Source organism: Clostridium amylolyticum (assembly GCF_900142075.1).
GTDB classification, from domain to species: domain Bacteria; phylum Bacillota; class Clostridia; order Clostridiales; family Clostridiaceae; genus Clostridium_AA; species Clostridium_AA amylolyticum.
The window spans coordinates 173015-403700 of the sequence record NZ_FQZO01000003.1; the positions used below are offsets into that span (position 1 = coordinate 173015).

The 230686-nt window shown below is 32.4% G+C and carries 190 protein-coding genes and 1 pseudogene (2 of these 191 cut by a window edge); 166 read left to right on the forward strand and 25 right to left on the reverse strand.

Annotated features, from left to right (window positions below; genetic code table 11):
- The 4 genes from BUA82_RS08150 to BUA82_RS08165 all read left to right on the forward strand — a co-directional run.
- A protein-coding gene (locus BUA82_RS08150) for an alkaline phosphatase family protein (RefSeq protein WP_073006487.1) crosses the window boundary here: on the forward strand, positions 1 to 545 show its 3' portion. 3349 nt of this gene lie to the left of the window's left edge; the window shows 545 of its 3894 coding nt (coding positions 3350-3894); its start codon lies beyond the left edge, outside the window; the stop codon is at positions 543 to 545.
- A gap of 146 nt (positions 546 to 691) precedes the next feature.
- Entirely contained in the window at positions 692 to 1261 is a 570-nt protein-coding gene (locus BUA82_RS08155; protein WP_073006489.1) for a transposase, read from the forward strand.
- A gap of 175 nt (positions 1262 to 1436) precedes the next feature.
- On the forward strand, positions 1437 to 2117 hold the full coding sequence (locus BUA82_RS08160; protein ID WP_083599847.1) for a YesL family protein: 681 nt from the start codon (positions 1437 to 1439) through the stop codon (positions 2115 to 2117).
- Positions 2118 to 2173: 56 nt separating this feature from the next.
- Positions 2174 to 2986 (forward strand): SGNH/GDSL hydrolase family protein, encoded by an 813-nt coding sequence (locus tag BUA82_RS08165; RefSeq protein ID WP_073006494.1) that lies wholly within the window; start codon positions 2174 to 2176, stop codon positions 2984 to 2986.
- Positions 2987 to 3283: 297 nt separating this feature from the next.
- Here the strand turns inward: BUA82_RS08165 and BUA82_RS08170 are convergent, their stop codons facing one another.
- Positions 3284 to 4858 (reverse strand): FAD-dependent oxidoreductase, encoded by a 1575-nt coding sequence (locus BUA82_RS08170; protein ID WP_073006496.1) that lies wholly within the window; start codon positions 4856 to 4858, stop codon positions 3284 to 3286.
- A 433-nt stretch (positions 4859 to 5291) separates the two neighbouring features.
- On the opposite strand from BUA82_RS08170, the gene BUA82_RS08175 reads away from it, so the two are divergent.
- The 11 genes from BUA82_RS08175 to BUA82_RS08225 all read left to right on the forward strand — a co-directional run bounded on the left by BUA82_RS08175 (position 5292) and on the right by BUA82_RS08225 (position 22818).
- Positions 5292 to 6176, forward strand: coding sequence for a Gfo/Idh/MocA family protein (locus BUA82_RS08175; RefSeq protein ID WP_073006499.1), 885 nt, complete (start codon positions 5292 to 5294; stop codon positions 6174 to 6176).
- A 126-nt stretch (positions 6177 to 6302) separates the two neighbouring features.
- Positions 6303 to 8219, forward strand: coding sequence for a hypothetical protein (locus BUA82_RS08180; RefSeq protein WP_083599848.1), 1917 nt, complete (start codon positions 6303 to 6305; stop codon positions 8217 to 8219).
- Positions 8220 to 8775: 556 nt separating this feature from the next.
- Positions 8776 to 10656 carry a glycoside hydrolase family 20 zincin-like fold domain-containing protein gene (locus BUA82_RS08185; protein WP_073006501.1) on the forward strand — a complete coding sequence of 627 codons (1881 nt, stop codon included), beginning with the start codon at positions 8776 to 8778 and terminating at the stop codon, positions 10654 to 10656.
- Between the two features lie 184 nt (positions 10657 to 10840).
- A complete protein-coding gene (locus tag BUA82_RS08190) occupies positions 10841 to 11797 on the forward strand; it encodes an ABC transporter permease (RefSeq protein ID WP_073006503.1) in 957 nt (318 codons plus the stop codon).
- Positions 11798 to 11813: 16 nt separating this feature from the next.
- The gene (locus tag BUA82_RS08195) at positions 11814 to 12746 is read left to right on the forward strand and encodes a carbohydrate ABC transporter permease (protein ID WP_073006505.1); all 933 of its coding nucleotides are present in this window, start codon (positions 11814 to 11816) and stop codon (positions 12744 to 12746) included.
- A gap of 96 nt (positions 12747 to 12842) precedes the next feature.
- Entirely contained in the window at positions 12843 to 14060 is a 1218-nt protein-coding gene (locus BUA82_RS08200) for a response regulator (RefSeq protein ID WP_073006507.1), read from the forward strand.
- The gene (locus BUA82_RS08205) at positions 14061 to 15866 is read left to right on the forward strand and encodes a cache domain-containing sensor histidine kinase (protein ID WP_073006510.1); all 1806 of its coding nucleotides are present in this window, start codon (positions 14061 to 14063) and stop codon (positions 15864 to 15866) included. It abuts the gene before it with no gap.
- 25 nt (positions 15867 to 15891) lie between these two features.
- Positions 15892 to 17352: an extracellular solute-binding protein gene (locus tag BUA82_RS08210; protein ID WP_073006512.1), complete on the forward strand. Its 1461-nt coding sequence runs from the start codon at positions 15892 to 15894 to the stop codon at positions 17350 to 17352.
- Between the two features lie 269 nt (positions 17353 to 17621).
- On the forward strand, positions 17622 to 18620 hold the full coding sequence (locus BUA82_RS08215; protein WP_073006514.1) for a hydroxyacid dehydrogenase: 999 nt from the start codon (positions 17622 to 17624) through the stop codon (positions 18618 to 18620).
- Between the two features lie 30 nt (positions 18621 to 18650).
- The gene (locus tag BUA82_RS08220; RefSeq protein ID WP_073006516.1) at positions 18651 to 19334 is read left to right on the forward strand and encodes an N-acetylmannosamine-6-phosphate 2-epimerase; all 684 of its coding nucleotides are present in this window, start codon (positions 18651 to 18653) and stop codon (positions 19332 to 19334) included.
- 157 nt (positions 19335 to 19491) lie between these two features.
- Positions 19492 to 22818: an Ig-like domain-containing protein gene (locus tag BUA82_RS08225; RefSeq protein WP_073006519.1), complete on the forward strand. Its 3327-nt coding sequence runs from the start codon at positions 19492 to 19494 to the stop codon at positions 22816 to 22818.
- Positions 22819 to 22898: 80 nt separating this feature from the next.
- Here BUA82_RS08225 and BUA82_RS08230 read toward each other — a convergent pair whose 3' ends face one another.
- On the reverse strand, positions 22899 to 23153 hold the full coding sequence (locus BUA82_RS08230) for a GlsB/YeaQ/YmgE family stress response membrane protein (protein WP_479723160.1): 255 nt from the start codon (positions 23151 to 23153) through the stop codon (positions 22899 to 22901).
- Positions 23154 to 23787: 634 nt separating this feature from the next.
- Between BUA82_RS08230 and BUA82_RS08235 the strand changes: the two genes are divergently transcribed.
- From BUA82_RS08235 to BUA82_RS08245, 3 genes are all read left to right on the forward strand, one after another.
- The gene (locus BUA82_RS08235) at positions 23788 to 25296 is read left to right on the forward strand and encodes a YfcC family protein (RefSeq protein WP_073006521.1); all 1509 of its coding nucleotides are present in this window, start codon (positions 23788 to 23790) and stop codon (positions 25294 to 25296) included.
- A 412-nt stretch (positions 25297 to 25708) separates the two neighbouring features.
- Positions 25709 to 27412, forward strand: coding sequence for a M3 family oligoendopeptidase (locus tag BUA82_RS08240; RefSeq protein ID WP_073006524.1), 1704 nt, complete (start codon positions 25709 to 25711; stop codon positions 27410 to 27412).
- A 243-nt stretch (positions 27413 to 27655) separates the two neighbouring features.
- Entirely contained in the window at positions 27656 to 28483 is an 828-nt protein-coding gene (locus BUA82_RS08245) for a pyridoxamine kinase (RefSeq protein WP_073006526.1), read from the forward strand.
- 130 nt (positions 28484 to 28613) lie between these two features.
- Here the strand turns inward: BUA82_RS08245 and BUA82_RS08250 are convergent, their stop codons facing one another.
- On the reverse strand, positions 28614 to 29573 hold the full coding sequence (locus BUA82_RS08250; RefSeq protein WP_073006528.1) for an AraC family transcriptional regulator: 960 nt from the start codon (positions 29571 to 29573) through the stop codon (positions 28614 to 28616).
- 201 nt (positions 29574 to 29774) lie between these two features.
- On the opposite strand from BUA82_RS08250, the gene BUA82_RS08255 reads away from it, so the two are divergent.
- The 35 genes from BUA82_RS08255 to BUA82_RS08425 all read left to right on the forward strand — a co-directional run bounded on the left by BUA82_RS08255 (position 29775) and on the right by BUA82_RS08425 (position 70573).
- Positions 29775 to 30791: a Gfo/Idh/MocA family protein gene (locus BUA82_RS08255; protein WP_073006531.1), complete on the forward strand. Its 1017-nt coding sequence runs from the start codon at positions 29775 to 29777 to the stop codon at positions 30789 to 30791.
- 359 nt (positions 30792 to 31150) lie between these two features.
- Positions 31151 to 31987: a sugar phosphate isomerase/epimerase family protein gene (locus tag BUA82_RS08260; protein ID WP_073006533.1), complete on the forward strand. Its 837-nt coding sequence runs from the start codon at positions 31151 to 31153 to the stop codon at positions 31985 to 31987.
- 16 nt (positions 31988 to 32003) lie between these two features.
- Positions 32004 to 33029, forward strand: coding sequence for a Gfo/Idh/MocA family protein (locus tag BUA82_RS08265; RefSeq protein WP_073006535.1), 1026 nt, complete (start codon positions 32004 to 32006; stop codon positions 33027 to 33029).
- 62 nt (positions 33030 to 33091) lie between these two features.
- Positions 33092 to 34366, forward strand: a complete 1275-nt coding sequence (locus BUA82_RS08270; protein WP_207650289.1) for an ABC transporter substrate-binding protein — start codon at positions 33092 to 33094, stop codon at positions 34364 to 34366.
- Between the two features lie 227 nt (positions 34367 to 34593).
- Positions 34594 to 35493, forward strand: a complete 900-nt coding sequence (locus BUA82_RS08275) for a carbohydrate ABC transporter permease (RefSeq protein WP_073006537.1) — start codon at positions 34594 to 34596, stop codon at positions 35491 to 35493.
- A 14-nt stretch (positions 35494 to 35507) separates the two neighbouring features.
- Positions 35508 to 36341, forward strand: a complete 834-nt coding sequence (locus BUA82_RS08280) for a carbohydrate ABC transporter permease (RefSeq protein ID WP_341430212.1) — start codon at positions 35508 to 35510, stop codon at positions 36339 to 36341.
- 66 nt (positions 36342 to 36407) lie between these two features.
- On the forward strand, positions 36408 to 37241 hold the full coding sequence (locus tag BUA82_RS08285; RefSeq protein ID WP_242948943.1) for a sugar phosphate isomerase/epimerase family protein: 834 nt from the start codon (positions 36408 to 36410) through the stop codon (positions 37239 to 37241).
- Positions 37242 to 37583: 342 nt separating this feature from the next.
- Positions 37584 to 38423, forward strand: a complete 840-nt coding sequence (locus BUA82_RS08290; protein WP_073006539.1) for a CvfB family protein — start codon at positions 37584 to 37586, stop codon at positions 38421 to 38423.
- A gap of 278 nt (positions 38424 to 38701) precedes the next feature.
- Positions 38702 to 39424: a GntR family transcriptional regulator gene (locus BUA82_RS08295; RefSeq protein WP_073006542.1), complete on the forward strand. Its 723-nt coding sequence runs from the start codon at positions 38702 to 38704 to the stop codon at positions 39422 to 39424.
- A 123-nt stretch (positions 39425 to 39547) separates the two neighbouring features.
- Positions 39548 to 40405: a tagatose bisphosphate family class II aldolase gene (locus BUA82_RS08300; RefSeq protein WP_073006545.1), complete on the forward strand. Its 858-nt coding sequence runs from the start codon at positions 39548 to 39550 to the stop codon at positions 40403 to 40405.
- A 2-nt stretch (positions 40406 to 40407) separates the two neighbouring features.
- Complete coding sequence (gene pfkB, locus BUA82_RS08305; RefSeq protein WP_073006547.1) at positions 40408 to 41340, forward strand: 1-phosphofructokinase; 933 nt, start codon at positions 40408 to 40410, stop codon at positions 41338 to 41340.
- 23 nt (positions 41341 to 41363) lie between these two features.
- Complete coding sequence (locus BUA82_RS21115; protein ID WP_278321569.1) at positions 41364 to 41498, forward strand: hypothetical protein; 135 nt, start codon at positions 41364 to 41366, stop codon at positions 41496 to 41498.
- A gap of 246 nt (positions 41499 to 41744) precedes the next feature.
- Complete coding sequence (locus tag BUA82_RS08310; RefSeq protein ID WP_073006550.1) at positions 41745 to 42545, forward strand: HAD family hydrolase; 801 nt, start codon at positions 41745 to 41747, stop codon at positions 42543 to 42545.
- A gap of 136 nt (positions 42546 to 42681) precedes the next feature.
- Entirely contained in the window at positions 42682 to 43830 is a 1149-nt protein-coding gene (locus BUA82_RS08315; RefSeq protein WP_073006552.1) for an SIS domain-containing protein, read from the forward strand.
- Between the two features lie 295 nt (positions 43831 to 44125).
- A complete protein-coding gene (locus BUA82_RS08320; protein WP_073006554.1) occupies positions 44126 to 44551 on the forward strand; it encodes a PTS sugar transporter subunit IIA in 426 nt (141 codons plus the stop codon).
- Between the two features lie 24 nt (positions 44552 to 44575).
- Positions 44576 to 45034 (forward strand): PTS sugar transporter subunit IIB, encoded by a 459-nt coding sequence (locus tag BUA82_RS08325; RefSeq protein ID WP_073006556.1) that lies wholly within the window; start codon positions 44576 to 44578, stop codon positions 45032 to 45034.
- Positions 45035 to 45067: 33 nt separating this feature from the next.
- Positions 45068 to 46684, forward strand: coding sequence for a mannose/fructose/sorbose PTS transporter subunit IID (locus BUA82_RS20315; protein ID WP_083599850.1), 1617 nt, complete (start codon positions 45068 to 45070; stop codon positions 46682 to 46684).
- Between the two features lie 127 nt (positions 46685 to 46811).
- Positions 46812 to 49568, forward strand: a complete 2757-nt coding sequence (locus tag BUA82_RS08340) for a sigma-54-dependent transcriptional regulator (RefSeq protein ID WP_073006559.1) — start codon at positions 46812 to 46814, stop codon at positions 49566 to 49568.
- 131 nt (positions 49569 to 49699) lie between these two features.
- Positions 49700 to 50170, forward strand: a complete 471-nt coding sequence (gene agaB / locus BUA82_RS08345; RefSeq protein ID WP_073006562.1) for a PTS galactosamine transporter subunit IIB — start codon at positions 49700 to 49702, stop codon at positions 50168 to 50170.
- A 96-nt stretch (positions 50171 to 50266) separates the two neighbouring features.
- Positions 50267 to 51058 carry a PTS galactosamine transporter subunit IIC gene (agaC, locus tag BUA82_RS08350; RefSeq protein WP_073006564.1) on the forward strand — a complete coding sequence of 264 codons (792 nt, stop codon included), beginning with the start codon at positions 50267 to 50269 and terminating at the stop codon, positions 51056 to 51058.
- Entirely contained in the window at positions 51036 to 51845 is an 810-nt protein-coding gene (agaD, locus tag BUA82_RS08355) for a PTS galactosamine transporter subunit IID (RefSeq protein WP_073006566.1), read from the forward strand. The genes agaC and agaD overlap by 23 nt, the downstream gene beginning before the upstream one ends.
- Before the next feature lies 1 nt (position 51846).
- The gene (locus BUA82_RS08360; RefSeq protein WP_073006568.1) at positions 51847 to 52284 is read left to right on the forward strand and encodes a PTS sugar transporter subunit IIA; all 438 of its coding nucleotides are present in this window, start codon (positions 51847 to 51849) and stop codon (positions 52282 to 52284) included.
- A gap of 170 nt (positions 52285 to 52454) precedes the next feature.
- On the forward strand, positions 52455 to 53639 hold the full coding sequence (locus BUA82_RS08365) for an SIS domain-containing protein (protein WP_073006570.1): 1185 nt from the start codon (positions 52455 to 52457) through the stop codon (positions 53637 to 53639).
- A 172-nt stretch (positions 53640 to 53811) separates the two neighbouring features.
- Complete coding sequence (locus BUA82_RS08370; RefSeq protein WP_073006572.1) at positions 53812 to 56529, forward strand: EAL domain-containing protein; 2718 nt, start codon at positions 53812 to 53814, stop codon at positions 56527 to 56529.
- Positions 56530 to 56685: 156 nt separating this feature from the next.
- Positions 56686 to 57999 (forward strand): helix-turn-helix domain-containing protein, encoded by a 1314-nt coding sequence (locus BUA82_RS08375; RefSeq protein WP_073006574.1) that lies wholly within the window; start codon positions 56686 to 56688, stop codon positions 57997 to 57999.
- 244 nt (positions 58000 to 58243) lie between these two features.
- The gene (locus BUA82_RS08380) at positions 58244 to 59422 is read left to right on the forward strand and encodes a M20 metallopeptidase family protein (RefSeq protein ID WP_073006575.1); all 1179 of its coding nucleotides are present in this window, start codon (positions 58244 to 58246) and stop codon (positions 59420 to 59422) included.
- Between the two features lie 122 nt (positions 59423 to 59544).
- Positions 59545 to 60528 (forward strand): dihydrodipicolinate synthase family protein, encoded by a 984-nt coding sequence (locus BUA82_RS08385; protein ID WP_073006576.1) that lies wholly within the window; start codon positions 59545 to 59547, stop codon positions 60526 to 60528.
- Between the two features lie 9 nt (positions 60529 to 60537).
- Positions 60538 to 61830 (forward strand): hypothetical protein, encoded by a 1293-nt coding sequence (locus tag BUA82_RS08390; protein WP_073006577.1) that lies wholly within the window; start codon positions 60538 to 60540, stop codon positions 61828 to 61830.
- The gene (gene menC / locus BUA82_RS08395) at positions 61827 to 62990 is read left to right on the forward strand and encodes an o-succinylbenzoate synthase (protein ID WP_073006579.1); all 1164 of its coding nucleotides are present in this window, start codon (positions 61827 to 61829) and stop codon (positions 62988 to 62990) included. Before BUA82_RS08390 ends, menC begins: the two co-directional genes overlap by 4 nt.
- 135 nt (positions 62991 to 63125) lie before the next feature.
- Positions 63126 to 64145, forward strand: coding sequence for a hydroxyacid dehydrogenase (locus BUA82_RS08400; RefSeq protein ID WP_073006581.1), 1020 nt, complete (start codon positions 63126 to 63128; stop codon positions 64143 to 64145).
- A 197-nt stretch (positions 64146 to 64342) separates the two neighbouring features.
- Positions 64343 to 65617 carry an ABC transporter substrate-binding protein gene (locus BUA82_RS08405; RefSeq protein ID WP_073006583.1) on the forward strand — a complete coding sequence of 425 codons (1275 nt, stop codon included), beginning with the start codon at positions 64343 to 64345 and terminating at the stop codon, positions 65615 to 65617.
- A gap of 83 nt (positions 65618 to 65700) precedes the next feature.
- A complete protein-coding gene (locus BUA82_RS08410; protein WP_207650291.1) occupies positions 65701 to 66645 on the forward strand; it encodes a carbohydrate ABC transporter permease in 945 nt (314 codons plus the stop codon).
- Positions 66646 to 66676: 31 nt separating this feature from the next.
- Positions 66677 to 67513: a carbohydrate ABC transporter permease gene (locus BUA82_RS08415; RefSeq protein WP_083599851.1), complete on the forward strand. Its 837-nt coding sequence runs from the start codon at positions 66677 to 66679 to the stop codon at positions 67511 to 67513.
- Between the two features lie 184 nt (positions 67514 to 67697).
- On the forward strand, positions 67698 to 68618 hold the full coding sequence (locus BUA82_RS08420; protein ID WP_073006585.1) for an alpha/beta hydrolase: 921 nt from the start codon (positions 67698 to 67700) through the stop codon (positions 68616 to 68618).
- 239 nt (positions 68619 to 68857) lie between these two features.
- The gene (locus tag BUA82_RS08425) at positions 68858 to 70573 is read left to right on the forward strand and encodes a diguanylate cyclase (RefSeq protein WP_073006588.1); all 1716 of its coding nucleotides are present in this window, start codon (positions 68858 to 68860) and stop codon (positions 70571 to 70573) included.
- Positions 70574 to 70649: 76 nt separating this feature from the next.
- Here the strand turns inward: BUA82_RS08425 and BUA82_RS08430 are convergent, their stop codons facing one another.
- The 3 genes from BUA82_RS08430 to BUA82_RS08440 form a co-directional block, all read right to left on the reverse strand.
- Entirely contained in the window at positions 70650 to 71384 is a 735-nt protein-coding gene (locus BUA82_RS08430; protein ID WP_073006590.1) for an amino acid ABC transporter ATP-binding protein, read from the reverse strand.
- Entirely contained in the window at positions 71374 to 72159 is a 786-nt protein-coding gene (locus BUA82_RS08435; protein ID WP_143148599.1) for an amino acid ABC transporter permease, read from the reverse strand. The genes BUA82_RS08430 and BUA82_RS08435 overlap by 11 nt, the downstream gene beginning before the upstream one ends.
- Before the next feature lie 356 nt (positions 72160 to 72515).
- A complete protein-coding gene (locus tag BUA82_RS08440) occupies positions 72516 to 73349 on the reverse strand; it encodes a transporter substrate-binding domain-containing protein (RefSeq protein ID WP_073006593.1) in 834 nt (277 codons plus the stop codon).
- 528 nt (positions 73350 to 73877) lie between these two features.
- On the opposite strand from BUA82_RS08440, the gene BUA82_RS08445 reads away from it, so the two are divergent.
- The 11 genes from BUA82_RS08445 to BUA82_RS08495 all read left to right on the forward strand — a co-directional run bounded on the left by BUA82_RS08445 (position 73878) and on the right by BUA82_RS08495 (position 87772).
- Positions 73878 to 74825, forward strand: coding sequence for an AEC family transporter (locus tag BUA82_RS08445; RefSeq protein ID WP_073006596.1), 948 nt, complete (start codon positions 73878 to 73880; stop codon positions 74823 to 74825).
- 106 nt (positions 74826 to 74931) lie between these two features.
- Complete coding sequence (locus tag BUA82_RS08450; protein WP_073006599.1) at positions 74932 to 75492, forward strand: methyltransferase; 561 nt, start codon at positions 74932 to 74934, stop codon at positions 75490 to 75492.
- Positions 75493 to 75545: 53 nt separating this feature from the next.
- A complete protein-coding gene (locus BUA82_RS08455; protein WP_073006601.1) occupies positions 75546 to 77117 on the forward strand; it encodes a GH3 family acyl-acid amido synthetase in 1572 nt (523 codons plus the stop codon).
- Between the two features lie 24 nt (positions 77118 to 77141).
- Complete coding sequence (locus tag BUA82_RS08460) at positions 77142 to 79640, forward strand: diguanylate cyclase (protein ID WP_073006604.1); 2499 nt, start codon at positions 77142 to 77144, stop codon at positions 79638 to 79640.
- A gap of 300 nt (positions 79641 to 79940) precedes the next feature.
- Positions 79941 to 80840, forward strand: a complete 900-nt coding sequence (locus BUA82_RS08465) for a hypothetical protein (protein ID WP_073006606.1) — start codon at positions 79941 to 79943, stop codon at positions 80838 to 80840.
- A gap of 154 nt (positions 80841 to 80994) precedes the next feature.
- A complete protein-coding gene (galU, locus tag BUA82_RS08470; RefSeq protein ID WP_073006608.1) occupies positions 80995 to 81864 on the forward strand; it encodes a UTP--glucose-1-phosphate uridylyltransferase GalU in 870 nt (289 codons plus the stop codon).
- A 300-nt stretch (positions 81865 to 82164) separates the two neighbouring features.
- Entirely contained in the window at positions 82165 to 82857 is a 693-nt protein-coding gene (locus BUA82_RS08475; RefSeq protein WP_073006610.1) for a sugar phosphate nucleotidyltransferase, read from the forward strand.
- A 37-nt stretch (positions 82858 to 82894) separates the two neighbouring features.
- Positions 82895 to 83929 (forward strand): putative 2-aminoethylphosphonate ABC transporter substrate-binding protein, encoded by a 1035-nt coding sequence (locus BUA82_RS08480; RefSeq protein ID WP_073006612.1) that lies wholly within the window; start codon positions 82895 to 82897, stop codon positions 83927 to 83929.
- A gap of 16 nt (positions 83930 to 83945) precedes the next feature.
- On the forward strand, positions 83946 to 84926 hold the full coding sequence (locus BUA82_RS08485) for an ABC transporter ATP-binding protein (protein ID WP_073006614.1): 981 nt from the start codon (positions 83946 to 83948) through the stop codon (positions 84924 to 84926).
- A gap of 3 nt (positions 84927 to 84929) precedes the next feature.
- Entirely contained in the window at positions 84930 to 86621 is a 1692-nt protein-coding gene (locus BUA82_RS08490; protein ID WP_073006615.1) for a putative 2-aminoethylphosphonate ABC transporter permease subunit, read from the forward strand.
- A gap of 170 nt (positions 86622 to 86791) precedes the next feature.
- Positions 86792 to 87772, forward strand: a complete 981-nt coding sequence (locus BUA82_RS08495; RefSeq protein ID WP_073006616.1) for an LCP family protein — start codon at positions 86792 to 86794, stop codon at positions 87770 to 87772.
- 43 nt (positions 87773 to 87815) lie between these two features.
- Here BUA82_RS08495 and BUA82_RS08500 read toward each other — a convergent pair whose 3' ends face one another.
- Positions 87816 to 89888 (reverse strand): methyl-accepting chemotaxis protein, encoded by a 2073-nt coding sequence (locus BUA82_RS08500; RefSeq protein WP_073006617.1) that lies wholly within the window; start codon positions 89886 to 89888, stop codon positions 87816 to 87818.
- A 160-nt stretch (positions 89889 to 90048) separates the two neighbouring features.
- Between BUA82_RS08500 and BUA82_RS08505 the strand changes: the two genes are divergently transcribed.
- Positions 90049 to 90399 (forward strand): single-stranded DNA-binding protein, encoded by a 351-nt coding sequence (locus BUA82_RS08505; RefSeq protein WP_073006618.1) that lies wholly within the window; start codon positions 90049 to 90051, stop codon positions 90397 to 90399.
- A 49-nt stretch (positions 90400 to 90448) separates the two neighbouring features.
- Here the strand turns inward: BUA82_RS08505 and BUA82_RS08510 are convergent, their stop codons facing one another.
- Positions 90449 to 93121, reverse strand: a complete 2673-nt coding sequence (locus tag BUA82_RS08510; protein WP_073006619.1) for an FAD-dependent oxidoreductase — start codon at positions 93119 to 93121, stop codon at positions 90449 to 90451.
- A 314-nt stretch (positions 93122 to 93435) separates the two neighbouring features.
- On the opposite strand from BUA82_RS08510, the gene BUA82_RS08515 reads away from it, so the two are divergent.
- The 56 genes from BUA82_RS08515 (at position 93436) to BUA82_RS08790 (ending at position 161385) form a co-directional block, all read left to right on the forward strand.
- Positions 93436 to 93909 (forward strand): COG2426 family protein, encoded by a 474-nt coding sequence (locus tag BUA82_RS08515; protein WP_073006620.1) that lies wholly within the window; start codon positions 93436 to 93438, stop codon positions 93907 to 93909.
- A 226-nt stretch (positions 93910 to 94135) separates the two neighbouring features.
- The gene (locus BUA82_RS08520) at positions 94136 to 96625 is read left to right on the forward strand and encodes a sensor domain-containing protein (protein ID WP_073006621.1); all 2490 of its coding nucleotides are present in this window, start codon (positions 94136 to 94138) and stop codon (positions 96623 to 96625) included.
- A gap of 29 nt (positions 96626 to 96654) precedes the next feature.
- On the forward strand, positions 96655 to 97557 hold the full coding sequence (locus BUA82_RS08525) for a GGDEF domain-containing protein (protein ID WP_083599852.1): 903 nt from the start codon (positions 96655 to 96657) through the stop codon (positions 97555 to 97557).
- Between the two features lie 144 nt (positions 97558 to 97701).
- A complete protein-coding gene (locus tag BUA82_RS08530; protein ID WP_073006622.1) occupies positions 97702 to 99843 on the forward strand; it encodes a family 2 glycosyl transferase in 2142 nt (713 codons plus the stop codon).
- Positions 99844 to 101358, forward strand: coding sequence for a response regulator (locus tag BUA82_RS08535; protein WP_073006625.1), 1515 nt, complete (start codon positions 99844 to 99846; stop codon positions 101356 to 101358).
- 4 nt (positions 101359 to 101362) lie between these two features.
- A complete protein-coding gene (locus BUA82_RS08540; RefSeq protein ID WP_073006628.1) occupies positions 101363 to 102523 on the forward strand; it encodes a HEAT repeat domain-containing protein in 1161 nt (386 codons plus the stop codon).
- Complete coding sequence (locus BUA82_RS08545; protein WP_073006631.1) at positions 102520 to 103923, forward strand: glycosyltransferase family 2 protein; 1404 nt, start codon at positions 102520 to 102522, stop codon at positions 103921 to 103923. Before BUA82_RS08540 ends, BUA82_RS08545 begins: the two co-directional genes overlap by 4 nt.
- Positions 103924 to 104374: 451 nt before the next feature.
- On the forward strand, positions 104375 to 104962 hold the full coding sequence (locus tag BUA82_RS08550) for a TetR/AcrR family transcriptional regulator (RefSeq protein ID WP_073006634.1): 588 nt from the start codon (positions 104375 to 104377) through the stop codon (positions 104960 to 104962).
- A gap of 253 nt (positions 104963 to 105215) precedes the next feature.
- Positions 105216 to 106559 (forward strand): radical SAM/SPASM domain-containing protein, encoded by a 1344-nt coding sequence (locus tag BUA82_RS08555; protein WP_073006636.1) that lies wholly within the window; start codon positions 105216 to 105218, stop codon positions 106557 to 106559.
- A 312-nt stretch (positions 106560 to 106871) separates the two neighbouring features.
- Positions 106872 to 107837 carry an AAA family ATPase gene (locus BUA82_RS08560; protein WP_073006638.1) on the forward strand — a complete coding sequence of 322 codons (966 nt, stop codon included), beginning with the start codon at positions 106872 to 106874 and terminating at the stop codon, positions 107835 to 107837.
- 12 nt (positions 107838 to 107849) lie between these two features.
- The gene (locus tag BUA82_RS08565; protein ID WP_073006641.1) at positions 107850 to 108971 is read left to right on the forward strand and encodes a DUF58 domain-containing protein; all 1122 of its coding nucleotides are present in this window, start codon (positions 107850 to 107852) and stop codon (positions 108969 to 108971) included.
- Position 108972: 1 nt separating this feature from the next.
- Positions 108973 to 110214 (forward strand): hypothetical protein, encoded by a 1242-nt coding sequence (locus BUA82_RS08570; protein ID WP_073006643.1) that lies wholly within the window; start codon positions 108973 to 108975, stop codon positions 110212 to 110214.
- A 195-nt stretch (positions 110215 to 110409) separates the two neighbouring features.
- Positions 110410 to 110988, forward strand: a complete 579-nt coding sequence (locus BUA82_RS08575; RefSeq protein WP_073006645.1) for a hypothetical protein — start codon at positions 110410 to 110412, stop codon at positions 110986 to 110988.
- 249 nt (positions 110989 to 111237) lie between these two features.
- A complete protein-coding gene (locus BUA82_RS08580; protein ID WP_073006647.1) occupies positions 111238 to 111567 on the forward strand; it encodes a DUF6514 family protein in 330 nt (109 codons plus the stop codon).
- A 123-nt stretch (positions 111568 to 111690) separates the two neighbouring features.
- Positions 111691 to 112062, forward strand: coding sequence for a holo-ACP synthase (acpS, locus tag BUA82_RS08585; RefSeq protein WP_073006649.1), 372 nt, complete (start codon positions 111691 to 111693; stop codon positions 112060 to 112062).
- Position 112063: 1 nt separating this feature from the next.
- Positions 112064 to 113563: a bifunctional ADP-dependent NAD(P)H-hydrate dehydratase/NAD(P)H-hydrate epimerase gene (locus tag BUA82_RS08590; protein WP_073006652.1), complete on the forward strand. Its 1500-nt coding sequence runs from the start codon at positions 112064 to 112066 to the stop codon at positions 113561 to 113563.
- A gap of 63 nt (positions 113564 to 113626) precedes the next feature.
- Positions 113627 to 114238 carry a germination lipoprotein GerS-related protein gene (locus BUA82_RS08595; protein WP_083599854.1) on the forward strand — a complete coding sequence of 204 codons (612 nt, stop codon included), beginning with the start codon at positions 113627 to 113629 and terminating at the stop codon, positions 114236 to 114238.
- Between the two features lie 33 nt (positions 114239 to 114271).
- Entirely contained in the window at positions 114272 to 115432 is a 1161-nt protein-coding gene (gene alr, locus BUA82_RS08600; RefSeq protein WP_073006654.1) for an alanine racemase, read from the forward strand.
- 107 nt (positions 115433 to 115539) lie between these two features.
- Positions 115540 to 115836, forward strand: coding sequence for a hypothetical protein (locus BUA82_RS08605; protein WP_073006656.1), 297 nt, complete (start codon positions 115540 to 115542; stop codon positions 115834 to 115836).
- Complete coding sequence (locus BUA82_RS08610) at positions 115793 to 116146, forward strand: type II toxin-antitoxin system PemK/MazF family toxin (RefSeq protein WP_073006658.1); 354 nt, start codon at positions 115793 to 115795, stop codon at positions 116144 to 116146. Before BUA82_RS08605 ends, BUA82_RS08610 begins: the two co-directional genes overlap by 44 nt.
- Positions 116147 to 116464: 318 nt before the next feature.
- Positions 116465 to 117310, forward strand: coding sequence for a YitT family protein (locus BUA82_RS08615; protein WP_073006661.1), 846 nt, complete (start codon positions 116465 to 116467; stop codon positions 117308 to 117310).
- Between the two features lie 23 nt (positions 117311 to 117333).
- Positions 117334 to 118179, forward strand: a complete 846-nt coding sequence (locus BUA82_RS08620) for a YitT family protein (protein ID WP_073006663.1) — start codon at positions 117334 to 117336, stop codon at positions 118177 to 118179.
- 280 nt (positions 118180 to 118459) lie between these two features.
- Entirely contained in the window at positions 118460 to 119146 is a 687-nt protein-coding gene (gene ftsE, locus BUA82_RS08625; protein WP_073006665.1) for a cell division ATP-binding protein FtsE, read from the forward strand.
- On the forward strand, positions 119136 to 120026 hold the full coding sequence (gene ftsX / locus BUA82_RS08630; RefSeq protein WP_073006667.1) for a permease-like cell division protein FtsX: 891 nt from the start codon (positions 119136 to 119138) through the stop codon (positions 120024 to 120026). The genes ftsE and ftsX overlap by 11 nt, the downstream gene beginning before the upstream one ends.
- Positions 120027 to 120170: 144 nt before the next feature.
- A complete protein-coding gene (locus BUA82_RS08635) occupies positions 120171 to 121424 on the forward strand; it encodes a S41 family peptidase (RefSeq protein WP_073006670.1) in 1254 nt (417 codons plus the stop codon).
- Between the two features lie 14 nt (positions 121425 to 121438).
- Positions 121439 to 122716, forward strand: a complete 1278-nt coding sequence (locus BUA82_RS08640; protein ID WP_073006672.1) for a PDZ domain-containing protein — start codon at positions 121439 to 121441, stop codon at positions 122714 to 122716.
- Positions 122717 to 122993: 277 nt separating this feature from the next.
- Entirely contained in the window at positions 122994 to 124997 is a 2004-nt protein-coding gene (gene uvrB / locus BUA82_RS08645) for an excinuclease ABC subunit UvrB (protein WP_073006674.1), read from the forward strand.
- Positions 124998 to 125031: 34 nt separating this feature from the next.
- Positions 125032 to 127857 (forward strand): excinuclease ABC subunit UvrA, encoded by a 2826-nt coding sequence (gene uvrA, locus BUA82_RS08650; RefSeq protein ID WP_073006676.1) that lies wholly within the window; start codon positions 125032 to 125034, stop codon positions 127855 to 127857.
- Positions 127858 to 128173: 316 nt separating this feature from the next.
- Positions 128174 to 128617 (forward strand): FHA domain-containing protein, encoded by a 444-nt coding sequence (locus BUA82_RS08655; protein WP_073006678.1) that lies wholly within the window; start codon positions 128174 to 128176, stop codon positions 128615 to 128617.
- A gap of 13 nt (positions 128618 to 128630) precedes the next feature.
- Positions 128631 to 129830 (forward strand): FtsW/RodA/SpoVE family cell cycle protein, encoded by a 1200-nt coding sequence (locus BUA82_RS08660; RefSeq protein WP_073006680.1) that lies wholly within the window; start codon positions 128631 to 128633, stop codon positions 129828 to 129830.
- Position 129831: 1 nt separating this feature from the next.
- The gene (locus BUA82_RS08665) at positions 129832 to 131310 is read left to right on the forward strand and encodes a peptidoglycan D,D-transpeptidase FtsI family protein (protein WP_073006683.1); all 1479 of its coding nucleotides are present in this window, start codon (positions 129832 to 129834) and stop codon (positions 131308 to 131310) included.
- A 25-nt stretch (positions 131311 to 131335) separates the two neighbouring features.
- Positions 131336 to 133201, forward strand: coding sequence for an excinuclease ABC subunit UvrC (gene uvrC / locus BUA82_RS08670; protein ID WP_073006685.1), 1866 nt, complete (start codon positions 131336 to 131338; stop codon positions 133199 to 133201).
- Positions 133202 to 133351: 150 nt separating this feature from the next.
- Positions 133352 to 134299: a UDP-N-acetylmuramate dehydrogenase gene (gene murB / locus BUA82_RS08675; protein ID WP_073006688.1), complete on the forward strand. Its 948-nt coding sequence runs from the start codon at positions 133352 to 133354 to the stop codon at positions 134297 to 134299.
- Positions 134300 to 134507: 208 nt separating this feature from the next.
- Positions 134508 to 135620, forward strand: coding sequence for a histidinol-phosphate transaminase (hisC, locus tag BUA82_RS08680; RefSeq protein WP_073006691.1), 1113 nt, complete (start codon positions 134508 to 134510; stop codon positions 135618 to 135620).
- Positions 135621 to 135971: 351 nt separating this feature from the next.
- A complete protein-coding gene (rapZ, locus tag BUA82_RS08685) occupies positions 135972 to 136856 on the forward strand; it encodes an RNase adapter RapZ (protein ID WP_073006693.1) in 885 nt (294 codons plus the stop codon).
- On the forward strand, positions 136853 to 138184 hold the full coding sequence (locus BUA82_RS08690) for a gluconeogenesis factor YvcK family protein (protein WP_073006695.1): 1332 nt from the start codon (positions 136853 to 136855) through the stop codon (positions 138182 to 138184). Before rapZ ends, BUA82_RS08690 begins: the two co-directional genes overlap by 4 nt.
- Positions 138185 to 138197: 13 nt before the next feature.
- A complete protein-coding gene (gene whiA, locus BUA82_RS08695; protein ID WP_073006698.1) occupies positions 138198 to 139142 on the forward strand; it encodes a DNA-binding protein WhiA in 945 nt (314 codons plus the stop codon).
- A gap of 24 nt (positions 139143 to 139166) precedes the next feature.
- Positions 139167 to 139814: a beta-phosphoglucomutase gene (gene pgmB / locus BUA82_RS08700; protein ID WP_073006700.1), complete on the forward strand. Its 648-nt coding sequence runs from the start codon at positions 139167 to 139169 to the stop codon at positions 139812 to 139814.
- Positions 139815 to 139967: 153 nt separating this feature from the next.
- Positions 139968 to 143558, forward strand: coding sequence for a DNA polymerase III subunit alpha (locus BUA82_RS08705; RefSeq protein WP_073006703.1), 3591 nt, complete (start codon positions 139968 to 139970; stop codon positions 143556 to 143558).
- Positions 143559 to 143711: 153 nt separating this feature from the next.
- On the forward strand, positions 143712 to 144401 hold the full coding sequence (locus BUA82_RS08710) for a TVP38/TMEM64 family protein (RefSeq protein ID WP_073006705.1): 690 nt from the start codon (positions 143712 to 143714) through the stop codon (positions 144399 to 144401).
- A gap of 209 nt (positions 144402 to 144610) precedes the next feature.
- Positions 144611 to 147331: a sigma-54-dependent transcriptional regulator gene (locus tag BUA82_RS08715; protein WP_178140710.1), complete on the forward strand. Its 2721-nt coding sequence runs from the start codon at positions 144611 to 144613 to the stop codon at positions 147329 to 147331.
- Between the two features lie 311 nt (positions 147332 to 147642).
- Positions 147643 to 147990, forward strand: a complete 348-nt coding sequence (locus BUA82_RS08720) for a PTS lactose/cellobiose transporter subunit IIA (RefSeq protein ID WP_207650292.1) — start codon at positions 147643 to 147645, stop codon at positions 147988 to 147990.
- A gap of 34 nt (positions 147991 to 148024) precedes the next feature.
- Positions 148025 to 148555, forward strand: a complete 531-nt coding sequence (locus BUA82_RS08725; RefSeq protein WP_073006710.1) for a glycine/betaine/sarcosine/D-proline family reductase selenoprotein B — start codon at positions 148025 to 148027, stop codon at positions 148553 to 148555.
- Positions 148556 to 148648: 93 nt separating this feature from the next.
- Positions 148649 to 148954 carry a PTS sugar transporter subunit IIB gene (locus BUA82_RS08730; RefSeq protein ID WP_073006713.1) on the forward strand — a complete coding sequence of 102 codons (306 nt, stop codon included), beginning with the start codon at positions 148649 to 148651 and terminating at the stop codon, positions 148952 to 148954.
- Positions 148955 to 148978: 24 nt separating this feature from the next.
- A complete protein-coding gene (gene celB / locus BUA82_RS08735; protein ID WP_073006716.1) occupies positions 148979 to 150313 on the forward strand; it encodes a PTS cellobiose transporter subunit IIC in 1335 nt (444 codons plus the stop codon).
- Positions 150314 to 150393: 80 nt separating this feature from the next.
- Positions 150394 to 150852 carry a hypothetical protein gene (locus tag BUA82_RS08740; protein WP_073006718.1) on the forward strand — a complete coding sequence of 153 codons (459 nt, stop codon included), beginning with the start codon at positions 150394 to 150396 and terminating at the stop codon, positions 150850 to 150852.
- 13 nt (positions 150853 to 150865) lie between these two features.
- Positions 150866 to 152254: a glycoside hydrolase family 1 protein gene (locus BUA82_RS08745; RefSeq protein WP_073006721.1), complete on the forward strand. Its 1389-nt coding sequence runs from the start codon at positions 150866 to 150868 to the stop codon at positions 152252 to 152254.
- Between the two features lie 21 nt (positions 152255 to 152275).
- Complete coding sequence (locus BUA82_RS08750; RefSeq protein WP_242948944.1) at positions 152276 to 153592, forward strand: 6-phospho-beta-glucosidase; 1317 nt, start codon at positions 152276 to 152278, stop codon at positions 153590 to 153592.
- 486 nt (positions 153593 to 154078) lie between these two features.
- On the forward strand, positions 154079 to 155038 hold the full coding sequence (gene pfkA / locus BUA82_RS08755; protein ID WP_073007166.1) for a 6-phosphofructokinase: 960 nt from the start codon (positions 154079 to 154081) through the stop codon (positions 155036 to 155038).
- 96 nt (positions 155039 to 155134) lie between these two features.
- On the forward strand, positions 155135 to 156553 hold the full coding sequence (gene pyk, locus BUA82_RS08760) for a pyruvate kinase (RefSeq protein WP_073006725.1): 1419 nt from the start codon (positions 155135 to 155137) through the stop codon (positions 156551 to 156553).
- Positions 156554 to 157036: 483 nt separating this feature from the next.
- Complete coding sequence (locus BUA82_RS08765) at positions 157037 to 157396, forward strand: DUF1540 domain-containing protein (RefSeq protein WP_073006726.1); 360 nt, start codon at positions 157037 to 157039, stop codon at positions 157394 to 157396.
- 95 nt (positions 157397 to 157491) lie between these two features.
- Positions 157492 to 158859, forward strand: coding sequence for a 23S rRNA (uracil(1939)-C(5))-methyltransferase RlmD (rlmD, locus tag BUA82_RS08770; RefSeq protein ID WP_073006729.1), 1368 nt, complete (start codon positions 157492 to 157494; stop codon positions 158857 to 158859).
- Positions 158860 to 158870: 11 nt separating this feature from the next.
- Entirely contained in the window at positions 158871 to 159065 is a 195-nt protein-coding gene (locus tag BUA82_RS08775; protein WP_073006731.1) for a YwbE family protein, read from the forward strand.
- Between the two features lie 437 nt (positions 159066 to 159502).
- Entirely contained in the window at positions 159503 to 159772 is a 270-nt protein-coding gene (locus tag BUA82_RS08780; protein WP_073006734.1) for a CD3324 family protein, read from the forward strand.
- A 177-nt stretch (positions 159773 to 159949) separates the two neighbouring features.
- A complete protein-coding gene (locus BUA82_RS08785) occupies positions 159950 to 160363 on the forward strand; it encodes a RidA family protein (RefSeq protein WP_073006736.1) in 414 nt (137 codons plus the stop codon).
- Between the two features lie 440 nt (positions 160364 to 160803).
- Positions 160804 to 161385, forward strand: coding sequence for a hypothetical protein (locus tag BUA82_RS08790; RefSeq protein WP_073006739.1), 582 nt, complete (start codon positions 160804 to 160806; stop codon positions 161383 to 161385).
- A gap of 358 nt (positions 161386 to 161743) precedes the next feature.
- Here the strand turns inward: BUA82_RS08790 and BUA82_RS08795 are convergent, their stop codons facing one another.
- Together BUA82_RS08795 and BUA82_RS21120 are read right to left on the reverse strand one after the other, a co-directional pair.
- Positions 161744 to 162502, reverse strand: coding sequence for a Nif3-like dinuclear metal center hexameric protein (locus BUA82_RS08795; protein ID WP_073006741.1), 759 nt, complete (start codon positions 162500 to 162502; stop codon positions 161744 to 161746).
- A gap of 71 nt (positions 162503 to 162573) precedes the next feature.
- Positions 162574 to 162696, reverse strand: coding sequence for a hypothetical protein (locus BUA82_RS21120; protein WP_278321572.1), 123 nt, complete (start codon positions 162694 to 162696; stop codon positions 162574 to 162576).
- Positions 162697 to 162996: 300 nt separating this feature from the next.
- Between BUA82_RS21120 and BUA82_RS08800 the strand changes: the two genes are divergently transcribed.
- The 10 genes from BUA82_RS08800 to BUA82_RS08840 all read left to right on the forward strand — a co-directional run bounded on the left by BUA82_RS08800 (position 162997) and on the right by BUA82_RS08840 (position 169555).
- A complete protein-coding gene (locus tag BUA82_RS08800; protein ID WP_073006744.1) occupies positions 162997 to 163707 on the forward strand; it encodes a response regulator transcription factor in 711 nt (236 codons plus the stop codon).
- Complete coding sequence (locus tag BUA82_RS08805; protein WP_073006746.1) at positions 163704 to 164774, forward strand: sensor histidine kinase; 1071 nt, start codon at positions 163704 to 163706, stop codon at positions 164772 to 164774. Before BUA82_RS08800 ends, BUA82_RS08805 begins: the two co-directional genes overlap by 4 nt.
- A gap of 106 nt (positions 164775 to 164880) precedes the next feature.
- Positions 164881 to 165525 carry an ABC transporter ATP-binding protein gene (locus BUA82_RS08810; RefSeq protein ID WP_073006748.1) on the forward strand — a complete coding sequence of 215 codons (645 nt, stop codon included), beginning with the start codon at positions 164881 to 164883 and terminating at the stop codon, positions 165523 to 165525.
- 38 nt (positions 165526 to 165563) lie between these two features.
- Positions 165564 to 165920, forward strand: coding sequence for a hypothetical protein (locus tag BUA82_RS08815; protein WP_073006750.1), 357 nt, complete (start codon positions 165564 to 165566; stop codon positions 165918 to 165920).
- A gap of 52 nt (positions 165921 to 165972) precedes the next feature.
- Entirely contained in the window at positions 165973 to 167952 is a 1980-nt protein-coding gene (locus tag BUA82_RS08820; protein ID WP_242948945.1) for a hypothetical protein, read from the forward strand.
- Complete coding sequence (locus tag BUA82_RS20460; protein ID WP_143148600.1) at positions 167927 to 168211, forward strand: hypothetical protein; 285 nt, start codon at positions 167927 to 167929, stop codon at positions 168209 to 168211. The genes BUA82_RS08820 and BUA82_RS20460 overlap by 26 nt, the downstream gene beginning before the upstream one ends.
- Entirely contained in the window at positions 168132 to 168458 is a 327-nt protein-coding gene (locus BUA82_RS20960; RefSeq protein WP_242948946.1) for a hypothetical protein, read from the forward strand. Before BUA82_RS20460 ends, BUA82_RS20960 begins: the two co-directional genes overlap by 80 nt.
- A gap of 45 nt (positions 168459 to 168503) precedes the next feature.
- Positions 168504 to 168644, forward strand: coding sequence for a GH3 family acyl-acid amido synthetase (locus BUA82_RS21220; protein WP_143148608.1), 141 nt, complete (start codon positions 168504 to 168506; stop codon positions 168642 to 168644).
- Complete coding sequence (locus tag BUA82_RS08835; RefSeq protein WP_073006753.1) at positions 168607 to 168885, forward strand: GH3 family acyl-acid amido synthetase; 279 nt, start codon at positions 168607 to 168609, stop codon at positions 168883 to 168885. The genes BUA82_RS21220 and BUA82_RS08835 overlap by 38 nt, the downstream gene beginning before the upstream one ends.
- Positions 168851 to 169555, forward strand: a complete 705-nt coding sequence (locus BUA82_RS08840; RefSeq protein ID WP_073006755.1) for a GH3 domain-containing protein — start codon at positions 168851 to 168853, stop codon at positions 169553 to 169555. The genes BUA82_RS08835 and BUA82_RS08840 overlap by 35 nt, the downstream gene beginning before the upstream one ends.
- A gap of 395 nt (positions 169556 to 169950) precedes the next feature.
- Here BUA82_RS08840 and BUA82_RS08845 read toward each other — a convergent pair whose 3' ends face one another.
- Positions 169951 to 171126: a hypothetical protein gene (locus BUA82_RS08845; protein WP_073006757.1), complete on the reverse strand. Its 1176-nt coding sequence runs from the start codon at positions 171124 to 171126 to the stop codon at positions 169951 to 169953.
- A 615-nt stretch (positions 171127 to 171741) separates the two neighbouring features.
- Here BUA82_RS08845 and BUA82_RS08850 point away from each other — a divergent pair.
- The 5 genes from BUA82_RS08850 (at position 171742) to BUA82_RS08870 (ending at position 178679) form a co-directional block, all read left to right on the forward strand.
- A complete protein-coding gene (locus tag BUA82_RS08850; protein ID WP_073007173.1) occupies positions 171742 to 172806 on the forward strand; it encodes an FAD-binding protein in 1065 nt (354 codons plus the stop codon).
- A gap of 284 nt (positions 172807 to 173090) precedes the next feature.
- A complete protein-coding gene (locus BUA82_RS08855; protein WP_073006758.1) occupies positions 173091 to 176729 on the forward strand; it encodes an AAA family ATPase in 3639 nt (1212 codons plus the stop codon).
- A 4-nt stretch (positions 176730 to 176733) separates the two neighbouring features.
- The gene (locus tag BUA82_RS08860; protein ID WP_073006760.1) at positions 176734 to 177195 is read left to right on the forward strand and encodes a hypothetical protein; all 462 of its coding nucleotides are present in this window, start codon (positions 176734 to 176736) and stop codon (positions 177193 to 177195) included.
- A complete protein-coding gene (locus tag BUA82_RS08865) occupies positions 177188 to 177859 on the forward strand; it encodes a hypothetical protein (protein WP_073006763.1) in 672 nt (223 codons plus the stop codon). The genes BUA82_RS08860 and BUA82_RS08865 overlap by 8 nt, the downstream gene beginning before the upstream one ends.
- Positions 177860 to 178127: 268 nt before the next feature.
- Complete coding sequence (locus BUA82_RS08870; RefSeq protein ID WP_073007176.1) at positions 178128 to 178679, forward strand: AAA family ATPase; 552 nt, start codon at positions 178128 to 178130, stop codon at positions 178677 to 178679.
- On the opposite strand, the gene BUA82_RS20470 is transcribed toward BUA82_RS08870, so the two are convergent.
- Positions 178582 to 178959: a response regulator gene (locus tag BUA82_RS20470; protein WP_143148601.1), complete on the reverse strand. Its 378-nt coding sequence runs from the start codon at positions 178957 to 178959 to the stop codon at positions 178582 to 178584. The genes BUA82_RS08870 and BUA82_RS20470 overlap by 98 nt on opposite strands.
- A gap of 608 nt (positions 178960 to 179567) precedes the next feature.
- On the opposite strand from BUA82_RS20470, the gene BUA82_RS08875 reads away from it, so the two are divergent.
- The 6 genes from BUA82_RS08875 to BUA82_RS08900 all read left to right on the forward strand — a co-directional run bounded on the left by BUA82_RS08875 (position 179568) and on the right by BUA82_RS08900 (position 186254).
- Positions 179568 to 181094 (forward strand): uracil permease, encoded by a 1527-nt coding sequence (locus BUA82_RS08875; protein WP_242948947.1) that lies wholly within the window; start codon positions 179568 to 179570, stop codon positions 181092 to 181094.
- A 161-nt stretch (positions 181095 to 181255) separates the two neighbouring features.
- Complete coding sequence (gene mch, locus BUA82_RS08880) at positions 181256 to 182227, forward strand: methenyltetrahydromethanopterin cyclohydrolase (RefSeq protein WP_073006765.1); 972 nt, start codon at positions 181256 to 181258, stop codon at positions 182225 to 182227.
- 165 nt (positions 182228 to 182392) lie between these two features.
- Complete coding sequence (locus tag BUA82_RS08885; RefSeq protein ID WP_073006768.1) at positions 182393 to 183904, forward strand: SulP family inorganic anion transporter; 1512 nt, start codon at positions 182393 to 182395, stop codon at positions 183902 to 183904.
- 42 nt (positions 183905 to 183946) lie between these two features.
- Positions 183947 to 184507, forward strand: coding sequence for a flavodoxin family protein (locus BUA82_RS08890; protein WP_073006771.1), 561 nt, complete (start codon positions 183947 to 183949; stop codon positions 184505 to 184507).
- A gap of 45 nt (positions 184508 to 184552) precedes the next feature.
- Entirely contained in the window at positions 184553 to 185284 is a 732-nt protein-coding gene (locus tag BUA82_RS08895; protein ID WP_073006773.1) for an SDR family NAD(P)-dependent oxidoreductase, read from the forward strand.
- A 19-nt stretch (positions 185285 to 185303) separates the two neighbouring features.
- Complete coding sequence (locus BUA82_RS08900) at positions 185304 to 186254, forward strand: dihydrofolate reductase family protein (RefSeq protein ID WP_073006775.1); 951 nt, start codon at positions 185304 to 185306, stop codon at positions 186252 to 186254.
- An 85-nt stretch (positions 186255 to 186339) separates the two neighbouring features.
- Here the strand turns inward: BUA82_RS08900 and BUA82_RS08905 are convergent, their stop codons facing one another.
- On the reverse strand, positions 186340 to 187500 hold the full coding sequence (locus tag BUA82_RS08905; protein WP_073006777.1) for an ROK family protein: 1161 nt from the start codon (positions 187498 to 187500) through the stop codon (positions 186340 to 186342).
- Positions 187501 to 187751: 251 nt separating this feature from the next.
- Here BUA82_RS08905 and BUA82_RS08910 point away from each other — a divergent pair, with 251 nt between their 5' ends.
- From BUA82_RS08910 to BUA82_RS08920, 3 genes are all read left to right on the forward strand, one after another.
- On the forward strand, positions 187752 to 190439 hold the full coding sequence (locus BUA82_RS08910) for an FAD-dependent oxidoreductase (protein WP_073006780.1): 2688 nt from the start codon (positions 187752 to 187754) through the stop codon (positions 190437 to 190439).
- Between the two features lie 82 nt (positions 190440 to 190521).
- Positions 190522 to 191274, forward strand: coding sequence for a DUF975 family protein (locus tag BUA82_RS08915; protein ID WP_073006782.1), 753 nt, complete (start codon positions 190522 to 190524; stop codon positions 191272 to 191274).
- Positions 191275 to 191423: 149 nt separating this feature from the next.
- On the forward strand, positions 191424 to 191600 hold the full coding sequence (locus tag BUA82_RS08920) for an H-type small acid-soluble spore protein (RefSeq protein ID WP_073006784.1): 177 nt from the start codon (positions 191424 to 191426) through the stop codon (positions 191598 to 191600).
- Positions 191601 to 191760: 160 nt separating this feature from the next.
- On the opposite strand, the gene BUA82_RS08925 is transcribed toward BUA82_RS08920, so the two are convergent.
- The 4 genes from BUA82_RS08925 to BUA82_RS08940 form a co-directional block, all read right to left on the reverse strand.
- Positions 191761 to 193068, reverse strand: coding sequence for a bifunctional folylpolyglutamate synthase/dihydrofolate synthase (locus tag BUA82_RS08925; protein ID WP_073006787.1), 1308 nt, complete (start codon positions 193066 to 193068; stop codon positions 191761 to 191763).
- Positions 193069 to 193289: 221 nt separating this feature from the next.
- Entirely contained in the window at positions 193290 to 193730 is a 441-nt protein-coding gene (locus BUA82_RS08930) for an NUDIX domain-containing protein (RefSeq protein ID WP_073006789.1), read from the reverse strand.
- A gap of 310 nt (positions 193731 to 194040) precedes the next feature.
- Positions 194041 to 195036, reverse strand: a complete 996-nt coding sequence (locus tag BUA82_RS08935) for an HAAS signaling domain-containing protein (RefSeq protein WP_073006791.1) — start codon at positions 195034 to 195036, stop codon at positions 194041 to 194043.
- Positions 195023 to 195379, reverse strand: coding sequence for a PadR family transcriptional regulator (locus tag BUA82_RS08940; RefSeq protein WP_083599859.1), 357 nt, complete (start codon positions 195377 to 195379; stop codon positions 195023 to 195025). The genes BUA82_RS08935 and BUA82_RS08940 overlap by 14 nt, the downstream gene beginning before the upstream one ends.
- Positions 195380 to 195610: 231 nt before the next feature.
- Here BUA82_RS08940 and BUA82_RS08945 point away from each other — a divergent pair, with 231 nt between their 5' ends.
- Positions 195611 to 196375 (forward strand): YdcF family protein, encoded by a 765-nt coding sequence (locus BUA82_RS08945; RefSeq protein ID WP_073006794.1) that lies wholly within the window; start codon positions 195611 to 195613, stop codon positions 196373 to 196375.
- A gap of 884 nt (positions 196376 to 197259) precedes the next feature.
- On the opposite strand, the pseudogene BUA82_RS20965 reads toward BUA82_RS08945, so the two are convergent.
- A pseudogene (locus BUA82_RS20965) lies at positions 197260 to 197709 on the reverse strand (staygreen family protein); the annotation flags it as partial.
- A gap of 129 nt (positions 197710 to 197838) precedes the next feature.
- Here BUA82_RS20965 and BUA82_RS08955 point away from each other — a divergent pair.
- The 3 genes from BUA82_RS08955 (at position 197839) to BUA82_RS08965 (ending at position 201466) form a co-directional block, all read left to right on the forward strand.
- Positions 197839 to 198690, forward strand: coding sequence for a GNAT family N-acetyltransferase (locus BUA82_RS08955; RefSeq protein ID WP_073006798.1), 852 nt, complete (start codon positions 197839 to 197841; stop codon positions 198688 to 198690).
- Positions 198691 to 198971: 281 nt separating this feature from the next.
- Positions 198972 to 199952 carry an ABC transporter ATP-binding protein gene (locus BUA82_RS08960; RefSeq protein ID WP_073006800.1) on the forward strand — a complete coding sequence of 327 codons (981 nt, stop codon included), beginning with the start codon at positions 198972 to 198974 and terminating at the stop codon, positions 199950 to 199952.
- Positions 199949 to 201466, forward strand: coding sequence for an ABC transporter permease/substrate-binding protein (locus BUA82_RS08965; RefSeq protein ID WP_073006802.1), 1518 nt, complete (start codon positions 199949 to 199951; stop codon positions 201464 to 201466). Before BUA82_RS08960 ends, BUA82_RS08965 begins: the two co-directional genes overlap by 4 nt.
- A gap of 518 nt (positions 201467 to 201984) precedes the next feature.
- On the opposite strand, the gene BUA82_RS08975 is transcribed toward BUA82_RS08965, so the two are convergent.
- Complete coding sequence (locus BUA82_RS08975) at positions 201985 to 203163, reverse strand: Ger(x)C family spore germination protein (protein ID WP_073006804.1); 1179 nt, start codon at positions 203161 to 203163, stop codon at positions 201985 to 201987.
- A gap of 23 nt (positions 203164 to 203186) precedes the next feature.
- Positions 203187 to 204665, reverse strand: coding sequence for a spore germination protein (locus tag BUA82_RS08980; protein WP_073006805.1), 1479 nt, complete (start codon positions 204663 to 204665; stop codon positions 203187 to 203189).
- 221 nt (positions 204666 to 204886) lie between these two features.
- Between BUA82_RS08980 and BUA82_RS08985 the strand changes: the two genes are divergently transcribed.
- From BUA82_RS08985 to BUA82_RS09005, 5 genes are all read left to right on the forward strand, one after another.
- Entirely contained in the window at positions 204887 to 205990 is a 1104-nt protein-coding gene (locus BUA82_RS08985; protein WP_073006806.1) for a GerAB/ArcD/ProY family transporter, read from the forward strand.
- A gap of 115 nt (positions 205991 to 206105) precedes the next feature.
- Complete coding sequence (locus BUA82_RS08990; RefSeq protein ID WP_073006807.1) at positions 206106 to 206702, forward strand: TetR/AcrR family transcriptional regulator; 597 nt, start codon at positions 206106 to 206108, stop codon at positions 206700 to 206702.
- 146 nt (positions 206703 to 206848) lie between these two features.
- A complete protein-coding gene (locus BUA82_RS08995) occupies positions 206849 to 207553 on the forward strand; it encodes an ABC transporter ATP-binding protein (protein ID WP_073006808.1) in 705 nt (234 codons plus the stop codon).
- A 2-nt stretch (positions 207554 to 207555) separates the two neighbouring features.
- Positions 207556 to 210879, forward strand: coding sequence for an ABC transporter permease (locus BUA82_RS09000; protein ID WP_073006809.1), 3324 nt, complete (start codon positions 207556 to 207558; stop codon positions 210877 to 210879).
- A gap of 196 nt (positions 210880 to 211075) precedes the next feature.
- A complete protein-coding gene (locus BUA82_RS09005; RefSeq protein ID WP_073006810.1) occupies positions 211076 to 211291 on the forward strand; it encodes a CsbD family protein in 216 nt (71 codons plus the stop codon).
- Positions 211292 to 211365: 74 nt separating this feature from the next.
- Here the strand turns inward: BUA82_RS09005 and BUA82_RS09010 are convergent, their stop codons facing one another.
- Positions 211366 to 213156 carry a flavocytochrome c gene (locus tag BUA82_RS09010; protein ID WP_073006812.1) on the reverse strand — a complete coding sequence of 597 codons (1791 nt, stop codon included), beginning with the start codon at positions 213154 to 213156 and terminating at the stop codon, positions 211366 to 211368.
- 242 nt (positions 213157 to 213398) lie between these two features.
- On the opposite strand from BUA82_RS09010, the gene BUA82_RS09015 reads away from it, so the two are divergent.
- Together BUA82_RS09015 and BUA82_RS09020 are read left to right on the forward strand one after the other, a co-directional pair.
- A complete protein-coding gene (locus tag BUA82_RS09015; protein WP_073006815.1) occupies positions 213399 to 213986 on the forward strand; it encodes a TetR/AcrR family transcriptional regulator in 588 nt (195 codons plus the stop codon).
- A 174-nt stretch (positions 213987 to 214160) separates the two neighbouring features.
- Complete coding sequence (locus tag BUA82_RS09020) at positions 214161 to 215546, forward strand: L,D-transpeptidase family protein (protein WP_073006818.1); 1386 nt, start codon at positions 214161 to 214163, stop codon at positions 215544 to 215546.
- 100 nt (positions 215547 to 215646) lie between these two features.
- Here the strand turns inward: BUA82_RS09020 and ytvI are convergent, their stop codons facing one another.
- Positions 215647 to 216735 carry a sporulation integral membrane protein YtvI gene (ytvI, locus tag BUA82_RS09025; protein WP_073006821.1) on the reverse strand — a complete coding sequence of 363 codons (1089 nt, stop codon included), beginning with the start codon at positions 216733 to 216735 and terminating at the stop codon, positions 215647 to 215649.
- Positions 216736 to 216909: 174 nt separating this feature from the next.
- A complete protein-coding gene (locus BUA82_RS09030) occupies positions 216910 to 218523 on the reverse strand; it encodes a hypothetical protein (RefSeq protein ID WP_073006822.1) in 1614 nt (537 codons plus the stop codon).
- A gap of 264 nt (positions 218524 to 218787) precedes the next feature.
- Between BUA82_RS09030 and BUA82_RS09035 the strand changes: the two genes are divergently transcribed.
- The 4 genes from BUA82_RS09035 (at position 218788) to BUA82_RS09050 (ending at position 223516) form a co-directional block, all read left to right on the forward strand.
- Positions 218788 to 220083, forward strand: coding sequence for a putative bifunctional diguanylate cyclase/phosphodiesterase (locus BUA82_RS09035; protein ID WP_073006823.1), 1296 nt, complete (start codon positions 218788 to 218790; stop codon positions 220081 to 220083).
- Positions 220076 to 221785 (forward strand): methyl-accepting chemotaxis protein, encoded by a 1710-nt coding sequence (locus BUA82_RS09040; RefSeq protein ID WP_073006824.1) that lies wholly within the window; start codon positions 220076 to 220078, stop codon positions 221783 to 221785. The genes BUA82_RS09035 and BUA82_RS09040 overlap by 8 nt, the downstream gene beginning before the upstream one ends.
- Before the next feature lie 263 nt (positions 221786 to 222048).
- Complete coding sequence (locus BUA82_RS09045) at positions 222049 to 222624, forward strand: TVP38/TMEM64 family protein (RefSeq protein ID WP_242948954.1); 576 nt, start codon at positions 222049 to 222051, stop codon at positions 222622 to 222624.
- Positions 222625 to 222949: 325 nt separating this feature from the next.
- Entirely contained in the window at positions 222950 to 223516 is a 567-nt protein-coding gene (locus BUA82_RS09050) for a GntR family transcriptional regulator (RefSeq protein ID WP_242948955.1), read from the forward strand.
- Between the two features lie 149 nt (positions 223517 to 223665).
- On the opposite strand, the gene BUA82_RS09055 is transcribed toward BUA82_RS09050, so the two are convergent.
- The gene (locus BUA82_RS09055) at positions 223666 to 223884 is read right to left on the reverse strand and encodes a helix-turn-helix transcriptional regulator (protein ID WP_083599861.1); all 219 of its coding nucleotides are present in this window, start codon (positions 223882 to 223884) and stop codon (positions 223666 to 223668) included.
- Between the two features lie 291 nt (positions 223885 to 224175).
- Positions 224176 to 225474 carry an IS110 family RNA-guided transposase gene (locus tag BUA82_RS09060; RefSeq protein ID WP_073006826.1) on the reverse strand — a complete coding sequence of 433 codons (1299 nt, stop codon included), beginning with the start codon at positions 225472 to 225474 and terminating at the stop codon, positions 224176 to 224178.
- A 425-nt stretch (positions 225475 to 225899) separates the two neighbouring features.
- Between BUA82_RS09060 and BUA82_RS09065 the strand changes: the two genes are divergently transcribed.
- The 6 genes from BUA82_RS09065 to ltrA form a co-directional block, all read left to right on the forward strand.
- Entirely contained in the window at positions 225900 to 226082 is a 183-nt protein-coding gene (locus tag BUA82_RS09065) for a helix-turn-helix domain-containing protein (protein ID WP_073006827.1), read from the forward strand.
- A 78-nt stretch (positions 226083 to 226160) separates the two neighbouring features.
- Positions 226161 to 226838, forward strand: a complete 678-nt coding sequence (locus BUA82_RS09070; protein ID WP_073006828.1) for a response regulator transcription factor — start codon at positions 226161 to 226163, stop codon at positions 226836 to 226838.
- Positions 226820 to 227896: a sensor histidine kinase gene (locus tag BUA82_RS09075; protein ID WP_073006829.1), complete on the forward strand. Its 1077-nt coding sequence runs from the start codon at positions 226820 to 226822 to the stop codon at positions 227894 to 227896. The genes BUA82_RS09070 and BUA82_RS09075 overlap by 19 nt, the downstream gene beginning before the upstream one ends.
- A 63-nt stretch (positions 227897 to 227959) precedes the next feature.
- Positions 227960 to 229336 (forward strand): ABC transporter permease, encoded by a 1377-nt coding sequence (locus tag BUA82_RS09080; protein WP_073006830.1) that lies wholly within the window; start codon positions 227960 to 227962, stop codon positions 229334 to 229336.
- 4 nt (positions 229337 to 229340) lie between these two features.
- Positions 229341 to 230006, forward strand: a complete 666-nt coding sequence (locus tag BUA82_RS09085) for an ABC transporter ATP-binding protein (RefSeq protein ID WP_073006832.1) — start codon at positions 229341 to 229343, stop codon at positions 230004 to 230006.
- A 462-nt stretch (positions 230007 to 230468) separates the two neighbouring features.
- A protein-coding gene (gene ltrA, locus BUA82_RS09090) for a group II intron reverse transcriptase/maturase (protein WP_423230451.1) crosses the window boundary here: on the forward strand, positions 230469 to 230686 show its start. 1174 nt of this gene lie beyond the right edge of the window; only the first 218 of its 1392 coding nucleotides appear in the window; the start codon lies at positions 230469 to 230471; the stop codon falls past the right edge of the window.

Sequence of the window (230686 nt, forward strand, 5' to 3'; positions counted from 1 at the left end):
AACCACCATATAGCTTTAAAACACCTAGGATAGTTGATGGAGTGCCTATTTATAGTGACTATATAGCAAGAGGGCAGCATGATTCTTTAGATGAAACCTCCCAGCATATATTCTCATTAATGTGGGGTAATGGAATAAAGCAGGGATACAATTATAAAGATAAAATGTATAATATAGATTTTGCACCAACTATGGCTAAGCTGCTAAGCATTGATGCTCCTAAAAACTCCACTGGTAAAATATTAGCTCAAGCTTTAGAAGATGACAAAAAACCTGGTGATGGAGAAGATGGACAAACTTCGGATAATAGTAATGAAAATAATCTTAATGATCCAACTAATCCTAAGGATGAAGCAAGTAAAAACCATCCTGAAAGTAATAATAAGTTAGATAATGACAAAACCCATGAAAATAACTATGGTAATAAGTTAGCTAAAACTGGTAGCTTTCCAAGTTCTAAGCCTATTATTTTTATTGCAGCCTTATTAATATTTGCAGGATTTGTAACATTGTATAGAGAAAAGTCTTTGAAAAAGAATAATTAAATTTTAAAATTATTAAAAGATGTCTATGGGAAATATTAACACTACCCCTGGGGTGCTTCCTTTTTTGTGGAAGCACCCCAGGGGCGGTTACATTTTTTGTAAGTGGGCAATAATCATAATAAAAGATTTTTATGAGGAGTGATTATATGCCTACGAAAAGAAGAGTGTGGTTTCCAGGATGCATGTACCATATTACCGCTAGGGGTAACCACCAGGAGGATATATTTAAATCTATAGCTGATTTTAATATGTATCTAAGAATGATGAAAGAATGCTTAAATTATTATGAAGATTGTAGTTATGAGGTAATTAGTTATTGTCTTATGAAAAACCATGTGCACATTTTAGTAAGGGCAGGTAAGAAAGAAATTGGAGGGTTCATAAGACGGCTACATTCCATGTATGCCATGTATTTTAATAGTAAGTATGACTCTACAGGACATTTGTATCAAGGACGATATTACTCCGAGGTTATTATGGATGTAGGTCAGCTTATGGAGGTAAGTAGATATATTCATTTGAATCCTGTAAGAGCAAAGATTGTAAAGCTTCCTCAGCAATACAAATTCTCTTCCTATAATATGTATATAGGAAATGAAGAAGAAAATATTGTTGATACATCCATGATATTAGGATACTTCCCAGAGGAGGAGAAAGCTGAAAAGAAAAAGGAGAGGTATAGATACTTTGTGGAAAAAGCTATGGAGGTATCTTAGAGTTTTGTATATTATATAATGGAATAAAATGGTTCTACCCCTGGGGCACTTACATTTTATGTAGGCGCCCCAGGGGTAGAAAAAATATTAACTAATGATATAATGTTAATATAAAAATAATCAATTAAAGTAAATAATTACTACTAAAACTTAAGAATAAACATAGGGGGGAATTATGGAAGAAAAAGATTTTACTGAAAGGGGATTTTATAAGTTTTCTAATTATTTATGGTGGTTTTTAATAAGCAATTTTTGTTTTGTTATTACAAATTTACCATTGATAATATTTGTGATTTTATATCCCGCATTTTCTACAGGTATGATACAAATTGGACTATCTATAGGACTTTTGTTTACAGCGCCGGCAGCGGCTGCTTTATTTAGCACTATGGGAAAACTTGTTAGGCAAAAGGACATAGATGCTTTTAAAGATTTTTTTAAGGCATATAAAACTAATTTTATGCAATCTATGTTTATAGGCGCTTTGCAAGTGCTAATCTTGAATGTACTTTATATTGATACTATTTATTTTAGAAATAGCTCCTTATCCTTACTATCATATATATTTTATTTTTTGTTTATATATATCATAGCCTTAAGTACATTTATATTTCCGATACTTTCAAGATTTTATCTTAAAACCAAAGATATATTTATACTTTCAGTTATGTACTCTATAAAGAAGATATTCTTTACGGTGGCTAATTTGCTAATAATGATTGTGGTAGGAGCCTTGATAATTAATGTTTCTTCAGTAATCGTATTCTTTGTTTTTTCTGTTAGTGCGTTTATTATGATGCTGTGGCAGAATAAAGTTCTAGAGGATATTGAGGAAAAACTAAAAAAAGAAGAATAATGACTTAATTACTATAAACATATATAATAACACTACCTATAAGGAGAAAATGATTTATGCGGAAATCTGTCTCTCATGGAGAACGCAATAATCCTAGTGTAAAGCTAAAAGAAAACAACTTAGGTGAATACTATATAAAAGGCAATAATATTAATTTAGAAGAAGAATTGGTTAAGGATTTACATAAAGAATGTGAAAAAGATAATAGAGAAGCTAAAATAGTTGCTTTTGGTGATAGCCTTACTTTTGGGTATGGAATTACCAGGGAAGAAGATAAGTGGACAAATATATTGTCTAAGGAGCTAGGGTGTGAAGTAATAAATGCTGGAGTTTGCGGAAATACTTCCTCTCAAGGACTAGAAAGAATTTATAATGATGTATTAATCCATAAACCAGATTACGTAATTATTAATTTTGGCATGAATGATCATTTTATGGTTAATAGAAATGATGCTAGAGTTTCCTTAGAAGGATATAGAAATAACATTCTCAACATCATTAGGTTGGTAAGAGAACAAGGTGCATCTCCTATACTTGTAATACCTCATAGGTTCATAGAAGGATGTGCTGGTAATGGAAATATGGGTGAGGGTGCTAGTTACTACTATGGAAGACATCCAGAAAAATGGTATAGAAACGTAGGGGGAGCTCTTAACCAACTAGATAATTACTGTGAGGTACTTAGAGATTTGGCAAGTGAGCTAAAGATTCCAGTAATAGATATTCATGAAAAAAGTAAAAATCTAGATCTTTCTTCTATTTTGATCACCTTAGAAAATTCCTCAGAAGAAGATGGTGTCCACTTAAACGAAAAGGGAGCAAGATTTTATGGGGATATGTTAAAGGAATTTTTTCATAATGTACTTTAATACAATAGAATTATTTTGAAGTTGTGGCATTATTTATCCGATAGTTAACTGTTCCTAATCCTCCACTTCTTCAAGTGATGGGATAATGAGCGCTAAGCTTCAGCTGGAGAGTATATTCCTTTTAAGTAAGTCCATATGAAGCTAGTAATCACTTGATGTACAAGCACTCCTTTATTAAGATTTAAACTAGAACAATGATATGTTTACCAATAAATATTACCGCCCCTGGGGTGATTCCATAAAAAGGAATCACCCCAGAGGCGGTAACATTTATTTACATTTAATTTAATTATACTTCTATTGTTTTACAACCTGTGGCCACTCCAATTCAAATCCTTGCTGTCTTAGTTGTAATTGGAATGCTGAAAGATGTTTATCGGTATTTCTTAATTCTCTTGGAGAAATATTATTATTTAAACAGTAGGCTGCAGCATACCCTGCTGTTTCTCCTATATTCCACTCCACGGGATGAAGCCTGTAACATCCGTTGGTGATATGAGTTGTTCCTATATTTTTGCAGGCTGCAAGAAGGTTGTTCATCCTTACAGGTATTAAACTTCCTAAAGGTATTTGGAAAGGAAGTGATGATATATCTACATAATTTCTATTTCCTGTACTTGGATGAAGGTCAATTCTATAAGCACCTATTCCCACGCTATCTTTAAACTCTTCTGCGGCTTTACCATTTCTCATTTCTGTACCCACGTGTTGTTCTAAAACTGTAAACTCTGCCTTGATCCTTCTGGATTCCCTTATATAAGGTTGCATAGCTAGTCCGTCTTCTGTACCTACAATATCACCTCTAAGCCTTAGACCAGGGTATCCGATCTTTCCATCACGGGTAGGAGCTTCAGTCTGCATCCAATAAAGTAATGAAAGACTTACCTGTCTTGCTCCCTCTAAGTGACGTTTTGCTTCTTCTTCGCTAACATCGAAGATAGGTCCTAACCAGTAATCGTTTTGAGGCCAGTTAACTAAGGTTACGCTACTATCAAAGGTACCTGGCAGAAAATTATCCTTATCTAATATTTGTCTATATCCCCATAGTGAGTCCATGGTATTAGAAGGGAAAAGTACCATATCTCTTACATCAAGAGTTGCAGGCCTTAAAATCTGCCAGCTTAAATGTTTAACTGGCCAGAAGTCAGCCTGATATTCTCTCCAAAAATCGTAATCTTTAGGTTTTTCTATAGTATGATCTTCGCCTTCTATGTAATCCATAGCAAAGCACCAAGTAACAGCCTGCATGTCCATAGGGTCTGGATCTCCTGGCAAAGCATGCATTTCTCCAGTTTGGGATATGGATTCAGAACCTGTTACATACTCTGTACCTGAAATAGGAAGAAGATCTCCACACTCCGTAGCATCTAAAAAGTAAGGAGCAGTAAGTACATATTCATTTCCATGGTCAAGATTCCTTACTGTTACAGAAGTTATTTCATCTCCTGAAGTTTCTGCTGCTGTAAGTTTGTACCTTGTTAATATAGTAAGTCTTCCAGAGTGCACATAAGGTGCTAGCATGTCATTTATTATGGCTAAAGCTGCTCTTGGTTCATGGCAAATTCTACCTACCCAGCCATTGCCGGGATTTAAAAAAGTATTGCTTCTTGCTTTTTCAGTTACTGGAAAATTGTTTTTATAGTAATTTCTTAATCTATTCCTTAATTCTCTATAGCTAGCTGTACAACCAAATTGTTCAATCCACATATGCTCATCTGGAGGAACAGCTTGATTAGTAAGTTGTCCACCTATCCAATGCGTGTCCTCTGTCATTATTACTTTTTTACCAGCACTTGCTGCTGATAAAGCTGCTGCCACTCCCCCAAGGCTTCCGCCGGTAATGACAATATCAGCATGAAGTTCTCTTCCCATTAATATAACCTCCTGTTATTCATATAAGCTTTTGTTGGTCCATGATAAGCTTGTCTTTATTTATCTAAATCTTGCTTTAACTTTTCAGAATAGACATACTTATAGCTAATTCTAATATATCCTTGAAAAATGCTAATGTATATAAGACTAAATTAACATTTTCTTCACTATAGTAATTAAAATACGTTTACATATTACAAATTATCAGTATTTAATATATTATTTTGTAATATATGGTGTTAAATCTGAAACTTTTAAGCAAACGACCTCTGAAATTAAGAATCACTTGATATAAGTTTACTGCAATCTGGCATAAGTTTTTTATATTTAGTTTTACGGCAAAGTAATTAAGCTTATAATATAAATAACTTAAATATAAAATATTTGTAAGTATGTAATATTATATAAAATGAAAATTATAAGAGGTGATTGAATGTTTAGAATTGGTATTATTGGATCAGACAATAGCCATGCTGAAATTTTTGCTAAACTTTGCAACTTAAAAGACAAGGATACTCAAGAATATGCATTTCCAGATTGTAGAGTAGTAGGTATATACGGACATGACAAATATAGAACTGAAGAAGTAGCAAAAAATGCACAAATTGAATTTATAGCCCAAGACCCTAGAGAATTTATGGGGAAGGTAGATGCGGTAATGGTGGTATTTAGACATGGAGACTTGCATAAGGAGTACGCTTTACCATTTATTGAAGCGGGAATACCTACTTGGATAGACAAACCTTTTACCATAAAAAATAGTGATGCAAGAGAGATATTAGAGGTAGCAAAGAAACATAAAACCTTGGTTACAGGTGGATCTACTTGTAAATATGCTGAGGATATCCTTATGGCAAAGAACATTGTAGAAGGTCAGGATGAAATAGGCAAAGTAAAAACCGCAGTGATAAGTTTTACCACAAACTTTGAAAATGAATACGGCGGGATATATTTTTACGGTGCGCACTTAGTGGAAATGGCCTTAGAGATCTTTGGATATGATGTAAAATCCGTTACTTCTAGTAAATCAAAAGATTGTGTTACAGCCATATTAAAGTATTCAGATTATCAGGTAACCTTAAACTTTGTAGAAGATCTTATGGAATATAATTTAATCATCATAGGAGAAAAAGGAACAATAGTAAGAAACATAGATATATCAAATGTGTACAAGTTAGGATTTGAAAGGTTTGTTAATATGCTAAGAACAAAAAAGCAGCCCTACCCTTTAGAAAACATTTATTCCTCAGTAAAAGTTTTTAATTCCCTAGTGGAATCTTATAAGGAAAATCTAAGCATCCAAGTGCCAGGAAATTAACAGAAAATGTAACTGCCTCAGGGGAGGAGACAAAAAATGTAAGCGCCCCAAGGGGGCATCCATTATATGGAACTACCCCTGGGGTGACTCCATATAATGGCAAAATAATTATAGGTGGTGTAATTTTTGAGCAAGAGAATTGCAGTAATTACTGAAAATAATAGCGATATGCTAAAAATATTGAATAATAATAAGATTGAGGTAGTAGTATTTAGGCCAGGAGAGATATACATAAACAGTCTAGAAGATTTTCACTCCATATGCATATTAGGAGGTACTTCGGAAGAACCCCTAATGTTAGGTGCCAGGGAAAGGAAACTAGTAGAGGACCAGCTTAAGGCTGGTAAGAAAGTCTTTGCAGAATATTGCGGCAGTATATCTAGTGTTTATTATGAAAATCCTCTTAGTACAAGATATGAAAGATTAGTTTTCTGTTCTAAAGATAATAAGATTAATAACATTGAAGTGGGAGATATTTTAGATGATCAGTGTGGCATGAGAATTAAACCTCATGAACAATTTTCCTCGCATAATGTGCCGTTATTGCAGTATGTTAATGTCCATGCACATAAAAAAATAGACTATGTGGATGAGGTAGTAAAAGATATAAGCAATAGAGCACTTTGGTTTGAAAAAGAGAATTTGATGATATGCAGCTTTAGGCTATCAAATTTCATAACTGCAAGGTTTGCTCCTAAAAATAAAATGAGAAGCCTTGTGGAATATATTTTACAATGGGTTACTGATAAAAAGATAGATACAAAAGTTGCTAAAGATTATTATGAAATAAAAGGTATGTCCAATAAAGCAGATACTTTTAATGATGAACTTAAAGAGGCAGCAAAAGATGCGATGACATGGTTTGAAAAATGTGGAATTACAATAAATGAAGGTAAAGATGGTGTTTATGAAGGCTTTGGTACTGAGGTATATGGTGACGGAAGTCAAAGATTTGCAAAACTTATAAGAGCAGATTGTGCTGGAGAAGTTTCACTAGCATTTTTTATGAATTATATTATGAATGGAAATAAAGAAAGCCTTGAAATTTCTGATAATCTTTCTAGTTTCATATTTGATTGCATGCAGGTCAAAGATAATAATGCATATAATGGTATGATTAGATGGACACAACAAGCCTGGGAGACATGTTATCAGGATGATGTGGCTAGAGCTATAATAGGACATATGTTGAAATGCTTGTACACAAATTCTCAGAATTACCTAGAAGAATGTAAGTCAGCCTTAGATTTTATGGTAAAAACCACTGGCACTGACGGGACAAGGGTATTTAGAACAGATATTCTGGAATTGAATGAAGATAAGATTAATGAGCTTAAAGATAATCCAGGTAATCTGGCCAGCGCTCATTATAATGCATATTATCATGCGTCATTATTAATTGCCTATAAGCTTACCGGCGTGGATATATATAAAGACGTAGCCATAAAAGGACTTACCACTATCATGGGAGCTTATCCTGAAACTGTAAGAGAGCAAAGTCAGACGGAAGAATACTGTAGGTTAATACTTCCTTTAAGCTGGCTTTACTGGGTAACGGGAGAAGAAATTCATAAAGAATGGTTATACAAAGTGGCTAAGGATCTTCAACAGTTTAAGCATAGCACAGGCGCTTATCTAGAATGGGATGAAGGTTACAAGGCTACTATGAGAAATACTAAAGGAGATGGAGAATGCTCTCTTTTATCAGAAAATGGAGATACCGTAGTAGATTTTCTATACTCCAATAACTGGCTTCCTATGGGCTTTATGCAAGCTTACTTTGTAACAGGGGATGAATATTTTAAAAATTTATGGGAAGAAAATATTAAATTTATACTAGGAACCCAAATTAAAAGCGGTGATGCTAAAATAAATGGGGCATGGGCTAGAGGTTTTGATGTAGAGTATATGGAATACTTCGGTTCTCCTGCAGATGTAGGCTGGGGGCCTTGGGCTATTGAATCAGGTTGGACAGTTGCAGAGATAACTTCAGGGATTTTCATGGGAATTTTAGAGGATAAACTAAAAGAGTTTTATAAGTAATTTTTTATAAAGATTAAGATAGTTATAGACAGTTTTCTTGTCCTTATAGCTTCAGTAGATGTAATCTTTTATAAAGATTAAATTAGTTAGCTTTAGTTTTGAACAATAATATGAATTCAGAGGCATAAGAGTTTACCTATATAAAATCTTATGTCTCTTTCTTTTTTCTAAAAATATAAAGACATTTGGAAGTTTTAGTATGCTTTTAAATCTCGAATTTTCATATTTTGAAAATTATTAAAGAAGATTTGGAAGCCTTGATATATTATTTTAAAGTGTGAGCTTTGATATATTACTTTCAAGGTTTGCTATAACAAAATCCTTTCAATTTTAGCATTCAATAAATTAATTTATAAAATAAAAGACATAAACTTATAATATGTTAATTTTGTATAGGTTTTATTAATATTATACCTTCACAGCATGAAGGAAATTTGTGAAACTATATTTGTAATAGTAAATGCAGTAAAACACTGTACTATATGAAATCGATTTATAAAACTTTGTTTACATGAAAATTTTTAGTACATGTATAAACAATGAAAGGAAGTGTCAAATGTTTTTATTACCTAATCCACTTAAATTAGAAATGAAAGAGGGAGCATTCTTCCTAGATAGACGCTGTGAGATAGTGCTTAATACTAGCTGTGATTTCAAGGATATGGAAACTGCTAGACTTTTGAAAAAAGAAATTGAAAGTGTTACTGGCTTTAATATTTTGATTAATAGAGCTTTTGCTGAAAAACCATTAAATAATATACTGCTTAAAAGGTGCAGTAACAAACAGGAAATATATGGTGAAAAAGAAGGGTACAAAATTATTATCAATGAAGATGGAATAGAGATATGTGCAGGCGACAATGCTGGTCTATTCTACGGTGTACAAACTCTTCGTCAGGTTATAAGACAAAATGCTGCGGAGCTACCAGCATTAATTATAGAGGACAAGCCTTACTTTAAAAATAGAGGGTTTTATCATGATGTAACCAGGGGGAAAGTACCTACTTTAGAAACCTTGAAGGAACTTGTAGACAGGGCATCTTTTTATAAGATAAATCATTTAGAGCTATATATAGAACATTCCTTCGCTTTTAAAAATTTAAGCGAAATATGGATGGATAAAGACCCTCTTACTGCAGAAGAAATATTGGAATTAGATGAATACTGCATTAAAAGGCATGTGGAGCTTGTACCTTCACTTTCTACCTTTGGCCATTTATACGAGCTCTTAACCTCAAGATCCTATGCTCATCTATGTGAATTAGAAGTAGATATGAATAAGCCTTATTCCTGGATGGATAGAATGAGGCACCATACTTTAGATGTATCCAATGAAGAGAGCATTAAGATTATAGAGGATATGCTGGCTGAATTTGTACCTTTATTTAGTTCAAAAAAATTCAACATATGCTGTGATGAGACCTTTGATTTAGGAAAAGGCAAAAATTCTCATAAGCTAGAACAGCTAGGCAGCGGCAGATTATATGTGGATTTCCTTAATAAAGTAATAAAGGCTATGTATAAGTATGATAAGGAAGTAATGTTCTGGGGAGATATAATACTTAAGCATCCTGAATATCTTTCTGAGATTTCAAAAGATGTGACTTGCTTAAACTGGGGTTATCATGCTGGGGTAACAGAAGATGATACAAGAACAGTAGCTGAATCTGGACTTCCTCAATATGTATGTCCATCAGTTACAGGCTGGAATAGAATGATGAATGAAATGGACAATGCTTTTATAAATATCATCAAGATGGTGGAGTATGGTAAAAAATATAATGCGGTAGGAGTTTTAAATACAGACTGGGGCGATTTTGGCCATGTTAATTTATTTGGAAACTCCATGCCAGGAATGATTTTTGCTGCATCTCTAACCTGGAATCCAGAGGGAGAAAAAGATATTGAAATAGCAGATGAAGCTATATCCACCTTAGAGTATGGAAAAGATAGCAAAGGTATGATGAAGCTTTTAAGAGAATTATCCAGACAGCAGCCTTTCCATTGGTCTTTCTTAACCTTCTGGAAAGAAAGAGAGCTCCATGAATCAGAGTATATAGCTCCATGGATGGAGAGAGTAAGAAACATAGACCATATAGCAGTTACCAAGGCTTATCACAAAGCTGTAGAACTTGAAAAAGAATTGATTAAAATTGCTAAGGACGTATCTCTAGACAGAAGAATAGACATGGAAGAATTTATAATATCCGCTGAAGGTGTAGTGATTATGGAAGCCTTATTCCTAGCCATAAAGAAATATAGTTTCGGCTTTGAAGAAGTAGAGCTTGTTATGGAGCCCAAGGCCCTTGCCACAAAGATAGAATATTGGCTAGCAGATTACTGCAACCTTTGGAGAAAGCGCAACAAAGAAAGCGAGCTTCAAAGAATAAAAGAAACCTTCATCTATGTTACCAACTTCTTAAGAGATATAAAGTAACTAACAAATTTTGGGAGCACCCCAGGGGCGCTCCCTTTTTATGGGAGTGCCCCTGGGGTGCTTACAAAATTCTCCTTTTCACTAAAGTGCTTAATATTTTCCCCATTATAGCAATTTTGTTATATTTAAAGGTTTACAGATTTTTAATAAAATTAGTATAAAGAATGAAGAAAGGATGAAATAAATGCAGCTCTCTAGGAAAGAATTAGAAGTTTCAAAATTATCTTCCAAAAAAAAGAATAAGGCATGGATTGACATAAAGAAAGATTGGGATCTTTATTTACTACTGGTGCCTGGTTTAGTAACGTTATTTATTTTTAAATATACACCAATGTATGGTTTAATTATTGCCTTTCAGGATTTCAATATTTTTTCGGGGATTACAGGAAGTGAATGGGTAGGATTAGCTAACTTTAGAAAACTATTTTCATCACCAGAATTTTTGAATGTATTTAGGAATACCTTGATAATCAGTGTATCTAAAATAATCTTTCTCTTCCCTTTGCCTATAATATTGGCGATATTATTAAATGAAATTAAGAATTTAATATTTAAAAAGAGTGTACAAACAGTTATATATCTTCCTCACTTCATATCCTGGGTTATAGTAAGTGGATTATTTATGAACTTACTCTCCGTTAATGGTGGAATAGTAAATACTATAATAAGTAAGTTTGGGGGGCAACCCATTGCATTCTTCATGGAACCTAGCAAGTTTAGACCTCTATTAGTTATTACAGAAGGATGGAAAGAAGTTGGATGGGGAACCATAGTTTATTTGGCAGCTATAACAGGGATAGAACAAGAACAGTACGAAGCCGCAAAAATTGATGGTGCTAATAAGCTTCAGCAGATATTAAGTATAACCATTCCAGGGATTGCCCCTACCATAGTGCTTATGTTTATATTAAGACTTGGTTCAGTATTAGAAGCAGGGACAGAACAAATTATGGTTATGTATAATGCAGTGGTTTATAACGTATCTGACGTTATTGGAACTTATGTATTTAGAGTAGGTCTTGGAACTTCAGATTATAGTTTCTCAACAGCGGTAGGATTATTTAATTCTGTGGTATCCTTTATGCTGGTAGTTGGAGGGAACTATCTATGTAAGAAGTTCTTGGACAAGAGTATTTGGTAAAGGAGGTACTTTATAAGTGGCATTAAGTTTAAATAGCAAAAACAATACAAAAAGTAAAAGAAGCAGCATTAAAACCTCTACTGGAGAAAAAGTATTCTCAGTATTCAATTATACATTTTTCGTACTTTTAGGTATGGCAACTTTATTTCCTTTCCTAAACCTTGTGGCAAAATCCTTCAGTAGTGAAGCGGCCGTTGTATCAGGAAAAGTTGCATTGATTCCTGTAGATTTTCAGTTGGGAACATATAAATTTGTATTAGGAAACAAAGATTTTCTTAATTCTTTTCTTATAACTATAATAGTTACAATATTGGGAACGATTACTGGAATAATTATAACGGTAATCACAGCATATCCACTTTCCAAAACTAGATTAAGAGGAAGAAAAGGATTATTGATAATCTTCGTATTTACCATGTTGTTCAATGGAGGTCTTATTCCAACTTACTTGGTAATGCAAAAGTTAAATCTTTTAAATAATATATGGGTGTTAATATTACCTACCATGATTAACGTGTTTAATCTACTCATAATGAAAAACTATTTTGAAAGTTTACCAGAAAGTATAGAAGAATCTGCAAAAATAGATGGAGCTTCAAATTTAACCATACTTCTAAAGATAATATTACCATTATCAAAGCCAGTTATTGCAACCATCACATTATTCTTTGCAGTAGCTCATTGGAACAGCTATTTTCACGCTATGGTTTATATAACAGATCCAAAACTTAAACCTATGCAGCTCTATTTAAAAGAGCTTGTAGCTTCTACAGCAGATGTATTAAAACAGGCAGGTTACAGTCCAGATATTGAAGGAGCACTAAATACTGCTCCAGAAGCGGTGCAAGCAGCTTCCATTGTAGCAGCAACTATACCAATAATATGCGTTTATCCTTTCCTTCAAAAGTATTTTGTTAAGGGTGTACTAATTGGTTCTGTTAAGGGTTAGGTTATTCTAAGCAACTCTAGAGACTTCTTTATAAATAATTTGATATACTTATTAAAGCATTATTTATAAGAAACTTGTCGAAAGGGAGAAAAAGCTATGATAAAAGCAATAATCGTTGATGATGAACAGATTACTAGAAAAGGCTTAATAGAATTTGTAGATTGGAGCCATTTGGGCATTGACATAGTAGGAGAAGCGACTGATGGACAAGAAGGATTAGAGCTTTGTAAGAAAGTTCAACCGGATATTGCCATTTGTGATGTTAGAATGCCTAAAATGGATGGTATAGAATTAGCAAAAGCCATTAAATCCATACTACCTCAATGTAAAATTATTTTTTTAAGTGGGTACTCAGATACTGAATATTTAAAATCTGCCATAAAGTTAAAGGCTGTAGATTATATAGAAAAACCCTTTAACTTAGTAGAGTTTCAGGGATTGCTCAAGAGAACTGTAGAAGCTTTGCAGCAAGAAAAACAGAAGTACCTTGAAGAACAAAGAATGAAAATGAAAATGGAAAAGAGTATTCCATACTTCAAGAACAGTCTTATAGAAAGTATTTTACAAAGTGAAAATATTGATAAATATAAGATTCAAGAAGGATTAGAGCTTTTAAATATAGATTTTCCTTTAAATGCTAAATACATGTGTTGTATTTTAAAGTCAGTGAACAAAAATCAACATAAAGAAATATTAGATGTAGTTAATAAAATAGGAATTAAAAAATGTATGTATTTTATATCCGGTTCTAAAGATGATGAAGTAATCCTTCTTCTTGCACTTAAGTATAGTGATTGTTTTAAAAATATAAATTCTTATGGAAATTTAATTTTAATGACATTAAATAATATGCAGAAGCTATCAGTAAAGGGAGCCTTTGGAAGTATAGTTTCTTCAATAAAAGAATTGAAAAGATCCTATGAAGAAGCACAGGAAGCCATAAAGTCTAAAGGATACAAAGCCAAAAATACTATTATAATTTATGATCCTAATAAAGATAAATCTATTATTAGAGATATAGAAAGTTATATTCAAGATAATTATCAAAATAATATTTCAATAAATGCCATTGCTTCAGCTGTATATCTTACGCCTCAGTATTTGTGCAAGCTATATAAGAAGGAAACTGGTGAAACTGTAAATGATTATATTACCAAGGTAAGAATTGAACAGTCTAAAAGATTATTAAGGGATAGAAGATACAAGTTATATGAAATTGCTGATAAAGTTGGCTATAACGACGCCAATTATTATGCAAGAGTATTTAAAAAGATTACCGGTTTAAATCCTTCTGAGTATAGGGATATAAATTAAATGAAGCCATATAAAATAATCTCAAATAAATTTAAAAACTTAAAAATTAGAGATAAAGTGCTTCTATCCTATTTAGTAATAATATTTTTTGCCATTACTTCAGTGGCTGTATTATCCTATAATAAATCTTCAGAGCTAATGGAAAAACAAACTATAAATTCAACTAGACAAGCATTTGAGCAGGCAAATAATTTCATTTCTTACAAGCTTAATAATGTAAAAGATGTTTCTAGTTTGATTTTTATGAATAAGGAAATCCAAAGTATAATCTCTAAGTCAGGAATTGATTATACTCTGGGACAACAGATTGATGATTACAACAGACTTATGGAGATACTGCTGTCCATGCAAAACAGCAGGGAAGTATTTAATGTAAGGTTGTATGTTAATAACAATTCTATATATTCAAAATCAGGAAATAAAATTTTAGATGCTAAAGATATTGAGGATGAAGATTGGTACAAAAAAGCAGTAGAAAGTAACGGCAGCATTACCTGGAGATCTACTTATGTGTATGATTTTAAGGATGTTAGAGGAAAACATAATGTTATATCCATAGCTAGGACAATAAATAGCGAAGATTTTTCCGGAAGACAGTTAGGGGTAATTTCTGTAGATATATTAGAAGATAGTATTTATAAAATAGTAAAACAGGTGGACTTAACCACCTCAGGTAAAGTGTTTTTAGCGGATGAGGAAGGAATGATAATTTCTTCGGACGGCAAGGAACCGTTAGGGAAAAATATATCTAGTGAAAAATATTATTCCAAAGTAAAAGGAGAAAAAGAAGGATATAGTAAGTTTAAACTTGGAAAAGAAACTTCTATAGTATATTACAAGCAGATAGAAAATACCAATTGGCGTTTAGTAGCTATAATCCCAGTAAATGAAATTCTTCAAAGCAGCGATGAGGTTTTAAGATATATGCTTGCTATTATGATGGTGATAACTATTGTGGCTGCAATAATAGCTTACTTGATTTCTGGAAGTATTACTAAAAGAATAAGACAGCTTATAAAAAATATGAAAAAAATTGAAGATAATCAATGGGACGTAAGCATAGTAGTTGATAGTACAGATGAAATAGGAGTACTTCAAAAGAACTTTAAGCGCATGGTAGAGAATATAAAAACTCTTATTGAAGAAAAATATCAAGCTGAGATAAACAAGAAAAGTGCAGAGCTTAGAGCTCTTCAAGCTCAGATAAATCCACATTTTCTATATAATATTTTAGATATGATATGCTGGATGGCCATGAAATATGGAGCTGATGATATCGTGTACATTGTAAATAGCCTTGCAAAGTTCTTCAGACTTAGTTTAAGTGGGGGACGAGACATAGTTACCATAAGGGATGAAATAACCCATGTAAAAATGTACTTGGACATACAAATGAAGAGGTTTTCAAATGAGGTAGAAGGAATTATTGAAGTGGATGAGGATATCATGGATTATACTACGGTGAAGCTTATACTTCAACCTATAGTAGAAAATGCCATTCTTCATGGAATCAAAGAATCAGAAAGTAAAACAGGCTATGTTAAGATTACTGGAAAAGAAGAGAATGGTTTAATAATCTTTAAGATAGAAGACAATGGAGTAGGTATGGACAAGGATACCATAGAAAAATTATTAAGTGAAACTGAAAATAAAGGTTATGGTATTAAAAATGTTAATGAAAGGGTAAAACTTTATTTTGGAAATGAATATGGCTTGTCTTATGAAAGTGAGCCAGGAAAAGGTACTATTGTTACTATAACTTTTCCAACATTGCCTTATGAAGTCAATGGGAAAAGTAGTATATAAATATTAAATTTCAGGAGGGTATTAAATGAAAAAAGTCATATCATTAATATTGACTGCTGCTGTTACAGCAGGAATATTTGCTGGTTGTCAGAAGCCAGAAACAGCAAAGGACAATGGAGAGAAGCCAACACTTAGACAGTTAGGTTTCCAAAGAAACTTTGACCCAAATAAGGATCCGGTTGCCGCAATGCTAGAAGAAAAGACAGGTTATAAGGTTAACTATGAAATTCTTCCTATGGAAAATCCTAATGATAAGCTTAATCTTTTAATGGCAAATAAAGAGCAAATAGATATTCTTAAATTATCAGGTCCACAATACAGTAAACTAGCCAATGAAGGAGCACTTGAACCGCTAGATGATTTACTTGAGAAATACGGTAAAACTTTACTTAAGGTAAACAGTTCAGAAACTTTTGAAACCGCTAAGGTTAATGGAAAGATATATGGTATTCCTGAAAAGGCGCCAAAACCATTTGTCTCTAATTCATTAGCAATAAGACAAGATATATTAGACGAGTTAGGAATGAAGATACCTACAACATTAGATGAACTTTACGAATTGCTTAAAGCGATTAAAACTAAAAAGAACATAATTCCTTTAACAGGGTTCGAACCTATAGTATATGAAATATCAGGAGCTTTCGGTGTGGTAACGCAATGGGAAGAAACTGATGGAAAGCTAATAAATAGGTTAGAAAACCCAGGTATGAAAGAGTATATAACTTTCATGAATAAGCTTTACAACGAAGGCCTTATAGACAAAGAGTGGCCTATAAACAATTCTGCTAAATGCCAAGAGAAATTCACTAGTGGTAAGGCTGCTATTATGACTTACGGATGGGGACTTGCCTCAGTGGTAACTAAGGGATTAGAAAAGAACTTTCCACAATCTAAAGTTACTTTAATACCTGCACTAAAAGGTAAAGATGGTAAGCAAGGTAATTTACTACAAGCTACAGGAGTAGGCTGGTATATAGCTATTCCTAAGGTTTCAAAAAATAAAGAGCATGCTATGAAATACATGGACTTAAAGGTTCAACCAGAATTGTTCAAGAATCTAGCTATAGGTGAAGAAAATGTTCACTGGAAAAAAGAAGCAGATGGAAGATTAAATCCAATACTTCCTAAATTTACAGACGAAAGAAACAATGCAGACTGGTTCTTAACAAGTACTGATCAAAAAGCTTATGAAGACCTATGGGTACTTAGAACAAGAAAAGATCCACATATTGCTGCTGCCTTTGATGCAATGCAAAGTCAAGTACCTATTGCCAAAAAAGAAATAACAACTATTGCTCCTCCACTACCTGTAAATGCTAAATTTAATCAAAAATTATTAAAGCTTGAAACAGATTATATTGTAAAAGCTATTGCAGGCTCAGAGAAACTAGAAAACTTTGATAAGTTTATGGAACAATGGAAAAAAGAAGGCGGATCAGAAGCTTCTAAGGAAGTTAATGATTGGTATAGCACAAAGAAAAAATAAATTTGTTTTAAATTAATAAACACTATGAAAAATTAATTTAAATAAAAACAGCTAGATTTATTAAATTTCACCCCCTTTATATAAAATATAGCTGCAAGTAAAGAAAAATCAGCCTTATATTTTAGGCTGATTTTTCTTTAAAAATATATTTTGTAGATGTAATCAAGTGATTTAATAATACATTCTATTATTTATGAATTTACAATTATTTTGAAACCTTCAGTATTATCCTGGAGAGAATAATTTATATTAACAGGAGATGAAGCAGTATGAATATATTGATATCTATGGCAAAAGGGGATACTCAAAAAACCTTTTTTACAAAAGAAGTATGTCTTGAATTAGAAACTCTAGGTAATATAACGTGGAATAATATGGCAAGGCAGTTTACTAGAGAAGAGTTTAGAGAAGTACTTATAGATAAGGATATCTGCATTACAGGTTGGGGATGTCCTAAGCTAGATGAGTATGTCATTGAAAAAGCAGATAAATTAAAAGTGTTAGCTCATACAGGTGGATCTGTAGCTTATATAGCTTCAGAGGTTCTATTTGATAAAGGAATAAAGGTGTTAAGTGGTAATAATATCTATGCTGAGTCCGTGGCAGAAGGTGTTATGGCATATATGTTATGTTCCTTGAGAGAGTTAATTTATTATAACAATGAAGTGAAAGAGGGAAGATGGAGAGAAGATATATTTTTCAACGAAAGCCTTCTAGATAAGAAAGTAGGGTTAGTTGGCTTTGGTGCCATTGCAAAGTATCTTGTAAAAATGTTAGAACCCTTTAGATGCAAAATAAAAGTTTACGACCCTTTTCTTTCTGAGGAAACACTAAAAGAATATGGTGTGCAGAAGGCAACTTTAGAAGAGATATTTCAAAGCTGTAAAATAATTTCTATTCATGCATCCTATAGGTCAGAAACTCATCACCTGATAAATAAAAATCTTCTTTCAATGATTCAAAAAGATGGTTTATTAATTAACACAGCTAGAGGTGGAATTATAGATGAGGAAGCTCTAATAGAAGAATTAGAGAAGAATAGATTTAAGGCAGTACTAGATGTATATGAAGTGGAACCACTACCCCTAGATAGTAAGCTGAGAACCTTACAAAATGTAATATCCATACCTCATATGGGAGGACCAACAGTGGACAGGCGGTCTTATGTAACTCAGGAACTGATAAATAACATAAAAAGTTATATGTCTGGAGGAGAAGCACCCTTAGAAATAACAAAAGCATATGGCTTATCCATGACTAATGAATAAATCAATTATGAACAGGAGGTAAATTAACATATGAACCATATAATAGAAAGTTTAAAGGGAGGAATAATTGTATCCTGCCAAGCTTTGGAACATGAGCCGCTACATTCATCCTATATAATGTCTAAGATGGCTTATGCAGCAGAAATAGGTGGCGCTATAGCCATACGTGCCAATAGCTATGAAGATATTGTAGAAATAAAAAAAGCAGTAAAGCTACCTATATTAGGAATTGTTAAAAGAGATTATGATGATTCAGAAATATATATAACTCCAACTATGAAAGAAATAGATGAACTAGTACAGGCTACTGTAGAAATAATAGCATTGGATGCTACTGATAGATTAAGACCTTCAAATGTAACATTGGACGAATTTGTTTCTCAAATACGTTCAAAATATCCTAATCAGCTTATAATGGCGGATGTTTCCACCTATGAAGAAGGTATAAAAGCATGGAAGCTGGGATTTGACATAGTATCCACTACCTTATCCGGCTATACTCCATATAGCAAAAAGGGAGAAAATCCTGATTTTGAACTTATAGAAAGATTAAGCAGGGATACTGAAGTCCCTATTATTGCAGAAGGTAAGATTTGGACAAGAGAAGATGCGGTGGAAGCTCTAAGAAGAGGAGCCCATGCAGTGGTAGTAGGAACAGCTATTACAAGGCCTTCAGACATAACCAGGAGATTTGTAGAGGCTATAAGGAAATAAAGAGGGTAACAAGCACGTGGTAAGTGACTTATTTTTGTATAAAGGAAACTTCTTCTCCACACCAAATCGTAGATTTCAATGTCTGCTTATATCACTTGTCACTCCACTGGCACCAAAATAAATTTTATACACAAGTATATATTCAAGGAGGACCTTAATGTTTCAGAGAAGATTCAAAATAGCAATTAACTGGTTATTAGCTCTAAGCCTTACTACTTCTATGGCTACGTCAATAAAGGTGTCAGCAGAAGTAAGTGTTCCAAAACCTTTAATTATATCTTCTAATAGAGAAGCATCTAACAACAACTCTCTATTAAAAAATTCTAATTTTGAGGAAGCAGTAGTAGATAACAAAATTCCAGGATGGAGGACTTTTCCTGAGATATTATCAGATAATGTTTCTGTGGAAATTTCTGAGGAGAAAAAGTATAGTGGCAAATACAGTATAAAAATTACTGATGAAAATAATAAGGCATCAGTTGGGGTGTTAAGCGATGCTGTACCTGTGGTAGCAGGTGAAAAATATGCAGTTTCTGCAAAAGTTTATGTATCTAAGGCCAGTGTAAGAATGTATGTTAAGTTTTTTGATAAAGATAAAAAGGTTCTTGCTGAGCCAAGTATATTAGCAAACACTCTTAATACTTGGTCAGATTCCCTTGTGGAAGTGCAAGCGCCAGAAGGCGCTATATCAGCGGAAGTTTGGTTTTATATGGGAGCTTCAGGCATAAGCACTGCTTACTGCGATGATGTAATATTTAAGCAGGCTGCTGCTGTGGATCAGCCTGTAAATGTTAATTTTGAGAAAGCTATAGACTTAGGGGAAGCGGTTCAAGTTCCTCTTTCTCAAGGAGCTGCCTATGCAAAAGATAATCAAGGAAACAATGAGCAGTATTTTGCTATTAACGGACAACCAGCCACTTTTTATGCGGTAAATGCTGAAACTGGAAAGAAGGGTTATTCTCAAGCATTACCTGGATTAGATGTGGTGTGGGCTATGTCCACAGCTTCTGATGGCAATGTATATTTTGCAGGAACTACTAATGGCAAGCTTTACTCCTATCTTACTAAGGAAAAAAAGATTGTGGAGTATGGACCGGTAGCCCATAAGCATATTTGGGATATTAAGGCAAGCAATGATGGGAAAGTTTATATGGCAAGCTATGTAAAAGGTGCAAATGGTAAGGTCTTCGAGTTTGATATAGCTTCAAAAACTTTTAAAGATCTAGGAGAGATGAAAGAGGGGGCTGAATATGTAAGAGGTCTTGGATTATCTGGAGAATATTTATATGCAGGAGTTGGAGGAGTAAAAGGCTCTATAATACAATATAGCTTAAAAACTGGTGAGAAGAAAGAGATTCCTGTAGATAAATCAATCACTGGACAAGATGTTCCAAACATGTTCTCAGAAGTGGTGGTGGAAGGTGGAAAAATTCTAGCTAGCACTGGCACAAAGCTCTTTATCTTTGACGAGAAAACCTTTGACTTTATTAATGCTATGCCTTTTGATGGGAAGATATCTACAAAGTCTCCTTATAATCCGGATTTAGTGTACTATAAGGCAGGCAAAACCAAATTATTTTCATACAATTTAAAAACCAATGAGTCTAAGGAGATAGAAAATATACCTCCATTACCTAGCACAGGGTTTAAAAACATGAGCTGGATAACTCTAAATTCTGGACCTAAAAAAGGACAGAAGGTTCTAGTAGCTATGGCAGCATATACGGACAGTATATTTTATCATCCAGAGGATGGCTGGTTTAACATGATATATCCTGAGGTTCCAGCTCAAGGTGTAGCTATGCAGTCCTTAGAAATTAGCCCAGAAGGCCAGCTTTATATAGGTGGATATATGAGAGGTGCTAGTATTTACGACACTATAACAGAAAAACACCTATATAATATGCCTACCTTCCATCAGCCAGAAGGCATGGGCTTTATGAATGGAAATGCATACTTTGGAACCTACGGAGGAGCGGTTATTTATAAGTATGACCCTAGAAAACCTTTCAACTATAGGGAAGATAGCCTAGGTAATCCTGGGGTAGCTTATGATATGGAAGAAGATCAAGATAGACCCTTTGTTATGGTAAATGCTAACAATAAGTTGTTTATAGGAACCTTTCCGGGTTATGGACAATTAGGTGGAGCTTTATCAATATATGAAGAAGACTCCCAGGGAAATGTAAAAAATGTATCTGTAAATAGGAATATTGTACAAGATCAAAGTATTGTTGGTATTGCGTATAAGGATGGAAAAATATATGCTAGTTCAGCAGTAGATGGGGGATTAGGCTCTACCCCTACAGCCACTGAAGCTAAAGTAATTATTGTAGATGAAGCTACAGGTAAGAAAATAAAGGAAGTGACACCTAAAATACCAGGTATTAGCTCTACACCTAAATTTATAGGTTCACTATCCTTTGGACCAGATGGGCTTTTATGGGCTGCTACAGGTATAGATGGCACAATATTCGCTATGAATCCTGACACTCTAGAAGTAGTAAAAAGCAAACAACTATATCCAGGAGCTACTCAAAACTCAGGATTTAGACCTTATTATATCAGATGGGATAAAGATGGCTTGATGTACACTACAGTAGGAAAGAAGCTTACAGTAGTGGATACTAAAACCATGAATTACAAGACTCTTGTAAAGGATACTGTTAACCTTATGACTATTGGACAAGATGGAAGTGTATACTATGGCGCAGGCACAAAATTAATGAAGCTGCCAGTACCGCTAGCAGAGGTAAAATTATCTTTATCTCAGGAAAAGGTGTACTTAGGAAGTAACTTTAATCTAAATGTAGACGCTTTACTCTCCAATGGATTGAAAGCAAATTTAAATTCTGCAAAGATAGAATATGTTATCTCTGAGGAATCTATAATATCCTTGGAAAATGGCAAGTTTATAGGAAAGAATGTTGGAGAAACAGATATTAAAGTAAGGGTTACGTTAAATGGAAATACAGTAGAATCAAATACCATAAAAGTTAATGTGTTAATTCCAGTGAATGGTGTAAAGGTTTATAAAGAAGAATTAAACATGAAGATTGGTGAAACTGAGAAATTAATAGCTGAAGTATCTCCAGAAGATGCAGAAGACAAAACTTTAAGATGGGAAACTAATAATGCTGAGGTAGCTACAGTAGATGAGAATGGTGTAGTTAAAGCTCTAGGAAAAGGTCAAGCAGTAATTACAGTTATGACTAACCAGGGTGGATACAAAGCAACAGTATTAGTTAAAGTATCAGAAGACTCTCAGGAGAATACTGATAACAACAATGGAAACGGTGGGGCTAAGGACCCAGAAGATAGCGATAATGGTGACAATGGAGCTCCTAAAGATGATTCAAATAAGGAATCCATAGACAATTTACCCAAAACTGGAGCAATATTAGATAACAAAATATTTATATTAGTAGGAATGTTATTTTTAGGGGTTGGAATATCCTTTATTAAAAAGAAAAGGACAATTTAAATAGGGTGCTAAGCATGTGACAAAAAAGGTGACATATGTAAAAACATATGCCATCTATCACGCGCTTGGCACCCTTTTATTTATTTTCTAATGGCATTAACAATTAGAAGAAGTACTACTGCACCGACTATAGATACTAAAGCACTCCATATGTTAAAACCTGTAACTCCTTGTCCTCCGAGGAATCTAAATATTAGTCCCCCAATAAATGCACCAATTATACCAACTATTATGTTTGCAACTGCACCCATGCGAGCATCGTTACCAGTAATCATACTAGCTATCCATCCGGACAGTGCTCCTAAAATAATCCATGCTATTATACCCATTTCCATGATAAATTCCTCCTTTTAATATAATAATAATTTGTTAATAAATACAACTAATAGATAATTATTGTATTAATATTAAAATAATACATAATGCTTTTTCAGTCAATGTACAAACTTTTAAATAAAAATGAATATTATTTATCCATAATTTATCCGATAGCTGACGGCTCCTAATCACCCCAGTTTATTCAATTGGTGGGATAATGAGCGCTAAGCTCTTGGATAAGTTCTTCTAAGCTTCAGCTGGAGAGGATATTCCTTTTAAGTAAGTGCATCTGGAGGTAAGAATCACTTAATGGTTATTTTCTGCATTTAATATAAATTTATGCACAAATAAGTATACATTCATGTACAAATAAGTATACATTCATGCACAAATAAGTATACATTCATGCACAGATAAATATAAATTCGTACACAAATAAATATAAATCCTAAAGCCATAAATTACTTAGCGTTAAATTATCTATAAGATTCTATACAAGGACTTATATTATTATAAAGCCATAAAGTTTATGTAGGTATTAATATTGTGGATACTTTTTGTAAAGCTTTGATTATTACAGTAAAAAGAAGATTTCATTGCAGTATAATATTGTCAAAATAATCAAAGGATAATAATAAGGAGGGGTTAAGTATGGCAAAAAGAAAAGGAGATTTTCCTACAGCATTTACAGTTTTATTTATAGTTTTGATTTTTGCAGCGATTTTAACCTACATAATACCTTCAGGTTCTTATGCAAAGCTAAAGTATGAAGCTAACAAGAAAGCATTTGTAGTTACAAAGCCGGATGGCTCACAAGAAGAACTTCCAGCTAGCCAGGGCACCCTTAATAAATTAGGGGTTAAAGTAGATGTGGGAAAATTCCAAGATGAAAGTATAAATAAACCAGTAGCTATTCCTGGAACTTATGAAGAAGTTAAAAGTAATCCGCAAGGATTTATAGAAGTTTTGCAAGCTCCTATTAAAGGGGTATATGATACTGTAGATATTATTGTATTCTTATTAATAATTGGAGGAGTTATTGGCATTTTAAATAACACCGGTGCTTTTGATGCAGGCATAGCGGCACTTTCTAGAGCTACTAAAGGAAAAGAATTTCTTCTTATAGTAGTAGTTACTGTATTGATCTCCTTAGGTGGTACTACCTTTGGATTAGCAGAAGAAACTATAGCCCTTTATCCAATACTCATACCCGTATTTGTGGCGGCAGGATATGATGCTATTGTTTGTATCGCCGCACTTTATATGGGCTCATCCATTGGTACTATGTTTTCTACAGTAAATCCCTTTTCTTCTGTTATTGCGTCCAATGCCGCGGGGATAGCTTTTACAGAAGGGTTGTCTATGAGGCTTATAGGACTTATAGTGGCCACCGCTTTAACTATTTGGTATATCACTAAGTATGGAAAGAATATTAAAAATGATCCTTCAAGATCATTGATATATAATGAAAGAGATGAAATCAAGGAAAAATTTCTTAAAGATTATGATCCGAAAAATATTCTGGAATTTACTCTTAGAAGAAAGCTAATGCTTATAATATTCGGTCTAACCTTCGTGGTAATGACCTGGGGAGTTTCCACTCAGCAGTGGTGGTTTACAGAAATGACGGGTTTATTCTTATTTGTTGCTATAGTGCTTGGTTTTATTTCTGGAATGGGAGAGAAAAGATTTGTGGAAAAGTTTATAGCTGGTGCTGCAGACTTAGTAGGAGTGGCTCTTATTGTGGGGGTAGCAAGAGCTATAAATATAATAATGGATAAAGGTTTGATATCTGATACCATACTTCATTATTCTTCTAATGCAGTACAAGGTATGAATTCCAGCATATTTATAATATTTATGCTTTTAATTTTTATAGTACTTGGATTCTTTATACCATCATCCTCAGGCTTAGCAGTACTGGCTATGCCCATTATGGCACCCTTAGCAGATGCTGTGGGGCTTTCTAGAGATGTTATAGTGAGTTCCTATCAGTATGGGCAAGGTCTTATCGCATTTATAACCCCTACAGGGCTTATATTGGCAACCTTAGCTTTAGTAGATATAACTTACGATAAATGGCTGAAATTTATACTCCCGCTTATGGGATATGTAGCAGCTTTTGCAGCGGTAATGCTGTTGATTCAAGCAGCTTTTTAAGAATATAAAAAATAATCTTTAAGGCATTTTATCCGATAGCTTACGCTCATTATCCCACCACTTCTTCAAGTGGTGGGATAATGAGCGTAAGCTCCTGGATAAGTTCTTCTAAGCTTCATATAGAGTAAAGTATTCCTTTTAAGCAAACTCCACCTGAAGCTAAGAATCACTTGATATTAAAGGTTATTCTTAGGATGAAAATTTATATATTAGTTTTGTATTTAATGATATAAATAGAAGACAAGCTTTCCAGGAAGAACTTGAAAACTTTCTATATGATTCAATGGGTAATGATAAATACATGCTTTTTCAGGGATTTTATTTAATTTTGAAGGAAGAATTAAAAATATGTGGAATAAATATCTATAGGAATAATTTTAAAAATATGTAAATAAAGAAAAGAGGTATGACAATGAGTAGTTCTTTAGTGGAAAAAGCAAAAGTTGGGCTTTATGAAATGAATAAACCAGGGTTTTTAGAGGAAGCTTTTAAGGAGTTACTTTCTAGAAAAATAAACACTTCCCAAGACCTAGTAATGTGGTTGGAGGAAAGAGATGAGGTTACTCGACATATTAGAGAAGTTATGGACAGGGACTATATTAATTTTAACAGTTACAATGATAATGAAGAGTATAAAAAGAGATTTCAATATGATCAAGAGATACTTTCTCCTATTATAGAAAAGTATGATAATCTTTTAGACAAAATGTTTTATAACAATGAGTTTAGAGATAGTATTGGAGAATATTATGAATTAATGATTAAAAGAACTAAGAATTCCATTGAGCTTTTTAGAGAAGAAAATATCGATCTAGGGGTAGAAGAAAGTAAGTATACTACTAAATACTTTGACATCACTGGAAACATGACAGTGATGTGGCAAGGAGAAGAAAAGACTTTACCTGAAATGAGCGTGTATCTTAAAGATTCTCATAGAGGTATAAGAGAAGAAGCTTGGAAAGCTATAAATGATAGAAGACTTAAAGATGTGGATGCTCTAGATGACATTATGGATAACTTAATTAGCATAAGGCATAAAATAGCTGAAAATGCCGGCTGTAAAGATTATGTGGAATACAAATTTAAAGAGTTAGAAAGATTTGATTATACCCCAAAGGATTGCGTTACTTTCCATGAGTCTGTTAAAAAATGTGTAGTACCTCTATGGGAAAAAATCCAAGAAAAACATAAAAAGGATCTAGGAGTAGATAGCTATAAGCCTTGGGATACTTTAGCAGTACTAAAAGGTCAGAAACCTTTAAGACCTTATGAAACTACAGAAGAATTAATTGAAGGCGTTCTAAATATGTTAAAAAATACAGACGAATATTTTTATAACGTATTGAAAAGTATGAAAGATGGAAAGACATTAGACTTAAAAAGCAGAAAAGCTAAGTCTCCAGGAGGATTCTGCACATATCTTCCTATAACTGAACTTCCTTTTATATTTATGAATGAAGCAAATAGTCATGGGGATTTAACTACCCTCGTACATGAAAGTGGGCACTCAGTGCATGATATGCTTTGCAAGAGTCAAAAAGCTCTGAATTACACCAATAACCCTAGTGAAATAGCTGAAGTTGCCAGCATGGGAATGGAACTTCTTTCTATGGACAAGTGGCAGGAGTTTTACAAAAATCAAGAAGAATTAAAAAGAGCAGAAATAAATCATTTAGAAGATATACTAAAAACTGTAATATGGGTAATGGTGGTGGATAAATTCCAGCACTGGCTTTATAGCAATCCTACAGCCACCTCAGAGATGAGAAATGATAAATTTGCAGAAATAGCCTCAGAATTTAGTGAAGCCTTTGTAGATTGGTCAGGCTATGAAGAGGAGCTTAAACATATGTGGAAGAAACAACTTCATATATATGAGGTGCCTTTCTACTATATTGAATATGCCATAGCACAATTAGGGGCAGTGCAGCTTTGGAGAAACTATAAAAAAGATCCTAAGATGGCTATAGAAAAGTATAAAGAAGCATTATCACTAGGTTCTTCAAAGTCCTTACCACAGCTATATAAAGCCATGGGTATTGAATTCGATTTTTCAGAGAATATAATAAAGGAACTTATGGATTTTGTTTGCAGTGAATTAGAAAAGCTAAGCTAATTGTCATTAGTATATTATTATATTTTTTGTTAAACTTGATAACCTCTGCAATTGGTATAGTTGTATCCATTATATTAGCACCAAATTGTACCAGCTATAAAAAAGGCTAAAATGTAAGTTGAAGTAAGAAGTAAGAGGTAAACTCCACCTGAAGTTAGGAATCACTTGATGTTTTGTAACTATTCACTCTTACTTTTTACTTATTAATTATTACTTATACTACAGAGGAAAGGAGTTCTAGAAATGCGAAAGAGAGCAGCTGTAATTCATGATTTGGCTTCCTATGGGGGAGCAGCCCTTATGAATATTATCCCTATATTATATAGATTGGGTGTGGAAGTTAATCCTATTCCCACAGCATTTTTTACTACTCATGGAGGTTTTAAAGGCATAAAAAAGCAAGATAACACCGAGTTTATGAGTGAATATACAAAACATTGGAATGAGCTTAATCTATCTTTTCAAGGGATATACTTAGGACTCTTTACCTCTGCAAAACAGATAGAAAATGCTCATAATTTTTTAGATGCATTTATAAGAGAAGAAACCCTTACAGTATTTGATCCTATTATGGGGGATAACGGAAGCTTGTACTCCTTTATGAAAGATATAAATTTACAAGGAATGAGAAGCCTCGTCCAAAGAGCTGATATAATAACTCCTAACTTAACGGAGGCGTGTCTGCTTTTGGACATACCTTATTGTACAAGTATGGATAAGGATGAAATTAAAAATTGCTTAGTAGAGCTTAGCAAACTTGGGCCTCAATATGTGGTTATAACCTCTGTGCCTAAAGGTGATAAAATTTCCACTTATAGCTATAACCGTGAAGATGAAGTGATATTTGAAATTTCCAGAGAAAAGATTTCAGGATCCTATCCCGGTACTGGGGATGCTTTTACTTCAGTGCTATTTGCGAAAATTCTTCAGGGCTGCAGTATGGAAGAAAGCCTTATAACAGCGGTTAATTTCGTTGAAAGAGGTATAAAGATTCTATTGGAAAATCATATGAATCCTATGGAAGGATTACCTTTAGCAAATACTGAACTTATAGGGAGTTTGTATTTGTAATGAGTTATATAGAAAAAGTATAAGGAACTCTTATAAATATTTAATCATAGGATTAAATATTTAAGAAAATACACAATAAAAAATAAAGAAGTCTTAAGAAAAAATATATTTTTTCCTTAAGACTTCTGTTTTATATTTTAATAGTACTTTTACTAGTCTTACTACCTTCAGAAGATGTATCATCTCTTATTCGAGACTTTATGGAGGTAGCATATTCTGAAGGAGTCATACCAGTGGACTTTTTAAAGCACCTTGAAAAATAATGTATAGATTCATATCCTAGCTTACTAGCAATTTGAGAAAAGTTATAATGTGATTCTCTTATAAGTTTCTTTGCTTCTGATATTTTCATTTGCTGAAAATAAGCCATTACACTTTCATTGGTTGTTTTTTTAAATATAGTTTTTAAATGAGTTTTACCAATAAAAAAGTTTTCGCATATTAAATCAAAAGTTAAATTGTTATAAAGGTTTTTCTCCATAAAGCTAATTATTTCATTTACTATATTATTTTCCATATTTTCTTTTACTACATTATCAATTCTAGAGCAGTTTTCATTTTGAGTATTACTTCTTATAATATCAATTAGAAATAATTCTAAATACAACTTTATCAGTTGCTCAGAGGCAAACATATCAGAGTTTTCTTTTTTTACTAGTTCTTTATAACCTGAATTTAAATTTGTTTCGAAGGTATTTTGTCCTTCCCAAAAAAGTTTACCTAAGATTTCGATTTGAAAATTTGATAAACTTAAAATTTTGTTATTTTTAAAATAACTCATAGATTTATTGTTACAAGTAAAACTTACTACCATTATATTTGGAGCGGTTATGCCGTTAGCTTTTACGCTATGAAACTCATTTGGTGGATGAAAAACTATATCTCCGTGTTGAAGTTTATAACCTTTATCCCCTGCTAAAATTTCCACCTCACCTTTATCAACATATAAAAATTCCCAAAACTCATGAACTTCTCCAGAGAAACAATAATTTTTTTCAAATTCAAAGTAATGAATGGTAACTATTTTATCAATGCGTATTAATTCTTTTAAAGGAAGCAATTTATAATTGTTGGTATCGTTTAATTGCATTAATTGAAAAACCTCCTTATTGATAGGCTATAAATATAGCGACAAATTATACAAAAATAATGACATTTATGATAAAGAAAGACTTTTTTATTTGCTTTATAATATTAGTAAGATTATATGTAAGTATTATTATGTTTAATTATACATTATTTTTGATTACTGTAAAAATACATAGATGAATGTATAGTTTGGAGGTAAAATATGAATAAAAAATATGGTGTTGTCCTTATTGGGTGTGGACATATGGGGAAAGAACACATAAAAAATATTTATTATAAAGATAATGTTAAAGTTGTTGGAGTTATAGATATAGATGAAGAAAAAGCAAAGCTATTTGCTAAGATGTATGGAGCAGAGTCTTATAGTAATGATTATAAAAGTTATTTGAAAAATGATAAAGTAAATATATTTATAATTGCTACCTACCCTTCTACTCATCTTCCTATACTTGAAGATTGTATTAAGTGGGGAAAACATGTTATTTGTGAAAAACCTATTGCTTCTAGCTATGAAGAAGGAAAAGAATTTATAAAGCTTGTTAGAAGTAGTAAAAGCAAGGTATTGGTTGGACATATTTTAAGGCACAATGAATCTTATAACAAAATAAAAGATATGATAGCAGAAGGGGTTTTAGGGACTCCCATTATCATGAGAATGGTGCAAAATCATCATACAAAAGATTGGCCTAAATATAAAAAGCTTATAGAGGAAACTTCTCCTATTATAGATTGTGGAATACATTATATTGACATTATGAGGTGGGTAACAGGAGCAGAGGTTAAAAGTATAAGTGGAATTTGTCAAAGAACAGAAGAGGATATTCCTAAGAATAAGTATAATTATGGTATGATAAATTTGACTTTTACGGATAATTCAGTGGCTTTTTACGAGGCTGGATGGGGGAACACTATTAAGGCACAAAATATAAAGGAGTTTATTGGTCCTAAGGGCAGGATAACCCTTACTTATAAAAGAGATCGCACTGATAACAAAGAAGAAGGGGATCTCATAGAATATTATAAGTATCCTGAAAATAAATATGAAATCATAAATGTAGATAGTAATAGAAAGCCGACGGACATACAATTTAATAAACTCATCCATATGATTGAGAATGATGAAGATGCTTATCCAACTATATTTGATGTAGAAAAAGCTTTTGAACTTAGCTTTATAGCGGATGAGGCTATTAGAGAAAATAAACTAGTAATAATATAATGTCCATAAGGAACTTATCCTATAGCAAACCGCTCCTAATACCCCCACTTCTTCAAGTGGCGGGATAATCAGCCCTAGCTTCTGGATAAGTTCTTCTAAGCTTCAGATGGAGGCATATTCCTTTTAAGCAAACTCCATCTGAAGCTTAGAATCACTTGATAAGAACAAGTTATGAAGACTAATTCATAGCTTGTTTTTTTGGTTCATAACACCGCTGGAAAGATTTAAAATTATAGCATTACTAAAAGCTATAGTTTTAAATAAATGACAAAATGTACAAAAATTCTGACTTATATTACAAAGTAAATGTTTACAAAACTATGTATTATTATATATAGATACAAAAAGGAGCTGATAGGGTGAAAACGGGAATTAATATATGGTCTTTTAGTAAATACAATTCTATTAAGGAATGTATGGATTTAGCAAAAAAAGTAGGCTTTAATGGTTTAGAGCTTGCCTTAGATGAGGAAGGTGAAATAAGTTTAAACAGCAGAAAAAATGAATTGTTAGAGATAAAAAAACATTCTATAGAAGAGGGTATTCATCTTCATAGTTTAGCTAGTGGATTGTATTGGAAGTACTCTATTACTAGTCCAGATAAGGCTGTAAGGGAAAAAGCTTGTGATATAGTTAAAAAACAAATTGAAACTGCTTCAATTTTAGGAGCATCATCTATTTTAGTGGTTCCAGGAGCAGTGGGTGTAGATTTTATACAGAACTTTCAAGTAGTTAGTTATGAAAAAGCATATGAATTATCCTTAGAAGCTTTTAAAAATTTAAAATCTTATGCTGAAGAGTACAAAGTAAATATAGCTCTAGAAAATGTTTGGAATAAATTTTTATTATCTCCAATGGAAATGAAAAATTTTATTGATGAAATTAATAGTGACTATGTGGGGGTATATTTTGATGTGGGCAATGTAGTTAACATAGGATATCCAGAACAGTGGATAAATATACTTGGCAAAAGAATAAAGAAGGTTCATGTAAAGGATTTTAAAAGAAGTGTTGGAAACATAAATGGATTTGTAGATTTATTAAGCGGAGATGTTAATTTTCCTGCTGTAGTAAAAGCCCTTAGAAATATAGGGTATGATGATTATTTAACTGCAGAAATGTCTCCCTATAAATATTGTAAAGAGGGTATATTATATAGTACTAAAAGTGCTTTAGATAAAATCATAAAATTTTAGCAAGGAGGATTCTATTATGTTAAAGGTAGGAATTATAGGATTAGGTTTTATGGGAGGAGGTCATTTAGCTAAATATCAACAATTAGAAAAGGAAGGGTTCCCTGTAGAACTTGTAGCTATATGTGATGTGGATGAGAGTAAGCTTAAAGGAAAAGCTGTAGAGGGAAATCTAGAAGTAGGAAAATCAAAATATGATTTATCCAAGTATAGGTTATATACAAATATGGATGAAATGTTAGAAAAAGAAGAGTTAGATTATGTAGACATAGCACTTCCTACATATCTTCATGCTGAAGCTACCATAAAGGCATTAAATAAGGGATTGCATGTATTATGCGAAAAGCCTATGGCTCTTAATGTTCAAGAATGCCAAAGTATGATAGATGCTGCAAAGAAGAATAATAAAAAACTTATGATAGGACAGTGTTTAAGATTTGAACCTGCCTATGTTGTGCTGAAAGATTATGTAGACAATAAAAAGCTAGGAGAAGTGACTTGTGCATATTTTTTTAGAGGAGGTACTACCCCTATATGGTCCTTTGAAAATTGGCTTTTAAAGAAAGAAAAAAGCGGTGGTGCTATGTTAGATCAGCATATTCATGATGTAGATACAATAAGTTGGTTATTTGGAAAGCCAGAAAAAGTATCTTCTTTAGGAAAGGTAGTAGCAAAGGAAAGCGGCTATGATGCTGTCTCAACTAACTATTTATTTAAGGATGATAAAGTAGTTAATGCTCAAGATGACTGGACCTTAAACGGAGGCTATGGTTTTAGACAAATTTATAGGGTTAATTTTGAAAAGGGAAACTTAATATTTGAAAATGGAAAAGTAACAGTACATGAAAATCAGGGAGAAAAGTTTGACATTGAACTTGATAAGGAAGATGGATATTATAGAGAAATTAAATATTTTGCAACCTGCGTAATGGAAGATAGAGAGATTGAAATTGCAACTCCTGAAACCTCTAAGTTATCAGTAGCTATTGTAAGGGTAGAAATAGATTCAGCAGATAATAGGGGAGAATTTAAAGAAATATTTTAATATATACCCATTTATAACTTACTTTTTGGATGATAAATTAAATAAGGTGAGAGGTGTAAACTATGAAAATTAAAAAAATCCTATGTATTGCTATGAGTATTATAACAGCTGGTGCACTATTTGCAGGGTGCGGTAAATCAGAAGGAAACTCCAGCGGAAGTAAATCAGGGAAAGTGACCTTGGTATATGGACTTTGGGATAAGAATCAAGAACCCGTAATGCAGGATATAGCTAAAAAGTTTACTGAAAAAAATCCTAATATTGAAGTTAAAGTCCAAATTACTCCTTATAAACAATATTGGACCAAGCTTGAAACAGAAGCTCAAGGTGAAAACCTTCCAGATGTGTTCTGGATGAATGGACCTAATATAATTAAATATGCCGATGCATCTTTACTGTTACCTATAGATGATAAGATAAAAGAGTCTGATATTAAGGTGGATAATTACCCTAAAGCTTTAGTTGACTTATATAATGTAGGTGGCAAGCAATATGGTATACCTAAAGATTGGGACACCACTGCAGTTTGGTATAATAAAGAAATTTTTGATAATGCCAAGGTGCCATATCCAAAATCTGATTGGACTTGGAATGATATGAGAGAAACAGCTAAAAAGCTTACAGATAAATCTAAAGGTATATACGGTATAGCGGCAGCACAAGATGATCAGCAGGGATACTACAATACTATACCTCAAGCAGGAGGATTTATAATATCAGAAGATAAAAAGAAATCAGGCTTTGATCAGCCAGGCGCTGTAGAAGGGATACAATGTTGGATAGATTTAATAAAAGATGGATCTTCACCTACCGGTGAGCAAATGCTAGAAAATACGCCTCAAGATTTGTTTGCCTCAGGTAAAGTTGCTATGGTGTTCCAAGGTTCTTGGATGGTACCTCAGTTTATGAAAAATGATGCTATTAAAGATAAAATTGACATAGCACCTATGCCTAAAATAAAGAAAAATTCAGCTGTAATTCATGGATTAAGCAATGTAATATATTCAAAAAGTAAAAATCCTAAAGAAGCTTGGGAGTTTGTAAAATATCTTTCTGGCAGTGAAGCCAATGAAATAATAGCTAAGTCTGGTGTGGTTATTCCAGCATATAAACCTTCATTAGAGATTTTCTTAAAATCTTATGCAAATATTAATCTAAAAGCTTATACAGACGCTGTGGAATATTCGGTAATGTATCCAGTTTCAAAGAATACTTCTAAATGGACAACCATTCAAGATGAGAATTTAAAGAAAGTTTGGGCAAATCAAATGACAGCAGAGGAAGCAACTAAGAAGATTGGGGAAGAGATGAACAAGCTATTACAGGAAGAAAAGTAATAAATGTTTTACAAATAATAATAATTAATTTTTTTAAATCAATGTAAAAGTTAAAATTCACATAGGAAAAGGCTGTTTTGATAGTAAAAATTTAATATTTATACTGTATATCAAAACAGCCTTAATTATATAATTCAACTTCTAATCAGAAGAATGTAAGCATTCTGGAATAGAGTACCGGCTTGTTTTTAGGACTTAGTACAAATACAATTTATGAGGAGTGCATTATGAGGGTAAGAACTATTAGCAAAAAGAAAAGCAGTAATTATTTTTGGGCATATTTAATGATAGCACCGTTAGTAATAGGACTTTCAATTTTTTATATAATTCCTTTCTTTAGTAACTTATTTATAAGTTTTACCAATATGGGGCCCTTTGGTACTTATAAGTTTATTGGCATAGAAAACTATAAAAAGATATTAGTTGATCCAAACTTTTATTTAGCTTTCAAAAATACATTTATTTATACTTTAATTTCTGTTCCTATAACCATTATACTTTCAATTATTTTAGCAGTCTTATTAAATAGCGATATTAAAGGACTGTCTATATATAGAACCGTATACTTTTTACCTGCTATTACCATGCCAGCAGCTATCTCTATGGTGTGGAGGTGGCTTCTAAATTCTGATTTTGGATTGATAAACTTTACTTTATCAAAATTTGGAATACAGGGACCAGGATGGGTAACTAACCCTAAAATAGCGCTATACTCTGTAATTATAGTAGGAGTATGGTCAAAAGTAGGTTATAACATGATAATTCTTTTAGCTGGGCTTCAAGGTATATCAAAAGCATACTATGAAGCAGCGGAAATTGACGGCGCAGGAACTTTTAAGAAGTTTTTCTCTATAACCATTCCATTATTAACACCTACTATTTTTTTCGTAGTGATAATGACACTTATTGGATCTTTCCAAGTGTTTGAATATATATTTATGATGATTCCTAATAATAGTGTGGCACTTGAAAGCACTCAGTCAGTTGTATATTTATTTTATAAAAATGCATTTATGTTAGGAGAAAAAGGATATGCTTCTGCCATATCTATAATACTCTTCTTAGTAATAATGGTATTTACATTTATACAATTAAAATTTCAAAATAAATGGGTTCATTATGATTAAAGGAGGAGTATATAGTGGAGAACATAAATAAACCAAGGTTTGGTAAAAAATTATTGATACATCTAGTTTTAATATTTGGTATTTTGATAACAATTGTTCCTTTTTTATGGATGATAATTACATCATTAAAAACTCTAGGGGAGTCAACACAAGTTCCACCGATAATATTTCCAAAGAAGTTAATGTGGTCTAATTATGCAGAGGTACTAAAAACTCTTCCTTTTAAAAATTTCTATATTAATACATTAGTATCTACCATAGCAAAAACCTTAGGACAATTATTGTTTTGTTCCATGGCAGCATATGCTTTTGCAAGAATAGAATTTCCACTAAAGAATTTTATATTCGTGATTATACTTTCTGTACTTATGGTACCTGGACAAATATTTTTATTGCCTCAGTATATGGTAATACAAAAGTTAGGTTTGCTTAATAGCATATCTGCATTAATACTTCCAGGACTATTTAGTGCTTTTGGAACCTTTCTTTTAAGGCAGTTTTTTATGACTTTACCAAAAGAATTGGAAGAGGCAGCTATATTAGATGGATGTAACCATTTTCAAATATTTTGGAAGATAATGCTTCCTCTTGCTAAGGCGGGACTAATTTCTTTAGCAGTATTTACTGCATTATGGAGTTGGAATGATTTAATGTGGCCACTTATTGTTAATACTTCTACGGATAAGATGACATTGTCTGCGGGATTAGCATCTTTACAAGGACAGCATGGTACTAATTTCCCAGTAGTAATGGCTGGTTCGGTAATGGCGGTTTGGCCGATGCTGGTTATGTTTATACTTTTCCAAAAGCAGTTTATAGAAGGAATAGCCTTTACTGGAGGAAAGTAAAATAAAAATTTTAAATGTTAAATTTTCATAGTAAAGAAAGATATATTCATAAATAGAGTGATTATTATGGAAGGGAGAATGCTTATGCGTATAGGGATAATACATTATCTAAATGAAGATATAATAGAAGGATTTAAGAGGTTAAAGGAACTTGGATTTGAAAGCTGTCAATTGGTTTGCTGGGATGAAAAATATATGCAAGAGAAATATGCAGATTTAGTAAATAAGGCTAAAGAGCAAAGTAAAATTGATATAACTGCTTTCTGGTGTGGCTGGCCAAAACCAGTAGTATGGGATTTTTATGAGGGACCAATAACCTTAGGCCTTGTGCCAGCTGCTTACAGGTCTAGAAGGACAGAAATATTATTAAAAGCATCAGATTTTGCTAAGAAAATCCAGGTAAAGGATATAGTAACACATGTAGGTTTTTTACCTGAAGATCCTAATAGTGTGGATTACAGAGGGGTAGTATCTGCTCTAAAAGTTATTGCTGACTATTATGAAAAAAACCAACAAAACTTTTTGTTTGAAACAGGACAAGAAACTCCTACCACTTTACTAAGATGCATGCAGGATATAGGTAGAAAAAACTTAGGAGTAAATTTGGATCCAGCTAATCTGCTTTTATATGGAAAAGCAAATCCTATAGATGCATTAGATATTCTAGGAGAGTATATAAAGGGAGTACACGGTAAGGATGGAGAATATCCTACAGATGGAGCTAAACTTGGACAAGAAAAACCCCTAGGAGAAGGGCGAGTTGACTTCCCTAAACTAATCCACAAATTAAAAACCTTAAATTATACCGGAGACATAACTATAGAAAATGAAATAAACGATAACATGCAGCTAGAAAATATATTAAAAGGCAAAAAGTATCTAGAGTTATTGGTAAAATAAGTCATCACCCCAGGGGTAGTTCCATAAAGTGGAACCGCCCCTGGGGTGATAACTTATTTTGGAAATATTAAATTTATACATATTATATGAGCTTATATGTGATATAATCTTTTATTCAGAGGAGTTTTCTGATATTCTCTAATTAAGTAATATAAACTGTGATTGTGACAGATAATATATGCAAAAGAAAATTGCACATTGTGTGTTAAAGTCTACTAGGTATATAAAATAATATAATATTTAGAGGAAAGATTAAAATTAAAGTCTTATCTAGAAGTATAATTAAAGATAAGAATATATATGAAATTGTGAAAATATAAATTAGAAATGAGGTTGTGAATTTTGATTAAAATAGGAGATTATAATACTTTAAAGGTGGTAAGGGAAAAGAGTATAGGTTATTTTTTAGAAGGAGGAACTGAAGAATCAGAGGATGATATACTTCTTCCTAACAATAATGCGTTAGGGAGGAAGTTAGAAATAGGAGAGGAAGTTGAAGCTTTCATATACAGAGATTCCCAGGATAGGCTTGTGGCTACTTTGCAGAAACCCTTAGCAAAGGTCGGTGAATTAGCATATTTAAATGTTGCTGCAGTAACTGAAATAGGATGCTTTTTAGAGGTAGGCCTTGATAGAGATATATTAGTTCCTATGAAGGAAAAGTTATATAATCTTGAAAAAGGTAAATCCTATTTATTCTACATTTATCTTGATAGAACTGGTAGACTAGCTGCTACTACATACATAGAGAAACACCTTGAGAATTCAGAAGAGTATAAAGTTGGAGATAGTGTAAAAGGAACAGTTTATGGCTTTCAAACTAATAATAGCGCTATGGTGGCTGTTGATAACCTATATAGAGGAGTAATTTTACATAACGAATATTTTACAAAACTACATCATGGGGATGTATTAGAGCTTAGGGTTAATAAAATATACGAGGAAGGCAAACTTGGACTAACTCCAAGAAAAGCTGCAAAAGAAGAATTACCTGTAATCCAAGAGACAATACTAAATTATTTAAAGTCTCACAATGGATTTATGCCCTTTAATGACAAAAGTTCTCCTGAAGATATCTATAAAACATTTAAGGTTAGTAAAAATTACTTCAAGAATGCCTTAGGCGGATTGATGAAGCAAAATCTTATTGTACAAGATAAAGAGGGAACAAGGTTGAAGTAAAAATATAACTTTTAGAATATAGCATTGTGGTAATAAATGTAACTATCCCTGAGGCACTTCCTTTTTATGGAATCATCCCAGGGGTAGTTACATTTATTTGAAATCACCATACTTCTTCTGAATATTTTCATTGACAATAGATATTATAAGATATATTATTAAGGTAAAGTGGTAATTACCACTTGGGTAAATTATATATTTAGATACTTAGATATTTGCTTATTTGGTTATTGCGATATTTGAGTATTGGTATTTATAAAAAATTTGGAGGTTTGGCCATGTTAGATAAGGATAGTAGAATGCCTTTATATTCTCAGCTCATGGATATTTTGATATATGAAATTGAAAATAATATGCAGGAAAATGAAAAGATGTTGTCTGAGAGAGAGATCTGTGAAAAATATGATGTTAGCAGAACTACCGTTAGACAGGCATTTTCAGAGCTGGAGAGAGAAGGATATATATATAAGAGGCATGGCAAAGGTACTTTTGTAGCATCTAAAAAATATAAACAGAACCTTCAAGGTTTTTATAGTTTTACAGAGGATATGAAAAAGCTAGGTAAGAAGCCTAGTTCAAAGGTGCTTAAGTTTGAAATTCTTACTGCCAGCAATGATATTGTAAGGAAGATGAAGCTTTCAAAGGAAGAGATGGTGTATAAGTTTACTAGACTTAGGCTTGCAGATAATGAGCCTATGATGATTGAAACCACTTATGTACCCTATGAAAGGTTTCCAGGTATAACTAAAGAAGAGCTAAATAAAACTGCTTTATATGATATTTTAAGAGATAAGTTCAGCGAGACTTTAGAATATGCAGAAGAAAGCTTTGTGCCTGTACTCACCAATGAAGAGGAAGCTGAAAGCCTCCAAGTTGAGGTAGGTTCGCCTAGTCTTAAAATTACTAGGTTTTCCTATAATAAGCACGAGAATATTATAGAATATACCATAAGCATTTCCAGAGGGGATAAGTTCCAATATCAACTTAAGCTTATGAGATAAAATATGGTCAATGGAATTGCAATGTCAATTCCATAAGTTTTTACTTAACTGGTAATGACAACATTACAAGGAACATAAATTTAATATTAACTATACAAATCTAAAATAATTGGAGGAAAAAATATGAGAGAAATAGTTTCTACTAAGGACATTTTAATTAATGCTAGAAAAGGAAGATATGCGGTACCAGCATTTAACATTCACAATCTTGAAACTATACAAGCAGTAGTGGAAGTAGCAGCAGAAATGAAGTCACCTGTAATTTTAGCAGGTACACCTAGTACTATAGATTATGCAGGAGGAGATTATATAGTAGCTATAGCCCAAGCTGCAGCTAAAAAATATGATATTCCAATTGCTATTCATTTAGACCATTTTGAAACCTTTGATGAAATAAAAAAATATATAGATATGGGATTTAAATCTTCTATGATAGATGCCTCCCACGAATTATTCAAAGAAAATATAAAGCTTACTAAAGAAGTTGTAGACTATGCTCATAGCAAGGGAGCTACAGTGGAAGCAGAATTAGGAAGATTAGGTGGACAAGAAGACGATTTAGTAGTAGACGCAAAGGATGCTGCTTTTACAGATCCAGACAGCGCAGTGGAATTTGTTAAGTTAACTGGTGTAGATTCTTTAGCTGTGGCCATTGGAACTGCCCATGGTTTATATCACGGAGAACCAAAGCTTGACTTTGATAGATTAGAGAAAATTGGACAAATCCTTGATATACCACTAGTTCTTCACGGAGCATCAGATGTTCCAGATGAAATGGTTAAAAGAGCTATAACTTACGGAATATCAAAAGTAAATGTAGCTACAGATTTAAAAATACCTTTTTCAGATGCGGTTAAGAAATATTTTATAGAAAATCCAGATGCTAATGACCCAAGAAAGTACATGACTCCTGGAAAAAATGCTATGAAAGAAATAATAAGACACAAAATTTTAGTAATGGGCAGTGCAAATAGGGCGTAGTTATGATTACAACAATAACTTTTAATCCTGCCATAGACAAAAGATATTATGTAAATAAGATTTCTTTAGGAGAAGTACAGAGGGTTTTAGAAGTGGAGAATACCGCTGGAGGTAAGGGACTTAACGTTTCTAGGGTGGCATCATTACTAGGAGAAAAGGTAACAGCTACAGGTTTATTAGGTGGAGCTAATGGTGATTTTATAACCAAGGAACTTATAAAAATGGATATAGAAAATAAGTTTCAAAGAATTAGCGGAGAAACCAGAACGTGCTTGGCCATAATAGATGATGATAAAAATCAAACAGAACTTTTAGAATCAGGACCAGAAATAAGTTATGAAGAATTTACAAGCTGGATGGCAATTTATGAAGAATTACTGGATATCACCGATATTATAGTAGCTTCAGGAAGCCTACCTAAAGGCCTGGCTGATGATACCTACAACATTATAATAAAAGAAGCTAAAGCAAAAGGCGCTAAATTCTTCTTAGATACAAGTGGACAGGCATTGATCAAATCTCTAGACTCAGCACCTTATTTCATAAAGCCTAATACCGATGAAATAAAGCTTATTACTAATAAAGAAAGCAATTCTAGAGAAGATATAATCCAAGCTATAAAATATCTTTTATCTAAAGGCATAGAGATAGTAACAGTGTCTTTAGGTAAAGGTGGTTCCATTACAGGTCATGGTGAAAAGTTATATGAAGCTGTTATACCTGAGGTGCAAGCAGTAAATTCTGTAGGATCCGGAGATTCCTTTACAGGAGGCATGGCAGTGGCTATAAAACGAGGAATGATAATGGAAGACGCCGTAAAATTTGCATCCGCCTGTGGTACAGCTAATGCTATGGAAAAGCAAACAGGTTTTATTAGTCAAGAAAATGTGGACAGCCTGTTTGAAAGAATTCAAGTTAACATTTTAGATATATAAACTTGATACTTAGGAGATTACCCGTGGGAACTTCTTCCCTAAACTTAAAGCTTACAGCAGAGGAAAGATATAGTTTTAAGGTCTACGAAGAAGTAAGCGACCATAACAAATCAAAGATTTGGAATGTCTGCTTATTTTACATGCCTGACATCATATAGTATTGTCACAAAAGTCTATTAGAGTAATAATGTTAAGTGGAGATTGTAATAAAAGTTGTAATGTGGTTTATCCCATAGCTAACCGCCCCTAATAACCCCACTTCATTAAGTGGTGGAATAAGGGGCGCTAAGCTCCTGGATAAGTTCTTCTAACCTTCAGCTGGAGAGGGCATTCCTTTTAAGTAAGTCCATCTGAAGCTAAGAATCACTTGATTATTGTAATATTTAACGAAGGAGAATTTAAATATGATAAAACTTATAGCATGTGACATGGATGGTACTCTTCTTAACGAAAATGGAGAAATAGATAAGGAGTTTTTTCACATTTATAAAAGACTTCAAGATCTAAATATTAGATTTGCTGTGGCTAGTGGAAGGCAATATCATCGCTTAATGCATAATTTTCAGAATATAGCACAGGACCTTATATATATTGCTGAGAATGGTACCATAGTTAAATATAAGAATGAAGAAATATATTCTAGCACCTTGGAAAAGCAGGATGTTATGAAGATTGTAGAACAGTCTAAAGATATCAGAGGCATAAACTTAATCCTTTGTGGGAAAAATTGTGCATATCTAGATACTTCCGAAGAGGAAATTGTGGATGAAGCTAAAAAATATTATCATAACCTGGAAATAGTTAAAGCTTTTAATGAAGTACAGGATGAAATAATCAAAATAGCAGTATTGGATTTACAGGGTTCTCAGGATAATTCCTATAAAATATTCTATCCTCTATGGAAGGATAAGCTTCAGGTAAAGGTTTCTGGACAAATATGGATGGATCTATTTAGTAAGGATGCGGATAAAGGTATTGCCATGAGAATTATTCAAAAGAAGTTTAATATAGATAAAAAAGAAACCATGGCCTTTGGAGATTATTTTAATGATATAGAGATGTTTCAAGAAGCATATTATAGCTATGCTATGGAAAATGCCCCAGAAGAGGTAAAAAAACATGCCAGATTTGTAGCAAAGAGCAATAGAGAAAATGGGGTTGTAGAAAAGATAAAAGAAGTAATTTTAAATCAGTATCTGGAGTAAGCATTCCTTTTAAGCAAACTCCATCTGAAGCTAAGAATCACTTGATATAGCTTTGTATGATATAAGAAGCGATTTAAATGAATAGATTAATAATTTTATCAGCATAAAATAAGTTTAATAGAGAGGGAGAAAATTCATGGAAACATTGTTTGGTTTCAATGCTGAAACCGTTAAAGATAATAATATGGGACATACAACAAAGGAAATAGCTCGTCAACCTAAAGTGTGGAAGTCAATATACGAAAAGATTTCTAATCATAGGGAAGAAATAAAAGCTTTTATGGCTAAATTTGATGAAAGTACAAGAATAATTTTTGCAGGAGCAGGAAGTTCGGGCTTCATAGGAGATTCTCTAGCACCCATTATAAGAAAAGATTTTATGTTTAAGGATGTAGAATCCATTCACACTACTGATATTGTAGGAAACCCTGAGCAGTATCTCATTAAAGATGTAAAAACTGTAATGGTATCCTTTGGAAGATCAGGAAACAGCCCAGAGAGCGTGGCTGCAGTGGAATTGGCAGAACAGTTTATAGAGGATATTTCCCATATTATAATAACCTGTAATCCAGAAGGAAAGTTAGCTAAATTCACCAATGAAAGAACTTTAAACCTTACTTTTAGTGAAATAGAAGATTTAGGATTTGCTATGACAAGCAGTGTTACAGGAATGATGCTAGCAGCATATTCTGTGTTTGGTATAAATAATGATTACACCAAAACAGTAGACAAGCTGTCAGGTTATGCACAAGATTTCATAGACAATAAGTATACCGATATATTCCATGCATTTAATAATAATGTAAATAGATTAGTGGTGCTTGGCTCAGCAAATTTATTTGGCGCAGCTAGAGAAGGGGCCTTAAAAAGTACAGAACTTACTGCAGGACAAATTGCCACAGGGTACGATACTCCTATGGGATTTAGACATGGACCAAAATCTTTCTTAAATAAAAATACTGTAATAATATTCTTTGTGTCCAATAATGAATATACAAGAAAGTATGACTTTGATATGCTTAACGAGCTGTCCCACGCAAGCAAGCATAAATTAGTTGTAATTTCTGATAAGTACTATGAAGAAGTGGAGCAGTATGCAGATATATATCTTTATAATGCAAAGGAAGAAGCTTTAGAAGAAGCATTTACACCATATATTCCTATTGTAGCAGCCCAGATATTTTCACTAAATGCTTCATTAAGCTTAGGATGTACCCCAGATAATCCTTTTCCTAGCGGAGAAGTAAATAGAGTAGTAAAAGGGGTAGTTATACACAAGTTCTAATTAAATTAATGCACAAAATCATTGGGATTTTATGTCACCGCCCCAGGGGTGCTCCCATAGAATGTCACCGCCCCAGGGGTGATTCCATTTTTATGGAACCGCCCCTGGGGTGAATCTATTTTTTACCAATATATACCGAGTAAAAATTATAGAAGCTTTATGTGTTTACAGTTTTAATTTATTTATTTATTATATAGTAAGTAACGTTTAAGGTTATAATTATTATTGAGTATAGCTTATGGTGGTAATGATTATTGTTGATATTAATTAAATTTAAATAGAGGTGCATTATAAAATGGTGGGAATTTTACTTGTAACGCATGGTCCTTATGCTACAGCATTAATAGAGTCAGTGGAAATGGTGTATGGAAAACAGGAGAAAATAGAATCGGTTTACTTAAGTCAAGGAGAAAGTGTAGAAAAACTTCAAGATAAGATAAATGAAGCTATAAATACATTAAATTGTGAGCAGGTCTTAATTATGGTGGATATTCTAGGAGGAACACCCTACACTGCAGGGGCTATTAAATTAGAAAATCCTAATATTAATGTTATCACTGGGATTAATATGCCTATGCTTTTAGAAATATTACCTCATAGAAATGAAGATTTAAAAGTGCTTTCCAAAATAGCAGCGGAAAGTGGTAAGAATGGAATAGTAGATGTAAAAGAGAAATATGAAATGATTAATAAGAATAAATTAGACAACAACTCCCTTTAACAGGAAACTAATGAGGTGATACACATGCTCAAAATTGTAAGATTGGATGATAGATTAGTACATGGACAGATAATAAATAACTGGTGTACCAATGAGGATATCACCGAAATTATGCTTATAAATAAAGAAGTAGCTAACAATGAAATAAGAAAAATAATAATTCAGATGTCAGTGCCTAAGGGAATTAATATACTTTTTTGTGATGTGGATAGTGCACTGGAAGTATTTGAAGAAGAGATAGAATATGAAAACCTAATGGTTATTTTTGGAAATCCCTTTGAGATATTAGAATTTATAGAAAAAGGAGGTAATATTAACAGCATTAATATAGGTGGGATGTCCTACAAAGAAGGTAGAAATCGTTTAAGTACTGCTATCTACATTAATGAAGAAGAATTAAACGCATTAAAAAAGATTTCGGAACATGGTATTCCACTAGAAATAAGAGTTTTACCGACAGATAAAAGTGTAATTTTTAAATAATAAACAATGAAATAACGTGGGGGAGAGGATTTTATGTCTTTAGGGCAGGCATTTCTTTTATTCATTTTTTCCTCTATTTCTGGAATTGGCTCATCCACTGAGGAGTTTCAGACACACAGACCTATAATTGCTTCAACTCTAGCGGGCATAGCTTTAGGTAATGTAAAAGCTGGAGTCATGGCTGGAGCAGCTATGGAGCTGGTGGCATTAGGATGGATGACTATCGGGGTATCAGTACCTCCTGATCCAGCTTTGGCTGGGGTGGTGGTGGCCGTTCTAGTTATACTGGGTAATCAAAGCATAGGAGTGGCGGTGGGGATGGCAATACCTTTAGCAGTGGCGGGACAGCTGCTTCAAATTGCTCAAAAGAGTACCATTGATATCGCTATAATGCACTGGGCAGAAAGAGGAGTAGAAAAAGGAAAACTATCAAGAGTGTCTATAGCTCACTATCTAACTGCTATACCCAGCGCTTTAAGAGTGGCGGTACCTTCATTATGTGTAGCATATTTTGCAGATGCTACTTTGGTACAGAGTGTCTTTAATGCAATTCCAAAGAGTATAACCATGGGACTTCAGATAGCTTCTGGTTTCTTAGTGGTAGTAGGCTATGCCATGATTATGACTCTTTTAAATGTAAAGGAACTATTACCTTTCTTTTTTATAGGATTTTTAGTGATGACCTTCACCAGTACAACCCTTTTTGGCTTAACTGTTTTAGCGGTAAGCTTAGCTATTATTTATTTTAACTTTTATAAAATGTTTGGAGAAAATGATGGAAGGGAAAGAAGAGCAAGAACTAAAGGGAATTCTAAGAATGATGAAGAAAAAGTTTCACAGGTTAAAATAAGCAAAAAAGATATTATAAAAGTATTCTGGAGGACACAAACCTATCAGTTATCTTGGAACTACGAAAGATTGCATAATTTATGCTATTGCTATTGCATTATGCCAGTTCTAAAAAAGCTCTATAAAGATGAAAAAGAGCTTCAAGGGGCAGTTAAAACACATTTTGAATATTATAATACCCATCAGTTTTTAACCTCAGTAATCTTAGGTGCAAATATAGCTATGGAAGAGGCGGCGGCCAATAACAAAGATATAGATAAGACCTCTATAACTCAGCTTAAAATTGCTCTTATGGGACCATTGGCTGGCATTGGAGACTCTGTAATATGGGGAATAGCAAGACCTATGGCTGCAGCGGTAGGTGCTGGAATAGCTACGGATGGAAATATTTTTGGACCTATTTTCTTCTTTGTAACCATTAATGCTATTAGATTGTTCTTTAGATATAACATGCTGTTTTTTTCTTATAGAGAAGGTGCCAATATAATATCTAGGCTTAAGGATGTACTTCCTAAAATGAAGAATGTAATGACAGTGCTTGCCTACACAGTAATGGGTGGACTGGTGGCTAAGTGGACAAAAATTGATGTTCCTGTGGTACTCTACAGCTACGAAAAACATGGGGAAATTATATCCGTTACCGTTCAACAGCAGCTAGATGCCATAATGCCTAATTTACTTCCTTTAATGCTAACATTTTTAATATATACACTAATAAAGAAAAAAGTTTCCCCTTTAGTATGCATAATTGGATTAATGATCCTAGGAATACTAGGTTACACCTTTGGCTTCTTAGGATAGAAAGATTAAACTTTTAAGCAAACTCCGTCTGAAACTAAGAATCACTTGATAAACTCAATAGTAATAAACTAAATAGCACTAAAATTCAATGTTGCGATAAAAATAATTATTTCGAGGTGAAATGTAAATGACCAGCAAGGATAAAGTCTATGAAAAACTTACAGAACTTTCTTTGATGTTAAAGGGAGGTAAAGATTATGGAGTTACAGCTATGGAAATAGCTGAAGAACTTGGACTGCAAAGGAATACAGTGAGTCATTTACTTAATAGATTAAATGAAGAAGGCTTAGCCATTAAAATAAATACAAGACCTGTGTATTTCATATCTCAGGAGGTATATGAGAATGGAAAAGATGAATTTAAGCTTATAGCTCAATATTTAAGTGTAACCAACGATGAGGAGAAGCTACAGGAAGGAAATAATGTCTTTGAAGAGCTAGTAGGTTATGAAGGAAGCTTGAATTCTGTAGTAGAGCAATGTAAATCAGCAGTGTCTTATCCACCTAACGGACTTCCTTTTTTATTGGTAGGAAGTTCAGGGGTGGGGAAGAGCTTTATAGCACAGCTGGTGTACGAGTATGCTAAATCGTCCAAAGTTATAAATGAAAATGCCCCCTTTGTAATATTAAACTGTGCGGAATATGCTAATAATCCAGAGTTACTTTCTGCTACTTTATTTGGAAGCAGTAAAGGGGCTTATACAGGAGCGGATAAGGATAAGACAGGTTTAATAGAAGAGGCTGACGGAGGATATCTATTTTTAGATGAAATACATAGGCTATCACCAGAAGGACAAGAAAAGTTATTTTTATTCTTAGATAAAGGAATTTTTAGAAGACTAGGTGAGTCTGGAAAGCGACGAAAAGCTGATGTGAGATTGATATTTGCTACTACTGAAAATCCAGAAAATAGTTTTCTACAAACATTTTTAAGAAGAATCCCACTAATAGTTAAGATACCTACTTTTCAAGAAAGACCTTTAAAGGAAAAGTTAGAGCTTATATATAGAAGTTACAAAAAAGAAGCTATAAATGTTAAAAAGGACATCCTAGTAAGGAATCAGGTTATAGAGATACTTTTAAAAAATAAATTAAGCGGGAACATAGGAAAGCTTACAAACACCATAAAATTAAGCTGCGCCAATGCTTTCAATAATCAAAGAAATAATAAAGATAAGATACTAAATATTAAAATGAAAAATCTTCCTTCAGAAGTAGTGGATAATTATGAGGGGATTATTACCGATAATATAAATTATAGTGATATGCTTTTGTCTTCTTCTGAGGAAAGTGATTTTGATTGTTATAGTAAAGATTTCAATAAAATTATTACTTTAGAGGGTAAGATAGTTAATAGGGTAAGAGATTTGAAAAATAATAATATAAAGCTAGAAGAATTTTTTAACTATAGCTTGGTATTATTAAATGACCTTATAGATGATGTGGTATTTCATGAATCCGGTACAAAATCCGACACTATAATATTTAATTCTATAAAAAAACTAGTGGAAAATACCTTAATATATATAGAAACTAATTATGGCATTAAGCACTATGGAAATAGTGTGGAGATATTTTCTCATTTATTAGCTTTCTTTATAGAATATAGTCATGACAGTGATATAGAGGATTTAGATGAACTAATAAACTTCTTAAGCAAGGTATATTCCAAAGAGCATAAAGTAGCTTCTAGGATTATTGAAACCATTGAGAATAATTTAGATTTGTCATTAAATAAGGTATCTATAATATATATTCTTATTTACATAAGGTCTTTAAATAGAGATTCCGATATAAATCAAATTAATGCGGTAATAATAGCTCACGGTTATTCTACTGCCAGCAGCATAGCCAGCGTAGCTAATAGAATGTTGGGAAGGTACGTTTATGAAGCTTTTGACATGCCTTTAGAACTTTCTTCTTTAGAGATTAGCAACAGATTAAACAGTTATATTAAAACCATAGATACCTCTAAAGGGTTAATAATCCTTGTAGATATGGGATCTTTACAGAATATATACAAAGGTATTTATGAAGATTTTTATGGTGATATAGCCTTGGTAAACAATATTTCCACTCAAATGGCACTGGATATCGGCAATAGAATAATGAATTTACAGCCTCTAGAACAGATTGTTCATGAAGCTGTAGAACGAAATATAAGTAGATATAATTATATACCCTCCAAAAAACGAAAAAAGGATGCCATTATTACCACTTGTATCACTGGAATTGGTACCGCTCAAAAGATAAAAGATCTCTTAGACAAATCTTTGCTAAATGATGAAATCCAGGTTATAGCCTATGATTACGATAGGCTTAGGGGTAATGGCAAAGAGGATTATATATTTAAACAGTATGATATTAAACTTATTATAGGTACCAGCAACCCTAAAATAGATGATATTCCTTATATTTCTCTAGAAAGTTTAATCATGAGAAAGGGGGATGAGCTCCTTACTAGAACCTTAAGCAATCTAGTGGAAGGAGAAACTATAGATAAGATTAACAGAGAAGTGGTTAAGTTATTTACCTTAGAAAATGTGCTTAATTATCTTACTATATTAAATCCAGATAAGATCATAGATCAGGTGGAAGAGGCCATTTACACCTTAGAGCTTGGGTTAGGATTTAGATTCCAAAATGACTTAAGGATAAGCCTTTATATACATATAAGTTGTATGATAGAACGCCTTGTTATAAAAGATCCTATTATGACCTATAACAAATTTCAAGAGTTTGAACAGTGTCATGGACACTTTATAGAATTGGTGAAAAAAGCTTTTAGTGTCATAGAACACTTTTATAAGGTGGAAATACCTATTTCTGAAATAGGATTTATTTATGACAGCATTAACAATAAAATAGAGGATTTCAATTATTAAAATCTGATATAGATATTAATATAAACCATGCTAAAGGTGTTTAGACACTGTTTGGCATGGTTTTTGCTTTGTATAAAGTATAAGTAAAAAAAGATTTAAATAAAGTGAAGTAAATATAAGGAGGAGATATTATGGCACCAAATATTTTATTAGCAAGAATTGATAACAGACTTATCCACGGCCAAGTAGGTGTAACATGGACAACATCTCTAGGCGCAAATTTAATCTTAGTAGCAGATGATGATGCAGCAAAGGATCCACTACAGCAACAGCTTATGTCAATTACAGCAGAGTCATCAGGTGCAGGGGTAAGATTTTTTAGTATAGAAAAAACTATAAATGTAATTCACAAAGCTGCCCCATCACAAAAGATATTCATAGTTTGCAAAACCCCAGAAGTAATAAGACAGTTAATTGACGGAGGAGTTCCTATTAAAGAAGTAAATGTAGGAAATATGCATTTCTCCCATGGGAAACATCAAATAAGCAAAAAAGTATATGTAGATGACAAAGACATGGAAGATTTACGTTACATCAAATCTAAAGTTTCAGACTTATACATCCAAGACATTCCTGGAGATTTAAAGGAACGTATTGATTAATAATAGTGCCAGGCACATGACAAGCCGCAAATTAAAGATTGATTTTGTAAAACTAGTAAAATTTATATTTATAAAAAATTATTAGGAGGGAAAGACATGCATAATATTACTTTAGTTCAAGGTATACTACTAGCAGTAATGGCAATTATTGTGGGTGTAGACTTTTGGCTAGAAGCACTATTCATTTTCAGACCTATCATAGTTTGTACATTAACAGGTATTATCCTAGGAGATGTTCAAACAGGTTTAATCGCTGGTGGATTAACAGAGCTTGCTTTTGCAGGACTTACTCCAGCAGGAGGAACACAGCCACCAAACCCAGTTCTAGCAGGTGTCATGACAGTGGTTATAGCTTATACCACTGGAACAGATGCAAAAACTGCTATTGGACTAGCATTGCCATTTAGTTTCTTAATGCAATATATAATTTTATTCTATTACTCAACATTTTCATTCTTCATGGCAAAGGCAGATAGATATGCTGATGAAGCAGATACTAAGTCCTTTATTAAATTAAATGTTATTACTACAGTAATAGTTGCTTTAACTTATGGTTTAGTAGTATTCTTAAGTGCTTATGTTGCACAAGATGCTATGCAATTATTAGTAAAATCCATGCCAGCATGGTTAACTCACGGTTTTGAAATAGCTGGAGGTATATTACCAGCAGTAGGATTTGGTATGCTTTTAAAGGTTATGTTAAAAACACAATATATTCCATTCTTAATTATAGGATTCTTAGTAGCATCCTTTGTACCATTCTCAAACTTACTTCCAGTAGCTTTAGTTGGTACAGCACTTGCAATATATGAATATTTCAACACAAAGAATAAAAATACTCCAGCACCGGCTGTAGCAGAGGGGGATGATTATAGTGAAGGAATCTAAAAAGGTATTAACTAAAAAGGATATAACAAAACTAGGTCTATTGTCATCATTCTTACAAGCCAGCTTTAACTATGAGAGAATGCAGGCAGGTGGATTTACAGTAGCACAGCTTCCATTCCTTAAGAAAATTTATAAGGATGATAAAGAAGGATTATCCGAATCCATGAAAGATAATCTAGAGTTTATTAATACTCATCCAAATCTAGTTGGTTTCTTAATGGGATTATTACTATCTTTAGAAGAAAATCATGAAGACAGAAGTCTTATAAAAGGTTTAAAGGTTGCTTTATTCGGACCTTTAGCAGGTATAGGTGATGCTATATTCTGGTTTACAATTCTTCCTATAGTAGCAGGTATTAGTGCATCCTTTGCAGAACAAGGAAGCCTTTTAGGACCGATTATATTTTTCTTAGTTTACTTAGTTATATTTATCTTTAGAATAGTTTGGACTCACTTAGGATACAATCTTGGTGTTAGAGCTATAGATAAAATTAAGACAAGTTCTCAAACTATATCTAAGGCTGCAACTATCCTTGGTGTTACAGTTATAGGTGGATTAATTGCCTCTTATGTTCACATCAATGTGTTATCTGAAATCGCAATTAATGCAGAACATGCTGTATCCATACAAAAGGACTTCTTTGATAAAATATTCCCTAATATACTTCCTATGGGATATACATTATTAATGTATGGATTATTAAAGAAGAGAAAAGTTAGCCCAGTAGTATTAATATTAGTAACTTTTGTATTATCCATTTTAATGTCATTAATTGGAGTGTTATAAAATGAAGAAAATCATAATACTAAGTGGACATGGTCACTACGCCACAGGGCTTCAAAGTTCTATAGAATTATTAGCAGGTAAAAATGAAGATATGTTTTTTGTGGATTTTACCGTAGAGGATACTGATGTGACTTTAAAAGAGAAGATGCTAAAAGTAATAGACGAAAATAAAGAATCAGAAGTATTGTTTGTATGCGATATTCTAGGAGGAACACCCTTTAAAACTGCTGCAGAAATAGCAAATTCCAATGATAAAATGGAGGTTGTGGCAGGCTGCAATGTAGGCTCTGTCATAGAATCTATATTCCAAAAAGATACTATGACTATAGGAGAACTGGCTGAAAGTATAGTGGATGCCAGCAAGCAATCTACAATGAAGTTTAACAAGGTGGTTATTAGTGAAGTTTTGGATTACTTAGATACAGAAGATGGTATTTAAGCTTTAAACATAGTTAACATTAATTACTAAAGTTAACATAATGCTTATGGTTTAGATTAAGTTAATTAGCTTTATTTACGTGGCAAAATTAAAGGCAGGATTATTTTAATTAATAATCCTGCCTTAATAAAATATAGCCATAATTCTATATTATAAAAAGGAGATTTAGGATGGGTCTATTAGGTATAGAAACACAGGAATTAAAGAAGATAGGCGGTTATAATACCTGTTTTGAGATGGTGAATCAGTTAAAGCTTTGGAGTCAGGGCGTTAATATAATTAAGGAAAATCAGCATAGAATAAAAACATTTTTGAATAATGTATTAGCTGTAGAAGATTTAAAAATATATCTAGTAGGGGCTGGCAGTTCCGCTAAGGCTGCATTTATAGTGGCAAGTTATATAAAAAAGATTACAGGCAAAGAAGTAAAAGCTATACCTTCTACATCTTTAATAACTCATGAAGATTATTTTATAGATGAAAGTCCAGCACTTTTAGTTTCTTTGGGAAGCTCCGGAAATACCACAGAAGGCCTGGAAGCGGTGGAAATATTTAAGAAAAAGGACATAAAGCTATATCAAATGCTTATAATCTGTTCTTCAAAAGGGATCATAGTAAGAGAAAATGCAGATACAGAAGATGTGCTCTATATCCCCATCCCTGAAGACACAAAAGGAAAAAGCTTTGCAGCTACAGGAGAATTTACACTCCTTGTACAATATGCTCTTATGCTTTTTGACATAGAAAGAATCAATTATTATGAAGAGATGTTTAATAATATCATAGCTCAGGGGAAAGAGTTTTTAGACAATGAAATAAATAGAATTCAGGAAATAAGCAAAAGACACTATGATTCCATAGTAGCTTTAGGTTCCAATTCGTTAACTTATCTAGCATCAGAAATGGGGTTAAAGGTAAATGAGCTATCTGCAGGAAAGCAAAACACTCAATTTAATTCCATACTAGAATTTAGACATGGGCCAAAGCTTGTTTTAAACTCCCATGTTCTAATTACATTTTTATTCAGCTATGATGAACATGCTTTAAAGTATGAATTAGACATGTTAAAAGAATGTTATGACGATAAAGGGCAGAGCACGATAATAGCGGTATCCATAAATTTTAATGAAGAAATAGCAGATAATTGTGATTATTATTTCTACTTTAATAAAAGTGATATAAATAAATTTAATTATATAGATGATTCCCACATAATTTTTTTATACAGTCTCTACATCCAAAGCATAGCCATACTAAAATCCATATATATGGGGATGTCACCAGACATGCCAGATTCCTCTGGTACAGTAAATAAAGTAGCCCAAGGAGTAAAGGTTTATAAAAGAAAATTATAGCACTGGGATTTTATGTAATCACCCCAGGGGCACTTCCATTTTTATGGAAGCACCCCTGGGGTGAATGCATTTTTTGGTAATATGTATTGTGCTAAAATTGTGTTAAAATTAATATATGATTGTGTAACGTCTTGTTGAATATTTGAATTATGACGCCGAAAGAGGTGAAGCCATGAAAATAACCATTAAGAATAAGATTATATTTTCTAGCTTTTTAATGATACTTCTAATTATTGTGGCATCAGGAAAAATTAATTACTCTAAAGCAAGTAAAATCATGCATGATTCTTATGAAGATAGAAGCATGATGATAATTGATTCAGTAGATTACATATTTAACAATTTTATGTATGACTTAGAAAGTGAAATATTAAGATTGGAAATTAGTAATGTTCTAAAAGTACCTACAAATGAAAAGGAAGCTGATGAGCTTATTCATGAATTGCATGAAATAACTTCCTCTAATAAAAAAATTCAATCTATGTATTTTGGAACCGTAGATGGAAAAATGTATGTAGTGCCTCAAAGGGATCTTCCCGTGAACTATGACCCAAGAAATAGAGAATGGTATAAGGAAGCATTGAAGGATAAATTGACTGTATGGACTTCAGTGTATAAAGATCAGCCTACGGAGAAGAATATTGTAACTATAGCAAAGCCCATATTTAATGATGGAAGTTTAATTGGAGTTGTGGGTGTTGATTTAAATATGGATACTATAACGGAATATCTCTCTCAAATAAAGATAGGCAATACAGGATTTTTTATAATGACAGATAAGAATAATAATATAATGGTACACCCTGTTAAAAATTTAATTGGTGAAAAACTTCCTGAGGATAATCTAAGGTTAGCATTATCCCAAGAGGAAAAAGGAGCCATAGAGTATAAATATAATAACACAGATACTTTAGCAGTTTTTAAAACTTTATCTAAAAGTAATTGGAAAGTAATTGGGGTTATTCAGGAAAGTGAAGTCATGTCTTTTTCCCATCAGTTGCTTTGGAATATATTGATAAGTGGAATTGTTATTATAGTTATTTCTTACATAGTAGGTATATTAACTACTAACAAAATCACTAAAAACTTAAATCTATTGGTGGAAGACATAAAAAACATTGAACATGGGAAATTACAAATTAAAAGTAAAATTAATGGTGATGATGAGTTTGGTGTTATAGCAAAGCATCTTAATGATATGGTGTCTAAATTAAATCTGTTGCTTCAATCTACCAGTGATGCGATTTGGGAATATAATTTAGATGATAACAAGTTATTTATATCCCAAAGATTTATTGAATTTGCAGGGTATGACCTAACAGATGGAAAGAAAAATATGGAGTTTATAGCACATATTATTCATCCTGATGAGAGGTATAGAATATTTAGGAAATTTAGTAACTTTATCCATGGAGAAGAACAATTATTTAAGTCAGAATTTAGAGTAAAGAAAAAAGACGGTAAATACATGTGGTTATCTGTTAGAGGAAAGGCTATTGAGAAAAATATATCTGGTATAAAAAATGTATCAGGATCTGTAGTAGATATTACCGAGAAGAAGGAGTATGAAAATAGAATTTATAATATGGCTTATTATGACTATCTAACAAATTTACCCAATAGGAGATATCTCTTAGATACTCTTAATGATGCATTAAAAAGTAAAAGTAAAAAAGAAGAGAGTTATTTGGGGGCTGTTATACTTTTTGATTTAGATGATTTTAAAAAGGTAAATGATACTTTAGGACATAATTTTGGAGATAAGCTGCTGATTCAGCTAGCTGATAAATTTAATTTGTTACAGAATAAAGATATAATAGTGTCAAGATTTGGGGGGGATGAGTTTGTTATTTTAGCCCTAAGACAGAGAAATAAGGAGGATATTATAAATATTAGTAACAGAATAAAAGAAATAATGAACTCTATAATATTAATTGAGGGAAATCCTATAACTATTACTGCAAGTGTAGGGGTGAGCATTTTCCCTGATAATGGATTAGATTCAGATACATTAATAAGAAATGCGGATTTGGCCATGTACAAAGCTAAAGATCTAGGTAAAAATAAAGTGAAGTTTTTTGATAATTCCATGTATGAAAGCTTTAATAGGAGTATCTATGTAGAATCCTGCATTAAAAAAGCAATATATGAAGATGAATTTTATATGGAGTATCAGCCACAAGTTGATATAAAAACCAATGCTATTAAGAGTTTTGAAGCCTTAATTAGATGGAACTCTCCAGAATTGGGTCTAGTTTCTCCAGCAGAATTTATCCCCATTGCAGAACAATCTGGTTCTATATACTCCTTGGGGAAATTTGTTATTAGAAAAGTTTTTTCCCAGGTGAATGAGCTACGCGAGGAAGGATATGTGGAAAAGGGTGATCAATCTATATCTATAAATCTTTCACCAAAGCAATTAATAGAGGAAAGTTTTGTGGATTATGTAAGGAAGTATGTGGAGGAGTTTAATATTGAAACAAGCTTCATACAATTTGAAATCACTGAGACCGTAGTTATTGAAAATTTTGAAAAGAGTATCTATGCCATTAATAATCTTAAGAATATGGGCTTTTCAATAATATTAGATGATTTTGGTACAGGCTATTCATCTTTATCTTATTTAAGAAAGCTCCCTGTAGATATTCTAAAAATTGATAAGTCTTTTATAGATAACCTAAAAGATAGCAAGGAAAGTAAATCTCTTATAGAAGGAATAATTAAACTAGCTCACGAAATAAATATACAAGTAATTGCAGAAGGTGTGGAAGAAGAATATCAAATCCATATCCTTAAAGCCGCAGGTTGTGACTTGGTGCAAGGTTACTATTATAGCAAACCACTACCGATAGAAAAGATAAAAGCACAAATGTCTAAATTACATAGATAAATAATTTGTATTGAATAAGTATTTATCTAGTGATAACATCTTATTAAGGACACATTAAGGACAATAAGGACGAATATCATAAAATAGACTTTATAAGAAAAAATGTTTTTAGAAAATAGAAACTTAATTTGGCAAAATAGGTATAGGAGTGGAGAAATGACTATTAAAGTGGCTGTTTTAGGACCAGAAGATTTAGTATTAAAGACAATAGAAGAAGGCTCTAGATATAATAATCTTATTTTAGATAAATATGTATATAAAGCTGACGATGAAACTATAGAACTTGTTACTAAGGCTTCTCAAGAAGCTGATCTTATGCTTTTTACTGGACCAGTACCATATTATGCAGCTAGAAGAAGTATAGAGGCGGACATACCCATGCTCTATGTTTCATATTCAGGCACTGCCTTTTATAAAACATTATTTAGTTTCTTAGAGAGCATAAATTGGTCAAATGATCAAAAGTTTAGGTTTAGTATAGATACTATACACAAAAACCATATCGATGAAATGATGGATGAACTTGATATAGTAAATTATGATGTAAAAGTATTAGAATATGAGGATTACATAAGAACGGAAGAATTAGTGGATTTTCATTATAATTTATATAAAGAAAATAAAATTGACTTTGCTGTAACCTGCTTAACCTCAGCTTATGAAAAGCTTAAAACTTTGGGAGTACCAGTTTATAGAATAGTACCTACATTAAATTCTATAAGAGAAAGCTTGAGGTTTGTTACCATGCAAGCCGAAAATATAGTTTCTAAGAAAGCACAATTATGTGTGGGAGTATTAAAAATACCAAATTGGAATAGTCTTGGGACTTATTCACCCTCAGAATATGCTCAACAAAGAATGAAACTTACATTAACTGAGATTTTTATAGATTTTTGTGAGAGTATAAAGGCGTCTATGAAATTTGTAAATGAAGATGAATATATGTTTTATGCCACTAGAGGCTCTATAGAAAATATTACTGATGGGTATAGAAGCATGCCTTTAATAAATGAAATTAATGAAAAACTACCTTTTAAAGTTTGTATAGGTCTGGGATACGGATATAATGCCAATGAAGCGGAAAAAAATAGTCAAGAAGCTTTGAAATACGCACTAAGCTTTAATAAAAACTCCTGTTACGTGGTTCTAGAAGATGGCAAGATAAAAGGACCTTTAGAAGAAGGGAAGAATCTTCAGTTTTATGCCAGGTCAGAAGATGAAAATCTATTAGAACTTGCAGAAAAGTGTAAAGTGAGTATTATAACGCTAAATAAAATCTCAGCATTATTAGATAATCTTGAAAAAGATACTATAACTGCCAACGATATAGCTGATAGTTTAAATATAACCTTAAGAAGTGGAAGAAGAATACTAAGTAACTTAGAAGAAGCAAAGCTTGCAGAAGTAGTAGGAGAAGAACAACCTTCCGGTAGAGGGAGACCTAGACAGATATTTAAAATAAATTTTTAAAAAAATCCTCTAAAAAAAGAGGATTTTTTTAATCTATGTATAATATATATAAATAAGGGACTATTTAAGGACATAAGATTTAAATGTAAAATATAAGCTTAGTGTTAAGGATTTATATTTAAAAATATAAATCATATGTTATAAGGAAGATAATGGGAGCACCCCAGGGGTGATACCAGAAAATGTAATCACCTCTGGGGTGGTGACAAAAAAAGGAACTAATCTAAGTGGGAAGTGATATTTGATGAAGGATTTGTTGAAGAAAGCTATAGAAACCAGAAGAGAATTACATAGCATTCCTGAATTATCTCTAGAAGAATTTGAAACATCGAAATATATAAGAAATAGACTTAATGAGCTGGGGATTCTTATAGATGATAGGTTCTCAGGTACATCCGTGGTAGGACTAATTGAAGGTGAAAAGTCTGGACCTACAGTAGCTTTAAGGGCTGATATGGATGCGTTAGCTATAGAAGAAAAGAATTCAGTGGATTATAAATCTAAAAATTTAGGGGTTATGCATGCCTGTGGACATGATGGTCATGTGGCCATGCTTTTAGCAGCTGCAGAGCATATAGTAAAAAATAAAAAATCTCTTTGTGGCAATGTAAAGGTTATATTTCAAAGTGCTGAAGAAAAATTTGGAGGAGCTAGGACTTTGGTGCAAGAAGGGGTTTTATCAAGCCCAGAAGTAGATGCTGTATTTGCCTTGCATCTTTGGCCGGATATTCCTAAAGGGGTTTTGGGACTTAAGGAAGGTTGTAGTATGGCTTCCAATGCTAAGTTTGAAATAAATATTAAAGGGAAAAGTGCTCATGGGGCTATGCCTCATTTAGGTAGTGATGCTTTACTGGCTGCTGCGGAGGTTGCCACTTCATTGCAAAGTATAGTTTCAAGAAATATAAACCCTTTAGACCCTGCAGTGCTGACTATAGGAAAGCTTTCAGCAGGCACTGAATACAATATTTTGGCCGCAGATGCTCATATGCAAGGTACTGTTAGGGTAGTGAGCAGTGATATTGAAGATCTAATAGAGGGTAAAATGAAAAAGATTGTTAATGGAATATGTGAGGCTAGAGATTGCAAAGGGTCAGTAGAATTTATTAGGCAGTATCCACCTACAATGAACTCCATAGAAGTAATTAAACACATCAGTGATATGGCAGAAAAAACCTATGGAAAAGAGAGCGTTTTAAAATTAAGCTCGCCATACATGACAGCTGAGGATTTTGCTTACTACATAAGTGGCATAAGAGATGCAGAATCTCCAATAAAAGGAGCTAAAGGAGCTTTGGTTTTCTTAGGTACAAAAGACGACAAATATAATTATCCTCTTCATCATGAAAAGTTTAATTTTGATGAGGGAGTAATGGAAATAGGAATAAAACTATTAGTAGAATTAGGGATGAATTATTTAAGATAATTAATAAATCTTAGGTAACATATGTATCACAGCGTTAAGGGGTTAGATATTAAAGATTAATTAAAATTTAAATTGTTATCTAAGGATTAAATATATAAGTATTAAATCAAGGAGGATTTCACTTGAGTAATTATAATAATATTATAGAAAAGATAAGATATGGTATATTTCCTGCGGTGCCTATTCCCTTTAGAAAAAATGGGGACATTGATTATGATGCCCAAGATAAGTATATAGAATATATGAAAAATCAACCTTTGTCTGGAATTTCTATATGGGTGCACACCGGTAGAGGGTTATTAATAACCCAAGAGCAAAGAGAAAAAGTTATGAGAACATGGAGAGACGCTATGCCTGACAAGCTTATTTTAGCTGGGGTAGGAGCAAATGCAGCAGAATGTCAGAAAGAAAGTAACCCAGAGGAAGTTTATTTAAAGAAGACATTAGATATGGCAAAAAAGGCTAAGGAATTAAATGCCGATGCATTTCTGGTATACGCACCAGTATTATTTAAAAATGCAGAAAATAGAGATGAGAAAATTATTAACTATCACAAGGAAATAGCAAAGCTAGGAATGCCAATAATTCTATTTTATTTATATGAAGAAGCGGGAGGAATATCCTACTCCCAGGAGGTTTTAAAAGAGCTCCTTTCTATAGATGAGGTGATAGGAATAAAAATGGCTACATTAGATTCTGTAATGACCTATCAAGATGTGGCAGAATTCATGAAAAAGAACTTTAGCAATAAACTCTTAATAACCGGGGAAGATAGAATGTTTGGCTATACTCTTATGAGAGGTGCCGAAGCTGCTTTGGTAGGGTTAGGAGCAGCATGTACAAAACTGCAAAAGGATATGATGGATGCTTATTATAAAGCAGATAATGTGAAGTTTTTAGAACTTTCGTTAAAGGTGGACAAACTTGCTGAATGTACTTTTGTAAAGCCTATGGAAGGTTATATTAAAAGAATGCTTACAGTATTGTCCATGCTAGGTGTAATACCAGAAGAGTCAGCTTACGATCCTTTTGGTCCTATGGAAGAATTAACGGAAGAAGAAAAGGATAACATCAAGAATACTCTCATGGAGATAGGGGAACTATAGGAGGATTTAATGGATAAACTTTATATATTGCCAGAGCAAATAAATATAGATAAAAGTATTAAAAGTAAAATCGTAAAAGACTATAAGAACTTTGCTGAAGAGGGAATACCAGCAGATGTAGAAAAGTATATACTTGAAGAATATTCTATGGATATATCTTCAAGATATGGTGAGAAAAATATAAAGAATCCTTTTGGAATAGCTTCAGGACAACTTACCACAAACTATTCTCAAATAGAATCTTCTATTAATGAAGGCATAGGCTTTGCTGTTTTAAAAACAGTAATATCCCAAGATGGAAAGGGAAAAGCTACCATGGATGAATGGAGAGTGAATGCTCCAAAGATGTTGGTGGAAAAAATTCAAAGTAAACAGGGAGAATGGGGATATACAGTTACTTGGAAAGGGAGAGGATGGCATAAAAGCTTTCAGGATTATCTGGATTTTATGGAGAAATCTTTAACTTTGTCTAAGGAAAGAGGTGTGCCTGTAATACCCTCTTGTAAATTCAATCTACCGGCTAAACTAGAAGAAGCTTTTAATATTGAAGAGTATAAATATACTTTAGAAAATTTATTAAAGAGTTGGCAAAAAATCTACGGAAAAGAACCAATGTACCTAGAAAAAGACTTCAGTCCAACCTTAGCAGGTTCTGATTTAAGTAAAAATCAAATGTCCATTTTAAGATGGATAAATGAGGTTCCTAAAATAATAAAAGAAATTATAGGCGAGGAAAATATTTATTTAGGATTAAAGCTTATGAATACAACTTTCTCCCAGGATTTTCAAAGGGAACTTTTAAATAGTACTTTGGGAAATAATCACACCAAGGCTGATTATTTAATATGCTTCAACAGACTTTTTGACAAAGATAAGGTTTTTGAAGGCAAACAAGGAGTAGCCTATGGTGGATATGATTTAAGCCATAGAAATTTAAAGATACTTACTGAATTTAGAAAAGATGAAAAGCAACAGCATAAAGAACCTAGACTTATGCCAATAAGCGCTACAGGAAATATAGAATCAGGGAAGATGATGGTAGAGTATGCTTTAAGAGGCTGCGAAAATGGCCAAATTCATACTTTCTTCCAAATACCTTCTTCAGAATATGCTATGAAAAATGGCGGTAGGGTCTCTAAAGCATTACATGAGCTTATATTTAACCCGGAGAAAGGTCTCCTATCAGCTATGATGTATTTAAATGAAAAGGGATTAATTGAAAAGAATAATGGAGTTTTAAGGTTTAAGGATATTACAACTGCATATGGAAGAGAAGAGATTTTTGGGAGGGTAGACCTATGATAAATGAAAGCGCAGTAATAGATAAGGTGGAGCTTTATGAGGTTAAGATACCACTAAAGGTTCCTTTCCAAATAAGTGGAGGAGTAAGTTATTTTAGAAGATCTCTTATAGTCGTCCTTCACAGTGGAGAATTCAAAGGGTATGGAGAAGCAGCACCCTTTGATGAGCCTTATTATTCATCAGAAACCATTTCATCTGTAAAAGCATTATATAATGAAGTGTTATTTAAAAGGATAGTAGGGAAATCCATTTCCTCCATTAATCACATGAACAAAATTCTTTCCGAAGGAATAAGAGGAAATAATTTTGCAAAGTGTGGTATAGAAAATGCCTATTGGGAACTTTTATGCAATAAAAATAATTGTACCATGAAAGAGTTAATATTATATAAATTAAAGGCTATGGAAACTGAAGAAAAATACTTAGAACATAAGCCATATATTGAATCTGGAGTATCTATTGGAATACCTGTAGATGGAAAGCTTGAGACCTTAGCAAAATGGACAGAAGAGTACATTACTGATGGGTATAAGCGAATAAAGATAAAGATAAAACCAGGTTGGGATATTAGTGCATTAGAATTAGTGAGAAATATCATAGGAGAATATCCATTATGGACAGATTCTAACTCATCCTTTGATTATAAAACTCATAAAGACATATTTAAGGCTATGGATAAGTATAATTGCTTGTTTCATGAACAACCTCTTCATCACGACGACATTATAGACCATAGCAAGTTAGGAAAATATATTGATACACCTATTTGTCTAGATGAATCATTAAAGTCCTATAAGGTTGCAAAGCAGGCTCTAGAAATAGGAGCATCTTCCATATGGAACATAAAGATTCAAAGAATAGGTGGACTTTTAGAAGGATTAAAAATATATAAGCTAGCCGTAGAAAATGATATTAAGTTATGGGGAGGTACCATGCCTGAGTCCGGAATTGGAGCAATTCCAATAATAAATTTAGCTAGTCTCTGTGGTTTTGTTTACCCTGCGGATGTAGAAGCCAGTGAAAGATGGTACGGTGCAGGTAATGACCTTATAGAATTAGAGATGAGTAAAGATGGACGAATAATAGTACCAACATGCACAAGTGTAGAAGAGATTATTGACAAGAATAATTTTCAAAAATTTTGTACAAAGATTATATAAGTAATTATAATAAGTATTTTATATAAGTTTTTTAATAAATTATCACATTATAAGAAGGAAAATAATGAGTAATGTAGAATAATTAATTTAGGACTATAAAAGGACTTTAACAAAAATATTTTTGAAGGTGATAGATTGAATAAAAATCATGTTTTTGTTTCAATACCTAACAACATAGAAAGAAGCACTTTTTTTACACCTATGATTATGAATTATATAGAAAATATAAAGGATTTTACAGTTACCTTTAATCCATATAATCGTCAACTTACTGAAGATGAAAAAAGATATTTTCTAAAGGATAAGGATGCTTTGGTGGTAGGCTGGGGATGTGGAAAGTATTCCAGCGAAATGTTAAAGCAAGAACCGAAGCTTAAAGTTATGGGGGTCTTAGGTGGAGCAATTCAACCTTATATAGATGAAGATTTTTTTAATCTTGAAGAAAGATTTATTATAACAGGTGCTAAGGTCATGGCTAGGTCCGTGGCCGAGGCGGTTCTAACGTATACCTTAACGTCATTAAGAGATATTAGCAATTATGATTACAAAATGAAAAGAGTTGAAAAGTGGAGAAGTAATGACTTTTTTAATGAAGGACTGTTTTACAAGAAGGTTGGGTTTATAGGATTAGGACAAGTGGGAAGGTTTGTTTTAGAAATGTTGAAACCTTTTAATGTAAAGGTTTCGATATATGATCCTTATGTTAGTGATGAGGAAATTAAGTCGATTAATTGTAAAAAGGTAAGTTTAGAGGAATTAATGACTTATAGCGATGTTATTTCAGTACATGCGGCACTTACCCAGGAGACTTTTCACTTAATAAATAAGGAAAATTTAAAACTTATGAAAAAAGGAGCTCTATTAATTAATACTGCAAGAGGTGGTATCATTGATGAACAGGCATTAATTCATATTTTAAAGCAAGGATATATTAAAGCTGCATTGGATGTGTACGAAGAAGAACCTCTTGGTAAGGAAAGCGAATTAAGAAATTTAGAAAATGTTCTATTAATACCACACATGGCAGGACCCACTATTGATATGAGGCAATACATGACATTAGATATTTTACAGAGATTTCAAAGCTATTTTCAAAGTGGAAAAATAGATGATTATATAACTAAAGAAAAATATAAGATAATGACTAGCAATTGAGTTTATAAGTACTATAGTACTTAAAATATTTAATGTAAAGCACATGAAAACATATTAAATATCTATATGATGAGGGGGTGAGGCTTAGTGAGGAGAGTAATAAAGTTTTTCCATTAATGAAGAAAATCTTTATAGATAAGAGTAATTCTTATCAAAATGAGATTTATAAATTTCAAAATTAAACTGGGGGGAAATTTATGAGTAAATTGGCAAGAACTATAGGAGTTGTATTAGCTTCCATAGTATTGAGTGCAAGTGTTTTGACTGGTTGTGGAAAAGATAACGCTAAAACCAGTACTGAGAAAAAAGAAATTACAGTTTGGGTTCATCCCTTTATGAAGGATCAAGGGGCAGAACAGAAGATGTGGAATGACTTTGTAAAAGGATTTGAAGAAAAAAATTCTGATATAAAAGTTAATTTACAATCTGTTCCATGGGCAAATAGAGATCAAAGAATGTTAACAGCATTTTCAGCTTCAAAAGGACCAGATGTATGCTATCTTATAACAGATCACTTGGCTCAATTTGGAGAAATGGGAATTATAGAGCCATTAGACAGCTATATACCTGAAGATGTAAAAAAAGATTATCATGAAAAAGCTTTAAAAGCTGCTACATTAAATGGAAAAGTATATGGATTACCTATGCTACAAACTGTAATGGCTTATAATTATAATCTTGATTTGCTAGAAAAAGCAGGTTGGGATACTAAAAAACTTCCTTCCAACTGGAATGAACTTATGGAGATGTCCAAAATGGTTAAGGAGAAAACCGGTGCTTATGGAATGTCTATGACATTAGGAAATTCACCAAACTCCACATTATATCCATTTTTATGGCAAGCTGGCGGAGATGTAATAGATGAAAAAGGAAACTATATAATGGATAGTGAAGCTGGAATAAAATCTATCCAGTTTATGAGAGACCTTTATGCTAATAAATATGTTCCAGATAACTCAGCAACAGCTTTAGCAGAACATGATGCTTTATTCCAAGAAGGAAAAATAGCTATGATATTAAGTGAACAATTACCAACAGTATTTAAAGAACTTCCTTTTAAATATAATGTTGGACCAGCCTTTAAGGAAAAAGAAGAAGTATTATTTGGTACAGTTGGCTCATGGGCTATGGCTCATAACAGTAAAAATAAAGAAGCAGCAGCTAAGTTTATGCTATATTTAACTGAGCCTGACAACATGAAAGTATTCTTAAATAACACAAGATATGTACCACCAAAAAAATCATTACAAAATATTTATAAAGATGATCCATACCTAAATGAAATGACTAAACTTGCTGAATTTGTTAGACCTGGTGTGATTCATCCAGCGGGTAGAAGTATATTATCCATTATAAACCCTGAATTACAAGCAGCAGTTTTAGGTAAGAAGACTCCTGAACAAGTAGTTAAAGATTTAAAACCAATGGTGGAAAAGGCTGTAAAAGATAGTATGTCACTAAAGCCACAATAATATATTAAAGCCACCATAAAAAGCATTAGGTAAGTTTGATTAGTTTCAAACTTACCTAAATTATATAGTAAGAGGTGAAGTAAGTGACTCAACTAGAAAATATTCAAACTAATACAAGAAGCATTAATAAATATTCTAGAGGATATAAAATAAAAAGAGAGTTTAAGAAGAATTTATTTTCATACATTATTGTCTTTTTAGTTTTTATTCACTTTTTAATTTTTAAAGGAATTCCCTTTATAGGCAGCTTTGTTTTAAGTTTTGTAGATTACAAATTTGTAGGTAAATCTAAATTTGTAGGATTAAGTAATTGGATAGAAATGTTTTCAGATAAGATATTTTATAAGTCACTTTGGAATACATTTATGTTTACTGTATATTATGTGCTTCCAACAATAGTACTAGGTTTACTTTTAGCGGTATTGATTAACCTTAAAAATAAAAAAACCACCATATTTAAGATAATTTATTTTTTACCTGTGGTAACTTCCTTTGTTGTTGTTGCTGGTATATGGAAATGGATTTTTACATCTTATGAGAACGGTATAGCAAACTATTTCCTTGGTGTTTTTGGCATACCTCCTAAAGGTTTTTTATCGGATCCTAACTTGGCTTTATTAGTATTAGCAGGTTTAAGTATATTTAAGGTTGCTGGCTCTGTTATGATTTATTATTATGGAGGACTAAAACAAATACCTGAATCTTTATATGAGGCAGCTGAAATTGATGGTGCTAATTCTTTTAGAAAATTCTTTAGCATAACATTACCCTTGTTAAGACCAACAACATTATATGTTGCAATTATGACTACTATCGGTTCATTCCAAGTCTTTGATTCAGCATATCTTTTAACTAGCGGAGGGCCTAATTATGCAACTAACACTATTGTTTATTATATATATCAACAGGCTTTTGTGCAGTTAAGATTAGGTTATGCTAGTGCAGTGTCTTTTGTTTTATTTGTAATAATACTTATAATTTCAATTTTCCAGAAAAAAGCTATAGGTGGAGACACTGGTTTTTATTAAAAGATATTAAAGTTTAGGGGAGGAATGGGTTTTGGAGCATAATTTGAAATCTAAATTTAATACGAAGAGTATAATAACATATATTTTATTAATAGTAATTGCGATTATCTTTCTTTTTCCTTTTATAGTAATGCTGTTAGGAAGTATTCAAGAAAGACAATTTTTTAGTGGGAGTCCTTCTAATTGGATACCAGAAAAGGTAACCTTTAATAATTTTAAAGTGATAATAAGAGATGGATATTTAGTAAGATGGTTTATGAATTCCATGATAATATCAGTTATACCAGTAATTACGTCTGCCTTAATATGCAGTCTCTTGGGATATATATTTGCTAAAAAAGATTTTTGGGGCAAAAAGGTGATATTTTGGATATTTCTTTCCATGGTGATGGTACCAAGTCAAATGCTAGTTATGCCCAACTATATTTTATTTGATAAATTAGATTGGATAAATAAATATAGGGTATTTTTAATACCAAATCTATGGGATATAACAGCATTTTTCCTAATGAGACAATCAATGCTTTCCATTCCAGATAGCCTTTTGGAAGCTGCCAAGTTAGATGGAAGTACAGAGTTTCAGACTTTTTGGCGCATAATAATACCTTTATCAAAACAAGCCCTTGCTACTGTATCAATCTTTGGATTTATAGGACATTATAATAATCTTTTCTACCCATTGATATTTACCACAGATGTTAAGATGTATCCTATGAGTGTAGGAGTAGCTTCATTATTAACCCAAGCCCCTTCATTTAGTATGCAAATGGCAGGTGCTGTGTTAAATTTCTTACCAACATTAATTATTTTCTTATTAATGCAGAAATACTTTACTCAAGGTATTGTAACATCAGGTATGAAGGAGTAGTGGAGTTAATTAGTATAAAATTTATATCTATAAAATTTTATCTATTAAATACCCAAAGGAAAAATTATTATTTCTTTTGGGTATTTATATTTCTAAAAAGATACAAATTAACATATAATGAGCTATAATCTTATTATGAATATTAAGAATTTTGCAGAAATTAAGCGGTAAGAAAGGAGATTTTATGAGAGAAGAAGTTTATAAACTAAAGGGGTATGAAGGAGTTTCATTGCATGTTTATAAGTGGGTTCCAGAAAATGCTGATATTAAAGGCATAGTACAAATTGCTCATGGTATGGCAGAGCATGGGGCAAGATATAAATATTTTGCTGAGAAACTTTGTGACAATGGTTATATAGTATATGCTAACGATCATAGAGGTCATGGAAAAACCGCTGAGAAAACTGAAGAGTTAGGATATTTGGGACAAGGTGATGGTTTTAGCTCAATGGTCCAGGATTTATATGAGGTTAATAAATTTATTACTCAAGATAAAGGAGAAGTACCATTAATACTTTTTGGACATAGTATGGGGTCCTTTATATCACAAAGATATATACAGCTTTATGGAGATACTGTAGATAAGGTGGTTTTATGTGGAAGTAATGGACCAGTTAACTTTATGGCAGATATAGGAATATTAATTAGTGGTCTGCAGATGAAGGTTAAAGGTCCAAAGGCAAAAAGTCCATTAATGGACAAACTATCCTTTGGAAATTATAACAATCATTTTAAACCTACAAGAACACCTTCTGATTGGTTATCTTCCGATGAAAAAGAAGTACAAAAATATATAGATGATCCTTATTGTGGATTTATATGTACTACATCTTTTTATCACTCTTTACTTAAAGGATTGAAAGTAAGACAGAAAAAAGAAAACATAAATAAAGTGCCTAAGGAATTACCTATACTTTTAATTTCGGGATCTGAAGACCCTGTGGGAGAATTTTCTCAAGGGGTTAAAAGATTATATAATCTATATGTACAAGCTGGAATTAAAAATATAGAAATAAACTTATATGAAAAAGGAAGACACGAAATATTAAATGAAGTGAATAAAGATGAAGTTATTGAGGATATAATTACTTGGCTTCACAGCTAGATGGAAGGAAATGTAACCACCCCTGGGGTGATTCCATTAAATGGAATCACCCCAGGGGTGGTGGCATTTATTTACATATACTTAATGATTTGTATATTTACTATAACTTAAAGTCAAGTAATAAATGATAATTAGTAATAATTAACAATAATTAATAGTCGTTATCAAATCTATTTACATTGAATATATTTCCATATATAATTTGGAGATAAGATATTAAAAGAAAGGGGTGGTGATTTTTGGATAAAAAAAGAAATGTACTAATTATACTGTTGCTTACTTTTCTTAACTTTATTACTAACTTTTTACCTTTATCCTTTCTTATTTCAGTAGACTTTATTTTTGGAAATGTTTTTTCTATGCTTGTTGCAGTTATCTATGGACCTTGGATTGGGTTAATATCATCATTAATTGGTAATTATAGCACTATACTTATATGGGATCATGGTTATGCCATGATAAATATGGCTATACAAACCCTGGTGGTAGGATTCGTTTTTAAGAACCATTATAGATATTCTACAGAAGCTGTTTTAGGATATTGGATAATTTTTGGAGCACCCTATATATTTGTTATATATTATTTTTTTCTTAACAACTCAGCAAATGCGGCAATTATGATAGTTCTTAAACAAAGTATTAATGAACTTATCAATATAATGGTGGTTAATATTATATTGATAGTATTAATTAGAAATAAACTATTTAATGCAGTGAGAGAAAAATTTCAGAAGTTTTCCATAGAATTTATAATAAAAAATTCTGTAGCCGGCATTACTATAATTACATTGCTTCTTTTCTCTGTGGTAAGTGTCAATAGAAGTTATAATATACTTATGGAATCTTTAAGAAATGAGTTGAAGCATTCTATTATTCAAGTTAAAAATAAAATTTACCTTGATGAAATTAGTATGGATAATAGTAGTTTAAACACTTCAAGTCAACAAGAAAATTTAAAGCATGACATTATAGTTGTAAACTCTAAAAATGAGGTGTTGTGGTCTAGTAAAAGAAAGATTACTGGACAAGTTTTTAATGAAGGTATGATTGATTATTTTTATTTAAATGAAAAAGGGAAAACCAGGATGCAAAAAGCTGCTAATAAACCTATTATGGAAAAAGGTAGTTTTATGTATAAAAGTAATAACTACACAATATACTCCTTAAGCTCTAAAAATATACTATTCACTAAGTTAAATAACGAAAAGCTTATATACTTTTATACCATACTTGGATTATTTATAATTATAATAATAATATCTACATATGTTTCAAAAAGGTTATCAAAACCCCTAGAATTAATTTCGCGGTCTGTAGGTGACTTCAATAAACATAAAAATAAGGAAAATATAAAGGTTAAATATAATACAAGCATAAAAGAAGTTTCAGAGCTTATAGATAGTTTTAATACTTCTGTAGATAGATTGGTGGAGGCTAATGATGCATTAAAAGAATCTAATAATCAGCTAATAAATATATCTTTTACAGATGAAATAACAAATTTAGCTAACTATCGTTATCTTAATGAATATTGGATGCAGAAGAGAAAAGAATTAACTAAATTATGTTTATTATTTATTGATATTGATAATTTTAAATTAATAAATGAAAATTTTGGACAGGCTGTTGGCGATGGGATACTAAAAAAGGTTTCCAGATTAATAAATGGGAAAATAAGAGACTCTGATTTGCTTATAAGATACGGAATAGATGAATTTATAGTGCTTTTAGATGGTTTAGAAATAGAAGAAGGAGCTACCATAGGGGAAGAAATTAGAAAAAGTATTGGTAGAATTAAATGGGATAATGTAAGGCAAGGTCTAATAGTAACCGTTTCTATGGGCATTACATATTCTGATAACATAGAAGAACATTTAGAAGAGATAGTAGGAAGAGCAGAAGAATGTCTTATCACTTCTAAAGAAACTGGTAAAAACAAAATTACTGCAGGATAATTAATGCAAAAAAATGTAAGCACCCCTGGGGTAATGGAAAATTTTTACATTATCCCAAGGGTGCTTACATTATATATTAGTTCCATTCTAGAATTTTTTCTAGGAATCCTTTTAATTCATTGGTTTTGGGGTTTTTAAATATTTGGCTGCTTTCGCCAAACTCAAGTATTCTACCTTCTGATAAGAACACTACGCTATCACAAGCTTGTCTAGCAAATCCCATTTCGTGAGTTACTATAATTATGTCTTTTTTTTGCTTTTCAAGGTCTTGAATGGAGTTTAGAACTTCAGAGGTTATTTCAGGATCTAAAGCCGAAGTTGGCTCATCAAAAAGAAAAAATTCGGCATTCAAAGCTAGAGCCCTAGCTATGGCCACCCTCTGTTGCTGCCCACCGGAAAGTTCATGAGGCTTTTTAAATTTATGTTCTGAGAGTTGAAACTTTTTCAAAAGCTCAGAAGCATTATGTTCAGCTTGCTGCTTATGTAGAGAATGAACCTTAACTAGGGGTAGTGTTATGTTGTCTAAAGCATTTAAATGAGGAAATAGGTTATAAGCTTGAAACACTACTCCTATTCTTTTTCTGTATTCCACCAAGAAGTCCTCATCAAATTCTATTTTTTTATCATTAATATATATTTCTCCGCTGTCAGGAATTATAAGTCCTGCTAAAATTCTAAGGAGAGTAGACTTTCCTCCTCCTGAAGGTCCTATAACCGCTAAGGAGTTGAAGTTATCAATGTCTAAATTTATATTATTTAATACAATTTTTTTTCCGTAGGACTTAGTGAGATTCCTTATTTTAATTTTCATAGCTGAATCTCCTTTCTAGCTTTCTGGATATATATGAAACAGGAATGGTCATAATCATGTAAAGTAAAGCCAATAGTACATAATTCTCTATAGTTGCAAAGTTTATGGAATCTACTTCTTGTACATTTTTAGTAAGCTCACTTACAGCTATAACTGAAAGTAAGGATGAGTCTTTTATAAGAGAAACAAGTTGTCCAGCCAAAGGAGGCAAAATTCTCTTTATAACTTGAGGAAAGATAATATAAACATATCTTTGAAAAACAGTAAATCCTAAACTTCTAGCAGTTTCAATTTGATTTTTATCAATGCTTTCAATGCCAGCTCTTATAATTTCACTTATATAAGCGCCAGAAAATAAGGATAATATTAATATGCCCATAAAATATCTATTATCCACTTTAAAGGCAGTGGCTATAATGTAGTAGAATACAAAAATTTGTACTAAAAGAGGAGTGCTTCTAATGGCTTCTACATACACCTTAGAAAGATAGTGAAGAGGTAAGAATTTGGATCTAGAAGATAAAGCTGAAATCATACCTATGATGAAACTAAATATAAGTGAAAAAAAGCTTATAACTAATGTCATCCAAAATCCAGATATGAATCTATATTTATATTGCAGTATACTTTCCCATCTTTGAGGATAGCCTGTCTTATTTAGTGAATAAATAAAAATTCCTACACCTAATAATAATATAAATACTATATTCACCATTTTAACTGGTAAAGAAACATCTTCATCATCTCGTTTAAAAAATAATTTTGACATTTTCATATTGTGTCAATCCTTTCAAAATAAAATCAATAATATTAATAGTAAAATAAATATTACAGATTGTGTTAAAAACAATAAAATTATTAGTGAATGTTGTTTCCAAACACTTTTAAGTAATGGAGCAACATTCACCTTGGATAAGTAATAAGTAAGAGTGAATAGGTAAGAAGTATAAGTGAAGGGTTAGTACAATTTGGTATAAAAAATGAGTAGTAACAAGTTGACTAAGCAATCCATAAACTTTTCTATTTTTATCATTAAATATTGTAAATTAATTATAAAAAACTCCCTGAGTTTTATCCTCATCTCTTCACTCTTACTTCTTACCTCTTATCTTATAATTTAATAGCAATTTTTTAATCGAAGAAGAAAGGTATTCCCATTTCTTTAAAGGTTTCTTTTTCATCCTTTAAGTGCTTGTCCGCAAGTTTGTCGAAACCACCTTTGGATTTAAAGTCATCTATAAAAGCATTGATCTTTTCTTTAAGCTCAGGGTTTTCTTTTCTCATTCCTATACCCCATTCTTGAGACTTGTCCTCAAAAGGCTGCAAATTAACTTTTGTAGCTTGAGGATACTGTTTCCAATTCTTGTGAACAGTTAGCTGATCATATATAAATGCATCGGCTTTTCCTTGTACAACTTCTAGGACACAGGCACTTTCCTTATCAAAAACCATTATTTCAGCATTTTTTAAGTTTGCCTCAGCATATGAATGGCCAGTAGTACCCTTCTTTACAGCAACTTTCCTTCCTTTAACATTTAAGTCCTGAATGCTATTTACAGGAGAATTCTTATTTATTAAAAGAGCAAGATTAATCCTTGCATAAGGCTTAGAAAAGTCTATGGATTTAAGTCTTTCTTCAGTAATGCTCATAGAAGAAATTATAAGATCTATCTTTTTTGTTTGAAGAGCAGGTATCAAGCCGTTAAAAGCCATATTTTCAATTTTAACTTTCTTTCCAAGATACTTTCCAAGCTCTTCAGACATTTCTACGCTAAGACCGGTTGGATTTCCTTTTTCATCAGTAGTTTCAAAAGGAGGATATGCTAGTTCCATTCCTATGACCAATTCCTCTTTATCTCCGTCTCCCTTGGAGGGTACAGGCTTATTATTACTTGCGCAGCCTGCCATTATGAATACCACCATTAATATAGAAGCAAATAAATATAATATTTTTGTTTTTTTCATTTTATCACCTTCATCTAATAATTATTATTAATAAACATTTATCATTATATAAAGCATTATATCATACACTTATTTTATTTTGAATAGTATAAAGACACTAAAGTTAAAGATGCATATAAATATACACAGATATATTTAACTAAAACATCACAAATACATTGAACTAAAATGCTACAAATAATTGAAATGAAAATATTACAAATAGTATTCAATAATAATATTTGTAAATTTCTATATAAATAAGGAGTGTAAAGTTATTATGTGGAATAATATGCATTAAAAGTAAATAAGGGGTAATATACCATAAAATAACTTTTCAAAAAATGATTTATATCTCTTGTCAACGTTGACACTCACCATGGGATATTATAAAATTTTATTACAGATGCCACAGGAATATTTGTAAAGAATAATTTGAATATAAGTTCTTATAAAATAACCAATGAAGCTAAAATAAGAGGGTTAAATACTTAGAAGACTTAAGGTTTGTGGAAATATATAGGATTGTGGTATAAAGGGGGATTTAAAGTGATTATAGATGCACTTCAAAGTGTACTTACAATATTTTTAATGACTGGGGTAGGATTTTATTTTGCTAAAAAACAGTGGTTTGATGAAAAAACAGGAAAACTTTTTTCAAAACTTGTAGTAAAGGTTTCTTTACCTGCATTTATGTTAGCTAATCTTACCGCAAGTTTTAATAAACAATCTTTAAGTAGTGCTTTTACTGGAATTGTAGCAGCCTTTATCACTATGGTGATATCTTATATAGCAGGATATTTTGTAGCTAAACTTTTAAAGGTACCGGAGAATAGAAGAGGACTTTTTAGTGCATTGTTTGGACTTTCCAACACTATATTTGTTGGATTGCCAGTTAACAATGCACTTTTTGGTGTAGAAAGCACTCAATATGTACTGCTATATTATATAACAAATACTTTTTTCTTTTGGACTTTTGGAGTATATGGCATTAAAAAGGATAGTGGGAAAATAAACTCATCATTTTTTTCCAAGGAATCTTTAAAAAATATTATAACTCCACCTATAATAACCTTTTTTATTTCTGTAACTTTAGTAATGCTGGGAGTAAAGCTACCTAAATTCTTTCTATCCGCATGCACGTACATAGGTAACCTTACAACTCCATTATCCATATTTTTTATAGGAATTACCCTAAGCAATCTTAGTATAAAAGACCTTAAGTTTGATAAAGAAAACATAGTAGTTATTATTGGTAGGTTTATTTTATCTCCATTAATAATATTTCTTTTATTAAGGAATATAAATATGCCTTTGCTAATGAAAAAGGTGTTTATCTTGGAAGCAGCAATGCCTGCTATGACTCAAGCTGCTATAGTAACAGAAGCTTATGGAGGAGATTATAAAAGCGCTGCAGTAACTTGCACCTTGACTACAGCTTTAAGTCTTGTGGTTATTCCAATTTATATGATATTATTTGCTATGTTTTTAGCTTAACCAAGTAAACTTAAGTAAGTTTAAGGGGGAATTTCCCAAGTAAAAATTGACTTATATTCCATTTTAATGTAATAATAAAACAATGGTATAGAAAGAAGGTGATATTATGACATATGTATTATTGGGGGCGGTTTCTTTTGTGTTTTTTTACCTTTTCGATGTATTTAACATTAAAGGAAAATCTTTGCTAAAAGTTAGCTTTGCTATAATTGGATTAATAACTTTTATATATAGTTCATATAAAATTGCTTTTCTAGGAAGCAGCATATCCTTTCATAAAGGTATTAGATTAATTTCAGCTCTATTATTTCTAATATCTCTATTTCTTTTATTTTATTCTTTATTTTTAGAGTTACCTTTTAAAAAAACCTATGGAGAAAAGGATTATAATAATGGACTAATAACTACAGGAACATATGCCTTATGCAGGCACCCTGGCGTTTTATGGTTCTTTTTTATGTTTATTTTTCTTTTCTTTTATACAGGGTCCGCTTTGCTACTTATGGCAGGATTAATATGGACGAGCTTGGATGTACTTTATGTATATCTTCAAGAAAAATATTTTTTTCAAGATATGTTTAAAGATTACAAAAAATATAAAAAAACTACACCTATGCTTATACCTAATTTAGAAAGCATTAAACGATGTTTTAAAACTATTAAGTGACTTAGAGTATAAATAAAATTTAATTCAATGTAAAGGGGAATAGGAGGATAAATATGACTTTAAGTGAGATGCTAAAGAATGAAGATTACTCTAAAATATGGAGTAAGTATTGTGGTTTTCTTGATTTAACCATAGATGAAGTTATGGAAATTCAAGAAAGATTACTAATGGAACAAATTGAACTTTTGTCAAAGAGTGAAATTGGTGAAAAGATCATGGGAAAAGGAGTGAAACCTAAGAGTATAAAAGAGTTTCGTGAGAAAGTTCCTTTAACTAGTTACGAAGATTATGCGGATATATTATTAAATAAAGAAGAAGATAAACTTCCTGCTAAGACTATGTATTGGATTCAAACTACTTGGAGAGGTGGTAGTCATCCTATTAAATTAGCACCATACTCAGAAAGTATAGTGCAAGAGCATACTAAGTGTGTGTTAGCAAGCTTAATATTATCTACCAGTGAAAAAAAAGGGCATTTTACTTTAAGAGAACTGGATAAGTTTCTTTATGGAATGGCTCCTCTACCTTATTTAACAGGATTACTTCCTTATATAGTTGGTAATGAGATAGAATTTGATTATTTGCCACCTTTAGATAAAGCAGAAGACATGACCTTTGAGGAAAGAAATATAAATGGTTTTAAAATTGGAATGGAAAGTGGCATTGATCTATTTTTTGGGCTTTCTAGCGTTTTGGTTAGAATAGGGGAGAGCTTTGTCAAAGGACAAGAAGGTAGTAAAAATAAAAATAACTTTAAACCTAAAACCCTCCATATGTGGTATAAGGTTATTAAAGCATTTATTAAGAGTAAAATAAATAAAACCCCTATACTTCCAAAAGATATTTGGGATTTAAAAGGTATACTATGTGGAGGTACGGATACCAGGAGATTTGTAAAACAAATTGAATACTATTGGGGCAAAAAGCCAAGGGAGGTTTACGGAGGAACGGAGCTTACTGTGGTAGCCACTGAAACTTGGGGTGATAAAGGACTTACATTTTTTCCAGATGTTAATTTCCTTGAGTTTATACCAGAAAAGGAATCTGTAAAAAATTTAAATGACAAGAGCTATATCCCTACTACAGTGTTATTAAATGAAATAAAGCCGGGAGAAAGATATGAACTGGTTACTACAAAATTTAAAGGAGGCTCTTTTGTAAGATACCGAGTGGGTGATATAATAGAATGTACTGCTACTGATAATTTTGAATATGGAATTTATATACCGCAAGTACGTTATGTAGATAGAATAAGCAATATTATTGATTTGGCTGGGTTTACTAGATTAACTACAGATACTATTGAAAAAGCTTTTGAGCTTGGAGAAATACCCGTACAAGATTGGGTAGCAGCTAAAGAGTATGTTAATGAAGAACCAATATTACATATTTATTATGAATTAAATCAAAAGAATATACCACACCACTTAATCAAGGATAAAATCAGCACTGCACTTAAAGAAGTAGATCATGATTATAAAGACATAGAAATTCTTCTACATAGAGATCCGCTGGTGCTAACCAGTATTCCACAAGGGAAATTTAAAAATGTTAAAGAAGAATTTAAAATACCTTTCAGTAAAATTAATCCAGGTGATGAAGTTATTAAAAAAATACTATCCTAAAAGTGGTAATTTTGGGGTGATTAAATGAATTTATCATTATTGAATGTGATTATACCTGCTATAGCTTTAATATGCTATTTATTTCTAATGCTTGTATTTTTTTATTCAAAAAAGAATAAAATAAGAAAACTTTATAGTGTATATTTAGTATTTATGTCTATATGGTCTCTAGGATCACTTTTTATGAGGTTGAATGTTTCTCCTGGAGCTTTATTTTGGAATAGAGTATTATGTACTGGTATTATTGCCATACCTATACTTTTTTACCATTTCTCCTTATTATATACAGAAAGTACTAAGGGATATGGACTTTTAAAGTTAGGCTATTTATTATCAATAGTATTATTTGCACTGAATATTCAGGGGTATATAGTTAAAACAGCCTATATATGGGATAAAAGATTGGTTTATGAAATGGGGGCAGCATCGCCTTTTCTTGCTTTATGGGGAGTTGCCTATATGTTTCTAGCCATATTTAATATTGTTTACCAGATAAAAATTAAAAAGATCTTCATAGACAAAGTGAAATTTATACTTTTTGGTATGATATTTTCATTGTTAGGAACCCTTTTAAATTTTCAATCTAATATAGGTCAGTATCCTGTAGATATAGCTGTAAATACAGTTAATGCAATACTTATAGCATATTCAATATATAGATATAGATTTTTAGGAACAAGACTAATAATCAGAAAAACCATTCAAACCTTAAGTTCAGTAATCATTCAGACTGCTTTATATTTTGTGATATTTTATTTAATAGATAAGATTATTAAAGATAGCTATTTTTATGTTGCCATGATTTCTGCATTAATTATGAGTGTAATAAATGCAGTTATTGCCCATTATTTTAGAGAAATAATTAGATATATGATAGATAGCCTATTTTATAAAGATAGGATAGATCAAAGGAAAGCATTAAGAGAATTTAGTGAAAATATAAATAGTAATTTAGAGATAAAAGATATAACAAGCCATCTTATAAAAGTCATACATGATACTATACAATCTGAAAATATATATATTTATTTGAACTTGGAAGACGGAGAAAATTTCACTCTAGTGAGACATTTGGAATATTTAGAAAGTTTTAAAGAAATTTCTATGAATAAAAATAATCCCATAGCAAAGTGGTTTGAGTACAATAATTTACTTACCATAGAAGAAATCAATGATAATTCATATTTTAAAGGTCTTTGGTCCATGGAAAAAAATATGCTTAACACCATGGGTGCAGATGTTTTGGTACCAATAAAGCTTAGGGATAGTCTCATAGGTATAATAATAATCACTGAAAAAGTAGATGGTACTAAGTATCAAAAAGATGACATGGATATTTTGCTTACCATAGCAAATGGTACTGCTGCTGTTATAGAAAATGCAAGAAATTACTCTAAAGCTAAAGTGCAAGCTATTACAGATGGACTTACTGAATTATATAATCATAGGCATTTTTACGAATGTTTAGAGGATGTTATATTTAATAATAGGTATGAAAAATTTTCTGTGGTAATGTTAGATGTTGACTATTTTAAATTTTATAATGATTTATATGGTCATTCTGCTGGAGATAAGGCTTTAAAGAAAATTGCGGATATATTAAAATTAAATATTGGCAGCAAGGGAATTTTAGCCAGGTATGGAGGAGAGGAATTCTCTTTAATTTTACCAAACTTATCTGCTAAGGAGACTTATGAGATTATAGATAAAGTTAGATTAGATATACAAAGTTCCTTTAATAAAACCAATGAAGTGAATGCATTTTTAACCATTAGCGCAGGAATATCAAATTATCCAGAAAATACAACTAACAAAGAAATACTTTTAGAAGAAGCAGACAAGGCTATGTATTATGCAAAAAGAAATGGAAGAAATAGATGCATAATATATGATGAGAAAATAGAAGATAGAGATGTTAAAAAAGATGGTGAAGATATATTGTTTTCATCAGTATACGCTTTAGCTGCCGCTATTGATGCAAAAGATCATTATACCTTTGGACATTCTGAAAATGTATCAAAATATGGAGTTATGCTAGGAAAGGCAGTAGGCTTTAACGATGAGCAGTTAGATATAATGCGTAATGCTGGTTTGCTCCATGACGTGGGAAAGATAGGGGTACCAGAAAGTATACTTACAAAACCGGGTAAGCTTACTGCAGAAGAATATGAAACAATGAAAAAGCATGTAGAGCTTTCTGTAGATATATTCAAGCACATACCGAACCTAATAAAAGTAATACCAGCGGTGATATGCCATCATGAAAGATATGATGGCAAAGGATATCCTAGAGGTATAAAAGGTATTAATATACCTATTGAAGGACGATGCTTAACTATAGTGGACTCTTTTGATGCTATGATATCACGTAGGCCTTATAAAAAGCCATTGTCATTAGAACAAGCCACTAATGAATTAAGAGCAAACAAAGGTACACAATTTGATCCAATGTTAACGGATATTTTCATTGAAGTTATAGAAAAAAATAAAAGTATATTTTTAAAGGATGTTATAATACAATGAGTTTAATTGTTAATAATAAATGAACTAATTATTAACTAATTATAAAATTAAGTTTTATTTATTATATAATCATATAATTTGTGTGTAATTTGGATGTAATTTGGTAAATGTCGAAAAATACTTATCATTTAGAAGAAATATCAAAATATTACGACAATATTAGACAAAGATATTCGCCTACAAGGTATATAATGAATATACTGAGAGAGTTAATTTATTTCTAGGAAGATCAATACTCAAATTAATAATTATTTTTATGGTTATTATACATAAGAATAATTTGTTGTAGGGGTGTAAAACTTGTCAAATAAGTCAAATGAAGCTGGAGTTAATTTTAAATATCAGTTAAAAGCAGGCATAATCATCTTCCTTATAGCTACTTTTACTATAGTATTTCAGTATCTTATGTTTTCAAAGGGAATATGGAATCCAATAGAGGATACGCTTTATATAAATTCAGCTAACAATATAGATGTTTTTGTAGACGAAAGTTTAAACTTAGGTATATCAAGAAAAGTAATACCTTTTTATGCTAAAGCTGGTGAACTAAAATGGCAAATAGAAGATTCTAATATAATATCCTTTAATGATAAGGGAATATTAGTAGCTTTAAATGTAGGCCAAACAAAGCTTTGGGTAAAATCATCTAAAGTGGAAAAAGATATAAAAGTTATGGTGAAGCCTATAATTAACATAATTCAACCTGAGACTAAAGTTAAGTTAAAAGTAGGGGAAGAATATAAGTTAAATACAAAAATCGATATATATCCAAAGAACGCTGAAATGCCCATAATAAAATATGAGTTAGAACCTTCAAACAATGTTATTGAAATATCGACACAAGGCGTAATTAAAGCCCTGAATCCTGGAGAAACAGATGTATTAATATCTAGTGGCGATAAGAAATCTTTGGTGAATGTTTCAGTTAATCCAGAAATAATCGTTAAAAATTTTACAGTGGATTATCCAGAAAAAACTGTATTTGTAGGAGATAAGTTTAATCTCAAATATAATATAGAGATAGAACCTAAAGGAGCAAAGGCACCTCCCATCAATTATAAGATAATAAATTCTATAGTACGTTTGGAGATAATGGAGGATGGAAGTATAAAAGCCTTATCGCCAGGAAGAAATGTGGTGGAAGTAAGTTGTGGAGATAAGATACTTTTTGTAAAGGTGAATGTAAAGGCTAATGCTTAGTATATATAATAAAGCAGTGATGATTCATTGCTTTATTATTTTGCCTTATAACATGAAGAATAATTTAAATATATTAAAAAGTAAAAATATACAATAATTTATGAAGAAATGGGTTATAATAGGAGTGTATAATTATAGTTAGGGGGAACGTATTATGAGAGTAAAAAAAGCTATAATACCCGCAGCGGGACTTGGAACCAGATTTTTGCCAGCCACAAAATCCCAACCTAAAGAAATGCTTCCCATAGTAGATAAGCCTACTATTCAATATATAGTGGAGGAAGCGGTGGCTTCAGGTATTGAGCAAATATTAATAATCACAGGAAGAAATAAAAAGTCTATAGAAGATCATTTTGATAAATCTGTAGAATTAGAAAAAGAATTAGAAGAGAAAAATAAACAAGAGCTTTTAGAGTTGGTAAGAGGAATTTCATCCTTGGCTGAAGTGTACTACATAAGGCAAAAAGAGCCTAAAGGACTTGGTCATGCAATTTATTGTGCAAAGACCTTTGTAGGCAACGAACCTTTTGCTGTAATGCTGGGAGATGACATAGTTGATAGTAAAACACCTTGCTTAAAGCAACTATTAGATTGTTATGGAGAATATAAAACTAGTATCTTAGGGGTACAGCCTGTACCAGAAGAAGATGTATGTAAGTATGGAATAGTTACTCCGCTGCGCATAGAAGAAAATGTATATAAGGTTAAAGGATTAGTTGAAAAACCAAAAGTTGCAGATTCACCATCTAATATAGCGATACTTGGAAGGTATATAATAACTCCAAAGATATTTGATGTATTGGAGCATACAGAACCAGGGGTTAATGGAGAAATCCAGCTTACAGATGCGCTAAAGCTATTGATGAGAGATGAAGCTATATATGCATATTCCTTTGAAGGAAGAAGGTATGATGTAGGAGATAAGTTAGGTTATCTTGAAGCCACAGTAGATTTTGCATTAAAAAGACCAGAGCTACGAGAAGGATTTATGAATTATTTAAAAAATACAATTGTAAAAGAATAATATAAACACCTCAGAATGGAGTGATTTTATTTCCATGCTGAGGTGTTTATATTTTGTTTAAAATTATTTAAAGAATGCTTGAATGTAATATTTGGAAATGGTAAAATGTTATTAAGTTCAAATAATGAACTGATTCTAAGAAGACAATGAAATAAAAGAAGTCATATTATAGAAATTATAAATGGAAAGTTGGAGTAACTTAGATAGACATCCTATCTAAAATAGAAGAATCCTTAATTATTAATATCTTTTTATAGATATTAAAAGGTAGTATTTAATTAAACATAATGGAGGCATAAAATGAGAGCAATTATTATGGCGGCAGGGATGGGTACAAGGCTTAGGCCTCTTACGGATAACTGCCCTAAATCACTAGTTAAAGTGGCTGGACAACCAATTATGGAAAGGCAGATAGAGTTTTTAAGGGAAAAAGGTATTGAAGATATTATAATTGTTACGGGATATATGGCCGATAAGTTTCAATATTTAAAGGAAAAGTATGGAGTTAATCTTATCTATAATGATAAATATAATGTTTATAATAATATATACACTATGTATCTTGTAAGGGATTATCTAAAAAATTCTTATGTAACAGAAGCGGACGTTTATATGACAAAAAATTTTTTTAAAAATGATCTAGAATATTCTACATATTTCTCAGGTATTAAAGAAGATTTTAAATCTGAGTGGAAGTTTCATTTCGATAAAAAGGAAAGAATTAATGATATTGAAGTAGGGGATGGTACTGATTATATAATGTGTGGCATATCTTATTGGACAGAAAAAGATGGTAAAATAATTAAAAAGGCCTTAGAAGATGCTGTGCAAAATGAGAATTTTAATAAGTTATATTGGGATGATGTGGTAAATAAATGCCTTAAAGAAGCAGAAGTTTATATAACCAAAATAGATTCTAATGATTGGTTTGAGATAGATTCTGTAAAGGATTTGTTAAAAGCTGAGGAATATTTAAAAACTTTTCAGTGGTAAAGAATTTTAAAAAGTTAAAGGGATAAGGAGATTAATTATGAATTTAAAAAAGATTTCTGCATTAGGTTTAAGTGCACTATTAGCTTTCTCTGCAGTGGGATGTGGCAGTAATAAGTCATCAAAAGAAAAGGAGATAACTGTGTATACATCCATTGAAAGTGAGTATATACCAGCGTATATTGAGCTTTTTAATAAAAAGCATCCTGATATAAAGCTAAATATTATTAGAGATTCTACGGGAGTAATAACAGCAAAACTTCTAGCAGAAAAGGATAATCCTCAAGCAGATGTAATATGGGGATTAGCAGCATCAAGCTGCCTTATATTAGATGATGAACAGGTATTAGCTGAATATAAGCCAAAAGGCATTGAGAAGATAGATAAAAGATTTATTGATACTAAAAATTCTACACCTCATTGGGTAGGAACTTCATTATGGTTCGGAGTAATATCTGCTAATATAGAAGAAGGAAAGACTAAAAATATTACTGCACCTGAATCTTTTGCGGATTTAATAAAGCCTGAATATAAAGGTCAGATAGTTATGCCTAATCCAGGATCATCAGGTACAGGGTATCTATTAGTATCTTCTTGGATTAGGTCAATGGGGGAAGAAAGTGCTTGGAAATTTATGGACGATATCCACAAAAATATGAAATCTTATGTGCATTCTGGAAGTGCTCCTACTAAATCTACAGCTACTGGTGAACAATTTTTAGGTTTAGGTATGGATTTTGAAAGCCTAAAGCTGCAGAAAAATAATCCTCAGCTTAAAACTATATTTACAAAAGAGGATTTTGGATGGGATTCTGAGGTTAACGCTTTGGTAAATAAAAAGGAAATAAAAGATGATTCAAAAATATTTTTAGATTGGGCTATATCACCAGAAGCTATGGAAGCCTATTCTATTAATAGAGGTCTAATAACTCAAGAAGGGGTTAATTCCAAGGTAGAAGGATATCCTGAAAATGTTAAGGATAGGCTTATAAAGTTAGATTTAAGTTGGATGGCTGAAAACAGGACTAGAATAATAAATGAGTGGACTAAGAGGTACGGTTCATCCAGTAAATAATGGGGTGTTAATAGTTATGAGTTATCTTGAAATAAAGAATATCACAAAGAGTTTTGGAAAATTTAATGCAATTAAAAATATAAATCTTCAAGTAAATAAAGGAGAGTTTGTTTGTTTTCTTGGTCCATCAGGCTGTGGTAAGACAACCCTTTTAAGGATAATTTGTGGCTTAGAGAATGCAGATGAAGGATTTATTATTTTGGAAGGTAAAGATATATCAAATATTGAAGCTTCACGAAGAAATATGGGAATAGTATTTCAAAACTATGTTTTGTTTCCGAACATGACTATAGAAAAAAATATAGCTTATGGTTTAAAAAACAAGAAGTTCTCAAAGAATGCTATTAAGTTAAAGGTGGATGAAGTACTAGAACTTGTGGGACTTATGTCAGAGAAGAATAAATATCCAAATGAATTATCAGGAGGTCAACAGCAGAGAGTAGCATTGGCTAGAGCTATTGCACTTTCTCCTAATATACTTCTTTTAGATGAACCCTTAAGTGCTTTAGATGCTAAGGTAAGAGAATATTTAAGGCGTGAATTAAAGTTCATTCAAAAAAAACTAGGTATAACTACTATAATGGTCACTCATGATCAAGAAGAAGCTCTTACCTTAGCAGATAAAATAGTAGTTATGAAAGACTCAGAAATTGTTCAAGTAGGTACACCTGAAGAGATATATAAAAATCCAATAAATCAATATGCTGCAGATTTTATAGGTAAGGCTAATTTTATTAAGAAGGATAAAGAAACATTTATGGTAAGACCTGAAGAAGTAGAATATTCCATGGAGTGTAAAGATGGGTATGAAAGCTATAAAATTAAAAATATAGAATTTAGAGGACCGTTTTATAGGATTACAGCAGATGGTTATATAAATTCAGAAACATGTGAAATAGCTATAGATATGTTTTCGGCCATTGAGGAAAAATACAAGTTGAAAAAAGGTTCGGATATTTTTATTAATACGTTGAATCTTAAAAAATTGGAGGAATAAAAATTGAAAAGATGGGGAAGTTCTCAAATATCTAAACTTTTATTTCTTCTAATTTCATTAAGTTTTTTATTGGTTTCACTGCTATTTCCTCTAACAGCATTATTTTCAAAGGTATTTTTTACTAATAGAGAATTTGTAGGATTAAAAAATTTTCAAAGATATTTTTCTACTCCAGGGGTATCTACCTCAGTAAATCATAGCTTTTTTATTGCTTTTACTACGAGTATAATTGTAATATTTATAGCCTTTTGGTATGTATATGCTATAGAAAGAAGCGGAATAAAGGGTAAAAAAATATATAAGTGGATAGCTTTGCTCCCACTTTTTGCACCTACCATGACTCATGGTATAGCTTTAATATATCTTTTTGGATCTAAGGGTATAATAACCTCAGGATTTTTTGGGAAGCTACCTTGGATTGCATTTAATTTTCCATTATATGGTAAGTGGGGGGTGGTTTTTGCAGAAGCTATTTATGTTTTTCCAGCAGTGTACCTTATGCTTTCCATTGCCTTTAAAGGGGTGGATTACAGATTGTACGAAGCAGCAGAGGTTATGAGTACAAGTGACATTAAAAAGTTTTTTACCATAACCTTACCGGGAGTAAAGTATGGAATAATAAGCGCTTTTTTTTCTGCGTTTACCATGGTTTTTACAGACTTTGGGGCTCCGAAGGTGGTGGGAGGAAATTATAATCTTTTAGCTACAGATGTTTTTAAGCAAGTTATAGGACAACAAAATGTTACCTTGGGAGCTACGATAGGAATGCTTTTAATAATACCTTCCATCATAGCCTTTGCAGCGGATAGAGTTATAAGCAAAAGAAATATAGGAGTTGACTCTAAGGCTAGACCTTATATTATTAAGGAGAATAAAGTTAGAGATTTAATTTTTACTATTTTTAATATTATAACTGCTGCGGTTATTTCTGTATTGTTCATAACAATAATATTTGCGGCTTTTGTTAAAAGATGGCCTTATGATTTGAGCTTTACCTTACAATGGTTTAAGATAAAGACTTTAGGAAAGAGTGTAATTGAAATATATAGGGATACTATATTTGTAGCTTTGATTAGTGCTATTTTAGGAACTATAATTACTATAATATCCTCTTATAGCAGCGAAAGAGTAAAAGAATTTAAGTTTTTAAGAGGGGGAGTAAAATTACTTTCCTTGCTTCCACTTGCGTTGCCTGGGTTAGTTGTAGGGTTATCTTTTGTTCTCCACTTTAATAATAAGAGCAACCCTTTAAGTTTTATATATGGTACTTTTGGAATATTAATATTAGCCAACATACTACATTTTTATTCTGTGCCTTTCCTAACATTAACTGGTAATATGCAGCAGTTAGATAGAGAGTATGAAAATCTATCAGAATCTTTAGGAATTCCATGGTATAATGTATTTCTAAAGGTTATACTTCCTATGTCTAAGGTAGCAATTGTTGAAAGCTTTTCATATTTATTTATAAATTCAATGATGACTGTATCTGCTGTAACTTTCTTGTATACCACAAAAACTAAAGTAGCATCAGTGGAGATGATAGATCGTTATGATGCTGGAGATGTTTCTACTGCTGCGGCTATAGCAGTATTAACAATTTTAACAAATATAGTATTCAAGTATATAATAGAAAAGTTAAAAGGACTAAAGCCAGTTTATAGACTCAAACCTTTAACAATTAAGAATAAATAACTAAATATTAGAATATAGTGTATAAAGTAAATAAAATTTAAGAAGTCTCAGATAGAGTTTGATTACTTTTATCTGAGGCTTTTTAATATTATATTTTAATATTATAAAACTTTAATTGGTAGAAAATCGTATATAGTTTGTTATCAAACTTAAAAAGGAAGTGTGCTTTAATGAAAGAAAAGCGGCAAAAAAAGAAAAATAAGTCACTTAAAGCTATAAGTACAATATTTATTATAGTAATGTTATTACTAGGTGTTTTATTAGTAGTAGAAACTTGTTATCTTGGGAAAATAAAAAGTGTGAAATTAAATGAAAGCGATATATCTATAAGTAGTATACCAAAAACCATAGAAAATGATGAAGGAAAAGAAATAAGCAGGAATGAAGTTACCAACATACTCTTACTAGGAGTTGACAATCAGGAAGATGCTTCTGATAGTATTATAGTAATTTCACTTGATGATACAAAAAAACAAATAAAAATGTCATCATTGCTTAGAGATACATATGTTTTTTATGGTGATGATAAAGTAAACAAGCTTAATTATGCATATCATTATGGAAGTGCAGTAAATTCAGTAAAAGTTGTTAATGAAGAGTTCAAATTAGATATAAAGGATTTTGTTAAAATAGATTTTGGAGGACTTGCTAATATTATTGACACTATAGGTGGAGTTGAAGTAGATATTAAACACAATGAAGTTAGCCTTTTAAACTCATATGTGAAAAGTATGTCTAAAGCAGCAGAAATTAGCTACACACCTATATCTAAATCTGGAAAACAAATACTTAATGGACAACAGGCTGTGGCTTATAGCAGAATTAGATATGTAGGTAATTATGATTATGAAAGAACGGAAAGACAAAGAAGGGTGTTAAATGCGGTATTTGATAAGATAAAAAATACACCAATAACAAAATACCCGGATCTAGTATCTAAGCTAGCACCGTATTTGGAAACTAGTTTAAGCAATACTGAAATGTTAAGTCTGTGTTCAAAAGTAATGATGTATGGTAAAAATGGTATTAAAGAAACAAGATGTCCTTATGACGATTTAAAAACAGATTCAGAAATCAAAGGTATTTTCTATTTAAAATGGGACAAAGATAAAAACATCGATAAACTTCATAAGTTTATTTATACCCAGTAAAAAAACTTGCCTAAGGGCAAGCTTTTTACTAATTTAAGTATTCTTATATTCTAAACTTATTAGTGATCTCATCTAACTGCATAACTATATTATTTAAAGCTGCAGAGGTATTTGCTATTTCTTCCATGGATGAAGATTGCTCTTCCATGGAGGCAGAAACTTCTTCTGAAGCAGCAGCAGATTGTTGTGAAATGGAAGAAATATCTTCGAATATGGATAACACTTTATCTTTCTTATCACTTACAGCTTTTACTTTTTCTATAAGAACTTCAATTTCTTTCTCAGTTTCTTCTATAGCTGAAGAAATTTCTTCAAAGGACATTTCAGCGTTATTGACTGAAAGCTTTTCTTCTGACATAGCGTTTTTAGACATATCCATATTATGTTTCATTTCAGAAACGCTATCAACGATACTTTGAACTATTTTACCTATCATTCTGGTAGATTCGGAAGTTTGCTCCGATAGCTTTCTTATTTCTTCTGCTACCACAGAAAAGCCTTTACCAGCTTCTCCTGCTCTGGCTGCTTCAATGGCTGCATTTAATGCAAGAAGATTGGTTTGTTCGGCTATATCATTAATGGCGATTATTATATTATTAATGTTTTGTGAAGCATCTGTGAGCTGTCCAGTGGTTTCAGAAAGTTTATTCACCACTAATTCATTATCCATGGTTCTTTGTTTTAATATATTAATTGCTTCTAAGCCAGTATAACTTTTTTGCTTAGCAGCTCCTGATTGGTTTTTAACTTTATGAGAAGTGCTAACTATTATTTCTACTTCCTTGGAAAGAGAAGAGAGATCTTCTAGTCCTTTAGCAGATTCTTTAGCTTGTTTCATAGCTCCAGTGGCTAACTCCTGTGTGTTTGAAGAAACAATATTTATTGATTCAGAATTTTGTGCTGTTATCTCAGAAAGATTCTTAGAAAAATCAGTTAACTTTTCTGAATTAACTTTTAACAAGGAGACCACTTCTCTCAAATATTGTCTTAAGTGAGATAGAGCAGCAGTCATAGCCCCAATTTCGTCTTTTTGCCTTAAAGCTTTATTGATTTCTTTGGTTTCATAGTTAATAAGGTCAAGATCTGAGGTCTTTCCAAGAACTTCAGTAACAGCTTTTATAGTATCAGACATCCTATTAGCTAAGACTATAGCAGTTGCTGCTGCCACTAAAGTTCCAAGGATTATTAATATTCCTATTATTATAGCTAGCCTTGTAATAGGAGCATATATCTCATTTTCAGGTACAGCTACAACAAAAGTCCATTGATTGGACATCCTAGAAAATGCTAAATTATATTTATTACCCTCCATAGAAGCTGTGGTATCTCCATTAGCATTGGACTTTATATCATCTTCAAGAGTTTTATAATGACCATTTTCTACAGTGCTTAAGCTATCATTAGTACCATATTTATTATGTATTAAGAATTTAAAGGTATCATTTAAAAGAAACCCGTAACCTGACTTATAAAGATTCATGGACTCTATTGAATCTTTAAAATATTTAAGGGTCATATTTACACCGGCTACTCCTATGGCGACTCCATCCTTATGAATAGGGACGCTATAGGTTATTAATTGGAGTTGGGTAGATGAATCGATATAAGGTTCACTCCAATTAGCATTATTATTGTTAATGGTATTATAAAACCACTTTAAATCTTTGTTTTCCGGAGTATATTTATCTAAATCTCTTTCTTTGGTAAATTCAAAGATGCCTTTGTTATCACCATCTTGCATTATGTATTCTTTAACCTCCTTAGTTATAGAAGGATCAAAGATTACAAAGGCCCCTGCAAAGTCTTTATTAGATTCACAATAGTTTGATATTAAGTATCTTATTTCATTTTCATAGGAATTTTTATTTGTAGATAATTTATTTACATCTACAATACTCTCAAGGGTTTTTGATAGTGAGTCTGCGGTGGCTGTGACTTTAATCAGAGTTTTATCAAAATCTTTAGCATTGGCTTCTGCCACACTTTTCATTTTTTCTTGAGATTCAGTTTTTATTGAATTCATACTTATAATTGTACTTGCTACCGCTACAGTAGTGGACACTATAACAGTACAAGCTATAATAGCTATGGTTATTTTGTTGCTTATTTTTTTCATCTTCTCCCCCTACACCGTCCATAATCTCCTATATTATATCATCGTTAAGAAAAAAAATAAATTTACTAATTATAAAGTTGAAACAATTATTTTATAAATATGTATAAAATTTACCATCATGGTTATAATTTTCAATAGAATTATATTGGAGGTATGCAAGATGAATAAAATTGTATTAGTTGGTAGAATGATTAAAGATCCAGAGTTAAGAATATTAGAGGGCAGTGAAAAAGTATTTGCTAGATTTGTTATAGCTGTAGATAGAAACTTTCGCTCTGCTGACGGAGAAAAAAAGGCAGACCTTATACCTGTGACTATTTGGGGAAGAAAAGCTCAGGTAGTATGCGAATATATGAAAAAAGGAAGTCTTATTAGCATAAGCGGAAGACTTAGAACAGGTAGCTATGAAGATGAAGATGGTAAAAAGAGATATATAGCAGAGGTAGTTGCAGAGGACTTTAGATTTGTGAGCTCAAGAAGACCAGAAAAAGAGCAAGCACAAAATGAATAAGGCGTCGTAAAAAAATCAATGCTGGTAATATTACCAGCATTGATTTTTCTTAAAGTATTCCATTATTTAAAGCTTCTTCTTTTGTAATACCTTTTTTAATTCCGCTTATAATCTTAGTAGATGCTCCTATGTTACCTATTAGTACTCCACCTATCAATTTATTATCTTTAAAGAATATCTTTTTATATACTTTCTTATTATCATCTCTATAGGATAAATGTTCTAGAGTTGCATCATCAAAATTTATAGTTCCTGCAGAGAATACTCTAGCATTTAAAGCATTAAATATTACAGAGGAAACAAATTGCTTAAACTCTGCCTTATCGCCTACTGCATTGGTGCCAGCAACTTTTCCCATTTCAATGGCTGCAGGCCAGTTTCCATATACTATTCCCTGAAGCTCTGCAATATCTCCACAGGCATAAACATCAGTTACATTGGTTTCCATATTCTTATTAACTTTGACACCTCTATCCACTGCTATTCCTGCTTTTTTAGGAAGTTCTATATTAGACCTTATTCCTACAGAGAATACTAGAAGGTCACAATCTAAAATCTTTCCGCTCTTAAGCCTAATACTCTTCACCTTATTATCTTCAATAATAATTTCTTCAGCGCTATCTCCTAGGATTATTTCAATGCCTGAAGAACTTGTTATCTCTTGGAAAAGTTTGCTTCCTTCAAGATCTAACTGTTTTGGTAAAAGCCTTGGGAAAAACTCTACCACTGAAACCTTTGCGCCTTTTTCATGCATTTCCCAAGCAGCCTCAAGCCCTAAGAGTCCTCCACCTATAACTATGGCATTCTTAGATGTATTTAAAGCTTCTCTTACATTAATGGCATCTTTCATGTCCTTAATGGTGTAAATACCTTTGATATCCCTGTAGTTTTCACAGCTAAGAACACTATCTCCAGCCTTAACAGGAAGTATAAAGTTATAGCTTCCATTGGCTAGTATAAGCTTGTCATAGGAGATTTCTTCTCCTGAAGCTAATAGTACTTTTTTATCCTTTGTTTTTATATCTACAACTTCTGCACCTAGTATTTGTTCAATATTATTTTCTTTATACCATTCATCTTTTGCTAAATAGAATTTATTGTCTGGCACTGTACCTGATATTAAGTCAGAAACTTGAGGCCTGAAATAGGATTTTGCTTCTTCTTTGGAAAGGATTTTTATACTGCAAGTAGGGTTCTTTTCCCTAATGGATTTAGCAGCATAAAAACCAGCAGCTCCATTTCCTATAATTACAAATTTATCATGATTTTCAGCATGAAAAGCTTCTTTTTCTACTTTAACTTCTTCAAATTGGTCGCTACCTGCTCCACATACTGGACAAATTTCAGGTGGAAGTTCACTTTCGAAAATTTCACCGCATATTATGCATTTCCAGAGTTTTACCTCACCAGAGGTTTTTATTTCTTGAAATTCTGAGTTTTTGTCAGCTACAACTTCATTAGACTCATTAGAATTCACAGCTTGCTTTTTGGATGAATCATCATGGCCTTCAGGAGATTTGCCAAGCATCATCTTAGCAAAACCCACCCCAAAATCAAAGCATTCTTTTATATCATCTTCAGATGGTTTAAAGTTAATCTTTAATCCATTGCCGTAAATGTTCATTTTAAGTTCTTTTAATCTGCTATTAATTCTTGGAACAGCTTCACCACTCCAGCCATAAGAGCCAAAGGCAGCAGCAGCCTTTCCACCATGAATTACTGGGTTAAGCTTAGCCATTAAATCTCTAATAGGTTCTAAAAGTTCACTTACTATGGTAGGGGACCCAAATAATACACCGTCGGATTCAGATATATCGTTAATAATATCCTTCATGTCATGGTATATTACATTATAAAGTTTTACTTCTATATCAGCTACAGATTTTATACCTTCTGCAATGGTGTTTGCCATTTGTTCTGTATAACCATAAGCAGATACATAAGGAATGGTAACCTTCTTTTTATCTCTTACTACAGGAGTGCTCCATTCTTTATAAAGCTCAATGATCTTCCATGGATTTTCTCTTAAAATAGGTCCATGTCCGGGAGTAACAAGCTCTATTTCTAAATCCTTAATCTTTTCATAAGCTTTAAGCACATAAGGCTTAAATGGTCCCATGATAACGTCATAATAGTATCTTAAGGATTCCATATACTCCTCTTGCTTGTCTTTTGGAATAAGATCATTATACATACCTTCAAAGCAGTAATGAGTACCAAAAGAGTCGCAGGTGATTAAGGTTTTTTCTTCAGGTATATGAGTATATATAGTATCTGGCCAATGTAAAAATGGTACGGAAAGAAAGTTTAGTGTCTTATTACCTAAGCTTATGCTATCTCCATCACCTACAGCTATGGAATCAAAATCTCTGTTGGCAATACCTTTTAAGAATTTTAAAGCGGCAGCACTTCCAACTACTTTAGCCTTAGGGGATAATTCCAAAAGCTTAGCTACAGAACCAGCATGATCAGGTTCTGTATGACTTACTACTATATAATCTATATTTCTATAGTCGATGTTTAAGGAATCTAATCTTTCTATATACTGGTCAAAAAACTGAGCTTTTACCGTATCAAAAACCGCTATTTTCTCACTACCTCTAACTACATAGGAGTTATAAGTTGTCCCATAAGGTGTATACATGATAATATCAAAAATTCTTAAATCTGGATCGTAGGCTCCCACCCAGTACAGGTCTTTTTTTACTTCTAAAGATTTCATTAGCTCTCGTCCTCCATAAAAAAATATTAATAGTATGTTAATTTATTATCAATTATAATCAAAATAAAGGGAATAATAACTATGTAGTATTATCTAATAATTATTATTCTTTATAACTAAATTATACACTATTTTCACATAAAGTAAAGGGGGATTGTTAAATTTTATATAAATACCACTAGAGAAAAAAAATTATTTCTTTTATAATATAATGGTTGATGGTTAAGGTGTTTACGAAACCGTTAATTTTTAGGTACATTAAATATATAAATAACCTATAACTTAGTTATATGGTATAAATGAGGAGACAAACTATGAATAAATGGCTTTTTATATTTTTATTTTCGGCGGTTCCTTTAGTAGAACAAAGAGGGGCTATTCCAATAGGAATTTTAGCATATCACTATAATCCTTTTTTAGTTTTCTTAGTGAGTTATTTAGGAAGCTTATTGCCTGCTCCAATAATTTTACTGCTTTTTAACAAGATATATGATTGGATGAAGGGGATAAAGCAGTTTGATTTTATTACTAATATTATTGACAATAAGATAAGAAAAAATAAGGGGAAATTAGAACAATACAAGGAAATAGGGCTTATTACCTTTATAGCTATACCTTTACCCACCACAGGGGTTTGGACCGGAACTGCCATAGCAGCATTTCTAGGTTTGGATTTTAAAAAATCTTTATTATGTGCAGCTATTGGAGGACTTTTATCAGCTATAATAATAACTTTAATATGTGTATTTATGCCAAGCTTCTTTAATAATGTAAAGGCAATATTTTAATTTAAGCAAAATTCTCAGTTAACTCTGAGAATTTTTTTATAAGTTGAATTAAATTTATGTAAATTAACAGTTGTTTGAAAAAAGTAAATAAAGCATATAAAATTATGTAGAAATATGGCAAAACTTCTGTTTAGTTATTTAAAGGATACTGCGATAATAATATTAAATAATAAACTATACACGAAATTGCATAAAAATATTATAATACTCAGTAAAGGGTGATAATATGAAAAAAGATAATAGAACTTTTAAATCATCCATTGAAGAAGAATCGGAAAATGAAAAAAACCTCCATTACAATCCTTGGAAAATAATTAAACCAGTAAGAGAAACGTTAAGAATGCTAATTTTACTTGCTTTATTTTTTCTTTTACTTACTTATATTTTTTTTAGTAAAAGTGAATTTATTAAAAATAGTTGGTTATTAAATTTAATGGTAGAACATAAAGAATGGGTTTTTGTAGCTATTGTTATGGTTATGATTTTTTTACATGTAAAGGGATCTGTGAAATCTTTAGGTGAATTAATATATAAGAATAAAGAAGTTTATGAAAAGTTAAATAGTGCTAAATTAGCTGTAGCTATTTTAGAAGAAGATATTAAGAGCCAATTGAATATATTAGAAGAACATGGGAAAGCATTAAGAATTAGTGAGCAACGATATAACTTGGCTGTAGAGGGCACTCTAGATGGAATATGGGAGTGGGATGTAAAAAGCGATACGTACTATTTTTCATCTAAATGGAAAAGTTATTTTGGTTACGAAGATGATGAGCTGGAAAATAAAATAAGCACTTGGGAGAGCCTTATTCATCCATATGATGCTAAGGAGGCTAAAAAGAAGCTTTATAATTATATTTACTCTAAAAATGGTTTATACGAAAATACATATAGATTAAGATGCAAAGATGGAGAGTATAAATGGATATTAAGCAAGGGTAAAGCATTGTGGGACGAAGAAGGTGTTGCTATTAGAGTGGTAGGTTCACATACCGATATTACAAATCAAATATTACTTCAGGAGAAACTAAGAAAAGAAAAAGAAATTTCAGAAAGCATTATTAAAAATGCTAGTATTATAATTTTATTATTAGATGAAAATGGGAATATTAGAGATATAAACCCTTATGGTGAAAAACTAACAGGATTTTCAAAACAAGAAGTGATAGGTAAAAACTCATTACAATTATTTGTACCACAAGAAGAAAGAGAAGAATTAATGAGTTTATTTGAAAGAGCCAGAAATAATGCTGAAAATATACCTTCCCATGAAAACCAAGTGAAATGCAAAGATGGAAAGATGCTAGATGTGCTTTGGAGCAACAGTGCAGTTTATGATAAGGAAGGTAAAGTGGATGGAATTATTTCTATAGGTGCTGATATAACAGAAATAAAGAATATTGAAAAGCAATTAAATCTATTAGCTTATTATGATACTCTTACAGAACTTCCCAATCGTTCGCTCTTTGAGATGACTATGAACAGTATCATTAACAATATTACAAATGAAAATTTTAAATTTGCCTTAGTATATATAGATATTGATAATTTTAAGCATATAAACGATACTTTGGGGCACATATCAGGAGATATGTTCCTTAAAAGCTTTGCTGAGGTCTTAAAATCAAAAGTAGAGTATCCAGATTTTACGGCTAGGCTTAGCGGTGATGAGTTTGTAATCATTTTTAGTGATATAATTAATAAAGAGGAAGTAATTAGTAAAATAGAAAAAGTTTTGTTGCATTTAAGAAAACCATGGAATGTGGAGGAGCAAGAGTTTTTTGTTACGTATAGCCTTGGTATAGCTATTTATCCTGAACATGGTAGAAATCTTTCTATATTATTAAGAAATGCAGATACTGCAATGTTTACAGTAAAAGAAAGCACCAAGGATAATTATTGTATTTATAATGATTTAATGCAAGAAAAAACTATTAATTATATAAGCATGACTAATCAAATGCGACATGCTATTGATAATGAGGAGTTTGTACTTTATTACCAGCCTCAAGTAGATTTAAATACAGGGAAAATTGTAGGTGCTGAGGCATTAATAAGATGGAGTCACCCACAAAGGGGAATAATATTTCCTTTAGATTTTATTATTTTCGCTGAAGAAACTGGCTTTATACATAGTATAGGTAAATGGGCCTTAAAGAGGGCTTTTAAAGAAAAAAAGACTTGGGAACTATTAGGCTATAAAGAGATTAATATGTCTGTTAATATTTCAGGTAAGAGGATTATAAGCGAGAAACTTATAGATGAAATTAATGATTTGCTTGAAGAATTTGTAATTAATTCTACTGGCTTAACTCTTGAAATTACGGAAACTGCAATAATGCAAGATTTAAATGCTTCTATTGAAGTTTTAAAGAAACTTAGAGATAAAGGTATAAAAATTGCTTTGGATGATTTTGGTACGGGGTATTCTTCTCTTACATATTTGAAAAAATTACCTATAGATATAGTGAAAATTGATAAGGAATTTATAAGCAATGCATTTTATGAAGCTGTGGATAAAAAGATAGTAAAGACTATTATTAACTTAAATCATGAACTTAACTTAAATGTGGTGGCAGAAGGTATTGAGACTAAAGAACAGCTTAATTTTCTTAAAGAAAATGAGTGTGATGTTGGACAAGGTTTTTTATTTAGCAAAGCCGTACCGGCTGAAGACTTTGAAAAGTTGCTACAAGAAGATAAATGTTACTTTTAGATCAATAACTTTTTGAAAGGAGTAGTGGAGTGGAAAGAAAAGTTGTATCTTTTGATACATTAGAACAAAAGGTTGTTTTTTTTAAAACTATGTACGAAGTGGTTAGGATAGTAGATCCGTTAATGAAGAGAGTAATAAAATATGACGATAATGGCATGGTGGAAACTAAAGATATATGCCATGACTGTTGGGGTGAAAATAAGATTTGTGATAATTGTATTTCCGTAAGAGCTTTTTTTCAAAATGATACTTTGATGAAGCTGGAACATACATTAGATAAGGTATATATGGTAACTGCTATTCCCATAGAAACGGATAAGCGTAGTGTGGTTTTGGAGCTTTTGAATGATGTTACTAAATCCATGTTGCTACAAAATGATAATTATTCTGATATTAAGGAACTTAAAAAGGTAATTAATAATCTTAATTCTCTAATAGTAAAAGACAGCATTACTAATCTATTTAATAAAAGATATATCAATGAAAGGTTGCCAGTTGATATAATAAAAGCAGTGTTGGAACAGTCACCTTTATCTATAATTATGTTGGACATTGATGAGTTTAAACACATAAACGACACCTATGGACATTTAATTGGAGATGAGGCCATAAAATTATTAGGTAAAATACTAGAGAAATCTATAATTTATAATAAATATTGGGCTGCCAGATATGGGGGAGATGAGTTTATTATAGCTTTAAATAATATAGGTCATGAGGAAGCTTATGATTTTGCAGAAAAACTTAGAAAAGATATTGAAACTACTATTATAGAAATAAACCAGATAAAATTAAATATTACTGCTTCTTTTGGCATGTATACCATGTATAAGGAAGAACTTACCACTAACGAGCTTATTGATTTAGCAGATAAAAATTTGTATAAAGCTAAAAAGGCGGGTAAGAATAAAGTAGTAACAAATAGTTATTAATATTACAGGATGTATATAATACAGAATATATATTCTGTTTTTTTTATAATAAATAAAAAAATTAGTTTTTCGCTATTTTAATAATTAGTTTTGAAAAGTTTGTAAAAATTTGAGATAATAAAATCGAATTTAGGAGGTGTTTTAATGAGAAAATTTATGATAGCAGTTATTATTATACTTATTACTGTATTTGTAGGTTACAATTATTTTTATTTACCTAGAAATTATGTAAACACCTTCAAGGATAAGGATATGGGCATAGCTTATATAGCTAAGTTAGATGAAAAAGATTTTTATCTTTATAAATATGGTAACTGGCATAAAGAATTTATAAAAGGAGTAAATATGGGAGCAGCAAAGCCGGGGTATTTTCCAGGAGAACTAGGGATTACCAAGGAAGACTATTTAAGATGGTTTCGCTATATAGGTGATATGAATGCTAATTCCATAAGGGTTTATACCATACTTAAGCCTGAATTTTATGAGGCTCTTTATGAATATAATTCAAAAACTCTTAATCCCATATATCTTTTCCAGGGGGTATGGGTAAATGAAGAGGATTTAGTTAAAAAGCAAAACTTAAATGATAAGGAAATAAAAGAAGAGTTTGAAAAGGATATAAAAAGCCTTATTGATATAATCCATGGAAAGGGGGTTCTGCCTCCAAAAGCGGGTCATGCCAGCGGAGTATATACTAAAGATATATCTCCATATGTAATGGGGTGGATTCTAGGAATTGAGTGGGATCCTTATGTGGTAGAGAATACTAATAAGGTTAATGAAGGCAAAACCTTTGAAGGAAAATATCTTTATACCGCTAAAGAGGCTTCTCCTTTTGAGTCCACTTTATGTGAATTAGGGGATTATGCTATAGATTATGAAACTTCAAAGTATCATATGCAAAGGCCTGTAAGCTTCACCAATTGGGTTACCACAGATATGCTTAAACATCCCAACGAGCCATTGGAGCAAGAGGATTTAGTGACAGTAAACACGGAAAATATTAAGCATAAGGATAGCTTTAAACCAGGATTATTTGCTTCTTATCACATATACCCTTACTATCCAGACTTCATGAATTACCAAAAGGAATATGCAGCTTATAAGGATAAGGATGGAAAGATAAACACCTATAGTGCATATTTAAAAGATCTTAGAAAAGAACATAACATACCGGTGCTAGTGGCGGAGTTTGGGATACCGGCAGCTAGAGGAATGGCTCATGAAAATATCCATATGGGATTTAACCAAGGAAATGTAGATGAAAGATCCCAAGGGGAGATGGATGCTTTTATGCTTCAGAATATCTATGAGGAAGGCTATGCAGGAGGGTTAGTATTTGCATGGCAGGATGAATGGTTTAAAAGGACCTGGAATACCATGGATTTAGATATTCCAGATAGAAGGGCTTACTGGTCAAACCCTCAAACCAATGAGCAGGAGTTTGGTATTTTAGCCTTCGAGCCTGGAAATAAAACTAATAAATGCTATGTGGATGGAAAAGAGGATGATTGGAAGAAGGATACTCCCTTAGCTAAAAATGATAGATTTAGCCTTTATGCTAAAAGCGATGAAAAATATCTGTATTTTATGGCTAAGATAAAGGATTTTGACTTTAATAAAGATAAATTTATTATACCTATTGATATTACTGAAAACTCTGGAAACACTAACTTTAAGGATTATAATATAAATTTTAATTCACCTATGGATTTTGTTATTATCATAGATGGTAAGGAAAAGTCCAAAGTTATGGTGGATGCTTATTATGATAGCTTTTATTATACCTATGGAAAAGTGTTGAAAATGATAGAAACGAATATAAACTATGAAAAGAAGAACAGCGGTATTTTTAATCCCATGTACCTATGTTTAAATAGGGAATTGTACTTACCAGAAGATAAAGTAAAGCTCCCTTTATCTAAATATGAAACCGGTAAGCTTATGCAAGGAAATGGAAATCCTAAAGATAAAAATTATAATTCTTTGACGGACTATGCTTATGCTGATGGAGTATTGGAGATAAGGATACCTTGGCAGCTTATTAATGTAATGGACCCTAGTGAAAAAATCATCATGGATGATTTCTATGCTGCTACAGGAATTAAGCCTATGGAGATAAAAGGTTTAAAGTCACAAGGAATACTTATATCAGAAGATAAAGTTATATATAGTGAAGATTTTGATTACAGTTGGGATAGGTGGGATATGCCTACTTATCATGAAAGATTAAAACCTTCCTACTATATTTTAAAAGATGCATTTAAAAAGATAGGGGGAGATTAAATGGATAACAATTATTTAAATAGATTGTATAGAACTCTATCAGAGATAAGTGAAAACTTAGATTTTTATAGTATTGATAGCATTAATGAAACCTATATTGCTATGCTTATAAAAATTTTAGAAAGGGTAAGAGAGTTTGCAAAGGACAATCAGTTAGAAGAAATTATTGCATTAATTGATAATGTGGAGACAGAAAAATTATCCCTATCACAGAACTTTAATACACTTAAAAAGAGTATCCTTGCTTGTAAAGCTAAATTAGGAAAATTAGTAATAAGCAAAAAAAGTATATTGGTTTTTTCAACTAATATAGAACCCTATGCATATCTTAAAGAAAGTTTTCAGGCCGAGGGGTTTAATATTATAATAAAAGAAGAAAATCTAATGGATAACATTATGGAAATAATGCCTGAGGTTATTATTGTAGATAGTAAAAAAGCTATAGACACTTTATCCATTATAAGAAATATTAAAGAAGATGGAAGTATAGCCTTTATACCTATAGTAGCTGTAGGACCTGAAGATGAGGGGCTAAAAGTTAAATTGCTAGCTCAAGGGGTAATTGACTACCTCTATACCTCTTTTAATCCTTTAGAACTAATATATAAGGTTAGAAATCTATGCAACTTACGCCATGATGTTATGAAAAATCAGGTTAAGGATTGGATTACAGATACTTATACTAAGAGGCATGGCAAAGAAGCTTCTGTGAAGGAATTTGGAAGAATAAAAGAAAAGGGTGGCAACCTCTCTTTACTTCTAATAGACATGGATAATATGGCTGAAATAAATTTAAATAAAGGATACGATACTGGTAGCAAAATTATAAAAGATTCTGCAGATATATTTAAAAAGTTTTTAAGTTATGAGGATATTATATATAGAACTCATGGAGATGGATTTGTAATTCTATTTACTGGAAGAGATGCCCTAGAGGTTATAGGGATGGCAAACAAAATGCAAGAAGAAATTATGAGTTTAAGCAATAAATATAATTTTGATATAAGTTTTTCTGGTGGAATAGGAGTATACAGCAAGGATTTAGAATCCTATGACAAATTGTATAATATTGCTTATGATTCATTGCAAAAAGCTAAAAGAAGCGGAAAGAAAAAAATACATATGAATGAGCTGCAGTTAGAAAACTTTAAAAGGCATAAAATAGTTTTCTTAGATGACGACAAGATAATTTTATCCATATTAGGTTCTAGATACAAAAACAAGGGTTATGAGGTTTATACTATGAAGGATCCCTATGAAGCTTTAAATTTTATTAAAGAAAATTCTATAGATTTAGTGGTAACGGATTTTTATATGCCAAATATGCAAGGAGATACATTTATTAAAGAAATAAGAAAGTTTAATAATGCAATAAAGATTGTGGTACTTTCTGGGCAAAAGGGTGAAGAGCTTATGGAAAGAGTTTGGAAGTTAGGGGCAGATGATTATCTTTCAAAACCATTTTCTCCTGTAGAACTAGATTTAAGAATAAAAAAGCTATTAAGTACAAGGTGACAATATGGAAAAATATATATATTACTCTATAGTTTTTTTCTCCATAATAATTATCTTCTTATATATTTATATAATCTTTCAAAAGCTGATAGAAAATAGAAGGGAAAAGAAAAAAGCCCTTTATTCTAACGAAGTTGTCCCTCTTATAGAAAGTATTATAAATAAAATTATAGATGGAAAAATAATAACTAAGGAAGAAATTAATGAACTTGAAGAAATTTTCCGGAAGGAAGAAAACAGAGAAATAGTAATGGAGGCCTCTATTTATTACTTTGAAAATTTCACTGGTGGTTTTATAACAGAAATTATAAAACTATTTGAAGTAGTAGGCATTATAGATTTTGAGATTAAAAAGCTAAAATCTAAAAATTTATATAGAAAAGCGCTAGCCTGCAAGAGATTAGGGGAGTTTAGGAGTAATAAAGCAATACCTTACTTATTGGAAGAATTAAATGTAAGATATGCTGATGTGTCCTATAACGTATTCTTAGCTTTGGCGAAAATAGGAAATGAAGAAGCTTTCATAAAGGCTTTCAGTGAAAGTGATAATATAATGCTCAGTGAAAGAAGTCTCATTGAAATAGTAGATAGCTTTGAGGGAGATAAAATAAATATATATAAAACCATGATAAACTCAAATAATAGTTATGTGGCTTCCATATTTATTAAGTCTGCTGGCAATTTTAAAGACTATTCCTTGGCAGAAGAGATTTCTTCCTTCTTACAAGATGATAATAAAGAGAAAAGGATAGCTGCTATAAAGTCTATTGGGCAGATAGGTGATACAAGGTATATTGATAAAATAACATCTTTATTGAAGGATAAGGATTGGGAAGTTAGAGCTGTGGCAGCAAGAGCTTTAGGTATGTTCGGAGAAAAAGATGTTGTTAATTTTCTTATCACCGCATTATCTGATCCACAATGGTTTGTAAGATATAATGCAGCAAATTCTATTCTAGATGTAGATAATAGTTTTTATTATCTTATTGATATATTCCAAGGGGAAGATAAGTTTGCTAAGGATATTATGCTTTCATCTATAGAAAACAGAGGCAAGATGGAGCTTATAAACAGTTTTAAGTATTCTGAACTGCCTGAAAGGGAAAAAGTATATCAGTTAATACATGCTTATATAACTGAGAAAAATGAGGATGAGCTATTATGAGAGAAATTTTGAAGAATATAGTTGTTTATTTTAATATGTTTCTTTTATACTATGTGCTAGCCATTAACTCTATTTATTTCCTACAACTATTATTATCCGCCTTTAAACTTTATGATTATCTTAACAAGATGACTTATTCTGATTATAGAAAGTACACAGTATCTGATAATATGATACCTATATCTATATTGGTACCTGCCTATAATGAAGAAGAAACCATAGTAGAAAACATTAAGTCCTTAATTGCATTAAATTATCCTACTTTTGAAGTTGTGGTTATAAATGATGGGTCTAAGGATAAAACCTTGGAAAACATTATAAAGGCCTTTGATTTAAAGGTTGTTAATCAACCTATAAGATATCTTGTAAAAACCAATAAAATTCATAAGGTGTATAGGAATATAGATATACCTAAGCTTGTAGTTATAGATAAGGAAAATGGAGGTAAGGCAGATGCTTTAAATGCAGGTATAAATATATCAAGATATCCTGTATTTACCTCTATAGATGCAGACTCTATATTAGACAGTGATTCTTTAGTTAGAGTTATTATGCCTTTTATAGAAGACCAGGAAACTATAGCTGTGGGTGGCATAGTAAGAATAGCTAATGGAAGTAAGATAAAAGATGGAAGAGTAGAGGAAATTAATCTTCCTAAAAATAGACTAGCCATGTTTCAAGTAATAGAATATTTAAGAGCATTTTTAACAGGTAGAATGGGATGGGACTCTATAGGAGGGCTACTTATAATTTCTGGAGCCTTTGGGGCTTTTAGAAAGAACACAGCCGTAGAAGTGGGCGGTTATGCTAATAATACAATAGGCGAAGACATGGAGTTAGTAGTAAAGCTCCATGAATATATGAGAAGAAATAAAAGAAAGTATAAACTTAGATTTATTCCAGATCCTGTTTGTTGGACACAAGCCCCTGAAAAGATTAAAGATTTGAGAGGTCAAAGAAGGAGATGGCAGATAGGGCTAATAGATAGCCTTTTTAGGCATAAAAAGCTTTTTTTCAACCCTAGATATGGAGTAATAGGTCTATTAGCAGCACCTTACTTTTGGATATTTGAGATGCTAGGACCCATTATAGAAATGCTTGGTTACATACTTATCCCCTTATCTTATATATTTGGCCTATTAAACTTTAAGTACTTTATTCTTTTCCTAGTATCTTCAATACTTTATGGAATTGTTTTATCCATTGGAGCTGTACTTCTTGAACAATACACTTTCAACAAGTACCCAAGCATAAAGCAGCTTCTAAGACTTTCCTTATATGGAATATTAGAAAATTTTGGTTATAGACAACTTACCACATTATTTAGGATAGAAGGAATAATTAGATATAAAAAATTAAAACATAGCTGGGGCAAGATGAAGAGACATAATTTTAGCTAAAATAAAAAGGTTATAAAACAGCCTGTAAAATGCTGCATATTTTGTATTGATTTATTATATATTTTTGCTATAATGTAATAAGGGTATGAGAACGTATACAGTTCCTTTCAATTGTGGTAGGGTGAGAAGAGAGATAAAAATAGCAGCTGGCTAAAAGCACAGCTGCTATTTTTATCTCTCTAATTTAGAATTTAGAATTGAGAATGTAGGAGGAAACTCACAGAGTTTCTTAGAATGTATGATTTTATTAAACTCCTAGGGAAGTTTAATAAAATTTTTTTAGAAATAGAAATCCATCAGGGATTTCTATTTTTACTATATTGTAAATTTTTTCTGGGGCTTTTCCAGAAAAAATTATCCTTCATTCTAAAATTTAAATTCTAAATTTCCTTTATTGACTGGTAGTTAGTCAATGAGTTATAATCATATTAATATAAATGGAGATGATTACATGAGAATAACTAAGGCACCGGATGAGCGTAAGGCTGAAATTATTGAAGTTGCAAAGGAATTGTTTCTTAATAAGGGAATAGATAAGAGTTCTGTTAATGAAATTGTTAGGAATGTTGGAGTAGCTCAAGGCTTGTTTTATTACTATTTTAAAACCAAACAAGAAGTGGTAGAAGCTGTTATAGATGATTTAATACAAGATATGATAATAGATACAAAAAGTATTTTACAAGATCCACTTATAGATTTTTATGAAAAAATTAGAAAGTTTATCAGGACATTTTTTTCATTGGTTTTAAATGATAAAGGTGCCTTTACCACTGACTTCCATCTTCCAAAAAATAAAGAGTTAAGACAAGATGCCATGAACAAAGCAATAAAGCTAATAAGTCCATATATGGTAGATGTAGTAGAGAATGGGGTAAAAGAAGGAAAAGCTAAGGTTAAATATCCTAGATCTACAGTTATAATGCTTTTTTATGGAATATGCACTATGACTCATGAAGAAGAACTTACGGAGGAAGTTATATTATCCATGGTGGAGCAGTCTTTAGGTATTAAGCATGGAATGCTTACCTCTAGCATATAATAAATAAATGTGAAAAATTTATGGCGATAAACCTTAAAGGGATATCGCCTTTAAAAAAAGCTAATAGTGTGCTTTAAAAATTTTTTATCCCTCACTGACTTACAGTCAGTCAATATTTTGATTAATCATGTTTGAGCTATGACCCTTATTCTTAGTTCTTTTCCCCGAATCTTAGCCTGCATCAGAGTATTGAACAAGGATCATGTTCATATATAACCCAATACATAAGGTTTACTTTTGAGGAGGTAATAATATGAAAAAAACAAAATATCTTATTGAGTCTGCCATTTTAAAACAAGGATTAAGCTATATAAGAAACAATCCAGAAAAAAATTTGATTAAAATTTTAAACTGGGTGGAAAAGCTGGACAAAGATAAGCTTTATGCTGCTTCTTATAAAGGTGTTCGAGAAGCCTTGGAGGGCCCTGAAAATATTTGGAACAAATATATAATGGATATAGTAACAGGATTAGATAAAAAAGTTTTAGAAAAGTTATTTGTTAATTTTGTTTTAAATTCTGGAGTTCTGGGTACAGCCTTGAGAGAAGAAAATAAAATAAAGTATGATTGTAACATTCCGTGGGCAATATTAATGGATCCAACCTCTGCCTGTAATTTAAAATGCACAGGCTGCTGGGCAGCTGAATATGATAAGAGTGCCTCCATGGATATAGAATTGTTAGATAGCATTATAAGCCAAGGCAAGGAACTAGGAACTTATTTTTATATATACTCTGGAGGAGAGCCGCTGGTTAGAAGAGATGATATCATTAAATTGTGCAAAAAGCACGATGACTGTATATTCCTTTCCTTTACCAATGGTACTTTAATCGATGAAGAATTTGCAGATAAGATAAAAGAGGTGGCAAATTTCATACCAGCTATAAGCATTGAAGGCTTTGAAGATACTACAGATTTAAGAAGAGGTAATGGAACCTATGCAAAAGCTGTACATGCTATGGATATATTAAAGTCTAGAGGATTACCTTTTGGATTCTCCACCTGCTATCATAATAAAAATGTGGAAACAGTGGGGTCGGAAGAATATATAGACTTTATGCTGGAAAAGGGAGCCAGGTTTGGATGGTTCTTTACCTATATGCCAGTGGGGCATGGAGCAGTACTAGATTTATTAACCACTCCAGAACAAAGGGAATTTATGTATCATAGGATAAGAGAATTTAGAAGCACAAAGCCATTATTTACATTAGACTTCTGGAATGATGGAGATTACGTGGATGGATGTATAGCTGGAGGAAGAAACTATCTCCATATTAATGCCAACGGAGATGTAGAACCATGTGCCTTTATACATTATTCTAATGTAAACATAAAGGACGTTACACTATTAGAAGCTCTCCATTCACCAATATTTATGGAATATAAAAAGAATCAGCCCTTTAACCATAATCACTATAGACCATGCCCTTTGCTAGATAACCCACACAAATTAAGCATGATGGTGCATAATTCAGGAGCTAAATCCACAGAAATGCTCCATCCAGAAGATGTGGATGAACTAACAGCAAAATGCAAAGATATTTCAGAAAAATGGGCAGTAAACGCGGAGAAACTTTGGGAGGAAAAAAACTCCTAGCGGAGTTTTTTTCCAATTTAGAATTGAGAATTTAGAATGAAGGAGGAAACTCACAGAGTTTCTTAGAATTTATGATTTTATTAAACTCCCATGGGAGTTTAATAATTTTTTTTGATAAGGAGAAATCCCTGATGGATTTCTCCTTATATACGTTTGTAAATTTTTTCTGATGCTTTTCCAGAAAAAATTATCCTTCATTCTAAATTTTAAATTCTAAATTTTAAATTAAAAAACTCCTTCATTTTAAATTCTAAATTTTCAATCAAATATGCTATAATAGACTTATTTACTAAATATGTAAGAGGTGGGGCTATGGAATTAAATAAATTTGTTGAGTTTAGGGAAAAGGTTCAAGGTAATGTTGGAAAGGTGATTATAGGTAAAGAGGATAAGATCGACAAGATAATAGCGGCTTTTATTTGTGGTGGTCATGTTCTTTTGGAGGATGTTCCTGGGCTGGGTAAGACTAAACTTGCTAAAAGCTTAGCTAAGAGTTTAAATCTTTCTTTTAAAAGAGTTCAGTTTACACCGGATTTGTTGCCTTCTGATTTAACAGGTATTTATTTTTATAATCAAAAAAATGGGGAGTTTGAGTTTAGGCAAGGACCTATTTTAAGTAACATACTTTTAGCTGATGAAATAAATAGAGCTACTCCAAGAACACAATCTGCCTTGTTAGAATGTATGGAAGAAAGACAAGTCACTGTGGAAGGGAACACAGTAAAGTTACCCATGCCGTTTTTTGTTATAGCCACTCAAAATCCTGTGGAGCAATTTGGCACATTTCCTCTTCCAGAGGCACAGCTAGATAGATTTTTTATAAAGATTTCCTTAGGATATCCAGAATATAAAGAAGAAAAAGATATTTTAGATAGGTTTATGAAGGAAGATCCTTTAGTAAATTTAGAAGAAGTACTAAAGGAAGAAGATATTCATTATGTTATGAATAATGTAGTGCAGGTAGAAGTTAAGGATAAAATTAAGAATTACATATTAGATATTGTTAGGGCCACTAGAAATAATGAGCTTATAGAAATGGGAGCATCTCCTAGAGCATCTTTAAGCCTTATGAAGGGTGCACAGGCCCTAGCTGCTATAAAAGGACGAGATTACGTGTTACCAGAAGATATTAAAAGTATGGCAGTGGAAGTGCTTAGCCATAGAATAATATTAAAAAATCAAAGTTATGGTTCAGATAACTTTTCAGCTCCCAAAATAATTGAAGATATACTAACCAAAGTGAATGTACCTCTAGAAAGTATGGATTCCACATACTGATGAGGTGAAGCTATGAAAAATTATATTATCTTTATATTGCTGTTAATAGGGGCTTATACAGTAGCGGTATATTACAGGAAAATTGCATTTAGAAGTCTTATGGCTAAAAGGTCCTTAAGTAAAAATAAATTATTTCCTGGGGAAGTATTTAAAATAAGTATACATTTAGAAAATAGAAAGTCCATTCCAGTTTCATTTTTAAATGTAGAGGAATTAATGCCCAGAGAGGTGCAAAAAAAGTTTACTAACTTTAGTGAAAATAGAGGAGAGTTAGTAAGCTATAATGAAAATTATGCTATTGGAGCCAGGGAAAGAGTTAAGAGGAGTTATGAGGCTTTCATAAATAAAAGAGGAGTGTATTTCCTGAGAAATATAGACATATCCATTGTAGACTTCTTAGGGATAAATAAAGAAGTTAAACAAGTAGAAGATTTTCTTGAAATAGTAGTATACCCTAAATTAAAGTCTTTCAGCCAAAAGGATATTGCCAGCAACTCTATTTTAGGAGATTTAACCGTTAAAAGGTGGATATACAAAGACCCGATATTTGTTAAAGGTATAAGAGAATATACCAGCAGCGATAGAATGAAGGATATACATTGGAATTCTAGTTTAAAGGGCGGAAGGATGATGGTAAAAGATTACGATTACACCTCGGATAAGGAAGCGGTTTTAGTTATAAACGTTCAATTCACAAGACCTTTTTGGAACGGAATCCGGGATGAATATGTAAATAAAAGCTGTGAAATTGCAGCTTCCTTAGCGGAAAGCTTTTTAAACCAAGGGGTTGCAGTTGGGGTATGGAGCAATGCCCATATAATTTCCCATAATGGAGATTTGATGGACAAGATATTACCCTCTTTAAATAATATGAATAATATATTAGAGTTTTGTGGAAGGATTGACAACACCCCAAGACATGACTTTTATGACTATTTTAAAGAAAACATTAAGTTTTTAAATACCAATGCGGTGTATGTTATCATTACAGGATACCTACCTGAAGATGTTCAAGATATTTTAAAGACATCTGCTAGAAGAGGTTATACCATAAAACTTATAGATATATCAAAAAATAATGCTATCCCAGAATTGCCAGGCATAGAAAAGTTAAATGTTAGGGAGGAATTTTAAAATGAGGTCATATAAACTATTAAGGCTTCTTTATGGACTTCATTTAAGTATTTTCACTTATATACTCTTTAGTATATTTTATGTTTCTGTATTGTTCGTGGAGCTGGATTATAAAGTATTCCTTATGTGCATTTTATCTGTTTACATGTTTATGTATATGGGGACAAAAACCATAAAGAAAAAGAAATTAATACTGGCCGTGCCTATGTTAATAAGTTTAGTACTAACCTTTTTACTTTACAAAAATCATTGGTTTCTATACTATTTGCCTAATTTAATTACATTAATACTTTTATCATATAAGGATTTAGAAAATATATCTCCGGATTATTTAAAGTATAATATGAAAAAAGAGATTTTTGCTATGCTCTGTGCTGGTATAATACTTGTGTTTTTAAATGAGAGCTATACTTCCTATATTTTAAGATTTTACATTTTTTACTTTATAATAGGTATATGGATGTTGCGTAGTTCAAGAAGATTTCAGTACAGGATAAATAGTAGAAAATCCATGGTCCATGATGTAATACTAATGGTTTCTATTTTGTTACTTTCTATGGATTTTTTTTATAAGACATTAGTAAAGGGTGTTAAATTAATATATGAAGCCATGACATATGTGTTTGAAAAAGCTTTGTATCTGTTTTTATACCTTATCAAAGGAGGCATAGATTGGATATTCTATAAGGTTAACCTTTCTAGTAAAGAGCTAAATGCAGAAGCTATGAAAGATAATAGCAAGGATTTTGAATTTAAGGAAACCTTGATTCAATCCCATCCTTTTATAGCTTTAGTAGTTAAAATCTTATTTTTATTATTTATTATATTTATAATCTATAAAGCCTTTAAGAATTTCAGGATATCCAGATTACCTCATATAGAAGGGGTAGAAGAACAGCGGGAAAAGATATTAAAGGAAGAGATAAAGAAAAGGAGAACTTTCAAAATCAAAGACTTTATTAAGAATCTGACTTCTCCCAAGGAACCTAGAGCTAAAGTTTTTTATTATTTTAAAAAGATGCAGATATATGGAGCACAAAAAAGTGTTTATAGGATATATATGACTGCATCCCAATTTATGAAGATATTAAAAGCCAAAGGCAACTTAGCAGAAATGGATGCAAAAGCTATAAGTGATATATATAATAAGGCAAAGTACTCTTCTCATGAAATTAATGAGGATCAAGGTTATTTTATAGAAGAATCTTATAAAAATATTAAGAAAAACTATAAAGATGAATAAAAGATATTCCTTCTGCAGATAATACTAATTGAATTTCTCCGATAGCTAACCTCGCCAATATCCCCTCTTCTTTAAGTGGTGGGATTGGGGCGGTTAGTTCCTGGATAAGTTCTTCTAAGCTTCAGCTGGAGTAAGTATTCCTCTTAAGCAAACTCCATCTGAAGCTAAGAATCACTTGATAGCAGGAGGAATATTATGCGAAATAAAGGTTTTATGAAAAAAGTATACAAAGACTTTGGTGAATTTGTGGCGGTAGCTGTAGTTCGCGAATTAGATTTCTTTATATTGGAAGCAAAATATACCTCAAGTTTTAACTATAATGTTAAAAAGATTATGGATGATTTAAAGCAGGAAGGTAAGGAACAAGTGAGTTTTTGTGTAATATTTAATACACAAGGAGAAATTGCCATTATAGATGGTTTTCTAGTAGGAAATCATATAGCAAAAGTTTACAAGGAAAAATTAGAAAATTACTATAAAGGTAAGAGCTTGAATTCAATAATAAGAGCTACCATCAATAGTCAGGAAAAAGTTCAGAGAGATTTTGCACTATTAAACTACAAAATTATTTACGAAACTTTGCATGAAATATATAGCAATATAACCTACAAGAAAGAAATCTCCTTGAGCTTAAAAAAGTGGTATGGAATACCTGATTTGGACACTTCTGATATAGGAGTTATTTTGCTTGCTTTATTAATACTGGAGGATATATTTAGATATATAGGAATAAAAATGAATAATTATGGTGATATTGTTAATAACTTCAAGTAAATTCATACAACAAATACCATATTTTTTCGACAAAAAAATTATGATAACAGGAATAATATACCAAATGTTTCTATTATAGCCCTGGACGATGCATTTTATTAGGATGAAGCTGTCAAATTAAAAAGATAAGTTTTTGAAAACCTTTACTGATTTCGACATAAATTTTGCAAAGTAAGTGCTAATATAAGTTACATAAATATGACCTAGAATTTGTGCTCAAAATTAATTATTTTTTGAGGGGGAAAAAACATGAGGGTTGTTAAGAATTTAGTAAAAACCATGCAGGAAGAACAGAAGAGGTCAGTATATTATTACAGAGTGGTTAAAGGGGTAAGAATGGGAGTCCAGGCTTTTGGAATTGAAATCGAAAGATTAGACATGGAAGGTGAAGACATAATTAATATTGAAAGAAATAGTGTGGAGTGTATAAGTCCTCAACCGCATAAGGTTTATGATTTGCTTAATATTTTATACAATAATTTAGTATCACCATTGCATCTTGTAGATATTATTGGTGAATATGTAGATTTATATATAGTAGATTTTGATAATGATTTTCAGTGTATAGCTACCAACTAAATATAAAAAATTAGTTTTTATTAATCCTGTCTTTTATTAAAAGGCAGGATTTTAAATTTGATTTACTTAATAAGATAATTTAATGTATTATTTAAATTATAATCATTAAAAGTAGGTGTTACTGTGATAATTGGAATTGGAACGGATATAATTGAGATAGAGAGAATAAAAAGTGCAATATTAAATACAAAGGGCTTTAGTGAAAAGACCTTCACCCTGCATGAAAGAAATAGTATAAAGGGTATAAATGCATACCAAAGCTTTGCAGGTTATTTTGCAGCTAAAGAAGCCTTTAGTAAGGCACTAGGAACAGGTTTTAGAGGATTTACCTTGCAGGATGTGGAGGTTTATAAAGATGATTTAGGGAAGCCCAATATTAGAATCTTTGGTAAGGCTAAAGAGAAGTGTAATGAAATAAGAGTTATAAATATACATGTTTCAATTTCTCACAATAAACAAAATGCTGTGGCATTTGTAGTTTTGGAGGGTGAATAAAATGAAAATAGGAACTGCAGAAATACTAAGAAATATGGATAATTATTGTATTGAAGAATTAAAGATACCTGGTATAGTGCTTATGGAAAATGCTGCTTTGCAGGTAGTTAAACATCTTCAAACTGATATTGATAATAAATATTGTTTGGTTTGTGGCTGTGGAAATAATGGTGGGGATGGATTTGCCATAGCCAGGCATTTAAAAGCCCTTGATAAGGGTGTGGAAGTTTTTTTAATAGGTAACAGCAGTAAATTATCATCAGATAGTAGAGTTAACTATGAAATACTCAAGAACATGGGGATAAAAATTCAAAAGATATCTAATGTGGAGGATTTTACCATATTAAGAGATTCCCTTCAACACAGTGATATAATAATAGATAGTGTTTTAGGCACTGGGCTTACTAGAAATATAGATGAACTATATGATTCTGTTATATCTATAATTAATGAAAACAGCAAGTATATAGTATCTGTAGATATACCCTCTGGTATGGATAGCAGCACGGGAGAAATAAAAGGAAATGCTATAAAGGCTCACAAAACAGTAACCTTTGAACTATATAAAAGAGGGTTTATTAACTATAAAAGTCATAAGCACACAGGAGAAATAGTAGTAGAATCTATAGGAGTGCCTAAAAATGTAATAAACTTATATCATAAAAAAGAATTTTTAACTACCCAGGAAGATGTTAGGAAGATAATACCTAAACGTGACAAGTTTTCTCATAAAGGAAGCTTTGGCAGAGTTTTGGTTATTGCAGGCAGTGAGGGATATACTGGAGCTGCATATATAACCACGGAATCCGCTGTAAGAAGTGGGGCTGGTTTGGTAACTTTAGCATGTAATAAGAAAATTCAACATATCCTAGCAGCTAAGTTTGTAGAAGCTATGACTTTTGGTTATGACCATGTGAATGAGTTACTGGATGCTGTGAAAAAAGCTGATGTAATTGCTTTAGGACCAGGATTAGGAAGTAATGGTGAAACCTTAGATATAATAAAATTTGTATTAGACAATGGGAAGGGAACCCTAGTAATAGATGCAGATGGTATTAATGTTTTATCTGAGAATTTAGATGTAATAAAAGATAGCAATTTACCCATAATACTTACTCCACATCCAGGGGAGATGGCAAGGCTTACAGATTTAGGTATAGAATATATAAATGAAAATCGTATGGATGTAGCTAAAAACTTTGCCAAAGAAAACTCAGTGATAATAGTATTAAAGGGATATAATACCATAATAACAGATGGTGAAAAGGTATATGTAAACCCTACAGGAAATAGCACTATGGCTTCAGGAGGCATGGGGGATTGTTTAACAGGAATAATAGCATCTTTGGTGGCACAGGGCTGTGAAGCCTTAGAAGCTTCCTGTGCATCCGTGTATATTCATGGATTTGCAGGAGATAAGCTAAGTAAAAACATGCATAATGTAAATGCTGAACATATAATAGAAGAGCTTCCTTTTACCATAAAAGAACTAGAAATTTAAAGAATAAAACTCGTCTATAAAGAATAATAGTATTAAGGGCAGCATTATTATGGGTGAGGGAGATTGAAAAAGAAGTTAGTTATTGTAGCTTTAGTATTTTTAGTGGTTATAGCGGTTATTTTTTCTATATTTTATAAAAGAAGAATTGATACACCACAGGAGTATGTTGATTATCTTCGTTTTATTCAATGTTATAGTACAGATGTAAATTACTTTGTAACTAATGATAAAGGTCAATTTCAAGAAAAAGCAAAAATTTTTTATGATGCTAAAAAAGGATATAGGTTAGAACTGGGCAATGAAAGGGTTCACATTTATAAAGATGATGAAATCTTAGTAAAAGACATAAACAATGATAAAACCTATAAATTGAAAAGAGATTTTGATGAATTTTATAAATGGGCTTTTCTTAGAGATTTTATTGAGTTAATATATACAAATGAAGAAGTAAAAATTTATTCTAAAAATAAAGAAGGAAAAAATTGCCTTTTTATCGAATTATATATACCGGGAGGTAATAAAAATATTGATAAAGGTATTCTACAAGTGAATACTGAAACAAAAGCCCCGGAAAAAATAAGTATATTAGACTTTAAAGGTAATCTTAAAGCAGAAATTATCTACTCCAACTTTAAATTTGAAAAAGAAATGGATGCAGATTTATTTAAATTTTAAACGTAGAAGCTTGATAAGCAAGGGGGATAAAAAATGTTTAAGAGCATACGACCTGTGTGGGCTGAGATAAGCTTGGATAATCTTGCACATAACATGAGAGAAATAAGAAGAGTGGCAAAGAGTAAAGATATAATGGCAATAATAAAAGCAGACGCCTATGGGCATGGTGCTATGGATGTAGCTCCAGTTCTTTTAGAAAATGGTGCTACGAGTTTAGGGGTAGCGGTTATAACTGAAGCCATAGAACTTAGAAAGGCTGGTATTAAGGCTCCTTTGATGATTCTAGGATACACCCCATTAACCTTTTCAAAAGAAATAATAAAATATGATATTCAGCAAACGGTTTTTACTTTTGAATATGCTAAAGCTCTCTCCAATGAAGCACAAAAGCTTGGAATTACTGCAAAGATTCATATAGGATTGGATACGGGTATGGGAAGGATAGGATTTCTTCCCAATGAGGAAAGTGTTAATGAAGTTTATGCTATAAGCAAGCTTCCTAACATAGAAATAGTTGGATTGTTTTCTCATTTTTCCAGTGCTGATGAAGAAGATAAAGATTATACCTATGAACAATTAGATAAATTTAATAATTTTTACCATGAGCTGACTAAAAAAGGAGTAAAACCTAAAATTCGTCATATAGCTAACAGTGCAGCTATTATAGATTTGCCGGAAACCCATTTTGAAGCAGTAAGGCCAGGATTAATATTATTTGGCTATTACCCTTCAGAGGAGATACATAAAGAAAAAATACATTTAAAACCTGTATTGACTCTTAAAACTGATGTTGTACATGTTAAAACCATGGAGAAAGACATGTATATCAGCTATGGCAGAAAATATAAGACTGAAAAAGAAAGTATCATAGCCACCCTGCCTATTGGCTATGCTGATGGTTATACTAGACTTTTATTTGATAAAGCAAAGGTGATAATTAATGGCAAGCTTGCCCCAATAGTAGGAAGAATATGTATGGATCAATGTATGGTGGACGTTACAGACATAGGAGAAGTAAAGGTAGGAGACGAAGTTATACTCATAGGTCAGCAGGGTAATGTAAAGTTTGATGCAGATGACATAGCAGAACTATTAGGAACTATAAATTATGAAATTATATGTATGATAGGAAAAAGAGTTCCTAGAGTATACATTAAAGATGGAAAAATAATTAAAGTAAGAAACTACATGTAGTAAGCTAAACATAATGACAAAACCTTTGACATTATGACATCTATTGCACTATAATTTTAGTGTACATATCGCTCCAACTGCGAAAACATAGGAGGTAAGGTGGAATTATGTCATATTCAAAGGAAATAATTACCTATTTATCTACAACTTCAAGAAAATATAAAAAAAACAATCAATTAAATGGGGATTCTTTAATATTATGTATTGAGGATAAAAATAAAACTGAATATGTAGAGCAGTTACAAAAAGGTTATGAAGAAATGGCTTCTATAAATTTAAAGTACTGTGAAATGGGCTGTTTCTTTGAACTGGATGAATCAATAGAATATGAGGCGTGGATTTCGGAGAGTGATATGTCTGATGACGACGATGATAGTGAAAAGAGGAGATATATTTTATGCTGATCTAAGCCCGGTAATAGGATCGGAGCAAGGCGGCATTAGGCCTGTAATAATAATACAAAATGACATAGGGAATAAGTATAGCCCTACGGTAATTGTTGCTGCTATAACTTCCCAGATTAACAAGGCAAAACTTCCAACTCATGTTGAAATTTCTTCAGAAGAATACGGACTTAATAAAGATTCTGTAGTACTTTTGGAGCAAGTACGCACTCTAGATAAAAAAAGATTAAAAGAAAAGATTGGCCACATGACAGACAGTGATATGGAAAAAGTAGATAAATCACTTCTAATAAGTATAGGATTATATTAAAAATCGCTTCGGCGATTTTTTTTTGCATTCATGATAATACTTAGAATACAATTTACGAAGAGGTATAGAATAAGGTATAATAGAATTTAGAATTAACAATTTAGAATTGAGAATGAAGGAAAGTTTTTCTGGAAAAGAGCCAGAAAAACTGAGGAATTGTATGCTGAAATAAAAATTTTAGAAAAATTTTTATTTCAGTTTTTGAGAAAACAGCAAGTTTAAATTATATCTTTTTATAAATTTTGAGAAATTCCGCCAGGAATTCCCTCCTTCATTCTCAATTCTAAATTCTAAATTGTCAATTACTTTGGAGGTCTTATGAAAGTTAAAGTTAAAGAGTACATATTTATTACTATAGGTTTTATTTTTGTGGCTTTTGGAGTGGAGTATTTTTTTATGCCTAATAATCTGGCCACGGGGGGGATTACGGGGCTTTCTTTGGTGATAAATCATTATGTGCCTATGCTTTCCACTGGAGGCATAATGATTATAACAAATATAATTTTATTTTCAGTGGGATTTTTATTTTTAGGTAGTGGATTTGGAGCAAAGACATTATATGCAAGCTTTGGTCTTGCTGCAGCTATGTGGTTTATTGAAAGATTTTTTAAACCCTTTGCCCTTACTGAAGATTTAATGCTAGCCTCTATAATAGGAACATTAATCTTGGGCACAGGGCTTGCTATTGTTTTTAGTCAAAACGCTTCCACAGGAGGCACGGATATCATCGCTAAGATTTTAAATAAATTTTTTGGCATTAATATGGGAAGATCTATGCAGACGGTGGATTTCTTTGTAGTTATAACAGGAGCCATTACTTTTGGACTTAATCGAGGGTTATATGCAGTGCTTTGTGTACTTTTAAATGGAATGGTGATAAATAGGGTTATTTCAGGTTTTAATTCTTGTAAAGAAGTTATGATAATGAGTTCTAACACCGATGAAATTAAAAGGTATATCACTACAGATATGGATAGAGGATGTACTATTTTAAATGGAGAGGGTGGGTATACTGGATCTGTTACAAGGGTTATATATTGCGTTATGGATACTAGAGAGCTTATACGACTTAAAAGATATATAAGGCAAATAGATGCTAAGGCCTTTGTAACGGTAAATGAAGCCCATGAGGTTATGGGGGAAGGTTTTAATAATATATCATAAAAATATATAGTGTGAGGTAGAATATGAAGAAGGTAATAAAAGATTATTTCATAATAACCATAGGTATCATTTTAGTAGCTTTAAGCGTAGAATATTTCTTCATACCTAATAATTTAGCAGCTGGGGGAGTAACTGGTTTTGCTATAGTTATAAATTATTACTTTCCTTTTATGGAAACAGGTATATTAGTAATAATTATGAATGTCATATTATTTGTTGTTGCCTTTATTTTTATAGGGGGTAACTTTGGAGCAAAAACCATATATGCCTCCTTTGGTTTATCAGTAGGGCTATGGTTTATTGAAAAGTTTATGAACCCTATGGCTGTAACAAGAGACTTAATGTTAGCTGCTATATTTGGAACCCTTATATCTTCTATAGGTATGGCCATGGTTTTTAATGCCAATGCTTCTACCGGAGGCACTGATATTTTAGCTAAAATATTAAATAAATTTTTTGATTTAGATATTGGTAAATCTCTTTTGGCTGTAGACTTTATAGTTACTTTATTAGCAACTATAACCTTTGGTGTAGATGTAGGGCTTTATTCTTTGCTTTCTGTAATGATTAATGGATTTACTATAGACAGGATAATCGATGGATTTAATTCTGTAAAAGAGATAATTATAATAAGTTCTAACTGGGAAGTGATATCTAATTACATTATTAAAAACCTTGAGAGGGGGTGTACTATTTTTGATGGTAAGGGTGGATTTACCCAAAAGGATACAAAAATGGTATACACAGTACTAGGTAGATCACAGTTTATAAAGCTTAAAAACTTTATAAAAGAAAATGATCCTAAAGCCTTTATAACCATTAGTGAAGCTTATGATGTCTTAGGAGAAGGTTTTAATGATCTTCATTAATACGTCAATAATTTTTCCATTTTAAGATGAATTAAATTGTGAATAGTTAATTAAATTTTATTGAATTAAATATTAATAATCTGTAAAAAATATCATTATAAGACAGATTCAGATACAAGAAATAGAATCTGTCTTAAATTATTCCAATTAATGCGACAAATATTGTAAAAATAAAATGATAATTGACAATTATTAAATTTTACACCTGTGCGTATTATGTTATAATATGTTTGTATAAAATGCGATAAATACCATGTGAATTTTAGTGAGGGGTGTACAGATGATTGAGTTCAAGAATGTAAGTAAAATTTATAATAATAACGTTCATGCTTTAAAGAACGTTAACGTGCAAATTGAACGCGGAGAGTTCGTGTTTCTAGTAGGACCAAGTGGTGCAGGTAAATCTACCTTCATAAAAATGCTTCTTAAGGAAATAGAACCTACTTCAGGCAATATCAATAATAATGGGGTAGATCTTGCTACAATTAAAAGAGCTCAAATTCCATACTACAGAAGAAAAGTAGGAATGGTCTTCCAAGATTTTAGACTTATTGCAAATCTTAGCGTTTATGAAAATGTAGCTTTTGCTATGAGGGTGGTAGGGGCATCCTCAAGAGAAATGAGAAAGAGAGTTCCTACTGTGCTTTCATTAGTAGGTCTTTCAGAAAAATATAAGGCTTTTCCTAATGAATTATCTGGAGGAGAGCAACAGAGAGTATCACTAGCTAGAGCTATAGTGAACAATCCTTCATTACTTATAGCTGACGAACCTACAGGAAATCTTGACCCTGAAACTGCCAAAGAGATAATGGAGCTTCTTGATGATATTAACAAAGCTGGTACTACTATTCTTATGGCTACTCACGCCAAAGATATTGTTGATATGATGAAGAAGAGAGTTATAGCCATAGAAAAAGGAACTATAACCAGGGATGAAAAGAGAGGGAGATACGAATATGAGGATTAGTACCATAAAATATTTTATTCAAGATGCATTTAGAAGTTTATGGAGAAATAGAACTATCAGCTTAGCTTCAATAGCTACAGTGGCAGCTACTATATTTATATTTGGTGTGTTTATGTTAACTGGACTTAACATAGGAAAAGGGGTTAAAGATGTTGAGTCCAATGTTGAAATTAGAGTATATATAAATGAAGATATCAGCATTAACGATAAAAATGCTTTAGAATCTCAGCTTAAAGCTGAACCAGGGGTAAAAGATGTAGTATTTGAAAGTAAAGAGCAGGCCTTCGAAAATTTCAAAAAGTCGTTAAAGGATAAAGCAAGTCTTTTAAGTGGATATGATGTAAAAAGCAATCCTATGCCCATTTCTTTTATAGTTAAACTTAAGGATCCTAAATATGCTGAAGAAATTGCAGCAAAGTATGAAAAGGCACCAGGAGTTGATGAAATAGGAAAGGATCAAGAATTGATAAATCAGATTTCTTCCTTTGCCAATGGTGTAAAGTGGGTAGGAGTTGCAATATTTATAGTGCTTATAGCAGTTTCATTATTCTTAATTGCCAATACCATTAAGATCACTGTATTCTCTAGAAGGAGAGAAGTGGGAATAATGAAATTTGTAGGTGCTACAGATTGGTTTATAAGATGGCCCTTTGTCATTGAAGGAATGGTTATAGGTATTATAGGTGCTGTGATTTCCACAGTGGTTTTATACTTTGCCTATAGGTATGTATTTATGAACGTTTCAGCTTCAATGCTTATCGCTCAATTACTTCCACCATCCTACGTATATACAACTATGCTGTGGGAATTTATGCTATCAGGTATATTAATCGGTACAGTGGGTAGTATAGTATCCTTAAGAAAATTCCTAGTTGTATAATTAGAAGAATAGACATATACTTTATAGATAAGAATATAATAGAAATGTAAATCCTTAAAGGAATTTTCGTAAACAGCTGTATCAAATCCTGGATTTGGAACAGCTGTTTCCATTAGCACGTTGTATTAAGAAAGGGTGTCTTATATGAATGGGTTTGAATCTCAAGGGGACCTTAAAAGAAAAAGAGGAAGAGGTAAATGGATAGCATTGGTTGTAGTGCTTATACTCCTTACTGCAGTGGGTTCCTTTTATGCAGGTACAGTAGCAGCCTTCACCATCCCACGATTAAGTGGAGTGAATAGTAATTATAAAGGATTGGAAGATTATAAAAATGTAGAAGGTTTCAATAAGCTCTTCCAAATTAGAGAAGCTTTATACAAATATTATGATGGTCCTATTGACGATAATGTTTTGGTAGAAGGAGCTATTAAAGGTATGACTTCCTCCTTAAATGACCCCTATACAGTATTCATGAACAAAAAAGAGTTTTATGATTTCAGTGAAAAAAATGAAGGCGAATATGTGGGTTTAGGCATTCAAGTAGGTGTTAAAGATGATAAAATAACTGTAATTTTACCCTTTGAAGGGTCACCAGCAGATAAAGCTGGTATACTTCCAGGGGATGTTATTTTAAAAGTGAATGATACTGATGTTACAGGTAAAGATATAGATAAGGCAGTATCAATAATGAAGGGAAATGATAAGGTAGAAGTAAAACTTAGCCTTTTCCGAGAAAATAAAGGAAATTTTGATGTGGCGGTAAAAAGAGATACAATTAAATTGGTTACCGTAAAAGGCGAAATGATGGATAATAATATAGGTTATATATCCATAAGCATGTTTGACGAACATACCACAGATAATTTTAATAAAACCCTTAAAAACTTAAAGAGCAAAGGAATGAAAGCTCTTATATTAGATCTTAGAGATAATCCAGGTGGATTATTAAAATCCAGTGTGGAAATATCTTCAAACTTTATACCTAAAAACAAGGTTATAGTTTCTACCATAGATAAAAATAAAAAAGAAGAACGCCTTAATTCCTTAGGTGGAAATGCTCAAGGCCTTCCTTTGGTAGTTCTAATAAATGAGTATACTGCCAGCGCCTCAGAAATAGTTTCAGGAGCTATAAGAGATTATAAGGTAGGTACTTTGGTGGGCACTAAAACCTTTGGTAAAGGAGTTGTTCAGTCTGTTTTATCTGGATCAGATGGAACGGCACTGAAAGTTACTATATCAAAATATTATACCCCTAATGGTGAAAACATCCATCACACAGGTATAGCTCCAGATATTGAAGTAAAATATCCTGATGAATTGAGAGAAAAAATTTATAAACGTTCAGATGACCCTCAATTTAATAAAGCTCTGGAGGTAATTAAGGAAAAACTTAAATAGGAGGATCCTTCAGCATGAATGTAGCAATTTATACGTTAAGATCCGTTGCCTATGCAATAATAGACCCTTCATTGGTAATTGTTCTCATAATATTAGGGATTATCTTTTATAATCAAAACAGAAAAACTACTGTAATGCAGAAGATGATTATTGGGGAGAGGCTTCATTCTCCCCTAGAACTTACCTTGTCTCAATTGGTTATTGGAATTTTAGCAGGGACTATGGGAAGTTTAATATTTTCATATCTAGGAATAATGTTTCCTGAAAATTCAGGAATAGAATTTTTATTTTTAGTATCAATTCTTCTAATGCTATTTAAGCCTAGGTTTTTTTGTTTTGCTTATTCCGGTTCTATTTTAGCTGCAATAAGTCTTATAGTTTCATATGTATATAAATCCCAAGGAATGGCTGCGCCATTAAATATAGATATTGTTTCATTATTCACATTAATAGGTATTCTTCACATAATTGAAGGCATATTGGTTATGATAGATGGGGATAAAGGAGCCATACCTATATTTACTACCAGGGGAAACAAAATTATAGGCGGATTCGCCTTTAAAAGATATTGGGCTCTGCCCGTGGCTATTTTCATTATGTATGCTGATAGTTTATCTGCAGGGCTAATTAGTGTTAATACCCCGGACTGGTGGCCAATTTTAAAAAATACTAACACCATGGATTTAATAAAAAATGCCGTTTTAGCTATGATACCTTTTTATGGGGTGCTTGGCTATTCTAGTATAACCTTTACTAAAAATAAATCTATGAAAGCACTTTATTCGGGTATAGGCATTCTTATCTTTGGAGTTCTTCTTACAGCGGTAGCCCAACTAGGAAGGATAGGTATTATAGGAGAGGCTATAGTTATTGTCTTTTCCCCCTTGGCCCATGAATTAATGCTTTATATTCAAAAGAATTTTGAAGAAAAAGGAAATCCTAAATTTATAAGCGATGATGAAGGTATAATGGTTTTAGAGGTAGCACCTCAATCACCAGCCTACAAAGCAGGCATTAAAAGCGGTGATAAGCTCGTGGAGATAAACGGTATGGAAATCTTCAGCGAAGCATCGGTTTATGAAGTGCTAAAAGAAAACTTAAATCAAGTTATCTTTAAAATAAAGGATTATAAAGGCAATTTCAAAGAGCTTTCCCTTTCTAGAAAGGGCTCAGAAAGAATAGGTCTAGTACTAGTTCCAAGAAATCTGCCCAAAGAAAACCAAGTGGTTAAATTCGACAACAACAAGTTCCAAGACATGATTGAAAAGTTTAAAAATGAGAAAAAAGAGTAGGAAAACAATTTAGAATTGAGAATGAAGGAAAAAATTCCTGACGGAATTTTGGGAGAATATAATATTAAACTCTTGAGGAGTTTAAATGATTAAAGAAAGGAAACCTGAAGGGTTCCTTTCTTTGTTTTAAATAAATTTAAAATTTTTCTGATTCTTTTCATCAGAAAAATATCATTCATTTTAAATTCTAAATTTTTAATTATTTTGTTGTATAATTAAACCTTATAGATTAAAATAATATTATACGAAATACGAACAAATGTTTTGAGGTGATGATATGGATTTTAAAATAAAATCTTCTTTTAAACCCACAGGGGATCAGCCTCAGGCTGTGGATAGTTTGGTTAGTTCTATAAAAAATGGGGATAAATTTCAAACGCTTTTAGGGGTTACAGGCTCTGGAAAGACGTTTACCATGGCTAATATAATAGAAAAGCTTCAAAGACCTGCTTTGATTTTAGCTCATAATAAGACCTTAGCTGCACAGTTGTGTGCTGAGTTTAAAGACTTTTTCCCTAATAATATAGTGGAATATTTTGTTTCTTATTATGATTATTATCAGCCAGAAGCTTATGTTCCTCAAACTGATACCTATATTGAAAAAGATGCTTCTATTAATGATGAAATAGATAAGCTTAGGCACTCTGCTACCTCTGCTCTTTTAGAAAGAAGAGATGTTATTATAGTGGCTTCTGTGTCTTGTATTTATGGACTTGGTAATCCAGAAGAATATGCTAATTTAACACTATCTTTAAGACAAGGAATGATAAAAGATAGGGATGAGGTTATAAGAAAGCTTGTGGAAATACAATACGAGAGAAATGATATAGACTTTGCCAGAGGTACTTTTAGAGTGCGTGGTGATTCTTTAGATATAATTCCTGCTTCTTCTTCTAATAAAGGAATAAGGGTTGAATTCTTTGGGGATGAAGTAGATAGGATAAGAGAATTTGAGGTTTTAACGGGAAATATTATAGGAGAAAGACAGCATGTTAGCATATTCCCAGCTTCTCACTTTGCCACCTCTAGGGATAAACTTGAGATAGCAATTACAAAAATTGAAGAGGAGCTGGAAGATAGACTTAAAGATTTAATAGATAAAGGAAATGCCTTAGAAGCTCAAAGGCTTAGGCAAAGAACTAATTATGACATAGAAATGATGAGGGAAATGGGATATTGCAGCGGCATAGAGAATTATTCCAGAATTTTGGATGGAAGGGCTCCTGGCACTCCACCACAAACTCTCATAGACTACTTTCCTAAGGATTTCCTTATGTTTATAGATGAGAGCCATGTTACCTTACCTCAAGTTAGAGCGATGTATGCGGGGGACAGATCTAGAAAAGATTCTTTAGTAGAATACGGATTTAGACTACCTTCAGCCTATGATAATAGACCCTTGAAGTTTCCAGAATTTGAAGAGAAGCTTAACCAAGTGGTATTTGTAAGCGCCACACCTGCAGCCTATGAGCTTGAGCATTCTAAAAATGTAGCGGAACAAATAATAAGGCCTACTGGATTAATAGATCCTGAAATTATTATTAAGCCTATAAAAGGTCAAGTGGATGACTTATTTGGAGAAATAAATAAAACCACTGAGAAGGGATTTAGAACTCTAGTTACCACTTTAACTAAAAGAATGGCAGAGGATCTTACAAAATATTTTAAAGAGTTAGGTATTAAGACTACTTATATGCACTCTGATATTGACACCATAGAAAGAATGAAAATTATCAGAGATCTTAGAGTGGGAGAATTTGATGTATTAGTAGGTATAAACCTTTTAAGAGAAGGGTTAGATATTCCGGAAGTGGCTTTAGTGGCCATTTTGGATGCGGATAAGGAAGGCTTTTTAAGGTCTGAAACCTCACTTATTCAAACTATAGGGAGAGCGGCAAGAAACTCAGAAAGCAAGGTAATAATGTATGCTGATAATATTACTAATTCTATGAATAGAGCTATAAAAGAGACAGATAGAAGAAGAAGTATTCAGACTGAATATAATAAGGAACATGGTATTACACCAACTACCATTATTAAGGATGTAAGAGATATAATAGAAGCTACTAGAACAGCAGAATCAACAGAAGAATATAAGAGTAAGAGCAAGATTAAAACTATGGAAGACGCATTAAGAGAAGAAGCTGGGGCTTTTGATGAACTTATTAAGAAGTATGAAGACGAAATGATGGATGCATCTAAGAATCTTCAATTTGAAAGAGCAGCTCAGCTTAGAGATATAATATATGATTTAAAAAAGAAGAAAAAGAAAAGCAAATAGCAAACTAAACTACCCTGGAGGTTAATGGCAAGTTATGAAAGATAAAATTGTAATTAAAGGAGCTAAGGTTCATAATTTAAAAAATGTAGATTTAGAAATACCTAGAGATAAACTTGTGGTGTTCACGGGTTTATCTGGTTCAGGTAAATCTTCCTTAGCCTTTGACACCCTTTATGCTGAAGGACAGAGAAGATATGTAGAATCACTGTCAGCTTATGCTAGACAATTCTTAGGACAAATGGATAAGCCTGATGTGGAGTACATTGAAGGGTTATCTCCGGCTATTTCCATAGATCAAAAAACTACTAGCAAAAATCCACGATCTACTGTAGGTACTGTTACTGAAATATATGATTACCTTAGACTCTTATATGCAAGAGTTGGGGTGCCACATTGTCCTCAATGTGGGAAAGAAATAACTCAGCAGTCTGTAGATCAGATGGTGGATAAGGTGTTGGAGCTTAAAGAAAGAACTAAAATTCAAATATTAGCACCTATAATAAGAGGAAGAAAAGGTACTCATGAAAAGGTACTGGAAAATATAAAAAAGAATGGTTTTATTAGAGCTAGAATAGATGGGGAAATTTTAGATTTAACTGAAGAAGAAATAAAGCTTGAAAAGAATATTAAGCATACTATAGAAGCTGTTATTGATAGGCTTATAATACGTGAAGATATGAGAAGCAGACTTTCAGACTCTATAGAAACAGCACTTAAATTAGCGGAAGGATTAGTAGTGGTAAACATAATAGATGAAGGTGATATGTTATTCTCAGAAAAATTTGCTTGTGCAGATTGTGGAATTAGTATAGATGAGCTAGCCCCTAGGCTATTTTCCTTTAACTCTCCCTTTGGAAAATGTGATCATTGTGATGGCTTAGGAACCCTTCTTGAAATTGATGAAGACTTAGTTATACCAGATAAGAGCAAAAGCATTATGGAAGGAGCCATTGCTTCTTGGGGAGAAGGTAGATTAAAGGAAGACTCTTGGACCTATAGTATATTAAAGTCCTTAACTCAAAAATATGATTTTGACTTAAATACTCCTATAAAAGATTTACCTAAGAAAATAGTAAATATTCTTCTTTATGGAACAAAAGGAGAAAAGATAAAGGTTAAATATGATAGAGAATACTCCTCAGGAGAGTTCTATCATAATTTTGAGGGAGAGATTAATTCTCTTAAGAGAAGATATATGGAAACCAGTTCTGATGCAATAAAAGCTGATATAGGACAGTTTATGAGCGACAATCCATGCCCTAAATGCAAAGGGGCTAGATTAAAGCCAGAAGCTTTAGCAGTAACGGTGGGATCAAAAAATATCAATGAGTTTACAAGGCTTTCCATTGGTGAAGAGTTAAAGTATATAGATAGCATCCAATTCTCTGAAAAGAATCAGATAATAAGTGGACAGATAATAAAAGAAATCAAAAGCAGATTGAAATTTCTTATGGATGTAGGCCTGGACTACCTAGATTTAGCTAGAAATTCTGGTACTTTATCTGGAGGGGAATCTCAGAGAATAAGGTTAGCTACTCAAATTGGATCTAGCTTGATGGGAGTTCTATATATACTAGATGAGCCTAGTATTGGTCTACATCAAAGGGATAACGACAGGCTTATTGCTACTTTAAAGCATCTTAGAGATTTGGGAAATACCCTTATAGTAGTGGAACATGATGAAGATACCATGCGTGAAGCAGATTATATCGTAGATATAGGACCTGGTGCGGGAGAACATGGAGGAAAAGTGGTGGCAGCAGGACCCCTAGAGGATATTATGAAAGTGGAAGAATCCATAACTGCACAGTATCTTACAGGTAAGAAAAGCATTGAGGTACCTGAGGTTAGAAATAAGGGTAATGGTAACATCGTAACAATTAAAGGAGCTTCAGAAAACAATCTTAAAAATGTAAATGTAGATTTTCCTTTAGGAACTCTTACCTTGGTAACAGGGGTTTCTGGTTCGGGGAAAAGTACTTTGGTAAATGAAATATTATTTAAAGGATTAAATAAAGCTGTAAATAACTCTAGAAAGCTCCCAGGAAAGCATAAGGAGATTTTAGGTGCTGAGAATATCGACAAGATAATTGATATAGATCAAAGTCCTATAGGAAGAACTCCAAGATCTAATCCAGCAACCTATACGGGAACTTTCGATATAATAAGAGATCTTTTCTCCTCTACCCCTGAATCCAAAATGAGAGGTTACAAACCAGGAAGATTCAGCTTTAATGTTAAAGGCGGTAGATGCGAAGCCTGCAGTGGAGATGGAATAATAAAAATAGAGATGCAGTTTTTATCTGATGTATATGTTCCTTGTGAAGTTTGTAAGGGAAAAAGATATAACAGAGAGACCTTAGAAGTTAAATATAAAGGCAAGAATATAGATGATGTACTTAACATGACCGTAGAGGAAGCCTTAGAATTTTTTGAAAGTCTTCCTAGAATAAAAAATAAACTTCAGACTTTGCAAGATGTAGGCCTTGGATATATAAGATTAGGCCAACCTTCCACTCAGCTATCTGGAGGAGAAGCACAAAGGATAAAGCTAGCCTCTGAACTTTCAAAAAGAAGCACTGGCAAGACTTTATATATATTAGATGAACCAAGTACTGGACTTCATATAGATGATGTAAAAAGGCTTATATCCATACTTCAGAGATTGGTACAATCAGGTAATACCGTGGTGGTTATAGAACATAATCTTGATATTATTAAGTGTGCCGATTATATCATTGACCTGGGACCTGAGGGTGGAGATAAAGGTGGTACTATAGTGGCTACAGGTACACCTGAAGAGTTTTGTAAGAGTAAGAAGTCTTATACTGCACAATATTTGAAGAAGGTACTAAAATAGCTGTATAAATAACTTTTAGTGGCAACATAGAGCTAATTATTCTAGGATTAGTTTAGCTCTAAAAGTTTATAATTAATTTGTATAAAATTGTAAGGCATTGCTTTGGGGGAAAGAAGCTCCAAGGCAATGCTTTCCCATTGTTACTTTGACTTTTGTGTCTTTATTTATTATTCTTACGTATAGGTAAGTAGCTTAAATTATTTCACTTGGTATAATATTATAGTGTATAATCTAATTATGTTCTTAAATAATAATATAGATTATAGTAATATAATATGGAAATAATAATTTAATAATGGCTTATGGGGTGAAAAAAATGAATTTTATGAAATTAATGAGCTTTGTTTTTACCATAGTGTTTATAGTTATAATTTATTTTATAATCTTTTATGCGTTAAAAATTATGTATAAAGATGTTAAAACCGGTGGTAAAAGGAAAAGCAGTGATGCAAATTATAGTGAATTAGGTTTAGAAGTTTTAAATCCAGGAGACAATGAGAATCTTAAAAGAGGTTCGGTAGTGCCCATAAGAGGTGTTATATCCTTAGGGAGAAAAGAAGATAATACTATAGTTCTTACAGATCAATATATTTCTGGTTATCATGCTAAGATTTTTATCAAGAATAGAGATTGTATATTAGAAGATTTGGATAGTACTAATGGCACACTTCTTAATGGCAGTAGGATTTATGGGAGAGTGAAATTAGAAGAGGAAGATGAAATAACCATGGGTAGTCTAACCTTTAAGGTTATTGGATAATGGAGTTGATATTATGTATAGCTTTAGAGATGAAAAGCGAATGCTTTTTTTAACTTACTTATTATGTATAGCGCTATTTGTGAATTTAGCATTATTAAAGCAGCCTATGGATAAAGGTGCTCTTATCATGGGTGGAGTAATGTGCGTGCTTATAGGTTATGCACATTTTATAATAAGAAAGTTTTATCCCGATGGGGATAAATATATTTTGATTTTTGCAAGTATTCTCTCCGTTATTGGAGCTGCTATGCTGTATAGAATAGATATGACCGTGGCGATAAAACAGGTGGTATGGTTTGTACTTGGTATGGCAGGATATATTTTAATAGTAGTTTTATTGCCAGATCTTAAGAGCTTTTCTAAGTATAAATATATTTACATGGCAGGGACTTTAATCTTTATGGGAATGGCTACATTTATAGGAAGAACCTTATATGGAGCAAAAAACTGGGTTTATATAGGTAGCTTTGGCTTTCAGCCTTCAGAATTAGGTAAGGTATTTCTTATACTCTATTTAGCTGCGGCTTTAAGGGGATATGAAAGTTTTAAGCAGCTTATAGAGCCGGCAATAATCGTAATGATTTCTTTAGGGTTTATGGTGCTTCAAAGAGACCTAGGCTCTGCTTTAATAATATTTGGTATATCCATAACAATTTTATATATTGCCACTTCCAAGTTAAAATATATAATTGCTTGCCTTGGATTATTCTCAGTAGGTTCAGTAGCAAGTTATAAACTATTTGATCACATAAGGATAAGGGTTATGATATGGAAAGAACCATGGAAGTATTCCAACGATGAAAGTTATCAGATAGTACAAGGATTAATTGCTATTTCTTCAGGGGGATTGTTTGGCTCAGGATTAGGGCAAGGATTTCCTAAATGGGTACCTGTTAAAACAAGTGATTACATATTTGCTATTATATGTGAGGAGCTTGGAATTATTATCGCTGTAGGAATAATAATAATTTATTTCCTCTTATGTTATAGATCTATGAGAGCAGCTCTTAAAGCTGATGATGGTTTCTCACAATTGGCTGCAGTAGGCTTCTCAGCAATGATAGCTTCTCAGGTTTTAGTAATCATTGGAGGTGTATTTAATATAATACCACTTACAGGAATTACCCTACCTCTTATTAGTTATGGTGGAAGTTCCATGCTTACCATGTTCTTTTCACTGGGTATTCTTCAAAAGATATCAGAGGAGGGTTAACATGAATAATAATGACCTAACATCAAACATAAAAAAAGTATTGGTAGTATTTTTATTGTTATTTATAGCACTAATTTCCTATATAGGATATTTTCAGCTGTTTAAAGCTCATGATATAGCTGCAAGGAAAGAGAATAAGAGGCTTTGGGTGAAAAGGAATGAAGTTGTCCGAGGGGTTATATATGATAGAAATAAGACTGTATTGGCCCAAACCATTGAAAAAACAGAATTAAATCAAAAAAGACAATATCCTGGAGGGGAAGCTTTTGCTCATGTAGTAGGGTATGTAGATGAAACTTACGACTTAGCAGGTTTAGAAGCTACCTACGACCAAGAGTTAATAAGCTATGATGTAATAAATGCCAGCATTGATGCTTTTTTTAAAAAGCTTAATTTTAAAGAAGAATTTAATAAAAGAACTGTGCAGGAAGATAAAAAAGGAAACAATTTAATTACCACTTTAGATGCTAATTTGCAAAACATAGCCTTTGATGCCTTAGGCACTAATAAAGGAGCGGTAGTAGCTTTAAATCCTAAAACTGGTGAGGTATTAGCTAGTGTTTCCAAGCCTTCCTACGACACTAATAATCTAAAAAATATATGGAAAAGTATAAATACAGATGAAGAAGGTAAACCTCTTATTAACAGAGCTACTTCAGGCTTGTATCCACCAGGATCCACCTTTAAAATAGTAACTGCTGCCAGTGCATTGGAGAATATACCTGGAGTAACTACAAAAAAATTCAAGGATAATGGAAAGATTAAGTTTAACGAAAAACAATCCTTAAGCAATTACGGCGGATATTCCTATGGTGATATTGATTTAAAGAAAGCTATTTCAGTTTCTAGCAACGTGGTTTTTGGAACTTTAGCCATGGACCTAGGAAATGATAAGCTTATGGCAACTGCTGAAAAGTTTGGATTTAATAAGAAAATTTCTTCTGATGATGTTTTTATAGCACAAAGCAAGTTTCCTAAGTTAGAAAAGAGTGAAATAGGTAATATAGCTCAAACAGGCATAGGACAGAGCAGTATACTGGCTTCTCCCATGGAAATGGCTTTAGTTATTTCCACTATAGCCAATGATGGGGTTATGATGAAGCCAAGTTTAATGAAAGAAATTGTAAGTAGTAATGGCAGAAAGGTTAAATCCATGAAGCCAGAAGCACTACAAACCGTTATATCTAAAGATCAAGCTTCTACATTAAGAGATTATTTAAAGGCTAGCGTAGATGAGAAAATTAAAAGTCAGTGGAAATATGTATTTAATGGTACAAATACTGCAGGAAAGACTGGAACAGCTGATTATAAGCTTCCCAATGGAGAAAATGCTGTACCGCACTCTTGGTTTGTAGGGTTTGCACCTGCTGATAATCCACAGGTTGCTATAGCTGTTATAGTAGAAAATGGTGGATTAGGAGGGGGCGCAGCCGCCCAAACCGCAGGAAAAGTAATTAAAGCTGCGTTAAATACAAAATAAAAATTAAAAACCGGAGGGGATTATTATATTTGACTTCGAGTATCAGTTGAAGATATTACCGGACAAACCGGGAGTTTATATAATGAAGAATTCCCTGGGTGAAGTAATTTATGTAGGAAAGGCAAAAATATTAAAAAATAGGGTGAGGCAGTACTTCCAAAGTTCTAAGAACCATTCAGAAAAGGTTAGGGCTATGGTTAAGAATATTGCAGAATTTGAATATATAGTAACTGACAATGAGATGGAAGCTTTAATCCTTGAAGGAAACTTAATTAAAAAGTACTCACCGCGTTATAATATTTTATTAAAAGATGATAAATTTTATCCTTTTATAAAGATAACTACTAATGAAGATTTTCCCAGGGTTTTTGTAACAAGAAACTATGCTAGGGATGGAAATATGTATTTTGGTCCCTACACTAATGGGGCTGCAGTATATGAAACCATCAATCTTATAAATAAAATATTTCCTTTGAGAACCTGTAAAAGGTCAATAGTAGAGGGAGGGGAAGCTACTAGGCCTTGTCTCTACTATCATCTTCATAAGTGTAAAGCTCCTTGTGCAGGTTATATAAGTAAAGAAGAATATGAAAAGATGATAAAAGATATTATTGATCTTCTTCATGGTAAAAATTATAGTATAATAAAAGACTTAAAAGAAAAAATGGAAAAAGCAGCTGAGAATCTTCAATTTGAATCGGCGGCATCCTATAGGGATAACATAGCTGCCGTGGAGTCCATAGCAGAAAAACAAAAAATATTTACTTCCAGAGCTGATGATGAAGATTTCATCGAGTTATACTCGGATGAAAAGGATACTTGTGTACAGATTTTCTTTATACGAGATGGTAAGGTAAATGGAAGAGAACATTTTATGTTTGAGAATACTGCTGATAGTGATAAAGGGGAGCTTATGGAAGACTTTATAAGCAGCTTTTATGGCGGCACTGCATTAATTCCAAAGCATATATATATTTCAGAGTTAGCTGACCTAGAACTAATGGAACAATACTTAAGTGCTAAAAAAGGTTCTAAGGTTCTTATTAAAATCCCTCAAAAAGGCGAGAAAAAAGAACTCCTTAATATGGTAAAGAAAAATGCTAAAATAACTTTAGAACAATTTAAAACAAAGATTCTTCAAGATAAGGAAATAAACAAGATAGCCTTAGCAGAATTGGCAGCGTCACTTCAGTTGGAAGAGCTACCGGTACGAATTGAGGCTTATGATATATCTAACATCCAAGGTATGGATTCCGTAGGTACCATGGTGGTATTTGAGGAAGGAAAGGCTAAAAATAGTGATTATAGAAGATTTAAGATAAAAACAGTACAAGGTGCCAATGATTATGACAGCATGAGAGAAATATTACAAAGAAGATTTAGGCATGGTTTAGAAGAAATTAAATCTATCCAGGAGAGAAATTTAGAGTTATCTAAAGGTAAGTTTTTATATTTTCCAGATTTAATAATGATGGATGGTGGTAAAGGACAGATAAATGTTGCTCTGGAGGTATTAAAAGAACTGAATATTGAGATACCTGTATGTGGTATGGTAAAAGATGATAAGCATAGGACTAGAGGACTTATCTTTAATGGTGTAGAGATTCCAATGGCACAAAATTTTAATGCTATGCATATGATAACAAGGATACAGGATGAAGTGCACAGATTTGCTATTACCTACCATAGGAGCCTGAGAGATAAGAGAACACTACATTCTATACTTGAAGATATACCTTTTGTGGGGGAAAAAAGAAGAAGAAATTTACTTATGAAATTTGGAAGCGTAGAAAATATAAGAAAAGCTTCCATGAAAGAACTTCTTGAAACCCCTTCCATAGATAAAAAATCAGCAGAAAGTATAAAAAAATATTTTAAGGATAAAAAGTAACATAAATATACTAAATAATTACAGAATCTTAAACAGAAGGTTATGTAATTTTTAACATTGTGCGGAGTTATGTACTACTATGTGCTTTTTATGGTATAATAATTTTTGTTAAAAATGTGGGAGAACTAATTTCAATCGAGGAGATAAATAATGAATCAAAAATTAGAGTTTAGCATGAAATTAAGCGATATTGTTGATAAAAATGAATTTGATTTGGATGTGCCAATGAGTGAACATACTTATTTTAAAGTAGGAGGACCAGCTGATATAATGGTTACGCCCTCTACAAAAGATAAGGTAATTGAGGTAATTAATCTTTGTAAAGCTGAAAATATTCCTTATATAATAATAGGAAATGGATCTAATCTTCTTGTAAGAGATGGAGGTATTAGGGGAGTAGTTATTAAATTATCAGCTTTAAACAATATAATTGTAAATGAGGAAGATATAATTGCAGATAGTGGGGCACTTTTGTCAGATGTATCTAAAAAAGCTTTAGAATTCAGTCTTACAGGATTCGAATTTGCTTGTGGTATACCTGGAAGTGTTGGAGGAGCTGTATTTATGAATGCTGGAGCTTATGATGGAGAGCTATGTAATGTTATCAGTGAAGCTTTGGTGATAGATGAAAATGGAAACTTAAAAGTGCTAAACAACTCCGAACTAGAATTAGGTTACAGAACAAGTGCAGTTATGACCAATGGATATGTGGTGATTCAAGCTAAATTCAAGCTTAAAAAAGGAGCATATGAAAAGATTAAAGGAAGAATTGATGAGCTTACAGCAAGAAGAGAAGATAAGCAGCCTTTAGAATATCCTTCAGCGGGAAGTACCTTTAAAAGACCTGTTGGTTATTTTGCAGGTAAGCTTATTCAGGATGCAGGTTTAAAAGGCTTTTGTATAGGTGGAGCATCAGTTTCTGAAAAACATTCAGGTTTTATAATTAATAAAGATCATGCTACAGCCAATGATATTTTAAACCTTATAATGCATGTACAGAGAACTGTTAAAGATATGTTTGGTGTGGATTTAAGCCCTGAAGTAAGGATAATTGGAGAAGATATTTTAGAACCTAATGTTCTTGCAGCTAATCAATAGTCATTATAAAAGTATATATTTCCATAAAAAACTCTATGAAACATTTATGCTTCATAGAGTTTTTTTATGGAAATTAGCGATTTAAATATGCTGTACTTTTTATAAAATTTACTGTGATAAAGTGCTAGCAGTTGTAATTGCGAAATATTCTGAAAAATTATACTATTTATATAGGGAGAAACTGTAATTAAAAGGGGGCTAATTAAATATGACACAAGAAATTTCACAAAAACACTCTATAAGACCTGAGGTTTTAAGTATTGAAAAGTATGTAGCTGGAAAGCCTATTAGCGAAGTTAAAAGAGAACTTGGACTAGATGAAGTAATAAAGCTTGCATCCAATGAGAACCCATTGGGATGCTCACCTAAAGCTAAAGAAGCTTTGAAAAGGGTTATAGATGAATCTTCACTTTATCCTGACTCTTCTTCTTATGAGCTTAAAAAAGCCATAGCCAATAAGCTAAATGTTAAGGAAGGACAGATTTTCTGCGGGGCAGGGTCTGATTCTTTAATTAAGGTAATATGCCAAACCATATTAAATCCAGAAGATGAATCTATAATGGGAGAAGTAACCTTTTCAAGATATGAAGACAATACTAAACTCATGGGAGGTACTGTAGTAAAAGTCCCTCTTAAAAATAATTTTTTAGATATTGAAGCTATGGTGGAAAAAATAACACCAAAAACCAAGGTGATATGGTTTTGTAATCCCAACAATCCTACAGGTGGTATGTTTACGGGTACAGAGCTTAATGAGGTGCTTCACAAGATATCCAAAGATGTTTATATAATCATGGATGAAGCGTACTATGAATATGTAACAGATGAAGACTATCCAGATTCATTAAAGCTTTTACCAGAGTATCCTAATATGATTATATTAAGAACCTTTTCTAAGGCATATGGACTAGCTTCTTTGAGATGTGGTTATGGAATATGCCACGAAGAGCTTGTACAATACCTCAATAGAGTAATTAATCCCTTCGACGTGAACTTATTTGCACAATATGCAGCCATAGCAGCCCTAGAGGATGAAGAATACTTAAAGCTAGTACATGAAACCAATAAGGAGCAAAAAGAATATTTATTAAAAGCCTTTGATGAAATGAAACTTAACTATGTTCCTTCCAATACAAACTTCATCATGGTAGATGTAAAAGGACAAGATAAATTCTTATTTGATTATTTATTAAAAAAGGGAATCATCATAAGGCCAGGCTTCCTCCTAGGTATGCCAGGTTGGTTAAGAGTATCTATTGGAACTGAATATCAAAATAAAAAGTTTATAGAAGAACTTAAGCAAGGGATAAAAAAAATTTAAAATTTATAATTTAGAATTTAAAATGGAGGATATTTTTCTGATGAAAAGAATCAGAAAAATTTTGAATTAGTATATAATAAAAGAAGTTTCCTGGAGGAAACTTCTTTTATATTCTTTTATATAGTCTTAGAAACTCCGGAAGGAGTTTCTTCCTTCATTCTACATTCTACATTCTAAATTTTAAATTAGTTATCTACATTTTACAGTCTCAATTTTAAATTAATTTGCAATTGTCAATTCTAAATTGTAAATTAATATAGTAATAGATTATAATGATAATGTGTATTATAATGTGTAGTAATGTTTTGTTATGACTAGATTTGATTTATATATAACAGGAGGATGAATTAGATGAGATTTATAATTGTAACAGGTTTATCCGGGGCAGGTAAAACAGAAGCTACTAGGAGTCTAGAGGATCTTGGATATTTCTGTGTGGATAATCTTCCCCCTACGTTGATACCAAAATTTGCAGAGGCTTGTATACAAAGTGAAGGGAAAATTGAGAAGATAGCTTTAGTTATTGATATTAGAGGAGGAACTTTCTTTGATAGCCTTTTCCAAAGCTTAATTTATCTTAAGGAGCATGAATTTAAATATGAAATATTATTTTTAGATGCTTCTGACGAAGTGCTGGTAAAAAGATTTAAGGAAACCAGAAGAAGACATCCTTTGGCTCCAGATGGAAGAATAATAACTGGAATTACTAATGAAAGAAATAGGCTGCGTGAAGTTAGAGATAGAGCAGATACAATAATAGACACTTCAAAACTTGCTATTAGAGACCTAAGGGATAAAATAACAAATCTTTATGGTGACAATAGTAAAATAGAAAGGCACCTTTCTATTACTGTACTTTCCTTTGGATTTAAATATGGCATTCCTGTGGATGCAGATTTGGTTTTTGATGTAAGATTTATACAGAATCCTTTTTACATTCCAGAACTTAAGAAATTTTCAGGTATGGAAGAGCCAGTTAGAAAGTTTGTAATGGAACATGAAGAAACTCAAGGCTTTATGGAAAAACTAATGGATATGATAACTTTTCTTATACCAAACTATATAAAAGAGGGTAAAAGGCAGCTTATAATTGCTATAGGTTGTACTGGTGGAAGGCATAGATCTGTGGCTATAGCTAATGCTATATATGAAAGCCTAGTTAAAGAAAATTACAAGGCAAGTATTGAACACAGAGATATTAATGAAGATGTAAATAGGGGAGCTTATAAGCTATGAGGATTTGGGAATGGCTAAGGCCAGGGATTAAGATTAAAAGATGGATATTGTTTGCTTTTTTAGGGATACTGCTTATTGCTTTTGGGGTTAATGAATTAGTGACTAGAAAGTTTTATAGCTTGAATTACAAACTCTTTTGGGCATTTTTAAATATCGCAGGTTTTTTTATTCTATATGTATCCGTTACTGAAGGGATGAAATCCATAATAGCTCTTATAAATAAAGGATATTTAAAGGTATCCCTTGATAATGAGAAAATTGAAAGCTTAATTTACGAAAAAAGGCTATTGGTAAAAGGCCCTAAGATAGTGGTAATAGGCGGAGGTACAGGGCTCTCCACCATGTTAAGAGGTTTAAAGTATTATACCTCCAACATTACAGCAATTGTTACCGTGGCAGATGATGGTGGAGGATCAGGAGATCTTAGAGAGGATCTTGGAATGCTGGCGCCAGGAGACATAAGAAACTGCATATTAGCCTTAGCTGACACAGAGCCTCTTATGGATGAACTTTTGCAATACAGGTTTAAAGATGGAAGGCTTAAGAATCAAAGCTTTGGAAATCTATTTTTGGCGGCCATGGATGGTATATCAGATAACTTTGAGGATGCTGTACAAAAAATGAGTTCCGTTTTAGCGGTAACAGGAAAGGTTCTTCCCGTTACTTTAGATGATATGAAGCTTAAAGCGCAATTTAAAAATGGAAATATAGTAGAAGGTGAATCCAATATACCTGAGGAAACTATAGTCCAAAAAACCAGTATTGAAAGAATTATGATAGATCCTGAAAATGCAAAGGCTCTTCCAGATGCCTTGGAAGCTTTATATGATGCTGATGCCATAATTATGGGGCCTGGGAGTCTGTACACATCTGTGCTTCCTAATCTTTTAGTTAAGGACATAGCCTATGCTATTAAGAAGAGTAAGGCATTAAGGATATATGTTTCTAATATAATGACTCAGCCGGGAGAAACAGATGGTTTTACTGCATCAGATCACGTAAAGACCATTTACTCTCACGTGGGCCATGGCATAATAGATTATGTAGTGGCTAATGTTGAACCTATAGAAGATGATCTAAAGGAAAAGTATTTAAAAGAAAACTCTAAGCTGGTAGAGTTTGATAGAAAAGAATTAGATAAGCTAGGGGTTACCCCTATAGAAGCCAATCTTATAGAGGTTAAGAAGGGCCTTATAAGGCATGATGCAGATTATCTTGCCAGGGTTTTAGCGGAGACAATAATGGAAAGAAAACTTTTATATGATAGAAAAAGGATATTGGAATATATGTATCTTTCAGATAGAATAAAAAATTCGAAGAATAACTAAGGAAGGGGAGCCTATGTCATTTTCATCTAATGTTAAAGGAGAAATATGCAGATATACCGATCTTACTAAAGAAGAAGCATTAGCAGAACTTTCAGCTATTATGAAAGTCAGCGGTACCATTTCTTTTAGTGAGAGGTCTTTAAATTTTAGAATTACCACGGAAAATCCCGCTAGTGCAAGACTTGCATTTACTTTATTAAAAGAACATTTTAAAATTCATGCAAAGCTTATGGTGAAGAAAAGCAATTCCTTAAAAAAGAACAATTTGTATATGGTTATGGTTACTGAAGAAATGGGTGTAAGGGAACTACTAAAGGAAACAGGGATTCTTAGGGATGATGAAGATATCTTATCTTTAGATTATAGGATAGATAGGAGTTTACTTCTTACAGAACAATGTAAAAGGACATATATAAGAGGTGCTTTTATTGGTGGAGGTAGTATAAGTAATCCTGAAAAGACTTATCACCTAGAATTTGTAACCCATAATTTAGAGTATGCTGAGGATTTAAGCGCGCTTATAAATGAATTTGGATTAAACTCTAAGGTTATACAAAGAAAAAGCAGCTTTATAGTATACCTTAAGGAAGGGGAGCAGATAGTTGACCTTTTGAACATCATAGGTGCACATGCTTCTCTATTAGAATTAGAAAACATTCGAATAATGAAAGAGATGAGAAATAATGTAAACCGCTTGGTGAATTGTGAAACAGCAAATTTAAGTAAAACTGTGAATGCTGCTGTTCGTCAGGTGGAAAGCATAAAGCTTATACAAAGAGAAATAGGATTAGCGAGGCTTCCTAAAAATTTAAGAGATATTGCAGAGCTTAGATTGAACTATCCAGATGAATCTTTAAAAGAATTAGGAGAAATGTTAAATCCTCCTGTAGGAAAGTCTGGGGTTAATCATAGATTAAGAAAAATTGAAAAAATAGCTGAAGAACTTAGGAAAAATTAACTGTTGTTAGGGAGGATTTTATTTATGAAAGAAGTAAAAGCGTGTTTATTTGATTTGGATGGGGTTATAGTAGATACTGCAAAATACCATTATCTTGCCTGGAAGAGACTTTCACAAGAATTAGGTTTTGATTTTACAGAAGAAGATAATGAAAGACTTAAAGGAGTAAGCCGTATGGCTTCCCTTGAAATATTATTGTCTATAGGACAAGTTGTTGTCAGTGAGGAAGAAAAGCTATCCATGGCAGAAAAGAAAAACAAATGGTATGTTGATTATATATCCAAGCTTAAAGAGGATGAGATACTTCCAGGAGTAAAGGAATTCTTAACTTTGCTAAGAGAAAATGGAATTAAGGTCGCATTAGGCTCAGCTTCAAAAAACTCCATGTTAATATTAGAAAATCTTAAACTAATTCCATATTTTGATGCTATAATTGATGGAAATAAGGTTTCCAAGGCTAAGCCAGATCCAGAAGTTTTCCTACTGGGAGCTAAAGAATTAGGAGTTAATGCTGAAGAATGCGTAGTCTTTGAAGATGCAGAAGCAGGTATTGAAGCTGCAAAAAGAGCAAATATGAAAGCGGTGGGAATAGGCTCTATAGATGTACTTAATAAAGCAGATAAAGTAGTTCCAGGCTTTAAAGGCATAAGACTAGAGATTTTAGAGTTCTAGAGATATTTTATATAAAAAATTCTAGAATTTATAGAAGTTTTATATTAAATAGAGTAAGGATTTATTCCCTACTCTATTTATTTATATAATGCAAAGAAATTTTATTAGATTTATAATAGTTATATAGTTAATAGAAGGGAGTGAAATTACAACTTGAGTGAAAAAAAGTTCACCCATTTGCATCTCCACACAGAATATAGCCTTCTTGATGGATCTGGAAAGATTCCTAAGATAATTGCCAGAGCTAAAGAGCTTGGAATGGATAGCATCGCTATTACAGATCATGGTGTAATGTACGGCTGTGTAGATTTTTATAATGCAGCCAAAGAGCAAGGAATAAAGCCTATACTAGGCTGTGAAGTTTATGTAGTGCCTAAATCTCTTTACATAAAAGAAAATAATGATAGAGACAATGAAATATATCATCTGGTACTTTTAGTAAAAAATGAAACAGGTTATAAAAATCTAATGAAAATAGTAAGCAAAGCTTCCATAGAGGGTTTTTATTATAAGCCTAGAGTTGACCATGATTATCTTAGAGAAAACAGTGAAGGGCTTATTGCTCTAAGTGCTTGTCTTGGAGGGGAAGTTCAATCCTATACTTCTAGGGGAAATATAAATAAAGCAAAAGAAACAGCACTTATTTATAAGGAAATATTTAAAGATGGATTTTATCTTGAATTGCAGGACCACGGTGTGGAGGAGCAGAAAAAGGTTAATAAAGAAGTAATAAATATAGCTAGAGAGCTTAATATACCTCTTATAGCTACCAATGATGTTCATTATATAAACAAAGAAGATGCTAGATCTCACGATATATTACTTTGTATACAAACGGGAAAGAGCATAGATGAAGAAAACAGGATGAGATACCCCTCCGATGAGTTTTACCTTAAGTCTCCAGAGGAAATGTGGAATATTTTCTCTTATATCCCAGAGGCTTTAGAAAACACTCAAAGCATAGCAGAGCAGTGTAATTTTGATTATGAGTTTCACGTATCAAAGCTGCCTAAGTTTCCATTGCCTGAGGATACAGACCCTTATGAATACCTTAGAAAAGTATGCTATATGGGATTAATAGAAAGATATGATGAATTTTCATCCTTAAGAGATAAGCCGCTAGATTATAAGTTTATAGAAGAAATAGCAAAGTCAGATCCTGATGCTAAGGGATATGTGGATAGGCTGGAGTTTGAGCTTCAAATCATTAAGCAGATGGGTTATGTAGATTATTTTCTTATTGTATGGGATTTTATTAGATTCTCCAATGAAAATGGTATACCCACTGGGCCTGGACGAGGATCTGCCGCAGGAGCCATAGTGGCCTATTGTCTAGGAATTACAAAAATAGATCCCATTAAATATAATTTACTCTTTGAAAGATTCTTAAATCCTGAGAGAATAAGCATGCCGGATATAGATAGCGACTTTTGCTATGAAAGAAGACCGGAGGTTATAGATTATGTAGTAGAGAAATATGGAGCAAAAAACGTATCACAGATTATAACTTTTGGTACCATGGCAGCCAGAGCTTGTATTAGAGATGTAGGCAGGGCTATGAATTATTCTTATGCTGAAGTGGATAAAATAGCAAAGATGATTCCTACGGTGTTAAATATCACCATAGATAAGGCCCTAGAAATGAACCCAGAGCTTAAAGGGGCCTATGATGAGGATATAAGGGTTAAAGAACTTATAGACGTTAGTAGAGCCTTAGAGGGGCTTCCACGGCACTCCTCCACCCATGCTGCTGGAGTGGTTATAGCCTCAAAACCACTGGTGGAATATGTTCCTCTTCAAAAAAATGAAGATATGATAGTGACCCAGTTTCCTATGGGTACATTGGAAGAGCTTGGACTATTGAAAATGGACTTCTTAGGCCTCCGTACCTTAACGGTAATGAGCAATACTGTAGAGATGGTACATGAAAATCGCGGTGTAGATATAGACTTGGACAAATTAGACTTTGGTGATAAAGAAGTCTATAAGATGATAGGAGAAGGGAAAACCGTAGGGGTATTCCAATTAGAATCTCCGGGAATGACCTCTTTCATGAAAGAACTAAAACCCGACTCCTTAGAAGACATAATAGCGGGTATCAGTCTCTACAGACCAGGCCCTATGGCTGAAATACCCAAATACATTGAAAATAAGAGATATCCAGAAAAGGTAAAATATATAACACCTCACCTAGAACCTATACTAGATGTTACCTATGGAGTTATGGTTTACCAAGAACAGGTAATGCAAATAGTTAGGGATCTGGCGGGATACTCTTTAGGTAGAAGTGACTTGGTAAGAAGAGCCATGTCCAAGAAAAAACATAAGGTCATGGAGGAAGAAAGAAAGAATTTTATTTATGGTATAGTAGATGAAAATGAAAAAGTATTAGTACCTGGGTGCCTAAGGAATGGTATTTCTGAAGAGGCAGCCAATAAGATATTCGATCAAATGATGGACTTTGCTTCCTATGCATTTAACAAGAGCCACGCTGCTGCCTATGCTGTAATTGGTTTTCAGACGGCTTATCTTATGAGATATTATCCTGTGGAGTTTATAGCAGCTATGTTAAATAGCGTTATGGGCAACAATGAAAAAGTGGCTTTTTATATTCACTTTGCGGAATCTTTGGGGATACAAGTACTTCCCCCTGATATAAATGAAAGCTATTCAAAGTTCACAGTTAAAGGTGATACTATTAGATTTGGTATGGCGGCTATAAAAAATGTAGGTGTTAATGCTATTGAAGCCATTGTTAAGGCTAGGAATGAAAAAGGTGAATTTATAAGCCTCTCAGATTTTTGTAACAGGGTAGAACCTTCTTCCATAAATAAGAGAGCGGTGGAAAGCCTTATCAAGGCTGGGGCCTTTGACGGCTTAAAGGTATTTAGGTCAAGGATGCTTGCAGTGTATGAGAAGCTTTTAGATGGAGCTTCCAGCCAGAAAAAGAAGAACATCGATGGACAGATAAGCCTTTTTGGAGGCCTTGACCTGGGAGCGGCCATAGAAATCCCAGAGATAGCCTATCCAAAAATAAAGGAATTTGATAAGAAGTACATCCTTGCTATGGAAAAGGAAATGACGGGTTTATATCTCACTGGTCATCCTTTAGATGAATATGCAAAGAGCTTGAAAAATCAAACTTCCATTGAAATTGAAACCATAATGAGCTCTAATCAAATATTAGAAGATGATACCCTTCCTGAAGAACTGGTAGCGGAAGCTATTCTTAGAAACACTGATGTAGTGGAGGATGGGGAAAGAGTAATCATCGGAGGAATAATTACAGAGGTAAGCAGAAAGGTTACTAGAAATAATAATATTATGGCCTTTGTAAAGTTAGAAGATCTTACTGGAACCATTGAAGTAATAGTGTTCCCTAATACACTGCAAAAGGTTAATTATATGGTAGAGGTGGATCAGCTTATAGTTATAAGAGGTAAGTTAAGCATAAGGGAAGATGAAGCTCCTAAGGTAATATGTGAAGATATTCAGCCTTTAGAGAAGATAAATAGCTCAAAAATATATATTAAGGTAGAAGACAACAAAACTGCCAAAGAAGTAAATTGGGCATTAAAACCTTACCTAGCACCTTATAGAGGGGAAACCCCTGTGTATATTTTTGCAGCTAAGGAAAGGCAAAACTTTAGATTATCTAGAGATATGTGGATAGACACAGAAAAAGGCGGTCTAGAGTTTTTAAGAGAAAAATTTGGAGAAGAAAATGTTAAGTTAGTGGAGTAAAAAAACGGCGAAAGCCGTTTTTTTTATTTAAATTACGAATTAAGAAATATACAATAGCTTCTTAAGTAAAATATAAGATTTAGTTAATTTAATAATAAGTTCTTACCTTTATAATTAATTTCATTAGAAAAGTTATAAGGGAGGCCAACTATTTTGAAAAGAAAAACTATAGTTAAATACACTATATTTTTAATTATCTTAGGTACAATATTATATTACTTTAACAAATTTAATTTATATAGCTATTTCAAGGAGATATTTTATTCATCTGAAAACTTTAAGGAATTTGTTATTAAACAAGGGAGCCTAGCACCAGTAGTGTTTTTCTTAATCCAAATAGGCCAAGTAATTATATCTCCTATACCAGGAAACTTAACTGCGTTAGCAGGCGGGGCTTTGTTTGGAGGATTATATGCTTCCCTTTTAAGTGGTTTAGGAATAATCCTTGGATCCATGATAGCTTTTTATCTTGCTAGGATTTTTGGAAAGCCATTAGTTATTAAATTTGTTGGTGAAAGTATTTTTAATAAATATGGTAAAGTATTTCAAAAAAAATCTGCTTTAAGCTTGTTTATATTATTTCTTTTACCCTTCTTTCCTGATGATGCGCTTTGTTTCTTAGCAGGAATATCAAATATTAATTTTAAGTTATTTCTCATTCTCACTGTAATAGGAAGATTACCAAACATAGTATTTGCTTCTTTAGTTGGTTCTGGAATATTTTCTTTTTCTCTTATTACTTGGATAATAATAGGCGTAATATCAGGAGTATTATTTTTACTGTTGTTCCGATATAAGAATGAAATTGAAGGGTGGTTGAATGCTAGGCTTAGATTGGAATAATTTTTGTTTTTTATGTGCTCTTTTTCATACTTTCAAAACATAATTATCATATGCAGAAGGTATTCCTTTTAAGTAAACCTTATATAAATCTAAGAATCACCTGATTTTTATTTACAGAAAAAAACATATAAATTCAAAATAAATTGTTCTTCTCATCCTAACTATGATAAAATCAAAATTATTAGAAGTATATGGAAGAGGGTGAGGTTGTGAAAAGTAATATAGAACAAGTCTTAGATATAATAAGAAAGTATTCAGAAGAGAATAAAGGGCTTTCAGCAGGAGAAGTGGCAGAAGAGCTTAATATGCAAAGAAGTAATGCTAGTGCCGTACTTAATGAGTTGTATAAGCAAGGAATACTGTTAAAAATCAAGGGAAAACCTGTTATATATACTTTAAATAATGCTCAAGAAAATAGAAACATAACTTCCGTGAAAAATGCAAACTTTAATGCAATAACCGGCAGTGATAAGAGTTTGAAAAAGTGTATACAGCAGGCTAAGGCAGCCATTATGTATCCTCCTAAAGGGCTTCATACCCTTATACTAGGGCCTAGCGGCGTAGGTAAAACCATGTTTGCAGAACTTATGTATAAGTTTGCTTTGGAAAATGGAGTTTTTAGCTTAAAATCCCCTTTTGTATCTTTTAATTGTGCGGATTATTCTAATAACCCTCAACTTCTCATGTCCCATCTTTTTGGCTCTAAAAAAGGCGCCTTTACAGGGGCAGATAAGGATAGGGAAGGAATTGTATGTAAAGCCAATGGAGGGGTACTTTTCTTAGATGAGGTTCACAGGCTCCCACCAGAAGGACAAGAAATGTTGTTTTACTTGATAGATAAAGGTATGTACACTCCTTTAGGGGATGACAGCAAGAAAAAATGCCAAGTTTTAATAATATGTGCCACCACTGAAGATATAGATAATGTGCTCTTATCCACCTTTACCAGAAGAATCCCAATGACCATAAAGATACCAGCATTAGGTGAAAGAACTTTAGAAGAAAGGTTTTCTCTAATATGTGAGTTTTTCAAGATAGAAGCAGCCAGGGTAGGGAAAGATATATCAGTGTCCTCTAATACTATAAGACAGCTGCTTTTATATGAGTGTCCAGGAAATGTGGGTCAACTTAAAAGTGATATACAATTAGGGTGTGCTAATGGTTTTTTAAATTCTTTATCCCATGCTAAAAACAACATAGAAATTCATTGTACGGATTTTGCTTCCCATGTAAATCAAGGACTGCTAATATATAAAAATAATGCTCAAGAAGTAGATAAATTTGTTAATGATGAAAGAAATTTATACTTTACCCCTAAAGGGCAAAGAAGCACCATAAAAGAAGGTGACTATTCCCTTCCTAATAACTTTTATGAAGATATAGAAAAAAGAACGGAGGAGCTTCAAAAAAGAGGAGTAGAGGATAATGAAATAAAGCTTTTAATGGAATTGGATATAGAAAACTATTTTAAGAGCTTTATTAGAAATTTTGATAAAGGTGTAAAAAAGTACGAGCTATCTAAAATTGTGCCAGAGGAGATTATAAATCTTACAGAAAGTTTTTTAAGAATGGCAGGAAAAAAACTTAAAAAAGTATTTCCTGTAAAGGTTTTTTATGGCTTATCCCTTCATATTAACTCTAGTATAGAAAGAATAAAATCCGGCAAGGAAATAGTAAATCACAATTTAGAAAATATTATGTTAAACCATGAAGAAGAGTTTAATTTAGCTAAAGAGCTAGCTTTTAGCATAGAGAAAAGATTTGGAATTACCATACCTAATGCAGAAGTAGGATTTATAGCCATGTTTTTAACAGTAGACGAGATTGAATGCCAATGCGTAGAGGATAGACCAATAGTGGTTATAGCCATGCATGGAAGGAGTACAGCCTCTTCCATGGCAGAGGTGGTAAATAGGCTGGTGGGGGCAAATAATGTCTATGCTTACGACATGAATTTAGATAAAAGCTCTAAGCTGGCATATGAAGAGCTGAAAGAAATTATATTGAAAAAGCATCAAGGAGCAGGGGTAATGCTTTTAGTGGACATGGGGTCTCTAGGAACTTTTGGAGAGCTTATAAGCAAAGAAACTGGCATTGATATTAAAATTTTCAATTTGGTATCCACCCCTATAGCTATAGAATGTTCTAGAAAAGCTGTTATTGATGGAGATATTAATAAAATCTATGAGGATATAGCCTGCTCTGTAGCTCAATATTCCCCTTATAACACAAAGGTTTCTCAGTCTTTTATACCTCATAGAGATAAAATAATAGTAACCTTGTGTACCACGGGAGAAGGGAGTGCTATTCAGCTAAAAAATTTCATAGAGAATAAGATTTCCTTAGATGAATATAATGCGGAAATATTCCCTATGTCCTTAAACAATAAGCAGTATATGTATAACATATTGAATAATTTATCCCAAGAGAAAAAAATACTAGCCATAGTAGGCACCATAAATCCTAATATATACGGTATCCCCTTTATATCCACCTATGAAATATTTATGGATAATGACTGTAAGAAATTAAAAGAGCTATTAAATAATCCTATTTTCAAAGAAAAGGATAAAGAAGAGCTGGGATATGATACTTTCTTGGAAGTCCTTCAAGGAGATATAAACAATATGAACCTATTTAACTTTGAGGATATGTATAATAAGTTCTTATCAGAGCTAGAACATAGCATAGACAAAAGCATCGACTATGATATAAGGGTAGGACTTATGGTCCATATAGTGTGCAGTATAAGTAACATCATGGAGGGAAAACTCACCCCTTCCTGCTACTCCAAAGAAGAATTAAAGAAAAGATATCCTGAAGAATTTAAAGCCATACAAATTAATATAAAACACATAGAAGAGTATTATAATATTAATTTTAGTGATGATGAAGTTTGCTTTATTTTAAGAAATATTATGAATGTATAATAAAGAGATAGAAATAAAGTAAGGATGTAAGAAACCTAAGTTAAAGGGTTTCTTTTTTTTTCTCCCTATAAGTGTATTTAATCATGTGTATATAGTAAGTGTTTACATGTGTATAAATAGTGAGTATAACTTAATAAGATTCTAGGTAATGTGTATATGAAGTGTATAAAAGTATTAATATGTTTCTATAAGAAACGTTAGAATATAAGGCTTTAAAGGTGTTTAATGAGTTTGGCATGGGATTTGCTTTATAAATGTATAAGGAATTTATTTAAAATATATAAGAAAATTATCTAACTGGAGGAATGGATATGACTGAGACAGTAAAAGAAGAAATGAGTAGTGATATGATATTTCAACTTATAAGCTATTCTGGTGATGCAAGAAGCTATATATATGAAGCCTATGATTCAGTAAGAGAAGGAAGATATGAAGAAAGTGACAGCCTTTTACAAAAAGCCGATGAAGCTATAATAGAAGCTCATAATATGCAGACTAATCTTATTCATAAGGAAGCAAGAGGAGAGAAGGTGGAAATCAATCTTCTTTTAGTACATGCTCAAGATCATCTTATGAATACCTTGCTGTCAAAGGAGTTAGTAAAAAATATGATAAAGATGCAAAAGGAAATCAATGAATTAAAGGGTAAAATAGAGTAATCTTAAGAAAAAATAAGGGTTAAGGGTGATGTAAATGATAAAGATAGTTCAATTCTTAAATCAGGTACAAGCCGGTTTAGGAGGAGATGAAAAAATGAACATTCCGCCTTCAGCTCAACATGGAGGAGCAGGGCTAGGAATGTTGCTTAAATCTACACTTATGAGATTTGGAGGTGATATAACAGGAACGGTGATATGCGGTGACAATTATTTTTTACAAAATAAAGATAAAGCAATAGAGGAAATATTAGAGCTTATAAAAAAGTTTAACCCAGATGTAGTTATATGCGGACCTGCATTAAATTATAAAAGATATGGTGAATGTTGTGGGTATCTAGTGGAATCTATTGAAGAAAAACTTAAGATACCAGCCTTTGCAGCTATGGCGGAAGATAGTACAGGAAAAGAACTTTTCAGAAAAAGGGTCTATATTATTAAGACTCCAGGAAGAGGCGGGGTAGGTTTAAATAATTCCTTGAAAAATATTGCTAGCTTTGCAGTAAAACTTGCTATGCATGAACCTATAGGCAGTGCGGAACAGGAAGGTTATTTTACAAGAGAATAATTTATATTTATTTACTAATTAAGGACAATAGTAGCATATATTTTATTAATAGAAATAAATTATGCACAGATAAAAAATTAGGAGGTTTATTCTATGGTTAATATTGTATTATTTTGTTCCGCTGGCATGTCTACCAGTCTTTTAGTTACAAAGATGGAGAAAGCAGCTAAAGATAAAGGTATAGAGGTTATTATAAATGCCTATCCTGAGGCGGAAATGCGTAAACGTTTAAATGATGCAGATGTAGTACTTTTAGGACCTCAAGTAAGATATGCTTTAGCAAAGGCAAAGAAGCTTTGCGATGAAATGAATATACCTATAGATGTTATTAATTCAAGAGATTATGGATTAATGAACGGAGAAAAGGTACTAGAACAAGCTCTTAGTTTAATTAAGTAAAAATAAAATATTGGGGGAGATATTATGAGTAAGATAATGGACACCATGGAAAATAAGCTTATGCCAGTGGCGAGTAAGATTTCTGGTAATAAGTACTTAACAGCTATCCGTGATGGATTTATGCTGGCTATGCCTTTACTAATTATTGGAGCTATGTCACTACTATTTGCCAATTTCCCTATTAAAGGCTATGCAGAGTTTATGACTAAAATATTTGGACCAAATTGGAATGTATTTTTTGTAAGACCTTTTGAAGCCACTATGGCAATAATGACTATATTTGTGGTTTTTGGTATAGCTAATAGCTTAGCTCAGCAGTATGAGTTAGAAGGAATAAGCTCTGCAGCTATAGCTTTAGTAGCATTTTTCATACTTACACCTTTTATGACTAACTTTACTCCTGAGGGAAGCAAAGAAATTTTTAAAATTACCGATGTAATTCCCATGGAGTGGATAGGAGCTAAAGGACTTTTTGTAGGTATGATAACTGCCGTTTTATCCGTAGAAATCATTAGATTTGTAGTAAATAGAGGTTGGGTAATAAAGATGCCAGAAGGCGTGCCACCTACAGTTTCTAAGGCTTTCTCAGCACTAATACCTGCTACCATAGTAATAATATTCTTTGATGTAATTAGGTTGATATTCACTTTTACTTCTTTTGAAACCATTCATGGATTTATATATAAAGTACTTCAATCTCCATTAACTGCTTTAGGAGACAGTTTAGGAGCAACCCTTATAGCTAACTTATTTATAGGATTGTTCTGGGTATTTGGTATTCATGGTGCCAATATTGTGGGATCAGTAATGAGCCCTATATGGATATCCTTATCCGCTGAAAACCTTGCAGCTTTTCAAGCAGGAAAAGAGCTTCCACACATAATAACTCAACAATTCCAAGAAATATATCTTCAATTGGGAGGATCTGGTGCAACTTTAGCTTTATGTATAGCTATGATCTTTGTTTGCAGATCTCAACAGTGTAAAAAGCTAGGAAAGCTAGCTATTCTTCCAGGTTTGTTTAATATAAATGAGCCAATAACTTTTGGGCTTCCTGTAGTGCTTAATCCTATTATGATGATTCCATTTATTTTAACACCAATGATTTTAGCTGTAGTTTGCTACCTTGCAATTTCCTTAGGATTAGTTCCTCCTCCTTCTGGTGTAATAGTTCCTTGGACTACACCACCTATAGTTGGTGGGTTCTTAATAGCAGGATTTAGAGGTGCATTGCTTCAAGTAGTAGAATTGGCCATAAGCTTTTTAATATACCTTCCATTCTTAAGAGTAGTTGATAAACAGTATTATGAACAAGAAAAATCTTATGACAATGCTGCAGGAGCAACATTAAATAATTAATTTTCTAGTTTAATTTTTTCAGGTGGCTATACCCATAGTCACCTGAATGTATATATAAGAATATAGAAAGGATAGATTAAATGACTTTATTAGAAGAATTTAAAATAAGCATAACAAAACCTCAGCATTATTCTAAATTGAAAAATCAATCTCTCTTAAAGATATTTAGGTTCCAACTATTAACCTCCATAGTGGGGATTATAATTTTATTTATAGCACAGTTCATTAAGTCCTTATTTTTTGGAGGAATAGGAAGCTTCATAAGTTCTTACAAGAATATTTCCATACCCTATTTGCTAGGAACTATTCTTTATATGTGGATAGGCATTGTATTCACCGCATTGATTCTATCCATTATTTTCTATGCATTTAGCTATTTTAAAGCTTCCAATAATTTAAGTTTTAAAGATGTATACAATTATATTGCTCATTCATTGATAGTATGCGCCTTGGTAGCACCCTTTATGGGACCTTTTGTTATATTTATAGTTATTAGCATATATGTATATGCCACAAAAACTGAAAAGATAAATGCCTGAAGGAGGTAGTAAAATGGATTTACAATGTAAGTTTCCTAAGGATTTTTGGTGGGGAGCCGCGGCTTCAGCACCACAAACTGAAGGAGCAGCAGATTTAGATAGAAAAGGTAAAAATATTTGGGATTATTGGTATGAAAATGAACCTAATAGGTTTTTTAATAATGTGGGACCTTCTGTAACTTCTAATTTTTATCACACCTACAAAGAAGATATTCAACTTATGAAAGCTTTAAATTTTAACTCTTACAGAACCTCTATATCCTGGTCAAGGCTTATACCAGGTGGTAAGGGGACGGTTAATGCAAAAGCTGCAAATTTTTATAATAATGTGATAAATGAGCTTATAGCAAAGGGGATAGAACCTTTTATAAATCTATATCACTTTGATATGCCTTTAGAAATGCAAGCTATTGGAGGATGGGAAAGCAAAGAAGTGGTGAAGGCTTACGTAAATTATGCTAGGACCTGTTTTCAATTATTTGGAGATAGGGTGAAGAGATGGACTACCTTTAATGAGCCTATAGTACCAGCAGAAGGGGGATATCTTTATAATTTTCATTATCCAGACATAGTAGACTTTAAAAAAGCTATACAGGTGGCTTATAACACCATGGTGGCCAGCGCTAAAGCTATTAAAGAGTTTAGAAAGTTAAATATAGAGGGAGGGAAAATAGGCATAGTGCTCAGCCTAAGCCCCACCTATCCCAGAAGCCATAATCCAGCGGATATAAAAGCTGCTTCTATAGCAGATTTAATGATAAATAGAAGCTTTCTAGATCCTTCAGTTAAAGGGTGTTATCCAGAAGAATTGATAAAACTTTTAAAGGAGTATAATCATCTGCCAGATTACAATGTGGATGAGTTAGAAGAAATTAAAAATAATACTATAGATTATTTAGGGGTTAATTATTATCAACCTAGAAGAGCTAAAGCAAAGGCTTGTTTACCTAATCTTGAGGCACCTTTTATGCCAGATTATTTCTTTGACAATTATGAAATGCCAGGAAGAAAGATGAATCCTTACAGAGGATGGGAGATATATGAAAAGGGCATATATGACATAATGATAAACATCAAAGAAAATTATGATAATATTGAAAGCTTTGTTTCTGAAAATGGTATGGGTGTGGAAAATGAAGAGAGATTTTTAAAGGATGATTTTATTCAAGATGACTATAGAATAAAATTTATAAAAGATCATTTAAGGTGGCTAAATAAAGCCATAGAAGAAGGTTGCAACGCTAAAGGCTATCATCTGTGGACCTTTATGGATAACTGGTCTTGGTTAAATGCATATAAGAATAGATATGGTCTAGTTTCAGTGGATATAGAAACTCAAAAAAGAACTATTAAAAAAAGCGGATATTGGTATAAAGAATTAATTAAAAATAATGGTTTTTAATATTTAATGGAGGTGTTATTTTTGAAGAAAGGTATTAAGATAGTGACAATAGGAGGAGGGTCAAGCTACACTCCTGAGATAGTGGAAGGTTTTATAAATAGAAAGCTCTCTGGAGAATTGCCCATAGAAGATCTATATCTAGTGGACATTGAAGAAGGAAAGGAAAAGCTTGAAATAGTAGGAAGCCTTGCTAAAAGGATGATAGAAAAGTCTGGTGCAGATATAAAGGTTCACCTTACCTTAGATAGGAGAGAAGCCTTAAAGGATGCTGACTTTGTCACCACTCAGTTTAGAGTGGGACTTATGGAAGCTAGAATAAGGGATGAGAAGATTCCTTTAAGATATAATCTAATTGGACAAGAAACCACTGGAGCAGGAGGCTTTGCTAAAGCGCAAAGAACCATACCAGTGATATTGGATATATGCAAAGACATGGAAGAGTTATGCCCTAAGGCTTGGCTTATAAACTTCACCAATCCATCAGGGATAGTTACAGAAGCAGTGTTAAAACATAGCAAAATAAAAGCTATAGGTCTTTGCAATGTACCGATAGGTATGGTAAATGTCATAGCTGAACTTTATGGAGTAAGTGCTGACAGGATTTATATAGAATTTGCGGGACTTAACCATTTAGTTTGGGGGAGAAATATATATAAAGATGGAATAAATGTTACCCAAGAAGTATTAGAGTTTATAGCTAAAGGTAAATCTCCTAATATGGAGAATATACCAGACATAGAGCTAAACAAGGAACTTATAGAAGCATTAGGAGTGCTGCCTTGCCCTTACCATAGATACTACTATTTAAGTGACACCATGCTTCAAAAGTGCTTAAAGGATGCAGAAGAAAAAGGCACTAGAGGAGAAGTGGTAAGAGAATTAGAAGAAAGCTTATTTGAGTTATATAAGGATCCTAATTTAAATATTAAACCACCTCAATTAGCCAAAAGAGGCGGAGCTCATTACAGCGAAGCAGCGGTAAACCTTATAAATTCCATTTATAATGACAAAAAGGACATACAATATGTTAATATAAGAAATAACGGAGCCATATTGGATTTACCAGAAGACGTAGCCATAGAATGCAATTGCGTCATAGACAAAAATGGAGCTCATCCTATTCATATAGGACATCTAGAAACCAGCATGAGGGGGCTTACTCAAGTGGTTAAAGCCTACGAAGAACTCACTATTGAAGCGGCGGTATCAGGAGATTATAATCAAGCCCTAAAAGCACTCACCATACATCCGTTGGTAAATGACTCTATAAAAGCTAAAAAGGTTTTAGACGACATACTAGAAGAAAACAAAGAATATTTACCACAGTATAAGAAATAATTGAGAATTTAGAATTGAGAATTTAAAATGAAGGAGGAAACTCGCAGAGTTTCTTTAAATGTAGGTAGGGAAGAAGCTTCTGGGGAAGCTTCTTTTTTTCAGGGAAAGTTTTAGCTGATTTTAAAATATTAGAAAAATTTTGTGACCTAAAAAAATATAAGCACCACAAAGTTTATTATATCTTAAAAAAAACGTACATATTGCCGTATCTGAAAAAATATCAGTGTCCCCAAAGGCCTCAAGTCTTTGGACACCTCTACATGAATTCTTTGAAACTCAGCTAGGAGTTTCTTCCTCCATTCTTAACTCTAAATTCTCAATTCTCAATTAGTTAACATATCCTTAACTTTATAAGGTTATAATAAAGACATAGTAATTGTTGAAAAATTGTCGTATTTTTTGTAAAATAAACTTAGCAACATATGTGGGTTAGTTTAAAGACATATGGGATAAAATTTGTCCCTGTATAGGAGGAAGTAGATTATGATTAAAAAAATTGCTATTTTAACTAGTGGTGGAGATGCCCCGGGAATGAATGCTGCTATAAGAGCAGTGGTAAGGATGGCGGTGTATAATGGATTAGAAGTTATGGGAGTTAGAAGAGGCTTTGCTGGTCTTATTAACGGTGAGCTTTTTAGAATGGATAGACATAGTGTTTCGGACATAATTCAAAGAGGCGGAACTATGCTTAGAACCGCAAGATGTGAAGAGTTTAAGAATGAAGAAGTAAGACAAAAAGCTGCAAACATACTTCAAGCTTATGGAATAGATGCTTTAGTAGTTATCGGTGGAGATGGTTCCTTTACTGGTGCAAAACTATTGTCCAAACTTGGAGTAGCGGCAGTAGGTATACCTGGTACCATAGATAATGACCTATCCTATACAGACTATACCATAGGTTTTGATACTGCTCTTAACACTGTTCACGATGCAATTAACAAACTTAGAGATACTTCCACTTCCCACGAAAGAGTAAGTGTTATAGAGGTTATGGGAAGACGATGTGGAGATATAGCACTTTATGCAGGATTAGCAGGAGGAGCTGAAGGGATTATAGTTCCAGAAAAGAATTTTGATAAAGAAGAGCTTATAAGAACTATATTAGATGGTAAAAATACTGGGAAAATGCATAATATTATAGTTCTAGCTGAAGGTGTAGGCGGAGCTAATGAACTTGCTAGCTTTATAGAAAATATATCAGGGTTAGAGACTAGGGCTACCATTCTTGGTCATATTCAAAGAGGTGGTTCACCTACAGTAAATGATATAGTACTTGCTTCTAGGTTAGGTGCAAAAGCAGTAGAGGTTCTTATGAAGGGTGAGACTGCAAGAGTAGTTGGTATAAGGGATAACCAAATAATAGATGAAGATATTGATGAAGCTCTTGCTAAAAAGAGAAACTTTGATGATAATCTATATGAAATAGCTAAAATTCTATCATTATAATTAGTTTTCTGATAATATTAACTTAAAAGGATACATATTAATGAGAATTAACTGAAATTTTAAAATGGGAAATTATAGCAAGGGAGTGTTGTATTAATGAGAAATACAAAAATAGTATGTACCATAGGACCTGCCAGTGAGAAGGAAGAAACGTTATGTAAAATAATAGAAGCGGGTATGAGCGCTTCAAGACATAACTTTTCTCATGGAGATCATGAAGAGCACGCAGCGAGAATAAAGATGGTGAAAGAGCTATCCAAGAGATACAACAAGCATATTCCTATAATATTAGATACCAAAGGACCAGAAATAAGAACAGGAAAGTTTGAAGGGAACAAAGTAGAACTTACCTCAGGTTCAGAATTTGTTATATATGCTGGTGAAGAAGTGTTAGGAGATGCAACAAAATGTTCTGTAACCTATTCAGGATTAGCTGAAGATGTGAAGGCTGGAGATAGAATCCTAATAGATGACGGCCTAGTAGGCTTAGAGGTTAAAAGGGTTGAAGGGAAAAAGATATATACTATAGTAAGTAACTCTGGTGTAGTGGGAACTCATAAAGGAGTAAATGTACCAGGAGTTTCTATAAAGCTTCCTGCTATGACCAGCAAAGATATTGATGATTTAAAATTTGGTTGTGAAATAGGAGTTAACATTATAGCAGCTTCTTTTATAAGAAAGGCAGAAGATGTTAAGGCTATAAGAGAAATTCTTAACTCAAATGGAGGAGAAAACATACACATTTTCTCAAAGATAGAAAACCAAGAAGGCGTAGACAACATAGATGAAATACTAGAAGCTTCAGATGGTATAATGGTGGCAAGAGGAGACCTAGGAGTGGAAATTCCTATAGAAAAGGTACCTTCAGTGCAAAAGATGATTATTGAGAAGTGTAATAGATTAGGAAAACCAGTTATCACTGCCACACAAATGTTAGATTCTATGATAAGAAACCCAAGACCAACAAGAGCTGAGGTTTCTGACGTAGCTAATGCTATATTAGATGGAACTGATGCTATAATGCTTAGCGGAGAAAGTGCTAACGGAAGCTGGCCAGTAGAATCAGTTAGAACTATGGCTACCATCGCTTCAGAAGCAGAGCAACATTTAACTTATGAATCTGCAACTTTAAAATTAGGCAAACGTGCTAAAACTATTGGTGGAGCTATAAGTAGATCTACTTGTAATGTAGCTATGGAACTAAATGCAGCAGCAATCATAACCTCTACTCAATCAGGATCTACAGCAAGAAGAGTTTCAAGATATAGGCCAGAGTGCCCAATAATTGCAGTTACTTTCCATGAGCATGTAGCAAAACAACTTGCTTTAGTTTGGGGAGTATACCCAATGCTAGCAGAAAAAATTGAAACTACAGATGAAATGATCGCTCAAGCTACAGAGGTAGCAAAACAATCTGGTTTTGTTAAAAAGGGAGATACAGTGGTTCTAGCAGCAGGACTTCCTATAAATGAAATTGGTTCTACAAATATGCTTAAAGTTAGTATTGTAGAGTAGTTTGAGTATCATATATAAAGTATTTAAAGCCACCTTAAGGTGGCTTTAAAAAGTTCACGAAAAGTTAACACATTAAAACTTTTTAATTTAATATAATTAAGTGTATATTCTTTTTTAAATTTGGACAAAATAGTAAGATGATTAAATGGCAACTGATTCTTTTACTTAGCACCTAAGGGTGCTCTTTTTTTTGCTGAAAATCTGCAAAAGTAAGGATTATTGAATATTATTTTAATATTATACTAAAAATATACTAATAATATTTTATTATCTTAAAATATTATAGTAAAAGTATTAGTGTTGTAGTTAATATTATTTTTTATCCGATAGCTAACGCTCCTAATATTCTCCCTTCTTCAAAGTGGTGGGATAATGAGCGCTAAGCTCCTGGATAAGTTCTTCTAAGCTTCAGATGGAGTAAGTATTCCTTTTAAGTAAGTCCATCTGAAGTTTAGAATCACTTGATAATTGTAGGAGGTAAAGATGACAAGATTAAGTTGTAATGCTTCAAGTTGTATAAACTATACAGGTGGTTTTTGTGCAGCAGCTACTATACATGTAATTGGTGGTGATGCCAAAACTTCTAAGGAAACTCGCTGTAGTACCTTTGCAGAAAGAGGAGTGATGAATGCCTTTGCCGGAATGGCTAACACTAATATTTCCGGTGAACTTAGACAACTTATAACCATGGAGGAGTATGCTTTAACCCCTAATATACTATGTGAAGCTGAAAAATGCAGGTACAATATGAAGGGGAGATGTAGTGCCTCTAATATACAAATAATTGGTGAAAAGGCGGAAACAACAGAAGAAACTCAGTGTGAAACCTTCAGAGAAGTATAGTTAATCTTCTTTTCCTTGACTTTATAGAGTAATTAAAGGAAAATTGATGATGAATTATAGTTTATAGTTTTAAATTGAATTAAAAGGTGATAATTTTGATAGAAAAAAACAAAGAATATGAATTAGACATAATTGCACAGGGTTATGAAGGGGAAGGCATTTCAAAAACTTCTGAAGGCTTCACTATTTTTATTCCTGAAGCTTTAAAAGGGGAAAAGGTAAGAGTCAAAATAGTAAAGAGTAAGAAGAGCTATGCTTATGGCAAGCTTATAGAAATACTTAAACCTTCTAAGAATAGAGAAATTCCAATTTGTCCTATATATAAAAGATGCGGAGGTTGCTCTCTGCAGCATACCTCCTATAATTCTCAGCTGGAATTTAAAACTGAGAGGGTTAAAGATTGCATGAGTAAAATAGCCAAAATAAATCCTGATATAGTTAAACCAGCCATAGGTATGAAAAATCCTTACAGATACAGGAATAAGGTTCAATTACCAGTAGGAAGTAACAATGGTGAGCTTCAAATTGGCTTTTTTGCCCCAAGAAGCCATGACATCATAGACATGAAAAGCTGCTATATACAAGACGAAGTGGCAGATAAAGCAGTAGATATCATAAGAAAATGGATATTAAAGAATAACATAAAACCTTATATAGTGGATGGACAATACTCTCCTGAGGGTGTATTAAGGCACATAATGGTTAGAAAAGGCTTTAAGACCAATGAGGTGATGGTGGTATTAGTTACTACCACAGAAAAACTTCCTCATAAAGAAGAGCTTATTTTAGAACTTGCTCAGAGCATTCCAGAAATAAAAAGCATTATGCTTAACATAAATACAAAACCTACCAATGTCATCCTTGGGGAAAAAAGCTTAGTGCTTTATGGAAAGGATCATATAAGTGATTATATAGGAAATTTTAAGTTTAATATATCTCCTTTATCCTTTTTTCAAGTAAACCCTGTACAAACAGAAATTTTATACGCTAAAGCCTTAGAATTTGCTGAGCTTACCGGCAATGAAACAGTATTTGATGCCTACTGCGGCACAGGCACCATATCCTTATTCCTGTCCCAAAAGGCAAAAAGGGTATATGGTGTAGAGATAGTGCCACAAGCCATAGAAAATGCTATACACAATGCTAAAGAAAATAACGTGAAAAATGCGGAATTTCATGTAGGTGAAGCAGAAAAAATAATCCCTGAAATGATAAGTCAAGGAATAAAAGCTGAAGTAGTGGTAGTAGACCCACCAAGAAAAGGCTGTGAAAAAGCGCTGTTAGAAGCCATAGCTAAAATGTCCCCAGAAAGGATAGTATATGTTTCCTGCGATCCAAGCACCCTAGCTAGAGATTTAGCAATATTAGAAGAAATGAACTATGAAACTAAAGAAGTACAATCCGTGGACATGTTTCCTCAAACGGCACATATAGAAAACGTTGCTTTAATAACAAGAAAGTAGGGGATGTGGTAATGACAGGAACAAAGAGGGGAAATATAAAGCCAGGCACAAAGGTAAGAGTTGTACAAAAGCAGGATCAGCCTACAGGCAAATTGACAGAAGGCATTGTCCTTAAAATCCTCACAAATTCACCGAATCACCCCCATGGTATTAAGGTTATGCTTGAGGGTGGTGTCGTAGGGAGAATTAAGGAGATTATAGAATAAAAATTTATTGTTGTGGTCTAAGATAGAGTATAATGTATGCCTTAATTTGAGAAAAGTAACAACTGAGTTAATATAAAATTGTCCCCGTTAAATGGACAATAGAAAAATAAAAATCGGTCATGGCATCAACCATGAATTTTGGTTGGCGTCATTTTCTATGCTTGAGCCTTTATATTATTAAGTTTATACTAAATATAGAGAAAATTTATGAGTTATGAGGCTGGAACCTCTTTTAAATACAAATAAGGAGTGTGATATCATGAATATTAATCTCATGGATAGAAAAATGCTTAAAATGCTCTGTGCAAAGTCTGTAGGTATGGGTTTGGGCGACAATTTGCACAGAGATAGATATTTAGTCGCTTTTGATAAATAAATTCATACATATACAGGCTTTGTTTCCTTAATTAAATAATAAATTTAAGGAAGTGAGCTTTGTGAAATATGTAAGAATTGATAGAATATTACCAGATGATTTAATTAAAGAAATTCAAAAATATATCCAAGGTGAATATGTATACATCCCTTCCCTTCCTGAAAAGAGAAAAAGATGGGGTGAAAAATCTAAAAGCCGAGATTATCTAAAAGCCAGAAATGCAAAGATACTAAACCAATATATAGGTGGGCAATCAATTAGCAACCTGGCTGAAGAATTCTTTCTTTCAGATAGTAGTATTAAGAAAATTGTATATAAAAAAGATAAGTAGGTTAAAGCTACCACTCTTTCAATGTGTGGTAGCTTTTGTGTAAAAGATGATATAGAAATGATTATTATCTTTCTTAAAAAATGTAGAAGCTTTAAAATGATATTGAACATAAAATTCATTTAAAAAATGAATTTGTAATTCTTCTCGTAGATATTAGAACAAAAGGAGAGAATCAAAGTGAATAAAAAAATATCATTAATTCATTCTACAAATTTAGCTCCAGTAGATTATGCTTATGCTGGACGTATACCTTCAGGAATGGACTTATTATTTTTGGCGGGGGCATGTCCTATTAATAAAAATGGAGAAGTGCCCAGCTTGAGTGATTATGAGCTTCAGGCAAAACTTTGTGTAGAGAATTTGAAGGAAGCACTGAAGGACTGTGGGGCTACTTTGGAAGACGTAGTATATACTAGAGTTCTTGTAGCATCTCATAATCAGTCAGATTTGGTAACTGCATGGGAAACAATAAGAAAAGAATTTGGTAATCATGATGTTCCAAGCATCTTATTTGGAGTTACAGTATTAGGATATACAAATCAATTGGTGGAAATTGAAGCAGTAGCAGCAGTAGAAAACGATACAAAATAATTGAAGTATAGAGTTGAACTAATTCGCATTACTCTTATTTAACATCATAATTATTAAATGGAAAAGTGGCTTACTTTTATTGGTAAGCCTAACTTTATGAGTAATATTATTTTTATTAGGTAAATTTCACTACATCTTTTATATTGGAACTTGTCTATGGTCAGCACTCTACACACGCGGAGTGTGTGACTTTATTAGTGAAAGAATAGTGGGTAATAAAAATTGAATATAGTTTAAGAATTGCTTAGTTAGATAATATGTAATATAATACAATTAATAATATATATAATTACACAATAAAATATTTTTGAACATAAAGGAAAAGGACAGAATAGATGATGCTATTTTGTTCTTTTTGCTTATTAAAAATAAGTAATAATACTTGATGTGCTATTGTCATATTAATATTATAAAATAAATTAAAAACGGAGGAAAATAAAATGGCAAGAGTTTATGGAATAAAAAAAGGATTAGCCCAAAATAATGTTGATGACAAAACCACTAAAGAAATAATAGGCAACGGCAACCTCATCAATGTGATTGAGCGGATGGAAAACACACTGGACTCAGATACCCTGCATCAGATTTTGGATTCCAACGCATGTACCGGAGGTAAGGAATTTCTAAAACGATGTGAAAAAATCGGAAAGGAAATCGCGGATAAAACATTGAGTGAAAGGATAGCTCATGTTAACAGCATATCTTCCGACTCCGAAAAAATCATCCTCAACGCTGACAACACATTATCAGTAAAATGGTCTTTTGATAACAATGGGAAATATAAATGCGTTTGTTCTGCCACCGTTATAACAGGCGTAAGGGTTTCAGAGCTTGCTTTAGAAAATAACAAGGCTGGCGATTGCGTCATGCCGCTGTCGTATTGTTACTGTTGCGCCGGGTCAGGCCGTCGCCACTTACAGTTACAGCTTGGTGTTGAACTGAAAACAAAAGAAGTAATTTCTTCGCCGATAAACAGCAAAGGTGAAAAGCCATGCGAATTTATTTTTGAAATTGTGGGTTAGCCCCATGTTTTCAATGGATTAGGATAATTTTACAATGTAATCAGTTGTCACATTAGAAATAGTATAATAATGAAAAATTAAAAGCTAAAGATATATTTATAAGCCTAAAAAGAACTCAACGACTTATGGGTAAACTTTCTATAAAATCAATAGTATGTAGAAAATTCAGACCCTATTCATCAAAAAATAAGGTTGAAAACAGAGAGAATATACGTACTCTCGAGCCATTTTGTAGTCTCTTTAGATGCAACAATACCATTTACAGAAATATCAGGTAGAATGATGGATTTTGAACACTCTCTAGCTGTATAATTTTCAATTTGGCAAAATCCATCGTCTCCATGAGTGCAGAAGGGAATTATCTATTTGCTTCATAATGTTCTTCATTGAGTCTCACTACTTCAAGTTCTTTTTTATTCTCATTCAATTTCAATGCTAAACTTTGAATTCCAAAGAATTCTGTGAAGGTATGACTCCCAATGATAAGATTTATCCCTTTAAACTTAGCATATTGAATGGTATACAAATTGCATTCACCTGTAATGTATACATCACACTTATTTTCAACTGCTTCCTTAAGGCAAGTTGTTGTCCCTCCATTACCACAGACTAAGCCCACTCGCTTCACCTTTTTGTCATTAAACCGCCAAGATTTAACTGGTTCTTCAAGTAGATTCTCAATATTTTTTATTAATTCATTAAATTCAATCTCTTCATCATATTCTGCGGCTCTACCAAAATATAAGCCTTCCCATTCGTGGGTCCTTTTAATATTTTTTAAATTCAATTTTTTTAATAAACTATCATTTGTTCCAAAGTCACAGTCATCAAGCGGCAAGTGATTATAGTAGTGACTTATACCATACTCTTCTAGTTTTTCTATGCATGCCTCTTTTAACCCATATATTTCATCCCATGCATCGTGGTGTGTTACCATCATATCAACTCCATGAACTCTTGCTTCTTCTATAGTTTCAAGCGTTAGGTTAACACAGTATCCTAATTTTTTAACTTTTTTATCTGCATGGTATGTAATCCCAGATTCACTAGAATAGATTTCCTTACTTGTTACATTAAAAAGATCATTAATTTTTTTCACAATATGTGAAACATCCATATACTTACCTCCTCAATTTCATCATGTTTTGCCTTCAATTCTCATCATTATCTTGGTTGTAATCAATTTATTTATATTACATCATAATACAAATAAATTGTGTACTCACATTTTTCATACAGCTTACCTTTTAGTATCTCTACCTGCTCCTTCAGCTTCTCATTCTCTTCTTCAAGTTCTCTGATCTTAACCATTATATCACACCCATATATTTCCTACATAAAAGCAATTAAATGACCTTGGATAATTAGAATGATAATAAAGAAAAATGGTTAAGCTTGGTTGATAAATTGATAGGGGAATTGTATATTATAGTTGGGTATAAATAGGATTGTATCTAAAAGTGTAGGTGGAAATCTTGGCTAGATTGATCTAGGTATAATATAAATGGATTGATTAATTTGATGAGTAGTATGATTTAAAAGGTATTTAACAAATAGAAAATCTATTAAATATTTAATACTTTATCTAAAGACTCTAGAGGGGGATAAAATATGAAAGAAAGCATACTTATTATAGAAGACGAAATAGGATTGATTAAAATGCTAAAGAGGTTATTAGAAAAGGAAGGGTTCCCAAAAATATATCAAGCTGAATCAGGTCTTGAGGCTTTAAAAATTATCAAGGAAAATAGAATTGATTTAATATTACTTGATGTTATGCTTCCCGATATAGATGGTTTTAATTTATGTCAACAAATTAGAGATATTTCCGATGTGCCAATTATATTTTTGACTGCACGTACTGGTGATATTGATAAATTAACAGGATTTTCTGTAGGTGGAGATGACTATATAACGAAACCTTTTAATCCACTTGAAGTATCAGCTCGAATAAAAGCTATTTTACATCGTCAAAGGAGAGTACTGCCAAAAGACACAAATATATTCCAAACAGATTATTTCACCTTACATTTTGACCAAGCAAAGTTAATTGTGAATGGAGAGGAAGTAAGTTGTCCAGCTATGGAATTTCAATTACTAAAATTTATGTGTCAACATCCTAAGCAGGTTTTTAGTGTAGACCAGCTATATGAAAATATATGGAAAGATTACAGTGGTATAGGTAAAGAAAATACGGTTATGGTTCATATTAGTCGTTTACGCCAGAAAATTGAGAAAGACCCCAAGCATCCTGTGTATTTAAAAAATGTAAGAGGATTAGGGTATATATTAAATCCCGAGAATCGTGAGGGAGCTCAATGAAACTAGAAAAAAAGATTTCATTAGCTTTAATCATTGTCTTTTTAACTTTTGGTGCACTTTTTTTTATCACAGGATTTTCTATTTTCAGGCTATTAAACAATATCCTGGTGTTGGATAAATTAATAATTTATGTTTTATTTCCTTTACTATTTATTGGCGGATTTATGCTTATTGCAGTCATTATTAACCGACGAATTAGGAACCCACTTACTTTCTTTATACGATGGATCGATCAATTATCACTTGGGAATTTTAAAATGCCAGATACGATAAATAAGCATTCTATAAAAGATATGGAATTTGGGCCATTTTTGGAACTTAAAATAAAACTTGATGGCTTAACTAATCAACTTAAAAAGGTAGAAGAAGAACGGAAAGAACTTGAAGAAACAAGAAGAAAATGGACAGCAGGCATAACACATGATTTAAAAACACCGCTTTCATATGTAAAAGGTTACGCAGCAATGCTTCGATCCGAACATAAATGGAACGAGGCGGAAATCAAAGAATTTGCTAATATTATTGAGGAAAAGTCATTATATATGGAACAATTAATTAATGATTTAAGTGTTGTTTACGAATTTGAAAAAATGCAAATCCCAGTAAATTTACAAACTGCTAATTTAGTTGAGTTTGTAAAAGATGTATTAGAAGACTTCCAAAAATATCCCATTCCTAATGATTATCCAATTCATTTAGATATTAAGGAGAAAGATGTTATCTTATTATCTTTTGACCCTATATTATTAAAAAGAGCATTAGAAAACTTTATAATGAATGCTATTTCCCATAATCCTATTGGAACGATCGTAACGATTATATTGGAGAAAGTAAAAAACTCCACCGTCATAGAAGTTAATGACAATGGTATTGGAATGGATAATAAAATGGTTGAACAATTATTTAATCAATATTACCGTGGGACAACTACAGACAAATCACCTCTTGGATCTGGACTTGGTATGTCTATTGGTAAACAATTTATTGAAAAACAAGGTGGAAAAATTAAAGTAGAAAGTGAGCCGGGAAAAGGTACAAAGATTAAAATTAAGTTTCCAGAACAATAATTAAGGTTGTATTAAGACACCATTTATATGGTGTTTATTTTTTTGTTTTATAATGTAAGTAATACTCAATTAGTAGAGTTAAAAAATAACTAAGTAGGTGGAGAACATGTTAATTGAAGCTCAGAATATTTCGGTGAAAATTGGTAAACGATCTATACTTAATGGAGAATCTGTTTGTTGTAAACCAGGTATAATGACAGCTTTAGTAGGTCCAAGCGGGTCAGGGAAAACAACACTTTTACATTGTCTTGGTTTGTTGCTCCCTGTGGATAATGGGAGTATTCTTTTAAATGGGAATGATATTACAAATTATAGAACAGTAGCACGTCGGCGCTTTTGGCAAGAACATGCGGCATTTATACTTCAGGATTATGGCATTATGGATGAGGAGTCGGTAGCTTTCAACGTAACGATGCAATCAAGCATAATTCGTAAGCATATTTCTGGAAATAAGGCATTATTGATGCAATCTCTTGAGCAAACGGGACTTAAAGATAGAGAGAAAGAATTGGCAGGTCATCTAAGTGGGGGTGAAAAGCAACGGCTAGCATTAGCTCGTGCTATTTATAAGGATGCAAATGTCCTATTCGTTGATGAACCAACTGCTTCACTAGATGAATCCAATCGTCAGCTCGTTATTCGACTACTTAAGGAATTTGCAAAACGCGGTGGAACGGTTATTGTATCAACACATGACTCCGAAATGATTGATGCGTGCCATACAATCCATCAAATCAGTTCCAAAAAATAATTTATGAATCAGAAAACGATTACAAATGGAGGATACCTATGAAATTAACTTTCAAAAAAATAATTAGTATTATTATTGTTCTATTGTTAGGAATAGCACTTGCACTAATCAACGGTTGGCTACCAATATCATCTAAAAATACTCATCCGCCATGTGATCAGCTTCCTTCTGTTGCAGAAGTGACTGAAGCATTAGCGAATCATAAAAGCTTCGCTAAAGAAATTGAAAGTCTTGGAGAAAACATTAAAGTAGAAGTTGGACTACCGTGTTCAGATGATGAAAATCGGGCTCTTATTCAGATTAAGTACAAATCGAAATCTGAAGAGGAAGCTATTCGTAATTTGATTGAAATCAGTGAAGGATTTGGAGTTCCCATACATTTGGTGAAACGCTAGTGTTTAAAATACAATGTAGATTTTTTAAAGGGAAAAAGAGGTGAATGAATAGATGAATATGTATAAACGTATAATTATTGTTGTTTCGTTTATATTATTTTCTTTACTTGCATTAGTTGCAGCAATTATTACTGATTTGAATGATCGAGATTTTCCACAGGCTATCGGAAGCAAAAGTAGGATTGATATTCGCTTCAATCAATCAGAAATTTCCATCAATGAAGCATTTTTAAAGTTGGCTGAACTTGATACGAACTTGAATCTTAGACTGGTCAAGGTCACACCAGATTTTGATAAGGGGGGGGATAGCGAAATTTTTGCTACCCTTAACGATAACGCCTTACCAAATGAATTTACTTGGTTTCGCGGTGACCATACGGCTAAGATTGTTAATAAAAATCGACTTGCCAACTCTTTTCCTGATGGGGTATATCTGGTGACTGGTAATACTTCACATTTAGATGAATTTGTGGACAGCCTAAAAAGTATCGGAGGAGAAGTAGTTAGACGGGACGTTTCGGTTTTAGAAAGCCTTCTATTTGTTGTCAAAGAAAGGGGATTTGCTGCTGCGGTCCTAGCATCACTTGCTCTCATTTCATCGCTTTCTTTATTTTGGTTGTCCATGAAGGCACGCGGACGGGCACTACGGGTTCTCGGTGGTTGTCCTACTACGCGAATTCAAATGCAAGATATCACAGGGTTTGGTGAGGCATTGCTTGTTTCAGCGGGAATTGTTGCTGTAGTTTCAACAAGCTACATAGGTATTTTTCATGGTTTAATTTATATCAATATATACCTCAAGGTGTTAATAAGTTTACAAGTATTTGTTATCATTTTATCTGTTTTTATTACACTTATTATGTCAACTTCCGCATGGCCTAGTGTGATGATGCTTGTGAACAGACAACCACCGGTAAGGAGCCTTCGTTCAGTTGCTATTGTCATACAAGCTTTGACATTTGTTTTAGTCGTGTCCTCAGTAAGTCCAGCTTGGTCTACATATAAACAATCACTCGCCATTGCAGATGAAATGGCGCAGTGGAAAAAGCTTGCAGATCAAGTGTCAATTGTGTTTGCAACAGATATTAATGAAATGGATCGTACTGAGACGAAAATTGGAGAATTGGTAAAAGATGCGGAGTCAGCAGAAAATGTCGCACTTTCTTATACCTACACGAAAGAAATGTGGCCATCGGTTGATTTTGGTGATTATACAGCTATTTCTTTTGTAAATGAACGCTGGCTTGACCTAGTTAGTGGAGAAATGGAAAACTCTGTTGTAGCATCCGTTTCCCAACAAAGCATTCCAGAAAATCTTATTCGTGAAATTAGAGAACAATTACTTATTTTATCTAGAAAAGGGGATATTGACAATGTGCTCCAAAAGTTGCAGTTTCGCCAAACTGTTGAAAAATTTCGTTTTCCAGTCATACTAGGTGGTGGGGGCGGAAGCCTTCACTTTGGGGATAATATACTATTAGTTGTTATACCTTCACTGTACGACACATTCAATGATTCTAATTTAACATCCATTATCTCTACTAGCAACATAATCTTTACTGGAGTAACAGCTACAGAACAATTGTTAGAACGACATCAACTTGATGTACAAACGCTTCGTAAACAAGGGTTCCAAGGAGAACTACAGGTTGTTTATATTGCTGAAGAGGGAATACTACGCGCACAGTTTGCAGTATACCTTGTATGGCTGCAAAACCTTTCGTTAATTACTCTAATTATTGCTTTCAGCATTGCTACGGCAATTAGTGCCTTAATCTTCGCAACATTGCAAGCTAAGCGTGACTTTCCATTAAGATTGTCAGGGAAATCTTGGATAAGAATTATTCAAAGTCGCGTATTGAAGGAATTTCTCGCGGGGATTATTCTTATAATAATTGTGATTCTACTACAGAAGCCTGATGAAGTAAAAATTACATTAATAACTGCAGTATATGGATTGTTTATTGTTTTGATATCCCATTTATCTGCTGTACATTGGTGTTTTAATGGCGTTAGTAGACGAAGAATTTAATCTAGTGGCAAAATTGTTAGCTCATATGTTAATGAAGTATATCATTCCTTTTAATACGATGTTTGAAATAATGCATATGACCAGGACTCCTGAGACCATGGGAGGTATAGAGTTTTCTGGCCGTGACTCCAAGATGTTAGAAATGTTAGAGAGGCTTGAAAAGTCTGATGCCTGGAATAATGCAAAAAAGACCATGGATAAAAGGCATACAAGAAGAAGATACAAAAACTGCAAGAAGAATAATTTCAAAATCACTTAATGTAAAAGAATTTATGGATGTTCGTAAATATATATGGAAAGCGCCCAATGATGCCAGAAACTCAAGACTTTGGAATGCCTTTTTATGGAGGCTATGTTGTAGGATATCATGTAATACAGGCATATCTAAGATTGCTAGAGGATTTTGCCAAATTGAAAATGATATAGCTAGAGAATGTTCGAAGGCCATTATTCTACCTGGTCTTGCTGTAAATGGTGCTGTTGCATCAGAAGAGGTTGCAAAATGACTTGAGACAATTGGTAAACGCATAAAAGTCATGGACGCTTTTTAAATATTAACTAGTGATCCAGTAGAGTTTTTTTCTTTAAGGTCAGGTACAACTGGCAGCCAAAAATTTATCCCAATTACTTCGACTTCTAGAGCCAGAACCAACAATGATAACACCAGGGGGAATCCCAGCCGGAGCTGGTAATTCAGAAGGAATTAAAGCAGCAAAGCATATCTTACCATACATGTGGGTTTCTCCTATTGAAGTACTGGAAATTCCTGAACAGGAAACCGCAAACTATCTTCATGCGCTGTTTGCTCTTAAAAACAGGGAGTTGTCCTATATTGCTTCTCCTTTTCCTTCAAATATCGTTCAGGTATTTGGAGTAATAGAAGAAAATTGGGAACGGCTTGTATTGGATATTGCCATGGGAACTATCAATTAGTATTTATGTAAAAAAACTCAGATATTTTATAGGTAACCTTCCTATTTTCTCATCAGTTTATGCTGCATCAGAGGCTCTTATTGTTATGGCTGTGAAGCCAGAGGATGCAACATATGTAGTTACACCAAGGACAGCTTTCTTTGAGTTTATTCCTTTAAATAAAATGGATTCACTTAATCCTGATACCTTATGTTTGGACGAGCTTGAAATTGGTGAAAGATATGAGATTATGATAACCAATTTTTCAGGGGTTTACCGCTATCGTATAGGTGATGTAGTTAAGGTGGTTGACTACTATGGTAATAGTCCAGTTATAGAGTTTTCGTATAGAAAAGGACAACTCCTTAACTTAGTGGCAGAAAAGACAACAGAATCAGCAGTACATCATTCCATAATCACCTCAATAAAAAAATGGGGTGTAGATCTTGTTGACTACACAGCTATACAAGATCTAAGTGAAACTGTAGGGTGTTATAAGTTTTATGTGGAGGTAAATAATACGGAAACGTTAATGTGTAATAAGGAAGAAAAAAGGATGATTTTAGAAGAAGCTATAAGAAAAGCAAATCCCACATACATGGTAGCACAAAAAGCCGGGCGTATTGCTCCATTAAAGCTTGAGGTAGTTGTAGCTGGAACCTTCAAAAAGGCGCTTCATCAAATCAAGTGAAGGTTCCTAGAGTAATAAATGATGAAAAACTGATTTCCATACTAGATGAAGGATGTAATAGTTTAAAAGAAACTTATAAAAATCAATCTTTTACTGCATAACAGAGATTCTCTTTTGTGTTGATGGGAAAACTAAGGATAATTATGCAGAACAGTACTAACATTGCAAATAAGAAAGTACTTTATTGACAATTAGGTTTTACTAATAAAGTAGGTTCATAATTTGTATATGTTAAACCCTCTGGTATGTCAGAGGGTTTACTTTTGGTTAAATAGAGACTGATGTTGGTTGTTATGCTTAGTCATTCTTTTTTAGAAACTGCTTCAAAAAAGAGGCTGAGAATAATTTTTTCAACCTCTTTAATACTTACACTAAGATTCTAGACACTAACAGTATCATTTATTTTTGTCATGCTTATCATTGAAATCATAATAACATGAATTAAAATAGAGAGGATTTACATATGTACCACAGGGGTAGTATTCTCCCATAACTTCTGGTGGAACGATTTGCCCTTCGGGTACATTCTTTGCTGTATAAGGAAATCCTTGGTACACCTGATTGTTTCTGTAGAAAAGGGTAAGTGGAACCAAAGGCAGTTTACTGGCATCAATCCAACTAAAACCATTTTCCGGGGTCACAGTAGATGGACGTGGTGCTCCAAAGCTTATAACAAGATTTACGTAACCCTTCCTATCGATAATGGTTTGAAAGTCACTAAGGCTGTAAAGTCCTAATAAGCCCACTCGTGTTATAAAAGACATACTCCAGTATCGCATTTCCTCATTCCCTAATATTCCGATATTATGATAGGTGTCGGGAAATGTGGGAGCTTTCCAGCGAATAAATAACAACTTACCGAGGTCTCTTTTAATTTGATCGGAAATTACATAGACTGTATTTAGATCAGGCTGTAAAATTCTTGTTGCGATGGCACTTATACGACTCCAGGTTAAATCGCAATTTCGTTCAACCATATCACTACAGCGCTGAAAGGAAGTTTCTTTGTTAAAAACATTTACCTGGTTTAGTAGATTCTCAGCCTGAGTAATTTTATCAATAGTTAAGGAAATGCTTTTATTTATGAAATCCTTTCTTGCAGCACAGTAAGTGATTTTTGGAAGTCCTACACCACCGGTCTTATCATAGCCAATGCTGGGAACATAAATTCGGAATCCAATGAGCCCAAATCTATTGGGTGTGCCATCTTTTAAAGTCCCAGCATAAAAGGTATTATTACCTGCCTCAGGGACAAAATGCTCGGACCCCTGCGGTGGTGCAGTAGAACGGATTCTTATAGTATAATTACGATTCTCTGCATTCCAATCAGCACCAGGCAAAAAAGGATTGGTACTTCCCGGGTCAGGAATTAATGCTCGGTCAGGTGCTGTAGCTATGACAGTGTCGATTTGTCCACTTAAAGTGAAAGACATATATCTTGAATATGGGAATTGTCCTTTTATAACAATCTCTGTATCGGGATCCACTTCATACGGAAAAACATAATAGTTAGCATTGAAGTCCCCTAACATTAGCAAAGAGTTACTTGGTTGGTGAATCCATTTCTGCATAAAAAACACTCCTTAAAATAGTATTTTTTCTGTTTTATAATATGCCTGGATTGACTATTTGTGATTAAAAGGGATGGGAGTCCTTATCTTTTAATTTATACAGTGAAGACCATAAAGACTTTTGACAAGGATGTCATAGAAGGAACATCAATAAAATTCGCCTATGCAAGAGGAAGAATTAAGCTGCATATTTATATAATTTATGTAAAATTGATGGAATCTCAATTCACCACCTCAATCCTAAATTGTAAAATTGAATAAATTTGTTCCTCAATTGTAAAACGAAATTCCATAGCAAGAAATCTATTTACGATAAAAAAATATTGTGCTATATTAAAAAAATATTGATAAACAATAAATAATTGTTTATTATAGTGATATAAGGCTTAATAGTAAATCGAGAAGTCATTTTGTAATCCGAGATGTAATGTTTGCAACCAACAATTAAATATTTGTAACCGAAATGCAGGTTTTGTAAAGGAAAAGCTATATTTGTAATCAAAATAAAGTTTGATTTTTAAGCCTATTTGTATTGTAAATGAAGTTTTGTTTTTTTAAACAAAAATCCTAAATAGATTTATATAAGGGGGAATAAAGGTGAAAGAAGAAACTACTATGACATATGATATTGCGATTATAGGGTTAGGGCCTGCAGGTGCCTTACTGGCAAGGCTGCTTTCAAAAAAATATAAGATTATTGCCATTGACAAAAAAGACTCTGTGGAAAAGGGATTTCAGAAACCTTGCGGTGGATTGCTTTCTTCCGACGCTCAGAAAGCATTGGCAGGATTAGACTTATGCCTTCCTAAAGATGTTATGGTAGATCCACAAATTTTCGCTGTTAAAACTATAGATTTGAAAAATGATCTCATACGCCATTATCAACGATTTTATATTAACCTTCATCGCCATAAATTTGATTTATGGTTGAAATCACTTATTCCCAATCATGTGGAGGTTCATAGTAATTCACGTTGCTCTGCTGTTGAAAAAATATCGGAAGGTTATCGCATTACATTTCATGAAAATGGTATGGAGCATGTAATTGCTGCAAAATATCTAGTAGGTGCAGACGGTGCTAATTCCTTGGTGCGTAGTACCCTTTATCCTAAAAAGAAAATACGGACTTATATGTCAATCCAGCAATGGTTTGTTGAAACACATGCCAATCCATTTTATTCCTGCATTTTCGATTTAGAAAATACAGATTGCTGTTCTTGGTCCATCTCAAAAGATAATCAATTTATTTTTGGCGGTGCATTTCCTATGGATAATTCCCGAAAAAGGTTTGAAAATCAGAAAAGAAAGCTGGAAAAAAATGGATTTAAGTTCGGAAAGCCTATAAAAACCGAGGCTTGCATGGTACTGAGACCATCATCATTCTATGATTTTTGTTGCGGGAAGAACAATGCTTTTTTAATTGGGGAAGCTGCTGGTTTTATCAGTCCAAGTTCCCTTGAGGGAATTAGTTCAGCTATCAATAGCGCTCAGATTTTAAGCGAAGTATTAAATGCTGATAGTAAAAATGCTAACAGAAAATATAGATTAAAGACTTTTAACATCCGTTTGAAGATATCTTTAAAACTACTGAAATGCCCATTTATGTATAATTCTTTTTTACGTAAGATTGTATTAAAAAGTAGATTGCAGAGTATTGATATTACATCCATACAAGGTTAAACTTTCATATGAAATTTTGAACTAACAACTGGATATATATTTCCAGTTGTTAGTTCGTTTTAAATATTGGAGAAAAAAATAGACTTCATGGTCAATAATATTAGAGTAAAAATTTCTACATCCTTCAGTACTATACACATATCAAGTAGAAAATGATATAATTTTATATAATTATTGGTAAATAATTTTATTAATTAAATAGTCAGTTGAGGTGATGTAGGAAGAATGCTGGGTTTAAAACTATTGAAAGAATCATCAATTATTAAATTAAAGGGGTATGAGCAATGGATATAAAGAAAATGTTTAAATTCCTATTTCCAGAGTATCAGATTATAGAATCTATTAGGGAATATGGTTTTATAGCTAAGAAAGAAAACAAAGCAAAATCAAGTACAAGCTATCAAGCTAATAGCTATTCTACCAATAAGGAAACTTCTTACGGTATGGACACACACCAAGTAAAGCAGATGGAAAAAAATAAATTTGGAAAACATACTGAAATTAACAGTGATACTATCATACACAATGAAAAGAAATTAGTTAAAGTTTCTAATGATGGTATTAATGAAAATTTTCAAAGTATAAGGAATAAGCTATCTACAATGCTTGTGGGTCAGCAAAACTTTCTTGATAATTTAATTGTTGCTTTCAAACGCCCTTTTATTACTGGGTATGATAATGTAAAACCTAAAAATACAATATTTATAATAGGGGAAGAAAGTACAGGCAGACATACATGTATAGAAGAAACAGTAAAACTATTAAAACAAAAAGAATTATTAAGCTATGATAATGTTTCAAAAATAGATTTATCAATCTATCCAACTGTTTCAGAACAATCATTATTTCTTTCAGATTTATATAAAGAACTATATACAAATTCAGATGTAATTATCTTTGACTGCTTTGAGAAATGTCACAGCAGTGTTATTGACATTATTTCAAAACTTGTAATTGACGGGAAGTATAAACTGAATGCAAGATATGCATTTCAAAACAATAATCTTGTTGAAGCCACCGGTGTACTAATGCAAAATTCTGTTAGTGAGCTTTCATCAAACGGTAAATATTTTATCTTTGTAACAGAACAGCGTGAAAGCAAGATAATGGATATATTCGGTTCAAAATTTATGGCTGCTGTGTCAGATCTGCTTAAAATGAATTCTTATACAGAAAAAGAATTAGCAGTGATTAGTGAAAAACTCCTTAGTGAATTAAATTTACGTTGCAAAAGCAATCTTTCTATTATATTGAAATATGACGACAGTTTGGCTGCTTATTGCGCTGGAAAATATAGTTTTGCTTCCGGTATTGCTGGAATACAAAACTATATAAACGAAAATATCTATAAGGCTTTATCTGAATATAAATTGAGAAATACCATTGAATCACATGCCATGATTGAATTGTTTATAGAAAATGAAAAGATCATGGCAAAAATTATGAACAAGCAAGGAGATGCCACTGTTGACCTGATGGAATTGTTACCTCAGAGTAATATTAATAACATTGATGAGGTTAAAAAAGAGTTGGATTCTGTCATAGGCCTTACAAAAGTAAAGGAGTATGTATTAGACATAGAAAATAATTTTAAAGTACAGAAAATGCGTGAAAATGCCGGTTTAAAAGCCGCATCAATTTCTATGCATATGATCTTTACAGGAAATCCTGGAACGGGGAAAACAACTATTGCAAGAATAGTAGCAAAATATTTAAAAGCAATTGGTGTCCTTTCTACTGGTCAACTGAGAGAAGTAACTAGGATGGACTTAGTTGGTCAATATGTAGGACAAACAGCAAAGCTTACTAATGAGGTTATTCAGTCTGCTTTAGGTGGTGTCTTGTTTATTGATGAGGCCTATTCTCTTTGCAGGGATAAACATGATACTTTTGGTCTTGAAGCTATCGATGCTCTTGTGAAGGGAATTGAAGATAATCGTGACAATTTGGTGGTAATTCTTGCAGGTTATAAAGATGAGATGGCGGAATTTTTAAAATCTAATAGCGGATTAAAATCAAGATTTCCAAATATAGTTGATTTTGAAGATTATACTGCTGATGAAATGTATGAAATATCAATTGTAACAGCTAAATCAAAGGGTTATGCTATAGCTGAAGATTGCAAGGAGGAATTAATAAGACTATTTGAAAGAAGTCAGATTAAAGGCAGAAATGACAGTGGAAATGGACGATTGGTTCGAAATATTGTTGAAAGTGCTATTTTGGAACAATCAAAACGGTTGGTGAAAGATCAAAGTTCTCCAATGGATTTATTGAGCTTTGAAGATTTCAAGTTTGAGAGCTTTGAAAAGTTTGATTTGGATAAAGCATTATCAGGTATTATAGGACTTGAAAATGTAAAAGAATTTGTTAGAAGTCAATATAAATTGCTTATTGCTAATGAAAAGCGTAGAAAAGCAGGCATCAATGTAGATACCACACAATCATTAAACATGATTTTTACAGGTAATCCTGGAACTGGAAAAACAACTATTGCTAGAGTGGTGGCTACTATGTTTAAAGATATGGGGCTGTTGAAAAAAGGTCATTTGGTGGAAACGGATAGAGGAGGTCTAGTAGCAGAATATGCAGGCCAGACTGCTAAAAAGACAGAAGAGATATTTAAGAACGCCTTAGGGGGAGTGCTATTTATCGATGAAGCATATGCATTATCAAGTGACGGAAGCAGCTTTGGCAAAGAAGCAATTGATACTCTGGTAAAGCTAATTGAAGATTATCGTGGTGAAATCATAGTTATACTAGCTGGTTATAAAAAGGAAATGGCAGATTTTATGAAATCAAACTCCGGTTTAGAATCAAGATTTCCACTGATAATAGATTTTCCTGACTATTCTTCAGATGAATTATATGAAATTGCTCTGAAAATAATGGACTCCAAAGGATTTCAGATTACTGAAGAAGGCAAGAGCGTTTTAGGTGGACAGATAGAAATACTGCACAAGACATCAACTGCACATTCAGGTAATGGTAGGATGGTACGAAATTTAATAGAAAAAATTATGAGAAATCAATCTGCAAGGATAGCATCTGATGAAGTTACTGTAGCTGATTTAACTCAAATTCTGCCATGTGATATACAAACTACAGACAACAAAACTCAAAGTTACGACATAGATAAAGCTTTAGAGAAAATTATTGGTCTGCACGAAGTAAAGTCCTATATAAGGAGTTTGTATGCCCGTTTGAAAATGCAAAATGAGAGAAAAAAATTAGGACTTCCTTCGGACAGTTCCGCAACAATTCACATGATCTTCAAAGGAAATCCAGGAACAGGAAAAACCATGGTTGCGCGTACAGTAGCGGATATACTTTATAACATAGGTGTTATTAAAACAAATAAATTGATTGAAACAGATAGAGCTGGGTTAGTTGCAGGATATGTAGGACAAACTGCCATGAAAACTACTGAAAAAGTGATGGAAGCCATGGATGGGATATTATTTATAGACGAGGCTTATTCACTGTCACAGGGTGGTGCAAATGATTTTGGCAGGGAAAGTATTGATACTCTGGTAAAGCTAATGGATGATTACAGGGAGCGTATAGTGGTTATTTTAGCAGGCTATAGTAAGGATATGGATGATTTCTTAAAAACAAATCCTGGTTTAAAGTCTCGCTTCCCTAATATTATTGAGTTTGCAGATTATAATCTTGATGAATTAATGCAAATAGCAAATGAATTTTATCAAAGTAAAGGCTATTTACTTACTGAAAATGCAAAAAATAAGCTATCTGTAATATTAAACGAAGTCTTAAAGGAAGAGGCCTTTGGAAATGGCAGATACGTGAGAAATGTCTTTGAAAAATCGGTGAACAATCAAGCATTGAGGCTAAGCACTGATACAGATTTAACCCGTGAAGAATTGACTGTCATTGAAGAAGAAGATATCGAAAGGGTGTAATTATATGAGTAAATTAAAATCTAATTTAGGAAACATCGCGTCAATTATATATTTTGTAGTTGTAATGTGGTGGGTGTTATTACTACTTGCTATTGTTCCTCTTACCTTATTTGGAGATATAAAAACTATAAGAAGCTCAGGGTTTTCAGCGCCTAATGTAGGAATAATGTTTATGGGCCTCTTTGGACTATTTATAGGGATTTCTTTGTTAATTCCAGCATTTAGAAAGATGTACTATAAACTACCCTGGTTGTTTCCCTATGTAAAGATATTGTATGTTAACCTTGTGATTATGGGTGTAGCTACTTTAATTTTAAATTATGGTTATGAAGTGCAAAGTAGTACAAGGCATATGAGCTTTTTTATGGTGATGATAGCGCAGATTGTTATTTGCCGGATTGCAATGTGCATCTATTTTAATAAAAAGACAGTGAAATATATAGGAGGAGGGGTAGAAAATGAGTAATTTGAAAAATAGCACTCAAAAAGAAATGAATAAGAATAAAACTACTCCTACATTTGATTCTCAAAAGGAATCACAAAATGTTGATTTCACGGGTTATACACATCAGGATACTACTAATTCTGTTAATGAAGAAATAGGTAGAGAAGATATGGTAGATAAGGGGAGCGTAAAAAAGATTGAGAAACCCCTTAAAGTGTTCGGTGGATTTTGTATTGCAGTATTTATAGCCGCGATGATATTTAGTTACAAGCCAGCTGTTAATAAAAGCAGTGAGGCAAAAGAAGCTTTAAAAAATAAGGTGTCAACTTCATTGTCTGCGGGAACTATCCTTTTAAATAAGGATGAAAATGTAGGACAGCAGGACTATACTATTAACCATAAATCTGAAAATAAAGAAAGTAAAATTTGGGTATGGGATTATGCAGCAGAAGATGGTGATTATGTTCAAGTACTTGTTAATGGTACCCCTGTTTCTGAGGCCTTTATGATTAAACATAAACCAAAGGAAATTATTGTTCCGGCTACTGGAGACATTCAAATTAAAGGTATTAAAGACGGTGGCGGCGGAATTACGTATGCTGTGAGGTATGAACTAAATGGAACAAATTACTTTAATTCTGCACCAGAAGGTGAGTATAACACATATACTCTTGTAAAAGAATAAAATAGTAACACAATGGTACAGCAATTCTTATCTTATAATATTAAAGCATGTGAACCACAGTTTACGTGCTTTTTTTATTTAATTACAAATGACGAATTTGGATTGGAAAGGGGTGGGATTAAGTGCTATACTGATTGATATAGGCTATTACAAACAGATTAACGATAAGTGAGGATATTAGGTTGGAGATAGTGTCTTAAAGTAGATTGTTCACATTATTTAAATAATTACCAGTGGAGGTGACACAATGAATACAGAAAAATATAATATGCCGAAACACATTCTAGAAAGTAATAGAATATTTATTATAACTGGGATAATGGCATCGGGAAAATCAACAGTGGCTCAGCTACTGGCAGAACGTCTTCAAAAGGCAGTCCATGTGCATGGAGATATATATAGAAAGATGATTGTTGCTGGACGGGAAGAAATGTCACCTAATCCTTCCGATGAAGCATTAAGGCAGCTTAACCTCCGCTATAAGCTGGCAGCTTCTACAGCAGATGCATATTTTGAGGCAGGATTTAATGTTGTGGTGCAAGATAATATTATTGGAAAAATGCTTGAAAATTTTGTAGGAATGGTTCGAAATAGGCCTTTATATGTGGTAGCTCTTTGTCCGCATCCTGAAGTAGTAGCTGAAAGAGAGGCTTCAAGGAATAAAAAAGGATATGGTGGATGGACAGTTGCTGAATTTGATAATCTTTTTCGTAATGAAACACCTAGAATTGGGTTATGGCTAGATTCATCGGAACTAACACCACAAGAAACTGTTGATGCCATTCTAACAAGGGCTTATACAGAAGCTCGTATAGATTAACACTGAAAGATTTAAAGAGTTCCTTAGTTAGATTTCCATTATTAGAAATTCTATAAGTATGGAAGTTTATAGTGATATAGGAATATTGAAAGATCCTATTAAGCGAAGTTTTGCTATCATCTATATCACCATCAAGTATGGAATCTAATAGAGCTGCTTCTTTTCTATTGCTAGCGGTGCCTACAATTTTAAAACCTAGCTTTTCAAAATCATAGGAAGCTAAACCATCTCTTATAAAAAATTCATCGTCTACAATAATTATCTTATAAAAGTCTATCATTAATAATCCCCCTACTAGCTGCTGTCTAAAATATTTGCAATTAGATTATTTTCAATGACACTATTCTGTCATTTTTAGTGTATCACCCTTATTACTTGTACGTAAATAGTTAAAGCAACTAGGAAAAACTAAAAATAAATATATTTTTAACAATTCTCTAGCATATAATTTGTGACTAATTTATGAATTTAGATTAACTCTCAAATGGATTTTTTCTATTATATTTAATGAATCTTTATTATTATACTTTGAATAGGCTAGAAATTTGTTTTTTAATGACTTTTTATTGATAAATTAGAATAAGAAAAAATATTTACCTTTAAAGATTGATAAATTATTGACAATGGTTTGATTTTGTAGTAATTTATTGTTAGAAAGATTGTTTATGACTTAAACAAACTGTTTTCAAAAGAAATTTTGGTTGCAACCTATTTTTGGATTAACTATATTGAATAATTTTTAGTAAATATGAAATTTATATTCCCTATGATATTTAATAACCTATTATAAAAAATCCAAGAAAGGAGAGTATGATATGTATATAAAACTATGTGCAATCATACAACTTACATATGAAATTTAAGTATAAATGGTGGGGAAAAGGAGATTTGGATGCAGCCTTTGGCTTATTCTTTGATGGCTTCTCAAAAATCCTCACTGCTACCGGTATTATGATTTATGCTTTTGGTATGCCTGCTTCTATTGTTATTGGCAAAATCCTTCCAGCAATTGGAGTGGTAAATTTCCTAGGTAACCTATGGTACTTTTATGAGGCAAAGAATTTAGCTGAAAAGGAAAGACGACAGGATGTAACATCTCAGCCTTTTGGAATAGGGGCTTCACAATTAACAGGCTGGCTTTATCTTATTATGGGACCTATTTATTGGCATTCAGGAGATGCCATGCTCGCTTATCGTATAGCTTTATCTGCAGCCTTCATAGGCAGCCTTGTAGAAATAGCAGGAGCTTTTTGTGGACGATGGATTATAAGAGTTATACCCCATAGCGCTTTAATGGGAAATATGGCTAGTGCAGCTATAGTATGGCTTTCCTTTGTAGGCATGGCTTTTGTATTTGATAAGCCTATATACGCAGTATTGCCATTATTTATTATTATAGTGGACTACCTGGGAAAAGCAGACAAGCGCTTTACTAAGATACCTTCTGGGATAATTGCTATAGGAATTGGAGCTGTAATTTCATGGACCTCAGGTTATTTAACTCTAGACAATTTAGTTTCATCCTTTAGTCAAGTGGGTTTCAATTTACCACAGACCTTTTTTGGAGAAATTGTTGCTGGTTTAAAAAGCATAGTTCCATACTTACCAATTATAATACCTTTGCAAATCAATAATTTTCTCACCACCCTTCAAGGACTTGAGTCTGCAAAGGAAGCTGGAGATGACTATCCTCAGCGTCAATCTATGATCATGGATGGAGTATCTACTATGATCGGTTCATTTTTAGGAAACCCTTTTCCTACCACCGTTTACTTTGGACATCCTAGTTGGAAGGAGATAGGGGCAAGAGCAGGATATTCTGTGGTGGTAGCCTTTGCTTATTTGATTATAGGGCTTAGTGGTTTGACGGGAATAGTTATGGCTATTATTCCACATGAAGCAGTTATGGTTTTACTTATATTCGTAGGTATTTCTGTGGCAACCAGCACACTTCAAAATATGGATAAAAAATACTTTACAGTGGTGTTGCTTTCATTGATACCAATTGTATTTCAATATATTCAAGTACTTATAGATTCAGCTGTACAAGCTGCTGGAACTACCACAGCGCAAATTGCTACTGAAAAATTTGCAGAGTATTCAGTGCCTATTAAAGGAATACAAATTCTAAGCTATGGTGCCTTTTTATCAAGCCTTTTAATGGCAGCTTTACTTGCTTATGTTATAGATAAAAAATATTCTCATGCAGGAATATGTGCCATAGTATTAGCCGTTTGCTCATTGGTTGGAATAATTCATTGTGAGTCTATATCATTATTTCCTAAAGACGGAGTAATATTAGGAGTTATTTATATGATTGTGGCATTAACTCTATTCAGTAAAAAGTACTTACTAGAAAAACAAGGGGGAAAAGTTTTATCAGAAGATATGAGTTCTATCCCTAATTTAAACTAATTTATATGCCTTTATGAATTTCCATAAAGGTTTTATATACAAAACATAGTTTAAGACTTAAATTATGTTTAAAGAGATGTATCACTATAAGAAATTTTAAAGGTATGGCAATAATTAAATTTAGCTTCTTTCAGAAGGTAAAAACCATAGGAGGAATAGATATGATAAGTGTAAATGAAAAATCTATTAAGCTTGTAGAAAAGATGATTCAAGACCCTGAAGCTTACAAGGTTAAAGTACATAACATTTGTGGCGCTCATGTTATTGATGCTGGGGTAGAGGCTCATGGAAGCTGGGAAGCTGCAAAGCTAGTAACAGAAATTTTGTTTGGTGGTTTAAATAAAGTTAACCTTGGAACTTTTCCAGAAAGAATAGGGGGAGTATATTACAATTCGGTAGAAGTATATTCTGACCACGTTGTTCTTCAACAAGCTGCATGTAACATTTCTGGATGGGAGCTTCGTCCTGGTAAATATGCTCCTGTATTAGCTGGACCTGGTAGAACCGTTGCTCGTAAACCAGGAGATTGGTTAGAAAAATACAGTGATTATTCAGATAAGTATCATAAAGCGGTATTAACTGTGGAAAAGGGCACATTAATGTCTGAAGAAGAAGTGAAAGATTTAATTGATGCTACAGGTATTGACCCAAAAGACTTATACATAATTGTAGCTGCTAGTGGAAGTATAGTATGCAGTGTAGAAGTTGCTGCTAGGATAATAGAACAAACTTTACATCGTTTAAAGGAAGAAAAATTTAATTTAGATAATATAGTGGAAGCTCATGGATTTTGCGTTATTCCTCCAGTAGTGAAGGATGATTTAATAGCTATGGGTAGATTAAATGATGTATTAATGTATGGAGGACAATCTACTTTCACCGTTCATTGCGAAGACAGTGAAATTGAAAGAGTTATTAATAAAATTACTACAGATAAGTGTCCAGCTTACGGTACTATGTTCCAAAAGGTATATGAAGAGCATGGTTGCGATTTTTATCAAGTGCCAATGGAAATGTATTCTCCAGCTAAGGTAGTGATAATCAACGAAAAGACTGGCAGAATATTTAAGGCTGGTGAATTTAATTTAGAGGTATTAGAGAAATCCTTCAACAATTCTATTTATGATAAATAAAAATAATAAGTAAGAAGTAAGAAGTAAGAAGTAAAAGGTAAAAGAAATAAGAAGTAAGAAATGTAAATAAAATTCATAAAAACTCTGTGAGTTTTACCCATAACTCTTACCTATTTTACCTATCTCAAATCTATAAATATTGCAGATGATTCTGGAGGTATAAAAATGGATAATGTAAAAATTCCACTGTTTAAAAAAGCTGATTTAGATGCATCTATAGGTGTATTTTTTGATGGATTCTCAAAAGTTATTGTTGCCATTGCAATTTTAGTAGGAACCTTTGGATTGGATAAAAGTATCGTATTTGGTACTATAATGCCTGGACTATTGGTAGGAGTAGTATTACTAAATGGCGGACTTTGGTTGTACTATCGCAATATTGCAAAACAAAGAAAAGACCCAGATCTTACAGCCATCCCTGCAGGCTTACAAGCAGGACGTATGTTTATATGGTTATTTAGTATTATGCTTCCTGTTTTCGCTTCCACAGGAGATGCGGTTTTAGCCTTTAAGGTTGGCGTATTTGCAAACTTTGTTGGAAGTGTAGTGTTTATCATAGGAGCCTTTGTGGTACCTAAATTATTAAAGATAGTTCCTTCAGGAGCGCTATTTGGTTCCTTAGCCGGTGGAGCCATGGCATTTTTAATTTTACAATCCATGGATGGGGTTTTAAAAATGCCTGTAGTAGGATGGCTTTCTTTAACTGTATTATTTGTAATTTATTTAGGAAAGATAAATACAAAATTACCTGCAGCTTTAATAGCCATAGTGATAGGTTCAGCCATTGCTTGGATTACAGGTGCTATGGGAATAGGGGCAGTAAAGGATTCACTATCCAATGTAAGCGTATATTTGCCAAAGTTAACTTTATATGCTTTTTCTTCTGATGTTATATCTACAACTATCACATATCTGCCTATTATTATTGTTTTCTCTATCAGTGAAGTAATCACTGGAATTCAAGGGGTAGAACAAGCAAGGGAATGCGGAGATGATTTCTTTACTACCACACAGCCATTAGTTATTGCAGGTACTGCAAACTTGATAAGTGCATTTGTGGGCAACCCTCTTTCCTTAGGTCTTTATTGGGGATATCCAGGCTGGAAGAAGATGAAATCTGGTACAGGCTATCACTTGGGTATTGTGATTTTATACTCATTAGTTTGTTTAACAGGATTAACTGCTATTATTAATGCCTTTATACCAGAAGCTACAGTGCTTCCAATACTTATATTTGTTGGTATATCAAGCTATTCACAAGCTTTCGATGTAGTTACAAAAAAATATTATCCTGCTGTTATATTAGCATCTCTACCTGTGGTTATGGATTTTGTGGTTTCTAAAATGGCAAAGGATGCATTACCAGGCTTTACAGTATTCCAACCAGGTTCTGCTTTCATAGGCTTAATAGTAGGCTGCATATTCGTGTATGTTATAGATAATAATTGGAGGAATGCTGCCATTACTAATATTGTGGCCTTAGGGTTAGCATTAATAGGTATGATTCATTCTCCAGGAATTCTATTTACTGATGGATATGTATTCCAAACAAATTTTGTAATTGTATATGCTGTTAGTGCAGCAGCATTCTTCGTTATGCATATATTAAAATTTAACCAAAAAGCACATGCTGATGAATTAGCCTTAGAAGAAAAATTAATGGCTAAAGAAAGATAATAAATTTGAGAAATATTTTATTAAGTAAAAAGGAGATTATATATGAAGACTTTAGTATTTTTTGGTTCTGCAAGAGAAAAGGGACATACAAAGGCAATGGTGGATTTATTCTTAGAAAACCTAGAAGGTGACAAGGAAATTATCGATGCTTACAGAACAGAAGTTGCACCTTGTAAGGATTGTCGCTATTGCTGGCACAAAAAGGGATGCAGCATAAAAGATTACATGCAGGATATATATATAAAGATAGAAGAAGCAGACAATATAGTTCTTGCATCTCCTATGTATTTTCACTCCATAAGCGGAGAATTAAAATCATTAATCGATCGTCTGCAAGTATATTGGGCAGGTCATGTAAGAAAGGATATGCCTGAACACTTCATCAAAAAAGGCGCAATACTAATGGTGGGTGGTGCTCCTAGCTTTGAAAATCAATTTTTAGGAGGAGAGCTTGTATTTAAAAATTTACTTAATGATTTAAGCACAGAATTACTAGGTGAGGTATGTTTGCCAAACACTGATGTAGATTCCTTAGAAACTAGACAGGATATTGCTGAAAAAGTTATTCAGTTAGCAAAAAAAATGAATGAAGCAAACAAATAATAAGCATATATTTTAAATTTATATAGAGCAAAGGAGAAGGAAATTATGAAATTTGAAAACAAAGTTGTAATTATAACTGGTGCATCCTCAGGAATTGGAGAAGGTGTTGCAAAGCATTTTTTAAATGAAGGTGCTAAGGTTGTAGGTTGTGGTGTTGAACCAGCTATGAAAATTGAAGACAAAAATGCAATATATGTTCAAGCAGATTTAACTAAATTTGAACAGGCTGAGAAAGTAGTTGCAGAGGCAGTAAAAGCCTTTGGAAAAGTAAACAAGCTTGTTTGCTGTGCAGGAGTTACATTTATCGGTTCCTTAGAAACTACTTCTTATGAATCCTTTATCCGTGAGCTTGAAATTAACGTAGGCGGAGTGTTTAACATGTGCAAAGCTTCAGTGGTTGAACTTAAAAAGCAAGAAAATTCCACTATCGTTACAGTAGGTTCTGACCTTGGAGTACATCCAATTCCAGAAAGAATAGGCTACTGCCCATCAAAGGCAGCGGTTATTATGCTTACAAAGTGTATGGCTTTGGAACATGCACCACATATACGTGTTAACTGTATATTACCAGGATTAGTTCGTACACCAATGATTGAACAACGTTTTATGGAAGCTGAGGATCCTAAAGCATTGGAAGAAGCTTATGCAAGTATATACCCACTTCATAAGATGGGTAAAATTGAGGATATGGCAAATGCTATTTCCTTCCTCTCCAGTGATGAAAGCGGCTTTATCACTGGAGAAATAATGCATGTTTGCGGCGGAAGCTTAATATAAGAAAAAGGAGAGTTAAGATATGGCAACTTCTTTATTTAAAATGCCCTTTGATGTTGAAAAAATAAAACTAACTAAAATACATGAGAGTGAAGATTTAAAAAATGCTAAAGTGGATAATTTAACTTGTAATCATATTAAGGAGATTTACGGTGAGTTAAAGTTCTTAGAACTTCATGAAGATAGACCTTATATGTATACTTCTTTAGTTACTTCTATAGATGGAAAGATAGCATTTACAGATGCTCCACAAGGACCACTTATAGCTAAATTAAATAATTATGATGAAAATGGTGCCACAGCAGACTGGTGGATATTAAATATGCTTCGTACTGTTTCTGATGGTGACATAATTGGAGCAGGTACTATGCAGGCAGAAAGCGACTATACTTGTCACATCTTTGATGAAGAGATGGAAGAGGCAAGAATTAAAGCCGGTTTACCTCCTGTACCATGGAATATCATCTCATCCTTAAATGGCAGTGATATACCTTTTGATCATGTTTTATTTAACACCCCAGAAGTTCCAGTGATGATAAGTACTTCAGCAGCTGGTTTGAAGGTAGTGGAAGAAAACATAAAAAATGATTATGTTGCTATTGGCCCTGTTTATACTAAGGAAGATGTAACAGAGGAAATGATCCAAAAGATGAAAGATAACCAGGATAAAGTGATAGTTATCGCCACTGGAGATAATGCACCAGATTCTAAGCTTTCACTATATATTATGAAGAAATTTGGACTTAACAAAGTTCTTGTAGAAACACCAACATATATGCACTATTTAGTTTCTCAAGGTTTAATGGATGAGTTGTTTTTCAACTATTCATGCCTTTACGTAGGTGGACAAGCTCTTTCCATAGGTAAGTTTGGAAAGGAATTTGGTTCTCAAGACCATCCTCATACAAAGATGCTTTCCATCCATCGCCACAGCGATCATTTCTTCTACTTAAGACATAAGCTAATTTACTAAAAGTTTTAAAAACAGCAGTTGACCTTACTTTGTAAAGTTAGCTGCTGTTTTACTATAATCATTATTAGCTTTAGTTTATATTCTCTTATTCATTTTTTTGAGGATTTGCTAGTATACTTAAAAAATTATAGATACACTGTTCAGAGGCACCTAATAGTGCAGCATTTTCTCCTAATTTGGATATTAAAATATCCTGGGTTTGGGTAATGGGAAGAACTATGTTTTTTAAAACCTCTGGTATTATATAGGGAAAAGCTGATACTATTATAGAATTTATGATGATAACCTCACAATCCAAGATAAAGATTATATTGGAGATACCAACAGCTAAGTATCTTGCAAATTTATTTAGAACTTCAATAGCTATAGGATTTTGCGTTTTTACTAAAGCGATAAATTCTTCAATTTCCCTTATAGGCTTTTCTAGATGCCGGTTCATTTCTTTTATAACTGCATCATTAGAGCAGTATTGTTCCCAACAACCATATTTACCACAAGAACATTGATGAGTTTCATTAAAATTTACCGTATGATGACCTACTGCATTAGCAAATCCATGGTGACCCTGTACAAGCTTCCCGTTTATAACTAAACCTGTGGATATAACATCAGTGATATTTATTACAGAAAAATTATTATATTCTGGATTATTTTTTTGTTCCGATATGGCCATAAGATTTCCGTCGTTATTAACAAATACTGGAACGTGATATCTTTCCTTTAAAAGATTCATTATATCTATATTTCTCCACTTAAGGATGGGCATATTTCTAATTACACCCTCCAAATCTACCACACCTCTTACGGATACTCCAATACCTACCAGACCGTAGGAGGAAGGGGGCATTTTATCTATTAATTTATCTAAAAGAGTATAGAGCTGCTTATAGTTGGTCACAAAATGATTGCCTACTAAGGGTATATTATGTGTTTCTATGATATTATTGCACAAGTCAGTTAAGATTACTCTTATTTTTGTAACTCCCATATCCATGGAAATACAATATCCAGCATTGGCAATCTGCATGAGCATAATAGGTTTTCTCCCGCCTGTAGAATCCCCTAAATCTGTTTCCCTCAATATATCAAGGTCAATCCATTCCTTTACAATGGTAGACACTGTAGCCTTGTTAAGCCCCGTTAACTCTGATATTTTCGCACGAGAAATAGCTTTATTCTTTACGATAGTTTCAATAATCTTCATACGATTTGCTGTCCTAATATCCTTAGTTTGTTCTATTTTCATGCCGTCACCTCAACATAATATTGTTAGTTTTATAATAGCATATTTGATGAATGGCAGCCATATGAGTTATTAGTGCTTTTTAAATAACTAATAACTCATATGACTACCATTGTGTTACTTTTTTGACAATGTTGAATTTTCAGAATATAATGAAAATATAATGGTAATAATTTCATAAAATTAAATACCTACTGAAGTTAAAAATTGCAATTAGGAAAAATCAATAGTAAAACTTTTGGGGGGCATTGGGGATGGTAAAAGAAAGAGTATTGGAGCTTGCTAATCACATTAACAGGTCAAAGCCTGGTTCAAAATTAGGAATTAAACCGGGGGATCCAGAGTATATGATCTTGGAACCTGTGGTTTCTGAAGAAATGGCAGAGGTGGGGCTTTGTCTTGAGTTACGTAAACCTAAGAGTGCTGAAGAGGTTGCTCTTTTATGTGGTAAATCCGTAGAGGAAACATCAAAAGTCCTATGGAAATTGGCAGTGGATGGTGTTTGTTTTGTTAATGAAATAGATGGAGTAGATAAATATTGGCTGGAAACTTGGATTCCAGGAATTATGGAAATGATGGTTAATAACAAGGAAAACGTTAAAAAGTATCCTGAAATTGCAGAGGCTTTCGAAGCCTATGGAAGAGTAAGAGGGGGAATATCCGCAGGCAATTTCCCTATAGGTAAAGGGTTAATGCGCGTTATCCCCATTGAACACGCCATTGAAGGAGAAACCAGAAGAGCATCTTATGAAGAGGTTTCTAAATATCTCAATGATAATAATATTTTCTGCGTTTCAGATTGTTCCTGTCGTACAGCAAGGGAAGTTATGGGAGAAGGCTGCGGTCATTTAAAGGAAGACATGTGCATTCAGATGGGTAGGGCTGCGGAATATTATATTCGTACAGGCAGAGGAAGACAGATTACCAGAGAAGAAGCCTTTGAAATTATAAAAAAAGCTGAAGAAAATAGTTTGGTGCATCAGATTCCTAATACTGATGGTTCTGGGAAGACTCATGCCATTTGTAACTGCTGCGGATGTTCCTGCTTAGCTTTAAGAAGTGCGGAGATGTTCTTAAATACAGATATGGTACGCTCTAACTATGTTTCAAGAGTAGACAAGGATAAATGTGTGGCCTGCGGAGAGTGTGTGGAAAACTGCCAAGTTAACGCATTGATGTTAGGTCAAAAAATTTGCACAAAAACACCTATAGTGGAGAAGAAAAGAGAGCTTCCTTATGATACAGAATGGGGGCCAGACAAATGGAACCCAGATTATCGCATTAACAGAAAAGTTGTGGTAGATACAGGCACAAGCCCCTGTAAAGCAGATTGTCCTGCTCACATAGGAATTCAGGGATATATTAAGCTGGCTTCTCAAGGAAGATATACTGAAGCTTTGGAGCTTATTAAAGGAGAAAACCCATTCCCAGCAGTGTGTGGACGTATATGTCCAAGGAAATGTGAATCTGCTTGTACCAGAGGAGATATTGATGATCCTATAGCTATTGATGATATAAAGAAATTTATTGCAGAACAAGATTTAAATAAGGAGCATCGTTATGTTCCTAAAATAAAGCACGATTATGGAAATAAAATTGCAGTTGTAGGGGCAGGCCCCTCAGGTCTTTCTTGCGCTTACTATTTGGCTATAGATGGCTATAAAGTAACGGTGTTTGAAAAGGAAAAGATGTTAGGAGGAATGTTGACCCTAGGAATACCTTCCTTCAGACTGGAAAAAGATGTGGTGAATGCAGAAATAGATGTTTTAAAGGAATTGGGAATTGAGTTTAAAACTGGCGTGGAAGTAGGGAAGGATGTAGCCTTAGAGCAGCTAAGAAGAGAAGGCTTTGAAGTCTTTTATATTGCCACTGGGGCTCAAGCTGGAAGAAGGCTGGGAATTGAAGGGGAAGGGGCCCAAGAAGTAATCAGCGGTATAGAATTTTTACGTAAGGTTAATCTCAATAAAGACATGAAAATGGAAGGAAGGGTAGTAGTAATAGGCGGAGGTAACGTTGCCATTGATGTAGCTAGAACAGCAACTCGATTGGGAGCATCCCAAGTGGATATGTTCTGTTTAGAAAGCAGGGCGGAAATGCCAGCTTTAAAAGAAGAAATTTATGAAGCTTTATCAGAAGGCATTGGCATATACAATTCTTGGGGACCTAGAGCTTTCATTAGTGAAAATGGACATATTTCTTCCATAGAATTTAAAAAATGTACTTCTGTATTTGATGAGAATGGAAGGTTTAATCCTAAGTTTAATGAAAATATATCAAAGATATTCCCTGCATACCACATAATAATTTCTGTAGGTCAGGCCATGGATTGGGGAGGATTGCTAGAAGGTTCTAAAATTCAATTAAACCCCAATAACACGGTGAAAGCTGATGCCTTTACTTTGCAGACAGCTGAGCCAGATGTATTTGCTGGAGGGGATGCATTAACTGGACCAAAGTTTGCTATAGATGCTATTGCTGTAGGCAAGCAAGCTGCCATTTCCATCCATCGGTATGTACACCCTGGACAAAGTTTAACTATGGGGCGTATTAAGAGAGATTATCGTCCCCTTGATAAAGAAAACCTTAATCTTGAAGGATACGATAGTCTTCCTAGACAAAAATCAACTCATGTGGACGGAAATAAATCTAGAGAATCTTTCAAGGATTTACGTGGTATATTTACAGAAGAACAATTGAAGATGGAGACAGAACGATGCCTTGGCTGTGGGGCTGCGGTGGTGGATGAATATCTATGCGTAGGCTGTGGAGTGTGTACCACTAAATGTAAATTCGATGCTATTTCGTTGGTGAGAAAATATGATGCAGAGGGTGTAGAACTTAAAGAAATAAAAAAGGCAGTAGTAAGGCAGGCCTTAAAGCGTAAGATAATAATTACTGTGAAAAAGCCTGTGAAATTCTTGCAGTCTGCTTTCCAAAAGTAAATCACCGGCAGCTACATGAGTTATTTATCAATAACTCATGTAGCTGCCATTATAGTAATATATATTTATGGGAGGGGATAATATGTGGACAAGAGAATCTTTAAAAAGTAAAGCAAAAGAAGTATTGCAAGGAAACTACTGGAAGGCTTTTTGGGTTAGCTTAGTTCTTGTGATTGTGACTGTAAATGGAAGCTCAAGTGGAAGAAATAATTCAAAAGTAAATGGCGGTATCGATAAGATAGCTGGTTCTGCAAGACCAGTTATATCAGATTTATTTAGATTATATTTAAAGCTTTCCATGATTATTGCATCCATATTAATTATATTAATTATTTTAAAGATTTTAATTGGTTTTATTCTTGAGGTAGGAGGAAGAAAGTTTTTTATTAAACTATCAGAAGGGGAAGTAAATATGGGATATCTTGGGCACTATTTTAATAGAGAAAGCTATCTTGATATAGTACTTACCATGCTTCTTAGGGATGTTTACTTAATTTTGTGGACTCTATTATTAATAATTCCAGGAATTATAAAAACCTATGCCTATTCTATGGTACCCTATATTTTAGCGGATAATCCTTCCATAGGATATAATAGGGCAATAGAATTGAGCAACAGCATGACTGACGGAGAAAAATGGGATATATTTGTACTGGAATTATCCTTTTTAGGGTGGTTTTTGCTGGGAACACTAGCCTTATTTATAGGACAATTATTTGTATACCCATACTACTATACTACCAAAGCAGAACTATACCTAACACTTAGACAAGAAGCCATTGCAAATGGTTTAACATCTTACGAAGAATTGAATTTACCTAATTTTGAGGAATAAGACTCTAACTGTGAAGGCTAACTATAATGATTCTACAAATAAAGCAACTGGTGTATTGAAGTTAATGAAGAGATTGAGATGTAGTGAGGTATGTTTTTATTTTTACAGGATAAAATATATAAAAATTATTGTAAAAAGGAGAAGCATATATGGATATAAAACGAGCTGGAGAAATTATTGAATCTTTAGGGGTAATAGAAGTAAGCTATAAAGGAGAGCCTGTTTGGATAGAGAATATTAATCAGCAAAATAGTACAGTTAAAGTTAAAAATATGAATACAGATAAAGAATTAAATGTAGATATAAAAGATTTAGAAGAAAATTAATTTTGTCCCTAGGCTAAAAGCCTAGGGTATTTTTTATATCTAATTATTCTATAGAAAAGGGATTGCCACTAAGAAAAAAAGATTAAGCCAAGGGGAGTTAATAAACAAAATAGACCCCTATGAGTTTTTTATTAAACTCATAAGGGTATATTTTATATTTTTAGATTTGAACTGTATTTATTATTTTTCTCATATCACCAATCATGTATAATGAACCGCTGATAAGCAGTAAATCTCCATTATCACAAAAGGAAAGACCAGCTTTAAGTGCTTCTTCATAATCCTTAAAGGCTTCTGCCTTAGTATTATAAAGTTTTATTATTTCTGCTAGTTCTTCCGCTAGCTCAGCTCTTTCTGAGTGAGGAGTTATGGCAATGACTTTTTCTGCTTTTGGTACTATGATTTCCACCATTTCTTTTACCTGTTTATCAGCCAGGATGCCTAAAATAAGCACTAATTTTTTATAGGAGAAATAAGTATCTATGCTATCACACAAATTTTTAATTCCGTCTATATTATGGGCACCATCTATTACTACCATAGGATTTTTGCCCATGATCTCTAAACGTCCTGGCCATCTCACTTTGCTTAAAGCAGAAGATATATGATCATTTTTGATATCCAAACCCATGGATATAAGCTGTTCTACAGCATATATCACCGTAGCGCAGTTTAATAACTGATGCTTTCCCAGTAAGGATAAACTAATATTATATTTATTATTTTTAGTTTCTATCAGGATATCCTGTAAAGTTGCCCCTTCTGGTGAATTGGTTACTTTAATAAAGCTTACGCTATTTTCAGGTACTAATATAAGCTTAGCATCCTTTTCTATAGACTTTTCTTTTATAACTTGAAAGCTTTCATCCTTCTGAGGATATAAAACCAATGGCACCTTATCTTTAATTATTCCTGCTTTTTCATAGGCTATCTTTCCTAAAGTGTCTCCAAGGATTTGCATATGATCATAGCTTATAGAACCTATAATACTTAAAATAGGAGTAATTACATTGGTTGAATCTAATCTTCCACCAAGTCCAACTTCTATGATGGCATAATCCACCTGCTGTTTATAAAAGTATAAAAACATAGCACAAGTTATTATTTCAAATTCTGTAGGATGATCATAACCCAATGCTAAAACTTCATCTACAGCCAAGGATACTTCAGTAACTACTTCACTTAATTGGCTTTTAGGAATATTCTTCCCATTAATTTGCATTCTTTCTTCAAATTCTTCAAGGAAGGGGGAAGTATACATGCCTGTTTTATATCCAGCTTCCATGAGTATTTCATTTAGCATGGCTGTAATAGAGCCTTTGCCATTAGTGCCTCCAATATGAATGCATTTCAGCTTTTTATGTGGATTACCTAGAAGCTCCAGAATTTTTTCAGTTCTACTAAGCCCTAGGTTGCTACCAAATTTGCCGGTATTTGTTATGTAATTCATTGCCTCATCATAATTCATAATGTTCACCTTTTACTTCAGATATATTTTTATTAATGAGTTAAGTTAAATTTAAGTCTACTATATTATTAAAGCAGTTTCAATGGCGGACAGATGAGTTAAGCAGATATTCCAAGTCCAGCTTTGGCGTGGTGAAAAATACACTTAATATAAATAAATGATCCTATGAAGTTATCTTACTCCATAGGAGGTTTTTATTATGTTCTTTTTATGAAAATAATTTAGCGGATAAAGGCTTGTGTTGTTTCAGCCAGAGCATCTTCCAGCCAGAGGGGATCCATTTTTAATATGTCCATTGGTAATTGATCACGGGAGAAGTAACGTAAATCCAATGTTTCTGGTGAAGAGGCTGTAAGATCTCCTCCTACTACTTCAGCTTGAAAGCAGCAAGTTACGAAGTGTGTTATACGACCATCTGGATATTGAAAAACTTGATAGCTGGGTTCTGAGTAAACGCCAATTAATCGAAGTATTTTAACTTTAAGGCCTGTCTCTTCTAATACCTCTCTAACTGCGGCAGCTTCAACTGTTTCTCCAGGTTCCACATGTCCAGAGGGGATACCCCATAGATTTACATCAGCTCTTTTTTGTAGTAGTACCTGATTTTCTTTATTGAATATAACTATTGCTACTCCTGGACAAATTTCTTTTGCTTTAAACATATACATAATCCTCCTTAAAAAATTAATGGCCCGAGAAGAAAGTTTCAGCGCAAAGAAAATACGCTGAACCTTCCCCCTCGGGCCTTTTATGCCAATAGGTGCCTCTTGCCTTAGCAAGATTCGTAGCCCTCGGTCACAGACCCTTACCTACTGTAAGGCGGAACCCTAGCTACCTAATCCCAGTTCATCAATTTACCAATTAAATTATAACAAATTTTAAATTGTTTTGATAGATGAATTTATATTGACCTTGAGAAGGTTTAATTTTAAAGGCAAAGAAATTCTTAAATTATAAGTTTAATTTCCTATTTCACCTCTTACCTTTTATAAAAGCTGCAACAGCATCCCATATACTAATTACTGCAAAACAAGCTCCAAATATCCACAGGTTATTAGACCAAATTGGTGTTATCTTAGTAATAGGTATATTGGTATAATCAGCAATAGCTAAGAAAAAGTTTTGATTAAATAGGTATTCATCACTGATTACTACCCATACTAGTATAGTTAATGCTATATTATGAATAGCATTAATCATGGCTAGTGGAAAACTCCACTGCATAGATATAAATTTCCATATAAAAATAATAAGCTGAATTATAGCAAATAGAACAATTACAAAAATATAGGATTGTAGACGCTCAATAGAAAATAATGGGGTAACTTCAATAACTCCATTAGCTCCTTTTACGTACAATGCAATAAGCTGAGGATTAAAATATACTAGTGAAGTGAAAAGTACAGTACAGAACATTGAGAAAAGAGTTTCGCCACGAGAGATTTTTCTTTTATCTGATAAGGGTATGGTTTCTAAGTCTTCTAGAGACCATTTTTTCTTTATAAATGGTATTTTTCCTTCGTTAATTCCCGTCCTTTCCAGTACAGCGAAAGATAAAGTTACCCATAAAGCTCCTTGCATTACTCCTTGAATAACGGTAACTAGCATGTCTGTAAAAAATTCAATAATCATGTTAGTAAGATTACTATCAATGGTTGGATTGAATATCCACTTAAGCATGGTAATGGATGATAATATAGTAATAACAATACCTGTCACCAACTTGAGTACAGAAAAGTAACTATCATAAAGAGTAGGACCTATTAAATATCTTTTATTTGGACTGTATTCTTCAGCAAGATTTATAGGGTTACCTAGCTTCTCAAGCACTTTACGAACATCGGTTTCAGTTGGATTTTCAGGTAGCATGTCTTCTATATTTGCCTGAAGCTCTCTGCTTACATCTTTACGAATATCTTCTGGTAAGCGTTGAGTAACAGCATATAAATACCGATCAATCAGGTTCATTATTGTCATCCTCCTTTAATAATATTTCTAACTGCTTTGAAATAAATTTCCATTCATTTTTTAAACGAGCATACACTTCTTTTCCTTCTTCACTTAAAATGTAGAATTTACGGGGTCTGCTTTCACTTGTATCCCATTCACTTATGAGAAGGTTCTGTTTTTCTAATCTTCGCAATAAAGGATAAAGTGTTCCGGCTTCAATAGGTACATTTTTCTCTTCTAATTTTTGAACTAGGGAATATCCATACTCCGCACTATGAAGCTGGCTAAGCACTGAAAGTACCAATGTTCCTCTTTTAAGTTCTATAATAAGTGAATCAATTAATTCATCCATAGAATTCATATAATCACCTCATAATAATTATAGTGTATGTCATACACTATTGTCAATAATATAATATTATAGAATTATAAATATTGTTTAAATTTGTAATATCCAAATTAAATACTCATGAGTTAAATAAATAGAAGTCATATGAGTTGTGAATTTAAATAAAATAAGTCATAACTCATATGGCTCTATTATGCTATAATATAAATAATTTTAACTGTGATAGAGAAATAAGGGAGAATTATGAAAAAGAATATGTGGATTTTATTTACTATATTAGGAATAATAAATATTTTATATTTTGTAGCTCTGCTAGGTTTTTCAACGAGGATAAGTTTCTCGGGATTTTTTGCTTTGGCTGGCTGTGCCTTCTTATTTTTAGCCTTTATATTTTATAAAAATATGATATTTAATAACAAGTTCCTAATTATGCTATTTAGCGGTGGCAAGATTATTTTAATATTATTTCTTACATCCTTTGTAATAATACAAAGTTTTATAATATATCATGGAAATAAAAGTTATACTAAAAAAACAGATTATCTAGTTATTTTAGGTGCGGGATTAAATGGAGATAAATTATCCTTGTCTCTTTTAAAGCGTATGGAAAAATCCATAGAATATCTAAAATTACATCCGGATTCTACTGTGGTAGTATCTGGCGGGCAGGGACCCAATGAAACCATATCAGAAGCTGAGGCTATGAAGAGATATTTAGTTTCTCAAGGAATAAAAGAAGAACAAATAATTAAAGAAGATAAATCCACCAATACCATGGAAAACTTAAAATTCACTAAGAAAAAGCTTGATGAGGTAAATAAAAAAGAAGGGAATTATGAAATTACCATAGTAACCAGCGGATTTCACATGTTTAGATCTAAAATTTTAGCAGCCAGAAATGGTTTCAAAGCTCATGGCTATCCCTCATCTACCTATGCGGTTTTAATTCCTAACTTTTATGTAAGAGAGTACTTTGCTGTTATTAAATCTTTTATTTTTGATAGGTAGTAAAGTGGCAGCCATATGAGTTATGAGTTATTGTTTTTTAAACAACAACTCATAACTCATATGGCTACCATTCTTTTTATTATAAAAAATATATAAATGATTAGAGAACAGGATTCATGTAAACAAAGTTAAAGCTTATATAAAGAAATCAAATTTGTACCAGGTATAGAAGCAAACATTCTTGAAGATATAAATTTTTCTCCATCCCAGGAGAGGAGGTTTTCAATATAACCTAAGGTATCACTGTTAGTTGTACCAATAATGCGTTGAAAAGCTAGTAAATCATAAGAATTGATTTTTTCATCATTTATAATGGGAACTAAGGCATTTAAAGCAAGAACTTCCCCTTGTACAGGTCCCTTTAATTTACCACTTTCTTCATAATACTGAGATACGTAATTATAGCCTTTATAGCTTATATCTAATACAAAAAGTTTATCTAGCATAACATTTCCTATATTAACTTTATATAAATCAGTATAATCTACTCTATACTTATATTCTTTATTGTAATTATCAAAGTTAAAAATTTCTCTAAGATTATTATTCTTAAATGAATAAATATAGAAGTATCCATATCCTCCACTGCCTCCTGAATCTATGCTTACTTTTATATCATCTATAGTATCCATTGTAAAATCTCCCAGAAATAACCTTGGGCTATATCCTGAATTAAATGAAGGAGTGATGGTTTTTCTTTCCTTTGTATGTCCATTTTCCACTACCACAGTAATGTTGTCTATGAAAATTCCTGAGGCCCCATCGGGTTTATTGCCATATAGATATACTTTATCTAGAACTCCATCTCCAGTAACATCACCTAGTTTCATATCAAGTAAATATGGGCTTCTCCAAGGAAGGCTTTTATAGGAATTTATATGAGATCTGCTTAAACCATAATCCGAAAAAGTCCCCCAGTTTTCTATTTTGTTAAATTGATAAATTGAGGACATAAAGTGCACTATTATGGGAGAAGTATTTAGCTCAGGATGTGAATTGAAAAATTCTTTATCACCATACTTAATAGCTTCTAAAGCAAGGGGGAGTTCTCGTCTAAATACATAATTTCTTATAGCTGTAATCATTGGATTTTTTCCATCTACATATAAATACACGTAAAAAAAGTATTTTTCTCCTTTTTTAATCCATTCACCCAGGACTTCATCTCTCATGGAATTAGTTTTATCATAAGCATATACTAAGGCAATAGTTAAGAAAAGTTCAGCAGTTATATCGGAATGAGTAAGTGTATATCTTCTGGGGATAATGGGTTTTGTAGCAGTAACACCTGGCCTAAACTCCACTGAAAGTTTTTCAGGATTCAATCTTATCATTTACTATCTCCTGTTTCATATTTCTCATAGGATTATTATATGATTAATAAAGAAAATGGCATCCATATGTTGTTTACTAAATGGTAAATATAGTATATAATTCTAATAAAAATCATAAGGGTGATGGATATGATTATATATGATAAATGTAGTAATATTGAGTTTGAAAAGGTATATCAAGGGTTTAAGTCAGGGTTCTCAGATTATATTATAAAAATTGAAATTTCTAAAGAGGATTTTATGAAGCGTTTCTTTGGACCAGAAGGAAATAAGTTAGAGTACTCATTTATAGCGCTAGATGGTGGAAAGCCTGTGGGCTTAATTTTAGGCGGAATTAAAGTTTATGAAGGTGTAAATACCCTTCGTTGTGGAACCTTATGTATCCACCCTGAATATAGAGGGAAGGGAATAAGTAAAGCTCTTTTTGGAATGCATAAAGAGGTTGCTCTAAACCATGATTGTAAGCAGATGTTTTTAGAGGTTATTGTAGGTAATGATAGAGCGATTAAGTTCTATAGAAGGTTAGGATATAGTAAAGTTTATGACATAAGTTATTATTCTCACAAGGATCCATCTAAACTGCAAAGGGAACTGACTAATTCAATGGATATAAGGAAAGTTGAGTTTGAAACTATACTAAATTTAGCTGATAAAATAAATGATGTACATGTAAATTGGCAAAATGATTTTGATTATATGAAGAAAACAGAAGACCTAGTTCACTATGGAATTTACCAAGAGTCAAAATTAATAGGAGCTCTAAGTATAACTATAAAGGGTAAAATATTTTTCATATGGACCAACCCACAGTATAGACATAAGGGAAGTGCATTAAGTCTTATTAAAAAAGCTACCCAGGATCTTAAATTAAATACTATAAATATAAGTTTTCCTAACAATGCTTCTATAGAAGGGTTTTTGAATCATATTAAATTTGAAAAAGATAATATTTCTCAATATGAGATGTATTTAATTATTTAACATATAAGAGTGCACTATTTTCATATCATGGAGGGGTTTACCATAAGAAAGTAAAGGAATCTCTAAACAGAATATTATCATAATAAAAGATTTAATGTAAATGGCATCCGTAGGGTTATTGCTAAATAACCCATATGGATGCCATTTTAAATTTCATGATTTTTTAATTTTAAAGTCAATATTAGTCCATAAATCTTTAATATAATAAGTTTTAAATAAAAAATTATAATCTTATTAAAATAATATTATATTTAAATGAAAGAGATTATGAGGAGTAAAAAATGATTAAATTTGAAAATGTATCTAAGAGTTATGAGAATGGCGGTGTAGCAGTAAATTCTTTAAATTTCAGCATTGAAGAAGGTGAGTTTTTTGTTCTTATAGGGCCAAGCGGTTGCGGTAAAACCACCACCCTTAAGATGATAAATCGCTTGGTGGATTTAAGTAAGGGAACCATATATATAAATGATAAAAAAATAGATGAATATAACATTCATGAATTGCGCTGGAATATAGGTTATGTATTACAGCAGATAGCTCTGTTTCCTCATATGACCGTTGAAGAAAACATAGCCATAGTTCCGGAGTTAAAGAAATGGGATAAGAAGAAGATTAACTATAGAATTACAGAACTTATGGAAAGTGTTGCTCTTGAACCTAAAGAGTATAGGCACCGTAAACCCTCTGAGCTTTCTGGAGGGGAACAACAGCGTATAGGGGTAATACGTGCCCTTGCTGCTAATCCTAAAATTATTTTAATGGATGAACCTTTCAGCGCTTTAGATCCTATCAGTCGTCAAAAGCTTCAGCAAGATATGCTTACATTACAAAAAAAGATAAAGAAAACTATTGTTTTTGTAACCCACGATATGCAGGAAGCATTGGCTCTGGGAGACAGAATTTGTGTTATGAAGGATGGGGAAGTAGTTCAATGTGATACCCCAAAAGAGATCATAGAACATCCTAAAAATAATTTTGTTAAGACTTTTTTTGAATCTGGAAATATCTATAAACCTTCTTTATTTAGTAGAGAATATAAAGTAAAGGATGTAATGTATGCTAAGCTTTATAACTCCTATAAAAGTGAAGATGGCACATTAAGCATTAAAGATACGGAATCCTTGGAAACTTTGCTTAATAGAGTATTAAAGGAAAAGAGTGTACCTATAGATCATCTGGGAGAAATAGTTGGTACTATAACTCATGAACATGTGCTTAAATTTATATCTCTTAATCTGGAAAAAGGTGGTGAACTTTCATGAATACTTTAATATCCACCCTAATAAGCCGTAGAGAACAATTGTGGTCTGCTCTTTTACAGCATATGCAGATTTCCTTTATATCAATATTTATTGCTATAATTATTGCAGTGCCACTGGGAATATATATAACCAGGCATAAGAGGTTGGCTGAACCAATTATACAGATATCAGCTATTTTTCAAACCATACCCTCTCTTGCTCTTCTTGGAATTTTAATCCCTTTTGTAGGAATTGGACAAGTTCCTGCTATTATTGCACTGGTAATATACGCTTTATTGCCTATTGTTAGAAATACCTATACTGGTATTAAGGAAATTGATCCAGTATTAATTGAAGCTGCAGAAGCCATGGGGATGAACAAGGCACAGCAGTTATATAAGGTTGAGCTTCCTTTAGCTATGCCTGTAATCATGGCAGGTATTAGAACAGCTATGGTATTGATTATTGGTACAGCTACCTTGGCTGCTTTAATTGGTGCCGGTGGCCTTGGGGATTTGATTCTACTTGGAATTGATAGAAATAATAACAGCTTAATATTACTTGGAGCTATTCCTGCGGCGCTTCTCTCTATTATCTTTGATGTTTTGCTACGATATTTAGAGAAGGTGTCTGTAAAAAAGTCCATGATAGCTATGACCCTTGGCCTAATAGTGGCTGCCTCTATAGTTATAGTTCCTTATTTTACTCATGCTAAAAAGGAAATTGTAATTGCTGGTAAGCTAGGTTCTGAACCCGAAATTTTAATTAATATGTATAAACTGCTTATAGAAGATGAAACTGACATAAAAGTTACATTAAAACCTGGCATGGGTAAAACTAGCTTTCTTTTCAATGCGTTGAAATCAGGAGATATAGATATTTACCCTGAATTTACAGGTACAGCACTAGAAACTTTTATAAAGGAAAATGCAAAAAATAAAGATCCGCAGCAGGTTTATGAACAAGCGCGCCAAGGCATGGAAAGTAAATTTAACATGGCATTTTTAGAACCTATGAAATATAACAATACCTACGCTTTAGCTGTATCCTCAGAGCTGGCAAAAAAATATAGTCTCACGAAGATTTCGCAATTAAATAATATTGAAAATCAAGTTAAGGCAGGCTTTACCCTGGAATTTGCAGATAGAGAAGATGGATATTTAGGTATTAAAAAGCATTATGGATTAAATTTTAATAACTTAAAAACTATGGAGCCTAAATTGAGGTACACTGCTATTAAATCAGGGGATATTGATTTGATAGATGCATATTCTACAGACAGCGAAATTGAACAGTACAATTTAAAAGTATTGGAAGATGACAAGCAATTTTTCCCTCCTTATCAAGGAGCTCCGCTAATGCTTACAAAAACTCTTGAAAAGTATCCTGAAGTTGGAAAATCCTTGAATAAACTTTCAGGTAAAATAACAGATGATGAAATGCGTAAAATGAATTATGAAGTTAACGTAGAAGGTAAATCAGCTAAAGAAATAGCAGAAAACTATCTTCAAAAAGAAGGTTTAATTAAAAAATAAATCTAAAGATAATATTAAAAAATTTCCTGAAAATTTATATTTTTATAATTTTAGGCAAGTAGCTCAATTAAAGGGTGCTTGTCTATTTGTTTTTTTATTATTACTATGTTTCTATTAATTATTCCTAATGTAATAGTAATCAAGTATGCAAGCAATATAATCATAAATAAACAGGTTGAGGCAAAGGATAATCATGTTTCATAGAAAAGTTAAATAAAAATAATACTAATTTAGAGCTTTATAATATACTTTTATTGATATTAATACATAAAAATTTATTTCATAAAGTCTACAAAGCTTGGAAATATACTTTCTATTAAATAAAAGGATATCTTAGTTAATGAGATGTTTTTTGAAAAAAATGTAATACCAAGTAGAATATAAGAAATTAAGACTATAAAAAAAGTACAGAATAAAGTTTTTTTATCTTTTTCAGTTGATTTCTTATATATAATATATTCATAAAATATAACTAAACTCGATGTGATTATAAATGAAATATTCATAGTACACCTTCTTTATTGTATCTTTTCACTAGTACTATTTGTATCTGTAACAGTAAGTTTTGTATTTAGGTTAATGCTTAAATTGTCTACAAAGATTTTATTCCATTCTTCGGGGGTGAGCTTTGAAATTTGTGGATATTTTCTTTCAAAAGCTCCTCCAAAGTTAAAAATATCAACTTTAAATTCTTTTTTTGCTTTATCAAAGGTTTTTAAAATTTTCCTATTAAGTTCTTTTGATATTCTATTCTCTAATGCTATTAAATCTATAGTTTTTAAGGATTCTTCATTAGAATACTCAACGATTTCTGATGTGCTTTTTATATCAACGTTTATAACATGGTTCCCATCTGTAACCTCTGGCATTAATGTAACTTTAGGATCTCTAAGTTTTACTGTAATTTTATTTTTGGGATTTTCATCTTGTAGAACATACACTCCTTCATGTATTTTATCTCTAATAATATTTACAGCTAAAGTTTCATTTATATCTAAAAGACCTAGAAGCTTATATTTGTATAGTACTCCTGTTCCTAATATTTGAAGGTCAGCTGATGAGTCTTTACCTCCTTTATTCTCTGATATATTTTCAGCTTCTGTTGTTGGTTTAAGTGCAAAAACATTTAAGATGCCCACACCGCTATTGCTATTTGCTTCTTTAATAAATTCGTATAATTTTGTATCCACACCATAACCAGATAACTTTGTTTGTTTAATAATTCCAAAGATTTCATCGGAAGTAATATCAATGTCGGTATTCTTCTTGTTAAATAAATTATAGTCTTTTTTATCTGATATTATAAAATAAGCATTATTTCTTCTCTTAGGATCTCTAATAAAAAAATCTACAGCTTCTTCAATACCCCTTTCTGCATATTCTTTACTTAATATAACAACTCTTATAGATGGATAAAAATTTTTTTTACCATGAGAAGAAAGAGCGCCTTTTCTAAAAGCATGGTAAATAGAGTCTCCTAAAAATGTGCTAATGGTGGTTTTAGGGGTTGTTTCATTTCCTTCAGAGGAGGTGACAGAAGCTATATTTTCGCATGAAACCATTATCTTGTTATCTTTAGTAATATCCACATATATTCCGGATATTATATTATAATTAGTTATATCATAGTATCCTTTACAACCAGAAAATATAATAGAAATAAATATAATAAATATTTTTTTTATTTTATTTTTCATTAGTATATTCCTTATTTATGATATTATTTTCTTATACTTCTAAACTTAAGCCTGTTTCTTGAGGCATATAATATAGGCCTTTTCTTTATTTTCCATATAGGTGCTCTAATAAGAATGTCATCTATATCCTCTTTGTTATATGGCGACAAAGGATAAGTATAAGGAATTCCAAAACTTCGTATGTTAGATAAATGGCCTAAGATAAAAAGAACTGAAATAAGTAATCCGAATATACCCATGATGCTTGAAAAAAACAAACATAATATTCTACAATAAATAACACTTTCATAAAGAAGCCTAGAGGGGATAATCATAGAAGTAATAGCTGTAATGGCACCTGTTATAACCACGATAGCTGATACAATCCCCGCTTTAACAGCAACCTCACCTATTATTAAAGCGCCAACCAAGCTAACAGTAGAACCTATGGTCTTTGGAAGTCTAGTCCCCAATTCCCTAAGTAGTTCAAAGCCTACCAGCATTAATATTATTTCCACTATAGGAGGAAAGGGTAGTGTTCTTCTCTGAGAGGATAGTGTTATCAGCATTCTAATGGGAATTAATTCATGATTGTAATTGGTTATAGCTATATAAAAACCTGGAAGAAAAATTGATGTAAAATAACTTATATATCTTAACCATCTTATAAGAGTGCTTATGTAAAAAGAATTGTAATAGTCATCTGAAACTTGAAAGAATGATACAAAAGGAGCAGGTGTAATTAAAACAAAAGGAGTCTTATCTACAAGTATAGCTATTTGCCCCTCGTGAAGATTCCCTACTACTTTATCAATTCTTTCAGTGACATTTACCGCTGGAAAGGGTGAGTAAGGATTATCTTCTATAAGCTCTGCAATATTTGTTGAATCTAAAATTAAGTCTATATCTATGCTGTTTAGTCTATTTATAACTTCAGTAACAATTTTATTATTTGCAATATTATTTAGATAAACTACATTGATGCTTGTTTTTGAATTTCTTCCTATTGTTAATGAATGAGCTTTAAGATTAACATTTGGGATATAACGTCTCAATAAAGCTATGTTTTTAGCAATATTATTAGTAAAAGCATCTTTGTTACCCATTATAGAAGGTTCTGTCTGAGTTTCTTTTGTTACAGTATATTCTGCTATATTTATCACTGCAGCTTTTATATTTCCTTCCATAAAAACAAGTACTTCTCCAGAAAAGATTTTATCAATTCCTTGTGATAGATTGTCAATTAAACTTATCCTTCCTATGGGTAATTCATCCTTTAATTTTTCTATAGATAACTCCTGCATATCAGAAATATTTTTTAAAATTCCTTCTGTTAACAATAATTTATCCACTAAATTATTAACGTATATTATATAAATTTCAACATTTTGTATAGTTAACTTTCTAAAAATTATATCTTCACAGTTTGAATAGATATTCTGTAAAAGGTTAATATTGTCATTTATATTTGATGATATTAAAACAGTATTTTCATTATTATTTGAACTTTTATTTTCTGACATATTTTCCTCCAAAGGTATTTATTAATTAGAAAATTATTTTTAAATTAATAGGTAACTAAGAATTTTTAATATGTATTAGTTTGCATAAATAATAAAATTTTATCTATAAATTTTTAGGATATTAAAACCTATTTTTATAAGGCAACCTGTAGATAATAAAAATATTATTATTAGGAAAGATAGTATATATAAAGATTAGATGAGTTTATGGAGGATTATTAATGAAATCAAAGGAAGTTATATCCTTAAGACAGCTTTTTTTTATAATTGTGGGCTACACTACAGGGGCTGCTTTTATTTTGATAGCAGGCCTTAACTATATGAAAAAAGGCATATATGTTTCTGATTTTTTTACTCTTTGTTTAGGAGTTATTATGATGATTATGATGAGCTATATCATAAAAAAATATCCTAATAAAAATATTTCTTATATTGCAGAAGATATTTTTGGAAAAGTAGGGGCATGGTTTGCAATAATGATCTTTCTTCTAGCAGCATTTTTTATTGGCTGTCTTACTGAATATCATATTTCCAATTTAATGAGTCAAATGATTATGCTTGAGATGCCTAAATGGGTTGTAGTAATTTTTATTACAATAGCTACTACACTGATTTTAAACAATGGATTTGAGGTAACATCTAGAGCTATAGAATGTATATATCCATTATTGTTAGGAGTTACCTTTATATTATTTATTACAATGTTTATTTTAATGTTTGATTATAAAAGCTTATGGCCCATTGTTAATGAAAGGCCTGTGGATATAATACGCGCAACCATAGTTTCTTATGCTTTCCCTTATGCAGATATGGTTCTACTTTTATTCATTTTTCCTTTGTTAAAGCAGACCAAGGGGGTATTAAAAGTTTCACTAAAAGGAACTTTAACCGTGGGACTTTTTTTTATACTTCAAGGTATTGTGGTGGTTAGTGCCTTTGGAGGAACACAAGCCCAAAAGTTTAATTTCCCCTTTTTTGAAGTTGCAAGATTAATATCTTTTGGAGAATATTTTGAAAGACTTGAAATACTAATTTTAATTATTTGGTTTTTCGGCATATTTATTAAACTTTCAGTATGTATTTTTGTATGTTCAAAATGTTTTCAATATTTGTTTAAGCTAAAAGATTATAAACCCCTTGTTTTTCCATGTGGACTTTTACTTATTCCTTTTGGAGTAAATTTGACTACAGACTTAAATGATGGAAGAGTCTTACATTACGTATTCATTTTAACTGCTAAACTACCAATGATAATTATATTTGCACTCATGTTTATTATTACTTTGATTAAAAGTAAATCTATTAAAAATAAAGATACTAAATAAATGGCAGGCATATGAGCTATAACTTATTTTTCCCCATAAGTTATAACTCATATGCCTGCCATTGACAATATTCTTTAAATATTGTAATCTTTTAAAAGAGAACGGAGGTTTTCTAATGCAATATTTAAAAGACGAAGTTAGAAATTGTATAGAGGAACAGGCATTGAAAGAATTCAAGGAGTTTGGGTACAAAGGAGCTTCTATAAGAAATATAGCAAAGAAGGCTAATACTTCAGTAGGAAATATATATAAATATTTTCACAGTAAAGAAGACTTGTATGAAAGTCTTATAGGTTCTTTATATCATAAGCTTATGAATTATATTGAGCAGTTTAATAAGGTGGATATTAATGATAAAGCGGAGTACATTTTTTATGGACTAATGGAAAAAATAATAGAGATATTTGAAGAAAATAGCACAGAGATTGCTATTCTTTTTAATAAAAGCCAGGGCTCTAAATATGATAATTGCAAAAATACCTTTGTGGAGTTTATAACTAGAATAGTTACAGAAACCACAACTTATAAACTTAGCTTACAAGGTAAAAAACTTAAGGATAATTTCATCATATACCTTCTTTCCTACAGTATGGTAGAGAGCATGTCTATGATATTGCAAGAGAAAGAAGATGGAACCGAGGTAAGAAAATATATGCTTAGCATAATTGATATCTTCTTTATGCACATAGATGAACATTTAAATATTGATTAAAGTAAATTGCAGAAAAATATTTATATATAATAGAAATTATATAGTGAATAAGTAAAGTGATATTCTACTACTTTAGTGGTGGTAGAATTTTTTAAACTAAAAGAGAACAAAGGTTCATGCTGAAACTAATGAAGGAGAAAGATGGAATGAGTAATTTTATAGAGTTAAAAAATGTTAGAAAGAGCTATACCATGGGAGAGGTGGTTATTAAGGCAGTAGATGATGTTTCATTTTCAATAGATAAAGGAGAATTTGTAATTATACTTGGTGCCAGTGGTGCTGGAAAATCTACAATACTTAATCTTTTAGGCGGTATGGATCAGGTAACAGAAGGAAGTATTTATGTGGATGGCAACGACATAAGCAAATATAATAAAAAGATGCTTACAAAGTATAGAAGGGATGATATAGGGTTTGTATTTCAGTTTTATAATCTAGTGCAAAATTTAAATGCATTGGAAAATGTGGAACTGGCAGTAGATATATGCAAAGATCCTATGGATCCTGAGGAAGTGCTTAAAAGCGTTGGTCTTGGAGATAGAACAGGAAATTTCCCTTCCCAACTATCTGGTGGTGAGCAGCAAAGGGTCGCTATAGCTAGGGCACTAGCTAAAAATCCAAAGGTGCTTCTTTGCGATGAACCTACAGGAGCCTTAGACTATAATACTGGGAAATCAATATTAAAGCTTCTTACAGATACATTAAAAAAATATAATATGACCGTGGTGGTGATCACCCATAATTCCGCTTTAGCGCCTATTGCCGATAAGGTGATAACTGTGAAAAATGGTAAGGTGGAAAGCATTAAGAAAAATGCTAATCCTGTGTCCATAGAAAGCGTAGAGTGGTAATTATGTCAAAATCATTTTTAAAAAATTTATTTAGAGATATAAAAAAGACATTTTCAAGATTCCTATCCATAGTTATCATAATAGCGGTGGGGGTATCTTTCTATGCTGGGGTAAGGGCCACCAGTCCAGATATGAAAATGTCCGCAGATAGTTATTTTAAAGATAATAATCTTATGGATTTTAAATTGATTTCCTCTCTTGGGCTTACTAAGGATGATATCAGCGAGATAAAAAAGCAAAAGGGTATAGGAGAGGTACAAGGTTCCTATTCCTTGGATGCGGTAATTGAAAAGGATAAGAAGTCTTTGGTGGTAAATGTTAATTCTCTCTTAGAGGATAATGGCATAAACAAAATTACCATGGTTAGAGGAAGTGCTCCAAAAAATGAGGATGAAATTGTAGTGGAAGAGCATTTTTTTGTGGAGCATAAACTTAATCTAAATGATAATTTGGTGCTTAAATCTGGTAAAGAAACACCTATAGAAGACAATTTGACCCGCAGTGAATTTAAAATTGTAGGAACTGCCATATCTCCTCTATATGTATCTAGGCAAAGACAGCTTAGCTCCTTGGGTAGTGGTACAGTAAGAGGCTTTGTTTATGTATTACCCAGTGTATTTAAAAGCGAGGTTTATACAGAAATATATGCTAAAGCCCATAGTATCGCATCCAATGACAGTCTTCTAAACCATGAAGAATATACTAGTGATATGAAGGCCATTGAAAATAACTTTAAAGACTTAGGCACTGTGAGAAGTGCTGCAAGATATGATGAGGTTTTAAAAAGTGGAAATGATAAGATAAAAGAAGCAGAAGATAAGCTTATAAGCGCTAAAAAAGAGGCAGAAGATAAGTTTGCTTATGGATACAAAAAACTGGATAGCGCTAGAGATAAAATAAACAAAGGAAAAGAAGAGCTTAAAGCTAATGAAGCCCTTTTTAACAAAAAAATTCAAGAAGGCATAAAGCAAATAGAAGAGGGTAAAAAGCAAATACAAGCTGGCGAAGTGGAGATAGCTAACAAGCTTAAAGATATTGAAAAAGGTAAATTGGAAATTGCAGAAGACAGGAAAAAGCTTGCGGACAATGAACAACAGCTAAAAGCGGGTAAGGAACAAGCAGCTTATGGAATTTCTAATGCATTAGGAGAAAGAATAAAAGAACTGGAAGCCAATCTAAAGGATCCAGCATATTTACAGCAATATAATATGTTAAAGCCCATTTATGAAGAGGTTAAGGGAAAAGACTTTGATAGTATTTACACCATTTTACAGGAAAAAGGATTATTAGATATTACAAAACCTGCAGTGGATATGGAAGCACTTAAGAAATCTCAAGAAGAAATTGCAGCAGGAAAACAGCAGTTAGATAACAATGAAAAACTGCTTTTTCAGGGAGAAAGTAAAATAAAAGCAGGTAAGGAAGAACTGGAAGCAAATAATAAGAAAATAGCTGCCTCAGAAGCTCAATTAAATAAAGAAAAGCAGCAAGGGGTAGAAAAGCTTAATAAGGCTAAAAAGGATTTAGAAGAGGGTGAAGCACAGCTTAATGAAAACACCAAAACCTTAAAGGAAGAAGAAGAAAAGGCCAATGGCAAGTTTATAGATGGAGAAAGAGAGATTCAGGAAAACAAGGATAAACTTAAGGATATTAAAGAGCCAGAGTGGTATGTGCTGGGGAGAAGCGCTAATGTGGGATATGAAACTTATAGACAAGATAGCGATAGGATAGACAAAATAGGAAGGGTGTTTCCACTGATATTTTTCCTAGTAGCAGCCTTGGTCAGCCTTACCACCATGACCAGAATGGTGCAAGAAAACAGAATAGAAATAGGAACCTTTAAGGCTTTAGGCTATTCTAGAATATCTATAGTAGCACATTATTTAATATATTCACTTAGTGCAAGCCTTGTGGGGAGTTTAATAGGGTTATCCTTTGGATTTAGGCTTTTTCCGCCATTAATAATGAAGGCCTATAGCTCCTTATATACCATACCTAACCAGTTAAGTCCATTTAATGTTAAACTGTCTATGCAAGCTGCTTTATTAGCCATAGTATTTACCACTGTAGCAGCGGTGGCGGCCACTTTAGATGAGTTAAGAGAGGTACCAGCTTCATTAATGAGGCCTAAGCCCCCTAAGTCAGGGAAAAAGATACTGCTGGAGAGAGTGACTTTTATATGGAAAAGGCTGGGTTTTACTAGCAAGGTTACAGCAAGAAATATATTTAGATATAAACAAAGACTTTTCATGACGGTGATAGGAATAGCTGCTTGTACAGGGCTTATGATAACAGGCTTTGGACTTAAGGAAGGTATAATTGGTTCTACAAAAAATCAGTTTAACAAGATTTACAAATATGATATGATAACCACCCTCCCTAAAAACTTAAATGAAGAAGAAAAGAATGAGTTGAAAGATAAGATATCTAAGGATTCAAATATTAACTCTATATTATTTACTTATTCAAAAAATGCTACCCTCACCAAAAAGGATGGAGGGCAGGAAGATGTATATGTGGTGATTCCAGAAGAAAAAGAAGAGTTTAATAAATATATTAATATAAATATGAAAGATAAGCCTCTAAAGTTAGAAGAGGGGACAATTATCACAGAAAAACTATCAAAACTTATAAATAAGAAAGCAGGAGATACTTTAGACATAACCTTGAATGGTAAGGTGATACAGGCTAAGATTATAGGTATTGCAGAGCATTACATAGGACATTATGTGTATATAAGCCCTGATTATTATGAAAAAATAACTGGAGAAAAGCCTAGTTATAATGGATTTTACGGATTACTGCAAAGTACCTCAGAAGAGGCTCAGAACAATACCTCAAAGGATTTAAGAAATATTAGCAAGATACAGTCAGTGAGCTTCAAAAATAATGTTAAGATCGATATGGATAGCAGCATGGAAAGCGTAAATTCCGTGGTGATAGTGCTAATAGTATCCGCTGGAGTTTTGGCTTTTGTGGTAATATACAACCTTACCAACATCAATATCAATGAAAGAAAGAGGGAACTAGCCACCATAAAGCTCTTAGGGTTTTACGATAATGAACTGGCAGCTTATATTTATAGGGAAAATATAATATTGACAATCATAGGAAGTTTAACGGGGATAGTTGCAGGAATAGTACTTAATTATCTTGTGCTCACCACCACAGAAACTAATGTAATAATGTTTTTAAAGAACATCAGCCCAATTTATTTTCTATATTCAGTAATACTCACCATGATATTCTCAGTTATTGTAAATTTGGTAATGTACAAAAGATTCGATAAAATTGACATGATAGAATCTCTAAAGAGTGCAGAATAACAATGGCAGCCACACGAGTTATGAGTTATTTAAAATTCATAACTTAGTGGCTATGGTTTATTAAGATTTTGGAAATACTATAAGAATAAAATAAACTTTTCATTTCAAGAATGTAAAAGTATTACCAAACTTATTGCAAGTGCAGAATTAGTAACCTACAATGATGATAAACATAAATCAAGGGAGGTTATTGAAAATGAATGATAAGATATTTAAAGGTAAGTGGAACCAGTTTAAAGGAGAAGTAAAGAAAAACTGGGGTGAGTTTACAGATGATGAAATAGATAGATTAGAAGGAGAAAAAGACATATTAATTGGAAAAATCCAAGAAAAATATGGCAAGAGCAAAGAAGAAGCTGAAAAAGACTTTAATCATTGGTATAATAACCTTGATTCAAGAATGAGAGACTAAGTTAGACCTAAGATGTAATATATAATAAAGCTCATGTATCCACATGAGCTTTATTTATTTTAAATACTAACTAATTATTTACCTTCAGCTGCGCTTTTACCAGCGATTCTTCCGAATACTACTGTATCAGCTAAAGCATTACCACCTAAACGGTTGGAACCGTGAATACCTCCAGTAGTCTCACCGGCCGCATAAAGTCCACGTATAACTTTACCATTCTTATCTAATACTTGTGCACTTGGATTGATTTCAATACCACCCATGGTGTGGTGAGCTGTAGGTACACGTGCACCGGCATAGAAAGGAGCAGTATCGATTTTATCTTTATATAGTGTTCTTCCAAATTTATCTTTAGCTTTGGTTTCCACTGATTTGTTAAATTCAGCCACAGCATTTTTAAGGTTGTCTGGGTTTGCACCTATTTGTTTTGCAAGATCTTCTAAGGTATCAGCTTTATAAGCTCTACCTGCTTTTACAAGTTCATCAATAGATTCATTAAAGTTGTTTTTTGTATCTCCTGTAGGATAGGAATGCTTATCTAGTATTACCCACATGGAGGCATCCTTTTGTTCAAAAAGTGCTTTTGTCATTACATCTCTACGAGCACCTTCATCTACAAATCTATTACCATCTTTATTTACAAAAATACGATTTTCAACACCTTGTTCAATGTTTCCACTTAAGCTTCCGGTTTTAGGATCTCCCATAGGAAGAAGTTGTATATGTTCCATTCCAACAAGGTTTGCACCAGCTTTTTCAGCCATAAATATTCCGTCTCCAGTGGGGCCTACATGGTTTGTGGTTTTGATATTTGTAAGGTCTGACCACATCTTGTTATATTTATTTCTCATTTCCACATTAGCAGCAAAACCACCGGTAGCCATAACTACACCCTTGCTTGCTTTAGCTACTATTTCATCGTCAGCACCTTCTGCTTTAACACCTACTACTTTACCGTTTTCAACTATAAGCTCAGTAGCTTTGCTATTAACCATAATTTCTATATCAGCTTTATTTTTTTCAATATAATTCATATAAGTTTCAATATAACCAGTACCAAGAGGTTTAACAGGCTTGTGAGATCTTGGCCATAAAGCACCTAAAACGGTGAATATGTCATCTTTAAACTGCATTCCCATACTCTCTAACCATTCTATGCCTGGGTATGCGTTTTCAACAAAGGTTCTTACCATTTCAGGCTTGGCTACCTTATCTCCACCTTCATAGGTTTGAGTATAATGCTTGTCTACAGAATCTTCCACCCCAGCCTTAGCTTGTCTTTTAGGGTCTACTGCATTATAGGCTGCACCAGAAATTATAGTATTTCCACCAACCTTTGGCATCTTTTCAAGTACTAAAACTTTAGCACCGTTTTGATGAGCAGTTACTGCAGCAGCAAGTCCAGATCCACCTCCGCCTATCACAACTACATCTACATTTTTTTCTATTTTTTTTAGAGAAGCTTTATCTTTTTCAGGTTTCTTTTCTAAATCTTTTATATTAGCACCTGCTTTTTCAAGAGCTTTTTTCACAGCTTCTAATACACCTTTACTAGACACTGTGGCACCAGCGATGGTATCTACTCCAATGCTTTGATACTTTACAATATCTTCAGGAATTTTCTTTAGTGCCAAATCACTTACTCCTGGAGTTTCATCATGTTTTAAAACTTTAACAGCAGTTATCTTATTTTCATCTACAGTAACTTCAACTTGAATCTTTCCATGAATTCCTTCACCTTCACCGGTATATGTACCAGGTTTAAAAGCACCTTTACCGCTCTTTTGTGTTTTGCCGCAGCCTATGATAGAAAATACCATTAATGCAGATAATAATAACACTAGAGCCTTTTTAAACTTCTTCATAAATTCTGTTTCCTCCTAATATAGTTATCATAGTTGATTTTTGGAATATCCAGCTTAAGGGCGCCTAGTATAAGCTGAAATTAATTTAATGAACTAGTTCGGTGAATACGTTCATTATAAGATGCTGTTAAAAAATTGTCAATATATTGTTGGCTTTTTCTTCAAATTTGACAAATGGCATAAGTCTTATATAATTAATGCAGATTATATTTTTAAAAATTCTTTTTGTGAGGCGAATAGTTATGGGTGAGCAAAAATTAACTAAAAGACAAATCCAAGCTCAAAATACTCAAAATAAAATATATTGCACTGCTATTGATCTTTTAGAGAAAAAGGGATTTGACAATCTAACTGTGGAAGAAATATGCCAGAAAGCAGGGGTTTCTATAGGTTCCTTTTATAATTACTTCAAATCAAAAAATGATATACTTAACATAATATATAAGGTTGCCGATGAGTACTTTAATGATGTAGTAGCTAATGAGATAAAAGAAGGGCATTCTTATGAAAAAATAGTGAGATTTTTTAAGTTTTATGCGGATTATAACGCAGAGCGAGGACTTGATTTTATAAAGCATCTATATAACTCTCAAAATAAAATATTTATCACTGATGGGAGGAATATGCAGAACGTACTTCAAAAGATTATAGAAGAAGGGCAAGAAAAGAGAGAGATTGAAGCGCAAATTAAGCCTAGAGAAATGGTAGAATACCTATTCATAGCAGCTAGAGGCCTCATCTATGATTGGTGCCTTCATGACGGCAATTATGATCTTAGTGAGTTTGTGGTAAATTACATGAAAAGACTAGTAAAAATATTTATTATATAGAATTGGCATCCATATGAGTTATTTTTCAATAACTCGTATGGATGCCATTATTATATTTTTAAATAAGTAATAACTCATATGCCTACAATTACATATTATATAAATAGATTTAATATAATATAAGGTCATTATTTCAACTAGAAATTTTAGTAATGATGATATGAGGGGGATGTTATGAGAGATAAAAAAAGAAAGTACAGAAAAATTGTACTAGTGGCCTTGGCGGTTTTTTTTAGCCTACTTATGATATATTTGGGGATTTCAGCTTATTTTATGAATCGTTTTTACTTTGGTTCTTCTATTAATTCTATTAGTGTTTTTGGCAAAACCGTAAATGAGGCACAGGAAGAGCTGGCTGATATAGTTACAAATTACACTCTAACTTTGCATGAAAGGGGAGGACTGAAGGAGGAGATATCAGGAAAGGATATTAATCTGGTTCATAACCTTGAAAATAAAATTCAGAGTTTAAAAGATGAGCAAAGTCCTTTCCTGTGGGTTAAAGGGCTATTTATTAAAGAGGATACCACTTTAACGGAAATGGTAACCTTTGATGAAAAGTTGTTAAAAGAAAAAATTGATAAGTTAAAATGCTTCCAAGATAGCAATATAATCCTGCCTAAAAACCCAACATTCACATTTACAGGTAAAGGATATGACATAGTTAAAGAAGTTAATGGTAATAAGGTTAATAAGGAGGTTCTGTACAAGCAGGTTAAAGATTCCATAGTTAAGGGAATACCAAGCATTAATCTTGAAGAAATGAATTGCTACGAAAAACCTAAATATAATTCAAAGTCTAAAGAAATATTAAACACTAAGAATCTTCTTAATAAATATATAGCGTCTAAAATCACTTATAATTTTGGAAAGCACACAGAAGTATTAGATGCATCTAAATTTAATGCTTGGATTAAAGTCGATGAAAAATATGAAATTACCATTGATGAAGCAAAGGTAAAAAGTTACGTAGAAACCCTTTCTAATAAGTATGATACTTATGGCACTACAAGAAGCTTTGTTACATCCTCAGGAGCCACTAAAAAAGTTAGAGGCGGAAACTATGGATGGCTTATTAATAAGAGTAAAGAAGTGAAGGAGTTAGTTGAAGCCATAAAGGCTGGAGAAACTATAACAAAAAAGCCTGTCTATGAGCAAGCAGCCTTTGGTACTGTGGACAATGACATTGGAAATACCTACCTGGAGATAGATCTTACAAAACAGTATTTATGGTTTTATAAAAATGGAACTTTAATTACTAAGGGTTCTGTGGTTACCGGAAATGTAAGCAGTAATCATACCACACCTTCTGGAACTTATAAATTGACTTATAAGCAAAAAGATGCAGTATTAAGAGGACCAGGTTATGCTGCTCCAGTTACCTATTGGATGCCTTTTAATGGAGGTATTGGACTTCACGATGCCAGTTGGAGAGCAGCCTTTGGAGGAGAAATATACAAAACTAACGGCTCTCACGGCTGCATAAATGCACCTTACCAAGTGGCGGAGTCTGTATTCAAAAATATTGAAGCTGGAGTGCCTGTTGTTTGTTACCATTAAGGAGAATAGTTAATTTCCTTAATTCTTATTATTAATATAATACAAATGTTGAATGGTAATTTAAAAGAGCCATTAAAACAAAAGCGGATAAACAAAATAACTAAAGAGGGTTAAATAATATATCTTTTAAAGTTTTACCCTTGTAAATACTTGTAAATAGGCTTTTTACTACTATTATAACAATAGGTCCTAGTATTAAGCCTACAGCTCCTAGAAGTTTTAAACCAACGTACATGGACATAAGGGTAAAAAGAGGGTGAATACCTATTTGATGTCCAATAATTTTAGGTTCAACAACCTGTCTTACTATTAAGATCACTAAATAAAGTATTAAAAGAGATATTCCAACCCTAGGGTTATTTGTAATTATTTCATAAATAGCCCAAGGTATTAATACTGTTCCTGTTCCTAGTATTGGCAGTATATCAATTATACAAATTATAGATGCAAGAACTAGTGAATACTTTATTCCAATAATTGAAAAACCTAAAAGAAGCTCTGTAAAGGTTATAGATAATATAATTAAATAAGCTCTTATTAATTTGAATAAAGATGAGAAAATATCATTTTTTATGTTATATACTTTATCAACCCAGTTTTCTGGAAAATGGGTTGCAAGAAATCTATGCAAATTTTTCCTATCACTAGATAAAAAGTAAGTAGATAATATGGTAATAAGTATAAAAACTAATAAGGCAGGTAATGAAAAAGCTGTATTAACTAGACTTTTAGCAATATTATTTAGTAAACCGCCTACATAACTAAACAAACTAGAGAGCAATTCACCAATATATTGAGTTAACTCTTTAGGGAGCCCTATGATTAAATTATTGCCACTGCTACTTATCTGGGTAATATTCTTATAAAAATCATTAATAAAAGAAGGAAGTATCAATAATACATCTTTTATTTCTTTAATTAATCTTAATACTAATAGAGATAATAAAAAGCCTAGAGTAAATAATATCAAAATTACACCTAAAGCCGAAGATATTTTTCTAGATAAATTAAGCTTATTTACCATCAGCTTTACAAAAGGTTCTATAAGAAATGATAATAAAAGAGCAATAATAAAAGGTAAAAAGTAATAAATAGATTTATAGCATACAAACAATAGTAAAAATATTCCCAATATGTTAATGAGAAATATTTTTGCTTTTTTCTTATCTAATACATATTCTTTATTCATAGTACACCCCTATCTAATAATAAGTATATTAATTATATATTTTCCTATATCTTTAGTTAAAAAGCTATAATATTTTAAAATTTAAATTGTTTTTATAAAGAAATTTATATTGTGACTTTTAAAAATAATTATAAATATTACTGATAAACTTAAGGTAGTGATAAACTATCTAAGCTAATTAAACTTATTAAGTTTATTTATTTTGCTTTGAAGCCATTTTATAACTTCAGTTTTTTCTTTATTTAAGTTATTTATATTATTCCAAAGTAGTAAAAAATAATCTTGAAATGCACTGACTACTTGTTTTTCTGAAATCAATAACTTTATTTTGTTACTATAATCATTAGAAATATAAGTATCTTTCGTATTATTATTCATTTCTTCTATAAACACTTTACTATGTTCTTTTACTACCCAACAAATTTTTGATATATTTTCATAATCGCTTTTATTTATAATTGCTATTTGGTAATTTTCATAAGTTCTTAGCATATGTATAACATTTTCAAGATGATATATAATATCTTTTTTGTGCTGAAAATTATTATCAAAGGAGCAATAATTATTAAATGAATATTTTTCTTCAGCTATTAAATTTTCTATTGATTCTTTAAACCAAATCTCTTTAAATTTGTAATATTTTATTTGAGATTTAAATGCATTAATTCTTCGTTTATGTAAAGATAAAAGCTTTAATATTTCCTTTTCAGATTTTTTACTTAAGCCTAAATACTTTTTATATAAATCAATTGGAAAAGTAATTTCGCTTATATCATCTGTAAAAACATACCTATCTCCAAGGCTTTCTTCTGTTTTAGTAATCATACACTGAAATTGCATTGAATTTTGAGCTAGATATGGTTTTAATAAGGGCTTAGCTGATGAAAAAATTTGAGAAAAATGGTTTGTTAAAATTTCTATACTTATATCTGATTTGAAAAGGAATGCACTATCAATTTCACTTTTAAATTGAGATGAAAAACAATATAAGGCACATATCTTAGGTATAATAATAATTTCATTATCTATAAGTAAATCGGGTTTTTTTATATAATAAATTGAGTATCTTTTTGTAGAAAGTGCAAACTGCATATCCTCTATAAGTTTAATGTTTTTCTTCTTATTATTAAGATTTACTAAATATACTATTTTCCAACCGCTAATTAGAAGATTATAAAGTGCTTGCTTCCATCTAATATTAAATTCCTTAAAATAAGGCAGAAGCTCCATGGTAGTATTATAAGTAATAATTATTGGATCCCTTGTAGGCTTTTGACTCTTATATAGGCTTTCTAAAATATTTAATGCTGCATATAAAACTTCTTTATTTCCTTTTATAATATCTATGTTATCAGTACCATAAAACAAATTTTCTTTGATAGGTAATTTGGGTGTATCATTATCTATATTATTAAGATGAATTTTATTACTTTTTTTTTCTGTACCTTTCTTTAATAATATCTCAATAGAATATCCTTGTGCTTCAAGAAGGGCTGAATTAATAATTTTTGATATGTTAATATCTAAGGGATCTGTTTTTTGTAAAGACCACTTATTTAAAGCATGCATAATGTTTTTTTTTTGAAATGAATTATTTATATTGTTAACTAAATAATTTGTAATAAGGTCAATATAAGGGGTACCATATTTTGGAACCCTTTCGTTGCGTAACCATTTATATATAAGTGATGAATCTACATTAATTCCTTTAGCAAGTTTACTTCCATTTAAATTATAAATTTTAAGCAATTCAGCTAAACAATCACTAAAACTTCTTATGTTATTCATATAACTTCCTCCAAATGTTAAATAGCAATGTAAAAATAATTACTAAGCATTGTTTATTAACATAATTATAATATATAAATTATAAGCTCATAAAAACCGTTTTAGTTCATTTGTCTAAGAATAAACCAGGACAAAATTTTGGCTTTATTGACAAAAAACGTCTATTTATATTAAATTAAGGACTAGTGAGAAAATTTAGTAGATGTTGTTATTTAAAATATTTAAGGACAATATATTTGCATCATTAAAGGGTAGGTGAAAAAAATGAATGATACTATTTTTCAGGATATGGTTATGCCAATACCTCAAAAAGATTATTTTAGTAAGAAACTCCAACACTTTACTAATAGAAAAGAAGATTTTTTTTCTATAGTATTTTTAAACATAGATAACTTTAAAAAAATAAACGATAGTTTTGGATATGAAGTTGGAGATGAGTTGATACTAGAGATTATTATTAAAATAAAAAAAGAGCTAAGAAATGGTGAAGAGATATTTGTGTGTGGGATCGATAAATTTATAATTGTATTACCCTATTTAGAAGAGAAATATATAATTCATAAAGCAGAGACCATTATTAATATTGTAAATAAACGCTATAAAATTAGGAAAAGTGTTTTCCAGGTATTTGGGAGGATAGGAATAAGTTCATATCCTAAAGATGGATATAATTTTCATGATATTGTTAGAAAAGCTAGTATGGCAATAGAATTTATTGAAAGCAATAATATGAATAAATACATTTTCTTTAATAAATACATGATGGATATTATTGCGGGTAAAACAACTATGGAGTCCGATTTAAGAACAGCTATACAAAATAATCAATTTATACTTTATTATCAACCACTTGTTTCTATAAAGGATAAAGAAGTTATTGGAGCAGAAGCTTTAATTAGATGGAATCATCCTGTTAAGGGAATGGTTTCGCCTATAGAATTTATTCCTTTGGCAGAGGAGACTGGACTTATAAATGATATAGGGGAATGGGTTATAAAGGATGCTTTTAAACAAAGTAAGATATGGCAGGAAAAAGGCTATGATAAATTAAAGGTTTTAATAAATATTTCAGCAATACAGTTGAGATACTATAGCCTTCTAAATTATATTAAAGAAACTTTAGATAAAGTAAGAAATAATCCTAAAAACATTAAAATAGAGATAACGGAAACCGTAATGATGGATTCATATGAACAGGGGGTTAAAATCATAAACGACCTTAATGAATTAGGTATAGATACTATATTGGATGACTTTGGAGTAGGTCATTCATCATTAAGTCATTTAAAAACTTTACCAATAAGTACTTTAAAAATTGATAAGAGTTTTATTGATAATATTCATAGAGAAAAATGGGATAAAGAAATTGTCCAAGGAATAGTTAATCTTGGGCATAAAATGAAAATGAGTGTAGTTGCTGAGGGCGTAGAATTTTCTGAGCAGCTAGATGTGCTAGAAGACATAGGATGTGATGCGGTTCAAGGATATATTTTAGGAAAGCCTATGGAACCGTGGTGCATTGAAAAGCTACTAAGAAGGGGAGAATGGAAAAATGTTTAAAAATTTAATGGTTAAAACAAAAATCTTTATTTTATCAGCAACGATGTTATTATTAATAGCAATAATTTCTTTAGTAAGTTATTTTGCCTTTAATAAAACTAACAGAACTATGAAAGAGATGTATACAGATAATTTACTTCCCATACAGTATCTGTTAAATAGTAAAAACCAAGCGAAATCTATTCAGGGAGGTATGTATTACTTAATATTAAATACGGGAAATAGGGATAAGCAAAATGAGAGAATAGAGCACATAAAAGAACAAGTGGATATCACTGACTCAATTTATTCAAAATATAAAGATACAAATCTTAGTAACTTTGAAAAAGAAGTATTAAAAGAACTAGAAGAAAATTTGAATAAGTATAGATTAGCAAGAGAGGATGTTATAAATCTTGCCTTGGCTGGAAAACAAAAAGAAGCCGCAGATAAAATGGAGTATATTGAAACAATAATAGATCAATACGAAAACAATTTAAATGATATAGTAAATTATAAAATAAATTCTGCAGATAAAGTAAAAGTCGAAAATGATAGAGACTTTGGAAAAACAGTAATAATATTTATTGTAATAATTATAATAGCAATTTTATTAGGCATTGGAATATCTATAATAATTTTAAAAAGTATTACTAAACCTTTAGATTTATTAAAAGAATTTGCAGAAAGGATGAAAAATTCTGACTTCTCTAAAGCTATTAATGTAACCAGAAGCGATGAATTTGGTCAAACAGCACTTGCGCTTAACGAAGCTCAAAGTATGGTAGGAGAGCTTGTCAAAGAAGTTTTAGATTCTGTTCAAGACTTAAGTGCAGGCAGTGAAGAGTTATCTGCAACAGTAGAAGAAATGACAGCAAAACTTGAAGATATTAATATATCTACAGAACAAATAGTATCAGGTACTCAGGATGCCAGTGCAGGGGCAGAAGAAATATCTGCATCTGCTGAGGAAGTAGATGCAAGTTTACAAAATCTTTCTGGACAAGCTATAGAAGGAAGTGGTAAATCAGATGCTATAAAGAAAAGAGCAATTAATGTTAAAAATAACAGTAAAATTGCCGTTGATAATACAGATAAGATTTACATAGAAAAAGAAAAGAATATACTGAAAGCTGTTAAAAAAGCAGAAGTAGTAGAAAATATAAAGATTATGACAGATACTATATCAAATATAGCAGATCAAACAAACTTACTTGCACTTAATGCAGCCATAGAGGCAGCTAGAGCTGGGGAGCAAGGAAGAGGTTTTGCAGTGGTAGCAGAAGAAGTAAGAAAACTTGCAGAGCAGTCTTCAGAGGCTGTAATAAGCATACAAGAAACCATATCAGAGGTTAGTGAAGCTTTCAAGTATTTAAAGGAAAATAGTAATGAAATATTAAGTTTTATGAGTGATAACATTAAACCACAATTTAGTAGTTTTATAGATGCTGCAAATGATTATTATAATGATGCTGAGTTTCTTTCTAATATGTCTGAGAGCATGGCCTCTATGTCAGAAGAAATAACAGCTACAATGGAGCAGGTAAGTGCAGCTATACAGGATATGGCTCAGCAGGCGCAGAAATCAAATGAAAATGCAGAAAGTATAAAAGGCGGAGTAGATGAAGCAGCAGTAGGGATGGAACAGATTTCAAAAACAGCTCAGTCTCATGCAGAAATGGCACAAAAACTGAGTGAAATTGTACAAAAGTTTAAGATTTAAAGCTTTATTAGTTAATATTACAATAATGTAAGATTAATTTAAGATTAAATTAAGAATACTTCATTGCTTAAGATTTTCAACAAACATATAATAATATAAGAGATAAGTTGTTTGAAGACTCAGATGGAATAATTGAGAAATGGTGGAGAAAATCAGTGAATATTAAGCAATGGATAAAGAAATATGGGAACTATATGGTTATGCCTATATTAATAATAATCACTTTAATCTTGTGCTATAAATATAGGAGTTATATATATTTGATGAATAATCCTGAAGAGCTTAAGGAATTTATTAGTTCTTTTGGATACTATGGAGTAATTGTTTTTTTATTATTTCAAGTTTTACAGGTGGTTATATTCTTTATTCCTGGAGAAGTAATGCAGGTGGCAGGAGGATGGATTTACGGGACTTTAGGAGCCTCTGGCTTATCAATAATAGGAATAAATATAGCATCTATCTTTGTGTTCCTAATTTCAAGAAAATTTGGAAGGCCCTTTGTGGAAAAGGTAGTGGCCAAAAAGCAGTTAGATAACATTGAAAAGGCATTGAGTTCAAAGAGGCTAAATCTAATAGTATTTTTAATTTACTTTTTACCAGGTATTCCAAAGGATTCATCTATTTTTGTCTGCGGTATATCAAAGATAAGCCTTAAAGATTTTTTGATATACTCAACTTTAGGAAGAATTCCAGCCTTAGTATTTTCTTGTTATTTAGGTTCCAGCATGATAAGCCAAAACAAAGTCATCATTATATTATTGGTAAGTGTAGTAGCAATTTTTGGCTTGATAGGTTTATTTAAGGGAGAATATCTGTTAAAAAAGCTTGTTAAAAATTAAGAAAAGAAGTAAGAGAATAGGTAATAAGTAAGAGAATAGGTAAGAGGTAAGAAGTAAAAATTAATGGTAAGAGTGAATAGTTACGAAGCATAATTATTAAAAAACTCTCCGAGTTTTATCCGTAACTCTTCACTCTTCACTCTTCACTCTTATCTCTTACTTCTTACTTTATTTTTTTACTTTATATTATAATTAAAAAGTTACTATTTGATTATAAATTTTAGAACTATATAATAATAGTATATTAGATATACATGAGGTGATTGATATTTTTGGAGAAGATTATTGATACGGATGAAATATATGAAATTTTAAAAAAAGAATTATCAATTTAGAGTATGAGCCAGGACAAGTACTTAATGAAGAAGACGTCGCTAGCGATTTTAATGTTAGCAGAACCCCTGTGAGAAAAATATTTCAGCAGTTAAACGGAGATAAGCTTCTTAATATTATTCCTAGGTTTGGTGCTCAGGTTACCCCCATAGACTTTAAATATATGAAATCGGTATTTGAAGTTACAAGGCAGATGGATCCTTTTGCTGCAAGACTTGCTGTGGATAGAATTTCTCCAAGTCAACTTCAAGAGCTGGAAGAAATAATGGAAAGATTAAATAATTACAATATAAAGGATGACTATCAAAAAGCCATTAAAGATGATGAAAGATTTCATGATATTATTTTCTTAAGCAGTGGTAATGAATGCTTAGCTGAGATACTTACAAGTTTGCATAGGCATACTGAAAGGTTATGGCATTATTCAGAGCAATATTTTGAAACCATGGACTTGTTTACAGATACTCTAAATAAAGTACTTAAAGCCTTAAAAGATAAAAATCATGAAGAGGTAGAAAAATACTCAAGAGAACATATTGATGCCTTTGTAGAAAAATAAAACAAAAGATGTTGTAATAATGATTTAGTACTGATTTAAACTTGAGATTAGCCTTTAAATAAGCTAATCTCAAGTTTTTTATTTGCTTTGATAACCACTGGCTATGCCAGTGGATAAAATGGCTTTAGCTCTGAACAAAAAAACAACTCCTATTCGTTCACCGACACACCGAACATTGTGATGTGTTGAATAAATAACTCGATACTTGGATATTGTCCCTCATTTTCAATGGATTGAATATATCTGGGAGTGTAACCGATTATTTCAGAAAGCTGTTCTCTGGTCATTCCTTTGGCTTCACGGGCTTTCTTGATAGCCCGTCCTATAGGTGTAAAATCAAAGCCAAAATCGTTGTTTCTTTCGTCCATAAGCTCATCACCTTGTACCGATATAATGTTACTATTATAGTGTACAGAGGTAAGAGTTCTTATGAAACCATGTGTATCTCTTTGTATGAGAGATTTAATTTCCTGTTTTAAGAAGTGAAAATTCATATTTGCATAGTTAATATAGTTCGTTTTACCGACTATAATAGATATTGTATGTTATTAAGCAATCTGGTAATATGTCAAGATAATTTTTGAAAAGATTTTGATATGTTTTCTTAAAAAAGGGTACACGAAATAGAACATTCGAATCTTTTAAAATAAAATCGAATGTTAGTTCGACTCGATATGAAATTCGGTGTCTAATTTTTCACCGGTGTACAGTTGGTTTTTGACCAGCAAACCAAAAACGAGTCGTACGAATTTACGAGATGTCAACGCGAGTGCTCTTTTGTGCTGATGTTTCGGAACTTCACTATATTTTTTAGCGTAATAGTCCCGATACTCAGGAACGTGTCTTCTGACACTATTGGCGGCTTCGCCAAGGTAATAACGCAAATAAGCGTTTCCAGCTTTCTTCATGTTGGTGTCTTCTGCATCGAAGTCACCAGATTGGTTTTTCGACCAGGTAAGTCCTGCATATTTAGCTAAAGCATCTGATGAATGAAAGGCATTTATATCGCCGATTTCAGCAATGATTCCAGCAGCAAACACAGGGCCAATACCATCAATTGATTTTAGAATTGTAAGAGCATTTGGATTCATTCCTTTGATCGTTTTTTCAATGGCATCATCAATAGCTTTGATTTCTTTCTTAAAAGTGTCAATACAGTTGAAAGAACTTGCTAAAGAGATGTTTAATGGCTCATAAAGGCATTTATCAAGGCGATAGGAATCCCTTGCAGCTTTCTTCAAAAGCTCAGTTGTTTTGGAAATATCCGTAATCCTATTTCTGCTCTTTTCTGCAATGAATGTAAGCAAATCTTCTTCAGAAGCATCTATAATCTCCTGAGGAGATAAATATTCTGTAAGAATAGCAGATGAGGTGGCACCGTAAATGTTGCTAAATGGTTGGTTTTCGCCCCCAAGGAGCTGTAATTCACTGAATTTCAGATATAAGTTGGAAACCATATATGTTTTCTCTCGGGTAATGCATTCTGTCAGATGCAGGCGATGCCTTGTAAGACGTTTTAAAGCCAGAAACTGGCTGCCACGCCAAGGCTCTGTTTCAATCAATCCGGCTCTTGCAAAATCGGCAATAATAAAGGCATCCAAAGGATCCGTTTTAGCCATGGCAATAAAAGCTTTTCTATAGTTAGCTGTCATTTTTGGATTCAGACAGAAAACGTAGGGCTTGAATGGAAGCAGCATTTCGCAGGTAGAAATGTGATTCGCTATGTGAATGCTATAAACAGAAGTTGATTCCATAGCAATCACAATGGTATTCAGATCAGGATGAGCAACCATACAATCTTTGATTAAAACAGAGAGTTCATCCGCACCAGGCTGGTTGTTGGAGAAAGAGGATTGTATGTATTTGTTTTTATAAAAATCCATCGCATAAACAACGTTGGATTTGGAACTGACATCAATACCGACAAATAAAGTAGACATAAAGTTAATCTTTAACATGATATCACCATCCTTTCCGATTAAGTATTTTTGAAATCTGAAGCAAAAGGTTTATCCCGGGCATCATGCAGTGACCGCAGCCTCGCGTAATCAGCATGCGCCCTGCCAGCTTTTCTTGCTGGAGCTACGGCAGGGGATGAAACATCTGTGTAGGCGGAATGTGCTACATGAGCCAGGCTGAAAGCTTAAAAAGCAGACACAACAAATGTTGGCTGAAAGGAGGGAAAGCAGTGCCTTCGGACATCAGACTCTGCTGATATCATACCACAGGATAATCTTTATAGGATATGTAATTATTAACTGTATAGAAGGAAATAGGATGAGAGGAACCTCTCAGAGATGTCACCTACCTCTATACTATAAAAAAGAATAAGTTTATAACCAGTTTTACTTGGCTATAAACTTATTATACGAGGAGGGTTATCATGTTTGAATATATGACAGTGCAAGAAGCCGCAAAAAAATGGGGAATATCAGAACGACAGGTACAAAAGCTCTGCAAACAAAACCGTATTAAAGATGTTGTTCATCTTAGTCGTGTATTGATTATTCCTAAAAATGGGGAAAAACCTGCTGATGCACGAAGAAAAAGAAGTGAAGAGCAATGAATTATTATATAGTTATGTAACATTGGATTAACATAGATTTTGGTATGATAAAAAGATAGATATAAAGGAGTGTTGAAAATGAGAGTTTTAATTATTGAAGATAATAGAGATCTTTGCTACTCTATGAAAACAGGGCTTGAAAAGCTCGGATTTTATATAGACGCTGCTTTTGATGCAGAAACAGGAGAGGAAAAAGCTTATGTGAATGAGTATGATGTAATTTTATTAGACTTAAATTTGCCGGATAAGGATGGGCTTGAAATATTAAAAGACTTCAGAAAAAGCAATAACAATACGCCGGTCATCATTGTTAGTGCAAGGGACGATATAGAACAACGAACCGTTGGTCTTGATTTAGGCGCAGATGATTACATTACAAAACCATTTCAAATTTCGGAAGTAAGAGCAAGAATACAAGCGGTTATCCGCAGATTTCAAGGGAGAACAACCCCCACCATAAAAATAGACGGATTAGAAATTGAGCCTGCAAAAAGAGTAGCAACATTTAACGGCAAAATTATTCCGCTAAAAGCAAAAGAGTTTGATATTTTAGAATATTTATCTATGAAGTTTCCTACTGTTGTTTCGAGTGAAGAATTGTCAGAACATGTCTATGATGAAAATTTTGACCCGTTTTCTTCTGTGCTTCGGGTACACATTACGCGACTTCGCAAAAAATTGACAGATGCCAGTGGATATGAAATGTTGCAAACAATGAGGGGAAAGGGGTATTACTTATGCGAAAATCAAAAATAATTTTTGTAGTGATTGCATACTCATTGTTGATGACCGCTATATTTGCAGGAGGCTTATTTGTTTTACAGGACTTTCTTAATGCAAATCAGCCCTTGTCATCTTCTCTGGTCTACCAACCATCGAATATGGAATTATATGACAGCTATAACAGCGGGACTATAACGGTGCAGCTTGAAAAAATGATAAACGGAACCGAAATTATGCAGTCATATAATCAGGAATTGTATCGGCATATTTTAACATATGCAACTATGTTTTTTGTGCTATTTCTTGTTTCAGTCGCCATATTGGGTTTTATATTTTATAATTATCAAAAAGAAGAATTAAAAAAAGCAGCAAAGCAGCTACAAAACTCACCAAGAGAAAATGTCATTTCAAACGCTTTGTCTTGGGTGCGCTCTGCATATTCTGTGATGAAGGAGCAATTTGATAGCAATCTGAACTCATATAAACGATTGCACTCATATCTTTCACACGAGCAAAAAAATCAAATTGCAATTTTAAAAGCGAATGTAGAGATCACAAATGACCCGACTAATTTAAGAATACTCAATTCGATTTCTGACAGTATTGATGACATACTGACTTTAAGTGAAAACGAGGGTGCTTCTGATTTATCTGAAATTGATACTGCATTAGTGTGCGCCCAAGTTTGTGATAACTACAAAGGTATGGCAAATATTGAATTCTCGTTTTCGGAAGAAGCCAATACAAATATTTTTGCGAAGGAACGCTGGGTTTACAGAGCTGTCAGCAATCTAATTGATAATGCTGTAAAGTATAGCGGCGGTGGGCTCGTTAAGGTTGATGTTCAAAATAAAAATCATAGCGTTATAATTTCAGTTGAAGATTGTGGAATCGGGATTTCCGAAGAACAAATGCAGCGGATTTTTGAACATAAATATCGGGTCAATGAATTAAATCAAGACGGATATGGAATCGGCTTGTCCTTAGTATCTCATGTCTGTAATCTTTGCGGAGGTTTTGTTTTTGTAGAGAGTAAAATTGATGTAGGGTCAACATTTTATATTTCTTTTCCTGAAGCAGACAACAGTTAACGCTAGGTTAACATTAAATTTGCTATACTGCCTATATCAATAACAGCGCAAAGGAGATGCATTATGTACATTTTAAAAAATGCCGCAAAGAATTTACTGCGTAATAAAGGCAGAAACATTATTATTGCTGTCATCATTTTGGCTATGCTGACAGCAACAGCCGTTTCTATGATTATTAACACAACCACATCCGCTATTATAGAGGATTACAAAAACCGCTTCGGGTCGGAAGTTTATATCCAAACAGATGTGGAAAAATTCAAAGAGATGTCGCAGGGCAAGGGAGAAATGGCTGTAGTTCCTGAGATTATCGACGAGCAAAAGTTATTGTTTGCAGAATCTGAATACTTAAAAGAAACCCGCTTTACCGTCGCATACCCTGCATATGGGGAAAAGCTGAAAGGTTTAGATCAAGACAAAAACTCATCAAGCGGAACGATAGGATATAACCCTGATGAGAACAGTGAATATTATGATGCAAATGTTCAGGTAATTGGTAACTCGAGTTTTCAATCGCTTCAAGATTTTAAAGAGGGGCTTCGTAAAATAACACAAGGTGAGTTATATAAAAACAAATATGAGTGCATCGTCAGCGAAGATTTTGCAAAATTGAACAACCTTAAGGTTGGCGATGAGATAGAAGTAAGAAGTACAGTAAAAAGAGATTCTTTTGCCCCAATGAAACTCAAAATCACAGGTATTTACTTTGATATAACAGAAAGCAAATTTGGAGATTGGGTTTCTGCCGCTACGAATCCCAGAAACGAAATCTTAACATCATACGAAACGATGTTGGATTATAAAGAAAACACAGCTAACAGGAAACAGATCTTTTCTGTATCTGCGACATATTACTTAAAGAACCCCGATATGTTGGAAGCATTTAATAAAGAGGCTCATCAAAAAGGTCTGCACGATGTTTTTGTAATGCAGACTGATGAAGGCACTTATAACCAAATTGTAAAACCCGTAGAAGGCTTATCTAAAACTTCTATTGTGTTTATGACAGTCGTATTGATTTTCGGTTCTGTCATTCTGGTGCTTCTTTCTGTGCTTGCCATACGAGAACGCAAGTATGAAATCGGCGTACTCCGTACTATGGGAATGAAAAAGGCAAAAGTGGTAAGAGGTATCCTTTATGAATCGCTGATAACTATCGGCATATGTCTTGTGATTGGACTATCTATTGGCACAGTTGCTGCGCAGCCAGTTTCGGATATGTTGCTTGATAATCAAATCGAAATGCTTCAAGAATATAACGAAAATAATCCTTATGGAGATACAAATACCACCCTTTCAAAAATTGATGTTTCCTTATCTCCTAAAGCTGTAGCCAGTGTTTCTGCTATTGCAGTTGCCTTAGCAATTGTGTCCAGCTCGGTGGGTATTCTTTATATTACCCGATATGAGCCTATGAAAATACTTTCAGAAAGGAATTAAATCAATGAGTACACTATGTTTAGATAATGTTTCCTATGTTTATGAAGGAACTACAAAAAAGGTTTTAAATGGAGTAAATGCAGATTTTCAAGCTGGTCTATTATATTGTATTATCGGAAAATCAGGTTCTGGTAAAAGCACCCTGTTATCACTGATTTCTGGACTTGATACCTGCACCAATGGAACAGTAATCTATCAGGGGAAAGATATGAAACAGATAGATCGTGATGAATATCGGGCTAAAGACATCGGAGTTATCTTTCAGGGATATAATTTGCTTACAAATGCTACAGCACTTGAAAATGTATTGCTGTCAATGAATATCAGCCAGTGGCAGATGAAGGATAAGAAAAAGTATGCGTTAGAGCTTTTGGCAAAAGTGGGGATCGACAACGAAACTGCCCTTAGAAAGGTGTTAAGACTTTCGGGTGGAGAACAACAGCGTGTTGGTATAGCCAGAGCAATATCCCATAATCCTGATATAATAATCGCTGACGAGCCGACAGGAAATCTTGACGGCGACACCGAAGAAAATATTATGAGTATTTTTTCTTCATTAGCACACGATGCCAATAAATGTGTAATTATTGTAACACACTCAAAAAGTGTTTCGGGCTATGCGGATGAACTTTGGGGATTAAATCAAGGAAAACTTGTTTTCGTGAAGTGAATTTTATCATAAACAAGAAATAACAAGCCATTAAATAGTTGGCTTGTTATTTTCATGTGCGCCCAGCATGGGCGACAGCTTGGTGGTGAAAGTCCACTATGGGGGTTGATAGCACCAACCATTAGCTTACGGCAAGGGTGTCCACCGCGAGGCGGAATCTGAAGGAAGCCTGAAGCAAAACTCTGGTCTGACGAACAGAAATCACATATAAGGCTTACTTAAATCGGGTGAGTTTGCATGACAAAACGAAGCCCTATGCTATCCGAGATTTAAGGAGTAAATGTGGCAGATAGATGGAGTGAAAGCGGTCGTTCTTACCTGGGGAGGTCTCATGAACGTAGGATAATGAACTTAAATCCAACGGTTGAAACAAGATTTATCATGAGAAGTCAGCAGATGTCATAGTACCAGTTTAGTCATGAATAAACTGGGAAGGACTGAACAATAGGAGGTCTTAGAAACTTGAAAAATTCGAAAGAAATGCGAAAACTGCAGAAAACTTCATATAAAGAAGACTGGACATGGCAGGTAGAAGTGGAACTTCAAGAAACCATGGGAGTGCATAGTATCTCTACGGCATTTGAAAGTGGAAAAGACGATGGAAAGCTATACACCAATAACTTACTTGAGAAAATATTGGACAGCGAAAATCTAAGATTAGCTTTTAGAAGAGTAAAATC

Coding starts and splice junctions, on each gene's coding strand:
- BUA82_RS08155 (WP_073006489.1), top strand. CDS start 692: ATGCCTACGAAAAGAAGAGTGTGGTTTCCAGGATGCATGTACCATATT.
- BUA82_RS08160 (WP_083599847.1), top strand. CDS start 1,437: ATGGAAGAAAAAGATTTTACTGAAAGGGGATTTTATAAGTTTTCTAAT.
- BUA82_RS08165 (WP_073006494.1), top strand. CDS start 2,174: ATGCGGAAATCTGTCTCTCATGGAGAACGCAATAATCCTAGTGTAAAG.
- BUA82_RS08170 (WP_073006496.1), bottom strand. CDS start 4,858: ATGGGAAGAGAACTTCATGCTGATATTGTCATTACCGGCGGAAGCCTT.
- BUA82_RS08175 (WP_073006499.1), top strand. CDS start 5,292: ATGTTTAGAATTGGTATTATTGGATCAGACAATAGCCATGCTGAAATT.
- BUA82_RS08185 (WP_073006501.1), top strand. CDS start 8,776: ATGTTTTTATTACCTAATCCACTTAAATTAGAAATGAAAGAGGGAGCA.
- BUA82_RS08190 (WP_073006503.1), top strand. CDS start 10,841: ATGCAGCTCTCTAGGAAAGAATTAGAAGTTTCAAAATTATCTTCCAAA.
- BUA82_RS08200 (WP_073006507.1), top strand. CDS start 12,843: ATGATAAAAGCAATAATCGTTGATGATGAACAGATTACTAGAAAAGGC.
- BUA82_RS08205 (WP_073006510.1), top strand. CDS start 14,061: ATGAAGCCATATAAAATAATCTCAAATAAATTTAAAAACTTAAAAATT.
- BUA82_RS08210 (WP_073006512.1), top strand. CDS start 15,892: ATGAAAAAAGTCATATCATTAATATTGACTGCTGCTGTTACAGCAGGA.
- BUA82_RS08215 (WP_073006514.1), top strand. CDS start 17,622: ATGAATATATTGATATCTATGGCAAAAGGGGATACTCAAAAAACCTTT.
- BUA82_RS08220 (WP_073006516.1), top strand. CDS start 18,651: ATGAACCATATAATAGAAAGTTTAAAGGGAGGAATAATTGTATCCTGC.
- BUA82_RS08225 (WP_073006519.1), top strand. CDS start 19,492: ATGTTTCAGAGAAGATTCAAAATAGCAATTAACTGGTTATTAGCTCTA.
- BUA82_RS08230 (WP_479723160.1), bottom strand. CDS start 23,153: ATGGAAATGGGTATAATAGCATGGATTATTTTAGGAGCACTGTCCGGA.
- BUA82_RS08235 (WP_073006521.1), top strand. CDS start 23,788: ATGGCAAAAAGAAAAGGAGATTTTCCTACAGCATTTACAGTTTTATTT.
- BUA82_RS08240 (WP_073006524.1), top strand. CDS start 25,709: ATGAGTAGTTCTTTAGTGGAAAAAGCAAAAGTTGGGCTTTATGAAATG.
- BUA82_RS08245 (WP_073006526.1), top strand. CDS start 27,656: ATGCGAAAGAGAGCAGCTGTAATTCATGATTTGGCTTCCTATGGGGGA.
- BUA82_RS08250 (WP_073006528.1), bottom strand. CDS start 29,573: ATGCAATTAAACGATACCAACAATTATAAATTGCTTCCTTTAAAAGAA.
- BUA82_RS08255 (WP_073006531.1), top strand. CDS start 29,775: ATGAATAAAAAATATGGTGTTGTCCTTATTGGGTGTGGACATATGGGG.
- BUA82_RS08265 (WP_073006535.1), top strand. CDS start 32,004: ATGTTAAAGGTAGGAATTATAGGATTAGGTTTTATGGGAGGAGGTCAT.
- BUA82_RS08270 (WP_207650289.1), top strand. CDS start 33,092: ATGAAAATTAAAAAAATCCTATGTATTGCTATGAGTATTATAACAGCT.
- BUA82_RS08275 (WP_073006537.1), top strand. CDS start 34,594: ATGAGGGTAAGAACTATTAGCAAAAAGAAAAGCAGTAATTATTTTTGG.
- BUA82_RS08285 (WP_242948943.1), top strand. CDS start 36,408: ATGGAAGGGAGAATGCTTATGCGTATAGGGATAATACATTATCTAAAT.
- BUA82_RS08295 (WP_073006542.1), top strand. CDS start 38,702: ATGTTAGATAAGGATAGTAGAATGCCTTTATATTCTCAGCTCATGGAT.
- BUA82_RS08300 (WP_073006545.1), top strand. CDS start 39,548: ATGAGAGAAATAGTTTCTACTAAGGACATTTTAATTAATGCTAGAAAA.
- pfkB (WP_073006547.1), top strand. CDS start 40,408: ATGATTACAACAATAACTTTTAATCCTGCCATAGACAAAAGATATTAT.
- BUA82_RS08310 (WP_073006550.1), top strand. CDS start 41,745: ATGATAAAACTTATAGCATGTGACATGGATGGTACTCTTCTTAACGAA.
- BUA82_RS08315 (WP_073006552.1), top strand. CDS start 42,682: ATGGAAACATTGTTTGGTTTCAATGCTGAAACCGTTAAAGATAATAAT.
- BUA82_RS08320 (WP_073006554.1), top strand. CDS start 44,126: ATGGTGGGAATTTTACTTGTAACGCATGGTCCTTATGCTACAGCATTA.
- BUA82_RS08325 (WP_073006556.1), top strand. CDS start 44,576: ATGCTCAAAATTGTAAGATTGGATGATAGATTAGTACATGGACAGATA.
- BUA82_RS20315 (WP_083599850.1), top strand. CDS start 45,068: ATGTCTTTAGGGCAGGCATTTCTTTTATTCATTTTTTCCTCTATTTCT.
- BUA82_RS08340 (WP_073006559.1), top strand. CDS start 46,812: ATGACCAGCAAGGATAAAGTCTATGAAAAACTTACAGAACTTTCTTTG.
- agaB (WP_073006562.1), top strand. CDS start 49,700: ATGGCACCAAATATTTTATTAGCAAGAATTGATAACAGACTTATCCAC.
- agaC (WP_073006564.1), top strand. CDS start 50,267: ATGCATAATATTACTTTAGTTCAAGGTATACTACTAGCAGTAATGGCA.
- agaD (WP_073006566.1), top strand. CDS start 51,036: ATGATTATAGTGAAGGAATCTAAAAAGGTATTAACTAAAAAGGATATA.
- BUA82_RS08360 (WP_073006568.1), top strand. CDS start 51,847: ATGAAGAAAATCATAATACTAAGTGGACATGGTCACTACGCCACAGGG.
- BUA82_RS08365 (WP_073006570.1), top strand. CDS start 52,455: ATGGGTCTATTAGGTATAGAAACACAGGAATTAAAGAAGATAGGCGGT.
- BUA82_RS08370 (WP_073006572.1), top strand. CDS start 53,812: ATGAAAATAACCATTAAGAATAAGATTATATTTTCTAGCTTTTTAATG.
- BUA82_RS08375 (WP_073006574.1), top strand. CDS start 56,686: ATGACTATTAAAGTGGCTGTTTTAGGACCAGAAGATTTAGTATTAAAG.
- BUA82_RS08380 (WP_073006575.1), top strand. CDS start 58,244: ATGAAGGATTTGTTGAAGAAAGCTATAGAAACCAGAAGAGAATTACAT.
- BUA82_RS08390 (WP_073006577.1), top strand. CDS start 60,538: ATGGATAAACTTTATATATTGCCAGAGCAAATAAATATAGATAAAAGT.
- menC (WP_073006579.1), top strand. CDS start 61,827: ATGATAAATGAAAGCGCAGTAATAGATAAGGTGGAGCTTTATGAGGTT.
- BUA82_RS08405 (WP_073006583.1), top strand. CDS start 64,343: ATGAGTAAATTGGCAAGAACTATAGGAGTTGTATTAGCTTCCATAGTA.
- BUA82_RS08420 (WP_073006585.1), top strand. CDS start 67,698: ATGAGAGAAGAAGTTTATAAACTAAAGGGGTATGAAGGAGTTTCATTG.
- BUA82_RS08430 (WP_073006590.1), bottom strand. CDS start 71,384: ATGAAAATTAAAATAAGGAATCTCACTAAGTCCTACGGAAAAAAAATT.
- BUA82_RS08435 (WP_143148599.1), bottom strand. CDS start 72,159: ATGAAAATGTCAAAATTATTTTTTAAACGAGATGATGAAGATGTTTCT.
- BUA82_RS08440 (WP_073006593.1), bottom strand. CDS start 73,349: ATGAAAAAAACAAAAATATTATATTTATTTGCTTCTATATTAATGGTG.
- BUA82_RS08450 (WP_073006599.1), top strand. CDS start 74,932: ATGACATATGTATTATTGGGGGCGGTTTCTTTTGTGTTTTTTTACCTT.
- BUA82_RS08455 (WP_073006601.1), top strand. CDS start 75,546: ATGACTTTAAGTGAGATGCTAAAGAATGAAGATTACTCTAAAATATGG.
- BUA82_RS08460 (WP_073006604.1), top strand. CDS start 77,142: ATGAATTTATCATTATTGAATGTGATTATACCTGCTATAGCTTTAATA.
- galU (WP_073006608.1), top strand. CDS start 80,995: ATGAGAGTAAAAAAAGCTATAATACCCGCAGCGGGACTTGGAACCAGA.
- BUA82_RS08475 (WP_073006610.1), top strand. CDS start 82,165: ATGAGAGCAATTATTATGGCGGCAGGGATGGGTACAAGGCTTAGGCCT.
- BUA82_RS08480 (WP_073006612.1), top strand. CDS start 82,895: ATGAATTTAAAAAAGATTTCTGCATTAGGTTTAAGTGCACTATTAGCT.
- BUA82_RS08485 (WP_073006614.1), top strand. CDS start 83,946: ATGAGTTATCTTGAAATAAAGAATATCACAAAGAGTTTTGGAAAATTT.
- BUA82_RS08495 (WP_073006616.1), top strand. CDS start 86,792: ATGAAAGAAAAGCGGCAAAAAAAGAAAAATAAGTCACTTAAAGCTATA.
- BUA82_RS08500 (WP_073006617.1), bottom strand. CDS start 89,888: ATGAAAAAAATAAGCAACAAAATAACCATAGCTATTATAGCTTGTACT.
- BUA82_RS08505 (WP_073006618.1), top strand. CDS start 90,049: ATGAATAAAATTGTATTAGTTGGTAGAATGATTAAAGATCCAGAGTTA.
- BUA82_RS08510 (WP_073006619.1), bottom strand. CDS start 93,121: ATGAAATCTTTAGAAGTAAAAAAAGACCTGTACTGGGTGGGAGCCTAC.
- BUA82_RS08515 (WP_073006620.1), top strand. CDS start 93,436: ATGAATAAATGGCTTTTTATATTTTTATTTTCGGCGGTTCCTTTAGTA.
- BUA82_RS08520 (WP_073006621.1), top strand. CDS start 94,136: ATGAAAAAAGATAATAGAACTTTTAAATCATCCATTGAAGAAGAATCG.
- BUA82_RS08530 (WP_073006622.1), top strand. CDS start 97,702: ATGAGAAAATTTATGATAGCAGTTATTATTATACTTATTACTGTATTT.
- BUA82_RS08535 (WP_073006625.1), top strand. CDS start 99,844: ATGGATAACAATTATTTAAATAGATTGTATAGAACTCTATCAGAGATA.
- BUA82_RS08540 (WP_073006628.1), top strand. CDS start 101,363: ATGGAAAAATATATATATTACTCTATAGTTTTTTTCTCCATAATAATT.
- BUA82_RS08545 (WP_073006631.1), top strand. CDS start 102,520: ATGAGAGAAATTTTGAAGAATATAGTTGTTTATTTTAATATGTTTCTT.
- BUA82_RS08550 (WP_073006634.1), top strand. CDS start 104,375: ATGAGAATAACTAAGGCACCGGATGAGCGTAAGGCTGAAATTATTGAA.
- BUA82_RS08555 (WP_073006636.1), top strand. CDS start 105,216: ATGAAAAAAACAAAATATCTTATTGAGTCTGCCATTTTAAAACAAGGA.
- BUA82_RS08560 (WP_073006638.1), top strand. CDS start 106,872: ATGGAATTAAATAAATTTGTTGAGTTTAGGGAAAAGGTTCAAGGTAAT.
- BUA82_RS08565 (WP_073006641.1), top strand. CDS start 107,850: ATGAAAAATTATATTATCTTTATATTGCTGTTAATAGGGGCTTATACA.
- BUA82_RS08570 (WP_073006643.1), top strand. CDS start 108,973: ATGAGGTCATATAAACTATTAAGGCTTCTTTATGGACTTCATTTAAGT.
- BUA82_RS08575 (WP_073006645.1), top strand. CDS start 110,410: ATGCGAAATAAAGGTTTTATGAAAAAAGTATACAAAGACTTTGGTGAA.
- BUA82_RS08580 (WP_073006647.1), top strand. CDS start 111,238: ATGAGGGTTGTTAAGAATTTAGTAAAAACCATGCAGGAAGAACAGAAG.
- BUA82_RS08590 (WP_073006652.1), top strand. CDS start 112,064: ATGAAAATAGGAACTGCAGAAATACTAAGAAATATGGATAATTATTGT.
- alr (WP_073006654.1), top strand. CDS start 114,272: ATGTTTAAGAGCATACGACCTGTGTGGGCTGAGATAAGCTTGGATAAT.
- BUA82_RS08605 (WP_073006656.1), top strand. CDS start 115,540: ATGTCATATTCAAAGGAAATAATTACCTATTTATCTACAACTTCAAGA.
- BUA82_RS08610 (WP_073006658.1), top strand. CDS start 115,793: ATGACGACGATGATAGTGAAAAGAGGAGATATATTTTATGCTGATCTA.
- BUA82_RS08615 (WP_073006661.1), top strand. CDS start 116,465: ATGAAAGTTAAAGTTAAAGAGTACATATTTATTACTATAGGTTTTATT.
- BUA82_RS08620 (WP_073006663.1), top strand. CDS start 117,334: ATGAAGAAGGTAATAAAAGATTATTTCATAATAACCATAGGTATCATT.
- ftsE (WP_073006665.1), top strand. CDS start 118,460: ATGATTGAGTTCAAGAATGTAAGTAAAATTTATAATAATAACGTTCAT.
- ftsX (WP_073006667.1), top strand. CDS start 119,136: ATGAGGATTAGTACCATAAAATATTTTATTCAAGATGCATTTAGAAGT.
- BUA82_RS08635 (WP_073006670.1), top strand. CDS start 120,171: ATGAATGGGTTTGAATCTCAAGGGGACCTTAAAAGAAAAAGAGGAAGA.
- BUA82_RS08640 (WP_073006672.1), top strand. CDS start 121,439: ATGAATGTAGCAATTTATACGTTAAGATCCGTTGCCTATGCAATAATA.
- uvrB (WP_073006674.1), top strand. CDS start 122,994: ATGGATTTTAAAATAAAATCTTCTTTTAAACCCACAGGGGATCAGCCT.
- uvrA (WP_073006676.1), top strand. CDS start 125,032: ATGAAAGATAAAATTGTAATTAAAGGAGCTAAGGTTCATAATTTAAAA.
- BUA82_RS08655 (WP_073006678.1), top strand. CDS start 128,174: ATGAATTTTATGAAATTAATGAGCTTTGTTTTTACCATAGTGTTTATA.
- BUA82_RS08660 (WP_073006680.1), top strand. CDS start 128,631: ATGTATAGCTTTAGAGATGAAAAGCGAATGCTTTTTTTAACTTACTTA.
- BUA82_RS08665 (WP_073006683.1), top strand. CDS start 129,832: ATGAATAATAATGACCTAACATCAAACATAAAAAAAGTATTGGTAGTA.
- murB (WP_073006688.1), top strand. CDS start 133,352: ATGAATCAAAAATTAGAGTTTAGCATGAAATTAAGCGATATTGTTGAT.
- hisC (WP_073006691.1), top strand. CDS start 134,508: ATGACACAAGAAATTTCACAAAAACACTCTATAAGACCTGAGGTTTTA.
- rapZ (WP_073006693.1), top strand. CDS start 135,972: ATGAGATTTATAATTGTAACAGGTTTATCCGGGGCAGGTAAAACAGAA.
- BUA82_RS08690 (WP_073006695.1), top strand. CDS start 136,853: ATGAGGATTTGGGAATGGCTAAGGCCAGGGATTAAGATTAAAAGATGG.
- whiA (WP_073006698.1), top strand. CDS start 138,198: ATGTCATTTTCATCTAATGTTAAAGGAGAAATATGCAGATATACCGAT.
- pgmB (WP_073006700.1), top strand. CDS start 139,167: ATGAAAGAAGTAAAAGCGTGTTTATTTGATTTGGATGGGGTTATAGTA.
- BUA82_RS08720 (WP_207650292.1), top strand. CDS start 147,643: ATGACTGAGACAGTAAAAGAAGAAATGAGTAGTGATATGATATTTCAA.
- BUA82_RS08725 (WP_073006710.1), top strand. CDS start 148,025: ATGATAAAGATAGTTCAATTCTTAAATCAGGTACAAGCCGGTTTAGGA.
- BUA82_RS08730 (WP_073006713.1), top strand. CDS start 148,649: ATGGTTAATATTGTATTATTTTGTTCCGCTGGCATGTCTACCAGTCTT.
- celB (WP_073006716.1), top strand. CDS start 148,979: ATGAGTAAGATAATGGACACCATGGAAAATAAGCTTATGCCAGTGGCG.
- BUA82_RS08740 (WP_073006718.1), top strand. CDS start 150,394: ATGACTTTATTAGAAGAATTTAAAATAAGCATAACAAAACCTCAGCAT.
- BUA82_RS08745 (WP_073006721.1), top strand. CDS start 150,866: ATGGATTTACAATGTAAGTTTCCTAAGGATTTTTGGTGGGGAGCCGCG.
- pyk (WP_073006725.1), top strand. CDS start 155,135: ATGAGAAATACAAAAATAGTATGTACCATAGGACCTGCCAGTGAGAAG.
- BUA82_RS08765 (WP_073006726.1), top strand. CDS start 157,037: ATGACAAGATTAAGTTGTAATGCTTCAAGTTGTATAAACTATACAGGT.
- BUA82_RS08775 (WP_073006731.1), top strand. CDS start 158,871: ATGACAGGAACAAAGAGGGGAAATATAAAGCCAGGCACAAAGGTAAGA.
- BUA82_RS08790 (WP_073006739.1), top strand. CDS start 160,804: ATGGCAAGAGTTTATGGAATAAAAAAAGGATTAGCCCAAAATAATGTT.
- BUA82_RS08795 (WP_073006741.1), bottom strand. CDS start 162,502: ATGGATGTTTCACATATTGTGAAAAAAATTAATGATCTTTTTAATGTA.
- BUA82_RS21120 (WP_278321572.1), bottom strand. CDS start 162,696: ATGGTTAAGATCAGAGAACTTGAAGAAGAGAATGAGAAGCTGAAGGAG.
- BUA82_RS08800 (WP_073006744.1), top strand. CDS start 162,997: ATGAAAGAAAGCATACTTATTATAGAAGACGAAATAGGATTGATTAAA.
- BUA82_RS08805 (WP_073006746.1), top strand. CDS start 163,704: ATGAAACTAGAAAAAAAGATTTCATTAGCTTTAATCATTGTCTTTTTA.
- BUA82_RS08810 (WP_073006748.1), top strand. CDS start 164,881: ATGTTAATTGAAGCTCAGAATATTTCGGTGAAAATTGGTAAACGATCT.
- BUA82_RS08815 (WP_073006750.1), top strand. CDS start 165,564: ATGAAATTAACTTTCAAAAAAATAATTAGTATTATTATTGTTCTATTG.
- BUA82_RS08820 (WP_242948945.1), top strand. CDS start 165,973: ATGAATATGTATAAACGTATAATTATTGTTGTTTCGTTTATATTATTT.
- BUA82_RS20460 (WP_143148600.1), top strand. CDS start 167,927: ATGGCGTTAGTAGACGAAGAATTTAATCTAGTGGCAAAATTGTTAGCT.
- BUA82_RS20960 (WP_242948946.1), top strand. CDS start 168,132: ATGCAAAAAAGACCATGGATAAAAGGCATACAAGAAGAAGATACAAAA.
- BUA82_RS08835 (WP_073006753.1), top strand. CDS start 168,607: ATGATAACACCAGGGGGAATCCCAGCCGGAGCTGGTAATTCAGAAGGA.
- BUA82_RS08845 (WP_073006757.1), bottom strand. CDS start 171,126: ATGCAGAAATGGATTCACCAACCAAGTAACTCTTTGCTAATGTTAGGG.
- BUA82_RS08850 (WP_073007173.1), top strand. CDS start 171,742: ATGACATATGATATTGCGATTATAGGGTTAGGGCCTGCAGGTGCCTTA.
- BUA82_RS08855 (WP_073006758.1), top strand. CDS start 173,091: ATGGATATAAAGAAAATGTTTAAATTCCTATTTCCAGAGTATCAGATT.
- BUA82_RS08860 (WP_073006760.1), top strand. CDS start 176,734: ATGAGTAAATTAAAATCTAATTTAGGAAACATCGCGTCAATTATATAT.
- BUA82_RS08865 (WP_073006763.1), top strand. CDS start 177,188: ATGAGTAATTTGAAAAATAGCACTCAAAAAGAAATGAATAAGAATAAA.
- BUA82_RS08870 (WP_073007176.1), top strand. CDS start 178,128: ATGCCGAAACACATTCTAGAAAGTAATAGAATATTTATTATAACTGGG.
- BUA82_RS20470 (WP_143148601.1), bottom strand. CDS start 178,959: ATGATAGACTTTTATAAGATAATTATTGTAGACGATGAATTTTTTATA.
- mch (WP_073006765.1), top strand. CDS start 181,256: ATGATAAGTGTAAATGAAAAATCTATTAAGCTTGTAGAAAAGATGATT.
- BUA82_RS08885 (WP_073006768.1), top strand. CDS start 182,393: ATGGATAATGTAAAAATTCCACTGTTTAAAAAAGCTGATTTAGATGCA.
- BUA82_RS08890 (WP_073006771.1), top strand. CDS start 183,947: ATGAAGACTTTAGTATTTTTTGGTTCTGCAAGAGAAAAGGGACATACA.
- BUA82_RS08895 (WP_073006773.1), top strand. CDS start 184,553: ATGAAATTTGAAAACAAAGTTGTAATTATAACTGGTGCATCCTCAGGA.
- BUA82_RS08900 (WP_073006775.1), top strand. CDS start 185,304: ATGGCAACTTCTTTATTTAAAATGCCCTTTGATGTTGAAAAAATAAAA.
- BUA82_RS08905 (WP_073006777.1), bottom strand. CDS start 187,500: ATGAAAATAGAACAAACTAAGGATATTAGGACAGCAAATCGTATGAAG.
- BUA82_RS08910 (WP_073006780.1), top strand. CDS start 187,752: ATGGTAAAAGAAAGAGTATTGGAGCTTGCTAATCACATTAACAGGTCA.
- BUA82_RS08915 (WP_073006782.1), top strand. CDS start 190,522: ATGTGGACAAGAGAATCTTTAAAAAGTAAAGCAAAAGAAGTATTGCAA.
- BUA82_RS08920 (WP_073006784.1), top strand. CDS start 191,424: ATGGATATAAAACGAGCTGGAGAAATTATTGAATCTTTAGGGGTAATA.
- BUA82_RS08925 (WP_073006787.1), bottom strand. CDS start 193,068: ATGAATTATGATGAGGCAATGAATTACATAACAAATACCGGCAAATTT.
- BUA82_RS08930 (WP_073006789.1), bottom strand. CDS start 193,730: ATGTTTAAAGCAAAAGAAATTTGTCCAGGAGTAGCAATAGTTATATTC.
- BUA82_RS08935 (WP_073006791.1), bottom strand. CDS start 195,036: ATGAACCTGATTGATCGGTATTTATATGCTGTTACTCAACGCTTACCA.
- BUA82_RS08940 (WP_083599859.1), bottom strand. CDS start 195,379: ATGAATTCTATGGATGAATTAATTGATTCACTTATTATAGAACTTAAA.
- BUA82_RS08945 (WP_073006794.1), top strand. CDS start 195,611: ATGAAAAAGAATATGTGGATTTTATTTACTATATTAGGAATAATAAAT.
- BUA82_RS08955 (WP_073006798.1), top strand. CDS start 197,839: ATGATTATATATGATAAATGTAGTAATATTGAGTTTGAAAAGGTATAT.
- BUA82_RS08960 (WP_073006800.1), top strand. CDS start 198,972: ATGATTAAATTTGAAAATGTATCTAAGAGTTATGAGAATGGCGGTGTA.
- BUA82_RS08965 (WP_073006802.1), top strand. CDS start 199,949: ATGAATACTTTAATATCCACCCTAATAAGCCGTAGAGAACAATTGTGG.
- BUA82_RS08975 (WP_073006804.1), bottom strand. CDS start 203,163: ATGAAAAATAAAATAAAAAAAATATTTATTATATTTATTTCTATTATA.
- BUA82_RS08980 (WP_073006805.1), bottom strand. CDS start 204,665: ATGTCAGAAAATAAAAGTTCAAATAATAATGAAAATACTGTTTTAATA.
- BUA82_RS08985 (WP_073006806.1), top strand. CDS start 204,887: ATGAAATCAAAGGAAGTTATATCCTTAAGACAGCTTTTTTTTATAATT.
- BUA82_RS08990 (WP_073006807.1), top strand. CDS start 206,106: ATGCAATATTTAAAAGACGAAGTTAGAAATTGTATAGAGGAACAGGCA.
- BUA82_RS08995 (WP_073006808.1), top strand. CDS start 206,849: ATGAGTAATTTTATAGAGTTAAAAAATGTTAGAAAGAGCTATACCATG.
- BUA82_RS09000 (WP_073006809.1), top strand. CDS start 207,556: ATGTCAAAATCATTTTTAAAAAATTTATTTAGAGATATAAAAAAGACA.
- BUA82_RS09005 (WP_073006810.1), top strand. CDS start 211,076: ATGAATGATAAGATATTTAAAGGTAAGTGGAACCAGTTTAAAGGAGAA.
- BUA82_RS09010 (WP_073006812.1), bottom strand. CDS start 213,156: ATGAAGAAGTTTAAAAAGGCTCTAGTGTTATTATTATCTGCATTAATG.
- BUA82_RS09015 (WP_073006815.1), top strand. CDS start 213,399: ATGGGTGAGCAAAAATTAACTAAAAGACAAATCCAAGCTCAAAATACT.
- BUA82_RS09020 (WP_073006818.1), top strand. CDS start 214,161: ATGAGAGATAAAAAAAGAAAGTACAGAAAAATTGTACTAGTGGCCTTG.
- ytvI (WP_073006821.1), bottom strand. CDS start 216,735: ATGAATAAAGAATATGTATTAGATAAGAAAAAAGCAAAAATATTTCTC.
- BUA82_RS09030 (WP_073006822.1), bottom strand. CDS start 218,523: ATGAATAACATAAGAAGTTTTAGTGATTGTTTAGCTGAATTGCTTAAA.
- BUA82_RS09035 (WP_073006823.1), top strand. CDS start 218,788: ATGAATGATACTATTTTTCAGGATATGGTTATGCCAATACCTCAAAAA.
- BUA82_RS09040 (WP_073006824.1), top strand. CDS start 220,076: ATGTTTAAAAATTTAATGGTTAAAACAAAAATCTTTATTTTATCAGCA.
- BUA82_RS09045 (WP_242948954.1), top strand. CDS start 222,049: ATGAATAATCCTGAAGAGCTTAAGGAATTTATTAGTTCTTTTGGATAC.
- BUA82_RS09055 (WP_083599861.1), bottom strand. CDS start 223,884: ATGGACGAAAGAAACAACGATTTTGGCTTTGATTTTACACCTATAGGA.
- BUA82_RS09060 (WP_073006826.1), bottom strand. CDS start 225,474: ATGTTAAAGATTAACTTTATGTCTACTTTATTTGTCGGTATTGATGTC.
- BUA82_RS09065 (WP_073006827.1), top strand. CDS start 225,900: ATGTTTGAATATATGACAGTGCAAGAAGCCGCAAAAAAATGGGGAATA.
- BUA82_RS09070 (WP_073006828.1), top strand. CDS start 226,161: ATGAGAGTTTTAATTATTGAAGATAATAGAGATCTTTGCTACTCTATG.
- BUA82_RS09075 (WP_073006829.1), top strand. CDS start 226,820: ATGCGAAAATCAAAAATAATTTTTGTAGTGATTGCATACTCATTGTTG.
- BUA82_RS09080 (WP_073006830.1), top strand. CDS start 227,960: ATGTACATTTTAAAAAATGCCGCAAAGAATTTACTGCGTAATAAAGGC.
- BUA82_RS09085 (WP_073006832.1), top strand. CDS start 229,341: ATGAGTACACTATGTTTAGATAATGTTTCCTATGTTTATGAAGGAACT.